This window comes from Mixta hanseatica, from assembly GCF_023517775.1.
Lineage (GTDB): Bacteria > Pseudomonadota > Gammaproteobacteria > Enterobacterales > Enterobacteriaceae > Mixta > Mixta hanseatica.
Window position 1 is genome coordinate 1709676 of record NZ_CP082904.1, and the last position, 226417, is coordinate 1936092.

Annotated in this window: 233 protein-coding genes, 4 tRNA genes and 5 pseudogenes (3 of these 242 cut by a window edge); 137 read left to right on the top strand and 105 right to left on the bottom strand. The window is 54.1% G+C overall.

Annotated features, from left to right (window positions below):
- The 13 genes from K6958_RS08235 to K6958_RS08295 all read left to right on the top strand — a co-directional run.
- Nucleotides 1-2124, top strand: the 3' portion of a protein-coding gene (locus K6958_RS08235; protein WP_434085213.1) for a beta-ketoacyl synthase N-terminal-like domain-containing protein. The gene continues 450 nt to the left of window position 1, outside the view; 2124 of the gene's 2574 nt are visible here — the last part of the coding sequence; the start codon falls outside the window, past its left edge; its stop codon occupies nt 2122-2124.
- Nucleotides 2117-3346, top strand: a complete 1230-nt coding sequence (locus tag K6958_RS08240; RefSeq protein ID WP_249894630.1) for a beta-ketoacyl synthase N-terminal-like domain-containing protein — start codon at nt 2117-2119, stop codon at nt 3344-3346. The genes K6958_RS08235 and K6958_RS08240 overlap by 8 nt, the downstream gene beginning before the upstream one ends.
- Nucleotides 3339-4322 carry an ATP-binding protein gene (locus K6958_RS08245; protein WP_249894194.1) on the top strand — a complete coding sequence of 328 codons (984 nt, stop codon included), beginning with the start codon at nt 3339-3341 and terminating at the stop codon, nt 4320-4322. Before K6958_RS08240 ends, K6958_RS08245 begins: the two co-directional genes overlap by 8 nt.
- Nucleotides 4323-4332: 10 nt before the next feature.
- A complete protein-coding gene (locus K6958_RS08250) occupies nt 4333-5031 on the top strand; it encodes an ABC transporter ATP-binding protein (protein ID WP_249894195.1) in 699 nt (232 codons plus the stop codon).
- 85 nt (nt 5032-5116) lie between these two features.
- Nucleotides 5117-5671, top strand: coding sequence for a hypothetical protein (locus K6958_RS08255; RefSeq protein ID WP_249894196.1), 555 nt, complete (start codon nt 5117-5119; stop codon nt 5669-5671).
- A gap of 56 nt (nt 5672-5727) precedes the next feature.
- A complete protein-coding gene (locus K6958_RS08260; RefSeq protein ID WP_249894631.1) occupies nt 5728-6975 on the top strand; it encodes an ABC transporter permease in 1248 nt (415 codons plus the stop codon).
- 10 nt (nt 6976-6985) lie between these two features.
- Complete coding sequence (locus K6958_RS08265) at nt 6986-7756, top strand: outer membrane lipoprotein-sorting protein (RefSeq protein ID WP_249894197.1); 771 nt, start codon at nt 6986-6988, stop codon at nt 7754-7756.
- Nucleotides 7756-9117 carry a hypothetical protein gene (locus tag K6958_RS08270; protein ID WP_249894198.1) on the top strand — a complete coding sequence of 454 codons (1362 nt, stop codon included), beginning with the start codon at nt 7756-7758 and terminating at the stop codon, nt 9115-9117. The genes K6958_RS08265 and K6958_RS08270 overlap by 1 nt, the downstream gene beginning before the upstream one ends.
- A 9-nt stretch (nt 9118-9126) precedes the next feature.
- Nucleotides 9127-10047, top strand: a complete 921-nt coding sequence (locus tag K6958_RS08275; protein WP_249894199.1) for an ACP S-malonyltransferase — start codon at nt 9127-9129, stop codon at nt 10045-10047.
- A 7-nt stretch (nt 10048-10054) separates the two neighbouring features.
- Complete coding sequence (locus K6958_RS08280; protein ID WP_249894200.1) at nt 10055-11056, top strand: YcdU family protein; 1002 nt, start codon at nt 10055-10057, stop codon at nt 11054-11056.
- 367 nt (nt 11057-11423) lie between these two features.
- Nucleotides 11424-11497 (top strand) — tRNA-Cys (locus tag K6958_RS08285).
- A gap of 11 nt (nt 11498-11508) precedes the next feature.
- Nucleotides 11509-11595: transfer RNA gene (locus K6958_RS08290), tRNA-Leu, on the top strand.
- A 338-nt stretch (nt 11596-11933) separates the two neighbouring features.
- Complete coding sequence (locus tag K6958_RS08295) at nt 11934-12659, top strand: YoaK family protein (protein WP_249894201.1); 726 nt, start codon at nt 11934-11936, stop codon at nt 12657-12659.
- Between the two features lie 21 nt (nt 12660-12680).
- Here the strand turns inward: K6958_RS08295 and K6958_RS08300 are convergent, their stop codons facing one another.
- Complete coding sequence (locus K6958_RS08300; RefSeq protein ID WP_249894202.1) at nt 12681-14183, bottom strand: SulP family inorganic anion transporter; 1503 nt, start codon at nt 14181-14183, stop codon at nt 12681-12683.
- A 225-nt stretch (nt 14184-14408) separates the two neighbouring features.
- Entirely contained in the window at nt 14409-14669 is a 261-nt protein-coding gene (locus K6958_RS08305; protein ID WP_249894203.1) for a biofilm/acid-resistance regulator YmgB/AriR, read from the bottom strand.
- Between the two features lie 649 nt (nt 14670-15318).
- Here K6958_RS08305 and K6958_RS08310 point away from each other — a divergent pair.
- From K6958_RS08310 to K6958_RS08335, 6 genes are all read left to right on the top strand, one after another.
- The gene (locus K6958_RS08310) at nt 15319-15747 is read left to right on the top strand and encodes a MarR family winged helix-turn-helix transcriptional regulator (RefSeq protein ID WP_249894204.1); all 429 of its coding nucleotides are present in this window, start codon (nt 15319-15321) and stop codon (nt 15745-15747) included.
- Between the two features lies 1 nt (nt 15748).
- On the top strand, nt 15749-17434 hold the full coding sequence (locus tag K6958_RS08315) for an MFS transporter (protein ID WP_249894205.1): 1686 nt from the start codon (nt 15749-15751) through the stop codon (nt 17432-17434).
- Nucleotides 17431-18519, top strand: coding sequence for an HlyD family secretion protein (locus K6958_RS08320; protein WP_249894206.1), 1089 nt, complete (start codon nt 17431-17433; stop codon nt 18517-18519). Before K6958_RS08315 ends, K6958_RS08320 begins: the two co-directional genes overlap by 4 nt.
- Nucleotides 18519-19892: an efflux transporter outer membrane subunit gene (locus K6958_RS08325; protein ID WP_249894632.1), complete on the top strand. Its 1374-nt coding sequence runs from the start codon at nt 18519-18521 to the stop codon at nt 19890-19892. The genes K6958_RS08320 and K6958_RS08325 overlap by 1 nt, the downstream gene beginning before the upstream one ends.
- A gap of 151 nt (nt 19893-20043) precedes the next feature.
- On the top strand, nt 20044-20187 hold the full coding sequence (locus K6958_RS08330; RefSeq protein WP_249894207.1) for a hypothetical protein: 144 nt from the start codon (nt 20044-20046) through the stop codon (nt 20185-20187).
- Between the two features lie 43 nt (nt 20188-20230).
- Nucleotides 20231-20428 (top strand): hypothetical protein, encoded by a 198-nt coding sequence (locus tag K6958_RS08335; RefSeq protein WP_249894208.1) that lies wholly within the window; start codon nt 20231-20233, stop codon nt 20426-20428.
- On the opposite strand, the gene K6958_RS08340 is transcribed toward K6958_RS08335, so the two are convergent.
- Nucleotides 20425-21585, bottom strand: a complete 1161-nt coding sequence (locus tag K6958_RS08340) for a glycoside hydrolase family 1 protein (protein ID WP_249894209.1) — start codon at nt 21583-21585, stop codon at nt 20425-20427. The two genes, K6958_RS08335 and K6958_RS08340, sit on opposite strands and share 4 nt — an antisense overlap.
- A 106-nt stretch (nt 21586-21691) precedes the next feature.
- On the opposite strand from K6958_RS08340, the gene K6958_RS08345 reads away from it, so the two are divergent.
- Nucleotides 21692-22243 carry an O-acetyl-ADP-ribose deacetylase gene (locus K6958_RS08345; RefSeq protein WP_249894210.1) on the top strand — a complete coding sequence of 184 codons (552 nt, stop codon included), beginning with the start codon at nt 21692-21694 and terminating at the stop codon, nt 22241-22243.
- Nucleotides 22244-22274: 31 nt separating this feature from the next.
- Nucleotides 22275-23747 (top strand): phospholipase D family protein, encoded by a 1473-nt coding sequence (locus K6958_RS08350; RefSeq protein WP_249894211.1) that lies wholly within the window; start codon nt 22275-22277, stop codon nt 23745-23747.
- Between the two features lie 24 nt (nt 23748-23771).
- Here K6958_RS08350 and mdoC read toward each other — a convergent pair whose 3' ends face one another.
- The gene (mdoC, locus tag K6958_RS08355) at nt 23772-24893 is read right to left on the bottom strand and encodes a glucans biosynthesis protein MdoC (protein WP_249894212.1); all 1122 of its coding nucleotides are present in this window, start codon (nt 24891-24893) and stop codon (nt 23772-23774) included.
- Between the two features lie 269 nt (nt 24894-25162).
- On the opposite strand from mdoC, the gene mdoG reads away from it, so the two are divergent.
- The 3 genes from mdoG to K6958_RS08370 all read left to right on the top strand — a co-directional run bounded on the left by mdoG (nt 25163) and on the right by K6958_RS08370 (nt 29663).
- Entirely contained in the window at nt 25163-26698 is a 1536-nt protein-coding gene (gene mdoG, locus K6958_RS08360; protein WP_249894633.1) for a glucans biosynthesis protein MdoG, read from the top strand.
- A complete protein-coding gene (gene mdoH / locus K6958_RS08365) occupies nt 26691-29255 on the top strand; it encodes a glucans biosynthesis glucosyltransferase MdoH (protein WP_249894213.1) in 2565 nt (854 codons plus the stop codon). The genes mdoG and mdoH overlap by 8 nt, the downstream gene beginning before the upstream one ends.
- A 168-nt stretch (nt 29256-29423) precedes the next feature.
- Nucleotides 29424-29663 (top strand): YceK/YidQ family lipoprotein, encoded by a 240-nt coding sequence (locus K6958_RS08370; protein ID WP_249894214.1) that lies wholly within the window; start codon nt 29424-29426, stop codon nt 29661-29663.
- An 11-nt stretch (nt 29664-29674) separates the two neighbouring features.
- On the opposite strand, the gene K6958_RS08375 is transcribed toward K6958_RS08370, so the two are convergent.
- The 3 genes from K6958_RS08375 to K6958_RS08385 form a co-directional block, all read right to left on the bottom strand.
- Nucleotides 29675-30076: a MysB family protein gene (locus K6958_RS08375; RefSeq protein WP_249894215.1), complete on the bottom strand. Its 402-nt coding sequence runs from the start codon at nt 30074-30076 to the stop codon at nt 29675-29677.
- A 147-nt stretch (nt 30077-30223) separates the two neighbouring features.
- Nucleotides 30224-31144: a Kdo(2)-lipid IV(A) acyltransferase gene (locus K6958_RS08380; RefSeq protein ID WP_249894216.1), complete on the bottom strand. Its 921-nt coding sequence runs from the start codon at nt 31142-31144 to the stop codon at nt 30224-30226.
- Nucleotides 31145-31288: 144 nt separating this feature from the next.
- Nucleotides 31289-32386 carry an NADH:flavin oxidoreductase/NADH oxidase gene (locus K6958_RS08385; RefSeq protein WP_249894217.1) on the bottom strand — a complete coding sequence of 366 codons (1098 nt, stop codon included), beginning with the start codon at nt 32384-32386 and terminating at the stop codon, nt 31289-31291.
- A gap of 207 nt (nt 32387-32593) precedes the next feature.
- On the opposite strand from K6958_RS08385, the gene trhO reads away from it, so the two are divergent.
- Nucleotides 32594-33652, top strand: coding sequence for an oxygen-dependent tRNA uridine(34) hydroxylase TrhO (gene trhO / locus K6958_RS08390; protein WP_249894218.1), 1059 nt, complete (start codon nt 32594-32596; stop codon nt 33650-33652).
- Nucleotides 33653-33946: 294 nt separating this feature from the next.
- Here trhO and K6958_RS08395 read toward each other — a convergent pair whose 3' ends face one another.
- Both K6958_RS08395 and K6958_RS08400 read right to left on the bottom strand, forming a co-directional pair.
- A complete protein-coding gene (locus tag K6958_RS08395; RefSeq protein ID WP_434085198.1) occupies nt 33947-34525 on the bottom strand; it encodes a YceI family protein in 579 nt (192 codons plus the stop codon).
- Nucleotide 34526: 1 nt separating this feature from the next.
- A pseudogene (locus tag K6958_RS08400) lies at nt 34527-35101 on the bottom strand (cytochrome b).
- A gap of 745 nt (nt 35102-35846) precedes the next feature.
- Between K6958_RS08400 and proP the strand changes: the two are divergent.
- Nucleotides 35847-37307 (top strand): glycine betaine/L-proline transporter ProP, encoded by a 1461-nt coding sequence (proP, locus tag K6958_RS08405; protein ID WP_249894219.1) that lies wholly within the window; start codon nt 35847-35849, stop codon nt 37305-37307.
- 93 nt (nt 37308-37400) lie between these two features.
- On the opposite strand, the gene solA is transcribed toward proP, so the two are convergent.
- The 8 genes from solA to mdtH all read right to left on the bottom strand — a co-directional run bounded on the left by solA (nt 37401) and on the right by mdtH (nt 43880).
- The gene (gene solA, locus K6958_RS08410; protein WP_249894220.1) at nt 37401-38516 is read right to left on the bottom strand and encodes an N-methyl-L-tryptophan oxidase; all 1116 of its coding nucleotides are present in this window, start codon (nt 38514-38516) and stop codon (nt 37401-37403) included.
- 102 nt (nt 38517-38618) lie between these two features.
- A complete protein-coding gene (gene bssS / locus K6958_RS08415) occupies nt 38619-38873 on the bottom strand; it encodes a biofilm formation regulator BssS (protein WP_084970930.1) in 255 nt (84 codons plus the stop codon).
- 216 nt (nt 38874-39089) lie between these two features.
- Nucleotides 39090-39365 (bottom strand): hypothetical protein, encoded by a 276-nt coding sequence (locus tag K6958_RS08420; protein ID WP_249894221.1) that lies wholly within the window; start codon nt 39363-39365, stop codon nt 39090-39092.
- Nucleotides 39366-39511: 146 nt separating this feature from the next.
- A complete protein-coding gene (gene dinI, locus K6958_RS08425) occupies nt 39512-39757 on the bottom strand; it encodes a DNA damage-inducible protein I (protein WP_103057958.1) in 246 nt (81 codons plus the stop codon).
- A gap of 137 nt (nt 39758-39894) precedes the next feature.
- Nucleotides 39895-40938: a dihydroorotase gene (gene pyrC / locus K6958_RS08430; RefSeq protein ID WP_249894222.1), complete on the bottom strand. Its 1044-nt coding sequence runs from the start codon at nt 40936-40938 to the stop codon at nt 39895-39897.
- 264 nt (nt 40939-41202) lie between these two features.
- Entirely contained in the window at nt 41203-41766 is a 564-nt protein-coding gene (locus tag K6958_RS08435; RefSeq protein WP_249894223.1) for a lipoprotein, read from the bottom strand.
- Nucleotides 41767-41916: 150 nt separating this feature from the next.
- Nucleotides 41917-42564 (bottom strand): glutaredoxin 2, encoded by a 648-nt coding sequence (gene grxB, locus K6958_RS08440; protein ID WP_249894224.1) that lies wholly within the window; start codon nt 42562-42564, stop codon nt 41917-41919.
- A 110-nt stretch (nt 42565-42674) separates the two neighbouring features.
- The gene (gene mdtH, locus K6958_RS08445; protein ID WP_249894225.1) at nt 42675-43880 is read right to left on the bottom strand and encodes a multidrug efflux MFS transporter MdtH; all 1206 of its coding nucleotides are present in this window, start codon (nt 43878-43880) and stop codon (nt 42675-42677) included.
- Between the two features lie 292 nt (nt 43881-44172).
- Between mdtH and rimJ the strand changes: the two genes are divergently transcribed.
- The 3 genes from rimJ to murJ all read left to right on the top strand — a co-directional run bounded on the left by rimJ (nt 44173) and on the right by murJ (nt 47399).
- The gene (gene rimJ / locus K6958_RS08450) at nt 44173-44763 is read left to right on the top strand and encodes a ribosomal protein S5-alanine N-acetyltransferase (protein ID WP_249894226.1); all 591 of its coding nucleotides are present in this window, start codon (nt 44173-44175) and stop codon (nt 44761-44763) included.
- 53 nt (nt 44764-44816) lie between these two features.
- Nucleotides 44817-45737, top strand: a complete 921-nt coding sequence (locus tag K6958_RS08455; protein ID WP_249894227.1) for a Gfo/Idh/MocA family protein — start codon at nt 44817-44819, stop codon at nt 45735-45737.
- 123 nt (nt 45738-45860) lie between these two features.
- Nucleotides 45861-47399, top strand: a complete 1539-nt coding sequence (gene murJ / locus K6958_RS08460) for a murein biosynthesis integral membrane protein MurJ (RefSeq protein WP_249894228.1) — start codon at nt 45861-45863, stop codon at nt 47397-47399.
- A 98-nt stretch (nt 47400-47497) separates the two neighbouring features.
- Here murJ and flgN read toward each other — a convergent pair whose 3' ends face one another.
- The 3 genes from flgN to flgA all read right to left on the bottom strand — a co-directional run bounded on the left by flgN (nt 47498) and on the right by flgA (nt 48996).
- A complete protein-coding gene (flgN, locus tag K6958_RS08465) occupies nt 47498-47929 on the bottom strand; it encodes a flagellar export chaperone FlgN (protein WP_249894229.1) in 432 nt (143 codons plus the stop codon).
- A 5-nt stretch (nt 47930-47934) separates the two neighbouring features.
- Nucleotides 47935-48234, bottom strand: coding sequence for a flagellar biosynthesis anti-sigma factor FlgM (gene flgM / locus K6958_RS08470; RefSeq protein WP_249894230.1), 300 nt, complete (start codon nt 48232-48234; stop codon nt 47935-47937).
- A gap of 102 nt (nt 48235-48336) precedes the next feature.
- A complete protein-coding gene (flgA, locus tag K6958_RS08475) occupies nt 48337-48996 on the bottom strand; it encodes a flagellar basal body P-ring formation chaperone FlgA (protein ID WP_434085199.1) in 660 nt (219 codons plus the stop codon).
- Nucleotides 48997-49152: 156 nt separating this feature from the next.
- Between flgA and flgB the strand changes: the two genes are divergently transcribed.
- The 11 genes from flgB (at nt 49153) to flgL (ending at nt 59102) form a co-directional block, all read left to right on the top strand.
- Entirely contained in the window at nt 49153-49566 is a 414-nt protein-coding gene (flgB, locus tag K6958_RS08480) for a flagellar basal body rod protein FlgB (protein WP_085072125.1), read from the top strand.
- Nucleotides 49567-49569: 3 nt separating this feature from the next.
- Complete coding sequence (gene flgC, locus K6958_RS08485; RefSeq protein ID WP_085072124.1) at nt 49570-49974, top strand: flagellar basal body rod protein FlgC; 405 nt, start codon at nt 49570-49572, stop codon at nt 49972-49974.
- A gap of 12 nt (nt 49975-49986) precedes the next feature.
- Nucleotides 49987-50661, top strand: coding sequence for a flagellar hook assembly protein FlgD (gene flgD / locus K6958_RS08490; RefSeq protein ID WP_249894232.1), 675 nt, complete (start codon nt 49987-49989; stop codon nt 50659-50661).
- A 29-nt stretch (nt 50662-50690) separates the two neighbouring features.
- On the top strand, nt 50691-51890 hold the full coding sequence (flgE, locus tag K6958_RS08495; protein ID WP_249894233.1) for a flagellar hook protein FlgE: 1200 nt from the start codon (nt 50691-50693) through the stop codon (nt 51888-51890).
- Nucleotides 51891-51911: 21 nt separating this feature from the next.
- Complete coding sequence (locus K6958_RS08500; protein ID WP_249894234.1) at nt 51912-52670, top strand: flagellar basal body rod protein FlgF; 759 nt, start codon at nt 51912-51914, stop codon at nt 52668-52670.
- A gap of 17 nt (nt 52671-52687) precedes the next feature.
- Entirely contained in the window at nt 52688-53470 is a 783-nt protein-coding gene (flgG, locus tag K6958_RS08505) for a flagellar basal-body rod protein FlgG (RefSeq protein WP_249894235.1), read from the top strand.
- Nucleotides 53471-53556: 86 nt separating this feature from the next.
- Nucleotides 53557-54261: a flagellar basal body L-ring protein FlgH gene (gene flgH / locus K6958_RS08510; RefSeq protein WP_249894635.1), complete on the top strand. Its 705-nt coding sequence runs from the start codon at nt 53557-53559 to the stop codon at nt 54259-54261.
- A 9-nt stretch (nt 54262-54270) separates the two neighbouring features.
- Nucleotides 54271-55380: a flagellar basal body P-ring protein FlgI gene (locus K6958_RS08515; RefSeq protein ID WP_249894236.1), complete on the top strand. Its 1110-nt coding sequence runs from the start codon at nt 54271-54273 to the stop codon at nt 55378-55380.
- Nucleotides 55380-56348 (top strand): flagellar assembly peptidoglycan hydrolase FlgJ, encoded by a 969-nt coding sequence (gene flgJ, locus K6958_RS08520; RefSeq protein ID WP_249894237.1) that lies wholly within the window; start codon nt 55380-55382, stop codon nt 56346-56348. The genes K6958_RS08515 and flgJ overlap by 1 nt, the downstream gene beginning before the upstream one ends.
- Before the next feature lie 125 nt (nt 56349-56473).
- Nucleotides 56474-58111 (top strand): flagellar hook-associated protein FlgK, encoded by a 1638-nt coding sequence (flgK, locus tag K6958_RS08525; RefSeq protein WP_249894238.1) that lies wholly within the window; start codon nt 56474-56476, stop codon nt 58109-58111.
- Between the two features lie 25 nt (nt 58112-58136).
- A complete protein-coding gene (gene flgL / locus K6958_RS08530; RefSeq protein ID WP_249894239.1) occupies nt 58137-59102 on the top strand; it encodes a flagellar hook-associated protein FlgL in 966 nt (321 codons plus the stop codon).
- A 222-nt stretch (nt 59103-59324) separates the two neighbouring features.
- Here flgL and rne read toward each other — a convergent pair whose 3' ends face one another.
- Entirely contained in the window at nt 59325-62786 is a 3462-nt protein-coding gene (gene rne / locus K6958_RS08535) for a ribonuclease E (RefSeq protein ID WP_249894240.1), read from the bottom strand.
- A 572-nt stretch (nt 62787-63358) separates the two neighbouring features.
- On the opposite strand from rne, the gene rluC reads away from it, so the two are divergent.
- Nucleotides 63359-64312: a 23S rRNA pseudouridine(955/2504/2580) synthase RluC gene (gene rluC, locus K6958_RS08540; RefSeq protein ID WP_249894241.1), complete on the top strand. Its 954-nt coding sequence runs from the start codon at nt 63359-63361 to the stop codon at nt 64310-64312.
- 70 nt (nt 64313-64382) lie between these two features.
- Here the strand turns inward: rluC and K6958_RS08545 are convergent, their stop codons facing one another.
- Nucleotides 64383-64973 carry a Maf family protein gene (locus K6958_RS08545; protein WP_249894242.1) on the bottom strand — a complete coding sequence of 197 codons (591 nt, stop codon included), beginning with the start codon at nt 64971-64973 and terminating at the stop codon, nt 64383-64385.
- Nucleotides 64974-65115: 142 nt separating this feature from the next.
- Between K6958_RS08545 and yceD the strand changes: the two genes are divergently transcribed.
- From yceD to ptsG, 14 genes are all read left to right on the top strand, one after another.
- Complete coding sequence (gene yceD / locus K6958_RS08550; RefSeq protein WP_249894243.1) at nt 65116-65637, top strand: 23S rRNA accumulation protein YceD; 522 nt, start codon at nt 65116-65118, stop codon at nt 65635-65637.
- Between the two features lie 14 nt (nt 65638-65651).
- Nucleotides 65652-65822 carry a 50S ribosomal protein L32 gene (rpmF, locus tag K6958_RS08555; protein WP_038626789.1) on the top strand — a complete coding sequence of 57 codons (171 nt, stop codon included), beginning with the start codon at nt 65652-65654 and terminating at the stop codon, nt 65820-65822.
- Nucleotides 65823-65848: 26 nt separating this feature from the next.
- The gene (gene plsX / locus K6958_RS08560) at nt 65849-66883 is read left to right on the top strand and encodes a phosphate acyltransferase PlsX (protein ID WP_249894244.1); all 1035 of its coding nucleotides are present in this window, start codon (nt 65849-65851) and stop codon (nt 66881-66883) included.
- A 6-nt stretch (nt 66884-66889) separates the two neighbouring features.
- Complete coding sequence (locus K6958_RS08565; RefSeq protein ID WP_249894245.1) at nt 66890-67843, top strand: beta-ketoacyl-ACP synthase III; 954 nt, start codon at nt 66890-66892, stop codon at nt 67841-67843.
- A gap of 15 nt (nt 67844-67858) precedes the next feature.
- The gene (gene fabD / locus K6958_RS08570; protein ID WP_249894246.1) at nt 67859-68788 is read left to right on the top strand and encodes an ACP S-malonyltransferase; all 930 of its coding nucleotides are present in this window, start codon (nt 67859-67861) and stop codon (nt 68786-68788) included.
- 11 nt (nt 68789-68799) lie between these two features.
- On the top strand, nt 68800-69534 hold the full coding sequence (fabG, locus tag K6958_RS08575) for a 3-oxoacyl-ACP reductase FabG (protein ID WP_249894247.1): 735 nt from the start codon (nt 68800-68802) through the stop codon (nt 69532-69534).
- A 154-nt stretch (nt 69535-69688) separates the two neighbouring features.
- A complete protein-coding gene (acpP, locus tag K6958_RS08580) occupies nt 69689-69925 on the top strand; it encodes an acyl carrier protein (protein WP_085072106.1) in 237 nt (78 codons plus the stop codon).
- Nucleotides 69926-70010: 85 nt separating this feature from the next.
- The gene (fabF, locus tag K6958_RS08585) at nt 70011-71252 is read left to right on the top strand and encodes a beta-ketoacyl-ACP synthase II (RefSeq protein WP_249894248.1); all 1242 of its coding nucleotides are present in this window, start codon (nt 70011-70013) and stop codon (nt 71250-71252) included.
- A 132-nt stretch (nt 71253-71384) separates the two neighbouring features.
- The gene (pabC, locus tag K6958_RS08590) at nt 71385-72188 is read left to right on the top strand and encodes an aminodeoxychorismate lyase (RefSeq protein ID WP_249894249.1); all 804 of its coding nucleotides are present in this window, start codon (nt 71385-71387) and stop codon (nt 72186-72188) included.
- Nucleotides 72189-72201: 13 nt separating this feature from the next.
- Entirely contained in the window at nt 72202-73224 is a 1023-nt protein-coding gene (mltG, locus tag K6958_RS08595) for an endolytic transglycosylase MltG (RefSeq protein ID WP_249894250.1), read from the top strand.
- Nucleotides 73214-73846 carry a dTMP kinase gene (gene tmk / locus K6958_RS08600; protein WP_249894251.1) on the top strand — a complete coding sequence of 211 codons (633 nt, stop codon included), beginning with the start codon at nt 73214-73216 and terminating at the stop codon, nt 73844-73846. The genes mltG and tmk overlap by 11 nt, the downstream gene beginning before the upstream one ends.
- Entirely contained in the window at nt 73846-74844 is a 999-nt protein-coding gene (holB, locus tag K6958_RS08605) for a DNA polymerase III subunit delta' (RefSeq protein ID WP_249894252.1), read from the top strand. Before tmk ends, holB begins: the two co-directional genes overlap by 1 nt.
- A 14-nt stretch (nt 74845-74858) precedes the next feature.
- Nucleotides 74859-75659, top strand: a complete 801-nt coding sequence (locus K6958_RS08610; protein WP_249894253.1) for a metal-dependent hydrolase — start codon at nt 74859-74861, stop codon at nt 75657-75659.
- A 288-nt stretch (nt 75660-75947) separates the two neighbouring features.
- On the top strand, nt 75948-77381 hold the full coding sequence (ptsG, locus tag K6958_RS08615; protein ID WP_249894254.1) for a PTS glucose transporter subunit IIBC: 1434 nt from the start codon (nt 75948-75950) through the stop codon (nt 77379-77381).
- A gap of 210 nt (nt 77382-77591) precedes the next feature.
- Here the strand turns inward: ptsG and K6958_RS08620 are convergent, their stop codons facing one another.
- The 7 genes and pseudogenes from K6958_RS08620 to K6958_RS08655 form a co-directional block, all read right to left on the bottom strand.
- Nucleotides 77592-78053 (bottom strand): DUF943 family protein, encoded by a 462-nt coding sequence (locus K6958_RS08620; RefSeq protein ID WP_249894255.1) that lies wholly within the window; start codon nt 78051-78053, stop codon nt 77592-77594.
- Nucleotides 78050-78891, bottom strand: a pseudogene (locus K6958_RS08625) (YPO3983 family protein). The gene K6958_RS08620 and the pseudogene K6958_RS08625 overlap by 4 nt, the downstream one beginning before the upstream one ends.
- A 136-nt stretch (nt 78892-79027) precedes the next feature.
- Nucleotides 79028-79477 (bottom strand): Hcp family type VI secretion system effector, encoded by a 450-nt coding sequence (locus tag K6958_RS08635; RefSeq protein ID WP_249894256.1) that lies wholly within the window; start codon nt 79475-79477, stop codon nt 79028-79030.
- A gap of 156 nt (nt 79478-79633) precedes the next feature.
- Nucleotides 79634-80095: a DUF943 family protein gene (locus K6958_RS08640; RefSeq protein ID WP_249894257.1), complete on the bottom strand. Its 462-nt coding sequence runs from the start codon at nt 80093-80095 to the stop codon at nt 79634-79636.
- The gene (locus K6958_RS08645; RefSeq protein ID WP_249894258.1) at nt 80092-80934 is read right to left on the bottom strand and encodes a DUF3289 family protein; all 843 of its coding nucleotides are present in this window, start codon (nt 80932-80934) and stop codon (nt 80092-80094) included. Before K6958_RS08645 ends, K6958_RS08640 begins: the two co-directional genes overlap by 4 nt.
- A gap of 276 nt (nt 80935-81210) precedes the next feature.
- The gene (gene bglB / locus K6958_RS08650) at nt 81211-82350 is read right to left on the bottom strand and encodes a beta-galactosidase BglB (RefSeq protein WP_249894638.1); all 1140 of its coding nucleotides are present in this window, start codon (nt 82348-82350) and stop codon (nt 81211-81213) included.
- 10 nt (nt 82351-82360) lie between these two features.
- The gene (locus tag K6958_RS08655) at nt 82361-83953 is read right to left on the bottom strand and encodes an MFS transporter (protein WP_249894259.1); all 1593 of its coding nucleotides are present in this window, start codon (nt 83951-83953) and stop codon (nt 82361-82363) included.
- 362 nt (nt 83954-84315) lie between these two features.
- Between K6958_RS08655 and hinT the strand changes: the two genes are divergently transcribed.
- The 7 genes from hinT to K6958_RS08690 all read left to right on the top strand — a co-directional run bounded on the left by hinT (nt 84316) and on the right by K6958_RS08690 (nt 89683).
- Nucleotides 84316-84666 carry a purine nucleoside phosphoramidase gene (gene hinT, locus K6958_RS08660; protein ID WP_249894260.1) on the top strand — a complete coding sequence of 117 codons (351 nt, stop codon included), beginning with the start codon at nt 84316-84318 and terminating at the stop codon, nt 84664-84666.
- Nucleotides 84667-84686: 20 nt separating this feature from the next.
- Complete coding sequence (locus K6958_RS08665) at nt 84687-85055, top strand: YcfL family putative periplasmic lipoprotein (RefSeq protein ID WP_249894261.1); 369 nt, start codon at nt 84687-84689, stop codon at nt 85053-85055.
- Nucleotides 85056-85096: 41 nt separating this feature from the next.
- Entirely contained in the window at nt 85097-85672 is a 576-nt protein-coding gene (gene lpoB, locus K6958_RS08670; RefSeq protein ID WP_249894639.1) for a penicillin-binding protein activator LpoB, read from the top strand.
- Entirely contained in the window at nt 85653-86483 is an 831-nt protein-coding gene (gene thiK / locus K6958_RS08675) for a thiamine kinase (protein ID WP_249894262.1), read from the top strand. Before lpoB ends, thiK begins: the two co-directional genes overlap by 20 nt.
- A gap of 78 nt (nt 86484-86561) precedes the next feature.
- Complete coding sequence (gene nagZ / locus K6958_RS08680; protein WP_249894640.1) at nt 86562-87578, top strand: beta-N-acetylhexosaminidase; 1017 nt, start codon at nt 86562-86564, stop codon at nt 87576-87578.
- A 36-nt stretch (nt 87579-87614) separates the two neighbouring features.
- A complete protein-coding gene (gene ycfP, locus K6958_RS08685) occupies nt 87615-88157 on the top strand; it encodes an alpha/beta hydrolase YcfP (protein WP_249894263.1) in 543 nt (180 codons plus the stop codon).
- 221 nt (nt 88158-88378) lie between these two features.
- A complete protein-coding gene (locus K6958_RS08690) occupies nt 88379-89683 on the top strand; it encodes an NAD(P)/FAD-dependent oxidoreductase (protein ID WP_249894264.1) in 1305 nt (434 codons plus the stop codon).
- Between the two features lie 60 nt (nt 89684-89743).
- On the opposite strand, the gene K6958_RS08695 is transcribed toward K6958_RS08690, so the two are convergent.
- Nucleotides 89744-90685 carry an alpha/beta fold hydrolase gene (locus tag K6958_RS08695; RefSeq protein ID WP_434085200.1) on the bottom strand — a complete coding sequence of 314 codons (942 nt, stop codon included), beginning with the start codon at nt 90683-90685 and terminating at the stop codon, nt 89744-89746.
- A 78-nt stretch (nt 90686-90763) separates the two neighbouring features.
- On the bottom strand, nt 90764-91363 hold the full coding sequence (locus K6958_RS08700; protein WP_249894265.1) for a TetR/AcrR family transcriptional regulator: 600 nt from the start codon (nt 91361-91363) through the stop codon (nt 90764-90766).
- Between the two features lie 376 nt (nt 91364-91739).
- Here K6958_RS08700 and K6958_RS08705 point away from each other — a divergent pair, with 376 nt between their 5' ends.
- Nucleotides 91740-92288, top strand: coding sequence for a glycine zipper 2TM domain-containing protein (locus K6958_RS08705; protein WP_249894266.1), 549 nt, complete (start codon nt 91740-91742; stop codon nt 92286-92288).
- 107 nt (nt 92289-92395) lie between these two features.
- Here K6958_RS08705 and mfd read toward each other — a convergent pair whose 3' ends face one another.
- Together mfd and K6958_RS08715 are read right to left on the bottom strand one after the other, a co-directional pair.
- On the bottom strand, nt 92396-95845 hold the full coding sequence (gene mfd, locus K6958_RS08710; RefSeq protein ID WP_249894267.1) for a transcription-repair coupling factor: 3450 nt from the start codon (nt 95843-95845) through the stop codon (nt 92396-92398).
- Between the two features lie 135 nt (nt 95846-95980).
- The gene (locus K6958_RS08715) at nt 95981-96190 is read right to left on the bottom strand and encodes a hypothetical protein (protein ID WP_249894268.1); all 210 of its coding nucleotides are present in this window, start codon (nt 96188-96190) and stop codon (nt 95981-95983) included.
- A gap of 244 nt (nt 96191-96434) precedes the next feature.
- Between K6958_RS08715 and lolC the strand changes: the two genes are divergently transcribed.
- Genes lolC through cobB form a run of 5 tightly spaced genes read left to right on the top strand, consistent with a single transcriptional unit; the run spans nt 96435 to nt 101354 of the window.
- Nucleotides 96435-97634 carry a lipoprotein-releasing ABC transporter permease subunit LolC gene (gene lolC / locus K6958_RS08720; protein ID WP_249894269.1) on the top strand — a complete coding sequence of 400 codons (1200 nt, stop codon included), beginning with the start codon at nt 96435-96437 and terminating at the stop codon, nt 97632-97634.
- Nucleotides 97627-98331: a lipoprotein-releasing ABC transporter ATP-binding protein LolD gene (gene lolD / locus K6958_RS08725; protein ID WP_249894270.1), complete on the top strand. Its 705-nt coding sequence runs from the start codon at nt 97627-97629 to the stop codon at nt 98329-98331. Before lolC ends, lolD begins: the two co-directional genes overlap by 8 nt.
- Nucleotides 98331-99572, top strand: coding sequence for a lipoprotein-releasing ABC transporter permease subunit LolE (gene lolE / locus K6958_RS08730; RefSeq protein ID WP_249894271.1), 1242 nt, complete (start codon nt 98331-98333; stop codon nt 99570-99572). The genes lolD and lolE overlap by 1 nt, the downstream gene beginning before the upstream one ends.
- A 37-nt stretch (nt 99573-99609) precedes the next feature.
- Nucleotides 99610-100500, top strand: a complete 891-nt coding sequence (gene nagK, locus K6958_RS08735; protein ID WP_249894642.1) for an N-acetylglucosamine kinase — start codon at nt 99610-99612, stop codon at nt 100498-100500.
- Between the two features lie 14 nt (nt 100501-100514).
- Nucleotides 100515-101354 carry a Sir2 family NAD+-dependent deacetylase gene (gene cobB / locus K6958_RS08740; RefSeq protein ID WP_249894272.1) on the top strand — a complete coding sequence of 280 codons (840 nt, stop codon included), beginning with the start codon at nt 100515-100517 and terminating at the stop codon, nt 101352-101354.
- A 194-nt stretch (nt 101355-101548) separates the two neighbouring features.
- Here the strand turns inward: cobB and K6958_RS08745 are convergent, their stop codons facing one another.
- From K6958_RS08745 to potA, 5 genes are all read right to left on the bottom strand, one after another.
- Nucleotides 101549-102106, bottom strand: a complete 558-nt coding sequence (locus K6958_RS08745; protein WP_249894273.1) for a YopT-type cysteine protease domain-containing protein — start codon at nt 102104-102106, stop codon at nt 101549-101551.
- 143 nt (nt 102107-102249) lie between these two features.
- A complete protein-coding gene (potD, locus tag K6958_RS08750; RefSeq protein WP_249894274.1) occupies nt 102250-103296 on the bottom strand; it encodes a spermidine/putrescine ABC transporter substrate-binding protein PotD in 1047 nt (348 codons plus the stop codon).
- Nucleotides 103297-103307: 11 nt separating this feature from the next.
- Nucleotides 103308-104078 (bottom strand): spermidine/putrescine ABC transporter permease PotC, encoded by a 771-nt coding sequence (gene potC / locus K6958_RS08755; protein WP_249894275.1) that lies wholly within the window; start codon nt 104076-104078, stop codon nt 103308-103310.
- Nucleotides 104078-104938, bottom strand: coding sequence for a spermidine/putrescine ABC transporter permease PotB (potB, locus tag K6958_RS08760; protein WP_434085201.1), 861 nt, complete (start codon nt 104936-104938; stop codon nt 104078-104080). Before potB ends, potC begins: the two co-directional genes overlap by 1 nt.
- Complete coding sequence (potA, locus tag K6958_RS08765) at nt 104922-106037, bottom strand: spermidine/putrescine ABC transporter ATP-binding protein PotA (RefSeq protein WP_249894276.1); 1116 nt, start codon at nt 106035-106037, stop codon at nt 104922-104924. Before potA ends, potB begins: the two co-directional genes overlap by 17 nt.
- Nucleotides 106038-106307: 270 nt before the next feature.
- On the opposite strand from potA, the gene pepT reads away from it, so the two are divergent.
- Nucleotides 106308-107534 (top strand): peptidase T, encoded by a 1227-nt coding sequence (gene pepT / locus K6958_RS08770; RefSeq protein ID WP_249894277.1) that lies wholly within the window; start codon nt 106308-106310, stop codon nt 107532-107534.
- Between the two features lie 86 nt (nt 107535-107620).
- Here the strand turns inward: pepT and K6958_RS08775 are convergent, their stop codons facing one another.
- The 8 genes from K6958_RS08775 to rluE all read right to left on the bottom strand — a co-directional run bounded on the left by K6958_RS08775 (nt 107621) and on the right by rluE (nt 115580).
- Nucleotides 107621-108745 carry a ribosomal protein uL16 3-hydroxylase gene (locus tag K6958_RS08775; RefSeq protein ID WP_249894278.1) on the bottom strand — a complete coding sequence of 375 codons (1125 nt, stop codon included), beginning with the start codon at nt 108743-108745 and terminating at the stop codon, nt 107621-107623.
- 179 nt (nt 108746-108924) lie between these two features.
- Entirely contained in the window at nt 108925-110385 is a 1461-nt protein-coding gene (gene phoQ / locus K6958_RS08780) for a two-component system sensor histidine kinase PhoQ (RefSeq protein WP_249894279.1), read from the bottom strand.
- A gap of 6 nt (nt 110386-110391) precedes the next feature.
- The gene (gene phoP / locus K6958_RS08785; protein WP_249894280.1) at nt 110392-111060 is read right to left on the bottom strand and encodes a two-component system response regulator PhoP; all 669 of its coding nucleotides are present in this window, start codon (nt 111058-111060) and stop codon (nt 110392-110394) included.
- 105 nt (nt 111061-111165) lie between these two features.
- Nucleotides 111166-112536, bottom strand: coding sequence for an adenylosuccinate lyase (purB, locus tag K6958_RS08790; protein WP_249894281.1), 1371 nt, complete (start codon nt 112534-112536; stop codon nt 111166-111168).
- A gap of 49 nt (nt 112537-112585) precedes the next feature.
- Nucleotides 112586-113224 (bottom strand): high frequency lysogenization protein HflD, encoded by a 639-nt coding sequence (gene hflD, locus K6958_RS08795; RefSeq protein WP_249894282.1) that lies wholly within the window; start codon nt 113222-113224, stop codon nt 112586-112588.
- Between the two features lie 38 nt (nt 113225-113262).
- The gene (gene mnmA, locus K6958_RS08800; protein ID WP_249894283.1) at nt 113263-114375 is read right to left on the bottom strand and encodes a tRNA 2-thiouridine(34) synthase MnmA; all 1113 of its coding nucleotides are present in this window, start codon (nt 114373-114375) and stop codon (nt 113263-113265) included.
- Nucleotides 114376-114473: 98 nt separating this feature from the next.
- Nucleotides 114474-114911 carry an NUDIX domain-containing protein gene (locus K6958_RS08805; protein ID WP_249894284.1) on the bottom strand — a complete coding sequence of 146 codons (438 nt, stop codon included), beginning with the start codon at nt 114909-114911 and terminating at the stop codon, nt 114474-114476.
- A 12-nt stretch (nt 114912-114923) separates the two neighbouring features.
- Nucleotides 114924-115580, bottom strand: a complete 657-nt coding sequence (rluE, locus tag K6958_RS08810) for a 23S rRNA pseudouridine(2457) synthase RluE (RefSeq protein ID WP_249894285.1) — start codon at nt 115578-115580, stop codon at nt 114924-114926.
- A 101-nt stretch (nt 115581-115681) separates the two neighbouring features.
- Here rluE and icd point away from each other — a divergent pair, with 101 nt between their 5' ends.
- From icd to K6958_RS08825, 3 genes are all read left to right on the top strand, one after another.
- Nucleotides 115682-116935 carry an NADP-dependent isocitrate dehydrogenase gene (icd, locus tag K6958_RS08815; RefSeq protein WP_085072067.1) on the top strand — a complete coding sequence of 418 codons (1254 nt, stop codon included), beginning with the start codon at nt 115682-115684 and terminating at the stop codon, nt 116933-116935.
- A gap of 726 nt (nt 116936-117661) precedes the next feature.
- On the top strand, nt 117662-118303 hold the full coding sequence (locus K6958_RS08820) for a glycosyltransferase family protein (protein WP_249894286.1): 642 nt from the start codon (nt 117662-117664) through the stop codon (nt 118301-118303).
- A gap of 13 nt (nt 118304-118316) precedes the next feature.
- Nucleotides 118317-119576 carry an O-antigen ligase family protein gene (locus K6958_RS08825; protein ID WP_249894287.1) on the top strand — a complete coding sequence of 420 codons (1260 nt, stop codon included), beginning with the start codon at nt 118317-118319 and terminating at the stop codon, nt 119574-119576.
- Between the two features lie 661 nt (nt 119577-120237).
- On the opposite strand, the gene arsC is transcribed toward K6958_RS08825, so the two are convergent.
- From arsC to K6958_RS08840, 3 genes are all read right to left on the bottom strand, one after another.
- Nucleotides 120238-120660 (bottom strand): arsenate reductase (glutaredoxin), encoded by a 423-nt coding sequence (gene arsC / locus K6958_RS08830; RefSeq protein ID WP_249894288.1) that lies wholly within the window; start codon nt 120658-120660, stop codon nt 120238-120240.
- Nucleotides 120661-120690: 30 nt separating this feature from the next.
- The gene (locus tag K6958_RS08835; RefSeq protein ID WP_249894289.1) at nt 120691-121974 is read right to left on the bottom strand and encodes an arsenic transporter; all 1284 of its coding nucleotides are present in this window, start codon (nt 121972-121974) and stop codon (nt 120691-120693) included.
- Between the two features lie 156 nt (nt 121975-122130).
- A complete protein-coding gene (locus tag K6958_RS08840; RefSeq protein ID WP_249894290.1) occupies nt 122131-122388 on the bottom strand; it encodes a hypothetical protein in 258 nt (85 codons plus the stop codon).
- Nucleotides 122389-122865: 477 nt separating this feature from the next.
- Here K6958_RS08840 and K6958_RS08845 point away from each other — a divergent pair.
- Both K6958_RS08845 and K6958_RS08850 read left to right on the top strand, forming a co-directional pair.
- Nucleotides 122866-122941, top strand: a tRNA-Val gene (locus K6958_RS08845).
- 377 nt (nt 122942-123318) lie between these two features.
- On the top strand, nt 123319-124551 hold the full coding sequence (locus tag K6958_RS08850) for an amino acid permease (protein ID WP_249894291.1): 1233 nt from the start codon (nt 123319-123321) through the stop codon (nt 124549-124551).
- Between the two features lie 71 nt (nt 124552-124622).
- On the opposite strand, the gene K6958_RS08855 is transcribed toward K6958_RS08850, so the two are convergent.
- A complete protein-coding gene (locus tag K6958_RS08855; RefSeq protein ID WP_249894292.1) occupies nt 124623-126179 on the bottom strand; it encodes a GGDEF domain-containing protein in 1557 nt (518 codons plus the stop codon).
- A gap of 652 nt (nt 126180-126831) precedes the next feature.
- On the opposite strand from K6958_RS08855, the gene K6958_RS08860 reads away from it, so the two are divergent.
- Complete coding sequence (locus K6958_RS08860; RefSeq protein ID WP_249894293.1) at nt 126832-127080, top strand: hypothetical protein; 249 nt, start codon at nt 126832-126834, stop codon at nt 127078-127080.
- A gap of 44 nt (nt 127081-127124) precedes the next feature.
- Here K6958_RS08860 and K6958_RS08865 read toward each other — a convergent pair whose 3' ends face one another.
- From K6958_RS08865 to K6958_RS08880, 4 genes are all read right to left on the bottom strand, one after another.
- Nucleotides 127125-127682 (bottom strand): glutathione S-transferase family protein, encoded by a 558-nt coding sequence (locus K6958_RS08865; protein ID WP_249894294.1) that lies wholly within the window; start codon nt 127680-127682, stop codon nt 127125-127127.
- 220 nt (nt 127683-127902) lie between these two features.
- A complete protein-coding gene (locus K6958_RS08870; RefSeq protein ID WP_249894295.1) occupies nt 127903-128778 on the bottom strand; it encodes a DUF4198 domain-containing protein in 876 nt (291 codons plus the stop codon).
- A gap of 159 nt (nt 128779-128937) precedes the next feature.
- Nucleotides 128938-129198 (bottom strand): DUF2534 family protein, encoded by a 261-nt coding sequence (locus K6958_RS08875; RefSeq protein ID WP_249894644.1) that lies wholly within the window; start codon nt 129196-129198, stop codon nt 128938-128940.
- Between the two features lie 229 nt (nt 129199-129427).
- Nucleotides 129428-129961, bottom strand: a complete 534-nt coding sequence (locus K6958_RS08880; RefSeq protein ID WP_249894296.1) for a hypothetical protein — start codon at nt 129959-129961, stop codon at nt 129428-129430.
- 475 nt (nt 129962-130436) lie between these two features.
- On the opposite strand from K6958_RS08880, the gene K6958_RS08885 reads away from it, so the two are divergent.
- Both K6958_RS08885 and K6958_RS08890 read left to right on the top strand, forming a co-directional pair.
- Entirely contained in the window at nt 130437-131294 is an 858-nt protein-coding gene (locus K6958_RS08885; RefSeq protein WP_249894297.1) for a manganese catalase family protein, read from the top strand.
- A gap of 147 nt (nt 131295-131441) precedes the next feature.
- A complete protein-coding gene (locus tag K6958_RS08890) occupies nt 131442-131672 on the top strand; it encodes a DUF1272 domain-containing protein (RefSeq protein WP_249894298.1) in 231 nt (76 codons plus the stop codon).
- An 18-nt stretch (nt 131673-131690) separates the two neighbouring features.
- Here K6958_RS08890 and K6958_RS08895 read toward each other — a convergent pair whose 3' ends face one another.
- Nucleotides 131691-131912, bottom strand: coding sequence for a biofilm development regulator YmgB/AriR family protein (locus K6958_RS08895; protein WP_249894299.1), 222 nt, complete (start codon nt 131910-131912; stop codon nt 131691-131693).
- Between the two features lie 717 nt (nt 131913-132629).
- Between K6958_RS08895 and K6958_RS08900 the strand changes: the two genes are divergently transcribed.
- Nucleotides 132630-133010 carry a hypothetical protein gene (locus tag K6958_RS08900; RefSeq protein WP_249894300.1) on the top strand — a complete coding sequence of 127 codons (381 nt, stop codon included), beginning with the start codon at nt 132630-132632 and terminating at the stop codon, nt 133008-133010.
- Nucleotides 133011-133012: 2 nt separating this feature from the next.
- Here the strand turns inward: K6958_RS08900 and K6958_RS21370 are convergent, their stop codons facing one another.
- Nucleotides 133013-133348: a hypothetical protein gene (locus K6958_RS21370; RefSeq protein ID WP_491562429.1), complete on the bottom strand. Its 336-nt coding sequence runs from the start codon at nt 133346-133348 to the stop codon at nt 133013-133015.
- Nucleotides 133349-134089: 741 nt separating this feature from the next.
- Between K6958_RS21370 and ymcF the strand changes: the two genes are divergently transcribed.
- Together ymcF and K6958_RS08905 are read left to right on the top strand one after the other, a co-directional pair.
- On the top strand, nt 134090-134185 hold the full coding sequence (gene ymcF / locus K6958_RS21310) for a cold shock small protein YmcF (RefSeq protein WP_420851630.1): 96 nt from the start codon (nt 134090-134092) through the stop codon (nt 134183-134185).
- Nucleotides 134186-134311: 126 nt separating this feature from the next.
- Complete coding sequence (locus tag K6958_RS08905) at nt 134312-134578, top strand: DksA/TraR family C4-type zinc finger protein (protein ID WP_249894301.1); 267 nt, start codon at nt 134312-134314, stop codon at nt 134576-134578.
- Nucleotides 134579-134716: 138 nt separating this feature from the next.
- Here K6958_RS08905 and K6958_RS08910 read toward each other — a convergent pair whose 3' ends face one another.
- A complete protein-coding gene (locus K6958_RS08910; RefSeq protein ID WP_434085202.1) occupies nt 134717-134959 on the bottom strand; it encodes a helix-turn-helix domain-containing protein in 243 nt (80 codons plus the stop codon).
- A 350-nt stretch (nt 134960-135309) separates the two neighbouring features.
- On the opposite strand from K6958_RS08910, the gene umuD reads away from it, so the two are divergent.
- On the top strand, nt 135310-135729 hold the full coding sequence (gene umuD / locus K6958_RS08915; RefSeq protein ID WP_249894302.1) for a translesion error-prone DNA polymerase V autoproteolytic subunit: 420 nt from the start codon (nt 135310-135312) through the stop codon (nt 135727-135729).
- Nucleotides 135730-135850: 121 nt separating this feature from the next.
- On the opposite strand, the gene K6958_RS08920 is transcribed toward umuD, so the two are convergent.
- Nucleotides 135851-136399, bottom strand: coding sequence for a helix-turn-helix domain-containing protein (locus K6958_RS08920; RefSeq protein WP_249894303.1), 549 nt, complete (start codon nt 136397-136399; stop codon nt 135851-135853).
- 92 nt (nt 136400-136491) lie between these two features.
- On the opposite strand from K6958_RS08920, the gene K6958_RS08925 reads away from it, so the two are divergent.
- Complete coding sequence (locus tag K6958_RS08925; RefSeq protein WP_249894304.1) at nt 136492-137157, top strand: AzlC family ABC transporter permease; 666 nt, start codon at nt 136492-136494, stop codon at nt 137155-137157.
- Nucleotides 137154-137474: an AzlD domain-containing protein gene (locus K6958_RS08930; protein WP_249894305.1), complete on the top strand. Its 321-nt coding sequence runs from the start codon at nt 137154-137156 to the stop codon at nt 137472-137474. The genes K6958_RS08925 and K6958_RS08930 overlap by 4 nt, the downstream gene beginning before the upstream one ends.
- A gap of 80 nt (nt 137475-137554) precedes the next feature.
- Here K6958_RS08930 and K6958_RS08935 read toward each other — a convergent pair whose 3' ends face one another.
- Nucleotides 137555-138121, bottom strand: coding sequence for a C40 family peptidase (locus tag K6958_RS08935; protein WP_249894306.1), 567 nt, complete (start codon nt 138119-138121; stop codon nt 137555-137557).
- Between the two features lie 247 nt (nt 138122-138368).
- Nucleotides 138369-139112 carry an SDR family oxidoreductase gene (locus tag K6958_RS08940; protein ID WP_249894307.1) on the bottom strand — a complete coding sequence of 248 codons (744 nt, stop codon included), beginning with the start codon at nt 139110-139112 and terminating at the stop codon, nt 138369-138371.
- A 177-nt stretch (nt 139113-139289) separates the two neighbouring features.
- Between K6958_RS08940 and K6958_RS08945 the strand changes: the two genes are divergently transcribed.
- The 7 genes from K6958_RS08945 to srlR all read left to right on the top strand — a co-directional run bounded on the left by K6958_RS08945 (nt 139290) and on the right by srlR (nt 144493).
- Nucleotides 139290-140222, top strand: coding sequence for an AraC family transcriptional regulator (locus K6958_RS08945; protein ID WP_249894308.1), 933 nt, complete (start codon nt 139290-139292; stop codon nt 140220-140222).
- A gap of 278 nt (nt 140223-140500) precedes the next feature.
- The gene (srlA, locus tag K6958_RS08950; protein WP_249894309.1) at nt 140501-141049 is read left to right on the top strand and encodes a PTS glucitol/sorbitol transporter subunit IIC; all 549 of its coding nucleotides are present in this window, start codon (nt 140501-140503) and stop codon (nt 141047-141049) included.
- 14 nt (nt 141050-141063) lie between these two features.
- On the top strand, nt 141064-142053 hold the full coding sequence (gene srlE, locus K6958_RS08955) for a PTS glucitol/sorbitol transporter subunit IIB (RefSeq protein ID WP_249894310.1): 990 nt from the start codon (nt 141064-141066) through the stop codon (nt 142051-142053).
- Nucleotides 142054-142067: 14 nt separating this feature from the next.
- The gene (locus tag K6958_RS08960; RefSeq protein WP_249894311.1) at nt 142068-142436 is read left to right on the top strand and encodes a PTS glucitol/sorbitol transporter subunit IIA; all 369 of its coding nucleotides are present in this window, start codon (nt 142068-142070) and stop codon (nt 142434-142436) included.
- 13 nt (nt 142437-142449) lie between these two features.
- Entirely contained in the window at nt 142450-143229 is a 780-nt protein-coding gene (srlD, locus tag K6958_RS08965; RefSeq protein ID WP_249894312.1) for a sorbitol-6-phosphate dehydrogenase, read from the top strand.
- 43 nt (nt 143230-143272) lie between these two features.
- Nucleotides 143273-143635, top strand: a complete 363-nt coding sequence (gene gutM / locus K6958_RS08970; protein WP_249894313.1) for a transcriptional regulator GutM — start codon at nt 143273-143275, stop codon at nt 143633-143635.
- Between the two features lie 90 nt (nt 143636-143725).
- Nucleotides 143726-144493, top strand: a complete 768-nt coding sequence (srlR, locus tag K6958_RS08975; RefSeq protein ID WP_249894314.1) for a glucitol operon DNA-binding transcriptional repressor SrlR — start codon at nt 143726-143728, stop codon at nt 144491-144493.
- A gap of 11 nt (nt 144494-144504) precedes the next feature.
- On the opposite strand, the gene K6958_RS08980 is transcribed toward srlR, so the two are convergent.
- Complete coding sequence (locus K6958_RS08980; protein WP_249894315.1) at nt 144505-145092, bottom strand: TetR/AcrR family transcriptional regulator; 588 nt, start codon at nt 145090-145092, stop codon at nt 144505-144507.
- Nucleotides 145089-145685 carry an NAD(P)H-dependent oxidoreductase gene (locus K6958_RS08985; RefSeq protein ID WP_249894316.1) on the bottom strand — a complete coding sequence of 199 codons (597 nt, stop codon included), beginning with the start codon at nt 145683-145685 and terminating at the stop codon, nt 145089-145091. The genes K6958_RS08980 and K6958_RS08985 overlap by 4 nt, the downstream gene beginning before the upstream one ends.
- 260 nt (nt 145686-145945) lie before the next feature.
- Between K6958_RS08985 and K6958_RS08990 the strand changes: the two genes are divergently transcribed.
- The 6 genes from K6958_RS08990 to K6958_RS09015 all read left to right on the top strand — a co-directional run bounded on the left by K6958_RS08990 (nt 145946) and on the right by K6958_RS09015 (nt 151019).
- Nucleotides 145946-147445 carry a PTS transporter subunit EIIC gene (locus tag K6958_RS08990; protein WP_249894317.1) on the top strand — a complete coding sequence of 500 codons (1500 nt, stop codon included), beginning with the start codon at nt 145946-145948 and terminating at the stop codon, nt 147443-147445.
- A gap of 87 nt (nt 147446-147532) precedes the next feature.
- Entirely contained in the window at nt 147533-148549 is a 1017-nt protein-coding gene (locus K6958_RS08995) for a substrate-binding domain-containing protein (RefSeq protein WP_249894646.1), read from the top strand.
- Nucleotides 148550-148606: 57 nt separating this feature from the next.
- Nucleotides 148607-149155 (top strand): TetR/AcrR family transcriptional regulator, encoded by a 549-nt coding sequence (locus K6958_RS09000; RefSeq protein WP_249894318.1) that lies wholly within the window; start codon nt 148607-148609, stop codon nt 149153-149155.
- A complete protein-coding gene (locus tag K6958_RS09005) occupies nt 149152-149421 on the top strand; it encodes a YbfB/YjiJ family MFS transporter (RefSeq protein ID WP_249894319.1) in 270 nt (89 codons plus the stop codon). The genes K6958_RS09000 and K6958_RS09005 overlap by 4 nt, the downstream gene beginning before the upstream one ends.
- A gap of 357 nt (nt 149422-149778) precedes the next feature.
- Nucleotides 149779-150312 (top strand): sugar transferase, encoded by a 534-nt coding sequence (locus K6958_RS09010; protein WP_491562432.1) that lies wholly within the window; start codon nt 149779-149781, stop codon nt 150310-150312.
- A gap of 2 nt (nt 150313-150314) precedes the next feature.
- Entirely contained in the window at nt 150315-151019 is a 705-nt protein-coding gene (locus tag K6958_RS09015) for a PIG-L deacetylase family protein (RefSeq protein WP_249894320.1), read from the top strand.
- A gap of 57 nt (nt 151020-151076) precedes the next feature.
- Here K6958_RS09015 and K6958_RS09020 read toward each other — a convergent pair whose 3' ends face one another.
- On the bottom strand, nt 151077-152555 hold the full coding sequence (locus tag K6958_RS09020; RefSeq protein ID WP_249894321.1) for a SulP family inorganic anion transporter: 1479 nt from the start codon (nt 152553-152555) through the stop codon (nt 151077-151079).
- Between the two features lie 312 nt (nt 152556-152867).
- Nucleotides 152868-153758: a DMT family transporter gene (locus tag K6958_RS09025; RefSeq protein ID WP_249894322.1), complete on the bottom strand. Its 891-nt coding sequence runs from the start codon at nt 153756-153758 to the stop codon at nt 152868-152870.
- A 116-nt stretch (nt 153759-153874) separates the two neighbouring features.
- Here K6958_RS09025 and K6958_RS09030 point away from each other — a divergent pair, with 116 nt between their 5' ends.
- Nucleotides 153875-154774 (top strand): LysR family transcriptional regulator, encoded by a 900-nt coding sequence (locus tag K6958_RS09030; RefSeq protein WP_249894323.1) that lies wholly within the window; start codon nt 153875-153877, stop codon nt 154772-154774.
- 200 nt (nt 154775-154974) lie between these two features.
- On the opposite strand, the gene K6958_RS09035 is transcribed toward K6958_RS09030, so the two are convergent.
- The 4 genes from K6958_RS09035 to K6958_RS09050 all read right to left on the bottom strand — a co-directional run bounded on the left by K6958_RS09035 (nt 154975) and on the right by K6958_RS09050 (nt 158937).
- Nucleotides 154975-156171 carry an MFS transporter gene (locus K6958_RS09035; RefSeq protein WP_249894324.1) on the bottom strand — a complete coding sequence of 399 codons (1197 nt, stop codon included), beginning with the start codon at nt 156169-156171 and terminating at the stop codon, nt 154975-154977.
- Between the two features lie 44 nt (nt 156172-156215).
- Nucleotides 156216-156977 (bottom strand): SDR family oxidoreductase, encoded by a 762-nt coding sequence (locus K6958_RS09040; protein WP_249894325.1) that lies wholly within the window; start codon nt 156975-156977, stop codon nt 156216-156218.
- A gap of 37 nt (nt 156978-157014) precedes the next feature.
- A complete protein-coding gene (locus K6958_RS09045; RefSeq protein WP_249894326.1) occupies nt 157015-157830 on the bottom strand; it encodes an SDR family NAD(P)-dependent oxidoreductase in 816 nt (271 codons plus the stop codon).
- Between the two features lie 168 nt (nt 157831-157998).
- Entirely contained in the window at nt 157999-158937 is a 939-nt protein-coding gene (locus tag K6958_RS09050; protein ID WP_249894648.1) for a GlxA family transcriptional regulator, read from the bottom strand.
- A gap of 403 nt (nt 158938-159340) precedes the next feature.
- Between K6958_RS09050 and K6958_RS09055 the strand changes: the two genes are divergently transcribed.
- The gene (locus K6958_RS09055; RefSeq protein ID WP_249894327.1) at nt 159341-160348 is read left to right on the top strand and encodes an alpha/beta hydrolase; all 1008 of its coding nucleotides are present in this window, start codon (nt 159341-159343) and stop codon (nt 160346-160348) included.
- Between the two features lie 32 nt (nt 160349-160380).
- Here the strand turns inward: K6958_RS09055 and K6958_RS09060 are convergent, their stop codons facing one another.
- Complete coding sequence (locus K6958_RS09060; protein ID WP_249894328.1) at nt 160381-161346, bottom strand: LysR family transcriptional regulator; 966 nt, start codon at nt 161344-161346, stop codon at nt 160381-160383.
- Between the two features lie 321 nt (nt 161347-161667).
- Here K6958_RS09060 and K6958_RS09065 point away from each other — a divergent pair, with 321 nt between their 5' ends.
- A complete protein-coding gene (locus tag K6958_RS09065; protein WP_249894329.1) occupies nt 161668-162669 on the top strand; it encodes a zinc-binding alcohol dehydrogenase family protein in 1002 nt (333 codons plus the stop codon).
- Nucleotides 162670-162753: 84 nt separating this feature from the next.
- On the top strand, nt 162754-163407 hold the full coding sequence (nfsB, locus tag K6958_RS09070) for an oxygen-insensitive NAD(P)H nitroreductase (RefSeq protein ID WP_249894330.1): 654 nt from the start codon (nt 162754-162756) through the stop codon (nt 163405-163407).
- Nucleotides 163408-163469: 62 nt separating this feature from the next.
- Here the strand turns inward: nfsB and K6958_RS09075 are convergent, their stop codons facing one another.
- Together K6958_RS09075 and K6958_RS09080 are read right to left on the bottom strand one after the other, a co-directional pair.
- Nucleotides 163470-163892 (bottom strand): cupin domain-containing protein, encoded by a 423-nt coding sequence (locus K6958_RS09075; RefSeq protein WP_249894331.1) that lies wholly within the window; start codon nt 163890-163892, stop codon nt 163470-163472.
- Between the two features lie 409 nt (nt 163893-164301).
- The gene (locus tag K6958_RS09080) at nt 164302-164703 is read right to left on the bottom strand and encodes a RidA family protein (RefSeq protein ID WP_249894332.1); all 402 of its coding nucleotides are present in this window, start codon (nt 164701-164703) and stop codon (nt 164302-164304) included.
- A 140-nt stretch (nt 164704-164843) separates the two neighbouring features.
- Here K6958_RS09080 and K6958_RS09085 point away from each other — a divergent pair, with 140 nt between their 5' ends.
- A complete protein-coding gene (locus K6958_RS09085) occupies nt 164844-165431 on the top strand; it encodes a TetR/AcrR family transcriptional regulator (protein ID WP_249894333.1) in 588 nt (195 codons plus the stop codon).
- 68 nt (nt 165432-165499) lie between these two features.
- Nucleotides 165500-165853: an MmcQ/YjbR family DNA-binding protein gene (locus K6958_RS09090; RefSeq protein ID WP_249894334.1), complete on the top strand. Its 354-nt coding sequence runs from the start codon at nt 165500-165502 to the stop codon at nt 165851-165853.
- 86 nt (nt 165854-165939) lie between these two features.
- Here the strand turns inward: K6958_RS09090 and K6958_RS09095 are convergent, their stop codons facing one another.
- Complete coding sequence (locus K6958_RS09095) at nt 165940-167304, bottom strand: FAD-binding oxidoreductase (protein WP_249894335.1); 1365 nt, start codon at nt 167302-167304, stop codon at nt 165940-165942.
- Nucleotides 167305-167730: 426 nt separating this feature from the next.
- Between K6958_RS09095 and K6958_RS09100 the strand changes: the two genes are divergently transcribed.
- From K6958_RS09100 to K6958_RS09110, 3 genes are all read left to right on the top strand, one after another.
- The gene (locus tag K6958_RS09100; RefSeq protein WP_249894336.1) at nt 167731-168504 is read left to right on the top strand and encodes an MFS transporter; all 774 of its coding nucleotides are present in this window, start codon (nt 167731-167733) and stop codon (nt 168502-168504) included.
- Nucleotides 168505-168630: 126 nt separating this feature from the next.
- Nucleotides 168631-168777, top strand: a complete 147-nt coding sequence (locus K6958_RS09105; RefSeq protein ID WP_249894649.1) for a cyclase family protein — start codon at nt 168631-168633, stop codon at nt 168775-168777.
- Nucleotides 168778-168809: 32 nt separating this feature from the next.
- Nucleotides 168810-168998 (top strand): cyclase family protein, encoded by a 189-nt coding sequence (locus K6958_RS09110; protein ID WP_249894337.1) that lies wholly within the window; start codon nt 168810-168812, stop codon nt 168996-168998.
- Nucleotides 168999-169125: 127 nt separating this feature from the next.
- Here the strand turns inward: K6958_RS09110 and K6958_RS09115 are convergent, their stop codons facing one another.
- From K6958_RS09115 to K6958_RS09130, 4 genes are all read right to left on the bottom strand, one after another.
- Complete coding sequence (locus K6958_RS09115; RefSeq protein WP_249894338.1) at nt 169126-170295, bottom strand: Gfo/Idh/MocA family protein; 1170 nt, start codon at nt 170293-170295, stop codon at nt 169126-169128.
- A gap of 10 nt (nt 170296-170305) precedes the next feature.
- Nucleotides 170306-171229, bottom strand: coding sequence for a TIM barrel protein (locus tag K6958_RS09120; protein WP_249894339.1), 924 nt, complete (start codon nt 171227-171229; stop codon nt 170306-170308).
- Entirely contained in the window at nt 171226-172677 is a 1452-nt protein-coding gene (locus K6958_RS09125; protein WP_249894340.1) for a sugar porter family MFS transporter, read from the bottom strand. Before K6958_RS09125 ends, K6958_RS09120 begins: the two co-directional genes overlap by 4 nt.
- Before the next feature lie 162 nt (nt 172678-172839).
- Complete coding sequence (locus K6958_RS09130) at nt 172840-173862, bottom strand: LacI family DNA-binding transcriptional regulator (RefSeq protein ID WP_249894341.1); 1023 nt, start codon at nt 173860-173862, stop codon at nt 172840-172842.
- Between the two features lie 416 nt (nt 173863-174278).
- Here K6958_RS09130 and K6958_RS09135 point away from each other — a divergent pair, with 416 nt between their 5' ends.
- Entirely contained in the window at nt 174279-175676 is a 1398-nt protein-coding gene (locus K6958_RS09135) for an aminotransferase-like domain-containing protein (protein ID WP_249894342.1), read from the top strand.
- A 105-nt stretch (nt 175677-175781) separates the two neighbouring features.
- Nucleotides 175782-176246: a YlaC family protein gene (locus tag K6958_RS09140; protein ID WP_249894343.1), complete on the top strand. Its 465-nt coding sequence runs from the start codon at nt 175782-175784 to the stop codon at nt 176244-176246.
- Between the two features lie 93 nt (nt 176247-176339).
- Here the strand turns inward: K6958_RS09140 and umuC are convergent, their stop codons facing one another.
- The 3 genes from umuC to K6958_RS09155 form a co-directional block, all read right to left on the bottom strand.
- Nucleotides 176340-177602: a translesion error-prone DNA polymerase V subunit UmuC gene (umuC, locus tag K6958_RS09145; RefSeq protein WP_249894344.1), complete on the bottom strand. Its 1263-nt coding sequence runs from the start codon at nt 177600-177602 to the stop codon at nt 176340-176342.
- Nucleotides 177586-177732 (bottom strand): hypothetical protein, encoded by a 147-nt coding sequence (locus K6958_RS09150; protein WP_249894345.1) that lies wholly within the window; start codon nt 177730-177732, stop codon nt 177586-177588. The genes umuC and K6958_RS09150 overlap by 17 nt, the downstream gene beginning before the upstream one ends.
- 133 nt (nt 177733-177865) lie before the next feature.
- On the bottom strand, nt 177866-178747 hold the full coding sequence (locus K6958_RS09155) for an ROK family protein (protein WP_249894346.1): 882 nt from the start codon (nt 178745-178747) through the stop codon (nt 177866-177868).
- A 387-nt stretch (nt 178748-179134) separates the two neighbouring features.
- Here K6958_RS09155 and K6958_RS09160 point away from each other — a divergent pair, with 387 nt between their 5' ends.
- Together K6958_RS09160 and ahr are read left to right on the top strand one after the other, a co-directional pair.
- A complete protein-coding gene (locus K6958_RS09160) occupies nt 179135-179629 on the top strand; it encodes a thioredoxin family protein (RefSeq protein ID WP_249894347.1) in 495 nt (164 codons plus the stop codon).
- Nucleotides 179630-179770: 141 nt separating this feature from the next.
- Nucleotides 179771-180763, top strand: coding sequence for an NADPH-dependent aldehyde reductase Ahr (gene ahr / locus K6958_RS09165; protein WP_249894650.1), 993 nt, complete (start codon nt 179771-179773; stop codon nt 180761-180763).
- Between the two features lie 60 nt (nt 180764-180823).
- Here the strand turns inward: ahr and K6958_RS09170 are convergent, their stop codons facing one another.
- Nucleotides 180824-182272, bottom strand: coding sequence for an amino acid permease (locus K6958_RS09170; protein WP_249894348.1), 1449 nt, complete (start codon nt 182270-182272; stop codon nt 180824-180826).
- Nucleotides 182273-182834: 562 nt separating this feature from the next.
- On the opposite strand from K6958_RS09170, the gene K6958_RS09175 reads away from it, so the two are divergent.
- Entirely contained in the window at nt 182835-184109 is a 1275-nt protein-coding gene (locus K6958_RS09175; RefSeq protein WP_249894349.1) for a Glu/Leu/Phe/Val family dehydrogenase, read from the top strand.
- 75 nt (nt 184110-184184) lie between these two features.
- Here the strand turns inward: K6958_RS09175 and K6958_RS09180 are convergent, their stop codons facing one another.
- The 4 genes from K6958_RS09180 to K6958_RS09195 all read right to left on the bottom strand — a co-directional run bounded on the left by K6958_RS09180 (nt 184185) and on the right by K6958_RS09195 (nt 186075).
- The gene (locus K6958_RS09180; RefSeq protein ID WP_249894350.1) at nt 184185-184439 is read right to left on the bottom strand and encodes a hypothetical protein; all 255 of its coding nucleotides are present in this window, start codon (nt 184437-184439) and stop codon (nt 184185-184187) included.
- A 238-nt stretch (nt 184440-184677) separates the two neighbouring features.
- Entirely contained in the window at nt 184678-185001 is a 324-nt protein-coding gene (locus K6958_RS09185) for a hypothetical protein (protein WP_434085203.1), read from the bottom strand.
- Nucleotides 185002-185145: 144 nt separating this feature from the next.
- Nucleotides 185146-185733 carry a YceI family protein gene (locus tag K6958_RS09190; RefSeq protein WP_249894351.1) on the bottom strand — a complete coding sequence of 196 codons (588 nt, stop codon included), beginning with the start codon at nt 185731-185733 and terminating at the stop codon, nt 185146-185148.
- A gap of 201 nt (nt 185734-185934) precedes the next feature.
- Nucleotides 185935-186075, bottom strand: a complete 141-nt coding sequence (locus K6958_RS09195) for a hypothetical protein (RefSeq protein WP_249894352.1) — start codon at nt 186073-186075, stop codon at nt 185935-185937.
- Nucleotides 186076-186246: 171 nt separating this feature from the next.
- Between K6958_RS09195 and K6958_RS09200 the strand changes: the two genes are divergently transcribed.
- Nucleotides 186247-186447, top strand: a complete 201-nt coding sequence (locus tag K6958_RS09200) for a hypothetical protein (protein WP_249894353.1) — start codon at nt 186247-186249, stop codon at nt 186445-186447.
- A gap of 116 nt (nt 186448-186563) precedes the next feature.
- Here the strand turns inward: K6958_RS09200 and K6958_RS21315 are convergent.
- Nucleotides 186564-186862: pseudogene (locus tag K6958_RS21315) on the bottom strand (methyl-accepting chemotaxis protein); the annotation flags it as partial.
- A 552-nt stretch (nt 186863-187414) separates the two neighbouring features.
- On the opposite strand from K6958_RS21315, the gene K6958_RS09210 reads away from it, so the two are divergent.
- The 3 genes from K6958_RS09210 to K6958_RS09220 all read left to right on the top strand — a co-directional run bounded on the left by K6958_RS09210 (nt 187415) and on the right by K6958_RS09220 (nt 190367).
- Nucleotides 187415-189379 carry a M10 family metallopeptidase C-terminal domain-containing protein gene (locus K6958_RS09210; protein ID WP_249894354.1) on the top strand — a complete coding sequence of 655 codons (1965 nt, stop codon included), beginning with the start codon at nt 187415-187417 and terminating at the stop codon, nt 189377-189379.
- Between the two features lie 96 nt (nt 189380-189475).
- Nucleotides 189476-189916: a peptidoglycan-binding protein LysM gene (gene lysM / locus K6958_RS09215; RefSeq protein WP_249894355.1), complete on the top strand. Its 441-nt coding sequence runs from the start codon at nt 189476-189478 to the stop codon at nt 189914-189916.
- A gap of 202 nt (nt 189917-190118) precedes the next feature.
- Nucleotides 190119-190367, top strand: coding sequence for a hypothetical protein (locus K6958_RS09220; protein WP_249894356.1), 249 nt, complete (start codon nt 190119-190121; stop codon nt 190365-190367).
- Nucleotides 190368-190431: 64 nt separating this feature from the next.
- Here the strand turns inward: K6958_RS09220 and K6958_RS09225 are convergent, their stop codons facing one another.
- From K6958_RS09225 to K6958_RS09240, 4 genes are all read right to left on the bottom strand, one after another.
- A complete protein-coding gene (locus K6958_RS09225) occupies nt 190432-191598 on the bottom strand; it encodes a zinc-dependent alcohol dehydrogenase (protein ID WP_249894357.1) in 1167 nt (388 codons plus the stop codon).
- Nucleotides 191598-192137 (bottom strand): SRPBCC family protein, encoded by a 540-nt coding sequence (locus K6958_RS09230; RefSeq protein WP_249894358.1) that lies wholly within the window; start codon nt 192135-192137, stop codon nt 191598-191600. The genes K6958_RS09225 and K6958_RS09230 overlap by 1 nt, the downstream gene beginning before the upstream one ends.
- A gap of 107 nt (nt 192138-192244) precedes the next feature.
- Nucleotides 192245-192421 (bottom strand): hypothetical protein, encoded by a 177-nt coding sequence (locus K6958_RS09235; RefSeq protein ID WP_249894359.1) that lies wholly within the window; start codon nt 192419-192421, stop codon nt 192245-192247.
- Nucleotides 192422-192542: 121 nt separating this feature from the next.
- On the bottom strand, nt 192543-194309 hold the full coding sequence (locus tag K6958_RS09240; RefSeq protein WP_249894360.1) for a sensor domain-containing phosphodiesterase: 1767 nt from the start codon (nt 194307-194309) through the stop codon (nt 192543-192545).
- A 125-nt stretch (nt 194310-194434) separates the two neighbouring features.
- On the opposite strand from K6958_RS09240, the gene K6958_RS09245 reads away from it, so the two are divergent.
- On the top strand, nt 194435-194641 hold the full coding sequence (locus K6958_RS09245; RefSeq protein ID WP_249894361.1) for a DUF2767 family protein: 207 nt from the start codon (nt 194435-194437) through the stop codon (nt 194639-194641).
- Between the two features lie 13 nt (nt 194642-194654).
- Here the strand turns inward: K6958_RS09245 and K6958_RS09250 are convergent, their stop codons facing one another.
- Both K6958_RS09250 and K6958_RS09255 read right to left on the bottom strand, forming a co-directional pair.
- Nucleotides 194655-195209 carry a hypothetical protein gene (locus K6958_RS09250; RefSeq protein WP_249894362.1) on the bottom strand — a complete coding sequence of 185 codons (555 nt, stop codon included), beginning with the start codon at nt 195207-195209 and terminating at the stop codon, nt 194655-194657.
- Between the two features lie 41 nt (nt 195210-195250).
- Entirely contained in the window at nt 195251-195583 is a 333-nt protein-coding gene (locus K6958_RS09255; RefSeq protein WP_249894652.1) for a hypothetical protein, read from the bottom strand.
- A 216-nt stretch (nt 195584-195799) separates the two neighbouring features.
- Between K6958_RS09255 and K6958_RS09260 the strand changes: the two genes are divergently transcribed.
- Complete coding sequence (locus K6958_RS09260) at nt 195800-195979, top strand: hypothetical protein (RefSeq protein ID WP_249894363.1); 180 nt, start codon at nt 195800-195802, stop codon at nt 195977-195979.
- Between the two features lie 70 nt (nt 195980-196049).
- On the opposite strand, the gene K6958_RS09265 is transcribed toward K6958_RS09260, so the two are convergent.
- The gene (locus K6958_RS09265) at nt 196050-196406 is read right to left on the bottom strand and encodes a DUF4186 domain-containing protein (RefSeq protein WP_249894364.1); all 357 of its coding nucleotides are present in this window, start codon (nt 196404-196406) and stop codon (nt 196050-196052) included.
- 189 nt (nt 196407-196595) lie between these two features.
- On the opposite strand from K6958_RS09265, the gene K6958_RS09270 reads away from it, so the two are divergent.
- Nucleotides 196596-196979, top strand: coding sequence for a hypothetical protein (locus K6958_RS09270; RefSeq protein ID WP_249894365.1), 384 nt, complete (start codon nt 196596-196598; stop codon nt 196977-196979).
- On the opposite strand, the gene ldcA is transcribed toward K6958_RS09270, so the two are convergent.
- Nucleotides 196976-197932 (bottom strand): muramoyltetrapeptide carboxypeptidase, encoded by a 957-nt coding sequence (gene ldcA, locus K6958_RS09275; protein ID WP_249894366.1) that lies wholly within the window; start codon nt 197930-197932, stop codon nt 196976-196978. The two genes, K6958_RS09270 and ldcA, sit on opposite strands and share 4 nt — an antisense overlap.
- A 188-nt stretch (nt 197933-198120) precedes the next feature.
- Here ldcA and emtA point away from each other — a divergent pair, with 188 nt between their 5' ends.
- Nucleotides 198121-198735, top strand: coding sequence for a membrane-bound lytic murein transglycosylase EmtA (emtA, locus tag K6958_RS09280; protein WP_249894653.1), 615 nt, complete (start codon nt 198121-198123; stop codon nt 198733-198735).
- On the opposite strand, the gene K6958_RS09285 is transcribed toward emtA, so the two are convergent.
- On the bottom strand, nt 198720-199868 hold the full coding sequence (locus K6958_RS09285; protein WP_249894367.1) for a mechanosensitive ion channel family protein: 1149 nt from the start codon (nt 199866-199868) through the stop codon (nt 198720-198722). The two genes, emtA and K6958_RS09285, sit on opposite strands and share 16 nt — an antisense overlap.
- A gap of 97 nt (nt 199869-199965) precedes the next feature.
- Nucleotides 199966-200700 (bottom strand): flagellar brake protein, encoded by a 735-nt coding sequence (locus tag K6958_RS09290; RefSeq protein WP_277614722.1) that lies wholly within the window; start codon nt 200698-200700, stop codon nt 199966-199968.
- A 215-nt stretch (nt 200701-200915) separates the two neighbouring features.
- Between K6958_RS09290 and K6958_RS09295 the strand changes: the two genes are divergently transcribed.
- The 3 genes and pseudogenes from K6958_RS09295 to K6958_RS09305 form a co-directional block, all read left to right on the top strand.
- Entirely contained in the window at nt 200916-201113 is a 198-nt protein-coding gene (locus K6958_RS09295) for a glycine zipper domain-containing protein (protein WP_249894369.1), read from the top strand.
- 13 nt (nt 201114-201126) lie between these two features.
- Nucleotides 201127-201375 (top strand): GlsB/YeaQ/YmgE family stress response membrane protein, encoded by a 249-nt coding sequence (locus tag K6958_RS09300; RefSeq protein ID WP_103057839.1) that lies wholly within the window; start codon nt 201127-201129, stop codon nt 201373-201375.
- Nucleotides 201376-201492: 117 nt separating this feature from the next.
- Nucleotides 201493-201708: pseudogene (locus tag K6958_RS09305) on the top strand (KR domain-containing protein); the annotation flags it as partial.
- A gap of 121 nt (nt 201709-201829) precedes the next feature.
- Here the strand turns inward: K6958_RS09305 and K6958_RS09310 are convergent.
- Nucleotides 201830-203980, bottom strand: a complete 2151-nt coding sequence (locus K6958_RS09310; protein WP_249894370.1) for a TonB-dependent siderophore receptor — start codon at nt 203978-203980, stop codon at nt 201830-201832.
- 227 nt (nt 203981-204207) lie between these two features.
- Nucleotides 204208-205878 (bottom strand): alpha,alpha-trehalase TreA, encoded by a 1671-nt coding sequence (gene treA / locus K6958_RS09315; protein WP_249894371.1) that lies wholly within the window; start codon nt 205876-205878, stop codon nt 204208-204210.
- Between the two features lie 300 nt (nt 205879-206178).
- Here treA and K6958_RS09320 point away from each other — a divergent pair, with 300 nt between their 5' ends.
- The 4 genes from K6958_RS09320 (at nt 206179) to K6958_RS09335 (ending at nt 209043) form a co-directional block, all read left to right on the top strand.
- Nucleotides 206179-206790 (top strand): LysE family translocator, encoded by a 612-nt coding sequence (locus tag K6958_RS09320; protein ID WP_434085204.1) that lies wholly within the window; start codon nt 206179-206181, stop codon nt 206788-206790.
- Complete coding sequence (locus tag K6958_RS09325) at nt 206753-207064, top strand: hypothetical protein (RefSeq protein ID WP_249894372.1); 312 nt, start codon at nt 206753-206755, stop codon at nt 207062-207064. The genes K6958_RS09320 and K6958_RS09325 overlap by 38 nt, the downstream gene beginning before the upstream one ends.
- A gap of 133 nt (nt 207065-207197) precedes the next feature.
- Nucleotides 207198-207542 (top strand): cupin domain-containing protein, encoded by a 345-nt coding sequence (locus K6958_RS09330; protein WP_249894373.1) that lies wholly within the window; start codon nt 207198-207200, stop codon nt 207540-207542.
- Nucleotides 207543-207759: 217 nt separating this feature from the next.
- On the top strand, nt 207760-209043 hold the full coding sequence (locus K6958_RS09335) for a globin domain-containing protein (protein WP_249894374.1): 1284 nt from the start codon (nt 207760-207762) through the stop codon (nt 209041-209043).
- A gap of 84 nt (nt 209044-209127) precedes the next feature.
- On the opposite strand, the gene K6958_RS09340 is transcribed toward K6958_RS09335, so the two are convergent.
- Nucleotides 209128-209215, bottom strand: a tRNA-Ser gene (locus tag K6958_RS09340).
- 232 nt (nt 209216-209447) lie between these two features.
- Between K6958_RS09340 and K6958_RS09345 the strand changes: the two genes are divergently transcribed.
- The 4 genes from K6958_RS09345 to K6958_RS09360 all read left to right on the top strand — a co-directional run bounded on the left by K6958_RS09345 (nt 209448) and on the right by K6958_RS09360 (nt 213372).
- On the top strand, nt 209448-210917 hold the full coding sequence (locus K6958_RS09345; protein ID WP_249894375.1) for a peptide MFS transporter: 1470 nt from the start codon (nt 209448-209450) through the stop codon (nt 210915-210917).
- Nucleotides 210918-211023: 106 nt separating this feature from the next.
- Nucleotides 211024-211965: a glyoxylate/hydroxypyruvate reductase GhrA gene (ghrA, locus tag K6958_RS09350; protein ID WP_249894376.1), complete on the top strand. Its 942-nt coding sequence runs from the start codon at nt 211024-211026 to the stop codon at nt 211963-211965.
- Between the two features lie 52 nt (nt 211966-212017).
- Nucleotides 212018-212755 (top strand): phosphatase, encoded by a 738-nt coding sequence (locus K6958_RS09355; RefSeq protein ID WP_249894377.1) that lies wholly within the window; start codon nt 212018-212020, stop codon nt 212753-212755.
- 35 nt (nt 212756-212790) lie between these two features.
- Entirely contained in the window at nt 212791-213372 is a 582-nt protein-coding gene (locus K6958_RS09360) for a TorD/DmsD family molecular chaperone (protein ID WP_249894378.1), read from the top strand.
- Nucleotides 213373-213453: 81 nt separating this feature from the next.
- Here K6958_RS09360 and K6958_RS09365 read toward each other — a convergent pair whose 3' ends face one another.
- Complete coding sequence (locus K6958_RS09365) at nt 213454-214080, bottom strand: LysE family translocator (RefSeq protein ID WP_249894379.1); 627 nt, start codon at nt 214078-214080, stop codon at nt 213454-213456.
- A gap of 225 nt (nt 214081-214305) precedes the next feature.
- On the opposite strand from K6958_RS09365, the gene K6958_RS09370 reads away from it, so the two are divergent.
- Entirely contained in the window at nt 214306-214785 is a 480-nt protein-coding gene (locus K6958_RS09370; RefSeq protein ID WP_249894380.1) for an Lrp/AsnC family transcriptional regulator, read from the top strand.
- Nucleotides 214786-214809: 24 nt separating this feature from the next.
- On the opposite strand, the gene K6958_RS09375 is transcribed toward K6958_RS09370, so the two are convergent.
- Both K6958_RS09375 and K6958_RS09380 read right to left on the bottom strand, forming a co-directional pair.
- Nucleotides 214810-216183, bottom strand: coding sequence for a CoA transferase (locus K6958_RS09375; protein WP_249894381.1), 1374 nt, complete (start codon nt 216181-216183; stop codon nt 214810-214812).
- A 60-nt stretch (nt 216184-216243) separates the two neighbouring features.
- On the bottom strand, nt 216244-217143 hold the full coding sequence (locus K6958_RS09380) for a DMT family transporter (RefSeq protein WP_249894382.1): 900 nt from the start codon (nt 217141-217143) through the stop codon (nt 216244-216246).
- 201 nt (nt 217144-217344) lie between these two features.
- Here K6958_RS09380 and K6958_RS09385 point away from each other — a divergent pair, with 201 nt between their 5' ends.
- From K6958_RS09385 to K6958_RS09405, 5 genes are all read left to right on the top strand, one after another.
- Entirely contained in the window at nt 217345-218058 is a 714-nt protein-coding gene (locus tag K6958_RS09385; RefSeq protein ID WP_249894383.1) for a glutamine amidotransferase, read from the top strand.
- A 120-nt stretch (nt 218059-218178) separates the two neighbouring features.
- Nucleotides 218179-219699 (top strand): acetaldehyde dehydrogenase ExaC, encoded by a 1521-nt coding sequence (exaC, locus tag K6958_RS09390; RefSeq protein ID WP_249894384.1) that lies wholly within the window; start codon nt 218179-218181, stop codon nt 219697-219699.
- Between the two features lie 129 nt (nt 219700-219828).
- Nucleotides 219829-220389 (top strand): nucleotidyltransferase family protein, encoded by a 561-nt coding sequence (locus K6958_RS09395; RefSeq protein ID WP_249894385.1) that lies wholly within the window; start codon nt 219829-219831, stop codon nt 220387-220389.
- Nucleotides 220389-221357 (top strand): XdhC family protein, encoded by a 969-nt coding sequence (locus K6958_RS09400; RefSeq protein WP_249894386.1) that lies wholly within the window; start codon nt 220389-220391, stop codon nt 221355-221357. Before K6958_RS09395 ends, K6958_RS09400 begins: the two co-directional genes overlap by 1 nt.
- A 169-nt stretch (nt 221358-221526) precedes the next feature.
- Nucleotides 221527-221727, top strand: a complete 201-nt coding sequence (locus K6958_RS09405) for a hypothetical protein (RefSeq protein ID WP_249894387.1) — start codon at nt 221527-221529, stop codon at nt 221725-221727.
- A 72-nt stretch (nt 221728-221799) separates the two neighbouring features.
- Here K6958_RS09405 and K6958_RS21175 read toward each other — a convergent pair.
- From K6958_RS21175 to K6958_RS09420, 3 genes and pseudogenes are all read right to left on the bottom strand, one after another.
- Nucleotides 221800-222786 (bottom strand): annotated as a pseudogene (locus K6958_RS21175) (methyl-accepting chemotaxis protein); the annotation flags it as partial.
- A 252-nt stretch (nt 222787-223038) separates the two neighbouring features.
- Nucleotides 223039-223356 (bottom strand): CHASE3 domain-containing protein, encoded by a 318-nt coding sequence (locus K6958_RS21250; protein WP_249894388.1) that lies wholly within the window; start codon nt 223354-223356, stop codon nt 223039-223041.
- A 166-nt stretch (nt 223357-223522) separates the two neighbouring features.
- Nucleotides 223523-224419, bottom strand: a complete 897-nt coding sequence (locus K6958_RS09420) for a LysR family transcriptional regulator (protein WP_249894389.1) — start codon at nt 224417-224419, stop codon at nt 223523-223525.
- A gap of 110 nt (nt 224420-224529) precedes the next feature.
- Between K6958_RS09420 and K6958_RS09425 the strand changes: the two genes are divergently transcribed.
- Together K6958_RS09425 and K6958_RS09430 are read left to right on the top strand one after the other, a co-directional pair.
- The gene (locus K6958_RS09425) at nt 224530-225282 is read left to right on the top strand and encodes an SDR family NAD(P)-dependent oxidoreductase (RefSeq protein WP_249894390.1); all 753 of its coding nucleotides are present in this window, start codon (nt 224530-224532) and stop codon (nt 225280-225282) included.
- Nucleotides 225283-225548: 266 nt separating this feature from the next.
- A protein-coding gene (locus tag K6958_RS09430; protein ID WP_249894391.1) for a DUF3289 family protein crosses the window boundary here: on the top strand, nt 225549-226417 show its 5' portion. 1 nt of this gene lie beyond the right edge of the window; only the first 869 of its 870 coding nucleotides appear in the window; it begins with the start codon at nt 225549-225551; its stop codon straddles the right edge of the window (only 2 of its three bases are visible, at nt 226416-226417).
- Nucleotides 226412-226417 (bottom strand): IS1-like element IS1A family transposase gene (locus K6958_RS09435; protein WP_103215986.1); it runs 692 nt beyond the window's last position. Within the gene, nt 226412-226417 belong to an annotated coding region that runs on past the window's edge; the region does not span the whole gene. The genes K6958_RS09430 and K6958_RS09435 overlap by 7 nt on opposite strands.

Here is a 226417-nt window from a genome sequence, read left to right on the forward strand (position 1 = left end):
GGTCTGAAGGGCGGCTTCGAACTGGTGGCGACGGCCTGTACCGCCAGTCCCAATGCTGCAGGCATGGCGTATGACGCTATCCAGAACGGCAAAAGCCCAATTATGCTGGTTGCGGGAACCGAGCCAATTTATTTACCTACCTTTGCCGGCTTTTATGCGCTTAACGTCATGCACCCTGAGTCCTGTACCCCTTTTTCCGGTACGCCAGGCATGTCTATCGGCGAAGGGGCTGGCGCATTAGTGCTGGAGGAGTACCAGCATGCGGTTGATCGTGGCGCAACCCTCTATGGCGAGATCTTGTCCTACGCTACCTCCTGCGATGCTTATCATGAAACCGGACCGGATCCGCGCGCGGGCGGAGCGGTACAGGTCATGTTAAAAGCGCTACGCAATGCCGGCATTGCGCCGGAGCAGGTCGATTATGTGAACCTTCACGGCACGGGCACCGAGGCCAACGATCGCATTGAAACGCTGGCAATGAAAAAAGTATTCCCACAGAGCGCCAGCCTGCCCGTTAGTTCAACCAAATCCTGGTTTGGCCATACCATTGGCGCAGCGGGCATCGTGGAGTTAATCGCCTGTCTGGTGACGTTACCCGCCCAGAAGATTTTGCCGACGCTGAATTTTGGTACGCCGCGCGCAAATTGCGACCTTGATTACGTAGCGAATGATTTTCGCCAGCAACAGGTCAATATCTTCGTCAAAAATAGCTATGCCTTTGGCGGCAATAATTGCAGCCTGGTGCTCAGTATGCGGCCCGCATCGTTACCCGTCAGCCTCTGTCGGGAAAAACGCGTCGTTATTTCCGGCGCCGGCGCGGTGACCGCTATCGGACACTCGCTCAATGAGATGCTGGAGGCTATCTGGAATAATCAACAACCCGCGACGCTACAGCCGGTGGTGTTTCATCAGGAGACGCTGGCGGAGGTAAGGGCGCTGCTTGACGTGTTGCGTGCTACCCGGCAGTTTGAAACCGTGCTGGGTTATGGTTGGCCTGATGTCGCTCCGCTTTTACCGCAGCAGGCCGAAAACTTTAACACCTTCCAGGTCATCGGGCTGGAGCCGCGCAGGCATCTGCGCCGTTACGATCAACGTAAGGCGACGCGTGGCGGAACCTTTGCGCTGATTGCACTCTCAGCGGCATTAGCCAGCGCCAGGCACAAAATCAAAAAAGATGGCGATGAGATTGGCCTGATTATGGGCATGGCGCGCGGCCCGCAGGAAACCACCTGGAAATATCTGCAAAGCTTGCAACCCGATCCGCGCAAGGTGCGCACCGCCGAATTTCCCGGCTCGTTAATGAACGCGATGACCACCTTTTGCGGCATCTCCGCAGGCATCAAGGGCTATACCACCACGCTGGCCACCGGTGAGAACGCCGCGCTGGGCGCATTGACCTATGGCTATGACATTATACGTCAAGCCCTTCAGGCGCAGGTGATGGTGGGCGGCGCGGACGAGCACTTTCCTTCCATGGCGCTCTATATGGACGCCATCACGCAAAAGCTGCAGATGACCGCGGATGCAGCGGATTATCAGGTTTACGCGTCAGCGCCGCGGGGTTTTGTGCCGGGGGAGGGTGCCTGCATGCTGTTACTGGAAGCGCCGGAGAGCGCCGAGGCCAGAGGCGCGGCTGTACTGGCCGAGATCCTGAGTTATGGTAAGTCATGCAGCAACAGCTATTTTGCGGCGGATCGACTAAGCGAGCAAACGCAGGCGATGGCGCTGGCGATCGGCAGAGCCCTGGCCGATGCCGGAATAACGGCGAAAGATATTGATGTGGTCTGCGGCGGCAGCAACGGCAGCCAGCATCATTCCCAGGTAGAAATTGACGCTATCTGGCAGGTATTTCAACAGGAAAAGCCGCAGGTGCCGGTGGTGAACTATAACGCCTTTTTTGGCTTTGTCGCTTCCTGTGCCGGATTGCTGAATCTGGCGGTGCTGATTGATTGCTTCAGGCAGCAGCGTGTTCCCGCCATCCCTCATACGCAGTGGTTTTGCGACTCTCGCCTAAACTTTGTCCGGGAGCCGCTGCGATTGCCGCTTCAGCACGCTTTATTGCTGGGGTCAAACGAAGCCGGCAACTACTATGCCCTGGTTATTAAAGGAGGGCAGCCTGGATAACGCAGCGATTATTGCCGGTTACAGCCTCTGTTTGCCGTTCGCCAGCAGCAGCGATGAGCTGATCGCCAATCTACGGCAGGGAAAGCAGGTGGCGACCAGCGGATGGTTTGCTTCTGATGCTGAGGCCATCAAAGGCGGATTTAAAAGAAACCGGCGTTTTGCGCGACTGCCGCCGGCGAAAGAAAGTGTGTTTGAGCGGCTGTCGCAGCTGATTGACAGCGCGTGTGAACAGGCGCAGCTGGATAAAAGCTCTCTGGCAGGGGATAACGTTCGGGTTTATCTGACCGGCCTGGGGCCAAGGGTGGATGCGAAGGCGTATAAATCTTTCTATGATCGCAACGATATCGACGATCTTAAGCTTACGCCATCCGTCACGCAGCTACAGGTAGCGAACATGTCGCAGGATCGGCTGGCGCATCAGCTAGCGCAAAAATATAGCCTGCGCGCCCTGCCGCCTAACCTTAACTGCGCGAGCAACTCCTCGCTGGCGGCGGTACATATCGGCTGTCAGGCGATAGAAAAGGGCGGTGCCGATCTGATCGTGGTGATCGGCTGTGCCGAAATTAAGACTCAGGATTTATGGTTTCTGGAAAGCCAGTCGATGCTGGAAAGCGAGGTGGCGCAGCCTTTTGGCATCCACAGCAAAAGCGTGCTGTTTGCCGAGGGATTATGCGTCATGCTGCTGGAAAGCCGTCGCCACCGCCATGCCCGGCAGCTTAGGGCGGGCATTCAGCTACGCTCGGTGTACAGCCAGATTGGTGCCAGCAGAAGTTATGATGCGGCTTATTTAGCCGCCAGTCTGTTCAGGCTGATGAAAACAGCGCTGCGTCAGGCTGACGTTGCGCTGACGGACCTGTGCGCGATTATGCCCCATGGCAACGGCGTTGAAGCCAGTGATAAAGCTGAGGCGCAGGCGCTGACGCTGTTATTAGCGGATGCGGCGATCCCCGTGCTGGCTTATAAAGGGCAGACAGGCTATACCGCCACCGCCTCCGGCGTGGTTGATTTAATTATTGCGCACCACACCTTAACCCAGCGCGAGCTGATTCCGGCACGCGCGAATGACGCCATAATAAAAGAACTGGCGCCCTGTCTGCTTACGGATGGGCAAGTGGTAAAACATCATCAGTCTCATCTGTTGAAAACCGGCGTAAGCGTGGACGGCGCCCTGATCGCGGTGGTGTTATCTGATGATGCCCAGCGGGAGAACAGAGATGAATAATCTTTGGCTATCCTCTTTCTGCCTTATCGAGCCAGAAGATCAATTTTATCTCTATTACCCCAGTTGGCTGAACGTTTGGGAGTCGCATCTTTATAACCGGGCGATAAAATCAACCCATGCGCAAGGGTGGTATTTCAAACGGTTTGGCTGTGATAACGCCCTGTATGAGCGGGAAATGATCCGCAAGCCAGCCTATATAAAATATATCGAAGCGATGGAACAGGCGGCCGATCGGGCTTTACTGCAGCTGACGGCGAAAGAGCGCATGCGGTTAATGAAATCGCGTACCGCCTTTATTTACGTTGACGCCTGGGGCGAGTCAGGACTGTTTGAGAATATCAGCAGCGCTCTGCATGTAGCGACGATCGATACGCTACCGAAAAATCTGTTGAAAAAATTCTCTGTCAAGGCATTCACCTGCAAAGTGCGGGGAGAGCAGCACGGCTTTATGCAGGCGCTGAATATGGCGCAGGATTACCTTAACTGGAATGTTTTCGATTTTATTGTCATTTGCGCCGCTTATCGCGCCATCCCGCTATTGGTTTTTTCCGCGGCGGAAAGCGTAGCTGAAAATAACCCGCGCGATTTAAAAATGAATATATCAGTCGAGCGCGTGGGCTGCTTTATTTTTAGTCAGCGAGAAAGCGCTCTGCAGGTAGAGTGCGGCCAATATATGGTTCCCGCCACTAACGCATTCACCGTTAACCGCCTGTACGACGACAATGCCGTGATTACTCATCTGGCCATTGCCGGGTTAAGTCCTGGATGGCTTTATCCGGCGCGGGCGGATAAACAGAATGCAGCGGCGCCGGAAACGTTCAGTCTGAGCGAAAAGTATGGCGACAGCGGCTGCCTTTCTCCGGCGCTGAGCTGGATTTATCTCGAAAATCACGCCGCCGCTGCCGTAAAAATGCGCACGGTTATGCCCGGTGCGCTGGGCAGCTATCACTATTTCGATACCCGATATCAGACTTGAGGGAATAAGGATGACCAGTAATATCCGAGAACTGCCGGTTATCGCGTTAAGCGGAGTGAATAAAAGCTATGGCCGCAATGAAAACAGCGTTGCGGCGTTAAAAGCGGTAAATATAGAGGTGGCGCACGGTGAGTTTATTGCCCTATGCGGTCCTTCAGGTGCCGGGAAAAGCACGCTGCTGAACATTCTATCTGGCATCGATCGGCCAGACAGTGGAACGATAATGTTCTTTGGCAAGATGCTTACTGCACTTAGCGAGCAACAGCTCGCTGTTATCAGAAGCCACTATCTGGGCTTTATTTTTCAGGCATTTAATTTGATTCCGGTGCTGAATGCGCTGGATAACGTTTGCTATCCGCTGCTGCTTAACGGGCACTGCCGCAAAAAAGAAGCCAGAGCGCGAGCGCAGCATTATCTCGACAGTGTCGGACTGGCGCAGTTAGCAGATCGCAAGCCGGGACAGCTTTCGGGCGGGCAGCAGCAGCGGGTCGCTATTGCCCGGGCGCTGGTACATCAGCCAAAGCTGGTGGTTGCGGATGAGCCGACGGGTAATCTCGATTCAGCAACCAGCGAGGCGATACTGGATTTGCTGCTTGATATCAATCAGCAAACCGGCACCGCTTTTATTATTTCAACGCACTCTGCGCAGCTAAAAGCGCGTGCCGGGCGGAGCATCGACATCAGGGATGGGCAGATCGATGAGAATTAACAGCTGGCTGTTTTGCTGGATCGGGCTGATGGCGGGTTTAACCACGCAGGCAGCCAGCCTCGCTACGCCACCGCAGGTAGAAAAAGTGCTTCAGCACTCGTTCCCCGTCAACAGAGCCGAGCTACAGGCTCTGACAGAGGCGCTGTGGACGGAATACCAACAGCAGCAAAATATTACCTCATTAATTTTCTACGCCTACGGAACGCTGAGGCTGGCGGAGCAATTTACTGCTGAAAATGATGTGGTCAGGGCCGCTGAATATGCCCGGACCGGATTTTTTTATCTCGACGAAGCCGCAGAACGTTATGAGAACGATCCGCGTGTACGTTATTTAAGAGCCAGAGTTGACGCCTTTCTGCCCGCTGCCTCTGGCCGTTGTGTTATCGCGTTGAACGACACGCAATTTATCCTTGATGCTGCCGTAACGTACCAGAGCGCTATGCTCAGCAAGATTATTTATATGCGTTACCGCGCGTTGAAGAATTGCCGTCAATTTAAGCAGGCGGCAGCCTTGCTGACCCGGCTAAAGCAGCAGAATCCCTCTTTATCTTCCGTTGTTTTAACGTCAGATGCTGCGCCTGAATGGGATAGCAGCGAAACGACGCAAATCCTGCTTCCTTTAGCCCGGGGAAAGGAATGAGCGCTACTGCAAGCCTTATTGTCACCGCGCTTATCGCGAGCCTGGTAGTTTATTGCATGCTGTGCAGCTGGCAGATAACCCAGTTCGCGCTGTTGAATCTTTTTCGACATAAGCGGCGTTCATTTTCTACGCTAACGGCAATGGTCATCGGCGGCGTGGCCATTTTTACCTGGGGCGGATTTATTGATTACGCCTTCTGGATCCTGAAAGAGCAAACCATCAGGATGAATGTAGGCCATCTCCAGCTTTATCATCCGCTCTGGTTCCAGACATCGAATAAGACCCTGAGTTTGATTAAAGATTACCCCACGCTGAAGGCGCAGATAGAAAACCAGCCAGAACTGGCGGAGAAAATTGCCACGCTATCCGGGCAGCTGGCGTTCACCGGCGTTATTTCCCACTATGAAAATGAAACCTCAGGCTATTTTTCTGCGTTGGGCATCGAGCCGGTGCCGGCGCTCAAACTCGGATCTTTCGAGAAAATGCTGTCGGGCAGCGATCTGTCACGCATTAAAAAAGAGGAGATCACCCTGGGCAGCGGTTTGGCCGCCACGCTTAACGCTCATTATGCCGACTGGCTGGATTTGATGGTGGTTAACAGCAGCGGCGGACAGGGGGCGCTCTCGTTAAAAGTGCGCGGCATTTTTTCCTCTGGTATGAAAGATTACGATGACGTGGCAATAAAGGTGCCGTTGGTTACCGCCCAGCGCATCATGGGCACCCAGGGCGTCAGTAAAGTGATCATTTTATTAAAAAATGATGCCGATCTTCCGGCGTTTCGCGCCCGTTTGCAGCAATGGATCGAGGAAAAAAATCTGCCGTTAACCATTCGCAGCTGGAAAGACGTCTCGCTGTTTTATCAGCAGGTTGAAGGCCTGCTTTCCGGCATCTATTTCTTTATTCGGGCTATCGTGGCGCTGATGGTTATTTTTATGATTAGCAACGCTATGGCGATGAATATCGTAGAGCGTACCCGAGAAATCACCACCTTGCGCGCCATTGGCCTCAGACCGGCTCATATTACCCGCCTGTTTTTGTTGGAGGGCATCTTTATTGGCGGCCTCGGTGGGATGGGTAGCCTGCTGGCGGGGTTCGCTCTGGCCGGGCTGGTTAACCTGCAGGGCATTGCCATGCCGCCTTCCCCCGGGCAAACCCACGGCTATATTGCCTTTATCAAAACGGACAGCCCGGAACTGTACGCCGCAACGTTTTTTTTGCCGGTGCTGACCGCCGCGCTGGCCGCTATTTTGCCTGCCATCCGGGCATCGCGTTTAAACATCGCCGACGCGTTTAAATACAGCTAAAGGAAGAGAGATGAAAAGGGCAAGGATTGCCGTATGGATTTTCGTCAGTGGGTGGGCCAGCGCCGCGCCGCCGTCGGCGCTGGAAATTATTCGGCGGGCGGATGAAGTACGCTCTCCTAATAAGCCTTTCCGCTATACCGTAACCATAGAGGAATATAAATCGACAGCGTCGCAGCCAACCAGTAAACAGATACTGGATATCTCGATGCGCTTTATCAAGCCGGAAAAGGATAAGCAGGCGGATGCGCGTTCTCTGGTGCGCTTTGTCTGGCCTGCACGCGACCGGGGGAAAAGGATGCTGTCGAACTGGTACCAGCTTTGGTTTTACACGCCTGAGCTGCGTCGGCCGATTCCCATCTCGCCTCAGCAAAGATTGCTGGGGCAGATCGCCAACAGTGACGTTATCGTCACTAACTTTGAATATGCCTATCATGCCGAACGGTTGAATGACGCGCCCTGTGGAGAAACCTTTTGCTACCGGCTGGCGCTAACAAGAAAGCTTCCTGCCGCCACCTGGCCCAAAATAGTGTATTGGGTGGAGAAGGGCGGTGACTATCGGCCCTGGAAAGCAGCCTACTATTCACTGGATGATAAGTTAATTAAGCAGGTCCTCTATCAGAACTATCAGCCGGTATTAGGTAGAGCAAGACCGACAAAAATTGTGGTACAGGATCTCCGCCACGGCCAGGCTTATTCGGTAATGGAATACAGCGATATTCGCTTTGAATCTCTCCCCGACGCTTATTTCACCAAAGCCTGGCTCCAGCGGGGAGGGCAGTGATGGCGGGAATAGCCCGGCCGCAGTTGGCGCTCTTATTGTTTCCGCTCCCGCTGGCGGCGGATTGTCAGCCGCAGGCTGAGGTAGCGCTTTATGCACAGCAGGCCTGGACGCACAGAAGTGCTTCCCGCTGGCAAATAGGGCAGAAAAATCCTTACCGGGTGGATAACGGCATAAGCGATCTGGCTATCAAATACGCTAATCGCTGTGAGTTAATTGCCAACGTACTCAGCGCGGATCTATCGCTGGTGGGATTAGCTTATTATTCCTGGCGCAGGCCAGGCGATTTTGAAAAAGATCGCGGCCACGCGCGGGCCCTGTTTCATCGGCTAAGCCTGGCTTACCAGCTGTCAGCGATGCTGTTGCTCAGCGCCGGTAAATTCAGCGCGAAACCGGGACTAATTTATATAAAATCGCCTGCGGACCTGCTGCGTAATTACGATGTCGGCTTTAAAATGGGTAGAATTTACCATCCGACGCTACAGACAAATTATTCCGATGCCGCCTGGGGAATAAAATTATCAGCAGAACAGCCTGACTACGGCTGGTCTTTTACCGCTGTACCGCAGCTAACGCGCATTAATCGACGTGATGAATCATCCAGTGACTGGCCTGCTATTCAACGTTCCAACGCCAGCGGGCGCTATCTGTTTTCTTATAGCGATTATCGCCTGCCCGGCCATCTGCCCGCGGTAAGCTTGCGGCTGGGCGATAGCCCAGCGCTGGCCGTCGCCGACAGTTTTTATCCTGCACCACAATGGCTCCTTAACGCCGAACTGGCCTGGCATGCTAAACAGCAGTGGCGTCATTTCATGGATGCCTGGGCTGAACAGGTAGAAAACTACGCCTTTCCCAACGCGCTTTTTCAGCGCACCCGCCAGCAAGGCATGGAACTGGCGTTGTCGGCGCAATATAGCAACCAAAGCTTCAGCCAGTTTGGCGTGGAATATTATTTCCAGAGCGAAGGCTATTCGCGTCAACAGTGGCGCAGGCAGGCAGCGTTTATTCGTTATCTGCATCAGCACACCGGATATGCTTCGTTAGATGGCGCCCGGAACGCCTATAAATATTTAATGGCGGCAGAGATAGATAATATTGCCAGGCAGGGCAACCTCCAGGGAAAACATTACCTCAATACCTATGCCACGTTGATGATGGCCAATGATGCCAGCCTGCGCGCCTATAGCATTGTTAATCTGCAGGATAAAAGCGCGCTGCTGGGTTTACATATGAATCAACCGCTGACGTCGGCGGGAATAGATATTTATGGTGGAGCTTATGGCACACAGGGAAGCGGCAACACGGAATTTGGCCTGTTTGGCAAAACGGCAGGAGTTTACGCCGGGATTAAATATTATTTCTGAGAAAACATAATGGATATAGACAGTCAACAACGGCCTGCGGCATTGGTTTTTGCCGGGCAGGGGAATCCCGCTATCGGTATGGGGGCCGATCTCTGGCAGGGGAATCAACGTATCCGCAGGATTTGGGATTGCGCCAGCGATATTTCGGGTATCGATATTCGTCGGGTTTGTTTAACAGGTCCGCTGAATAAGCTGGTTCAAACCCCAGTACAGCAGCTTGCCGTCACGGCAATCAACCTCTCTTTTTATACGCTGCTACAGGAAAAAGGGGTAAATATTAGCGTTTCCTGCGGCCATAGCGTGGGTGAGTACAGCGCCCTGTATGCCGCAGGCGCTATTCAGCTGGAAACGCTGTTCACGCTTATTCACTTCCGCGCGGCCACCATGCATGAGCTCAGCAAAAAATATAAGGGTTCTATGCTGGCGATAAAGGGAATGAACGTTCTCACCCTGCGTGAGGTGCTTGTTGACTGTGCGTCTGAGCTGGATATCAGCTGTGATAACAGCTGCCGTCAGCAGGTGGTTGGTGGAACAACCGCTGCGTTAAGCGCGTTTACACGGCGTACCCGCTGCGCGACGATCAGGTTGGGAGTGAGTGGAGCCTGGCATACCCGGCTGATGCAGGAGGGCGTTCAGCCGATGCGCGATTTTCTTGCTGCGCTGGCTATCAGACAGCCCCAGCATCAGGTGTTAATGAATGTCAGTGGGCAACCTGAATACAATCCGGCGGCCATCCGCGAGAATTTGTCACTGCATCTGACCCATACCGTTAGGTGGACGGATACGCTCACGCATCTGTTAGCCAGAGAAAATCCACCGTTGCTTATCGATATCAGCCATAAAGCCTGGCTGGCATTGTTGCTAAACGACTTTCCTGATTTCACGCCGCAGCGGTTATTACACTGCAGAAATATCCTGGCAAGGCAATGAGGCCGTTATGATCCCTGATTATCTCACTTTCATTCGCTATCAGGACAAAAGATTACTGCCTTTTATTTACCTGACATTTTTCGTGGTGTGGGGACTGTTCTGGAAAAATAGCGCTTATTCACTTACCCCACAGCATGCGGGATCGCTCAGCGCCATTCTGGCAATAGTGCTGTTCTATCTTATTTATGATTTAAAAGCGTACTGGATGTACAGGGGCGCAATCAAGAATGTCGATCTCAGCTGCTTTAGCGGCAAGAAACTTTCCGCAACGGAAAGCTTTTTGGCCCGTCCGCTGGTGACATGTGCGGTTAGCGCACTGGTCTGCTGGACAATCGTTTATTGGGGGTTAGCGTTAGCGGAAAGCCGCTATGCAATCTTAGCCCTCTATAGCCTGCTGCCCTTACTGGTATACCTGATATATCGGGGAGTGCGATCGGTTTATATTAGGCAGTTAGCCCACATCACACGGCAGAAAATACGGCATCGTACGCTTTATCACTACCTGAGCGGCTTTATGTTAATGAACAGCGCGTTGAATGTATTGACGGTCAGTCCGCTGGAAAACCACCCCGATTTTTCCCTGCATCACGGCTGGGCATCACTAAAGCTTACGGTGGCAATGTTTATTTTGTGCATGGTGGTGTTAGCTATCAGCCTGCTTTTTGCCCGTCTGTCAAAGAAATCTGCTTTCCTTGGCAAACTGTTTTTGCGGGAGATCGATTTTTCCTTTTCAACGACGATGCCTTGCGCTGCGCTGCAGGCGAAACCGCTGGCTGTGCGGCTGGTTTTTTTTGCCCTGTTACAAATGCTGTGGATTGCTTTTATCAATGCGCTGTTGGCCTTGCTGGCATGGAGCCTGCCGTTTAGCCTGTACTTCCTGGTCTGTTATCTGCCGGCAAGCTTCTGTTATTTACTGCATCTCTACTGGCAATGGCATACAGATTTCCTGACCGCCTGTGATATGTACTTGCGTTGCAGTGAGATCGATAAGCGGGCCAGTCTCTGGTAAAATAAGCTTTAGTCAGCACCTGCCCGATCCCACAGATTCATGTTACGGCTGTTGCGACGGTAAAAATCCGGCTATAACCTATAGCGGTTCGCTAACGGAGAGAGGCCAGCTGGCGAGGCTTTAACCGAGCAGAATAAAAACAGAACAGAAAGCGTTGATGATTCGTACAGCGTTGTCAGATATGGAAAAGCTTCTTAAAAAATTTAAGTTTTGGGGGTTGCCAACCACCGCAAGTTAGTCCATAATGCCGTCCATCTGATGAGGGAACGCGAAAAAACTTCTCGAATCAACGAGTTAGCATGTGATCAAAGAAGCGACTCCAGTTAAGAATTAGATGGTTCGAATTCGGACAATCAAACGGAATAAAGGCGCGTTGGCAGAGTGGCCATGCAGCGGATTGCAAATCCGTCCACCTCGGTTCGACTCCGGGACGCGCCTCCACTTTACACCCTGCCCGGGTGGTGAAATCGGTAGACACAAGGGATTTAAAATCCCTCGGCTGTATGGCTGTGCGGGTTCAAGTCCCGCCCCGGGCACCATAATGAATACCGAATAAAATCAAAGCAATAAGTAGTAATGTCGTAACCGCCCAAGGGCGGTTTTTTTGTTTCTAAAATTCCTTTTCCTGACATTACTCCTGATATTCGATTTGCTCGTTCCTGCGTTTTAAGCTGAGCTTTGTAGGAATGAATGTTTCTGTTATTAGTTACAACATTCTAATTATCAAACAACCAGCCGGCCATCAACCACCGCGCCAACATACGCCAGGCAACAGAGAAAGCGGCGGTAGCAGGGCGCTTTTTGACTATTAACAAACGAATGCAGACAAAAAAGCGCATAATAGCGCCTTGCTTAGCTCGCTGTGTCATCACTTACTATGTTAATTCGTCAGGATGAGGCCAGAACCTTTATCACCGATAGTTGGCTGGCCGCAACGCTTGCGCTGGTCGCAGGCGCGCTCAATACCGCCGCGTTTGAGGCGGTAGGGTTTTTCTCGGCCAATATGACTGGCAATGTCTCTTCGTTCTCCGAGCGGCTGGCGCGCGCTGAGCTGCCGGTCGCGCTGTTTTTTCTCGAAATTATTTGCCTGTTTATTCTTGGCTCCACCTTTTCAACGCTATTGATTAACCACGGTCGCCGCCACGGCATCCGCTCTGTCTATGCCATTAATATTTTGTTGGAGGCGCTGTTACTGCTGCTGTTGGGCGGGGCAGAGCTCTACTACCCGCAGATCGCAGGCGGGATCCTGATGATCCTTAGTCTGAGTTTCTTAATGGGCCTGCAAAATGCTGTGGTTACACGCATATCCAACGCGCGCGTGCGTACCACCCATGTTTCCGGTACGGCAACCGATATCGGTATAGAACTGGCGATGTTGGTGGATATTGTGCGTCGTCGGGAATCAACGGAATATTCTCCGATCTATCTGCAACGGTTGATGCTGCATGGCTCAACTATCACGGCATTTTTACTGGGCGGCGTCGGCGGGATTTGGCTGTATAAAATAATGGAGAATGGCTTTCTGCTGGTGGTAGGTGTTTTTCTGATGTTATTGGCGCTAAGTTACCTGAATAAAGCCCGCCGTCAGGCGGCGGGCAAATAAAGACTTAATGCATTGTCCTGGTTACAGCGTACCGCTCAGACGACGATGAAAATCGCTACTGCGCGTATCCAGTCCGATAATGGTTACCCTGGCGTTATAGCGCTGATAGCGATTCTCGATTGCGTCAAGCGCCGCGACGCTGGAGGCATCCCAAATCTGCGCGTGGGTGAGATCAATCGTGACATTCTGTGGATCGTGCGCATAGTCAAAATGCTCAAACAGATCATTGCTGCTGCCGAAAAACAGCGGGCCACGCACTATATAACGTACGGATTCACCATCAGCGCTCAGCTGCCGTTCCGCATGAATAACGTGCGCTACGCGGCGGGCAAACAGCAAAATCGCAAAAATCACGCCGCTAACCACGCCAATCGCCAGATTGCCGGTCCAGACGGTCATGGCAACCGTCAGCGCCATAATCGCGGTTTCCGATAGCGGGATACGCTTCAGGGTGACGGGCTGCAGGCTATGCCAGTTAACGGTTTTCAGCGCGACGATCATCATAATACCAGCCAACACTACCATCGGAATCTGCGCCATCAGCGCGCTCAGGCCGGTAACCAACAGCAGCAGAACCAGCGCGGCCGCGACGGTAGAGATGCGCGTACGCGCCTTGCCTAATTCAACGTTGACAATGGTCTGGCCAATCATGGCGCAGCCGGCAATTCCGCCGTAAAAGCCCGCAAGGATGTTGCCGATGCCGAGGCCCCAGCACTCACGGCGCTTGCTGGAAGGGGTATCGGTCAGATCGTCAACCAGCTTCGCCGTCAACAAGGACTCCATAATGCCGACCAGGGCGATGCTCAGCGCCGTCGGCCAGACAATCTGCAGCGTCGCCAAATTAAGCGGCACGGCCAGCTGATTCAGCCCCGGCAGGCCGGCCTGCATCGGACCTTCATCCCCAACGTTGGGCACATGCAGCCCGCAGAAAATGGCAATCGCAGTGATCACCACAATCGCCACCAGTGGGGAAGGGACGCTCTTTAAAACGCGCGGCAGCAGCAGGACGATTGCCAGTGTCAGGGCAAACAGCAGCCATACCGGCAGCGACTCTCCCCAAACGTGCGGTACCTGAGCAAAAAAGATCAGCACGCCCAGCGCGTTAACAAAGCCCAGCATCACCGAGCGAGGAATATAGCGCATCATACGCGCCAGTCCGGCGAGGCCGAACAGGATCTGTATCACACCGCCCATCAGCACGGCAGGCATAATGTATTCCACGCCATGCGCGCGTACCATCGGGCCGATGACCAGCGCAACCGAGCCGGCAGCCGCGGTCACCATTGCCGGACGGCCGCCCAGCAACGATAGCGTCAGCGCCAACACCACCGAAGCAATCAGGCTGACTTTCGGATCAACACCGGCAATCACGGAAAAAGAGATCACTTCAGGGATCAACGCCAGCGCAGTAATCACGCCAGCCAGGCATTCACGCGTCAATAATTTAGGCGAGCGCAGTACGCGAGCGACAGTTAACTCGCTGTCGGCATGCTTTTCGGCGTTTGCCTCAGAAGAGGTGGTCATAATAGTGCGGGCTCTTATTGTCTTAATGTCAGATGCAGCAGAGTGCATCGTGGTTCTGAAAGGTTTGAGTTGCCCATACAGGACAAGAGGCGCATGTTACCTTTAATTCTTTGCTGATACCAGTTTCAGACCGGGCTTCCCCTGATAAGAAGCACCAGCCTGAAACGGGATGGCATCGCCATCATCACTGCATTATTACGCGATACCGCCGACGAAATCGGGCGATTAACCGATAATATCATCTTCCGTTTTGTTAACGACCATCTCCAGAACGTGACGATAAACATCTAACATGACGACATCGCTTTCCAGTTCAAGGCGCTGGATAAGTCGGGAAATGATCGCTTTATTGGTCACCGGCTGTCCTGCCTGCAGGATCTCCGCCACGACCGCACCCAGCACCTCTCCTTCGTTTACAGCACCCTTGTCCTGCAGGTTGAAATAATCAGAAATGTCCTTGTCGGTTTGCGAGATAGTTGTCTGCATGTTCGTCCTCTTTAACGCGACTGCCAGCGCGTCAAGGCTTAAGGGATCGGCCAAATCAGATAGCCGACGTTTAATTTTACGGTCGAAAACGAATAATGTCGTGAGCAGAAGGCAACGCATCCTTCAGGCGAAAAAAAACCTCTGAAGGTGGAAATCCGAGTTAAACACCTTCAGAGGCGACGCAAATGCATCATTCGTTACAGAGCTTTGCTTAGCTCAGCGAGGTTAAAGTTATACAAAAAAGGTAAATCTGTACAAAAGAACATTAAACAAAAAGTGCTATTTCTTAATAATCAAATAATTAAATAGCTAACTAAGTACACGAAAGCTATACAATCTCATCATAAAAACGTTTCGCTTGTAACATTGGCTCAACCGTCGCGTTTTTAAACGAACCTTTAAAAGATTGAAACGCGCATCGTATTAACAGGCAGACAGCATCTCGCCACTCATGCCACACCCCGGGTACAAATCGTCTACTATCAGTTGCGTTAACCTGTAGTGCAGGAAACGATACGATTCTCTCGCCGTAGCAATGCCATTTTTTGCACCATAATAACCCCATGAGATTCTTCCCAAGCTGTTTCCTCAGCGCCTATACTTATCGATGGCTATTTACATAGAAGTCTAATCATTAGGTGCCTATATTTTGGATTCCTCTCAGCGCTTTCCTCGCCTGTTACAGTTGACTGCCCATGCCTGGCGGCTGGCTATCGGCCGTCGGCTAAAAGAGAGCGGCCTTAGTATGAACAGCTGGCTGGCTATTGCTACGCTGGCTAACGAAAGCGAACCGATGACGCAAAAGGCGCTGGCGCAGGTGCTGGGGCTGGAGGAGCCCAGCATGGTACCGTTGATTGATCGGCTGGTGGCGCAGCGGCTAATCGAGCGTCTGCAGCCGGAAGAAGATCGCCGCAAGCGCCTGCTGATTGTGACAGTCGAAGGCTGGACGGTTTTTGACAAAGTGAAAGTAGAAGCTGACCGGCTGCGCGATGAGCTGCTGGCGGATATCGACAGCAATGAGCTGGCGATAGCCCAGCGCGTATTACAACAGCTGCTGGATAAAACAGGAACCCTCTGACGTGGCTAAATCGAACCCTTATGCTCCGCGTCAGTGGCAGCCGCATGAAAAGCCGATGCTGCCTGGCTCACCGTCCACGCCAATTCATCCCACTAAAAAGCGTATTGCGTTTGGGCTGGTTGGTCTGCTGATTACCCTAACGGGCGCGCTAAGCAATGCGCTGGTCACGGCTAACCTGACTAATCTACAGGGGACTTTTGGCGCTTATTCCAACGAGATCGCCTGGCTGCCGGCGGTCTACGTAATGGGGAATATTTCTATTAACCTGCTGCTGGTGAAATTCCGCCAGCAGTTTGGCCTGCGCATCTTTACCGAGGCTTTCCTGCTGCTGTATGTGCTGGTGGCTTTTTTTCATCTGTTCGTTAACGATCTCAGTTCGGCGATCATTGTCCGCTATGCGCATGGCATGGTGGCGGCTGCGCTGAGTTCGTTGGGCATCTACTATCAGATCCAGGCATGGCCGGCCAAACATCGCCTGAAGGCGCTGGCGATCGGCATTAGCGCCTCGCAGCTGGCTATTCCGCTGGCGCGGCTGTTCTCTTCCGAGCTGTTGCAGCTGGAAGAGTGGCGCGGACTTTATCTGTTCGAGCTGGGGCTGGCGATGGTGGCGCTGGGCGGCGTGCTGATGCTGAAACTGCCGCCGAGCGAACGCAGTAAGGTGTTTGAAAAAATGGATTTCGTCACCTTTATTTTAATGGCGCCGGGGATGGCGTTACTGTGCGGCGTGCTGTCTCTGGGGCGCATCGAATGGTGGTTCAGCACCCCGTGGCTCGGTATCTGCCTGGCACTGGCGCTGGTGCTGATCGTCAGCGCGGTAGTGGTGGAGCATAACCGCAAAAATCCGCTGATTAATACGCGCTGGCTCGGCAGCGGCGCCATTGTCCGTCTGGGCATCGTTATGATTATGATGCGTGTGGTACTGGCGGAGCAGAATAGCGGAGCCATCGGCTTTTTACAGCAGGTCGGCCTGCTGAACGATCAGATGCGCGGCCTGGCGCTGGTGATTATCGCCGGTGTGGTGCTGGGCATTACCGCCAGCGCGTTGACCTTAAAACCGGCCCATTTTAGCTGGCCGATTGTCACCTCTTTGCTGATTATGATGATCGCCTCGTTTATGGATAGCCACTCCAACCCGCTGACGCGCCCGCATAATATGTATTTCAGCCAGTTCCTGCTGGGTTTCAGCAGCGCATTCTTTATGGCGCCGGCGATGCTGTTGGGCATCGGCAGCGTAGTGACCCAGCCGAAAAATCTGGTGAGTTTTGTGGTGCTGTTCGGCATGAGCCAGAACCTGGGCGGCTTGATTGGCTCGGCGATCCTCGGCACGTTTCAGGTGTGGCGGGAAAAATATCATTCCAGCCTGTTGGGCGATCAGCTTTCCCTGCTCGATCCCAACGTTACCGAACGCCTCAGCCAGTACAGCGCGCTGTTTAACAGCCAGCTGGGCGACACGACCTTGCTCAGCGCCCAGGCAACGGCGCAGCTGCAAAGCGTAGCTACGCTGCAGGCTAATGTGCTGGCGTGGAACGACACCTATTTACTGACCGCCGGGATGGCCTTTTGTACCCTGGTATGGGTGCTTTATCGCCTGACGCGCCAGCGTATTATCACCCGACGCCAACAGCGGCGCGATGCCGCCGCTGCTCAATCAATTCCGGCAACATCAGCCAGCATGGAGAAACAATGAGCCAGCAGGAAGAAGTCAACGCCGCCGAGCGCGAGCGCAATAATAAATTCCGCATCCTGTCGATCGCCGTTGGCAGCGGCATAGCGTTAGTTGGCGTACTGGTGATCCTGTACGCCTGGCAGCTATGGCCGTTTACCAGCGCGGTGCAAAGCACGGAAAATGCCTATGTGCGCGGCCAGATAACCTTTATCAGCCCGCAGGTAAGCGGCTATATCACCGCCGTTAACGTACAAGATCTGCAGCCGGTGCATAAGGGCGATCTCCTGATGACCATTGACGATCGTATCTATCGTCAGCGGGTTGAGCAGGCGAAAGCGCAGCTGGCAATGAAGCAGGCGGCATTAGCCAATAATCAGCAGCAACGCCATAGCGCCGAAGCGGTGATTGAGCGCAACCAGGCCGCGCTGGAAAATGCCCGGGCGCAGGCGGTCAAAAGCGGCTTTGATTTAAAGCGGGTGGAAAATCTGGTGGCGGACGGTTCGCTCTCCATTCGTGAACGAGACGCGGCGCGTGCGGCTAACAGCACGGCGGTCACTGCCGTACAGCAGGCGAAGGCGACGCTGGAAGTATCGCGTCAGGATCGGCAAACGGTGATGGTTAACCGCGCTTCGCTGGAGGCGGATGTCGCTAATGCGCAGGCGGCGCTGCAGCTGGCGCAAATTGATCTGGATAACACACGGATTATCGCGCCGGAAGAAGGGCAGTTGGGGCAGATTTCGGTACGGCGCGGCGCGTATGTTTCGGCGGGAACCCGACTGACTTCGCTGGTGCCGGGACAAAAATGGGTGATCGCCAATATGAAAGAGACGCAGATGGCGCACGTGCGCCCCGGTCTGCCGGTCACCTTTAGCGTTGATGCCCTGAACGGCGCAAAATTTCATGGCATCGTGGAATTTATCTCGCCGGCGGCCGGCTCGGAGTTCAGCGCGATTTCACCGGATAACGCCACCGGCAACTTTGTGAAGATAGCGCAGCGTATCCCGGTACGCATCAGGATCACCGATGATGCTCAGGCGCGCCTGCGTCCCGGCATGTCAGTAGAAGTGAATATCGATACCTCCGGCGCAGAGGAGCCACGCTCATGATGCGCTGGAAACCGCAGGCGCTGGCGCTGCTGATCCCTTTGTTGGTCGGCTGCGCCCATGAAGTCGACAAGGCGCCGTCATCATTGCCGATCCCGCCCCAGTGGCGCGAGCAGGTTGGGCCGTCCGCCGCGCCGGAGGCGAACTGGTGGCGTAACTTCGCTGATGCCGATCTGAACCGGCTGGTGGAGCAGGCGCTGCGAAACAACCCCGATATTCTGACCGCCCGTTCACGCGTCGATCAGTACCGGGCGCAGCTGCGCGCCGCCACCGGCGATAATTTCCCGACGCTGGACGTCGGCGTAGGCGCAACCCGCGCGCGCTCGCTCTCCGCCGCAACCGGGCTACCGCGCGAGGGCGATGTGTATCAGGGGCTGCTGCAGGCTAACTATGACGTGGATCTGTGGGGAGCGCGCAGCAGCAGTATCGATGCCGCCCGCGCGTCGCTGGCGGCGCAGCAGGCCGCCGCCGCCGCCGCTGAGCTGACTATCGCTACCTCGGTCGCTTCCGGCTACATCTCATTGCTGGCGCTGGACGAGCAGCTGCGCGTGACCCAGGCGACGCTGGCGACGCGCGAAAACTCGCTTAATCTGGCGCAGCGCCAGTTTGCCGCAGGTTATACCTCGCGGCTGGAGTGGATGCAGGCCGCCTCGGAATATCAGGCGGCGAAGGCGCAGATTCCGCAGCTTGAGCATCAAATCCATCAGCAGGAAAACGCGCTAAGTATTTTAGTCGGCATGAATCCGCGTCGCATTGCCCGTCAGTCGAATTTTACCGGAGTGATGCCGCAGCGTTTGCCGTCGCTGCTGCCGTCAGAGCTACTGCAGCGACGTCCGGATATCGTTCAGGCTCAGCGGCAATTGCTGGCGGCGGATCGCTCGCTCGCCTCTTCTCAGGCGCAGCTGCTGCCTTCGCTGAATCTTACCGCCTCCGGTACCTTGCAATCTTCGGTGCTGCATCAGCTGGCGGATAATCCCTTCCACCTGTGGAGCATTGGCGGCAGCGTACTGGCGCCGTTGCTGAACCGGGAAGCGCTGACGGCGCAGGTGGATGTGTCGATGGCTTCGCGTAATCAGGCGCTTTATGGCTATGAAAAAGTGGTGCGCAACGCCTTTAGCGAAGTGAACGATGCGCTGGATGCGATTCAGCAGACCCAGGCGCAGCTGCAGGAAGTCGAAAAGCAGCAGGAGATAGCCGCCGATACGCTGCGTATCGCCCGCAGCCGCTATCAAAATGGCTATGCCTCTTATCTTGATGAGCTGGATGCTCAGCGCACGTTGTTCAGCGCGCAGCTGAACGTGGTGCAGTTGAAAAGTAATTTACTGTTGGCGCAAATCGATCTCTATCGGGCGCTGGGCGGCGGCTGGCAGCCTTAAGCTTTTCCAACGTGCCGGTGTGGTAGACGCCGGCGCGGCTTTAACCGGGCTGTTATCCTTTTAACCGATTGTGCTACACTGAACGGCCGCATCGCAGAAGCCGGGCGGTGTCTGCTTTACCGGTTATGCCCGCTTGTGATGATAACTAAAAATGAATGAATCTTTGCCGCCTGAGCCCCCAGAAAGAGAAGAACTGCCGCTGCTTGACGATGCGCAATTTGCCATAGTGGTGCTGTTATTGACCTCTTTTACCCTGATATTCTTTATTCTCATCGTTACGCTATGGATGTCATAATTCATTCAGAACAAGGTCCGGTTGTTTAATAAGGAGATCAGCGATGGAAAACCGTGACGATAAGCTTATTGCGTTAATTGGTTTACTCTCTGCCAGCCTGATCGGCGTCATGTTTCTCTTGGCCATGACCTGGCTGACCGATATCCGCCGTCCAACGCCTGCCGCGCTGGAAGTCCAGACCTGCACCATGCCGCCTGCCTCTTCTGACGCCCAGCCCAGCGATGCGGTATCCCCGCCTTAACCTTTCGCCCGATTCTGTAATTTGATCTGTTGGCTGCGTAGCGCCAGCGCCAGCGGCTCATACAGCGTGCGGCTGCCGTTGGGGTCGGGCAGGCCAAACAGCGGGCCAGGCGAGCGACGATCGTCTGCCCATGCTGGATATTCCACCACCGGATAGAGCGAAATACCTTCCATCGCTACACCCTGATCCAGCGCCAGTTCGACCTCGTCAGCGACAATATTCAGCCAGTTGACCCGCGCCTCGCCTTCCGCGCCGGTTTCGGCGATCAGCATCGGACGCTGGTAGCGTTGCCAGACCTCCTCCAACAACAGATGCAGCGGACGCCAGGCGGGATGCGTGGCGTTTAAGGTAGTGCCGTCGCTCAGCCATTGGTTATCGGGATAGTAATTCAGGCCGATAATATCCAGCGCTTCCGGGCTGCCGCCCAGTTCCGGGCACCGTTTGCCGCACAGCATATCCCAGGCATCAAACTGGGAAAGATGCTGACGCTGCGCCTCTTCCTGCGCGGTAGCGTTATCGGCGGCCGGAGCGACATGCACCAGCGGATCCGTTAGCACAAAGCGCGCCTGCGGATAAACCTCGCGGATCGCGGCGATAGCCGCCAGGCTGGCGCGAACCAGCTGTTTTTTTAGCGCCAGGCCGCGCCCGCTCGCATAGGGGTTAAGCCAGGCGACTTCCGCGCCGGCCCATGACCAAAAAGAGATCTGGTTAATCGGCGTAAAAAAGGGCTGTTCAATACCCTCATTGCGCATCACTTCCGCCATGGCGCGGGCAAAGCGGGCGAATGAATCCACAAACTCCACTGACCAGATATCAAGATGTTGCGGATAACCAAAGTGCGCCACTTCCCAAATCACCTGAATGCCGTGCTGACTGGCGGCATGTACCATCGGCAGGAAAGAGGACCAGTCATATTCGCCGGGCGTTTTTTCAATCAGATACCAGCGAGCGCCGTCGCGTGCGGTCAGCAGGCGATGCTCTACCAGCGCGGCATAATCCTTGTGGATCAGCATGTCGTGCCCGCTGCTGATAATCATATCCAGACGCTTGCCTTCACGGCGGCAGGCGGTCGAGCAGGGGAAACTACCCTGAAAGAAACTGTTAAACAGGGACGGTTGATGACGCTGCGATGACACGGTGGATGAGGTAACTCGCATACGGTTCTTCTCCTGGAAAAAAGGCAGGCGCGGAACGTTTCGCTAAGTCTAGACTAAATGACACTTCAGACCCGATTTTCACCGTTGATATTACGAGGAACGAGATATGCATAGCCGACTACGTATCATCCAGGGCGATATTACGCGCCAACAGGTAGACGCGATCGTGAATGCGGCGAACAGCAGCCTGCTTGGCGGTGGCGGCGTGGATGGCGCGATCCATCGCGCGGCGGGGCCGGCGCTGTTGGCCGAATGCCGCCAGCTGGCGGCGAGCCGGGGCGGCTGCCCGACCGGAGAAGCGGTGCTGACCGGTGCAGGCAATTTACCGGCGCGCGCGGTGATCCATACCGTTGGCCCGGTCTGGCGCGGCGGCGGCCATGGCGAAGCGGAGCTGCTGGCCAGCGCCTATACTCATAGTCTGCAGCTGGCGGCGGAGCAGCGTTTTGCCACCATCGCCTTTCCGGCCATCAGCACCGGGATTTATGGTTACCCAAAAGCAGCGGCGGCGACGATCGCCTTACGCGCCATCGGCCAGTTTTTGCAGCAGCACGACTATCCGCAGCAGGTGTGGCTGGTCTGTTTTGACGAGGAAAGCTATCGTCTTTATCGCCAGCATTCAGAACAGTCGGATGACGCCGGCGGAGCAGCCGGTGAATAATAACAATCAGATTTAGAAAAAAGGAAAAATAATGGCTGAAGCGCTTTACCCGCAGGATAACCTTTCGCCTGCAGACAGCCGTACTCGCCTCGCCAGGGCCGTTAAACCCCGTACCGCTCAGCATCCTCAGCACAGCGGTATCCATTCATTGAGCGATGGGCTGGATGCTTTCGCTGCCCGCTACCAGCTGCTGTCGATGGCCGAAGAGCGCATCGATATTCAGTACTACATTTGGCAGAACGATATGTCCGGGCGGCTGCTATTCAGTGCGCTGCTGGAGGCGGCAGATCGCGGCGTCCAGGTCCGTCTGCTGCTGGATGACAACAATACGATGGGGCTGGATAAAACGCTGAGCGAATTGAATCGCCATCCCCATATCGAAATCCGCTTGTTTAACCCGTTCTCTTTTCGCACCTTGCGGGCACTGGGCTATCTTAGCGACTTTGCTCGCCTCAACCGGCGCATGCACAATAAAAGCCTGACCGTTGACGATATGGTGACTATTGTCGGCGGGCGTAATATCGGCGATGAATATTTTGGCGCAGGCAAACAGCCGCTGTTTTCCGATCTGGATGTGATGGCGATCGGGCCAGTAGTGGAAGAGGTGGCGGCAGATTTTGAGCGCTACTGGCAGAGCAAAGCGGTTACCACCTTTTCCGCCGTTGTGGATAATGCGCCGGATGATTCGCGCGCGGCGGTGACGCTGCCGGAAGCCTGGCGCGACAGCGAACAGGTGCAGCGCTATATGCAGCGCCTGCAATCCTGCGGTTATATGGCGCAGCTGGACAGCGGCGAACTAGAGATGATCTGGGCGCCGACGCGTTTGTTGAGCGACGATCCGCGTAAAGGGCTGGGCAAGGCGCGGCGCGCCACTTTGCTGCCGCAGCGGATGATCGAAATTATTGGCCGCCCGCAGCGGCAGTTCGATATTATTTCCGCCTATTTTGTTCCGACGCGCGCGGGCGTAGCGCAGCTGCTGGCGCTGGTGCGCAGCGGCGTTAAAATCGCCATCCTCACCAACTCGCTGGCGGCTAACGATGTCTCGGTGGTGCATGCCGGCTATGCCAAATGGCGGAAAAAACTGCTGCGTCACGGCGTTAAGCTGTATGAGCTAAAACCGCAGGCGCACAGTGAAGAGAAACCGCACGACCGCGGGCTGACCGGCAATTCCGGCTCCAGCCTGCATGCCAAAACATTCAGCGTTGATAATGAAAAAGTATTTATCGGCTCTTTCAACTTCGATCCGCGATCGGCGGTGCTGAATACTGAAATGGGGCTGCTGATTGAAAGCGAAGTGTTGGCCAGCACTATCCACCAGCGCTTTGTCGAGGAGATGCGCGAGCGTGCCTGGACGCTGCGGTTAGATAAATGGGGCCGGGTTAACTGGGTGGAATATGAAGGCGAACCAGGAGAGATCGTGCATAAGCATGAGCCGAAAACGCGCTTTATTCAGCGGTTGCTGGTGCGTCTGGTCTGGCGTCTGCCGGTGGAGTGGTTATTGTAGCGGGCATCCTTGCCCGCCGGTGACTCAGGGGCGGGCTTTTTTGCCGGAAAACAGGAAGCGCAGCAGCGGAATGCGCAGATGAATTTCATACAGCACGAAGGCGATGCCGAAGACAAACACCAGGCCAGCGATAAAGCCCAGCGCATTATTATGAATATGCGGCGTAATAAAGATGCCGTACAGCAGCGTCAGCGGATGATGCACCAGATAGATAAACAGCGAGGCATTCACCAGCCAGGTAATGCGCGCGGAATGGGCATTTAAAAAACGGTGGCCAAAAGCGAACACCAGGTTCACCATCCACAGGCCCATCAGCATCGACACCACCGCATCGATTTCATACATCCAACCTTCGCCGCTGCTGTAGCGCTGGTTGGCCATATAGGCGAAAAACGCCAGCAGCGCGCCGAGCAGCGTCCAGGGATTAAAATGCACAAAGCGCGCTTTCAGCGCTGGATTGCGCCAGGCTAACGCGCCCAGACAGAAGAAAGGCAGATAGAACAGCGTCTGCATTACTGCGAAGTTAAACAGCCCGTCGATAAGCAGCGCTGGCTGAAAAATAAAGATCAGACGGCGGAAGAGACACCAGCACAGGCTATAAAACAGCATCGCCAGGGTTAAGGTGATCCAGCCAGGCGCGGCCGCATCGCTTTGCGTCTTCTCGGTCAGCCGACGAAACAGCAGCAGCCCCAGGGTGGTAAGAATAACCAGCACCAGCAGGAACCACAGATGGGAGATCAGCTCCCAGACCAGGGTATTCACTTTCTCGTAAGTGGAAAACTGCGCCCAGCCGTTGATTTTCCCGGTCCACTCTTTCAGCATAAAAAACTGCGGCAGGGTAATCAGCGGAATGGCGCTGAGCATCGGAATGCCGACGCGCTCTACGCGCACCTTCCACCACTCGCGCGGCGCATAACGCAACCAGAGCATATAAGAAAAGTAACCGGATATGACAAAAAACACCTGCATACGGAAAGCATGAATAAAATCATTAAACACGGTTAACCACAGCGACGGTTCGGCGCTGTTTACGGACCACTGGTGGCTGGAATAAATAAGAGAAACATGAAAAGGAACGCCAAGAAGCATCAGATAGGCGCGAATAGAATCGAAGAAATATTCACGCTGCTGGGGTTTAGTACGCATAGTCATCCAGTTTTAGTATGTTTTATATACCGGTTCGCCCTGAACCTGACAAAAGTAAGCGCTTTACTTTACCGGAACGGGAATCCATATAATATCAGCCGATTCTGTAACAGACGATCAACGCAGAGATAAGTCCTGAACGCAGAGAATACAGGAACAAAACGAGGGGTATACTGTCGGAAAACCGAATAATCCATTAATATGGATGGGATTGATTTAAGCACACGAAAGGGGGGGATGTGCTGATTACTAACAAAAATAAATCGGGACTGAAAAAACTGCACTGGGTCAGTGCGGCAGTTCTGTTTGCCTTGTCTACCAACAACAGTTGGGCTTTTAGCATTGATGATGTAGCAAAAGAGGCAAAATCGTTAGCTGGAAAAAGCTTTGAAGCGCCGAAGAGCAATTTGCCCTCTCAGTTCCGTGACATGAAATATGCTGACTATCAGCAAATTCAGTTTAATCACGATAAAGCCTATTGGCATAAACTGAAAACGCCTTTCAAACTGGAGTTTTATCATCAGGGCATGTATTTCGATACCCCGGTGAAACTTCATGAAATCACCGCTAATGCGGTACGGGAAATCAAATACAGCCCGGAATATTTTAATTTTGGCAATGTTCAGCACGATCCGGAAACCATTAAGAACCTGGGCTTCGCCGGTTTTAAAGTGCTCTATCCATTGAACGCCAAAGATAAAGATGACGAAATTACCAGCTTCCTCGGTGCCAGCTATTTCCGCGTCATTGGCGGCGGCCAGGTTTATGGCCTCTCTTCTCGCGGCTTAGCGATCGATACCGCGCTGCCGTCCGGCGAAGAGTTTCCGCGCTTCCGCGAATTCTGGATTGAGCGTCCGAAGCCGCAGGATAAACAGCTGGTTATCTATGCGCTGCTTGATTCGCCGCGCGCCACCGGCGCTTATCGCTTTGTGCTGCGTCCGGGCAAAGATACCAACGTAGATGTACAGGCAAAAGTCTATCTGCGTGACAAAGTGGGCAAACTGGGCGTTGCGCCATTGACCAGTATGTTCCTCTATGGCCCGAATCAGCCTTCTCCGATAGTCAACTATCGTCCTTCTCTGCATGATTCCAACGGTCTGTCGATTCATGCCGGTAACGGCGAATGGATCTGGCGTCCGCTGAATAACCCGAAACATCTGGCGGTCAGCACCTTTACCGTGGAAAACCCGAAAGGTTTCGGCCTGCTGCAGCGCGGACGCGAGTTCAACCAGTATCAGGATCTCGACGATCGTTACGATCTGCGCCCAAGCGGCTGGATCGAGCCGCAGGGCGACTGGGGTAAAGGTCGCGTAGAGCTGGTCGAAATCCCGACGGCAGATGAAACCAACGATAATATCGTCGCCTTCTGGACGCCGGAGAACCTGCCGGAGCCGGGCAAGGAAATGAACTTTAAATATCGTTTGCACTTTACCCGTGATGAAGACCAGCTGCACTCGCCGGATACCGCCTGGGTGAAAAACACGCTGCGTTCTACCGGCGATGTGAAACAGTCAAACCTGGTGCGCCAGCCAGACGGCACCCTCGCGTTTGTGGTGGATTTCGTCGGTCAGGATATGAGCGCGCTGCCGGATAACACACCGGTCGCCCCTCAGGTGAGCATCGGCAATAACGGTGAGATTGTGGAACAGAGCGTGCGCTACAACCCGGTGACCAAAGGCTGGCGTTTAATGCTGCGCATTCGTGTGAAAGACAATAAGCAGCCGACCGAAATGCGTGCCGCACTGGTTAACGGTGATAAGACGCTGACGGAAACATGGAGCTATCAGTTGCCTGCCAATGAATAAATCAATCCTAACTCCCGCTGACTATATCGACGCGCTGCCGCTGCCGCCGGACGGCAAAGCGGCGCTGTCGGCAAACCTGCCCGCCCCGGAGGCGGGCGGTGAAGTTTACAGTAAACTGCATCAGCAGCTGGGCCAGAACGGTCCGGCCGAAGCGCGTCCCGACGACGCGCCGCTGACCTCGGTAAAGTCACGTATTGAAATGAGCTGGCCGGAGTCGCTGGACGACGGTAAACAGTTCAGCGAGGATTATCTCGGTCGTACTACGCTGAAGGCGATGCCGCCGGTAAAGCGCTCGCTGATGTTCCCGGAAGCCTGGCGTACCAACCCGCTGGCGCGCGCCTGGGATTCGCTGCGCGGACGTAAGTCAACGCCGCGCTACGCCTCAGCGGAAGAGCAGCGTCAGGAAGACAAATGGCGTCATGTGGGATCGATTCGTCGCTATATCCTGCTGATCCTGACGGTTTTCCAGACGGTGATCGCCACCTGGTATATGAAGACGATTCTGCCTTACCAGGGCTGGGCGCTGATCGATCCGATGGATATGCTCAACCAGAACTGGCAACAGTCGCTGCTGCAGCTGCTGCCTTATGTCCTGCAAACCGGGATACTCTTTCTGTTCGCCATTCTGTTCTGCTGGGTATCGGCCGGTTTCTGGACGGCGCTGATGGGTTTCCTTCAGCTGCTAATCGGGCGCGATAAATACAGTATCTCTTATACGCTTACCGGCAATGAGCCGATCGATCCTAACCACCGCACCGCGTTGATTATGCCGATCTGTAACGAAGACGTAGAGCGCGTTTTCGCCGGTTTGCGCGCTACCTGGGAATCGGTGGTGCGTAGCGGAGAGAGCCAGCATTTCGATGTTTATATCCTGAGCGACAGCTACGATGCCGATATCGCGCTGGCAGAGCAGAAAGCCTGGATGGAGCTGGTGCGTGACGTGGGCGGGGCAGGGAAGATCTTTTATCGCCGCCGCCGCCGCCGCGTGAAACGTAAAAGCGGCAACATCGATGACTTCTGCCGCCGCTGGGGCAGCCAGTACAGCTATATGGTGGTGCTGGATGCGGATAGCGTGATGAGCGGCGAGTGTCTGACCGGTCTGGTGCGCATGATGGAAGCGAATCCCAACGCCGGTATTATCCAATCTTCGCCGAAGGCATCCGGAATGGATACGCTCTATGCGCGCTGTCAGCAGTTTGCCACGCGCGTTTACGGGCCGCTGTTTACCGCTGGGCTTCACTTCTGGCAGTTGGGCGAGTCGCACTATTGGGGCCATAACGCCATTATCCGCGTGAAGCCGTTTATAGAGCACTGCGCGCTGGCGCCGCTGCCGGGCGAAGGCTCGTTTGCCGGATCGATTCTTTCCCATGACTTTGTCGAAGCTGCGCTGATGCGCCGCGCCGGCTGGGGCGTATGGATTGCCTACGATCTGCCCGGCTCGTATGAAGAGCTGCCGCCGAACCTGCTGGATGAGCTGAAGCGCGACCGCCGCTGGTGTCACGGCAACCTGATGAACTTCCGTCTGTTCCTGGTGAAAGGGATGCATCCGGTGCACCGCGCGGTGTTCCTGACCGGCGTGATGTCCTATCTTTCGGCGCCGTTGTGGTTCCTGTTCCTTGCGCTCTCTACCGCCTTGCAGGTGGTGCATACGCTAATGGAGCCGCAATACTTCCTGCAGCCGCGCCAGCTGTTTCCGGTGTGGCCGCAGTGGCGACCGGAGCTGGCGATCGCGCTGTTCTCTACCACGCTGGTGCTGCTGTTCCTGCCGAAGCTGCTGAGTGTGGTGCTGATCTGGTTTAAAGGTGCGAAAGGCTACGGCGGCGCGCTGCGTCTGCTGGTGTCGATGCTGCTGGAGATGCTGTTCTCGGTACTGCTGGCACCGGTTCGTATGCTGTTCCATACGGTATTCGTCGTCAGCGCCTTCCTTGGTTGGGAAGTGGTGTGGAATTCTCCGCAGCGTGACGATGATGCGACGCCGTGGAGCGAAGCGTTCCGTCGTCATGGTTCGCAAATGCTGCTGGGCATTGTCTGGGCCGTCGGCATGGGCTGGCTGGATCTGAACTTCCTGTGGTGGCTGTCGCCAATTGTCTTCTCGCTGATCCTGTCGCCGTTTGTGTCGGTGGTCTCCAGCCGGGCAAGCAATGGACTGGCGACCAAACGCGCGAAGCTGTTCCTGATCCCGGAAGAGTACGATCCGCCGAAAGAGCTGGTGGATACCGATACCTATCTGCAGCTGAACCGCGAGCGGGCGCTGAAGCACGGCTTTATGCATGCGCTGTTCCATCCGTCGTTTAATGCGCTGGCAACCGCGCTGGCGACCTCGCGTCACCTGAAAAGCGATCTGCTGGATTATGCGCGTGACCGTCGTGTTGAGCATGCCTTAAGCGATACGCCGGCGAAGCTGAGCCGCGATGAGCGCCTGGCGCTAATTAGCGATCCGGTTACGCTGGCACGTCTGCACTATCGTCTGTGGCAGGATGCGGAAAAGTACCATGAGTGGCAGGATTACTACCGTACGCTACAGCTTAATCCGCTGGTGTTGGCGACGGTGAAATAACCCCGCTATTCCGCCTCTGCAACGTGGCGCGTCCGCTGCGGCGGGGTGAGCACTATTCAATAGCGGCCTGCGGGCCGCTTTTTTATTCGCCGCTTTAGGCTATTTTTAATAACAGCGGACACGCCAACGCTACAGCGCCAAACGACGCCGCTTGAGAGAGGTAACGGGTTGAAAAAAGGATTACGCAGCGCAGCATTGCTGACGCTGGTACTGCTGTTAACCGGCTGCGGCAGCATCATCAGCCGCACTATGCCCGGGCAGGGGCACGGCAATCAATATTATCCCGGCGTACAGTGGGATGTGCGCGACACGCCGTGGCGTTTTATCACCCTTCTCGACGTGCCGCTGTCGGCCCTGCTGGATACGCTGCTGTTACCAGTGGATGCGCATCACGGGCCGTATGAATAACGGGTAGGAGATTACCAGCGGTCTGATTCGTTATTGCTGCCGCTGTCTTCCCACTCCTGAGCGACCGCTTCGCCCTCTTCGGTATCCAACGGCGGTTCCAGCTGGAATTCGCCTTCATCCCATTCGTGTAGCGTGTTCTCCGGCATCCATTCCTGGCGCAGCTCCACTTCATCGAAGTCGCCATCGAAAATAGCCTGCGCAGCTTCACCGGTACGGATCGGCGACAGCTCGCCGTCGTCGCTTTCGTCAGCGAGGAACTCCGCCTGCCACATGATTTCGCCATCCTGCATCACATATTTTTGCAGATTGAATTGCCCAACTGAAATCTCATCTTCATCCAGTTCGGGGTTATTCGCCAGGAACTCTTCGCGGGCGCTATCGATAGCTTCTTCCAGTGTGCTAAACATGCTCATCAGTCTCTCCTAATCTCCTCAAGGATGGTTTCAGGAAAGAATAGACGAAGTTTTCACACCGCATAGCGTCAACGCTAAAAAAACTGCCCGCAGCGGGGCAAATCAGACCCTTTCGCTCCGTAGCGGAACGAAAGGGAAAAGAAGGGGTTAGTAAAGTTTCTCTTTGCCAGGCGGACGGGTTTTAAAACGACGATGTAGCCACATATACTGCTCCGGCGCCATCAGTACCGCCTCTTCCACAATCTGATTCATCCGCCGTGCGGTAGCTTCTTCGTTATCGGTCGGCACATCTTGCACGTCTGGCAGAACAATCAGCTCATAGCCTTTACCGTGCGGCAGACGACGCGGCAGAAAGGGGATTACGGCCGGTTTCGCGGTGCGGATTAGCATATAACTGCCTTTGGTCGAGGCGGCATCCGGCACGGCGAAAAAGGGCACAAAGACGCTGCTTTTCGGGCCGTAATCGTGATCGGGCGCGTACCAGATGATCTCGCCCGCTTTTAGCGCACGGATCATGCCTTTCAGATCCTTACGATCGATCATGCTCTTATTCGAGCGCATCCGACCCCAGGTTTGCAGCCAGTCGATCAGCGGGTTGTCATTAGGGCGATAAACGCCGATGCCCGGATTCAGCAAGCCGAACATACGCGCCCCCAACTCCAGAGAGAGAAAATGCATCCCAATCAGCAGAATACCTTTTTGCTCGCGCTTCGCCTGCTGAATGTGTTCATCACCGATACCGGTGAACCATTTACGCACCCGCCAGTCAGGCCAGAACCAGGCAATGCCGGTTTCCAGAAAACCCATACCGACCGATTCAAAATTACGCTTCAGCAGCGCATCGCGTTCAGCGGGCGGCATCTGAGGAAAGCAAAGTTCGATATTACGTTGGGCGATCGCCGCGCGTCGTTTCATCACGCGCATCGACAGGCGGCCCAAACCGCAACCCAGACGATAAAGCACCGGATAGGGCAGCAACACCACCAGATAAAGCAGGCCAATACCAAGCCAGAGTAACCAATAACGCGGATGGAGCAGGGCGCGAGAAAATTGAGGCAACTGAGTCATATTCTTCCAGTTATTCGTTGCGACAGGTAAAAAACGCCGCAGTGTCCAATTTAAGGGGCGTATTGTGCCATTTTTTTCGTTATTGCTGAAAGCGGGTTGTCAGTCAGAGAGATCGGCAGCGCATTTGCTGCGCTGCCGGTAAGATTAAAGATTAAACAAACCTTTCACTTCGTGCGGTTCACAGCGCCAGTATTGTGGCGGCGCCTGCACTTTTTCGCCCAGTTCGGCAGCGGCGTGCCACGGCCAGCGCGGATCGTAAAGCATCGCGCGTGCCAGCGCGACCGCATCGGCCTCGCCGTTGACCAGCACCGCTTCCGCCTGTTGCGGTTCGGTAATCAATCCCACAGCGATGACGGGCATGGTGGTCATTGCCGCTTTAATCCCGGCGGCGAAAGGCACCTGATAGTTCGGGCCGACGCTGATCTGCTGCTGCGGCGACAGGCCGCCGCTGGAGACGTGAATATAGTCGCAGCCGGCCGCTTCCAGCGCCTTGCTCAGCGCAATGGACTGTTCTTCATCCCAGCCGCCTTCCACCCAGTCGGAGGCGGAAATACGTACGCCCACCGCTTTATCACGCGGGAAGACGCGACGCACTTCATCGTAAATTTCCAGTACCAGGCGCATACGATTTTCAAGCGAACCGCCATATTCATCGTCACGCTGATTGGATAACGGCGAAAGGAACTGATGTAACAGGTAGCCGTGCGCGGCGTGAATTTCCACCAGCTCAAAGCCCAGCCGATCGGCGCGAATAGCGCTGTCGATAAAGGCCTGTTTGATCTCGGCGATACGCTCTTTGCTCAGCGCCAGCGGGGCGTCGTCGTTTTCGCTGTAGGGCAGCGCCGAAGGGGCGGAGGTTTGCCAGCCGCCCTGCTGCGGGGTCAAAAATCCACCGCCGCGCCATGGCACGTCGCAGGAAGCTTTACGTCCGGCATGGCCCAGTTGGATTCCCAGCGGCATGGTCGCATAGCGTTTCACATTATTGATGGTTTCCGCCAGCGCCTGCTCGGTTTCATCATCCCATAGCCCCAGATCCTGCGGCGTAATGCGCCCGGCAGGCTCAACGGCGGTGGCTTCGATAATCAGTAGTCCGGCGCCGGAAAGAGAGAGATGGCCCAGGTGAATTTGATGCCAGGGCGTGGTTTTGCCCTGTTCCGCCGAGTACTGACACATTGGCGCAATGATGATGCGATTACTGAGCGATAACTTGCCCAACTGCAGCGGCGTAAATAGCTGACTCATTTTGTTCTCCATCTGTTATCACCAGGGTGATAGTAAGTTCGCTAATGATATAACACGGCTTAAGGTGATTGGCAGCGCGGTTAGTTGTCAGTATGTGCGGTAAGACAAGTTCGTCAAATGGTGAAAATATGCTGCAAGGCTTTGCTTCACTGTTAAATAAGGTATGATGTCGCCCGCAAAAAAAGCTCACTACCGGGAAAGAACACCATGCCAGTGTTACATAACCTTGTTTCAAACAAAGAGCTGAAGGCGCGCATGCTGGCCGAAACCGAGCCGCGCACCACAGTCTCCTTCTATAAATATTTCACTATCGCCGATCCGAAAGCGTTTCGTGATGCGCTTTATCTGGCGCTGACCGAGCTGAAAGTTTTTGGCCGTATTTATGTCGCCCATGAAGGGATTAACGCGCAGGTTAGCGTGCCGGCCAGCCTCTATCCGCGTATGCAGGAAACTTTGTATGGCTTCGATCCGGCGTTGAATAATCTGCGCATGAATATTGCGCTGGATGATGACGGCAAATCTTTCTGGGTGCTGCGGTTGAAGGTGCGCGATCGCATTGTCGCCGACGGCATTGAAGATGAAAATTTTGATGCCAGCCAGGTGGGCGCCTATCTGAAGGCGGATGAAGTTAATGCCATGCTGGACGATCCGGATGCCGTGTTTGTTGATATGCGCAACCACTATGAATATGAAGTGGGCCATTTTGACAAGGCGCTGGAGATCCCTGCCGATACGTTCCGCGATCAGCTGCCGATGGCAGTAGAGATGCTGCAGGATAAGAAAGATAAAAAGATCGTTATGTACTGCACCGGCGGTATTCGCTGTGAAAAAGCCAGTGCCTGGATGCTGCATAACGGTTTCGAGCAGGTGTACCATGTGGAAGGCGGCATTATTGAGTATGCGCGCCGCGCGCGCGAGCAGGGCCTGCCGGTGCGTTTTAAAGGGAAAAATTTTGTCTTTGACGAACGCATGGGAGAGCGCATTTCCGATGATGTGATTGCTCACTGTCACCAGTGCGGCGCGCCGTGCGATACACACGTTAACTGCGTGAACGATGGTTGCCATCTGCTGTTTATTCAGTGCCCTTCCTGCGCCGAGAAGTTTCAGCATTGCTGTAGCCCGATGTGTATGGAAGAAGCGGCGTTGCCGCCGGAAGAGCAGCGCGCACGTCGCGCCGGGCGTGAAACCAGCAATAAGATCTTTAATAAGTCGCGCGGCCTGTTAACTGCCACGCTGGCGATTCCGGCGCCGACCGATAACAAGTAACAGCCGCTCGGGGGAGAGGATAAACACTCTCGATCAGGAAAATTGCCAAAAAAGCTGCTCGGGAGAGCTCGCAAAGGTTAAAAGGCGCCTGCGCAGGGCGATCGTAAAGGTTTAAACATGCCTGCGCAGGCAGCTCGTAAAAGACTGATACGCGCCTTGAGTTTAGCGTCAGCCTTTTAAAGGCTGTATGGTCTACTTCTGAGGTATGCCTTCCACAGAAATCATCATGGCCTGGTTCTGACGCAAGCCTTTCACAGAGATCATCATGACTTATTTCTGGCATACAAATATGGTCTACTTCTGACGCACGCCTTCCACAGAAATCATCAGCTCCACTTCCTGCGAAGCCGGACCAAGATCGGTGGTGATGTTAAAATCCTTTAACGCCAGCTTGCCTTCGGCCTCAAAGCCAGCACGATAGCCGCCCCACGGATCGTCGCCCTGGCCCAGCATTTTCGCTTCCAGCGTTATCGGCTTGGTTACGCCGTTCAGCGTCAGGTTGCCGGTGATATCCAGCTCGTCGCCATCTTTTTTCACGCCGGTAGAGACAAAGGTCGCCTGCGGGAATTTGCTGGCATTCAAAAACTCGGCGCTGCGCAGATGTTTATCACGTTCGGCATGGTTAGTGTCTACGCTATTGGTATTAATAGTCACGTTTACTTTATCGGCGCTGGGGTTCTTCTCATCAAAAGTAAAACCGCCGTCAAAATCGTTAAAGGTGCCGTACAGCCAGCTGTAGCCTAAATGTTTAATGCGGAACTGGATAAACGCGTGCTGTCCCTGTTTATCAATCTTATATTCTGCCGCGGTGGCAGCCTGAGCGCCCAGCAGCAGCGTCGCCGCAGTCAGAGCGCAAAGCGTTTTTTTCAACATATTATTTCTCCGTTTCAATAGATGAAGTAATGCGGTAGCCCAGCATGCGTTTTAAAGTCGTATCGCGATCGATAAAGTGATGCTTTAGCGCAGCCAGCCCGGCAGCAGCGATAAAATCACCACGCTCCAGGCCAGCCACAGGTGAATATCGCCTGCTAAATCGGCCTGTGTGCCGTAGCCGCTAAAAGTGGCCGGGATTGGCAGCACGCCGAAGACGTCAATCGGTTTGCCTTCTGCGGTTGAGATCAAATAGCCGCTGATAAAAATGGCAAACAGCAGTAAATAGAGCAGTAGATGGACCGCCACGGCCGAATAGCGCACCAGCGGTGAATAAGTGGCGAGCGGAGCAGGGGGCGGAGAGATAAAACGCCAGATCACTCGCAGTATCATGATGGCAAACAGCACCATGCCGATACTTTTATGCAGCTCCGGCGCCTTATGGTACCAGGTATCATAGTAGCCCAGCGAAACCATCCATAAACCCAGCGCGAACATGCCGTACAACACCAGCGCCACCAGCCAGTGAAGAAATAAGCTGAAATGCCCATATTCGCCGCTGCTATTTTTCCATCTCATCGCCGTCTCTCTTATGCATGTTTTGTCATGAGACTGTACAAGCTGAAACAGAAAATCAACAAAAAAACAGCCGCAGACAGGCTTTTTTCATTTTATTCAAATAAACTGATGATTTCATAGGGTGATTATCAGTTTTATCGCCTGAAATTGCCTTTTTAGCACCATAAAAATAATCGCGCCGGCGGGGAATAAACAATTTCGTCCAGCCAAAGTAGACATAAGTAGAACAAATAAAAGCGTAAAACGAGACGGCAGTACAACAGATGCATAGTGGGAAACAAAAAAGCGAGAGCTATGATGATTTCAATAAATTTGAATTAAATATCAACTTTTGTCGTTTTTAGTCAGTTTTTGTCAGGATGGAAGTCGCCTTTCAGCCACCGGATAGTCGCCGTTACTCGTTATAAGTTAACATTCTGCTAACATCTATCTACAGGAAGCAGTGATATTTAACGGCAGCCCGCAGCAGATAAGTCCATTGGTTTTATATGGTCTTAAAAACTATTTTTTGATTAAAGGATGATATTCCACGCTGGGTTATTGCATAAAATTAGCCCAATATTTCATCAGATTTGCATTTTGCCTTTGCAATCGATAAAGTAAATCTGTGTCAATAAACGTGATGCAGATCCCATTCTGTTGAGCGTATTCATGCTGCGTTATAGCTTTCCTTACCATCAGCCGCTGCTGGCTATGAAAGCTATGGTGCTGCCTACCGTCATCGCGTCATCCGTGAGGAAACGATATGAACGTCGCTACAGGCTCATCTAAAAAACATTTCTGGCAGAAAAAAGGCCAAAAAGAACTAACCGTCGATGATATTACTATTGTCGATAACGCTATGTTAAAACGCGCCGTTGGCGCGGCCGCGCTCGGCAACGCTATGGAGTGGTTTGACTTCGGCGTATACAGCTATCTGGCCGTGACCATCGGTAAAGTCTTCTTCCCCGGCGGCAGCCCGGCCGCTCAGCTGATCGCGACTTTTGGCGCTTTCGCCGCCGCTTTTCTGGTGCGTCCGATCGGCGGGCTGTTTTTCGGCCCGCTCGGCGACCGCATTGGGCGGCAGAAAGTGCTGGCCATCACCATGATCATGATGGCGATCGGTACCTTTTGTATCGGCCTGATCCCCGGCTATAACAGTATCGGCATCGCTGCGCCGTTACTGCTGCTGCTGGCGCGTCTGGTGCAGGGTTTCTCTACCGGCGGCGAATATGGCGGCGCGGCGACCTTTATCGCCGAGTACTCAACCGATAAGCGCCGCGGCTTTATGGGCAGCTGGCTGGAGTTCGGTACGCTGGGCGGCTATCTGTTGGGCGCCGGGCTGGTTACCGCACTAACTGCCATGTTGTCAGCGGATCAGCTGCTTAACTGGGGCTGGCGCATTCCTTTCTTTATTGCTGCGCCGCTGGGGCTGTTTGGCCTCTATATCCGCCTGAAACTGGAAGAGACGCCGGCGTTTCAGAAGCATATGGAAAAACAGGAAGCGCTGGAGCACAGCAAACCGCGTTTGACACTGTGGCAGATGCTGCGTAAATATCGCGCGCAGATGCTGAAATGTATCGGTCTGGTGCTGCTGTTTAACGTCTCTAACTACATGCTGACTTCATATATGCCCAGCTATCTGACCGGCGTGCTGGGACTGAGCGAGCTGAGTGGCCTGATGCTGGTGCTGGTGGTAATGTTTGTTATGATGCCGCTGACGCTGTTCTGGGGGCACTGGAACGATCGTCTGGGGCGCCGTCCGGTGATTGCGCTGGGCGCGGTAGGTCTGCTGGTGCTGTCAATCCCGTGCTTGATGCTGGTAGCGACCGGTAACCTGGTGTTTGTATTCATTGGACTGATGATCCTGGGCGTACTGCACAGTTGCTTTAGCGGCACCATGCCTTCGGCGCTGCCGGCGCTGTTCGCCACGGATATTCGCTACAGCGCGCTGGCCATCGGTTTTAACATCTCCGTTTCTCTGTTTGGTGGCACCACGCCGTTGATGACTGCCTGGCTGGTGGATAAATTCCAGAACCTGCTGATGCCCGCTTATTACCTGATGGGTGCGGGCGTGATCGGCTTGATTACCGTGTTCTTTATGCGTGAAACCGCACGTAAGCCGCTGCATGGTTCAGCTCCGGCGGTAGGTTCGGAAGCGGAAGCGGTAAAACTGGTAAAAAAACTGAAGTTACGTCGCCAGAAAGAGAACCGCGTAACGCAATAATGACGTTGATGTAAAGCGGATAATATTTATCCTTATGGTGATAATAATTATCACGAAAATAGTAAGGCACAATTTTATTGTGCCTTTATTTTTTTATTTAAAACGGGACAAAGAGAATGGCGATAAATCAAATTGACATGCTTTATTGCTGGCAAAGTCGCTGGCTATTTCACCTAATACGCTGGCAAATTTAAAACCGTGACCGCTAAGCCCGGTAATAATCAGCCGGTCATTATCTTCCGGCAGCGTATCGATAATAAAATCCTCATCGGGAGAATTATCATAAGCGCAAGCGGCGCCATGTAAACAAACGCCGACGCCCGGCAAGAAATGGCGCAGGAAATTAAAAACTTCACTGCCATCGCTGGCGAAGGCGCCGAAAGGCTTGCGATCCTCGGCGCTTTGCATCGGCTGCCCCCCGTCATGACGGCCTATTTTCAGCTCGTTATTTTCAGCCGGAAAACCATAATATTGGCTGCCATCCGCCATTTCGACGGTAAAACCGGGGAATTTGTTAGTTTCGCTGTAGCGGCCGTCGGCCTGATACCAGGCAAATACTTTACGTACAGGCGTAACCGGTAGCTCGGGGCAGAACCACTTTACGGCGGTGCCAACGCTGAGTAGCAGCTTGCGGCCATAATAGTCGCCGTCGGCGGTAGTTACGCGCTGCAGCTCACCCTCGCGGGCAATAGCGGATACCGGGCAGTTAAACAGCTGAGCGCAGCCCGCTTCGCGTGCCAGCCGTATCCAGCTGCGAATCGCCACTTCTGATTTCAGGTAGCCGGAGCGCGGCTCAAAAACGCCCGTGTAGCCTTCCGGCACATGAATATCCGGCCAGCGTTGGCGGATCTGTTCCGGCGCTAACACCTCTACCTCCAGCTGGAACTGGCGCGCGCTTTCTATTACGTTGGTAATAAATGGCGAGTTGGCAGGGGAGAGATTGATAATGCCGCTGCGATGCATAATCCGCTCGCCGCACTGCTGCTCCAGTTCATCCCATAGCTGCTGGGCGCGCAATACCAGCGGCACATAGCGTGCGCCCTCGCCGTAGGCGTGGCGAATCAGACGCGTCGCGCCGTGGTGGCTGCCTTCCTGATGGGGCGGATGGGCGCTGTCGATCATCAGCACCTTAAGCCCGGCACGGGTCGCGTACCAGCCTGCGGCGGCGCCGACGGAGCCACTGCCAATAACGATAAGATCATAAACCATTAGCCAACTTCTCCTGATGCTGCGAAGGTTTAGCAGCATAGCAAAAGCGTGCAGATAATAAAAAGGCACCCCGGAGGGTGCCTGGTCAACCAAAAGTACTGGTTAATGCTTTTTGTAGTCTCGCGCAAGGATCTCGCTGGCTTCTATTTTAGCGATACCTGCTTCCAGAATGGAGATAAATTGTCTGGCAACGTCCGTAGTCAGCCAATAAGTCGGCCCTACGTCGGCTTCATCAGGCTGTTGCTCATTAGATGAAAGCGAATGCAGACGGATCATCATCGCATCATACGAGTCCACGGTACTGATATCCCATCCAACGAGGGGATGTGTCTGAATAATCTCTTTATTACTGTCCATTATAACCCCCTTATTACTCGTAGAACGAAGTGATTATTTGAGGTTTCAATGCGGCTTTTTTTCACAGAGCAGGTTGATTATAACAGTGTTACAGATTTAAGCGGCACGAAAAATGCTCGAATAGCGTAATTAATCGGCGCAGAATAATATTTGCACAGAATTCTGGTTATTTCTGGCGGAAAAAGAACTCCTGCATAATGCAGGAGTTTATAAATGTCAAAGGCTGGGATCGGGTTGAATTTTAACCGGGGCGTGACGTTTTTCCAGCTCGGCCGCCAGGCGAGCAAAATGCTGTTGCATTCCCTCATCATGATTTTGGTTTTGCGCTTCCAGCCGCAGGCTGTGGATCAATAACTGATTAGATTTATCGTCCAGACAAAAGGCAAGATAGGAAAATGCGTTTTCCAACACGGTAAGACGACGCTGCTGTTCACCAATTAACGCCAGCAGTTCACCAAAGGTCATCGCCTCTTCAGGTTTTTCAGCGGTCATGGTTAACACCTCCTGTAAGTCATGACGGACGCCAGAATATGTCATCGGCTTACAACAGTCTATAACCGCGTTGAGGCGGCGGCGAGGCGGTAAAGATAAAAAAAAGCCGGATGGCGATATCCGGCAAACAACGGCACAAAAAGAAGTCAGTCAGTGATAAACCAGTCGTCGGCGCTTTCCCAGGTTTCCTGCAGGATCTCGGTTACGCGATCTTTAGCTTCTTTACCACTGCCCATCACGGTCAGGTTATTCGCGCTGGCGTAGCGCACCGAAATATGGTTGGCCATTTCCGGAAATTCTTTATCGATTCGTTTTGACAGTTCCTGTGTCAGCGCATCGATAGCGCCGGCAGGGAGCTGAGTCGTTTTCGCTATAGTTACTTCAACACGCATATCTGCCTCCGCTGTGAGTACTGGCTATTTATACAGTTATCGCATCAGCAAAGCAATGAAAAGCTCGCGGGGAAAGGTGAAAAAACGAGGCAGATCGCAGAAGCGGCTGACCGCTAAGGCCAGCCGCCTGGAGAAGGTTAGGCGATGCGCCAGTTCAGCGTCTCACCGGCCAGGAACGGCACCAGCTTATCGCCTGCCGCCGCGATGCTTTCGGTCACGGTCCAGGGCTCGCGCACCAGACGCAGGGTGCCTTCATTCAGCGGCAAGCCGTAAAAGTTCGGGCCGTTTTCCGAGCAGAACGCTTCAAAGTGCTGCAACGCATCCATCTCTTCAAACACGGTCGCGTAGGCGGGCAGGGCGGTCGGAGCATTAAACACGCCTGCGCAGCCGCAGCTGGCCTCTTTGCGATGACGCAAATGCGGCGCGGTATCGGTGCCAAGGAAGAAGCGTCGGTTACCGCTGGCGATAACCTTACGCAGCGCTTCCTGATGGACATTGCGCTTCAGGATCGGCAGGCAATAAAGATGAGGGCGCACGCCGCCCACCAGCATATGGTTGCGGTTGAACATCAAATGCTGAGGCGTAATCGTTGCCGCCAGCAGATCGTTGCCCGCTTCCACATACTGCGCGGCCTCTTTGGTGGTGATATGTTCAAACACCACTTTCAGCGCCGGGTAACGTTGGCGCAGCGGCTCCATTACCGTTTCGATAAAACGCGCTTCACGGTCAAAAATATCCACGTGCGCATCGGTCACTTCGCCATGAATCAGCAACGGCATCCCGAGACTTTGCATACGATCCAGCACCGCTGCGATGGTATCGATATGGGTAACGCCGTGGCTGGAGTTAGTGGTGGCGTGGGCAGGATAGAGCTTGGCTGCGGTAAATACCCCTGCCCGGAAGCCTTTTTCCAGCTCATCAGGCGATAGCGAGTCGGTAAGGTAGCAGGTCATTAATGGCTGGAAAGCATGTCCTTCCGGCAACGCATCCAGAATACGTGCGCGATAGGCGATAGCCGCCTCCACGCTGGTCACTGGCGGCACCAGATTAGGCATCACAATGGCACGGCCGCACACGGCGCTGGTAAAGGGTAATACGGCGCGCAGCATCTCATCGTCACGCAGATGGATATGCCAGTCGTCAGGGCGGCGAATGATCAGTTGCTGAGATTGTGCAGTCATGAATTAGGCTCCGGCGATAGGAAAAAAGGCAGTTTTTAGCCGGGTACTAAGCATAAGGATAAAGGCAACCGATTGCACATGCTTTATGTCGGCCACGATAAAAAAGCCCTGGAAAGCGCGTGAATTGCTGTAGATATCGCCAGCGCGCCCGCTGAACGTCCACTTTGACAGTGGGAGAGGAGATCTAACGCCAGTGCGGCATGAAACAGTGAGGGATAAAAAGTAAATGGCCCGCGCCGGGGAAAGGACGCGGGCGACCGCTCGTTAGTCGGTAAAGGGGATCACCAGCTCGCCGGGCTTTACTTCAATGCCTTTCGCCAGTTTTTTCGCCATCGCTTCCGCTTTGCTGCGATCCTCGCTCAGCACATAAGCGGGCTCGCGATCGAAATAGCTTTTTAGCGATTGGTTAAGGTAGGGCCTCAACGTTTGCAGGATCGGCTGCATCTTATCCGGCTGCACGTTGGCATCCACGATCTCCAGATCCTTCAGATAAACCGCCCCTTTTTGTTTATCGAAAAACGGCTGGGCCTTCATCTTTAACTGCATATCAGCCTGCTGTGGACCCAGCAGCGAAGTGATATTCACTTTTGCATTGCCGGATAGGGTGACTTTACCCGCCTCTTCGCGGCCAATCTGGCTGCTGAGGTTGCTTAATACGATATGCGCATTAACCAGCCCGGAAACGCCAATATCTTTCTGATAATTATTATGTTTTTGCAGAGCCTGATTGATCTCCTGCTCGGAAATCGTGTATTGAGTCAGCTGATTACAGGCGGTCAACAGACCGGCCAACATCAGGGCGCAGAGCGCCAAAAACGCCTTGTTCATGACAATCCTCGAAAGTGATGCGGAGAAAGTCTCCTTTTAAGGAGGCTAAGCTTGCCGTAATCGCCGCCGTGAGTCACCAGGAAAACAGGAAAAGAGAGGGGAAAAGCGGGAAATGCAGGCTGCAGGCGGCGAAACGCCGCCCTTTAACCATTAACCCGCCATAGTACTTAACAGATTTACCTGAGTTTGCTTCGCCATATTATCGCGATATTCCGCTACCCGGCTGGGCCAGTTAATCCCTGCCACCAGCGACAGCGAACGCAGCAGAGGGAACAGATTGATATCATCAAGGCTTAACTCGCCGTTAACGGCGTTCGGTTTCACGATCAGCTTATCGAGATCGCGCATATCGTTAGAGATCTTTTTGATGAACCCGTCTGCGTGCTGCTTTAATTCAGCAAAGTCGCCGATGTTGGCTTCCTTTTTGTTTTTGAAATAAGCCCGCGCCTGCGGCGTTGCGAACTCGGCAAAACCGCCTTCGGCAACGCGCGGCAGCAACAGCTTATTCACGTAGCTGTTCACATTGCGCAGCCAGTCATTAATCGCAGGGTTGGTTTTGCCGGTCAGTAGCGGCTCGCCATCCAGCTGATCAACATAGCGCACAATATCCAGGCTTTCCGGCATGCAGCTGCCATCCTCTTTTTGCAGAATCGGCGCCATTTTCTGACCAATCAGCCGGGTTGGTGTCTCCTCATCATCGTTAAGCATTACCACCAGTTCTACCGGCAGATTTTTCAGGCCAAAAATCATGCGTGCTTTAACGCAAAACGGACAATGATCGTAAATATAGAGTTTCACCGCATCTCTCCTTACTGATATTGCCGACGGCGGGTTGCCGCCAGCAATTGTTTGAATATGCTTAAAAAGTATGGAAGAGATCCAGGGGAAGGGCAAACCGCAGCGGCGTATTAGCCGCCGCGCAGCATCGCTGGCGCCGCGGCGCGCGGCTGAAATTGCCACCACAGCGCCAGCAGGGTAATGGCGCCGGTGCCGCCCAACATCAGCCAGGGCAGCTCCGGTAAGGCCAGTTCGCGTCCGGTATCAAACATCCAGCCGCCGCCGGTATAGCCCAGCGCGCCGCCCAGCGCCAGACCCAGACGGCTAAAGCCAAGATAGCTGCCGCGCGCCCGTGCGCTGGCCAGTTCAGCGCTCAGGGTTTCACGCGCCGGCTCGGCGATAATCGCCCCGATATAGAACAGGCAGATTAAAATAAACAGCTGCTGTAGAGAGTCGGTCAGGCCGATCGGCAGCAGGCTGAGCGTCATCAACAGCAGGCCAGCCATCAGACGATGCTCCAGGCGGAAACGCTTTTCACTCCAGCGGGCGATCGGGTAAAGCAATGACAGCGACAGCGTCGCCTCAATGGCATACATCCATTTAACCGCGCTGGCGGTGCCAGCGATCTGGTTCACCATAATCGGCAGCATTAGCATCACCTGAACCGCCAGAATATAATAGCCGGTCAGCGTCAGCACATAGGCGCAGAAGCGACGGTCTTTCAATACCAGGCTCAGCCCTTCACGCAGCGGTGTCGGGACCGTAGAGATGCGCCAGGCAGGCAGCAGCAAGGCGTTAAACAGCGCGGCCAGGACGAAAACCAGTGCGCCGACCCAGCAGACCAGGCGGAAATCCCACGCCAGCAGCCAGCTGCCAATCAGCGCGCCCAGCACCGCGCCGGCGCTGTCCTGCATCATCAATAGCGAGAAGAAGCGGCCACGCGCTTCAGGGCGGATCAGCTTCACCACCAGCGCGGTGCGCGGCGGATCGAACAGCGTGCCGCCAATGCCGGAAAGCAGGCAGGAAAACCACAGAAGCCACGGCTCATGCGCCACCGCCATGGCGGCGAAACCGGCCGCGCGCAGCAGCATGCCGCAAACAATCATCGGTTTGGCGCCGAAGCGATCGGCAATGGCGCCGCCAAACACGCCGAGTCCCTGCTGAACCAGCTGGCGCAGCCCCAGCGCGATGCCGACCACCATCGCCGCCCAGCCAAGCTGATCAACGAAGCGGATTGAGATTAACGGGAACACCACAAAAAATCCCAGCACCACCAGCATATTATCTGCCAGCAGAAAAACCCGACCAAGACGTCGGGCGCGCGCCACTCCAGCCATGCTGATTCCTTAGCAATGCTAAATAAAATTACTGTTGAGGGATGTTATTTTGCGCGCTAACTGTTTAATTTAACAGCAAATGCAGAATGATATTTTTTTATCGATCTTTGGCAAAATGTGCTGTAATTTCAGTGTAGTAATGATGTCTGCCGCCGCGTTATCCTCCTGCTGTTTCGTCGCCGTTAATCGCAGCGCTAGAGAGGCATCGAGGGCAATCATCGGGTAGCGTTAATTTTTCGCCTGCCGGACATCAATTAATTTTGTTTATCAGCCATGGCTTTCAGGAGAAGAGATGTTTGGCTACCGTTCCGCCGCACCGAAAGTGCGCCTGACCACCGATCGGCTGGTGGTTCGTCTTGTTCATGAACGCGATGCATGGCGACTGGCTGATTATTACACTGAAAACCGCGCCTTCCTTAAGCCCTGGGAGCCGGTACGTGATGAAAGCCACTGCTATCCCTCCGGCTGGCAGGCGCGTCTTGGGCTGATTACCGATATGCATAAGCAGGGCAGCGCCTTTTATTTTGTCATTATGGACCCGGAAGAGAAGGAGATCCGCGGCGTGGCTAATTTTAGTAATGTGCTACGCGGGTCGTTCCACGCCTGCTATCTCGGTTATTCGCTGGGCGAGAAATGGCAGGGACAGGGGATGATGTTTGAGGCGTTGCAGGCGGCAATTCGCTATATGCAGCGTCAGCAGCGTATGCATCGAATAATGGCGAACTATATGCCGCATAATCAGCGCAGCGGCAATTTGCTGGCGCGGCTGGGTTTTGAAAAAGAAGGGTACGCGAAAGATTATCTGCTTATTAACGGCCGCTGGCAGGATCATGTGCTGACTGCGCTGACCCATCAGGAATGGGCGCCGGAGCGGCGTAGCTAAGCGTCGGATATTCACTTTATGCTCCGCCAGAGAAAGCGGCGCGGGAGTCTGCGATGACAGTAAAGATTGGGGTAGTGGGGTTGGGCGGTATTGCGCAAAAAGCCTGGTTGCCGGTGCTGGCGCAGGCCGACGGCTGGAGACTGATGGGCGGGTTTTCGCCCAATCAGCAGAAGGCGCAAAAGATTTGCGACAGCTGGCGGATGCGCTGTTATGCACAGCTTGATGCGCTGGCCGCCGACTGTGACGCGGTATTTGTTCACAGCAGCACCGCCAGCCATTATCAGGTGGTGCGCACGCTGCTGGAGCAGGGCGTAGACGTTTGCGTGGATAAGCCGCTGGCGGAAACGCTGAGTGAAGCGGAGGCGCTGGTAGAGCTGGCGCATAAGCGCGGACGGAAACTGATGGTAGGCTTTAACCGCCGCTTTGCCCCGCGCTATCAGCAGCTTAAAGCGGCATTGCAGCAGCCGGCTTCCATCCGCATGGAGAAACACCGCAGCGACAGCGTCGGGCCGCATAATCTGCGTTTTACCTTGCTGGATGATTATCTGCACGTCGTGGATACCGCGCTGTGGCTGGCGGAAGGTCAGGTCACGCTGCGTCACGGCGCCATCCAGACTACCGAAGCCGGCGAAATGTTATACGGCGAGCATCACTTTAGCGTGGGCGCGACCCAAATCACCACCAGCATGCACCGGCGCGCCGGTACGCAGCGCGAGTCGGTCACCGCGATTGCCGACGGCGGTGTCTGGCAGCTGGATGAGATGCGTGAATGGCGACACGAGCGTCATGGCGAAACGCTTATTGAGGCGGTGCCGGCGTGGCAAACCACCCAGGCTCAGCGCGGTTTTGACGGCGCGGCGCGCCACTTTATCGCCTGCGTACAAAATCAGACAATGCCGGAAACCAGCGGCGAGCAGGCGCTAAAAGCCCAGCGCATCGTAGAAAAAATCTGGCGTGACCTTGAGCGTGAATAACCTGCGGTAACAATCCTTTGTGGTTATTTCGCTGCGTATCGGTAGACTAACCGCCGGATCGGCCCGCCGCCGGTCCGCTATTGTCTGTTAACCGGATTGAATATTCAGGATGCGCAGTTAACCATGAATTTGTTGAAATCCCTGGCAGCGGTCAGCTCAATGACGCTGTTTTCCCGCGTGCTGGGCTTTGCCCGTGATGCGATTGTGGCAAGAGTCTTCGGCGCCGGGATGGCTACCGATGCCTTTTTCGTCGCCTTTAAACTTCCCAACCTGCTGCGCCGTATCTTCGCGGAAGGCGCGTTCTCTCAAGCTTTTGTACCGATCCTTGCGGAATATAAAAGCAAGCAGGGGGAGGAAGCGACGCGCGTTTTCGTGGCGTATATCTCCGGCCTGTTAACGCTGGCGCTGGCGGTAATTACGTTCCTCGGCATGATTGCCGCGCCGTGGGTGATTATGATCACGGCGCCGGGCTTTGCCGATACCGCTGATAAGTTTGCGCTGACCAGTAGCCTGCTGCGCATTACCTTTCCCTATATTTTCCTGATTTCGCTCGCCTCGTTGGTGGGGGCGATCCTGAATACCTGGAACCGCTTCTCGGTACCGGCCTTTGCACCCACCTTATTAAATATCAGCATGATCGGCTTTGCGCTGTTCGGCGCGCCTCATTTCCATCCGCCGGTACTGGCGCTGGCGTGGGCGGTGGTGGTCGGCGGCGTACTGCAGCTTGGCTACCAGCTGCCGCACCTGAAAAAAATCGGCATGCTGGTGCTGCCGCGCCTGAACCTGAAAGATGCGGGCGTCTGGCGTGTGCTGCGCCAGATGGGACCGGCCATTCTCGGGGTGTCCGTTAGCCAGATTTCTCTGATTATCAATACCATCTTTGCCTCGTTCCTGGTTTCCGGCTCGGTCTCCTGGATGTACTACGCCGACCGCCTGATGGAGTTCCCTTCCGGCGTACTGGGCGTGGCGTTAGGCACTATTTTGCTGCCGTCGCTGTCGCGCAGCTTTGCCAGCGGCAACCATGCCGAGTATTCGCGCCTGATGGACTGGGGGTTGCGTCTTTGCTTCCTGCTGGCGCTGCCGAGCGCGGTGGCGCTGGGCATCTTGTCCGGCCCGCTGACCGTGGCGCTGTTTCAGTATGGGAAGTTCACCGCCTTTGACGCCGCTATGACGCAGCGAGCACTGATCGCCTATTCCGTCGGGCTAATGGGGCTGATTGTGGTTAAGGTGCTGGCGCCGGGCTTTTACTCGCGTCAGGATATTAAGACGCCGGTAAAAATCGCCATCGTCACGCTGATCGTGACGCAGCTGATGAACCTGGCCTTTATCGGACCGCTGAAACATGCCGGGCTGTCACTCTCTATTGGGCTGGCGGCCTGTCTGAACGGCGCGCTGCTTTACTGGCAGCTGCGTAAACAGCAGATCTTTCAGCCGCAGCCGGGCTGGACCGGCTTTCTCCTGCGCCTGATGGTGGCGGTGGTGGTGATGGCGGGCGTGCTGATCGCCATGATGATGGTGATGCCCGCATGGGATATAGGCGGCATGCCGTATCGTCTGGCGCGCCTGGCGGCAGTCTGTGCGGTAGGCGGCGGCGCTTACTTCGTGGTGCTGGGGCTGTTAGGCTTCCGACCAAAGGACTTCGCACGCCGCTCGGTAGCCTAATCGCAGACGCGCCAAACCCGCCGGACGGTAAGCCGGTGGGTTAAGTGCGGTGTAGTTCAACCCGCCGGAGTCGATCCGGTGGGTTAAGTGCGGAGGGATTAAACGCGCCGCGAGGTAAAGCCGCCTGAAGTCGCCTGACCGTCCGGGCCGTAAAACGCCTGAGTCTGATGAGGTTTTAACAGCGCCAGCGCCTTATCGTTGTAAACCATCTGCTGATTTAACAGCATCCCGTTATGGGTATTATTGTCGCGCAGCTGACGTGTGTGCTGCTCAATAGCCTGCCAGCGGCGAGCCAGCTCCGGCTGCGTACGATAGGGTGCCTGGATACGGTACTGTTTCTCTGATTCCCGCCGGATACCGTCAAGATAGTTCAGCGTGGTCAGCAGTGAACTTTTATCTTCGGTAATACGCTGTAGCAGGCTGCTGTTAATGAGGCCGGCAGAGAGCTGCTCGTGTTCTTCCTTCATTATATTGCTCAGCGAACCGAGCACTTCCTGCATTTTATCCAGCGCGGTAATCAGGCTATTCATAGCGGTTATTTATCCTGTAAATAAGATTTCGCTTCCTGAATCAGGGCATCGGCGATTTTGCCGGTATCCATTTTCAGTTCGCCATTGCGAATGGCGGTTTTCAGTTGCTCCACGCGGGCAGTATTAATGTCTTTACTGTCTGCGGTCATCAGCTGGGACTGCGCACCGCTCAGGCTAACCTGCGCGGCGCTGGCAGGCGCCTTAGGGCTGCTGGTCTGACGAACCTTTGCTGCGCCGTTATCGTTAGTTTCACGTGGCTGAACGGTGCTGACGGGCTGCGTAGCTTTAGTTTTGTCGATGCTCATGGTCTGGCTCCTGTAAGTTCAGGCATTAATGCAGCCTGATAGGCAAAGAGTACAATGTATGTTGATCCCACTATCGGCAACTCAACAGCCATCTTTAGCAGTTTATAGAGATATAAGAATATTCCCATCCGCACTCACATTGCCACTTACTATCTGCCCATTCCCCATGCGCACCCGCACCCGTTGCAGCGCGGTGGCGTTATTCAATGCGCGCCCCTCGCTGCTCACGTTAAAACCATCGCCCTGAGCGATCACGATGACCGGCTGACCCGCCTTTACCCGCCAGGCCTGACGCACCATCGAGAGGGTTAACGGCTGATCCGGTAAAATATCGCGTACGCTTACAGCATCCGTTATTTGTTGCGCATCCAGCACCGCCCGCGCAGGCAGGGTATCCAGTCGTCCTTGCTTAATCTGGATGTCACCGACGGTTAAGGCGGTACCACGTGGAATTTGACGACTGGCGACCACATACTCGCCGGTTACCTGCACCTCTACCTGCAGAAAGCGCCGCTCGCGATCGCAGGTCGCCGCCACGCTCATATTGCCCCATAAACGACTGTTGCCCGGCAGGCTGAACTGCGGGTTCGCGCACGGCGGCCACTGTTGCTGTGGGGTGCGTATCGCCACATTCATTCCGGCGGCATGCAGCGGGTCGCGCGTTTTAAAGAACTGGTTGAGCTGCGCCGCAAGATCGTCCGCCCGTACCGGCATTACCAGTAAGGTTAGCATCGCACCCAGCCACCATCTCATTACCCGCATCTTATCTATCCCCGCTCTGACTTATGGCGCTGATTCTACCCGCGCGGGCAATTTTTCAAGGCAAAAAATAGCGATGCTTTTTAGCGCTATTCCAGCGATAGCTTTCGCGCCGCCCGATTATGCTGACAGCTCAAAATTTCACTTCCGGAGGAAAGCATGCTCGACAAACTGGATGCAGCTCTGCAGTTCGGCACCGAAGCGCTCAATCTGCGGGCTCAGCGTCAGGAAATCCTGGCATCCAACATCGCCAACGCTGATACGCCAGGCTACCAGGCCCGCGATATCGATTTTGCCAGCGAGCTTAACCGCGCGCTGGAGAAAGGGCGGGCGCAGGGATCTGGCCTGTCGCTGGCGGTGACGTCGGCACGCCACATTCCCGCGCAGACCGCGACGCCGCCGTCCATGGATCTGCTGTATCGCATTCCCGATCAGCCGTCGATGGATGGCAACACGGTCGATATGGACCGTGAGCGTACGCAGTTTGCAGATAACAGCCTGAAATACCAAACCGACCTCACGCTTATCAGCAGCCAGATAAAAGGCATGATGAACGTGCTGCAGGGACAATAACCGATGGCACTGCTTAATATTTTTGATATCGCCGGTTCGGCGATGGCTGCACAGTCACAGCGTTTAAACGTGGCCGCCAGTAACCTGGCTAACGCCGATAGCGTTACCGGTCCTGATGGCCAACCTTATGTCGCCAAACAAGTGGTGTTCCAGGTAGATGCCGCGCCGGGACAGGCTACCGGCGGCGTACGCGTTGCCCAGGTGGTGGAAGATCAGAGCCCGGCGAAGCTGGTGTTTGATCCGGGCAATCCGCTGGCGGACGCCAAGGGCTACGTCAAGATGCCAAACGTCGATGTGGTCAGCGAGACGGTCAATAGCATGGCGGCGTCACGCAGCTATCAGGCGAACGTTGAAGTGCTGAACACCGTCAAGTCAATGATGATGAAAACCCTGACCATCGGTCAATAACGGAGAATAACCATGGGCTTAGCCGTTGGCGTAAATGAAAAGATCGATCCCAGTGTACTAACCAATACCACTGGCGCATCGAACAGTAGTAGCGCAACCGATCTACAAAGTAACTTTTTGACGCTGCTGGTGGCGCAGTTAAAAAACCAGGATCCGACCAATCCGATGGAGAACAACGAGCTGACCACGCAGCTGGCGCAGATCAATACCGTAAGCGGTATCGAGAAGCTGAACACCACGCTGGGTTCGATCTCGGGTCAGATCAATAGCAATCAATCGGTGCAGGCGTCTACCCTGATCGGCCACGGCGTCATGGTGCCGGGCAGCCAGATCCTGACCGGCAAAGGCGAGACGACGCCGTTTGGCGTTGAGTTGACGCGTGCCTCAACTTCCACGACCGCCACCATTACCGATGGCAGCGGCAAAGTGATGCGGACCATTGACCTCGGCAAACTGACCGCCGGCGTGCATACCTTCGCATGGGACGGCACCTTAACGGACGGCACCACCGCACCGGACGGCAAATATAACGTTTCCATCGCCGCCAGCGACGGAACGGAGCAGCTGGTGGCGCAGCCACTGAATTACGCCTTAGTGAACGGTGTGACCACCGATTCCAGCGGGGCAATACTCGACCTCGGGACGATGGGCACTTCCACGCTCGATAAAATTCGTCAGATTCTCTGATACGACACTAATTTACTCAGGAGTGACACATGGGCTTTTCACAAGCGGTCAGCGGTTTAAACGCGGCCTCCAGTAACCTCGACGTTATCGGCAACAACATTTCTAACTCGGCGACGGCGGGCTTCAAATCCAGCACCGTCTCTTTTGCTGACATGTTCGCCGGTTCAAAAGTCGGTATGGGTGTAAAAGTGGCGGGCGTGATTCAGGACTTTAACGACGGCACCACCACCACCACCAGCCGTGGGCTTGACGTGGCTATCAGCCAGCAGGGCTTTTTCCGTATGGCGGACGACAGCGGCGCGGTTTACTACAGCCGTAACGGTCAGTTCACGCTGGATGAGAACCGCAACATCGTCAACATGCAGGGTATGAAGCTGACCGGCTATCCGGTAGCAGGCACCCCGCCGACCGTACAGACCGGCGCCAACCCGGTAGCGCTCAGCGTGCCGACTACCCAGATGACTGCCCGCGCCACCACCAACGGTGCGCTGATCGCCAACCTGAACTCATCTGACGGCACCAAAGTTGACGCGGACTTCGACAGCACCGACGCCACCAGCTACAACGCCAAGTCTTCAATGACGACGTATGACTCGCTGGGTAACGCGCACACTATCGACCTGTACTTCGTGAAAACGGCGGACAACAGCTGGAACGTGCATCCGATCGATTCCAGCAGCGGCGCCACTACTACGCCGTTCACCATGAGCTTTAACCCTAACGGCGTAATGACCTCCGCCACCAGCCAGACCATTTCAATGGGCGCGCTGAACGGCTCTAACGCGCAGACCTTTACGCTGGATTTGACCGGCAGTATGCAGCAGAACACCGGCGCCAACACTTTTGGCAACCCGACGCAGGATGGTTACAAGCCGGGCGACCTGGTGAGCTACCAGATCAATGACGACGGCACGGTAGTAGGCAGCTACTCCAACGAAAAAACCCAGGTGCTGGGCCAGATCGTGCTGGCGAACTTCGCTAACGCCGAAGGCCTGAAATCTGAAGGCAACAACGTTTGGTCATCCACGGCCTCTTCTGGTCAGCCGCTGATCGGTCTGGCTGGCACCGGTAACCTTGGCACCCTGACCGCAGGCGCGCTGGAGTCTTCCAACGTCGACCTGAGTAAAGAACTGGTGAACATGATCGTGGCGCAGCGTAACTACCAGTCGAACGCGCAGACCATCAAAACCCAGGATCAGATCCTCAACACGCTGGTTAACCTGCGTTAATACGGCTGACGGGAGAGCGCTATGGATCACGCTATTTATACCGCCATGGGCGCGGCAAGCCAGACGCTCAATATGCAGGCGGTGACGGCCAACAACCTGGCCAACGCCTCAACGCCCGGTTTTCGCGCGCAGCTCAATGCGCTGCGTGCGGTACCGGTAGAAGGCTTATCGCTGCCGACGCGTACGCTGGTTACCGCCTCGACGCCGGGATCCGATATGACGCAGGGCGCGCTCGATTATACGCAGCGCTCGCTTGACGTCGCGGTCCAGCAGGATGGCTGGCTGGCGGTACAAACGGCAGATGGCACCGAAGCTTATACCCGCAACGGTAATATGCAGATTAGCCCCACCGGCGAGCTGACCATTCAGGGTCACCCGGTGATGGGCGACGGCGGTCCGATTGCGGTGCCGCAGGCGGCAGAAATTACGATTGCGGCTGACGGCACCATTACCGCGCTGAATCCGGGCGATGAGCCCAACGCGACGGTGCAGCTGGGGCGGTTGAAGCTGGTGAAGGCGACCGGGCAGGAAGTGGTACGCGGCGATGACGGGCTGTTTCGTCTGAACCCGGCGGCCCAGGCCCAGCGCGGCGCGACGCTGCAAAACGACCCGACGGTGCAGGTGATGCCCGGGGTACTGGAAGGCAGCAACGTGAAGCCGGTCGAAACCATGGTTGACATGATTGCCAACGCCCGCCGCTTTGAGATGCAGATGAAAGTCATCTCCAGCGTCGATGAAAACGAACAACGCGCCAACCAGCTGCTCAATATGAGCAGCTAAGGCAAGAGGAAAACAGCATGATCAGTTCCTTATGGATCGCCAAAACCGGTCTTGACGCCCAGCAAACCAATATGGACGTCATCTCCAACAACCTGGCAAACGTCAGCACCAATGGCTTTAAACGTTCACGTGCGGTATTTGAAGATTTGATGTATCAGACCATGCGTCAGCCGGGCGCTCAGTCTTCTGAGCAAACCACGCTGCCGTCTGGCCTGCAGATCGGTACCGGCGTGCGTCCGGTTTCTACCGAGCGTCTGCATACCCAGGGCAACCTGTCGAAAACCGACAACTCGAAAGATGTGGCGATTAACGGACAGGGCTTTTTCCAGGTGCAGATGCCGGACGGCACCGCGGCCTATACCCGCGACGGCTCGTTCCAGGTGGATCAAAACGGTCAGCTGGTGACCAACGCCGGTTTCCCGGTGCAGCCCGGTATCACTATTCCCGCCAACTCCCTGAGCATCTCTATTGGGCGTGACGGCGTGGTGAGCGTGACCCAGCAGGGTCAGGCGCAGCCGGTACAGGTTGGGCAGCTGACGCTGAGCACCTTTATGAACGATACCGGCCTCGAAAGCATGGGTGAAAACCTCTACAAGGAAACTCAGGCTTCCGGCGCACCGACTGACAGCACCCCCGGCCTGAACGGCGCCGGCCTGCTGTATCAGGGTTATGTTGAAACCTCTAACGTCAACGTGGCGGAAGAGCTGGTCAGCATGATCCAGACGCAGCGCGCTTATGAAATCAACAGTAAAGCCATTACCACCTCCGATCAGATGTTGCAGAAACTGACGCAGGTATAAGGGTAGTAAGCGCGCTCAGACGCGGACTGGCGGAGCTGTGGCTCCGCCAAATTAAATTAAATGATGCAATGAAAGGTATACACGTCGTGGCGAAGCAATTCACTCTTAAGCCTGGACATTTGGTTATCGCAGCAATGCTGATGACACTTAACGGTTGCGCCCTTGTTCCCCGTACACCGCTGGTCACCGGCCCGACAACGGCTCAGCCGATGCCTGCTTCGCCGCCCGTGGTTAACGGTTCTATTTTCCAGGGGGTGATGCCGATGAACTACGGCTATCAGCCTCTGTTCGAGGATCGTCGTCCGCGCAATATCGGCGACACGCTGACAATCGTGCTGCAGGAAAACGTCAGCGCCAGCAAAAGCTCCTCAGCTAACGCCAGCCGTGACGGTAGCGCCAGCCTTGGCCTGACCGCGGTGCCGCGCGCCCTTGAAGGGCTGCTGGGCGGCGATAAAACCACAATGAGCGGCGAAGGCAAAAATGATTTCGCAGGTAAAGGCGGTGCGTCGGCCAACAACACCTTTACCGGCACCATTACCGTTACCGTCAATCAGGTGCTGCCGAACGGCAACCTGAATGTGGTCGGTGAGAAACAGATTGAGATTAACCAGGGCACCGAATTTATTCGCTTCTCTGGCGTGGTCAACCCGCGCACCATCAGCGGCAACAACAGCGTGGTTTCCACGCAGGTGGCAGATGCCCGTATCGAATATGTCGGTAACGGTTATATCAACGAAGCGCAGAACATGGGTTGGCTGCAGCGCTTCTTCCTGAACATCTCACCGATGTAAGAGGCTTTTATGTTCCAGTCACGCATTATTCATCTTGCGCTTTCTCTGCTGCTGCTGAGCATCAGCACGCTGGCCAGCGCCGATCGCATCCGCGATCTCACCACGGTCCAGGGCGTCCGTGATAACCAGCTGATCGGCTATGGACTGGTGGTCGGGCTGGATGGCACGGGTGACCAGACGGCGCAAACGCCGTTTACCACCCAGTCGCTGAACAACATGCTGTCGCAGCTGGGCATTACCGTGCCGGCCGGCACCAATATGCAGCTGAAAAACGTGGCGGCGGTGATGGTGACCGCCAACCTGCCGGCCTTTGGTCGCCAGGGGCAGCAGATCGACGTGGTGGTTTCCTCGCTGGGTAACGCCAAAAGCCTGCGCGGCGGCACGCTGATTATGACCCCGCTGAAAGGGGTGGATAACCAAGTTTATGCGCTGGCGCAGGGCAATATCCTGGTCGGCGGCGCAGGCGCGGCGGCGGGTGGCTCCAGCGTTCAGGTTAACCAGCTGAACGGCGGACGCATCACCGGCGGCGCCACCATTGAGCGCGAAATGCAGAGCAATTTCGGCACCCAGGGCACCCTGAATCTGCAACTGAACGAAGAAGATTTCAGCATGGCGCAGCGCATCAGCGATGCGATCAACGGTCGCGGCTACGGTTCGGCGCAGGCGCTGGACGCCCGTACCGTTCAGGTACGCATGCCGATGAACAACAGCTCGCAGGTGCGTCTGCTGGCCGATATCCAGAATATCGATGTTTCCGTACCGATTCAGGATGCGAAAGTGATCATCAACTCACGCACCGGCTCGGTGGTGATGAACCGCGAAGTGAGGCTCAGTTCGTGTGCGGTGGCGCAGGGCAACCTGTCAGTGACCATTAACCAGCAGCAGAACGTCAACCAGCCTGATACGCCGCTGGCCGGCGGGCAGACCGTGGTCACGCCGCAGACTCAGATCGATATGCGTCAGGAAGGCGGCGCGCTGCAGCGTGTTAACGCCAGCGCCAACCTGAATAGCGTGGTGCGTGCGCTGAACGCGCTGGGCGCAACGCCGATGGATCTGATGTCGATTCTTCAGTCAATGCAGAGCGCGGGCTGTCTGCGCGCCAAACTGGAAATTATCTGATGAATGATACGCAATCTGTAATGAGCGCGGCTTACGACAGCCAGGCGCTCAACAATCTGAAACGTCAGGCCGGCAGCGACCCGCAGGGTAAAGCGCTGCAGGTGGCGAAGCAGGTAGAGGGCATGTTTGTACAGATGATGCTGAAGAGCATGCGTCAGGCGCTGCCGCAGGATGGCCTGCTCAGCACCGAACAGACGCGGATGTTCACCTCAATGTATGACCAGCAGATTGCGCAGGAGATGGGGAATAAAGGACTGGGGCTGGCTGATGTCATCGTAAAACAGATGATGCCAGCCCAGGCGCCGGACGAAAGCGCAGGCACCGTACCGATGCCGCTCGATCGCTCGGTGGTGGTGAATACGCTGTTGCCGCGACAGATGGAGCAGATGCAAACGCAGATGGCGCAAATGGTACAGCGCGCCATGCCGAAACTGCCGCAGCCGACGTCCAGCGCGCCGCTGAGCGGCGACAGCAGCGACTTTATCGCCAAGCTGACGCAGCCGGCGCAGCTGGCCAGCCAGCAGACCGGCATTCCTCATCAACTGATCCTCGCCCAGGCGGCGCTGGAGTCAGGCTGGGGGAAACGCCAGATCCTGACCGAAGATGGCAAGCCGAGCTATAACGTGTTCGGCATTAAAGCTACCGGCAGCTGGCAGGGCAAAACCACGGAAATCACCACCACTGAATATGAAAACGGCGTGGCGAAAAAAGTGAAGGCGGCGTTCCGCGTCTATGACTCTTACATTGATGCGTTAACCGACTACGCCAACTTGCTGAGTAAAAATTCGCGCTATGCCAAAGTGACGACGGCGAAAACGGCGGAAGAGGGCGCCCACGCGCTGCAGGAAGCGGGCTACGCCACCGATCCCAAATATGCCAAAAAGCTGGTCGGTATGATTCAGCAGTTTAAAAACCTGGGTGAAAAAGTCGCCAAAGCTTACGGCAATGAGTTAGGCGATCTGTTCTGATTTTTTACTCAAGTTTCACTTAAGCACGCCGATAACCAAAACAGGCCGGAAAGCGTCCCGTTACGCTTGCGGCACCCGATTCGTTGAATGCCGCCCGGTGTGTACCGGCGCAAAAAGGAACCGACATGTCCAGCTTGATTAACTCCGCAATGAGCGGGCTGAGCGCCGCGCAGGCTGCGCTGAATACCACCAGCAACAACATCAGCAATTACAACGTGGCTGGTTATTCACGCCAGACGGCGGTACTGACTTCGCTGCCGAGCACCCTGAACGGCGGCAGCTATTACGGTAACGGCGTAACGATCAGCAGCGTTCATCGCGAATATGATGAGTTTATTACCGGGCAGTTGCGCAGCGCTTCAGCGCAAAACAGCGGTATTACTACCCAGTACAACCAGATCTCTAACATCGACGATTTGATGTCCTCGTCGTCAAACAGCCTGTCGACGACGCTTTCTGACTTTTTCACCAACGTCCAGAACGTGGTGAGCAACGCGGACGATCCTTCAGCGCGTCAGACGCTGCTGGGCAAGGCGGATGGCCTGGTTAACCAGTTTAAAGTCACCGATCAGTATCTGCGGAATATGGATGCCAGCATCAATACCAGCATCTCTTCTTCGGTGCAGCAGATTAATAGCTATTCCAGCCAGATTGCGAACCTGAATACCCAGATTGGCAAACTGCAGGCGGCCGGTGCCGGTGCCGATCCCAACAGCCTGATGGATCAGCGTGACGCGCTGGTCAACAAGCTGAACGACCTGGTCGGCGTGAGCGTTTCGCAGCAGGACGGCAACTATATCGTTTCCATGTCTAATGGTCTGACGCTGGTGAACGGCGCGGATACGCGTCAGCTGGTGGCGATGACCGCCAGCAGCGATCCAACCCGCACTACCGTGGGCTACGTGGATAAAACCGCTGGCAACGTTGAGATCCCGGAAAGTCTGGTGAGCACCGGCTCATTAGGCGGCCTGCTGAAGTTCCGCAGCGAAGATCTCGATTCAGCGCGCAATAAGCTCAATCAGCTGGCGCTGAACTTCGCTGACAGCTTTAACACTCAGCATAAAGCGGGCTTCGACAGCGAAGGCAATGCGGGTACCGATTTCTTCGCCATTGGCGGCCCGACCGTAGTCAGCAACAGCAAAAACGCTTCCGGCGTTACCCTGAGCGCCAGCTGGAGCGATACCAGCAAAGCGCAAGCTACCGATTACAAAGTGAGCTGGGACGGCAGCAACTGGAACGTGAAGCGTCTCTCTGACAATACCAGCGTCAGCGCATCGCTGGATGCCAACGGTAAGTTGAATTTCGACGGCCTGCAGATTACGCCATCCGGCACGCCGGCCGCTAATGACAACTTTATCGTCAAACCGGTCAGCAATGCGATCGTGAATATGGACGTAGTGGTAACCAATGAAGCGCAGATTGCCGCCGCGGGCGCTGCGGGCGGTGAAAGCGATAACCGCAACGCGCAAAAGCTGTTGGATCTACAGGGCAAGAACCTGGTCAACGGTAACGCGACGCTGGCGCAGGGCTATGCCAGCCTGGTGAGTGATATCGGCAACAAAACCAATACGCTGAAAACCACCAGCGAGACGCAGACCAACGTGGTGAATCAGCTCACCAACCGTCAGCAGTCGATTTCTGGCGTTAACCTTGATGAAGAGTACGTGAACCTGCAGCGCTATCAGCAATATTACATGGCGAACGCACAGGTTCTGCAGACTGCATCAGCAATTTTCGATGCCTTAATCAGCATCCGTGGCTAATTGAATTGATGAAGGAATAACCACCATGCGACTCAGTACCAGCATGATGTATGACCAGCAGATGCGTGGCGTGACCAACGCCCAGTCGAGCTGGCTGAAAGCGGGCGAACAACTCTCTACCGGCAAGCGAGTGATTAATCCGTCGGACGATCCGCTGGCCGCCGCGCAGGCGGTGGTGCTTTCTCAGGCGCAGGCGGAGAACAGCCAGTACAAGCTGGCGCGTGCTTTCGCCACCCAGAGCGTATCGCTGGAAGAAAGTACGTTGAATAACGTGACCCAGGCGGTGCAGAGCGCTCAGACGCTGGTGATCTCCGCAGGCAACGGCGCGCTTTCTGATGATGACCGCGCCTCCTACGCCACCCAACTGGAGGGCGTACGCGATCAGCTGCTTAACCTGGCGAACAGCACCGACGGTAACGGCCGTTATATTTTTGCCGGCTATAACAGCGGTAGCGCGCCTTTTACCGAAGATGCCAACGGTAATGTGGTGTATAACGGCGGCAGTGAAGCGATTACCCAGAAAGTGGATGCCAGCCGCACCATGACCACCAGCCATACCGGTGCGCAGGTATTTATGTCCGTCACCAGCAATGCGGTAAAAGAGCCGGACGGTTCAGCAGGCGAAAGTAATATTTTTGCCACACTGGATAGCGTGATCGGCGCCTTGAAACAGCCGATCCAGAACGGCGATGACGCCACCAAGGCGGCGTCTAAAGATGCGCTGGATAAAGCGACGCGCGGTCTGAGCAACTCGCTGAACAACGTGCTGGCGGTGCGCTCTGAGCTGGGTACCCAGTTGGATGAGCTGGAAAAACTGGATAGTCTGGGCGAGGATCGCAGCACGCTGCAGGCGACAAAAATGAGCGGCCTGGTAGATGTGGATTACACCAGCGCGATTTCAAAATATACCATGCAGCAGCAGGCGTTACAGGCTTCTTATAAGACCTTCAGCGATATGTCGCAGATGTCTCTGTTCCAAATGAACCGCTAAAAAATTCCGTTTTGAACGTGCTTAAACCGGGCGCGTTCGTTTTTTCCCGTCACCGATGGCTTATCGTCGCTGACGGGTTTTTTTTGCCCTGAAAACGGCGAGCCTGATGTAAAGCTGGCCGCCTCCTCGTCGACAGGCCCGGAGTGCAGCCTTGTTGCGTTGGCTTCCAGACATAAAAAACCCCGGCCAGAGCCGGGGTGGACAGGGGCTTACTTCGCGTTATCAGGGCTTGGTGGCCGGAGCCGTTGCCTGATGGGTCGCGCTGTGGCCGCCGGCAGCGCCTTTACCTTCAAACTGGAAGGGAGGACGCACCCAGTCGCTGTGACGCGGCGCTTCTGGCTGCCATGCCGGAGCTGGCGCTTTGGTCATCGGCGCGCTGGCATGGTATTTACCAGCCAGTAAAGCGTCGCTGGACGTTGCGGTTGCTGCGACGGCTGGCGCGACATCACGAGCCGGAACCGGCGCATGCGGTTCGCTAACCGGCAGCGTCTCTTCCGGTTCAATCGCTGGCGCATTCAGTACCTGCTCGACCTGGGCCGCAGTCTCAGCGCTTACGTCGCTGGCCTGCTGCTTGTCTGCTGCTGACGGCGTTGCTTCAGCGAGCTGCTGCTTATCCGCTTCTGACGGTGCTGCTTCTTCAGCGGCCTGCTGTGCGGCTTCTGCTGGCGCAAAGGTTGCCTGCGTCGCTTCCGTTGGTGCGGTTTCCACCGGCGCCGCTTTTGCCTGCGTCGCTTCCGCTGGCGCGGATTCGGTGGCATCAGCAGCATCATCTGCCGGCTGCGCCTGAGCGGCAACCTGCGCGGCGCGAGCTTCGGCAGCGGCCGGGATCACGGCTGGCTCTTCATTGACCGGCACGTCGATCGCCGAGGTGTCGTGGGTATCCACCGGCGTTATCGGCGCATCAACCTGCTGCGGCGCTACTTCATGTACCGCATCCTGCGCGGATTGCTGTTCAGCCTGCGTCGGCTGAGCGGCGCTCTGCTCAGCGGCTTCGCTGGCGGCAACCGGTAAGGCAACGGCGGCGGCAGTTTCAACGCGACTGTAGTCCGGCGCTTCCTGCTGTACGTCTACTGCCTGAGCGTTATCGCTGCTGGCCTGTACTACCGGATAGCGCACCCAGACTTTGCCTGAAGCCATTTCCGGCGAGGCGGCGGCACAGGCGACAGGCATCGGAGACTGCGTCGGATAACGCTCATCACGGTAACGGCGACGACGCTGTCCGCTTACGCGCAGGTGACGCGGAGAACGGCGTGAACGACGCGGCATATTGCCGTTGTCACGGTTTTCCTGCTCTTCCTGCTGCTCTTCAGGCTGTTGCGCCTGCGCTTCTGGCGCGGCCTCGAACATCGGCGCTTCGGTCGGCGCGGCTTTTACTTCATCCACGACTGGCGTTTCGGCAACCGCTTCTGCGCTAACCACGCGCACTTTCTGCGCCAGCTGACGCGGCTTACGACGCGGCATTACCTGTACGCGCTCTTCCGTCAGGTTCTCTTCGCTTTCTTCAGCTACGCTAGCTACCGGCTGCGCCTCTTGCTGAGCGGCGGCTTTGGCTGCTTCCTGCTGTTGGCGACGCTCTTCCTGACGGCGACGCTGACGTTCGGCACGCTGCTCGCGACGCTGTTGCTGCTGTTCTTCACGCTGCGCGCGCGCTTCATCAGTCAGCGTGTTTTGCGTTTCTTCGCGTACTTCAGCAGTGGCCTGCTGACGTTTGTTGTTACGACGCGGTTCATCACGCGTCTCACGGTTATCACGCGCCTGCTGTGCGTTTTCCCCGTTGCGATCGCGGTTACGGTCGCGGCGGTTATTGTTGTTGCGGCGATTGTTGCCTGGACGGCGCTCACGTTGCTGCGTTGTCTCAGATTCAGACTCAGGCTCGTCGCTGGCTGGCTTAGCCTGCTGCGGCTGCTCGGCGGCGACTGGCGCGGCCGGCTCAGCTGCAAACAGTTTTTTCAGGCCGCCAAACAGACGTCCGATAATGCCGGTGGAGGCGGCGGGCTCAGCTGCGGCCTGTTTCGCTGCGGCAGGCTGGGCGGTTTTTTCACTTTCAACCGCGGCTTCCTGCGGAGCAGGCGGCGCATCCGGCATCACAAAGGCGGCCAGCGCAGGCTGCTCAGGACGACGACGTTCGGCCTGCTCATTTTCGGACGGCAGCGCCATCTCCGCTTCATGCAGTTTCGGCAGATGATAGCTGAGGGTCTGCGTCTCTTCACCGCTGCGAACGCGCAGTACCGAGTAGTGCGGCGTCTGCATCTGATCGTTTGGCACGATAATCGCGCGCACGCCGCCCTGACGTTTTTCAATGGCGTTGACGGCATCGCGTTTTTCGTTCAGCAGATAAGAGGCGATCGGCACCGGTACAATGGCGTGAACTTCTTTGGTGTTCTCTTTCAGCGCTTCTTCTTCAATCAGACGCAGAATAGAGAGCGACAGCGATTCGTTATCGCGAACGGTGCCGGTTCCGCTACAGCGTGGGCAAACATGATGGCTCGATTCGCCCAGCGAGGGGCTAAGACGCTGACGAGACATCTCCAGCAGGCCGAAGCGGGAAATATGGCTGATCTGGATACGGGCGCGATCCTGACGCACCGCTTCACGCAGGCGGTTTTCTACCGCGCGCTGGTGGCGCACCGGGGTCATATCGATAAAGTCGATAACGATCAGGCCGCCAAGATCGCGCAGGCGCAGCTGGCGAGCAATTTCATCGGCTGCTTCAAGATTGGTGTTAAAGGCGGTTTCTTCGATATCGCCGCCGCGCGTGGCGCGTGCGGAGTTGATATCAATCGCGGTCAGCGCTTCAGTGCTGTCGATGACAATCGAGCCGCCGGAAGGCAGACGCACTTCACGCTGGAAGGCGGATTCGATTTGGGATTCAATCTGATAATGGCTGAACAGCGGGATTTCACCGGTGTACAGTTTAATTTTGCTGCTGAAATCAGGACGGCCGAGGGCGGCGATATGCTGGCGCGCCAGATCGAGTACCTTCGGGTTATCAATCAGGATTTCGCCGATGTCAGGGCGCAGATAGTCGCGGAAGGCGCGAACGATAACATTACTTTCCTGATGAATCAGGAAGGGAGCCGGGCGATTTTCCGCCGCTTTCTTGATCGCTTCCCAGTGTTTCAGACGGAAGCTTAAATCCCACTGCAGCGCTTCAGCTGATTTGCCGACGCCGGCGGTACGCACGATTAAACCCATGCCGTCCGGCAGTTCAAGCGAAGAGAGTGCCTCTTTCAGCTCGGTGCGGTCGTCGCCTTCGATACGGCGTGAAATACCGCCAGCGCGTGGGTTATTCGGCATCAGTACCAGATAGCTGCCCGCCAGGCTGATAAAGGTCGTCAGGGCCGCACCTTTATTGCCGCGCTCTTCTTTATCGATCTGAACGATGACTTCCTGACCTTCGCGCAATACATCTTTAATATTGGGACGGCCATGAGCGTTGTAGCTGGCAGGGAAATACTCGCGGGAAATTTCTTTAAGCGGAAGGAAACCGTGTCGTTCAGCGCCGTAATCAACAAATGCTGCTTCCAGACTCGGCTCAATGCGGGTGATCTTACCTTTATAGATGTTCGCCTTTTTCTGTTCGTGTCCGGGGCTTTCAATATCCAGGTCGTACAGACGTTGTCCATCCACTAAGGCTACACGCAACTCCTCCTGTTGAGTTGCGTTTATTAACATTCTTTTCATCGTAACGTACTCGTTATTCTTACGTGAGTGACTAAGCTGCGGGCTAAGTAACACTGGACGAAGAATAACCGACGGCCCCGTGTCTTATCGCTTCATCGTCAACCTCACGGTTGTCGGTCGCTCAAGGGGCGCAAAAATCTCGGCAGCCTGTTTTTATAAGGAAAAACAGCGCTCGGATGAGGGAACCGCCACTGAATTTACCAGAGAGAGTCAATCCCGTCTTATCGTCCAGGCTGCAACCCGCAGCCCGCTAAATGCCTGATTTCACAATACGTCTTACGCCATTGCTGCGTGTATGTGCTATCCGGCAAAATTTCTTAATTCGCTATTTATGGTTTCCTGACGGTCGACGCTCAGGAGACCAGGCCATTATTCCATTGCTAACCTTGTTATAGCAAGGTGACTTTTCATTACTGATAAACTTTCTTGCAGCATTACGCGTTCATTTTGCAGGCTTTTTCACCACCACTATGAAAAAGTATGAAACAAGCCGCAGAATTGGCGGTACGTTGTCAGTTAAGCACAGAAAAAGAAGTGGCGCTATTATCCGCCACTCATTAGAATCGCCGCCCATGAATATGAATACGCCATCGGTACAAATCGTCGCCATTTCCGCGGAAGAAGCGGGACAGCGCATCGACAATTTTTTGCGCACGCAGCTTAAAGGCGTGCCGAAAAGCATGATTTATCGCATTTTGCGTAAGGGCGAAGTGCGTGTGAACAAAAAACGCATTAAGCCGGAATATAAACTGCAGGCCGGGGATGAAGTCCGTATTCCGCCGGTACGCGTCGCAGAGCGTGAAGAGGCGGCTATTTCGCCTAAGCTTGAGCGTGTCGCCAGCCTGACTGACGCGATTCTTTATGAAGATGAATATATCCTGATATTGAATAAGCCCTCCGGCACGGCGGTGCACGGCGGCAGCGGATTAAGCTTCGGCGTGATTGAAGGGCTGCGCGCCCTGCGTCCGGAAGCGCGCTTCCTTGAGCTGGTGCATCGTCTGGACCGCGATACCTCCGGCGTGTTGCTGGTGGCGAAAAAGCGTTCCGCGCTGCGTTCGCTGCATGAGCAGCTGCGTGAAAAAGGCATGCAGAAGGATTATCTGGCGCTGGTGCGTGGGCAGTGGCCTTCGCATGTCAAAGCGGTACAGGCGCCGCTGCTGAAAAATATTCTGCAGAGCGGCGAGCGCATCGTCCGCGTCAGCAGCGAAGGCAAACCGTCTGAGACGCGATTTAAGGTAGAAGAGCGCTATGCGTTCGCCACGCTGGTGAAGGCCAGCCCGGTAACCGGGCGTACCCATCAGATTCGTGTGCATACGCAGCATGCCGGCCATCCCATCGCCTTTGACGACCGCTATGGCGAACGCGAGTTTGACAAGCAGCTAAGCGCGACCGGCCTGCGTCGTCTGTTCCTGCATGCGGCGGCGCTGACCTTTAATCATCCGCACAGCGGCGACAGAATGCGTATTGAAGCACCGCTGGACGATGAACTGAAACAGTGCCTGGCGCGGTTGCGTAAACCAGCGTAATTCCAGGTCGGTATAAGAACCTAATGCGGCGGCCTGCGCCGCATTAGGTTATAGCAAGCGCTTGCTCCGTTTAACGCGCCGTGGTTAACGGATTGATACCCACCCCACGCAGCATATCGCACAGCGCGATCAGCGGCAGCCCGACTAATGTATTTGGATCGCGCCCCTCCAGCCGATCGAATAAGGTAATCCCTAACCCTTCGCTTTTAAAACTGCCGGCACACTGTAACGGCTGTTCAAGGGTGACGTAGGCATTAATTTCCGCTTCGCTTAATGGGCGAAAAAAAACGCGAAAAGTTTCATAAAGAGAAAGCAGACGTTTTTCTTCAGCGCCATAAAGCGCCAGGCCGGTATAAAAGGTAATAACGTTTCCGCTGGCGGCGCGTAGCTGCGCGCGCGCATTTTCTTCCGTATGCGGTTTACCGGTTATTTTCCCCGCCAGCACGCATACCTGATCGGAGCCGATAATCCAGCCGTGCGGATAATGCGCAGCCAGCGCCTGAGCCTTGGCCTGCGCCAGTCTTTCGACCAGCTGCGGCGCGCTTTCATCCGGCAGCGGCGTTTCATCCACCTCGGGCGCAGCGGTAATAAAAGAGAGGCCGAGTTTATTTAACAGCGTCTGACGAAAGGGGGAGGTTGAAGCTAAAATCAGCTGAGTCATAATTTTTCAGTTAAAATATAGCGAATCGGATGCAGACATTTTAAACTGTCCGCCGCATTGGATGCGAATACCAAGTGAAAGATGCTGTTAAACAGCCTTTTTCTTTGACTCTCTGTCGTTACAAAGTTAATATGCGCGCCCTATGCAAAAGGTAAAATTACCCCTGACAATTGATCCGGTTCGCGCCGCTCAAAAACGCCTTGATTATGAAGGCGTGTATACACCTGTACAGGTGGAGCGCGTGGCCGATACCGTTGTTAGTGTGGACAGTGATGTACAATGCGTTATGTCGTTTGCCGTTGACAACCAGCGTTTGGCTGTTCTGAAAGGAACCGCTGACGTTAGCGTCACGCTGAGCTGTCAGCGCTGCAACAAACCATTTGCACATCAGGTTCACGTAACGTATTGCTTCAGTCCTGTCGCAGATGATGCGCAGGCTGATGCGTTGCCGGAAGCCTACGAGCCGATCGAGGTCAACGACTTCGGTGAAATCGATCTGCTGGCGGTGGTTGAAGATGAAATTATCCTCGCCCTGCCTGTAGTACCGGTGCATGATTCTGAACACTGTGAAGTGTCCGACGCGGACATGGTCTTTGGCAAACTGCCTGAAGAGGCGGAAAAACCAAACCCATTCGCCGTATTAGCCAGTTTAAAGCGTAAGTAATAGGAGTAAGGTCCATGGCCGTACAACAGAATAAACCAACCCGTTCCAAGCGTGGCATGCGTCGTTCTCACGATGCGCTGACCACTTCCACTCTGTCTGTAGATAAAGTTTCTGGCGAAACTCATCTGCGTCACCACATCACTGCGGATGGCTACTACCGCGGTCGCAAGGTCATCGTTAAGTAATACTTGCGGCAACGCAAGGCGATACTTTGACACGTTTGACCCTGGCCATTGATGCTATGGGCGGGGACTTTGGTCCCTGCGTGACAGTGCCTGCAGCTTTGCAGGCACTGGCCTTACATTCGCAATTACAGCTTCTTCTGATCGGCGATCCCGCCGCTATCACGCCATTACTTGCTAAAGCTGATTCCGCTGTACAACGGCGTCTGCAGGTTATTCCTGCCGAATCGGTTATCGCCAGTGATGCCAAACCTTCTCAGGCTATCCGCCACAGCCGCGGTAGCTCTATGCGCATCGCGCTTGAGTTGGTCAAAGAAGGGAAGGCGCAAGCCTGCGTCAGCGCAGGAAATACTGGCGCGTTGATGGGGTTGGCGAAACTACTATTAAAACCGCTGGACGGCATCGAGCGCCCGGCGTTAACTACCGTGTTGCCAAACCAGCAGCAGGGTAATACGGTCGTGCTGGATTTAGGCGCTAACGTTGAATCTGACAGTGCCATGCTGGTGCAGTTTGCCATTATGGGTGCGGTGATGGCGGAAGAAATTTTAGCTATCGAACAACCGCGCGTGGCATTGCTGAATATCGGCCAGGAAGAGACCAAAGGGCTGAATTCGATTCGTGAAGCGGCGGAACAGCTCAGGGCATCGCCGCAAATTAATTATATCGGCTACCTTGAAGGCAATGATTTGCTGACCGGTAAGACTGATGTGCTGGTTTGCGACGGTTTCGTGGGCAATGTCACGCTGAAAACCCTGGAAGGCGTGGTAAGGATGTTCCTTTCGCTGCTGAAATCATCGGGCGAAGGGAAAAAACGGGCGTGGTGGATGAAACTGCTGGAGCGCTGGATTAAAAAACGTCTGGCGAAGCGTTTCGGTCATTTAAACCCCGACCAGTATAATGGCGCCTGTCTGTTAGGATTGCGCGGCACGGTGATTAAGAGCCACGGCGCGGCAAATCAACGTGCTTTTGCCGCAGCGATTGAACAGGCAGAGCAGGCGGTGCGGCGGCAAGTCCCGGAGCGGATTGCCGCGCGCTTAAAGGCTGTATTAGCCAGGAGTGATTGAGCGGACATGTATACCAAAATAATCGGTACGGGCAGCTATCTGCCCGCTCAGGTGCGGACTAACGCCGATCTGGAAAAAATGGTGGATACCTCGGACGAGTGGATTGTGACGCGTACCGGCATTCGTGAACGACGTATTGCCGCGCCCGATGAAACCGTTGCGACGATGGGATTCCAGGCCGCCGAGCGCGCGCTGGAGATGGCGGGCGTTGATAAAGGCGATATCGGATTGATTATCGTCGCCACCACCTCAGGCAGCCATGCATTCCCCAGCTCAGCCTGTATGATCCAGAATATGCTGGAAATTAAAGACTGCGCGGCCTTCGATCTGGCTGCCGCCTGCGCCGGTTTCACCTACGGTCTGAGCGTTGCCGATCAATACATCAAAAACGGCGCGGTAAAACATGCGCTGGTGATTGGCGCCGATGTGCTGGCGCGCACCCTCGATCCCAACGATCGCGGCACCATTATTCTGTTTGGCGATGGTGCGGGCGCCGTCGTGCTTTCCGCCAGCGAAGAGCCTGGCATCATTTCTACCCATCTGCACGCCGATGGCCGCTACGGCCAGCTGCTGACGCTACCGTATCATAATCGGGCGCAGCAGGATCAGCCGGCTTATCTCACCATGTCCGGCAATGAAGTGTTTAAGGTCGCGGTGACCGAACTGGCGCATATCGTTGATGAGACGCTGGCGGCCAATAATCTTGAGCGCTCAGAAATCGACTGGCTGGTGCCACATCAGGCTAACCTGCGCATTATTAACGCCACGGCGAAAAAGCTGGGCATGGGCATGGATAAAGTCGTCGTTACGCTGGATCGTCATGGCAACACTTCCGCAGCTTCCGTACCGGCGGCGCTGGATGAAGCGGTGCGCGATGGGCGTATTAAGCCGGGCCAGCTGGTGCTGCTGGAAGCCTTTGGTGGTGGATTCACCTGGGGCTCGGCTCTGGTTCGTTTTTAATCGAAGGAACAAAAGATGACGCAATTTGCAATGGTTTTCCCAGGTCAGGGTTCGCAAACCGTTGGCATGCTGGCTGAGCTGGCTGCGGACAACCCAATCGTGGAAGCGACGTTTAAAGAAGCGTCCGACGCGCTGGGTTACGATCTTTGGCAGCTGACGCAGCAGGGTCCAGCGGAAGAATTAAACAAAACCTGGCAAACGCAGCCTGCGTTGCTGGCCGCCTCGGTGGCGCTGTTTCGCCTGTGGCAGCAAAAGGGCGGCCAGCTGCCGTCCATGATGGCCGGACACAGTCTGGGCGAATATTCCGCGCTGGTATGCGCGGGCGTGCTGGATTTTGCCGAAGCGATCAAACTGGTTGAGCTGCGCGGGAAACTGATGCAGGAAGCGGTACCGGCCGGTACCGGCGCGATGCAGGCGATTATTGGTCTTGACGATGCCGCTATTCAGCAGGCGTGTGAAGAAGCCGCGCAGGGGCAGATCGTCTCGCCGGTGAACTTTAACTCGCCGGGCCAGGTGGTGATTGCCGGTCATAAAGAAGCGGTTGAGCGTGCAGGCGCGGCCTGTAAAGCCGCCGGCGCGAAGCGCGCATTGCCGCTGCCGGTCAGCGTGCCTTCTCACTGCGCGCTGATGAAGCCTGCCGCGGACAAACTGGCGGTTGCGCTGGAAAATATCACTTTTAACGCGCCAGCCTTACCGGTTGTGAACAATGTTGATGTAAAATGCGAAACCTCGCCAGAAGCGATTCGCAGCGCGCTGGTACGTCAGCTCTACAGCCCGGTACGCTGGACTGAATGCGTAGAATTCATGGCGGCGCAGGGCGTAACCTCGCTGCTGGAAGTCGGTCCGGGTAAAGTCCTGACGGGCCTGACGAAACGTATTGTTGACACCCTGACAGCCTCGGCGGTAAATGACTCCGCCAGCCTGGCAGCGGCGCTTGAACAATAAAGAGGATAAAAATGAGCTTCGAAGGAAAAATTGCCCTGGTAACCGGTGCCAGCCGTGGTATTGGTCGCGCTATTGCGGAAACGCTGGTGGCACGCGGTGCGAAAGTGATTGGCACAGCAACCAGCCAGAGCGGTGCGGACGCGATTAGCGCCTACCTGGGAGACAGCGGTAAAGGTTTGCTGCTGAACGTCACCGATCCGGCGTCAATTGAAAGCGTACTGGAAAATATCCGTGCCGAATTTGGCGAGGTGGATATTTTAGTCAATAATGCTGGCATTACGCGTGATAATCTTCTGATGCGCATGAAGGACGAAGAGTGGCAGTCCATTCTGGACACCAACCTGACCTCCGTTTTCCGCTTATCTAAAGCGGTAATGCGTGCCATGATGAAAAAACGCGTGGGCCGTATCATTACCATCGGTTCCGTTGTTGGTACCATGGGTAATGCGGGCCAGGCAAACTACGCGGCAGCAAAAGCGGGTTTGATCGGCTTCAGCAAGTCACTGGCGCGTGAAGTTGCGTCACGTGGTATTACCGTTAACGTCGTGGCTCCTGGTTTCATTGAAACCGACATGACGCGTGCGTTGAGCGACGATCAGCGCGCTGGCATTCTGGCCGAAGTCCCTGCAGGTCGTCTTGGCGACGCGCAGGAAATCGCCAATGCCGTTGCATTTTTAGCCTCTGACGAGGCAGCGTACATCACTGGTGAGACGCTGCATGTCAATGGCGGAATGTACATGGTCTGATAATTACGAAAATTATTTGCGTTAATTGCGGTAATAGCCGCAAAATAGCGTGAAATCGTGGTTGGACCAGCCGGGATTGAGTTGCATCTTTTCCAACTTTTTATACACTACGAAAACCATCGCGAAAGCGAGTTTTGATAGGAAATTTAATAGTATGAGCACTATCGAAGAACGCGTTAAGAAAATCATCTCCGAGCAGCTTGGCGTTAAGCAGGAAGAAGTCACCAACGAAAAATCTTTCGTTGAAGATCTTGGCGCTGATTCTCTTGATACCGTTGAGCTGGTAATGGCTCTGGAAGAAGAGTTTGATACTGAGATTCCGGACGAAGAAGCTGAGAAGATCACTACCGTTCAGGCTGCCATTGATTACATCAATAGCCATCAGGCCTAATGAACTACCATCAGGCGGTCACTCGACCGCCTGAGTTTTTATCCGTCCCACATAGTATCAATCTTTCCCTCCCTGGAGGATGAACGTGTCTAAGCGTCGTGTAGTTGTGACCGGTCTTGGCATGTTGTCTCCTGTCGGCAATACCGTAGAGTCAACCTGGAGTGCTCTCCTTGCCGGGCAGAGTGGCATCAGCCTGATCGACCATTTCGATACTAGTGCCTACGCAACGCGTTTTGCTGGCTTAGTAAAGGATTTTAACTGTGAAGAGATCATCTCGCGCAAAGAACAGCGCAAGATGGATGCCTTCATTCAATATGGAGTTGTCGCTGGCGTACAGGCCATGCAGGATTCCGGCCTGGTGATCACCGAAGAGAACGCGACCCGTGTCGGCGCGGCTATCGGTTCAGGCATTGGCGGGTTGGGGCTGATTGAAGAAAACCACGCGTCGCTGGTAAAAGGCGGTCCGCGTAAAATCAGTCCGTTCTTTGTGCCTTCTACCATTGTGAATATGGTGGCCGGTCACCTGACCATTATGTACGGCCTGCGTGGTCCCAGTATCTCCGTGGCAACGGCCTGTACGACGGGCGTGCATAATATCGGTCATGCGGCTCGTATGATCGCCTATGGCGATGCGGATGCAATGCTGGCTGGCGGTGCAGAGAAAGCCAGTACGCCTCTGGGCGTAGGCGGCTTCGGCGCGGCGCGCGCACTCTCCACGCGTAACGATAACCCGCAGGCGGCCAGCCGTCCGTGGGATAAAGATCGCGATGGCTTTGTGTTGGGCGATGGCGCGGGCATTATCATGCTGGAAGAGTATGAGCATGCTAAAAAACGCGGCGCGAAAATCTATGCCGAGCTGGTTGGCTTTGGTATGAGCAGCGATGCTTACCATATGACCTCTCCGCCGGAAGATGGCGCGGGCGCGGCGCTGGCAATGACCAACGCGCTGAAAGATGCGCAGCTGACGCCGGAGCAGGTGGGCTACGTTAACGCTCACGGCACCTCAACGCCAGCTGGCGATAAAGCGGAAGCGCGAGCAGTTAAATCGGTGTTTGGCGCAGCAGCGTCCAGCGTGATGGTCAGCTCGACGAAGTCGATGACCGGCCACCTGCTGGGCGCGGCAGGCGCGGTAGAATCTATTTATTCGATTCTTGCGCTGCGCGATCAGGCTATTCCGCCGACCATTAACCTTGATAACCCGGATGAAGGCTGCGATCTCGATTTCGTCCCTCATACCGCGCGTCAGGTTAAAGATCTGGAATATGCTCTGTGTAACTCCTTCGGTTTCGGCGGCACTAACGGCTCGCTGATTTTCCGTCGCGTGTAACAGCATCATTGCTACTTAAGGCCCGCTTTGCGGGCCTTTTTTACATCTGGACTATTCCGAGCGGCTCAGGGCTGTAACCTGAGCGCCAGATCGGTAAGCTTAGGCCAATACCGTCAGCAAACGAGCATGCACATGATTTGGATTAACGGAGAGCCTCAGCAGCAAATAGCGGTTAGCGACCGCGCGTTACACTATGGAGATGGCTGCTTTACCACGGCGCGTTTGCAGCAGGGCAGCATAGCCTGGCTGGAGGCGCATCTTCTACGTCTGCAGGAAGCGGCCTCCGTGCTGTTGATCGAGGGCGTGGACTGGACTTTATTAAAGCAGGAAATGCTGCATGCGGCAAAATGCTGGCAGCCGACTGAAGGCGTGCTAAAAGTCATTCTGTCACGCGGCTCCGGCGGGCGCGGCTACAGCGGCGCGGGATGCCATCAGCCGACGCGCATCATCATGCTTTTTGCCGCACCCGGTCACTATGCCGCGCTGCGTGAACGCGGCGCGCGCCTGATGACCAGCCCGGTGCGGTTGGGCATTAACCCCCAGCTGGCCGGGATCAAACACCTTAACCGGCTGGAGCAGGTACTGATTCGCACACAGCTTGAGCAGAGCGATGCCGATGAGGCGCTGGTGCTTGACACTAAGGGTAGGCTGGTGGAATGCTGTGCGGCTAATTTATTCTGGCGCAAAGAAAGTCAGCTGTTTACGCCTGCGATTAGTGGCGCAGGCGTCGACGGGATTATGCGCAGGCGGATCATCGCGCTGGCACGGCAGCATGGCTACGCGTGTCAGCTGGTGCAGGAAGCGCCGCAAACGCTGGCGAATGCGGATGAGGTTTTTATCTCTAATGCGTTGATGCCGCTGCTGCCGGTACGGCAGATTGACAGCTGGCACTATTCATCCCGTACGCTTTATCAGCGGTTGCTGCCAGATTGCTAATAATGGATTAATCATGACTCGAAAACCAAAAATTTTGGCTGCCGTGGCGCTGCTGTTAGCCGCCGCTGTTGCTGTATGTTACTGGCAGGTGCGTCAGTTTGCCGCGTCGCCATTAACTCTTAACCAGGAAAAAATATTTACCCTGGCGGCCGGTACCGGTCGTCTGGCGCTGGAAGCGCAGCTGGAAAGTCAGCATATCGTTAAGCCATCGCCATGGTTTGGCGTCCTGCTGAAGCTGGAACCGGAGCTGGCAAACTTTAAGGCGGGAACCTATCGCCTCGAAGCGGGGATGAGCGTGCGTCAGTTGCTGGTGCTACTGGCCAGCGGCAAAGAGGCGCAGTTCCCGGTACGCTTTACCGAAGGCACGCGGCTGCAGGATGTTCTTCAGGCGTTACGTAGCTCGCCGTGGATTAAGCATACGTTGAAAGACGATCTGCCTGAAACGGTCGCAGCGGCGCTGGGGCTGAAAAAGGACGAAAATCTTGAGGGCTGGCTCTGGCCGGATACCTGGCTTTATACCGCCAATACCAGCGATGTGGCGCTGTTACAACGCGCGCACCAGCGCATGAAGGCGGAAGTGGCAAAAATCTGGCAGAACCGCATGCCGGATTTACCCTATAAAACGCCGGATGAGTTAGTGACCATGGCCTCTATTATTGAAAAAGAGACGGCGGTCAGCGCGGAGCGCACCAAGGTCGCCTCGGTATTTATTAACCGCCTGCGCGTAGGGATGCGTCTGCAAACCGATCCGACGGTGATTTACGGTATGGGCGAAAGCTACAATGGCACGCTGACGCGTAAAGATCTGGAAGCGCCGACGGCTTATAACACCTACACCATCCACGGGCTGCCGCCGGGGCCGATCGCCTTGCCCGGTAAAGCCTCGCTTGAAGCTGCGGCGCATCCGGTCAAAAGTAATTATCTCTATTTTGTCGCCGACGGTAAGGGCGGACATACCTTTACCACCAACCTGGCCAGCCATAACCGGGCCGTACAGGCCTGGCGTATGACCATGAAGGAAAAAAATGAACGCTAAGTTTATTGTGATTGAGGGGCTGGAAGGCGCAGGAAAAACTACCGCACGCGACTGTATTGTCGAACAGCTGCGCGAGCAAGGCATTAGCGAAATTGTCTTTACGCGTGAGCCGGGCGGTACGCCGCTGGCGGAGAAGCTGCGCGATCTTATTAAACAGGGCCAGGAAGGGGAAAAGATCACCGATAAGGCCGAGCTGCTGATGCTGTACGCCGCCCGCGTACAGCTGGTTGAATCGGTGATTAAGCCGGCGCTGGCGCGCGGCGCGTGGGTAGTAGGCGACCGCCACGATCTTTCTTCGCAGGCCTATCAGGGCGGCGGGCGCGGCATTGATCCGCAGTTAATGCAGACGCTACGTGACGCGGTGCTGGGCGATTTCCGGCCCGACCTGACGCTTTATTTAGATATATCGCCAGAAATCGGCCTGCAGCGCGCCCGCGCGCGTGGCGAACTGGATCGCATCGAGCAAGAATCGCTGAATTTCTTTACACGCACCCGCCAGCGGTATCAGGCGCTGGCGGCCAGCGATGCGTCGATCAAAACGATTAATGCCAGCCAGCCGTTGGAGCAGGTGACACTGTCACTCAAAGCGACGCTGCAAGCCTGGCTGGCGGAGCAGAAATAATGAACTGGTATCCGTGGCTCAATCCGCTCTACCGCCAGCTTATCGCTCAGCATCAGGCAGGACGAGCGCATCATGCCGTGCTGGTACAGGCACTGCCGGGCATGGGCGACGCCGCTTTAATCTGGGCGGTCAGCCGCTGGCTGTTATGCCAGCGTCGCGATGGGCAGAAAAGCTGCGGCCACTGCCACGGCTGCCAGCTGATGATGGCGGGAACGCATCCCGACTGGCATCGGTTGGCGACGGAAAAAGGAAAAAGCGCGCTGGGGATTGATGCGGTACGCGAGGTTAACGAGACGTTGTTTCACCACGCCCAACAGGGCGGTGCGAAAGTGGTGTGGCTGCCCGATGCAGGACAGTTAACTGAGGCGGCAGCGAATGCCCTGTTAAAAACGCTGGAGGAGCCACCGCAGAACAGCTGGTTCTTCCTGAGCAGTGCAGAGCCGTCAAGGCTGTTGCCGACGTTACGCAGCCGCTGTCTGCGGCTGCATCTGGCACCGCCCGACGAGGCGCAAAGCCTGGGCTGGTTACAGAAGCAAAATGTTGGGTCTCATGAGGCAATGTTAACCGCGCTGCGGCTGAGCAGCGGCGCGCCTGCGGCCGCCCTGACACTGCTGGATAAGTCCAACTGGGAACAGCGTCAGGCATTATGCACGACGCTCTCCAGCGCTCTGGCGGGCGACGTGCTTATCCTGTTACCGCAGCTTAATCATGATAATGTCGCCGAGAGGATTGGCTGGCTCGCCTCGCTGCTGACGGATGCGCTGAAATGGCAGCACAGCGGTGATCGCTTTATCGCCAATGTCGATCAGCCCGCGCTGGTCACGCAGCTGGCGCAGCGTTTACCGGCCGCCGCGCTGGATAAAAGCCTGCGCCAATGGCTGCTGTGTCGGGAGCGCCTGATGCATATTGTTGCGGTCAACCGTGAACTATTGCTAACCGAACAGTTATTAAACTGGGAAACCTTACTCAGTCCGGCGGCGACATCGCTGGCTGATTAACCAAGAGAGTTGTTATGTTTTTAGTTGATTCCCACTGCCATCTTGATGGTCTGAATTACGAGACGTTGCATAAAGACGTGGACGATGTGCTGGCTAAAGCCGCCGCGCGCGACGTTAAATTTATGCTGGCGGTGGCGACCACGCTACCGGGGTTTAAAGCCATGGCGCAGCTGCTGGGCGATCGGCCTAATATTGGCTGGTCCTGCGGCGTACATCCGCTGAATCAGGAAGAGGAGTGGGATTTCGCTGAGCTGGCGCAGCTGGCCGCCGATCCTCGCGTTATCGCCATGGGTGAAACCGGTCTGGACTATTATTACCAGCAGGAAACCAAGGCGCGTCAGCAGGCATCGTTCCGTGAACATATCCGCGTAGGGCGTAAACTGAATAAGCCGGTTATTGTGCATACGCGCGATGCGCGTGAAGATACGCTGGCGATACTGCGGGAAGAGGGGGCAGAAGCCTGTAGCGGCGTACTGCACTGCTTTACTGAAGACCGGGAAACTGCTGCTAAGCTACTGGACATGGGCTTCTATATCTCTTTTTCCGGCATCGTGACTTTCCGTAATGCGGAAGCGTTACGCGAAGCCGCGCGCTATGTCCCGCTGGATCGCATGCTGGTGGAAACGGATTCTCCTTATCTTGCCCCGGTGCCGCATCGTGGCAAAGAGAACCAACCGGCATTTACCCGCGATGTTGCGGAGTATATGGCTGTGCTTAAGGGCGTCGATGTAGAAACCCTGGCGCGCGCCACTACGCAAAACTTTTCTCAACTTTTCCACGTCCCAATGTCACGGCTGACCGATACGCCTGAGTGACTTTTTTTAGAGCTCGTAATTAATCCGTTAAGATTGTAAAGTGCAGCGCCAAAAGCGCTGCGCTTACCTTTTTTTCCGTATAAAAGTTGGCAAAACAATAAAAAATATCCTAAAGGTTAGCCGCCTGATGGGCGAAACGTGACAGGTATCAAACAAAACGGAACAGATTTATTTTACTCTTCGTAATAAATCCAGAGAGCCTTAACAAGCTCCAAAGGCAGAAGATCCTCCCTCTTTTGCCACGCGTACCACGCGATTAAAAGCACTCATACTCAGGAGTTCCACAATATGTTTAAGAACGCATTTGCAAACCTGCAAAAGGTCGGTAAATCGCTCATGCTACCGGTGTCGGTTCTGCCGATCGCCGGTATTTTATTGGGTGTCGGCTCGGCAAACTTTTCCTGGTTGCCTGCCGTAGTTTCACATGTCATGGCGGAAGCGGGCGGATCGGTGTTCGCCAACATGCCGTTAATCTTCGCCATCGGTGTGGCGTTAGGCTTTACCAATAACGACGGCGTTTCGGCGCTGGCGGCCGTGGTTGCTTACGGCATCATGGTGAAAACCATGGCGGTTGTCGCTCCGCTGGTACTGCATTTACCGGCAGAAGAGATCACCGCTAAACACCTGGCGGATACCGGCGTGCTGGGCGGTATTATTGCCGGCTCCATCGCCGCCTATATGTTTAACCGCTTCTACCGCATCAAGCTGCCTGAATATCTGGGCTTCTTTGCCGGTAAACGTTTCGTACCGATTATCTCCGGTATGGCGGCGATTATTCTGGGCGTTATCCTGTCCTTTATCTGGCCGCCGATCGGCAGCGCGATTCAGGAGTTCTCTCAGTGGGCCGCTTATCAGAACCCGGTTGTCGCCTTTGGTCTGTACGGCTTGATTGAGCGTTCGCTGGTGCCGTTCGGCCTGCATCATATCTGGAACGTTCCTTTCCAGATGCAGATTGGTGAATTCACCAACGCGGCAGGGCAGGTATTCCACGGCGACATTCCGCGCTATATGGCGGGCGACCCGACCGCGGGCAAACTTTCCGGCGGCTTCCTGTTTAAAATGTATGGTCTGCCGGCTGCGGCTATCGCTATCTGGCACTCTGCGAAACCAGAGAACCGTGCGAAAGTGGGCGGCATCATGATCTCCGCTGCACTGACCTCGTTCCTGACCGGCATCACCGAGCCGATCGAGTTCTCTTTCATGTTCGTTGCGCCGATCCTGTACGCAATCCACGCCATCCTGGCAGGTCTGGCATTCCCGATCTGTATCCTGCTTGGCATGCGTGACGGTACCAGCTTCTCGCACGGCCTGATCGACTTTATCGTGCTGAGCGGCAACAGCAGCAAAATCTGGCTGTTCCCGATTATAGGTATCATTTACGGTCTGATTTACTACACCATCTTCCGCGTGCTGATCGCGAAGCTGAACCTGAAAACCCCAGGTCGTGAAGAAACCACTACTGAGCAATCAACCGGTACAGCCAATGAAATGGCGGCAAACCTGGTGACCGCGTTTGGTGGTAAAGAGAACATCACTAACCTCGATGCCTGTATTACCCGTCTGCGCGTTAGCGTAGCCGACGTATCCAAAGTGGATCAGGCTGGCCTGAAAAAACTGGGCGCTGCAGGTGTGGTAGTGGCTGGTTCCGGCGTACAGGCTATCTTCGGTACTAAGTCCGATAACTTGAAAACCGAAATGGACGACTATATTCGCAACAGTTAAACACTGATGCACACAGCAAAGGCGAGCTTCGGCTCGCCTTTTTACGTTAAGGGTACGGTTTTTTTGCTGTCGGGTAATGGCCTGTCAACGCGCAGTTGTTGCGTATCAGGACAGAGCAGAAGCATGCTAAGATCCGTCGCTGCATATCTGTAAATCGGTGCCCCGCTGCTCAGTAACGGTTGCTGCTATCAAAGAAAGTAATAATTTCATTTAATGGGAAGGCCGCTTTACTATTTTTCCGCTATCCGTTATCTGGTAATAACCATCATGTGCGAGAAAATAGAGGCCGCTGTGTTTGCTGTATCTGACAGTAAAGGTTTTTTCTTTTTCTATGCAATTCTTTTTGGTTTTCATCTCCAGAAAGCATAGCCTGTCATATTTTTCTTCTTCCATATAGCCGTCGCCGAACAGCCAAAAGGTAATGGTGTAACTGCCAGAGAGGGAAGGTTTAGGTATGCCGTAATGGCTTTTAAGCATCTCTCTGTTTTCGCGCCACCAGCCTATTTTTCCCCGTACGGTGATGGGAAATTGATTTACCAGTACATCAGAGTAATTTCCATCATCATGAACCGCAACGATCTTAACTGGTCGCAGAGATAGCCAGAGGAAATAACTCACTGCTATAGCTGTGATTATTAATATCGTCCAGCAGAGTTTTTTGTTTTTAATCATTGTATAGCTTCCCCGATAATTTCTATTGTAGCGTCCATATTGGTGATAAAGGGTCGGAAACCAAAGCGATTGTACCGCTGCAGCACAAACCAGATGCGGAAAAAGCGAAACAGGTTAAACTTGGCGTTTAATATGTCGTGAGCATCCAGACCAAAATGATCCTGGATTTTATAATTAACTGTGGCTCGGTAGTGATCATTATCAATACAGAGTGATTTAATGGTAATATGAGTAGCCCAGGTATCATGTACGGTAATGCCCATGCCATTAATGTTATCCTGAAGCCGATCGAATTTTGGTAGCTTTCCCTTTGAAATAACTTTTTTTAACTCCGCTTTATCTGCGGCTGGATAAATTTTATTCTTCCAATCAATTTTTAATTGAAAAGTATCCTGCAATAACATCCGTGTACTGTTCTCGGAAGATTCATCATTAATAATATGCATCCTTAGCGCGCTGTTCAGATAGTGGCTGCTAAATGGCGCGCCTTCGCCATGCTGCATATGGGTAATCATCTCTTCGATAAGATCTTTGTAAGGGCCATAGATGGCAAAAGCCTGCGACAGATGGCGCATCTCATCAAAAAGAATACGCGCGCACTCGGCTGTAGAATGTTTTGCCCCTGCGCCACGTGAGCCATAGAACCGCGAATGCAGTTGTCGGAACGGGGTGATCTCTGTCAGCGTATAAGGATCGATGCGGGTGGAAACATCCAGCAGGTGATACTCGTTTTTAGCTGTGTCTCGGTGAGATCGCCGTAGCGCATATCGTCTGCGCCATAATCATCCATTCTTTTTTGTGTTTCAAATATCCGACAGGGAAAGCGTAAAGCTGTCATTGCTTACTCCTTGTATCATCTTTCTTCCATATGTCACTTCGCCAGTGCCGGGCCGCCGCAAAACCAGGTAAAGGCGACTTCGGCTCGCTTTTTAATGGTTGTGATCAATGGTTGAGCCCCCATTCACCATTTACCATCAGAAACAGGATGAAGAATTTTTGATATCCCAGCCCATGCGGCTTTCCGCGCCGGTTAGGCCGGCAGCGGTTTGCTCCCAGTACTGGAACTTTACCCTGTCCGCCTGAAACACATACATGATCCGGTTAACCTCTTCGAAGGTAACTTCAGAAATTATTACGTTTTCTAAGGTCACCCGGCAGGATTCGATCATCCCGTTACCCGATTTACAGAGGGAAAGCTGGACCTTTTTGATGAGATTGCCGTTAGAGGCAAATAACAGGGCGGCTGAGGTGGCCTTATCAATATAACAATGGGCTGCCAGATTGCGGTAGCTGGCTTTTCCTGGCCCTGTGCCTGCAGTTCTTCTTACGCCCCAGGAGTAGCTTTTTACATCGATCCAGCCCTGATGTGCCGCATCTTTTGACTCTCCGCTGATACCATCTATTTTTAAAAATATGCTTTCCATACATTTCCTTTGCTGTTATGCCCCGTTAACTACGATGAGGCTTCCATGGGAGATTTTGCCTTTGTTAGTAGCGACTTTTGTGATACGGGTTACTGATACTTTCTGCCATGGCGAACTTTTGCGCTTTACTGGAAAAAACAGAGTAATAAATTTCATTTAATGGGAAGGCCGCTTTACTATCTTTCCGCTATCGGTTAACTGGTAATAACCTTCGTTTGCCAGGAAATAGAGGCCGCTATTGCCGCCATCGCTAACCGTGAATGCTTTATCCTTTTCTATACAGTTTTTTTCTGTTTTCATCTCTCTGAAGCAGAGCCTGTCATACTTCCCTTCTTCCATATAGCCGTCGCCGAAGTACCAGAAAACGATGCTATAGCTGCCGTAGGAGGAGATTTTTGGAATGTCGTAACGCCGTTTAAGCATATCTCTGTTTTTCAGCCACCAGTTTATCTTTCCCCGCGCGGTGACAGGGAAATTGTCTACCAGCACAGAGTTAAAACTTCCGTCATGATGAACCGCAATAATATTTACCGGGCGCAGGTTAAGCCAGATTGAATAACTTACCGTTACCGCTGTAATGGTTAATATAGACAAGGTGATTTTTTTGTTTTTTATCATTTTTTTACCTCTCCGTTGATTTCTATTGTAGCGTTCATATGGGTTATAAATGGTTTGAAACCAAAAAGATGGTATCGCTGCAGCACAAACCAGATGCGGAAAAAGCGAAACAGGTTAAACTTCGCGTTTAATATGTCGTGAGCATCCAGACCAAAATGATCCTGTATTTTATAATTCACCGCAGCCCGGTAATAGCCACCATTAACATGAATAGATTCAATAGTGATATGTGTGGCCCAGGTATCATGTACGGTTATGCCCATACCGTTAATACTGTCCTGAAACCGGTCAAATTTTGGTAGTTTACTCATTAGAATGGCATTTTTTAATTGTTCTGCTTTTTCTGCGGGGTAATAGCCATTATTCTGTGTTATATATTCGCTCAATACTTCCTGCAATCGCAAACGTGTACTGTTTTCCGAAGATTCATCATTAATAATATGCATCCTTAGCGCGCTGTTCAGATAGTGGCTGCTAAATGGCGCGCCTTCGCCGTGCTGCATATGGGTAATCATCTCTTCAATAAGATCTTTGTAGGGGCCATAGATGGCAAAAGCCTGCGACAGGTGGCGCATCTCGTCAAAAAGGATAGTGGCGCATTCGGCAGTTGAGTGTTTTGCCCCTGCGCCACGTGAGCCATAGAATCGCGAATGCGGTTGTCGGAACGGGGTGATCTCTGTCAGCGTATAAGGATCGATGCGAGTGGAAACATCCAGCAGGTGATACTCATTTTTTAGCTGTGTCTCAGTAAGATCGCCGTAGCGCATATCGTCTGCGCCGTAATCATCCATCCTTTTTTGTGTTTCAAATATCCTGCAGGGAAAGCGTAAAGCCGTCATTAATCGCTCCTTGTGTCAATTTTCTTCCATGAGTGCATTTCATCAATGCCTGGCCGCTGCGACAATGCCTAAATATCGAACGCTTTCGGTTAAGAGGGATAATATTCCCCGGTGAGCGCTGTGTAAATAATGAACATGGTTATCGACCAGCGTAACGCATGAGGTTACAGGCGAAAGCTGACCTGGTGCTCCGTCTGATAATGCGGCAGCGTCAGGCGAGAGGGGAAAGTAGCGAATAGCGACCCCATCAGGGCCGCTAATAACCATAGAGAAGTGTTAAAGATAGACGCGCAGATATTCCGTCAGGCAGAGCAGGGCCATCGCCTGGCCATAAGGCATAGAGGTCAGCGGTATCTGCCGGTAATAGTCAAGATCGCTGCCCATCGCGGTGCCGAAAGAGACCTGCGTTAGCTCGCCATCATTGTTGATATGCTGTATCACGCCTTTCACCGCCTGTTCCGCCATCGGCAGATAATCACGCGACAGATAACGCTTGCGCACCGCTTTTAATATGCCATAGGCGAAACCGGCGGTAGCGGAGGCTTCCAGATAGCTGTCACGATCGTCCAGCAGCGTGTGCCACAGGCCGCTTTCATGCTGCCACTGGCGCAGCGCCGCCACTTGGCTTTCCAGTACCTGCTGCAGGAAACGGCGCGTGGCGTGCTGTTCCGGCCACGCCATCAGTTCGATAAACTCCGGGATCACGATGGTCAGCCAGCTGTTGCCGCGTGCCCAGCGCGCTTTAGCGAAATTGTGGCGGCCATCGAAATTCCAGCCGTGAAACCACAGGCCGCTCTCCCGATCCATCAGATATTGCACGTGCAATAAGAACTGATAGCTTGCTTCCTCAACGTACTCCGGACGGTTAAGCAGTTTGCCGATTTTCGCCAGCGGCAGCACGCTCATCATCAGCGTGTCGTCCCAGAGCTGCTGGTGGTTCTCATTGTTATAAACAATATGCTGTAGGCCGCCCTGTTCGGTACGCGGCATTTCATACATTACCCACTCAGCCCAACGCTCCAGCACCGGCAACAACGCAGGATTACGCGTCTCTTCGTAGCGATAAGCGAGTGTTAACAGCGGGCAAACGGTATTTACATTTTTGGTTGGCGTGCCTTCCGCCAGTCGCTGGCGGAACCAGTCATCAATAATCGCCAGCGTTTTGGCATCGCCCGTTTGCTGATAGTAATGATACATGCCGTACAGCCCGATGCCGTGCGTCCATTCCCAGCCGGCCCAGCCTTTGGTATCAATCACTCGGCCATCATCCAGACGCAGCAGGAATTCACCGCTCTCGTCGGTAATCGCCACCAGATTGTCGGTTAGCTTTTCAATCAGCGTCACCAGCTCGGGACGCGGCACCAGAAATTCGGGCTGACGCAACAGGGCGCTATGTTTTACAGGAAATACCGTCATCATTCAGATCCTATCGTTTTAACGTTTGTGGCTGTACCGCTCCCACAGCCTGAGCAGGCCGCAGCGGCGGCGCAGGAGATTTATGGCGGTTAAGGAAGCCGATATTGTTGTTACCCCACAGATTTTCGTAAGGTAATCCAGCCAGCGTTTCCACCGTCGCGCGCGCTGCCGGGGTAAGATTTTCCGGCACCGGACGACCGGCCAGGCGCATTTTTTGCGTCTCTTCACGCAGCACCGAATGCGTTTGCAGATTCAAACGGAAACGCAGGGAGATAAAGAAGCCGACCGCCAGCACACACAGCGTGCCTACGCTCAGAATCAACAGGATAGTGTGCTGCACGTTTTCGCTCTGGATGGCCTGCCCGGAAACGAAGCCGGAAAGCTGCAGCACAATCCCCACCAGCATCACCGCACCCGCCTGCGAAGCCTTACGCGTCAGCGTCATGATGCCGGCAAAAATCCCTTCGCGACGTTGACCGGTGATCACTTCATCAACATCCGCAATATAGGTATAGATATTCCACGGCACGTAGTTGATACCGCCTCGGCCCAAACCGGCCAGGGCAGAGATCAGCACCAGCAGCGCCATATTGTCGTTCATGCCGGTGTACCAGAGCCCGGCATAGGAAAGGGCGCTCAGACCGAACAGCGTCACCACCAGACGATAGGAAGGCGCAGGCCCAAGGCGAATACAGAGTGGGATCATGCCCATCACCGCAATGAACTGCAGGATGGCCATCGTGCCCATCAGGTTAGAGGCGATCTGCGCGCTTTGCATCAGTACAAACACCACATACCAGGTGAACACGGCGTTGAAGACATCCTGCGCAATATAGCCGCCGAGATACATGCCCAGATGCTGGCGGAAAATACGCACGCGCAGGGTAGAGGCTAATTCCACATAGAGACGCTTCAGGCTTTGCGCCAGCGTCAGCTGTTGTTTTTCCGCTTCAGCACGGCGTGACTCTTCTGAAAAGTCTTCCGGAGCGCGTTCCCAGGTAAAAAACCACACCAGCGTCAGAACGATGGCGCATATCACCGAGAAAACCAGGCTGGCGTAAAAGAAGGAGACGGCGTTGTCTTTACCAAAGTGATTAATCAGCACGCCCGGCAGGAAGGCGGCCAGAATGGCGGAAAGCTGCGCCAGCGCGATGCGCGCGCCGGAAAACTTGGTTTTCTTTTTGAAATCGTCGGTCATCTCCGGCACCAGCGTTTCATAAGGCACCAGAATCATGGTGTAGATGATATCAAATAGCAGATAGGTCAGCAGATAATAGAGATAGCTCATATCGCCAACCCACATCAGGCTATAGCTGAACACGCAGGGAATGCCGAGCAGAATAAAGAACTTGCGGCGACCGAAGCGTTTACCGAGTCGGGTCGAGCCAAAGTTATCGGTAAGAAAGCCCATCAGCGGGCTGACCACCGCGTCCAGAACGCGCGCCATAGCAAAGATAAAGGTCGCTTCGATCGGCGTAAGGCCGCAAAAGGTGGTATAGAAATAGAGCAGCCAGGCTGCCGTGAGGGCTGTGGTGCCGGCGCCCAGAAAGTCGCCCGATCCATAAGCCAGGTAGTGCCGTAAACCAATTCTACGCGCTGGCATTGTCAATCTCCTCGTCATGACTAATAAAAAACGCACTGACTCCGACAGCTCAGACGGATTACCCAAAAGGTAGAATGGCGGGAGAGGGCAAACCTTCGCGTTTTTGCTAAGAAAAAGAGGAGAGTGGCAAAAAAACAAAGGAAAACCTGCCCCGGCTCTAATTTATAAAACGGCGTTTTATTTTTAGCCAGAGCAGCGTGCAGGAATGCGAAAAGCTGCACAAAAAATCGGTCCGGAGGTCACAGCTGTACAAAAAAGTGGCACTGCAGTCGGGGAAACGAAAGAAAAACCGCAGGAAGGTTGAAAGAAAACGAAATTCTCGCTCATACTCCATGCTTACATCTCTGCTAAGGATATGCACCATGGCTGAAGAAACTATTTTCAGTAAAATTATTCGTCGTGAAATTCCGGCTGATATTGTTTATCAGGATGAACTGGTCACGGCGTTTCGTGATATTTCGCCCAAAGCGCCGACCCACGTGTTGATTGTGCCGAATATTCTGGTGCCGACCGCGAATGATGTCAGCGAGGCCCATGAGCAGGCGATGGGACGTATGTTCACCGTGGCGGCGAAGATTGCTAAACAAGAAGGCATTGCGGAGGATGGCTACCGGCTGATTGTTAACTGTAATCGCCATGGCGGCCAGGAAGTTTATCATATCCATATGCACCTGGTCGGTGGTTGCCCGCTCGGGCCGATGTTAAGCGTTTAATCAACGTGCGGACCTTCACCATGCGTGCCTTATTAACCAGCCTGTCTCTGGTTCTGATCCTGACTGCCTGTAGCAGCGATAAACCGGTGATTAACACTTCGCAGTCGCTGATTATGGAATCGTCCGTCCTCTCTGCGGGGATTTTACCCAGCAAGCCCGCTCTTTCTGAACAGGCTGGACAGCAGCGGGCGGTAAGCACGCTGGAAAATCAGCAGAATAAGCCGGTGACCGTCCACTATCGTTTCTACTGGTATGATGATAAAGGTCTGGAAATTCAGCCTTTTGAAGCACCGCGCACGCTGGTGGTTCCCGCAAACGATCGGGTTGAAATTAGTTCGCAGATGGGCAATCTGATGGCCAGTAAGGTTCGTCTCTATCTTTATTTGTAAGGGGAAATACCGTGTTCAGGCGTTTAAAACTCTCCGGCGTCATGCTGCTGGCATTCGTTCTGGCGGGATGTATTAATAATCAACAGCAACAACCACCGGCACCGGTGGAGCCTGTGCAGCCATCGACGCCGCCGGTTGTGGTACAGCCGCCGCCGATTACCACTCCGCAGCCGGGCGAAACGGTGCCGCAACCGCCGAAGCTGAAGAGCATCAACTGGGATGCCAGCGTTCAGCCGCTGGTGGCGCAAATGCTACAGGCGCAGGGCGTGACGCCCGGCAGCGTACTGCTGGTGGATCGCATAAAAAACAGTACTAACGGCAGCTTGCAAACCGCAAAGGCGACGGCTGCGCTGCAAAATGCGCTGGCCAGCAACAATACCTTTACGCTGGTGACGCCGCAACAGCTGACGCAGGCCCGGCAAACGCTGGGGCTGTCGCCTGAAGACAGCCTGAACTCGCGCAGCAAGGCGATCGGCCTGGCACGCTACGTTGGCGCGCAGTATGTGCTTTACAGCAATGCGCAGGGCGATGTGAAAGCGCCTGAACTGCAGATGCAGCTGATGCTGGTGCAAACCGGAGAGATTATCTGGTCAGGAAATGGCAGCGTTCAGCATTGATCCCGCCCTGCGGGCGTTGATTGACCAACACCAACCGGCAGCCTCGTCTGCCGGTTCTTTTTATCCGCTAAATGGTCTTACCGGCCTTTCCGGGAAAGTAGTAAGCGGTCAGCAGCGCTGGCTGGCGCGGCGTATCCCGCAGCAGCCGATCCCCTTTATCTCCCGTCGGCGCGAGTGGCATCTGCTAAGGCGTTTAACCGCCAGCGGGCTGGCGCCGCATGCGCTGGCGATCAATCAGCGCTGGCTGCTGCTGGAATGGCTACCGGGCGAAACGCTGTCGCCGGCGGCGTTTTTAGCGCGACAGCCTGAGCTGCTGGCATTGTTAACCCGGCTGCATCACCAGCCCCTTAGCGGTTATCGGCTGCGGCTGTTGCCATTATTGCAACATTACTGGCAACAGTGTCGCCAGCGTAATCCGCGCTGGCTGCGGCGGCTACGTCAGCTGACGCGTCAGGGCGAACCGGCGCCGCTGCGGCTGGGGCTGCTGCATATGGATATTCATCCCGGCAATCTGCTGGCGCATCCCGACGGATTGCGGCTGATTGACTGGGAATATGCCGCCGACGGCGATATTGCGCTGGAGCTGGCGGCTATCATCGGCGGCAACGCGCTGAATGCTGCGCAGCATACGGCGTTACTGGCTGATTATGCCCGCGCCAACCGGCTGGAGGTCAGCGTGCTGGCGCAGCAGGTCAGGCGCTGGCAGCCCTGGCTGCATCTGCTGATGGCCAGCTGGTATCAGCTGCGCTGGGAGCAAAGCGGCGATCCGGCGCTGCATCAGCTGGCTATCGCCGCCTGGCGACAAATTTAGCGCGCGATCTGCCTATTCCGGCTATGATGTGCGCCAGTTTTTACAGGAGAAATCATCATGTCGATACCCGGTCCGGTAATGTTGGACGTGGCAAGCTATGAGCTGGACGCCGAAGAGCGCGAAATTCTGGCGCACCCGCTGGTAGGCGGGCTGATTTTATTCGCGCGCAACTATCACGATCCCGCGCAGCTGAATGAACTGGTACGCCAGATCCGCGCCGCTTCTCATGCGCGGCTGGTGGTAGCCGTGGATCAGGAAGGCGGGCGGGTACAACGCTTCCGCGACGGCTTTACCAGCCTGCCGGCGATGCAATCTTTTGCCGCGCTGAACAGTCCCGAACAGGCCGATATGCTGGCGCAGGAAGCGGGCTGGCTGATGGCGGCAGAGATGATGGCGATGGATATTGATATCAGCTTCGCGCCAGTACTGGATATTGGTCATATCAGCGCCGCGATTGGCGATCGCGCTTTCCATCAGGATCCCGCCATCGCGCTGCGCGTCGCGCGTCGCTTTATTGCCGGTATGCATGAAGCCGGAATGAAAACCACCGGTAAACATTTTCCCGGGCACGGTGCGGTCAGCGCCGATTCTCATAAAGAGACGCCGCGCGATGAGCGCGATGGCGCCACTATTCGCCAGCACGACATGGCGATCTTCCAGCAACTGATTAGCGAAAACGCGCTGGATGCGATTATGCCAGCGCACGTTATCTATACTCAGGTGGATCCGCGCCCGGCCAGCGGCTCGTCCTACTGGCTGAAGCAGGTATTGCGCGCTGAACTGGGCTTTAACGGCATTATCTTCTCTGATGATTTATCGATGGAAGGGGCGGCGGTGATGGGCAGCTATGCCGAGCGTGCTCGTGCCTCGCTGGAGGCGGGCTGCGATATGATCCTGGTGTGTAACGATCGTCAAGGCGCGGTTAGCGTGCTGGATAACCTGCCGCCGATCAAAGCAGAGCAGGTTAGCCGTCTGTATCATCGGGGAACATTTAATCGCCAGCAGCTGCTCGATTCTGCACGTTGGCAACGCGCCAGCCAGCAGCTGAGCGCATTACAGGCGCGCTGGCTGGCCCACAAAGCGTCGGGCAACTAACAGGAAGCCCGGCCTTAAGCAACGGTGAGGATAGCCATGATTATTTATCTACACGGTTTCGACTCCACTAGTCCGGGTAACCATGAAAAAGTTTTGCAGCTGCAGTTTATCGATCCTGACGTGCGGCTGCTGAGCTACAGCACGCGCCATCCGAAACATGATATGCAGCATCTGCTAAAAGAAACTGACAAAATGCTGATGCTGAATGTCGATGAGCGGCCGTTGATTTGTGGTGTCGGCCTCGGCGCCTTCTGGGCCGAGCGCATCGGCTTCCTGTGCGATATCCGTCAGGTAATGGTTAACCCTAACCTGTGGCCGCAGGAAAACATGGCGGGCAAGATCGACCGACCGGAAGAGTATCTGGATATCGCCACCAAATGCGTCAGTAACTTCCGCGAGAAAAACCGCGACCGTTGCCTGACGCTGCTTTCACGCCACGACGGCATTCTCGACAGTCAGCGCACCGCAGAGACACTGGCTCCCTGGTATGAAATTGTCTGGGACGAAACGCAGCCGCATAAGTTTCCCAGCCTTTCCCCCCATTTACAGCGTATTAAAGCGTTTAAAACCCTGGGTTAAGGGCCATTCTGCGGGATGATCGCCTGGCGATCGCCCGCTTTTTTTCCAGGTAAAAATCTGACTTATTGCCGTGAAATTGATCTACGTCAAATTTGGTATGACCAACTTACCCCGCCATGTTATTCTGATTTCAGCTCGCGATTTAACTTCGCAACCCTATGTTAACTAAGGTTTTTATTAACCTTTGATTAACTTTTGGTTTACATTTTGAGGGGGTCATCTTGACTACACCATTAAGAAAAATTGTTATCGTTGGAGGGGGAGCCGGTGGGCTGGAACTGGCAACGCAGCTTGGGCACAAGCTGGGCCGACGCCAGAAGGCGGAGATCACGCTGGTCGATCGCAACCACAGTCATTTATGGAAACCGCTGCTGCATGAAGTGGCCACTGGATCGCTGGATGAAGGTATCGATGCGCTCAGTTACCTTGCTCATGCGCGCAATCACCATTTCCAGTTCCAGCTGGGATCGTTAACCGACATCGATCGGGAAAATAAGCGGCTGCAGCTGGCAGAAATCCGCGATGCGCAGGGGGAAGTGTTGGTTCCGGCGCGCGAAGTGCCTTACGACACGCTGGTCATGGCGCTGGGCAGTACTTCAAATGATTTCGGTACGCCAGGCGTAAAAGATCACTGCATCTTCCTGGATAACCCGCATCAGGCGCAGCGTTTCCATAATGAAATGCTTAATCTGTTCCTGAAGTATTCGGCCAATACCGATGCCCAGGGCAAAATCAATATCGCGATTGTCGGCGGCGGAGCAACCGGCGTTGAGCTTTCTGCCGAGCTACATAATGCGGTAAAACAGCTGCACAGCTATGGCTACAAAGGGCTGGATAATCAGGTGCTGAACGTCACGCTGGTCGAGGCGGGCGAACGCATTCTGCCCGCGCTGCCGGCACGTATTTCCGCCGCGGCCCATCAGGAACTGACCAAGCTGGGCGTGCAGGTACTGACGCAAACCATGGTCACCAGCGCAGATAAAAATGGTCTGCATACCAAAAACGGCGACTTTATCGAAGCGGATCTGATGGTTTGGGCAGCGGGTATCAAAGCGCCAGATTTTATGAAAGATATCGGCGGTCTGGAAACCAACCGTATCAATCAGCTGGTAGTGAAAGAGACGCTGCAAACCACGCATGATGACGATATTTACGCCATCGGCGACTGTGCCTCTTGTGCGTTACCTTCCGGCGGATTTGTGCCGCCACGTGCGCAGTCGGCGCACCAGATGGCCTCAAAGGCGCTGGAAAACATTCTGGCGCAAATGCGTCAGCAGACGCTGAAACCGTATGTTTATAAAGATCACGGTTCGCTGGTTTCGCTTTCGCGATTCAGTACCGTTGGTAGCCTGATGGGTAACCTGATGCGCGGTTCGATGATGGTGGAAGGGCGCATTGCGCGTTTCGTCTATATCTCGCTGTATCGTATGCATCAGATTGCGCTGCACGGTTACTTTAAAACCGGCCTGATGATGCTGGTGGGCAGCATCAACCGGGTAATCCGCCCGCGTTTGAAACTGCATTAAGGTCCTACGTTAACAGAGCCCGTGCCTCGACGCGGGCTCTCACTTCTCCGCAACGTCTTATCAAATGAAAAATGCGCTCAGCTCCTGGGCGATGGCCTGAGGCTGCTCTTCGGGTAAGAAATGGCCGCAGTGCGGCACCAGTACGCCAGAAACGTCGTCGGCAAATTGACGCAATGGCGCAGCCATATCCGCAATCGAGCCGAACTCGGCGCTAACGGCCAGCACCGGCATCTTGAGCTTCCCTTGCTTGTGCAACGCGGCATTTTGCGCAGCCGAAAGCGCAACCGCTCGATAGCCGGCGAGGCCCGCGCGCAACCCTCCATTGGCAAGCATTACGCGCAGATATTCATCAATCTCTTCATCAGAAAAAACGTCCGGACAGGCGGTCTTTCTTTTCAGGAACCATTCGATATAGAGACGCTCGCGCCCGACAATTAATGCTTCAGGCAGATCGGGGATCATATGAAAAGCAAAATGCCAGGTTTTCCAGGCGTTATCGGGCGTGGCGGGCAGCGCTTCCGGCAGCGTAACGCCCGGAATACCGGCATCCAGTAACGCCAGACGCTTTACTTCATCGGCATACAGCGCCGCATAGGGCCAGGCGACCCAGGCGCCGACATCATGCGCGGCGAGGAAATAGCGCGTAACGTTAAGCTGCGCCAGTAGGCCATGAACTTTCTCCGCCAGCGAGCGGGTGTCATAACCGGTTCCCGGGCGATCGGAGTCTCCCTGGCCCGGCAGATCCAGCGCAATAAGGTGATAATCCGCCTTCATAAGCTGCATAACCTTACGCCAGGCATACCAGCTCTGGGGGAATCCGGCTAAAAAAACGATCGTTTCACCCTGCGGATTCCCGCCGGTAACGTAGTGCATCCTGATCCCTGCCACCGTCGCGTAGCGATGCGCGAAATCGCTAAAAGTGCGATCGTGCCAGCTGACGGGCTCAGCGCTGGCATAACGAAGCGGGGCAGGGGCAACAGTTTGTGGTGCGCGGTGGTCCATTGTGACTCCTTAAATTTTATCACTCGGCGATAAGGTAAGTTTTATTAGGAAATGAACATTTCCTAAATAGGTAAAATTTTAAGCCAGCAGCTTCATTGCCAGCCTGATCGTCTCTTCCCGGTCCGTCAGGTTTTCAATTTTGCCCAGCACGCGCATACCAAAGGTAATACAGAGCATCAGCTCTGTTGCGCTATCCACGTTAACCTCTGGCGATAGCGAACCATCCGCCTGACCCTGTCGCACCAGGGCGGACAGAAACGCTTTATTACGCATAAATGCCTGACGCACCAGCGCTGACAGCTCATCATCCAGCACCTGAAGCTCTGTTGCGCTGCCGACAACCAGACAACCCCGCCTGCCTTCCACCTCGCGCGCGGAATCGAGATAGAACCGGAGCAGTTCAGCTATTTTCTCGCGGCCCGTAGCGCAAGGTTGCAGGCGCTGTCTCAGCAGGGCATTACGCTGCGAGGTATAACGTTCAAATACCTGAAGAAACAGAGTGCGCTTGTCGTTAAACGCCTTATAAATACTGCCAGCGGTTAAGTTCATGGCGGCGGCCAGATCCGCTATTGAGGCGGCATGAAAGCCTTTTTGCCGAAACACCAGCATCGCCTGATCCAGCGCCTGTTCAGTATCAAATTCTCGCGGACGTCCGCGTTCTTTGGCTTTATTCACCATTAAGCAGCTCAGCAATATCAAATAAGGAAACAATCAATTCCAAAATGCCAGAAATTCTCTGCGTCGGCAAGTGCGCAGCAGGCAAAAGATTGGCAGTTTCATTTTTGTGATCGCTGCGATGTTAAGCAAAAAAAAAACGTAGCAAACCTTGCCAAAGCGGCCCGGTTCGTCACCAGTCGTTTGCTAAGAACGCTCTGAAAAACCTCTGTTTATCCCGCTTTGCGGTTTTTCCTCCTATTATCTGATTGCTGCTTTTTGCCCTGGTCTGCACAATTTTTATCAATTACCACGGCGAGTCGCGCACGCCGAGTATGGCTTACTGCCACGGAACCGGCAGCAGCAGGATTGCGCGGTAACATAGTCAGGAGGTTTTCCTGTGAATAAATCAATGATAGCGGGTATGGGTATTGGTGTGGTTGCCGCTCTGGGCGTGGCTGCCGTTGCCAGCATGAACGTGTTTAATCCGGGTCCCCAATACGCACAGGTTATTTCCGCAACGCCCATCAAGGAAACGATTAAAAACCCACGTCAGGAGTGTCGGAACGTCACGCTTACTCATCGTCGGGCGGTTCAGGATGAGAACCGCATTGCCGGATCGGTATTAGGCGCGGTGGCCGGCGGGGTATTGGGTCATCAGTTTGGCGGCGGGCGCGGTAAGGATGTGGCGACGGTAGCGGGCGCTCTGGCAGGCGGCTATGCCGGCAACCAGGTACAGGGCGGCCTGCAGGATCGCGACACCTATACCACCACCGAACAGCGCTGCAAAACGGTCTACGATAAGCAGGATAAAATGCTGGGCTACGATGTCACCTATAAAATTGGCGACCAGCAGGGAAAAATTCGTATGGAGAACGATCCCGGCACCCGCATTCCGCTCGATCGTAACGGGCAATTGATTCTTAACAGCAACAGCGATCAGGCATAAGCAAACGGGGCGAAAGCGACCCCGTTCGTTATCCAGACATCTCTTTAGCGCAAAGCCAATTTTAAACGGGGCCATTCCAGCCCCGTTTAGCGTCTATTCCCCGTTGGTCAGCTCGCCAGCCGGTGCTCCTGCATCTGCTCCATCAGTTCACGGATCCATGTCATACGCAGTTTGCGCTCGGCTAATTCACGGGTGAATTTCAGGCGGGTTGGCCCTTCCAGCCGCCACTGCTGCGGGTCTTTCTGCAGCAGGCCAATCAGCCAGGTGGGATCAACGCAGTTCTTTTCGGCAAACTCAATAAAGCCGCCTTTCTCGCTGGCCTCAATACGTCGAATACCCAACTGCTGCGCATCCAGCCGTAACGCGGCGATATCCAGCAGGTTACGCGCCGCATCGGGAAGATTGCCGAAGCGATCGATCAGCTCCACCTTCAGGTCGTCCAGCTCGCGCCGATCGCTGGCGCTGGCGATACGCTTGTAGAAGGAAAGCCGCGTATTGACGTCGGGGATAAAATCATCGGGCAGCAGCGCCGGCATTCGCAGCTCAATATCGGTCTGGTTGCTGGTCAGATCTTCCAGTGAAGGCTCGCGGCCCTCCTTTAGGGCATCCACCGCATTTTCTAACAGCTCCATATAGAGTGAGAAGCCGATACTTTCCATCTGCCCGCTCTGATCCTCGCCCAGCAGCTCGCCCGCGCCACGGATTTCTAAATCGTGCGTAGCCAGCGCGAAGCCCGCGCCTAAATCCTCCAGCGAGGCAATCGCTTCCAGTCGTTTATGGGCATCGGTGGTCATCGCTTTTGGCGGCGGTGTCAGCAGCCACGCGTAGGCCTGATGATGCGAACGGCCTACGCGTCCGCGCAGCTGATGCAGCTGCGCCAGGCCAAAGTGATCGGCGCGCTCAATGATAATGGTATTCGCGGTGGGAATATCAATACCGGTTTCGATAATGGTGGTACAGACCAGCACATTGAAGCGTTGATGATGGAAATCATTCATCACTCGCTCCAGATCGCGCTCGCGCATCTGCCCGTGACCAATGGCAATTCGCGCCTCCGGCACCAGGTCCGCCAGCCGCTGCGCCGCTTTCTCGATATTTTCCACATCGTTATAGAGATAATAAACCTGACCGCCGCGCAGAATTTCACGCAGGATCGCCTCGCGCACCACCAGGCTGTCATATTCGCGGACAAAGGTTTTTACCGCCAGGCGGCGCGCAGGCGGCGTGGCAATAATCGACAGATCGCGCATGCCGCTCATTGCCATATTCAGCGTACGTGGAATCGGCGTAGCGGTCAGCGTCAGGATATCGACGTCGGCGCGCATCGCCTTGATCCGCTCTTTATGGCGCACGCCGAAGCGGTGCTCCTCATCGACAATCAGCAGCCCCAGATCGTGCCATTTTAGATCGCTCATCAGCAGCTTATGGGTGCCGATTAAAATATCGATCTTACCTTCACGGGCCTGTTCCAGCACCTGCGTCTGTTCTTTGGCGCTGCGGAAGCGGGAAAGCATTTCGATGCGTACCGGCCAGTTGGCGAAGCGGTCGCGGAAATTATCATAATGCTGCTGGGCGAGCAGGGTGGTGGGCACCAGCACCGCCACCTGCTTGTGGTTTTCCACCGCCAGAAACGCCGCGCGCATCGCCACTTCGGTTTTCCCAAAGCCGACGTCGCCGCACACCAGACGATCCATCGCCAGCGGCTGACACATATCGCTCAGGACCGCATGGATCGCCTGAGCCTGGTCCGGCGTGGTTTCAAACGGGAAGCTGTTACAGAACAGCTGATACTGCTCACGATCGTATTTAAAGGCATAGCCCGCTTTAGCGGCGCGCTGCGCATAAATGTCCAGCAGCTCGGCCGCCACGTCGCGCACTTTCTCCGCCGCCTTCTGACGCGCCCGCGACCAGGCGTCACTGCCCAGCTTATGCAGCGGCGCGTTTTCATCAGCGCCGCCAGCGTAGCGGCTAATCAGATGCAGCGACGAGACCGGCACATACAGCTTGGCGTCGTTGGCATAGGCCAGCATCAGGTATTCCGCCTTGATGCCGCCTGCTTCCAGCGTGGTCATGCCGATATAGCGGCCGACGCCATGCTCCAGATGCACCACCGGCTGGCCGGGATGCAGCTCCGCCAGGTTGCGGATCAGCACATCCGGGTTAATGGTGCGGCGGGTATCCTGACGGCGACGCGTGACGCGCTCGCCCAGCAGATCCCCTTCGCAGATCAGCGCACGCTGGCGCAGGTTATCGATAAAACCGCGCTCGCTGGCGCCAATAATCAGATAGCGGCCGGGCGCAGCGGCCTCGCTCAGACGCTGGATCGCTTTTGGCTGTAGCTTGATGCGCGCCAGCAGTTCCTGCAACGCTTCGCGGCGGCCTTCGCTTTCCACCGAGAAGATCACCGCACCGTCGAACGCCTCAAGAAAATGGCGCAGGTTATCCAGCGGCGCTTTGGCCTGCGGTTCCACCGCCAGCGGCGGCAGCGGCTGATACTCGAGGTTAGTATTCGCCGCTTTATCCGGCAGCGCTTCGCTGCTCATGCGGATACGCGGCCACTGTTTTAACTCAGCGAACAGCCCGTCAGTGCGCAACCACAGCGTCTCCGGCGGCAACAGCGGACGCATTGGATCCACGCGGCGGTTTTCAAAGCGCGCCATAATGTCCTGCCAGAAGCGCTCCGCGCTCGCTTCCAGATCGCCGGTGCTGACCACCAGCGTATTTTGCGGCAGATAGCTGAACAGCGGCACCAGCGGCTGTTCGAAAAACAGCGGCTGCCAGTATTCGATCCCGGCGGGCAGGGTGCCTTTACTCACCTGCTGATAGATATGCTCCGGCTCACGACGCACATCGAAATGTTCGCGCCACTGACTGCGGAACAGTTCGATAGCGGCTTTATCGGTGGGAAATTCGTGAGCGGGCAGCAGGTTAATCGCCTCTACCTCTTCCAGTGTGCGTTGGCTGTCGACATCAAACAGCCGCAGGCTGTCGATTTCGTTATCGAAAAAGTCGATGCGATAGGGTTGTTCGCTGCCCATCGGAAACAGATCGAGCAGCGCGCCGCGCGTGGCGTATTCGCCATGCTCCATCACTTGATCGACATGCCGATAGCCCGCCTGTTCCAGCTGGTCGCGCAGCCGGTCGCGTGATAGCAGCTGTCCTTTATGCATCACCAGCGCATGGCCGTGCAGAAAATCGTGCGGACAGTAACGCTGCATCAGCGTGGTAATCGGCAGGATCAGCACCCCGCGTTCCAGCGTCGGCAGGCGATAGAGCGTCGACAGACGGGAAGAGATAATATCCTGATGCGGAGAGAAGCTATCGAACGGCAGGGTTTCCCAGTCCGCCAGGCTTAATACCGGCTGGCGGGTAAACTGTTGGATTTCGTCCTGCAGGCGCAGCGAGGTTTGCATATCAGGCGCAATCAGCATCACCAGCCCTGGGTGACGCTCGGCGATTTCCGCACATTCAACGGCGCAGGCGGCGCCGGTTAGCTGTCCCAGCTGGCGTTGATCGTTTGCCGCAGCGGGCAGGGCATAGCGAATCTGTTCAGGCATAGTCGTTTCGACGTTCTCTCGGTTTATTTCAGGGGCACAATCATTCCACAGAACGCGGCGGGGATCATCTGCTGCGGCAGGCTTTTTGCCCGGAAGGCGTTCCCCGGGCTTGCTGGCGACCAACGGCGCTGCGCTTTAGCGCGCGGAGCGCGAAAGGGCATTTTCCGCGCGGCGATCGCTACTCACCCACTCCAGCTCTTTTTCCGCATGCAGACTCCAGGTGCCGTCGTCCCATTGAACATGATAGCTGGCGGGAAACTCGCCCTGCGCGAAGACCGCGACCACTTCACCGCGAATTTCACCAGACTGATGTTTGACAATAGCGCCTTTTAGATACTTACTCATAAGCGGCTCCGGTGCCAGCGGCACGGTTAATTAGTAACCTTAACCCTTTAAATATTAAGGGCAAGTATAGTGCAGATTAGTGGTTTGTTAGCGCTGACGCCGGGGCTTTTTTGTCAGACTAACCGCAGCGGAAAAATTCTGATGCATCTTTAACAGTCACTCGGACGGGTAAAGGTTCCATAAAACAAGCGGCTCCTTTATCATCCTGACTACTTTGCTTTTTGCTACGCATAAGACGGATCTCATGTATCAACCTGTCGCGTTATTTATCGGTCTGCGTTATATGCGCGGACGTGCCTCAGACCGCTTTGGTCGGTTTGTTTCCTGGCTTTCCACTATCGGCATTACCTTAGGCGTGCTGGCGCTGGTGACCGTTCTTTCAGTCATGAACGGCTTTGAGCGCGAGCTGGAAGGCAATATTCTTGGTCTGATGCCGCAGGCGCTGATCACCAGCGATAAAGGCTCAATCAATCCCCAACAACAGCCCGTCAGCAGCCTGCATTTACAGGGTGTACAGCGTATCGCGCCTTTAACTACCGGCGACGTGGTGCTGCAAAGCGCGCGCAGCGTGGCGGTGGGCGTCATGCTTGGCGTGCAGCCCGATGAGAAAGATCCGCTGACGCCCTATCTGGTTAACGTCCAGCAGCAGGCGCTGCAGCCCGGGCAGTACAACGTGATCCTGGGCGAGCAGCTGGCTGCTCAGCTCGGGGTTAAGCGTGGCGACCAGCTGCGTCTGATGGTGCCTTCCGCCAGCCAGTTCACCCCGATGGGCCGCCTGCCCAGTCAACGTCTGTTTAAGGTGGTCGGCACTTTCGCCGCCAATAGCGAAGTCGATGGTTACCAGATGCTAGTGAACCAGCAGGATGCCTCGCGGTTAATGCGCTATCCGGCGGGCAACATTACCGGCTGGCGCTTATGGCTGGATAAGCCGCTGGAAGTAGACAGCACCAGCCAGCAGCCGCTGGCGTCGGGGCTGGTATGGAAAGACTGGCGCGATCGCAAAGGCGACCTGTTTCAGGCGGTGCGCATGGAAAAAAACATGATGGGGCTGCTGCTGAGCCTGATTATCGCCGTGGCGGCGTTTAACATCATTACTTCGCTCGGCCTGCTGATCATGGAAAAGCAGGGCGAAGTGGCGATCCTGCAAACTCAGGGGCTGACGCGTCGACAAATCATGCTGGTGTTTATGGTACAGGGCGCCAGCGCCGGCATTATCGGCGCGCTGCTCGGTACGCTGCTGGGCGTGCTGCTGGCCAGCCAGCTCAACAATCTGATGCCGGTTATCGGTATGTTTCTTGATGGCGCGGCGCTGCCGGTGGATATTTCTGTCTGGCAGGTGATCGTCATCGCGCTGACGGCGATGGCGCTGGCGCTGCTGTCGACGCTTTATCCATCCTGGCGCGCTGCCGCCGTACAACCTGCTGAGGCTTTACGCTATGAGTGATTTGAATCTGTTACAGTGTAACAAACTGTGCAAGCGCTATCAGGAAGGGAGCGTGCAGACAGACGTGTTACGCGACGTCAGTTTCACTATGCGGCCCGGCGAAATGATGGCGATTGTCGGCAGCTCCGGCTCTGGGAAAAGTACGCTGCTGCATCTGCTGGGCGGGCTGGATGCGCCTACCTCTGGCGATGTGCTGTTCAGCGGACGTGCGCTAAGCGGCATGTCTTCGGCGCAGAAAGCCGAGCTGCGTAACCGCGAACTGGGCTTTATCTATCAGTTCCACCATCTGCTGCCTGATTTTACCGCGCTGGAAAACGTGGCGATGCCGCTACTGATTGGTAAAAAGCACAAGCAGGAGGCGCAGGATCGCGCGCTGGAAATGCTGCGCGCGGTAGGGCTGGAAAAGCGGGCGGCGCATCGGCCTTCCGAACTCTCCGGCGGCGAGCGCCAGCGCGTGGCCATCGCGCGCGCATTGGTCAACAATCCGCGGCTGGTGATGGCCGATGAGCCGACCGGCAATCTCGATGCCCGCAATGCCGATGCGATTTTCGATCTGCTGGGCGAGCTGAACGTGCGGCAGGGCACCGCTTTTCTGGTGGTAACCCACGATTTGCATCTGGCCAGGCGGCTGCCAACGCAGCGTGAAATGCGCGATGGCCAGCTCAGCGAGCAGATAACGCTGGCGGGAGCGCTGTAATGGCTTCACTATCCTTACTGTTAGCGACGCGCTTCAGCGGCGGCCGGCGGCGTGGGGGCATGGTTTCGCTGATTTCCGTGATCTCCACGCTGGGCATCGCATTGGGCGTGGCGGTATTGATCGTCGGCCTGAGCGCGATGAACGGCTTTGAACGCGAGCTGAATAACCGCATTCTGGCGGTGGTGCCGCACGGCGAAATCGAGCCGGTTAACGGGTCGCTCGCCGGCTGGCAACAGCTGCTGCCGCGCATGGAGCAGGTGCCGGGCATCGCGGCCGCCGCCCCTTATATTAATTTTACCGGGCTGATCGAAAGCGGCGCAAAGTTACAGGCGATTCAGGTTAAAGGGGTCGATCCGGCGCAGGAACAGCGCCTGAGCGCGCTGCCGCAGTTCGTGCAGAATAATGCCTGGTCCCGCTTCAGCGCGGGTAAACAGCAAATCATTATCGGCAGCGGTGCGGCGAAATCGCTGGGCGTCAAACAGGGCGACTGGCTGACGGTGATGATCCCTAATAGCGACGGGCAGAATAAGCTGCTACAGCCGAAGCGTATTCGCCTGCAGGTTAGCGGTATTCTGCAGCTGAGCGGGATGCTCGATCACAGCCTGGCGCTGGTGCCGTTGACCGATGCGCAAAAATATCTCGATATGTCGGACAACGTGAGCGGCATTGCGCTAAAAATGATCGACCCGTTCAATGCCGTGAAGCTGGTACGCGATGCCGGTGAGGTGACGCATGCCTACGTTTATATTCGCAGCTGGATCGGCACCTATGGCTATATGTACCGCGATATTCAGATGATCCGTGCCATCATGTATCTGGCGATGGTGCTGGTGATCGGGGTGGCCTGTTTTAATATCGTTTCCACGCTGGTGATGGCGGTGAAAGATAAAAGCAGCGATATCGCCGTGCTGCGTACGCTGGGGGCGAAAGATGGCCTAATTCGGGCGATTTTTGTTTGGTATGGGCTGCGCGCCGGCCTCACGGGCAGCCTGAGCGGCGCGCTGGTGGGCGTGCTGGCCGCGCTGAACCTGACGCCGCTGATGCGTGGAATAGAACATCTGACCGGACATCATTTTCTGTCCGGCGATATCTACTTTATCGATTTTCTGCCGTCGGAACTGCACTGGCTGGATGTGATCTCGGTACTGGCGACCGCTATCGTCCTGAGCCTGGTCGCCAGCTGGTATCCGGCGCGGCGCGCCAGCCGTATCGATCCGGCTCGCGTATTAAGCGGACAGTAGTATCGTGACAGGCGAAAATTTCTATTACGGTTTTGATATGGGCGGCAGCAAAATAGCCCTGGGCGTTTACGACGCGCAGCGCCAGCTGGTATGGAGCAAGCGCGTCCCGACGCCGCGTGACGATTATGCGCAGTTGCTGCAGAGCTTTATCAGCCTGACGGCTGAAGCGGACGCGGTAACCGGCCAGCGCGGCAGCATCGGCGTGGGCGTGCCGGGTCTGCCGAATCCTGACGACGGCACGCTGTTTACCGCCAACGTGCCGGCGGCGCAGGGGCAACGGCTGGGTTACGATCTCAGCGAACGGCTGGGGCGTGAAATCCGCATTGATAACGATGCTAACTGCTTCGCACTCTCCGAGGCATGGGACGATGAGTTTCGCGCCTACCCAGTGGTGTTGGGGTTAATCCTCGGTACTGGCGTCGGCGGCGGGCTGGTGGTTGACGGCAAGCCGGTATCCGGGCGCAGCTTTATTACCGGCGAAGCGGGGCATATGCGCCTGCCAGTTGATGCGCTTGCGGTGCTGGGGCCGGATATTCCGCTGCGCCAGTGCGGCTGCGGCAAACGTGGCTGCATCGAAACGTATCTTTCCGGCCAGGGTTTCTCCTGGCTTTTTCACCATTTTTATCAGCAGACGCTGAGTGCGCCCACCATTATTGAACGCTATTATCAGGGCGATCCACAGGCGCAGGCGCATACCGTGCGCTTTCGCGCGCTGCTGGCGGTTTGTCTCGGCAACCTGCTGACCCTGCTCGATCCGCATTTAGTGGTGCTGGGCGGCGGGTTGTCAAATTTCGCAGCGCTCTATGACGGGCTGGCGGAGCAGGTGCAGCCGCATCTGCTGCCGCGGGCGAAGCCGCCGCGCTTTGCTCAGGCGCGTCATGGCGATGCGGGAGGAATGCGCGGTGCCGCATTCCTGCATCTCAGGTAACTTAAGGAGTTTTTATGCGCACACCCCGTCGCCGTTTACGTATTGCGCGCTTCCGTAAAAGCAGGCGCAAGATGCATCAGCGCTTCCGGCAGCGTATTTTTGAGCGCGATCGTAACGCTGAGCTGGCGGCTCATCCGCAGCCTCGGGTGGTGGTGTTGACCGGTGCGGGCATTTCTGCTGAATCGGGCATTCGTACTTTTCGTGCCGACGACGGGCTATGGGAAGAGCATCGTATTGAAGATGTCGCCACGCCGGAAGGGTTCGCGCGTAACCCGGTGCTGGTACAGGCGTTTTATAATGCGCGCCGTCGCCAGCTGCAGCAGCCGGAGATCCAGCCTAACGCTGCGCATCAGGCGCTGGCGGAGCTGGAATCGGTGCTGGGCGATAACTTTCTGCTGGTGACGCAGAATATCGATAATCTGCACGAGCGTGCCGGCAGCCAGCGCGTGCTGCATATGCATGGCGAGCTGCTCAAGGTGCGCTGTGAGATGAGCGGCCAGGTGCTGGAATGGACCGGCGATTTAAGCGCCGACGACCGCTGCCACTGCTGCCAGTTCCCCGCTCGCCTGCGTCCGCACGTGGTCTGGTTTGGCGAAATGCCGCTGGGAATGGATGATATCTATCAGGCGATCGCAGAGGCAGACTATTTTCTGGCGATCGGCACTTCCGGACATGTTTATCCAGCCGCAGGCTTTGTCCATGAAGCGAAACTGCAGGGAGCGCATACCGTTGAGCTGAATCTGGAGCCGAGCCAGGTCGGCAATCAGTTTGCTGAGAAGCACTACGGGCTGGCGAGCGAAGTGGTGCCTGCCTGGGTGGAGAAGTTTCAGAAAGGGCTGTACCGGCTGGTGTGATCTTAGCCGCAGGCCGCCGTCAGCGGCAGATTCCGGCGTTACGGTAACGCGAATATAAGAGACGGAAATTCAGGGCATCCGGGAGGCCTTCCCGAATGCCCTTTTTAACGCCTGGATGATGCGTTTTATACCATAAGGCGCTGAAGTACATCAGGATTAAAAATTAATGATTCTTAATGGCGCAGGAAAAGTCGTCAGAAAAAACCGGTAATTTTGAAGAGGAAGCAGGGGGTTGGGTTCCCTGGGCCACCGTCCAGTGTCCAATAACAGTTTATAAACCAGTCAATAAAGTCTTTTCGGCATGGGAAAGAGGTGCAGCCATAATTCGGATCGAAAAAGATAATGCCTGGCCTGTTAAGAGCGATAACGACAGCATGGCCTATGGGGCCGTTAAAAAAAGTCATTAATTCGTAACGGTACGACGATGCTGCCAGTTCTTGTGAGACGCGAGCAATAATATCTGAAGTGATAATATTGGACATGGTGATGGTTAAGTCGGTTGAATGCAGAATACGAGATATGATGCGGTGGTCCATAGCCTGAAGATTTTCTACAGTCGCTATGGTACCGGGGAGCAACATAGTGCTGGGGAAAGCGATATACTGGCCCAATTTATGCATTTTCATCCAGTGAAAGGCGAGTCCTAAACAGGCGCCTCTACCATTGGTACAACCAAACTTCATGGGATAGTTTCTACTTTGGTTAAACGAGTAAATATTTTTCCCATTGTAGAGATCCGCTTTAGGTAACATAACTTTTCATCCTTATAAGTATTGATTGCGCGTCACTGCGCTGGGTTACTGCTGATAAACTGCTTATCGTGCTACGCCAGCGCCACCTTCAGCGAGGTGGCGCTGGGTTAGCAATATAAAATAGCGCCTTACGGCATCGAGGTTTAGCGTCCCGCTTTCAGCTTCTGGAACAGCATCTCGTACTGCACGCTGGCATCGCCGACGTCATCCTGCCATTCGCCTTTTTTAATCACTTCTTCAGACGGGTAGAGCGACGGATCGTTAGCCACCTTGGCTGGCAGCAGCTTTTTCGCCGCCAGGTTCGGCGTCGGGTAACCGATGGTTTCCGCTACCTGCGCGGCGATGTCCGGGCGCAGCAGGAAGTTAATCAGTTTCAGCGCGCCCTCTTTGTTTTTCGCATTCGCCGGGATAGCCAGACTATCCATCCAGAAGATGCCGCCTTCTTTCGGCCATACCACTTCCAGCGGCGTGCCCGCCTGTCGTGCGACATAAGCCGAACCATTCCAGATCATTCCCAGATTCACTTCGCCTTCCATAAAAGGATTGCCGGGGTTATCGGAGTTAAACGCCAGCACGTTCGGCATCAGCTTTTTCAACTCTTCATAAGCGGCGTTGATCTCTTTAGCATCGCGTGTATTGCCGGAATAGCCCAGCTTACGCAGCGCCATCTGAAAGACTTCACGCGCATCGTCGGTCAACAGCAGGCTCTGCTTATATTGCGGGTTCCACAGGTCGGCCCAGCGGGTGACGCTTTTCGCATCCATCACATCGCTGTTTACGCCAATAGCAGTAGCGCCCCAGATGTAGGGGATCGAATAGTCATTGTTAGGATCGAACGGCTTATTCAACAGGTTCGGATCAAGATTGCTGAAATTGCTCAGCTTGCTCTTATCGATCTTCTGGATCATGCCTTCGTTGCGCATTTTCGCCACGAAATAGGTAGAAGGCACCACCAGATCGTACGCGCCGTCCTTATAGGTTTTCAGCTTGGCGTACATGCTTTCGTTCGATTCGTAGGTGGAATAGATCACCTTAATACCGGTCTCTTTGGTGAACTGTTCCAGCAGCCCCGGCGGTACATATTCAGTCCAGTTATAGAAATAAAGCGTCTTGCCGTCATCAGCGGCCTGCGCGCTCTGTAAGCCCAGCGCCAGCGCCCCAGCCGCCAGCCAGTAACCCCATTTCTTCATGACTTTTCCTCTTACTTAGTTTTATCACGCAGCAACAGCTGACTCGCGGCCACCAACAGCAGCGACAGCACCATCAGGATGGTGGCCAGCGCGTTCACCTCCGGCGAAACGCCGACTTTTACCATTGAATAGATTTTCAGCGGTAGAATTTCAAAACCCGGTCCGGTCACAAATGAGGAGACCACCACGTCATCCATCGACAGGGTAAAGCTCAGCAGCCAGCCAGCGGCAACGGCCGGCATCGCCAGCGGCAGAATAATTTTGCGCAGAATGGTGGCCTCGCTGGCGCCTAAATCACGCGCCGCCTCCAGCATTCTGACATCGAAGCCTTTCAGTCGTGAGTAAACGGTGATCACTACAAACGGCAGGCAAAAAGTAATATGCGAAACCAGCAGCGACCAAAAGCCCAGCGAAATGCCCAACAGCATAAACAGCACCAGCAGGGAGATCGCCATGACAATATCGGGCGACATCATTACCACAAACAGCATACCGCTGACAAACGGCTTGCCGCGAAAGCGATAGCGGTAGAGCGCTACCGCCGTCAGCGCGCCAATTAGCGTAGCGAAACTGGCCGAAAGCACGCCCATCACCAGCGAGTGCTGCGCCGCCTGGATCAGGCTGTCATTGTGCATTAACAGCGTATACCACTGGGTACTGAAGCCCTGCCAGTTAATGCCGAAGCGCGACGCGTTAAAAGAGTTAACGATCAGGATCACAATCGGGATATACAGCCAGGCGTAAATGAGAAACATAAAGCCGCTGCGTAATGTTTTGCCCATTAGTCCAGCTCCACTTTCTTATTCAACATACGCGCCGCACGCCAGTAGAATAGCAGCATCAGGCCCATCACCAGCGTCAGAACAATGCTGGTGGCCGCGCCGAACGGCCAGTCGCGAATATTCAGGAACTGGCTTTTAATCACATTGCCGATCAGCAAGTTTTTCGCGCCGCCCATCAAATCGGCGACGAAAAACAGCCCCATCGCCGGCAGCAGCACCAGCAGGCAGCCAGCGACAATGCCCGGCATCGTCAGCGGCAGGATAATGCGCCAAAAGGTTTGCAGTTTACTGGCGCCGAGATCGCGCGCCGCCTCCAGGCAGGACGTGTCCAGCTTTTCCAGGCTGGAGTAGAGCGGCATCACCATAAACGGCAGCAGGATATAGACCAGCCCCAGCACCACCGCTTCTGAGGTATACATAATGCGGAACGGCTTGTCGATCATCCCCAGCCATAGCAGAAACTCATTCAGCCAGCCGCGGGTGCTAAGGAAAATTTTCAGCCCGTAAATGCGGATCAATGAGTTGGTCCAGAACGGCACAATCAGCAGAAACAGCATAACCGGGCGGATGCGCGCCGACAGCTTCGTCAGGCACCAGGCGAAGGGATAACCCAGCAGCAAACAGCAGAGCGTGGCGATCAACGCCATATTCAGCGAATGCAGCAGCACCGAACCATATAGCGGGTCAAGCAGCCGGGTATAATTATCGAAAGTCAGCGCCAGACGAACAAAACTGGCGTCATCACGCTTCATAAAGCTGGTGGCGATGATCATCAGATTGGGCAAAAAGACAAACAGCAGCAGCCAACCGACAATCAGCGTGATAATCGTTTTCTGGAAGCGATTACGCATTATTTTCATCGGGCAGCACCACCTCCCAGCTTTCAACCCAGGTAATCGCCATCTTTTGATTCAGCGAGTGGTCAAAATCGGGATCGTCCTCGTTAAAGAACTCGCTGACGGTGACCATCTTGCCGTTTTCCAGCTCAACGGTGGATTCCAGCGTCATGCCTTTATAGTTGCGTTCGCGAACAAAGCCCACCAGGCCTTCCGCGCGCTCGCTGTCGTTGATCTCTTCAACGCGCAGATCTTCCGGGCGCAGCAGAACATGCAGATGTTGGCCGACGCTGACCGGGAAAGGCACCAGAATATCGCATTCGCGTCCTTCTACGCGAGCGCGTACGCGCTGATCGTCCAGCGGCGCGATAACTACCGTATCAAACACGTTGATCTCGCCGATAAAACGCGCCACAAACAGGTTGGCCGGCTCTTCATAAATCTCACGCGGCGAGCCGTCCTGCTCAATGCGACCGTCGCGCAGTACCACGATGCGATCCGACATGCTGAGCGCCTCTTCCTGATCGTGCGTGACGAACACAAAGGTGATGCCCAGTTTGCGCTGCAGCGCTTTCAGCTCGTTCTGCATCTGCTTGCGCAGTTTGTAATCCAGCGCCGAAAGCGACTCATCCAGCAGCAGTACTTTAGGGCGGTTTACTACCGCGCGCGCAATGGCGACGCGCTGCTGCTGTCCGCCGCTGAGCTGGTGCGGCCGCCGATCGGCGAAGCTGTCCAGTTGCACCATCGCCAGCGCGTCGTTAACGCGCGTGGTGATCTCGGCCGCCGGCGTTTTCTGCATGCGCAGGCCAAACGCGACGTTTGCAAAGACCGACATATGCGGAAACAGGGCATAGCTCTGGAAAACGGTATTAACGTGGCGGTGCTCGGCGGGCGTGGCGGTAATGGTTTCGCCATCAAGGATGATCTCGCCGCTGTCGGTCTCTTCAAGGCCGGCAATCAGACGCAGGATAGTGGTTTTGCCACAGCCCGAGGGGCCCAGCAAAGTAATAAACTCGCCGTGGTGTATGGTCAGGTTAAAATCAGCAATAATTTCTTTGCCGTCAAAAGCTTTACTGATGCCAGAAAGCGTAACCAGCGCCGTTTGCGCGCGTGTTTGCGTCATTTTAGTCACTCAGCCCGAAGTTATCGGCAGTCAGGGCTGCCTGTAGGTGTGTAGAGCCGGTCGCTACGGTCGGCCAGCCAACAAAGTCAGGGGCGCGATGATACCTGAAAACTTCGCTAATTCCATGCTCACAGACCAATAACCGCTATTTATCCCGATAAAAAAGCGATTTGCCTTTTTGCGCACTACGCTTTAACACTATGACCTGACGCAATATGTTGGCAACGCAGGCTTTCCATAATAGCTCACGGCCATTGAGAGAGAAGAAAGATGACAACGCTACTCGACCGGTTTTTACATTATGTTTCGTTTGATACGCAGTCGCGCGCCCATGCGCGCCAGGTTCCCAGCACAGAAGGGCAGTGGCAGCTGGCCAGGGCGTTACAGAAAGAATTAACAGAACTGGGGCTGAAGGATGTCACCCTTAGCGAACACTGCTGCGTGATGGCCACCTTGCCGGCAAATGTGGATTATCCCACGCCGGTTATCGGCTTTATTTCCCATGTGGATACCTCTCCCGATTTCAGCGGCAAGCATGTTAATCCGCAAATCGTAGAGAACTATCGCGGCGGGGATATTGCGCTTGGCATCGGTGAAGAGATCCTGTCGCCGGTGATGTTTCCGATCCTGCATCAGCTGATCGGTCATACGCTGATCACCACCGACGGTAAAACCCTGCTTGGCGCGGATGATAAGGCTGGCGTGGCGGAGATCATGACTGCGGTGGCGCAGCTGGCGCAGAGCGATATTCCGCACGGCGAAATTCGCATCGCCTTTACGCCTGATGAAGAAGTCGGGCGCGGCACCGAGCATTTTGATGTTGCCGCCTTTGGCGCGGACTGGGCCTATACCATCGATGGCAGCGGGCTGGGTGAATTTCAATTTGAAAACTTTAATGCCGCCTCGGTGACGGTAAAAATCATGGGTAATAATGTTCACCCCGGCACGGCGAAAGGCGTGATGGTGAACGCGCTGGATCTGGCGATGCGCTTTCATGCCGAAGTGCCCGCCACCGAGAAACCGCAGTTTACCAGCGGCTATGAAGGTTTTTACCATCTGCACGGCATTAAAGGTTCGGTGGAGCGCGCAGAGCTAAGCTATATCGTACGTGATTTCGATCGCGACAGCTTTGAAACCCGTAAGCAAAAGCTGATTGATATTGCCCGTCGCGTTGGCAAAGGGCTGAACCCCGACTGCTATATCGATGTCACGGTGGAAGACAGCTATTACAATATGCGGGAGATCGTCGAAGCGCACCCGCATAGCATTGAACTGGCGCTGCAGGCCATGCGCAACTGCGGCGTAGAGCCGGATGTGAAGCCGATTCGCGGCGGCACCGACGGCGCCTGGCTCTCCTTTAAAGGCCTGCCTTGCCCGAATATCTTTACCGGCGGCTATAACTACCACGGCAAACACGAATTCGCTTCGCTGGATATTATGCAGAAAACGGTAGAGGTGATTATCGATATCGCCCGGCTGGCGGCAGTGAAAAAGTAATAAAAAAGGCGGCTGGTATCGTGCCAGCCGCCACAGACAGGGTTGTTCAATAGCGGCTATCGCCGGTATTGATGAGCGCAGGCCCGTTACCCTTCGTTGAAATACCAGTAACCGTTGTTGACCAGCCCGGCCAGCTGCGCCAGAAACGCCGGGTCGTCCAGCGCGTCGGCAAAATCCTGCAGCGTCAGCGTCTGTTTCGCCGCCAGCGCGTTTAACGCCGCCGGCCAGGCTGATTCCAACTGTTCGCCGTTAATAAACACCGCTTCGCCGATTTTCAGCACCCGCAGGCCGCCCAAACGCGTCAGGGTATCGCCCTGCTGCAGCGCGTCATAAATTTCATCAGGCTGATAGGGCGGCTCCGGCGGCGCGATATCCAGCTCATGGCGCGATTGCGAAATAAACTCGCCAAACCACTGCCGGAATTGCTCCGGCTGATCGATCACTTCCATCATCAGCTGACGGATACCGTCGATCTCCTGCGGCAGGATCTCTGCCGGACAGTTGCGTGGGACAATCTGCGGGTCGCTGTAGCGGCGGCTGCCCAGCTCGCGTGCCAGCACAAAATCAGCAAAGCCGCTGATCAGCTCACGTCCGCTCGGCGCACGGAACCCAACGGAATAGTTCAGCGCGTTTTCCAGCGAATAGCCTTCATGCGGGAAACCCGGCGGGATATAGAGGATATCGCCCGGCTCCATCTCTTCATCGATAATGGCGTCAAACGGCTCCACCTGCAGCAAATCAGGATGCGGACAGTGCTGCTTAAGCGGCACCTTTTCACCGACGCGCCAGCGACGACGGCCGGTGCCCTGAATAATAAACACGTCATACTGATCCAGATGCGGGCCAACGCCGCCGCCGGGCACCGAAAAGGAGATCATTAAATCATCGATGCGCCAGTCGGGTAAAAAGCGGAACGGACGCATCAGCGCGGCGGCAGGCTCGTGCCAGTGGTTGACCGCCTGAACCAGCAGCGACCAGTTATGTTCGCCCAGGTGATCGTAGCTTTCGAACGGGCCGTGGCTAACCTGCCATTTACCGTCCTGTTGGCTAACCAGGCGGCTATCTACTTCATTCTCCATCGCCAGTCCTGCCAGCTCATCCGGCGAGATAGGATCGATAAAGTTTTTGAAGCCGCGTTTCAGGATTACCGGGCGCTTTTGCCAGTAATTCTGTAAAAAATCGGTCCAGTTAAGATCGAGCTGATAATCCATAAGGTTTTCCAGTGCAGGCGAGAAAGGGCAGCAAGTATATACAGGTTATATGCAGGCTGCATGTGCGTTGGCTTTCCTCGCGAATCTCCGGCGCTTAGCCACGTAAGCGCCTGGCGATTCGCTCTGTTGCCGTCTTAATGCAATGCGAATGATGAGAGTATAACAGCGGCGCCAGGGTTCTACTCAAGGTTATGTTCGACTTCCTGGCGCTGAAAAATCACTTTCATATGCGCGCCGCCCAGTTCGCTGGTTCCGGCTTCGATATCGCCGGCGTACTGCTCCAGGATATCGCGCGCTACCGCCAGCCCCAGTCCCTGGCCCGGGCGCAGAGTATCCGCGCGCTGGCCGCGCAGAAAGATCATTTCACGTTTACTCTCAGGAATGCCTGGTCCGTCATCTTCCACAATCAGCTGGAGGCTGGAGTCGGTCTGCCGCGCGCTGATCTCCACGAATTCCAGACAATATTTACAGGCGTTATCCAGCACATTGCCCATCACTTCCATAAAATCATTTTGATCGCCCACGAAGGTGATCTCCGGCGAGATATCCAGCGTCAGCGAAACGCCTTTGCGCTGATAGACCTTATTCAGCGCCGAACAAAGACTATCCAGCAGCGCGGAAACCGAATGCAGTTCGCGTTTTAAAGGGTTATGGTCCGCCTGCATGCTGGCGCGATGCAGGTAGTAGCCAATCTGTTGCGAGATGCGGCTAATCTGCTCCAGCATGATCGGCTCTGCCTGTTCAACGGAGAGATTTTTCCCGCCGCGCAATGAACGCAGCGTGCTTTGCAGCACCGCCAGCGGGGTTTTTAGGCTATGGGTTAAATCGGAAAGGGTGGTGCGGTAACGCGTATAGCGCTGGCGTTCATTTTCCAGCAGCAGGTTCAGGTTACGCACCAGGCTGCGCAATTCCTGCGGCGGGTTCGGATCCAGCGCTTCACGCTGGCTGCTTTCCAGCTCGCGGATCTGGCTGGCCAGCGTGCCGATAGGGCGCAGGCTCCAGTGCGCCGCCAGCCACAGCAGCGGGATGACCAGCAGCAGATTAACCAGCAGCACATAGCTAAACCATGACCAGACTACGTCAGAGTGCTGCAGCTCCTGGGGAATGGAATCGACCACCACGACGGTTAACGCGGGCAGGCTGGTGGTGGCGTCATAGCGGTTTACCGCTACCGAGTGGGTAAAGGTGCCGTTGCCATTATCGTCATAATCATGCAGCTTGTTTTTCGCCGCCAGGTCATTGCCCAGCGCTTTATTACTGGTCTGGTTATTGGTATCGATTTCGTAGAAGTCGGGCTTTTTCAGCCACTCGGGACGGATTTTGTGGCGAATCTCCGGCACGTCGCGCTGCTGCCACAACAGTCTGCCGCGCTCATCATAAATAAAAACCAGCGTGGGTGAATTTAGCGTCATCTGCTTTGGCTGAGCGATAGTCAGCCGGTTATTTTTCCACTGGGCAAGGGTATAAAACAGATTGCTTTCACCGCGCATCACGCGATAGGTGGTTTTATCAAAGCTGACAATATAGCCCACCACCGCCACCATGCCATAGGAGAGGGAAAGGATCAGCACCACGGCGGCGGTGGCTAACAGGAAGCGGGCCCGAAGCGAAAAAGGACGGTGGCTTTGCAGGATTTTCATCGGCAATTAAATATCGAAGCGGTAGCCTTGCCCGCGCACTGTTGTGATCACTTCCTGCGGATAAGCCGCCTGAATTTTTTTACGCAGCCGCCCCATCAGCACATCAATGGTATGGCTTTCACGTAGCTCGGCATCAGGATAAAGTTGCAGCATCAGCGAGTCTTTACTGACCACTTTGCCCACGTTACGGATCAGCGTTTCGATAATGGTGTATTCAAAAGCGGTCAGCTTGATTGACTGCTCATTCACCGTCAGCTCACGGCGTGAGAGATCGATATGAAAAGGGGCAAGGTTAATAATTTGCGAGGCCAGCCCGCTGTTGCGTCGCATCAGCGCCTGCATGCGCGCCACCACTTCCTCAATATGAAAAGGCTTGGTGACATAATCATCCGCACCGGCTTCCAGCGCTTCCACTTTGGCCTGCCAGCCTTCGCGCGCGGTCAGCACCAGAATCGGTTGCTTTACATCCTGCGCACGCCAGCGACGGATCAGCGTCATGCCGTCTTCATCGGGCAGGCCTAAATCCACCAGCGTAATATCGGGAGAGTGCTCGGCCAGAAAATAATCCGCTTCTTTCGCATCTTCGGCCGCATCGACCTGATGTCCCATTTCACGCAGTTGTACCGACAGGTGATGACGCAGCAAAGCGTTGTCCTCGACAACCAAAACGCGCATATCGCTTTCCTTTACAGATAATCTTGAGTTGAGTATAGGGGGGCGCAGATAAACCGAGGGTTAACGCAGAAACAATCCCGGACGCAGGGCGCCCGGGACCAGGGATTACTTCAGATCGTCAACCATCTGTACGGCGCGGCCCAGGTAGTTAGCCGGCGTCATCTGCTTCAGACGGGTTTTCTCTTCTTCCGGCAGCGCCAGGCTATCAATAAATGCCTGCATGCCAGCCGCGTCCACGCGTTTACCGCGCGTCAGCTCTTTCAGCTTCTCATACGGTTGCTCAATGCCGTAACGACGCATAACGGTCTGGATCGGCTCTGCCAGCACTTCCCAGTTCTGGTCCAGCTCTGCCAGCAGACGATCGCGGTTAACTTCCAGTTTAGCAATGCCTTTCAGCGTCGCCTGATAGGCGATAAGCGCATAGCCCACGCCAACGCCGAGGTTACGCAGCACGGTAGAGTCGGTCAGATCGCGCTGCCAACGCGAAACCGGCAGCTTGGTTGCCAGATGCTGCATCACCGCATTCGCCAGGCCAAGGTTGCCTTCCGAGTTTTCAAAGTCGATCGGGTTTACCTTGTGCGGCATGGTAGAGGAGCCAATCTCGCCAGCGATGGTTTTTTGCTTGAAGTGATTGAGGGCAATATAGCCCCAGATATCGCGATCGAAATCGATCAGGATGGTGTTAAAGCGGGCGATACAGTCAAACAGTTCGGCGATGTAGTCGTGCGGCTCGATCTGCGTGGTGTAGGGGTTCCAGTTAATGCCCAGCGAGGTGACGAAAGATTCGCTCAGCTGGTGCCAGTCAACGTCCGGATAGGCCGCCAGGTGCGCGTTATAATTACCCACCGCGCCGTTGATTTTGCCCAGAATTTCTACCTGTTCCAGCTGACGCAGCTGACGCGCCATACGATAAGCGACGTTGGCCATCTCTTTACCCAGCGTGGACGGCGTTGCCGGTTGGCCGTGGGTACGCGACAGCAGCGGAATATCGCGATACTGATGCGCCAGATCTTTTACCGCCTCGATGAGCTGTTTCCAGTAAGGCAGGATCACGTCGCGACGGGCGGTTTCCAGCATCAGCGCATGGGAAAGGTTATTGATATCTTCGGAGGTGCAGGCAAAGTGGATAAACTCGGAGACGGCATGTAGCGCCGGCACGTCGGCCACTTTCTCTTTCAGGAAATACTCAACCGCTTTTACGTCATGGTTGGTGGTGCGTTCAATGATTTTGATGCGCGCCGCGTCGTTTTCATTAAAATCGGCCACAATCGCATCAAGGTAAGCGTTTGCGTCAGCGTCAAAAGCAGGAACTTCCTGAATCTCTGCAGTCGCGGCCAATTTTTGTAACCAGCGAACTTCAACCTCAACGCGGAATTTCAGCAGGCCGTACTCGCTGAAAATGTTACGCAGTGGGCTGACTTTTTCGCCGTAACGACCATCGACAGGTGAGACGGCGGTCAGAGAGGATAATTCCATCAGAGCAACTCCTGGATCGTTAACTAAAGGTCTGGTGCATTCGGCCCGATTAGGCCGAGGGCATACCGGCTAAAATACGTTTCGCCTCACGGATCAGGCGATTTCGGTAAAACATTAACTGCAGGCGGCCACCGCCAACCTGCTGCCAGAGCACGGCAGAACGAATACCGGCCAGCAGAGCGGCGCGAACTTTATTCTGCACCTGAGAATTTTGCAGTACCGCCGGTGACCCGGTCACCTGAATGCGCGGACCCAGCGGGCTAATAACATCCACGTAAATCCCGGCCATGGCGGCGATAATCGTCTCGGATTCAATGTCATAGTGGCTTAACTGACGATCAAGCTGAGCAATGCGCTGGGCCAGGGTGTTAAGCGCAGATTTATTGGCGTTTAGCTTACGTTCCAGCACCATCATGCTCAGGGTATAGCGCGTCAACTCCGCGCTCAGCCCCTGACGGCTGGGATTGCTCAGCACCGCCAGCAGCGTTTCCAGTCCAAAACGCTGCTGGGCTTCATCGTTACCGTACACTGCCAGCGTGGAAGAGGGATTGAGATCGAGCAGGCTGCTCAGAGAGGTTTTTAACGCCTGCGCATCGCACTGGCCCTGATGGGCCAGTTGCTGTGCCAGGTGCGCGGACTGGCAGATCCCTGCCAGCGCCAGCGTGATGTCATAATAATTTTTAGCCACGGTTACTCCTGTATACACATCGTAAGCCGCACGCGATGTTATGCCGGCACCAGCGGTAAACGCTGCTCGATAATACCGCCGCCAAGGCAGACTTCACCCAGATAGAACACGGCGGACTGGCCAGGCGTCACGGCGGCGACCGGCTGCTCAAAGCGCACCTCGATGCGATCATCATCCAGCGGGGTGATTAAGCAGGGGATATCTTCCTGACGGTAGCGGGTTTTCACCACGCACTGCAGCGGTTCACGCAGCGCCTGACGATCGACCCAGTGCAGCTGTTGCGCAATCAATCCAACCGACATCAGACGCGGATGGTCGGCGCCCTGCGCCACAATCAGGCAATTATTGGCGACATCTTTGTCCACCACATACCAGGGATCGTCATTGCTCTCTTTCATGCCGCCGATGCCCAGCCCTTTACGCTGTCCCAGCGTATGGTACATCAGACCCTGATGTTCGCCCACCGTTTGACCGTCAACGGTGACGATAGCGCCCGGTTGTGCAGGCAGATAACGGCCAAGGAAGTCGCGGAATTTGCGCTCGCCGATAAAGCAGATGCCGGTAGAATCTTTCTTTTTCGCGGTCACCAGCTCCAACTGTTCAGCAATGCGGCGCACTTCCGGCTTCGACAGTTCGCCAACCGGAAACAGGCTCTGCGCGATTTGCTGATGGCTGAGCGTATAGAGGAAGTAGCTTTGATCTTTATTGCCATCGAGGCCGCGCAGCAGTTGGCTTTTTCCGTTGCTGTCCTGACGGCGTACATAGTGACCGGTAGCAATATAGTCGGCGCCGAGATCTTCCGCCGCGAACTCAAGGAACGCTTTAAATTTGATCTCTTTATTGCACAGAATATCGGGATTTGGCGTACGGCCAGCCTTGTACTCTTCCAGGAAATGTTCGAAGACGTTATCCCAGTATTCGGCAGCAAAGTTCACCTTATGTAGCTTCATGCCGAGTTTGTCGCAAACGGCCTGGGCATCGGCCAGATCATCTGCCGCGGTACAGTATTCTTCGCCGTCGTCCTCTTCCCAGTTTTTCATAAACAAACCTTCCACCTGATAGCCCTGCTGCTGCAGTAACCAGGCGGAAACGGAAGAATCGACGCCGCCGGACATTCCGACGATCACTTTTTTCTGGCTGTTGTCAGACATGACACACTCACGACAAGGAACAAAAACAGGCGGCGTATTCTAGCACGCGTCCGCCACCGGCGCACCCCCGGCACCAACCTTGCCGATGCGGAAAGCCATTATCGATAAATCTGCACCAGCGAGAGGGGATAACGCACGCCGCTCTGCCAGATGCGCACGCTTTCCGCCACCAGCGGCGAGCGCAGATGCGTTGCGGTTAAAATCCGCTGCGGCGGTAGCCACCAGCAACGGTCAATATCACTATCCTGCGGATAGGTTGCCACACGCTCGGGCAAATCGAGGGCGAACAGAAAGCGAATAAACGGCGTGTTATCCGGCGCGGTCCACTGCTGTACGCCAAGAAAGTGCGCCATCTCCGCCTGGATGCCGGTTTCTTCATACAGTTCGCGGCTGGCCGCCTCCAGCAGGCTTTCCTCCGCCTCAAGATGCCCGGCAGGCTGATTCCAGGTCGCTTTGCCGTTAATGGTCTCTTCTACCACCAGCAGTTCGCCTTCTGCCTGCACGATGCAAGCTACGGTAACGTGCGGTTTGTACATAGTCTGCTCCGGTTAAAAAGTCTCGGTTACGTCGCGCCATTCGCCAGGCGCGAGATTATCCAGCGTTAGCGATGCCATACCATAACGAATCAGGCGCAAAACAGGAAAACCCACGTGTGCGGCCATGCGGCGTACCTGACGGTTTCGCCCTTCATGCAGGGTGATTTTAAGCCAGCTGACCGGGATCGATTTACGTTCACGGATCGGCGGCTGACGCGGCCACAGCCAGGCGGGTTCATCGACGCGTTCTACCCCGGCGGGCAGGGTAGGACCATCTTTCAGAATAATGCCATCCCGTAGCGCCTGTAATGCGCCTTCATCCGGCTCACCCTCGACCTGAACATAGTAAATTTTTCCGGTGCGCTTGCCGGGCTGGGTCAGCTTTGCCTGCAGCGCGCCATCGTTGGTCAACACCATCAGGCCTTCGCTGTCGCGGTCCAGGCGGCCTGCCGCGTAAACGCCACTAACGGGAATAAAATCTTTTAGCGTGGAACGTCCCGCCTCATCGGTAAACTGCGGCAGGACATCGTAAGGTTTGTTAAAAACGATCACCCGGCGTGGCCCTTTATGCTGCGGCCTGGCAGCAGCGGGGCGGCTGAATCGTTTAACTCGGTGATTATTAACAACTGTTTTACGCATAAGCTTTGCACTTGACTTGAATGGGCGCATTATAACGCGAAATTGAGATGATTGGCGCGACGGCAATATTCAAGTAGTATTGACCCGCATCTTACAAATCATTAACAAAAAAGCGCTCGAAGGAGAGGTTAATGGAAAGCAAAGTAGTTGTTCCGGCGGAAGGTCAGAAAATCACTCTCGACGATCAGGGAAAACTGGTTGTTCCCGCTAATCCGATCATCCCTTATATCGAGGGTGATGGCATTGGCGTAGACGTTTCTCCCGTCATGATCAAAGTGGTTGATGCCGCTGTGAAAAAAGCCTACAACGGCGAGCGAAAAATTTCCTGGATGGAAATTTACACCGGTGAGAAATCCACGCAGGTGTATGGTCAGGATGTCTGGCTGCCGGAGGAAACCCTTGACCTGATTAAGGATTACCGTGTTGCCATCAAAGGTCCGTTAACCACGCCGGTTGGCGGCGGTATCCGCTCTCTGAACGTTGCGCTGCGTCAGCAGTTGGACCTGTACATCTGCCTGCGTCCGGTTCGCTACTATCAGGGCACGCCAAGCCCGGTTAAGCGTCCGCAGGATACTGATATGGTCATCTTCCGTGAAAACAGCGAAGACATCTATGCCGGTATCGAGTGGAAGGCAGGTACGCCGGAAGCGGATAAAGTGATCAAGTTCCTGCAGGACGAGATGGGCGTAACGAAAATCCGTTTCCCGCAGCAGTGCGGCATCGGCGTGAAGCCTTGCTCTGAAGAGGGTACTAAGCGTCTGGTTCGCGCGGCGATTGAATATGCCATTACCAACGACCGCGATTCCGTGACGCTGGTACATAAAGGCAACATTATGAAATTCACCGAAGGTGCCTTTAAAGATTGGGGCTACCAGCTGGCGCGTGAAGAGTTCGGCGGCGAACTGATTGACGGCGGTCCGTGGGTGAAAATCAAGAACCCGAACAGCGGCAAAGAGATCGTTATCAAAGACGTAATCGCTGACGCCTTCCTGCAGCAGATCCTGCTGCGTCCGGCTGAATATGACGTTATCGCCTGTATGAACCTGAACGGTGACTACATTTCCGACGCCCTGGCGGCGCAGGTTGGCGGTATCGGTATCGCACCGGGCGCGAACATCGGCGACGAGTGCGCGCTGTTCGAAGCGACGCACGGCACTGCGCCGAAGTATGCGGGCCAGGACAAAGTGAACCCAGGTTCCGTTATTCTTTCCGCTGAGATGATGCTGCGCCACATGCAGTGGTTCGAAGCCGCAGACCTGATTGTTAAAGGCATGGAAGGCGCGATCGCCGCGAAAACCGTGACCTATGACTTCGAACGTCTGATGGAAGGCGCTAAGCTGCTGAAATGTTCAGAGTTTGGCGACGCGATTATCAACAATATGTAATTATTGCTGATGAAAATGATAAGCGGAGCTCTGGCAGTTCCGCTTTTTTATTATTGCATTTGGAACGGGTACCAAGACGTTTTACCAAAATCCTCTGTTTTAGACGGCTAAAGCCATTCAGTTTTACATCTGGCATTATGATATTGCTCTGTCTGTTTTTATGATATCAATCTTAAGGATGTGGTTCCTGGAAGACGCAAAAGAACTGGCCTCTTGACAGGTTGTGCCGCCTGGGGATTTGAGTTACCTGCTTTCTGCTTGAGCATAAGAAGAATCTTGTTAAATATTGCTTCCCGTAGGTACAGGGTATAGGCACAGGAACTTCAGTTTCCTCAGCTGGACTGGCGCCTGGGTTGCTCTATTTTATGACATACCCTAAATCTGCTTTCAAGATGACTCGCCACTCTGCCATTAAAAATACGTTCAGTACAATTTCCTTTATCATTGAAATGGCATTAACCAGCCGTTGGCTTTGCAGGAGGATAGATCAATCACCACGGGCAGATACAAACAGCCTGCGCTTGAGTGACAAACGTTAGGTAGCATATTTAAATTGCAGGTGCTTTGATGGGGCGCCGTTGCTGCGGAATGTATTTACGTATAAGACCCGTTTCTTTCGCATGGCGAATAACAAAAACGCAGCTTAACTGAACCGGTAGAGGGTTAACTTGCTGCCAATACAGGTTTATTGATAATATTCGCTACGAATAACTGTGGAGCAGGTTGATGAAAATTGTAACGGTTTTGCGTTCAGGCGGAGAGTACAATGCGGATCATGTCCGTTGGTTGTACAAACAACTGCCGAAAGAGTATGAAAAAATTTGTCTTACAGACCTGACGATACCCGATGTAGATACGAGAAAGCTTACTACCAGTTTTCCTGGCTGGTGGGCTAAAATCGAGCTATTTGATCCTGAAAAAATCGATGATGATATCTTTTATCTCGATTTGGATGTGGTGATATTAGGGGATATTAGCGAATTATTGGCTCACCGTCCTCTGACGATGCTTAACGATTTTTTCTATCCTGAAAAAACACAGAATTCCGCATTAATGCGCATCCCGCATGATGAAAAATATAAAGTATGGGAAAGCTTTAATCGTTTTCCTGAACTTTTCATGCGTCGTTACAGAGAGGGCGGGGATCAAGAATTTATCAGTAAAATCTATCCGCATGCGCAAACCTGGCAGAACTGTTTTCCGGGGCAGGTTGTAAGTTACAAAAAACATATAGTGCAGAAGAGCAAAAAAAATGAACATGCCACGGGCAACGGGAAAGTGCCTGAAGGCGCGCGCATTGTTTGTTTTCATGGTAAGCCGCGACCATGGCAATGTAATGAAACATGGGTGCCTGCGCTAGGTGAATAATCAGGATAATATAATGATAAACATTATAAAAAAAAGGCTGCCTGTTATTGTTGTTTGCCTGATGGTTCTCAGCGCTTCAACGGTATTGTCTGACAAAGTCCTTGGACGAAATTTGTTTTACCTGGCGATCGCATTCACGTCAATTTTTACCGCAATCAACTATAAAAAGTTCACCATTCAACGAGAAGATCTGCTATTAGCTATTGCATTTTTATGCGTGGGTATCAGTCAGTTTTATTGGTTTCAGCGTTTTCCCGCTGAGCCAGATACGATTTTTATGGCCGACATTAACTATCCTCGCACAGCAACATATTTATTGCTTACTGCACTGTTAGTGTTATTTTTGCCTTCATTAGCAGCCACATTGCACTTGGGGCAGCGAAGCCAGTTATTAATAACATTACTGGTGGTGGTTGGTTTTACTTATATGTGTGCCGTCGGATTATATTATAGCTTCACACATCCTGGAATGCGTTTGCGTATTGACAGTGCCGCTACCGTCTCTGCATATCTATGTGTGTTGCAAGGTTTGTTGACGCTGTATGTTATCTATAACATCAATTTTCAGAAAAAATATATTATAGTCCTGTTTGTTATCGGCATAACAACCTTAGTTATTCTGCTGACGCAAACGCGAAGCGTTTTTATTATTTATCCGTTAGTGTTATTAGCGTTTGCGTTAATTAATCGGCTTTGGTCCTTTCGAACAATTGTGGGAAGTGGTGTGTTGCTTGCCGGTGTACTGGCCCTTGTTGTTGGGTTGCTATTTCATAATTTTTTCGATCGAATGACGCAGGTGTATAATCAGGTTTCAGAATATAACAGTAATAATAACACCTCGGTTGGTGCCCGAATCAGTATGTGGAAGTCGGGGCTATATGCGACAACAGTTCATCCTGGTGGTCAAAGTGCAGCAATGCGCTTTCATGAAGTTAGTCATTATATGGATGTTAATGAGCGCGGAAATCCAGAAGGTAAGAGAAACGCAGTTTATCATCTGCATAATGATGTCATTGATAGTTTATCATTACAGGGTATAGCGGGCGGCTTATCGCTGATTTTTCTTTTTATTTCTCTGATATTCTATTTTTATCGTAAAAAAATAATAGGTTCGACATTGGCTTTTTCTGTGATGCCTGTCGTTGGGTTTGGCATGGTGGATACGTTATTCATCAACGATCGATTTATTGTTATGTTAGCAATGCAGGTTTCCCTGTTTGTCATTATGGCAAATAAAAAAACAGGAAATAATATTATTGATAGTCAGCTGTAATGGCTATTGTTGAGGGCGCTGAAGCTTTCTCTTAAATCGACGGTGATGATCGCAGAATTCTCTCCGTCGAGCCGAAGCGCCCATTCTCTAACTTTTTCACTAGCCTGTTGCCCGTTCTCCCCGGGCGCATCGTGAAGGTATAACCTACACAACAGCAATCGTTTACCGACATTTTACCGTCGCGGTTGTCCATTTTAGCCAGCGTATCGCTGCCAGAACGTGAGGCATGATGGTTCGCGCTGAGCAGAACATCTGTAGCAAAGAGAGTTGGCGAGGCGTGAGAATGCATATGAAACGATCCTAAATAGGTATCACTGAGCGGCCAGCAGCTTTGCCTGGCATCCTATCTTATGGATTTTAAGCCAATCCGCCGCACAAAATTGTCATGCATCAGCTACCAGCGCGAAAACAGCGCCTATAATAGGTGCGCAGATGACAAGATACTCAGGCGCATCAGAAGGGGAGCTATGAAAAAAGTATTAATGCTGGTGGTCTGTTTATACCTTACGGGTTGTTCATGGGGCGTGGCGTCGCTGATCCCCGCCTCGGATGTTTGTCCAAACGGCCGAGATGGTGTCACAGGCCAGTGCCGCTAGCAGTGAATCCGATAGCGCCGCATAAATGACCGCCATCGTTCTCTATGATGGCGGTCAGCTAAATGCTATTTTACGCGTTTCCCCATCGCATCAACGATCACTTCCCCGTTTTCCTTCGCAAACATACCCCGCTGCGGATTGGGCAGGATATCCAGCACTTTTTCCGCCGGGCGACAGAGCCGGGTACCCAACGAGGTAACCACAATCGGACGATTAATCAGCAACGGATACTGCACCATAAACGCAATAAGCTGTTCATCGCTAAAGCGATCCTCTGCCAGCTCCAGCGTGGCGTAAGGCTCGACATTGTTGCGCAGCAGGTCGCGCGCACCGATGCCCATATTTTCAAGCAGCGTGGTCAGCTCTGCCTGTGAAGGCGGCGTCTCAAGATAATAGATAATGTTTGGTTCCTCGCCGCTGTTGCGAATCAGCGCCAGCGTATTGCGTGAGGTTCCACATTTCGGATTGTGATAAATAGTCGTTGTCATTACAGCCTCTGAAAAATAGCCACGCCTCGATTATAACGACAGCCACAGCGTCAATGCGATAAGCGTCACCAGTAAAACCGGCAGCGTCATGACTAAACCGACGCGGAAGTAATAGCCCCAGCTAATACGAATATCCTTTTGCGCCAGCACGTGCAGCCACAACAGCGTCGCCAGGCTGCCGATAGGCGTAATTTTAGGGCCAAGATCGCAGCCGATGATATTGGCGTAAATCATCGCCTCTTTAATCACGCCCTGCGCATCGCTGGCATGAATGGATAGCGCGCCGATTAATACCGTCGGCAAATTATTCATCACTGAGGAGAGCGCTGCGGTAAGCAAACCGGTGCCCAGCGTGGCGACCCAGATTCCCTGCTCAGCCAGCTGATTGAGCAGGGCGGAAAGAAAGTCGGTCAGGCCCGCGTTACGCAAACTGTAAACCACCAGATACATACCCAGCGAGAAAATCACGATTTGCCACGGCGCACCGCGCAACACTTTGCCGGTATCAATAATTTTTCCCTGGCGGGCAATCAGCCAGAGGATAAACGCAGCTACCGCCGCGACCAGGCTTACCGGCATGCCAAGCGGCTCCAGCACAAAAAATCCGATCAACAGTATCGCCAGCGTCATCCAGCCCGCTTTAAAGGTGCGTCGATCGCGGATCGCCTCCCGCGGCGCCTTCAGCCGGGCAGTATCGTAAACGGCAGGAATATCACGGCGGAAGAACAGATGCAGCATCGTCAGACTGGCGGCAATGGCGGCAATATCGACCGGCACCATTACCTGCGCGTAATCATTAAAGCCCAGATGAAAATAGTCCGCCGTCACAATGTTTACCAGGTTGGATACCACCAGCGGCAGGCTGGCGGTATCGGCGATAAAGCCGGCGGCCATCACGAAGGCCAGCGTTGAGGCGCGGCTAAAGCCCAACGCCAGCAGCATGGCGATGACGATAGGGGTAAGGATAAGCGCCGCGCCGTCATTAGCAAACAGCGCCGCTACGCAGGCACCGAGCAGAATAATCAGTGTAAACAAGCGTTTTCCGCGGCCCTTGCCGCCTCGCGCCACGTGCAACGCCGCCCACTCAAAAAAGCCGCTCTCATCCAGCAGCAGGCTGATAATAATGATGGCGATAAAGGTGGCCGTGGCGTTCCAGACGATTTGCCAGACGGTAGCGATATCTCCAACGCTAACCGCGCCGCTAAGCAGGGCCAGCGCAGCGCCGACAGAGGCGCTCCAGCCAATCTGCAGGCCGCGCGGCTGCCAGATAACCAAAACAAGCGTAAAAACAAAAATTGCACCGGCCAGCAACATGAAAACTCCGCGGTAAAAAAGAAAATGTTAATAACAAATACAGCAGCTAAAGACAAAAAAACAGCCCCGTCGCTGTAAGCCGCACCTTAATCATTGCAGGGTGCGGAACAGCAACGGGGCTGTGGATAGGCCAGCCGGGAAGGCAGGGCGCAATAACTAATCGCGGGACACAAAAATAATATGGGAAGGCGTTTCGTTACTCAGTAACATCTCTTCCGCTTCGCCGCTGGCGGAAACAAAGGTCACGGTATCGCCCTGCGCCAGCTCTTCAAACGCCTCGGCGGGCTGCGTCGCCTTTAAGATCTCAAAATGGCTGCGTGGGGATGCATTTTCTCCTTCAGGCTGCTCTGTAAAATAGTTACCGGTAAAGGCATATTCCGGATGGTCTTTGATGTGCAGTTGAACAGAGGGCATAACACCTCCTGATTACCGTGGGCAGAGTTATCATCCTAAACCCAGATATCCAGTTTGCCATTTGCCGAACATGAAAGGAGGTGTGATTAAGATTTATCCTAATTGAAGGCAGCGGTAATCAGACGCTAAGTCAGAGGTGGCAACGTTGTCTGACAAATATGGATAAATATATGCAATTTTAATCAGAGCCTATGCTTGTTAAAACAGCCGTTGAGCGTAGTTTTAAGGCTCGTCAGAAATGTACGAGGCTGCTCTTCCATGAGGTAATCATGCGTTCACTAAAATTTTGTTGTCCTGTCTGTGGTAGCAATAAATTCATTTTTACCTGTCATTCCCGCAACAAGAAAACGCGTCACGGAGCCAGCTGCGCCTGCTGTCAACGCCCCCTTACGGTGGCCTCCTGTCTGACTGGCGTAGCTGAAGATACCCGCTGGGCTAAAATCTAAGCTGGCAGTATGCTCTTCTCATATATCTGATACGGGCGTGGTATAAGCGGCGATTACACCAGCCGTACCGGCTGAAGATGCGGGTTCGAGTCCTGCTGCCCGTTCCAACCAGGCCGCTTAGCCAGGCGGTTTATCTGCAATAATCATCCCAGTTTCGTTTATTTCGAAAATTAATAAAATGTTAATTTATTGCTATTAATAGGCTATTTTTCGCCTGTAGCCTAATAAGCAGAACGTCCGCCTGACCTGGTCTGATTGGCTATTATTGTGCTCTTTAAACCTGCGGTTTTTATACTGCACGGCTTTGCTGTCCCTTTTTCTGATAGAATCCCCCGGCAGACGTTTCTCTATCCTGGCGGGTTTTAGCGGTTGTTGCGGTGTTACTTGCCATTATCCCATTACGCCTTAATGAGCTGATTAAATCAGGGATGCGGAATCTGTAAATTTTATTCGGTTAGTAATTGTTTATTTTGTAGGCTTTTTTATGACACATCAGGGTTGGAAACTCCAGGATACGGTCTGGACGTTAGGTTTGTATGGCACTACGGTTGGCGCAGGCACGCTTTTTTTGCCGATTGAGATAGGTACGCGTGGGCCGGTTATTTTTATTATTATGCTGCTGCTGCTGGGGTTACCGCTCTCATTATTGCCGCATTTGATTTTGGCGCGCGTTTATATGAGCGAAGCGACACCCCAGCGTTTACCGGCGTTGAGCACCTGGTTCGGGCCGCGTGGCGACTGGCTGATGACGCTGCTTTATTGCATCGCTTTCTATCCGGTCATGCTGGTTTACGGTATTTCGCTAGTCAACGCGCTGGATAACTTCCTGGTGGAACATCTGCATTTTGCCCGCCTGAACAAAGGGGTACTTACTCTGTTATGCATGGTTGTTCTGTTCGGCATACTGAGCAAAGGCCGTAGCAAGGTGGTCGGCACCTTAGGTACGCTGGCATTGCCTTTCGCCATCGCCATTATTGCTATCGCCGCCATACAGATCCCGCACTGGCGCTGGAGTAACGTAACGGATGCGCTGGATGCGCTGCCGGACGCCGCTGCCGGAACGACGTTTAAGAATATCTGGTTAACGCTGCCGCTGATTACTTTCTCTTTTTGCTGCGCACCGATTATCTCTCCGCTGGTTGCACACTATCAGGCATCGCCCGATACTCAGCGGGTATATCGGGTGATTAAAGTGGCCTATCTGGCGATATTTCTCAGCATTATCTTTTTTGTTTTCAGCTGTGTACTCAGCATCCCGCAGGAAACATTTATCGAAGCAAAAGAGAAAAATCTGAACGTACTCTCGGTTATTTCCTCACCGGGCAACGCGGGTGTGCTGTTTTATATTGCGCCGTTTATCGCCATTCTTGGCATGACGAAATCCTTTCTTGGCGTTTCACTCTCGGTAGCGGAAACCTTTAGCGATTTTACCGTCAGGTTGTTTAACTGCCGCAGCGCTAAAAGCCGAAAAATGAGCCAGGCGGCGGCCATGCTGGCGATGTATAGCATGACCTCGTTAATCGTTTACGCGAATCCAAATGTGATTACCCTAATCGAGGCATTTTGCGGCCCGCTGATCGCCATCATTCTGTTTTTGATCCCCGCCTGGCTGATTTATAACAAGCCGTCGCTCGCTTTTCTGCGTGGCGGAAAGGCGCTGGTGATTTTAATCGGTGGGATTGCCACGCTTTCCGCGCTGCTCTATTCCATGATGTAAAGCGCGAAGCGGGACGTGAAATGCGGCCTCCCGACCTGGCGGAAGGCCGCTGTTTTGCACCTGGCGCGCGGCTAACCCGCCTCGTTAATTACCGCCTGGTTGCGGCCATTATGCTTTGCCTGATAGAGCGCGTGGTCGGCGCCTTCCTTAATGTGCTGCGCATCCTGTTCGGCATCGCTGCCTGCCACCACAAAGCAGCCAGCACTGAGCGTCACCACACCTGCGGGCAACGCGGTGCTTTCATGCGGGATTGCTGCTTCCCGCACCGTCTCTACCGCGATTTGCGCAATGCGCAGTGCGGCCGCAATAGTGGTATCCGGCAGCACAATCGCAAACTCCTCCCCGCCATAACGCGCAATCAAATCCGTTTGCCGCAGCGGCATATTTTTCAGCTCGTCTCCCACTCGGCGCAGGCAGTTATCGCCCGCTACATGGCCATAGGTATCGTTGTATCGTTTGAAAAAATCGATATCCATCATGATTAGGCCTACCGGTCTGCCGCTAATGGCTGCCCGCTTCAGGCTTTGTGTCAGGAACAGATCAAACTGGCGGCGATTCGCCAGCCCCGTCAGGCCATCCAGCAGCGCCAGTGCCTGCAGGCTCTGGTTGATAGTGGTCAGCTCGTCACGCAGCATGGTCAGCTCCAGCTGGTTTTCAACGTTGGTACGCACCTGCCGTAATACTACGGTGCCGATTAAAATAATGATCAACAGCAGCGTACCGTTTAGCACCAGATCCGGCATGCTGTCATGCAGCCACTGCGACCAGAGCGCGGATTTATCAAAACCGGCCGCCACGATCAGCGGATACTGACCAGATCGCGCATAGCCAAAGATACGAACTTTGTTATCCAACGCAGATTTCCAGGTGCCTTTCCCGCGTTCTGCCCGTACCAGTTGGGTGGTAAACAGGGAACTGGATGAGAGGCTACGGTTAATAAACGAGTCCGCAAAAGGGCGCACATACAGGGCGGTTCCGTCATCCAGCATCAGCGCCAGCATGTCACCATCACCCATTTCAAAATAGCTGTAAAAGCGCCGGAAAGAGTCGATACGCACCGTAGCCAGCACGACGCCGACGAAACCGCCGCCTGCATCATTCAGGCGTATTGAGACCGGGATCACCAGCTCGCCGGTTAAACGGCTGCGGATCACGTGACCAATATGTGATCCGCCGTGACGATTGGCACGGTGGTAAATAAAGTATTCCCGATCGGCATTATTCATACCGGCTGGCGTATGCGCCGATGATGTCGCCACCCAGTTGCCCTGCGTATCATAGACAAACAGGCCGTTCAGCTGCGGCAATCCGCTTTTCATCTCCGTCAACACCCTGCTCAGCGCGGCTTTATTCGCATATGCTGGTCCGCCGTCCGGGATTTCGCGTTGAATAGCGCGTAGGGTGATTTCTGTTTGTAGAAAAGTATCTTCCGCCTGGCGCGCCTGCGAAACAGAGAGGTTAACCGCACTGCTTTCAGCATCCTGAAGCTTACGCGACCAGGAACGATCAAGTGTCCATGCGCTGACCACCAGCACAGCCGTCAGCAACAGCAGCATAAATATCGCCATCGTTCTGCCAAGCGAAGAGTGCAGAACAAACGTGCCGGAAAGTTTTTCGCTAAGTTTCATGACTTTTTTCGCTGCCGGGGTATGACTTTTAAGTAAAGCACAGCATATCTTTTTGCGTAAAAGCTCTCCGTGAAAGAACGGTTGGGATGGCGCTTTAGCCGCCACAGAAGAGGGCGTGGAGAGAATAAAAAAGCCCGCATAAAGCGGGCTGGAAATATCCGAAAGGCCGGTAGCGATGCCGGCAAGCAGCTTACAAGATTACGTCAGTGATTAGTCACCTTACGAGCAGTACAGAACGCGCAGGAACGGTACTCTCTCGTCAGGCTTGATGACTATCGGCGCGGCCGGGCGGAACTTTAGCGCGCCGGTAAAAACCTGACTATTCCTGCTCTGTCATTTGGGTGATCTGTTGATCGATCAGTCTATCGGATACGTGAATCGCCGCGGTAAAGCCTGCGGCGATCGCCAGCAGCCACATCAATTTTTTCAGCGTCATGACTCTCTCCATAGCGTTAGTTGTCTCTTAATTTCCTGCTATCGTGGCGCGTTAAAGTCTTGGGTTGCAACAGGTAAAACATCCTACCGGGAAGGTTTTTTTTGTACAGAATGTTAGCGGTTGCAACAGCAAAATCGGTTACTTTAAGCTTTTGCCTATCCCAGGAAAAAGCACTACCAGCTAGCCAGCGTTGAGCTTTATGAAAATAATCGACGCATGACTACTTATCGTATCCGCGTTGGGTTTCATAATCCTTCCGCGCTGACCTTTTTGCAGCTGGACGAGCTGCTTGAACCGCGTCGCTTCTGTCGGCTTAGCTCCTATGGCGAGAAGTTTCGTTGTTATATTGAATATGAATATCAGTCGGAGGTGCATGATTACTGTTCTATCTGCCAGCTCGCCTGGACGCAGGCCTGCAAAGTAAAAAGAAATCCGCTGGTACTGGTGGAAGTAAAAAATATCTGACGGGCCGTAGCGAAAGGGAAGGCAATCGCGCCTTCCCGTGGGGATTAACGGTTATTCATTTCTACCGCCCGCAGGCTGGCGGGACGGGAAAAACAGCGTGTGACATAGTCGTTTAACGGTTCGCCAAGTGAGAGGCCAGCCGCCTGCGCCCAGGAAAGCGTATGCGACAGAAAAATATCGGCCAGGGTAAAGTTTTCACCGGTGATCCAGCGATCGGTACGGGCCTGAGCCAGCATACGCAGCGGTATCTGCGCATCAGCTGCTGCCGCCTCTGCCACGGCCGGGACTCGTGCGGACTCAGGCAGTAGCCGCTTATGTTTCAACATTAACCAGACGGGCATTTCCAGCTCGGTTAGGGTAAAGCTTAACCACTGGTCGATGATCGCCTGCTCTTCAGGCTGCGTTGGGTAGAGGACGCGGGCGGCGTACTTATTACAAATAAACTGGCAGATAGCCAGCGTCTCCGCCAGAAAAAACGGGCCATCCTCCAGTACCGGAACTTTACGCTGAGGATGGGGCGATCTGATGCCTGGCTCTCCTGGCCGCAAAGCTACCCGCACTGGCTCATAGGGTAACCCGATCTCTTCCAGCGTCCATAACACACGTAGCGAGCGGCTTTTAGGGTAGGTGTAAATTTTCAGCGTCTGTCTCCTTTCACTTTTGTGTTCCTATTGCGTCAGCGCAGGCTAACGCGGCAAAACAGTATTAACTGCTTAGCGTAGCAGAAGCGAAAACAGGCCACACTGCTTAATGATGGATGCCGGAGCGCTGCAGATGATCGGTGGAAGTAAGCCCGGAGCCTGCGCTCCAGGCTGTCAGGCATTATTCAGGTACAGAAAAGCCAAAGGTGGTTTGATCAAGATGAATATCGCAAACGGCTTTATCTTCATAAGGCGTATCGTTAGCCGTCATCAGCAGCCACTGCCCGGCTTTCAAAATGGGTAGGCTTAATTTGCCGCTGCTGTCGGTACGATCTTTCATCGCCGCATTTTCATAAGCGTAGGTATGGGCCAGCGCCGGATGGCTCAGGCTGGGATCGGCGCTGTGATGATGGTGGTGATGGGCGTGCGGCACTGCCGCGTCGCGCGGGCTGGATAAGTCCACCATGGCGATGCCCACCTCATGGTTAGCCAGCGGTTTGCCGTTGGCTAGCAGCACAATATCCAGCGTATCGCCGGTTTTCAACATGGCGGGATCGACCTGCGGTACCCATTCCAGCCGGGCGCCAGTTGGTTGAGTCAGCGCAGCGTTTTTACCCGGTGCGCCCACGTAGCTGACGGTTTTGGCGTTCATGGTGCTTTCTATACAATAACTGCCGGGCCACTGTGCTTTATTGCTTTGACGCCACTGGTATTTTTCGCCGTTGGGCTTCAATGACCAAAAAGCGGGTTTATAAGTCGCTGTCACCAGCCAGGAACCGCTGGTGGTATTGTTCTGACTGAAGCGGTACTGTTCACTGGTAATCGGAAACTCAGCCTTTATTCCCTTGCTGCCCACTACCTGAAGCGGAGCAAACAGTGCCTGACGCGCTTTGGGGATCGGTTCGCCGTGCGGAAAATTTTCCCCGTATCCCATCTCAATATGCAACGGATTGCCTGCAGCGACCGGCGGCACGTTTAACCATAGCTCATGCGCCTGCAGGCCGGATGCAGTTAGCGCCGTAACGGAAAGCGTGGCGTTTAATAACAGCTTCTTCATTTTATCTCCTGAACATTCCCAAAGGTTTCAGATACTAACAAATTCACCCAGGCCAAACGGCGCCTGAGTTTGTTATGTTATATCATAACAAATAAGGTGCGGGTAGCACAGCGCGTCACTGCCGCTCGTTAACAGAAGCAAATGGGATGCTATCAGGGATTAATGGTTATCTTTTTCGCCAAGAAAATAAAACGCCAGCGGCAGAGAAAAAATAAGCGTGATGACCGTGGTATAAATCACCACCATCGCGCCTTGCAGGATAAACATTTGTACCGACCAGTCGGAAAGCGGCAAATTATATTCTTCAATCACGCCGCCGATGGTGGCGCGCATGAGAACTGCCAGCGCAATGATAAAAACCACCAGCACTGAAAGCAGAAACTTTTTGCCTTCGGGTGTTGTTAATTTTCCACGGAACATACAAGCCTCTCTTTCATCAAACAGCGCGGCCATGCCAACCGCCAGGCGAGTATACAACGTCAGATGCGGCGGGGGGAGAAAAAGGGCGAACGCCATCTCCGATAGATGACTGACCCGGCGTGCTGAACGATGAATTTAGGTGGCGCGCGCATCTGAGCCGTGATAACCAGCGCCCGTTAAGCCGGGTGCTCCTCTAATTAGCTCCCCTGCAAATCAGCTGCGTCGGAGCTTATCCTCCGCAGCCCAGTTGCTGCCTGATGGCGCGACGGTAAGGCGTATCTAACTGCTGCGGCACCTGCGCCAGATAATGACGCGCATGTTCCCGCTTTTCGCCCTCCAGGCTGCGAAGATAGGCGATCGCATCGTCAATCGTTGGGATCAATCCTTCGTTATGCGCAACGCGTGGCGGCAACGCCGTCCAGATCACTGCATCTATCTGACGCTGCTGTGCCCATTCCGTTAACGGCCCAACGGCTGAACCCTGCGCGATAAGCACCCCGACGCCATCATTCCTCTCTTCTGGGATCTGTTCCCGCTGACGCAACGCTTCACAGGCCTGCTCCAGCGTATCGACGACCAGCTGAGTCCAGAAAACCTGAACCAGAGGCGCATTGAGACACACGGCAGTAGCCAGTTCGCCACTGTCGCCAATTCGGGAAAATTCGATAGGGAAAAGCGGGCCATCGGCGTGCCATTCTCCATTGACGGGCAGCGGATCGGGTTTCCACAGCAGCGAGCCCCAACCGAGACATGCAATGTTCATCTGCTATCTCCTGAATCGTTTTAATTATCTTGTTTTCGAAAATTTATTGCGCTGAAAGCCCGTGATATCAGCATAGACCGAACCGTCGCGAGCACCAGTTTGGCACAGGCCGATTCGTTAGTTTTTTGTGCGGGTGGGTTAGCAAAAAAACAGCGCTATGCAGCAGTTAAAAAGGGACACTCTGTTGGTTAAACCTTTCGATTTGCCAGGAAATGCCTTAATTTTTCGCTGCACGTTAGCCAGAGCGACGAGGAATGTTTAACGGTTATCTTGCCGCTAAAAAGCATGAACGTACGTAAATTGTTAGGTAAATTTGAATTAAGTTAAATAAAAAGGCAGGGGAGAATAAGCCATATTGAGGAATAAGACGGCGGTTATCAAATGCGAATGTTTATTGTTGTTATTTGATTTATGCATAAACAGCTTCCAGGCTTGATCAGGCGTTTCAACCTATCAGGCAAGAGAGGAGGATTGTATGTTTCATCATTCATCAAAAATGCAGTTTCCGGTACGAGTAGAAAAACCCGATCCAGAATTCGCCATGCTGTTGCAACAGGCTATCGGCGGCGTTGAGGGTGAAATTCGTGTAGCCATGCAGTATTTCTTCCAGGCGATGGGCGCACGCGGCGATGCACGTATCAGAGATCTGCTGATGTCTACCGCCACGGAGGAACTGGGACATATCGAAATGCTGGCCTATGCCGTCGCGCTGAATCTTGAAGGTGCGCCGCTTTCTTATCAGGAAGCCTCAGCCAAAGATCCCGTGGTCAATGCCATTCTTGGCGGCATGAATCCGCGTCATATTCTTTCTTCAGGCCTGTCAGCCATGCCGGTGAATGCTAACGGTATGCCTTTTGATATGAGCCATATTTATGCCTCAGGCAATGTTGCGGCCGATATGCTGGCCAACGTTACGGCCGAAGCGACGGGACGCGTGCTGGCTACGCGCCTGTATAACATGACTGAAGATAAGGGCATGAAAGATTTCCTGTCGTTCCTGATTGCTCGCGACACCATGCACCAGCAGCAGTGGCTGGCGGTTATTGAAGATATGGGCGGGCTGAATGCCTCGCTACCTATTCCTAACAGCTTCCCGCAGGAAAATGAGGCAACTGAGCACTCTTACTACTGCCTGAATACTTCACTGGATAAACCGTTACCGAAAGGCCGCTGGAGCGAAGGCCCTTCTTATGATGGTAAAGGTCAGTTCACCGCTAAAGAAAAACCTGAAATTCTGGGCGATGAGCCGTTACTGGGACCCGCTCGTCCTGGTTCCGGCGCGCAGAGCGAGCAAATTTCCGGTACGGTGCCGCCGTCTGGAGCAGTTAAATAAGCTGAAGCTTTTTCGCTCTGCTTTTAAACTTGTAAACAAGGCCACCTGCAGGTGGCCTTATTTTTTGGCGTGAAATAACAGCCGCTTCCTTTTCTTACGCCTCTGTGCCATTGTCAGAAGCTGATTAATCGCCCCTGCGAGGTTACTATGCTGGAACTCAGACCTAATTGTGAGTGCTGCGATTGCGATTTGCCGCCTGAATCACCGTTAGCAATGATCTGCTCTTTCGAATGTACTTTCTGCTACAGCTGCGCCAGTACACGGCTACAAAATCATTGCCCTAACTGCGCAGGCGAACTGGTACGCCGACCCGTTAGACCGCTAAATAAACTTATCAGCTATCCTGCCGCGACCAGGAGAGTGTTTTCGCCCTGTTAAAAAGGCACAAGGGGTCGCTTATGCTCTGTCTCCACGCAGTAATAGTTCCAGCGCCTGGCGATAAAGCTGAAGCCGGGTATGATCGCTTTCTGTTTCAATATTTTCTAACAGGCCCGCAATGATTTTCTTTTCACTGCGGCTCTGTTTTTTACCGGCAATATCAGTCATCAGCGCCCGTAAGGCAGCCTCATGACTGCTCCCATTATCCACTGATTTTTTAAAATAATCGGTAATTTGCATTTCGATGCCCTGCGGTTGGTTCATGGCTCATCTCCTGTAAGATAATTGATTGTTAAAATAGTGCGTGAACAGAAAAGCCGAGGCCTTCTTTCTCTTTATCTGGTATTAGGTTATCTGCCTGCAACAGCATTTTTCTCTTTCAACGGTAGAGTAGAACGCTATCCTGCTTTTTAATTTATCAGGCCGGATGAATTTATATCGGAAAATGCGTTTTTATCCATGCGTTAATTTATCATTTTGTGTGGTATGACCTGTTGCTGGGCTACTATAGTGCTTGGCTAATTATTATGGCGTTATTAATTTGCATGCTCATTAATTACCATCAAATAGTTATATTTGGTTGGTGTTTTTTGTTCTGTTTTTCGGATGGTCTTTATGTAAATGTTAACTTTTCAGTAAAAATGGTGAAATTTATTTTACATATTAAAAATTTTTAAATAAATAAAGATATAATGGAAGAAATTATATCAAATGTGTTACCCAGATAATGTCAGTTAACGTCGCTAATTGTCATGCTTTCTTTGTTATCTAAAGTTAATTAGGTAAACCTTTGTTTTATCGGGATCTGATTAATTTAAATAAAAGAGTAAGACTTTTCCTTTCAACTCTTGGCTAAGTGAAATATTATTCTGCACATAGTTAAACATAGCTGTATAGTTGTGAAGGATTGATAACTATCAGATATGTAATGTTTTTTTCGTTTTTTGAGAGGGTGGCATGCAGTATAGCGTGATGGATTCGTTAATGTGTCCTTTAACAGGAACGGTTTTTAGTGGCGTGATTACGAATAAAAATTTGAAATTAATTATTTGGTATCAGGGAGAAACGATTATTCAGGCTGGAGATTTATTATCTACAGTAGGGGAGGAATTATTGGTCAACGGCCTGCACAGCGATATTACCATTATTAGCGTCTTTCCTTTCAATCGGGCAAACTGGACATTGTTATCCAAACGCACAGGATGTCCGGCAAATGGCGCCTTTCTGCCTTCAGCCTGCCATCGGCCAGACACCTGTCGCTTTGCTCGTTGTCCCTATGGGTTAGAAAAACAAGGTCCGGATAAAGCTACGCATCTGATGCATCAGGATATTAAATAGCTTTAATGGGCAATGAAAGGGCATCTTTTTATACGGCATTTGTGCTTATAGGCGCAGGTGGCTTCAGAAAGATGGCTATTGCCGGGACAGATTTTATTGTAGTCGTGAAGTTTCTGCCAATAAACCGCGCGGAAAAGGGTAACGTCAAGCATTGCGACGGGTTTAATATGACCATTGACTATTAGACCCTGATCGCAGGTTTCCAGCTTGTCGCCGGGAAATAGATAACATTCAGATCCATACCATAAAACAAACTTAAGGTTATACGGCGAGCTAACAAGTGAAAAGGCTGTATCTGAATCGGGGCTGACAATAGAGTCAAGGACATACCAAACCATAACTGCTCCATCAAACGGCTACAAAAAAATCCTGCTTTTTGAGTAATAGAGTTTTGACTCTACTAAAGAGATTATAGTCAGAATTTACTGTTCTTCTCGGGAATGAGTTAATTCAATGCAACTTTTTTGCTGCTTTCATTTAACTTATTGATTATTTTGCGGAATAAAATAAGTGGTTTTGCTGCTGACAGAACGTCAGGGAAGAAGAGAAGGTGAAACGCGACAAAAGGTGACTCAGAACGGTAGAGGAAAGGCGCTATACCTGTACTTTAAGAGAGTTGATACATAAGTTATTTTAACGGAATATAGACGTTGTTGGTTACGGGCATGAGAAGCTGTTAAGGCCGCCCGGCATCAGCAAGGCCGGTACGCACGCTCTTGCCGTGCGGTATAAAAAGCCAGCAGGCTGCCACACCAGGGAAACTCTTCAGAAACCAGCGTTTCGCTTTTCTGAAAAAAAATCATAAAAAATGAAGAAATATTAGGGCCGCCTTTGGGTGGCCTTTTTTACTTGTGGTGAGTGTCCCCAAGAGTACGCCGTAGCGATTCGCCGGTTAATACGTGGCGAAATGGTGGCCGATGCTGGCCTGGCGCCAAGATAAAAATAAATTTTGTTGAACGGCAGACAGCACCAGCGAAGGGTGTTAAGCTGGCTAATCATTCAATAAATATTAAGGTTTACCTATTTTAACTATTAAATACCGATGCTCGCGTTGTCAGGGGCATCAATGCCGTATCTCTTTGTTCGATGTCTCAATGCGTAACCCCCATGGCGCCATCTGCATCTTTTGTAAATCTCCCATGCTTGTTAGCTATCTGACGTCTCAAGCCGCCTGAATCGTTTCACTTTTCTCCCTTGATTAAAACCGATGGTTGCTTTGCATAGCGCTAAGCGCTCTGTGACTTGAAGTGTGAGGCACCTGCAACCATATTTAATCTTAATCATCCGATCGGGAGAAAATCATGGCTAGCGGCTGGGCTTCTGACGAAGCCGTAAATGAACAGATCGACAGCACCATTAATGATGGCGTAGAGCGTGTCCGTCAGGCGCTTGGGCAGGGCGAAAGCGAACGCTACTGTCAGGAGTGCGGCGAGGAAATATCTGAAGCAAGACGTAAAGCGCTTAAAGGCGTACGCTTTTGTCTTGCCTGCCAGACTGAAATGGATAAAAAACAAAAAAATCTCAGCCTGTATAATCGTCGCGGCAGCAAAGACAGCCAGCTGCGCTGATGGTCTGGAAAGCCAGGCCTTCAGCCTGCAAAACTTTCAGGCTGCGGTTAGCTGCTCATTAATTGATTCGCGCTGAGCCGCTTTTCGCTGTCATTATTTGTCGGCTGGTGGCCGAAGCGCTTGCTCTGACTGCATTTTTTATTTTCTTGGTGTTAGCAGGTAATCAGGATGTTTCCCCGCCAGCAACAGCAGCAGTTCATATTCACCCTGACTGAGCCCGCCGTTTTTACTCGCTTCCGCTTCCGACTCTTTCTTTTGCCATACGCGTAAACTGTAATCAAAGCGTTCTGCCGCTTCCGCCTGCGTCAGGCCTGCTGCCTGACGTGTGGTTTTAATGGCCGCGCCGGTCGCAGGCATCATGGACAGTACTTTCAGAGGCATCGCAATCTCCACAACTATTTATAATAAGTTTTTTCTTAAGCATTAACACGGAGCTTAACGGTGTCAAGGCAAGCGAAATGGTGTGGGTTTTATAATTAATTGATATTACAGTTTTTGGATGATTTTTAATCTTTAGCAAAATTAAATTTTCAGTCAATGCTGAAAAAACAGTCAATTTGACGCAGCGGTAAAATAACCCTTTCTCCAGCACCGGGTGAATTTAATGTTTTGCGCTGCGTCTGAAGCGAATAACCCTCTCTGCTTTTCTGAAAATATTCCCGCTGCGCTTGATCAATACCGCCTGTTGCGTTTACTGTATTTATATACAGTATTTGTCAGGGTTACAGGGTATGAATTTCATCAAGCCTGCTGAGCTGCGCGCAATTTTGCATTTGCCGCTGTTTATTGAGCGAGTGGCGTGTGGTTTTCCTTCTCCGGCGCAGGATTATATTGAGCAGCGTCTTGATCTTAATGATCTGCTGGTGCAGCGTCCAAGCGCGACCTATTTTGTCCGGGTAAGCGGCGATTCAATGATTGAGGGCGGCATCGGCGATGGCGATATGCTGGTGGTGGACAGTTCGCTAACCCCCGAACACGGCGATATTGTCGTGGCGGCGGTAGCAGGAGAGTTTACGGTAAAAAAGCTTCAGCTGCGGCCACAGGTGCAGTTGGTGCCGATGAATCCGGCCTGGCAGCCTATTGTGGTGAATAGCGAGGAAGGGTTACAAATCTTTGGCGTGGTCACCTTTACTATTAAGGCGGTAAAATAGGGCGATACCGATAAAGGCGGCAGCGCGCTGACGCCTTGCTCTCTGCTATAGCTCGCGTTTAAGGCAAGGCGTGGGCAGGCGTGCCAGATAGCTATTTAATCGCTTCGTTTACCCTGGCGCGTTAGCTCTGCTCGGAGACCAATAGCGCGAGGGTATCCGGCTCCAGCGCCCGGAAAATATGCTCCTGATCTGCCGGATAAGAGATATAGTCACCGACGTTAAGCTCCACCGGCGCACTGGACAGCCCCACCAGCGCCCGCCCCTGGGCAATAATGATATGTTCCACTGACCCCAGCGCATGCGGGCTGGAAAGGCGCTCCGATCCCGGCTGCGTCATCAGTAAATAGACATCCCGGCGCGCCCCTGGCGGACAGGTGGCCAGCAGGATCGCTTTATAGTCGGCCAGTTCGGCGGTAACCATGGGTCCTTCGCCCCGACGGATAACCTGCATCTTATTAACCTGCGGCTCCATCAGACGCGCAAAGGGAATATCCAAAGCCACGCACAATGCCCAGAGCGTTTCCAGACTGGGATTGCCATTGCCTGCTTCCAGCTGAGAGAGCGTCGACTTGGCAATACCGGCACGGCGCGCGACTTCTGCCAGCGAGAGCCCGGCTCTTTGCCGTTCGCGTACCAGTCCTTCAGCAATAATCGTAATGGGTTGGATCACGCTTTCATCCTGTATCGAACGATCGTTCGTCTTGTAAAACGAGCATCAATTGTTCATTATAATGGCATTTCGTTCGTTATGGGAGAGAGGGAATGGCTCGACGGCGGTTTTTACTCACAAATGATGTGCTCAAGGGGATTGTGCTGGTTTGTCTGGCGGATGCACTGGTAGGGCTTTCCTACGGATCGCTGGCCATTGCCGAAGGCTTTCCTTTTTGGGTGCCGATGACGCTCTCCGTTTTGGTGCTTGCCGGCGCCTCAGAGTTTATGTTTATCGGCATTATTGCTGGCGGAGGTAGCCCCTTTACCGCTGCGGCCGCGGGCCTGTTGGTAAATGCCCGTCATCTGCCTTTTGGCATTGCGGTTAAAGACCTGGTAGGACGTAAATACCTTAGCTGGCTGGGCTGCCACATTATGAATGATGAAAGCGTAGTGTTTGGCATTTCTCAGCGCAAACAGGTGGAGCGCCGTGCCGCCTACTGGCTATGCGGGCTGGGCATTGCTTTTTGCTGGCCGCTCAGCGTCATGCTGGGCACGGTGGTAGGGCAGTGGATCCCCGATACCGATGCTATTGGGCTGGATGCAGTCTTTCCGGCCATCTTAATTGCGCTGATTTTTCCGGCGCTACAACAACGACGCGTGCTTATCCCGGCTGCAACGGGCGCGCTGGTGGCGCTGGTGACATTGCCGTGGGTGCCGGTTGGCATGCCAGTACTTTTTTCCTTATCAGGACTGTTGGCATGGAGGAATAAAAAATGACGGCGACCATGACGATCGGCGGTATCGCTCTGCTTGCCGTAGGCACCTGGTTAATGCGTTTTGCCGGTTATAAACTGGGCAGCCGCCTTGCGCTCCCTGAGCGCACCCGTATGCTGTTATCAGACGCGGCCATTGTATTGCTGTTGGCCGTGGCCGCCACCGCCACGCTGTTCAACGGACAAGCGTTTGCCGGCTTTGCGCGTTTGTCCGGGGTGATGGTGGCGCTATTTCTTGCCTGGCGTAAAGCGCCGCTGATTGTGGTCATTATCAGCGCCGGGCTGGTAACCGCCTTAATGCGGTATTTTGGCGTGACGTAAAGCGCTCTGATTATCATCGACAGGCATGCGTGATTACTATCACGGCGGCAGGATGATCTGCCGTCGTGATGGTAACAAATCTAATTTCTTTTGCTTAAGCTCATGCCGTCATTATTTAAGCTGATGCCGGCGTCATATTCTTTATTCAGCCGACGCGCCTGGTAAAAAACGGATCGCCAGTAGGGATTATCCAGCGAAGAGCGAATGACGCCTTTGCTGGTAGAAGCGTGTAGGAAATGTCTGTCGGTATCGTAAAAACCAACATGCATGCCGCCATTAATTCGGAAGAAAACCAAATCGCCGGGGCGCAACTGTTTTGGCGTAACGTGGGTGCCCATATGAATAAGATCGCGCGTGGTCAACCGCTCTACCGGTAGATTAAAGCGATCTTTTAACGTTCTCCAGACAAAGCCTGAGCAATCAACGCCGGATAATTTCGTGCCACCCCATTCATAAGGCGTGCCATGCCAGGTATGCATTTGATCGTGCAGAGCCGCAATGACCGGAATTAAATCAGCCTGCTCGCCTTGCACGCTGATATCGTCTGCCTGCTGGGTTTTTGCTGAGTTTTTACCGGGTGATGAAGAGCAACCGACAAGGGTAATAAAAGAGGCAAGCATCAACGTTTGGGCCAGTTTGCGATTCATTTTCGATTAGCGCGCTTAATAAAGTGGAAAGAGTGTGAATATTCTGTTTTATAACTGAAAGAAGCGCTACCCAGAACCCCCACTTTTTCTTTTTACGTTAATTTACCGGAAGCCGGCCAGATAGCGCCTGTTTTGCTGCCTTTCCACGCGCTTACCGGCCGGTGACGCTAAAATTGTGTTACATATTTCATAGAGAAATGACTTTTCGCTATCGGGTGCTGCGACTGCATTGATGATGCGAAATCGGTTAATAAGGGCTGGCGGTGGGACGCACGATAATTTCACTTACGTCTACATCATCAGGCTGAGCAATGGCATATGACATCGCGCGGGCGATGCTCTCCGGCGGCAATGCAATCCGACGAAATGTCTGCATCGCCTGACGCGCGGTTTCATCGCTAATGATATCCGCCAGTTCAGATTCCACCACGCCCGGCGAGATCACCGTTACGCGAATTTTATCGCTTTCCTGCCTCAGGCCATCAGAAAGGGCGCGAACGGCGTATTTGCTGGCGCAGTAAACGGCAGCGGTAGGTGAAACGCTATGCGCGCCGATAGAGGCGACGTTGATAATATGACCATATTCCTGCGCCTGCATCACCGGCAGCACCGCCGCGATGCCATACAGCACGCCGCGAACGTTAACATCCAGCGTTAGTTCCCATTCTTCCACTTTCAGCGCGGCGAGCGGCGAGAGCGGCATAACGCCGGCATTATTAATTAACACATCAATACGACCATATTTTTCCATCGCCAGATCGGCCAGCTGCTGCAGGGCGCTACGTTCCAGCACATCGCATTGCAGCGCATCAATCTTTGCTCCCTCGGCCCGCAGTTCGGCACATAGCTTTTCAAGCCGCTCGGTACGGCGGGCGCCCACCACCAGCCTGTGTCCTTCCGCCGCCAGCAGGCGCGCGGTAGCCTCACCGATGCCGCTGCTGGCGCCGGTCAGAATGATTACTTTATGCGGTTCACGGATTGTCTGGCTCATGGTTTTACTCTCCATATCATGGTTGAGCCTTCAGCTTAAAAACATCCATTACTCGCTGATAGCGTCATTCCTCGCTTAGTATTGCCTTATTATCTCGTTATTGCGGCTGGCGCTGTTCCTGAGGGACGGAAAGCGATTACTATTGCCAGAGCGCTTAACTGCCGGGACGCTAACCCAATGATATCAACCGTACAGCAGCAAATTTGTCAGTCTCTTCAGACGCTGGCGCCGCAGGAAGGCTATACCGCGTCGTTGCTGGAAGAGGTACGCTTTATGCGGGCGGATCGGCCCATCGAACGTACTCCGGTGCTGTATGAACCCAGCATCATTATTGTTTGCCAGGGGCGGAAACGAGGATATCTCGCCGATCGCATTTATCACTATGATGCGCAGCAGTTTCTGGTGTTGTCGGTGCCTTTACCTTTTTCTTCGGAAACGGAAGCGACGCCGGAAGAGCCGATGCTGGCGGTGGCGGTGAAGCTTAACCTGGCGCTGGCCACGGAGCTGCTGATGCTGGTTGGCGAATCCGGCAGGCAGATCCCCTCTGCGCCAGAAGGGATGATTTCAACGCCGCTTGATGCGGCCCTGCTGGATGTGGTGCATCGGCTGCTGCTGGCGCTGCAGTCACCGCTGGAGGCGAAAGCGCTGGGCGCATCGCTGCTGCGCGAACTCTATTTCCGGGTGCTGATGAGTGAGCAGGGCGGCGCCATTCGCGCCGCGTTAGCCTGTCAGGGGCATTTTGGCCGCATCTCGCGTGCGCTGAATCATATCCACCAGCAGTGGCAAAGCCCGCTTAACGTGCCGATGCTGGCGGAAAAAGCGGGCATGAGCGTGCCGCGCTTTCATCTTCATTTCAAAGCCATTACCCATACCTCGCCGATCCAATACATCAAATCCGTCAGGCTACATCAGGCCCGCCTGATGATGATTCGCACTAATCTCCCCGCTTCAAAGACCGCATTGCAGGTGGGATATGAAAGCGCGTCGCAGTTTAACCGCGAATTTCGCCGCTTTTTTGGCCGCAGTCCAGGCGAAGAGACGCATCGCATGCGGCAGGCGCTGGCATTATTACCGGCCACTGAACTGGCGAAGCAGGCGATCTCTCACTAAAACCAGCAACGTTACCGATCTTCTCTTTAATTTCCTCTATCCACGCCTTCCGACCTCTTGAATGCCAAACGTGCAAATAACCCAGGCGTTAAGACGCGCGGGCTTGTCCACGGTTAGAAGATGAAATGAAAGGTGTAACATTTCATTTCATCTTTTATTTTGAAAGTTTTATTAATCATTTTGTGATATGTTCGCGTTTTATTGTTTTGTTTTAGATCTATCTTGTTACCGCAGTGAATATGAAATTGTTTCTGTTCTCTACGTGAAGGGGTCGCAACATGATTGAAAGCATTACACACGGAGCCGAGTGGTTTATTGGGCTCTTTCAGAAGGGAGGCGAGGTATTTGTCGGGATGGTCACCGACATTCTGCCTTTGCTGATTAGCCTACTGGTGGTTATGAATGCGCTAATCGTTTTTGTCGGGCAGCGTCGTATTGAGGCGCTGGCTCAGCGCTGCGCTGGAAATCCGGTTTCCCGCTATCTGTTTCTGCCTGTTATCGGCACGTTTGTTTTCTGTGATCCCATGACGCACAGCCTCGGCAAGTTCATGCCGGAAAAATACAAGCCAAGCTACTACGCCGCGGCCTCCTATAGCTGTCACTCCATGAACGGCCTGTTTCCGCATATCAATCCCGGCGAGCTGTTTGTCTATCTGGGGATCGCTAATGGACTAACGACGCTTGGCCTGCCGCTGGGGCCGTTGGCCGTCAGCTACCTGCTGGTGGGCATGGTGATGAACTTTTTCCGGGGCTGGATCACCGATCTCACTACCACCTTCTTTGAGAAAAAGATGGGTGTACAACTTGAACGCCAGGTTCGTTTATAAACGCGGAGCGGAAGATGAGTGACACTATTACCATAAAGAAAGGCGCAAGCGGCTGGGGCGGCCCGCTCACCATTAGCATTACGCCGGGAAAAAAAATTGTTTACGTGACGGCAGGCACTCGACCCGCCATTGTCGATCGGCTGAAAGCGCTTACCGGCTGGGAAGCGGTTGACGGCTTTAAAGAAGGCGAACCGCCGGGCGAAGAGATCGGCGTGGCGGTTATCGACTGTGGCGGCACTTTGCGCTGCGGCCTCTATCCGAAGCGGCGCATTCCGACCATTAACATTCATGCCACCGGCAAGTCCGGCCCGCTGGCGCAGTACATTACTGAAGATATCTATGTGTCTGGCGTACGCTCGGAAGATATCCAGGCGGTGAACGGCGCGTCTTTACCCGCCGCAGAATCACAGCCCGAGCCTGCGCCGATAAGCAAAGGCCGCGATTATGACGCCAGTAAAAAAATTACCGAGCAGAGTGATGGCCTGCTGGCGAAGGTCGGTATGGGAATGGGTTCGGTAGTCGCCGTTTTCTTTCAGGCCGGCAGAGAAACCATCGACACGGTGCTAAAAACCATTTTGCCCTTTATGGCATTCGTTTCGGCGCTGATCGGCATCATTATGGCTTCCGGGCTGGGCGATTTTATTGCTCATGGCCTGACACCACTGGCAAACAGCCCGGTCGGGCTGGTGACGCTGGCGCTGATCTGCTCTTTCCCGCTGCTTTCCCCGTTCCTCGGTCCTGGTGCGGTGATTGCGCAGGTTATCGGCGTACTGGTCGGGGTGCAGATCGGGCAGGGGACCATCCCGCCGCACCTCGCGCTGCCGGCGCTGTTCGCAATTAATTCTCAGGCAGCCTGCGACTTTATTCCTGTTGGGCTATCGATTGCCGAAGCGCGTCAGGAGACCGTACGCGTCGGCGTTCCTTCTGTGCTGGTCGGCCGCTTCCTTACCGGCGCGCCAGCCGTACTGCTAGCCTGGGCCGTTTCCGGATTTATCTATCAATAACAGCGGGAGAGCTTATGAAAACTGTTTATGAATCCACTTTTATCTCTGTTGGCCTTTGTGCGAATGCGTCGCTGGAAGAGAACTTCATCATCACCTTTGGCGAAGGCGCACCACAGGATGTCGCGGAATACTGTTTTATCCATCGTACAGAGGTGAATGACGGCGGGGCGTTTGCCGCCGGCTCCGTGCTGGCTATTGGGGAAAAAGAGTACCCGGTCACGGCAGTAGGCGAGGTGGCGCGGGAAAACCTGCATGCCCTGGGTCATATCACCGTGCGTTTTGACGGCGCCAGTCAGGCCGAGTTTCCCGGCACCGTTCATGTGGTCGGCAGCGCGCCAACCGCTATTGAGCCGGGCCAAAAGTTTCGTATGTTGAGTGAATAATCGGGAGAAGAGAATGGATCAGGTTGCTGTAGTCATCGGTGGTGGTCAAACGCTGGGTGCTTACCTGTGCGCCGGGCTGGCGGAGGCCGGTTATAACGTGGCGGTTGCCGACCTTAATCAAGAAAATGCGCAGAAGATTGCCGCAGATATCAATCAACGCTATGGCGCGCAACGGGCGCAGGCTTTTCAGGTGGACGCCACCGATGAAGAGAGCGTTATCGCGCTGGCGCGTCAGGTTGATGCGGGCTTTGGCCGAACCGATCTGCTGCTGTACAGCGCGGGCATTGCCAAAGCTGCGCCGATTACCGAGTTCGGGCTTAATGATTTTGACCTGTCGCTGCAGGTGAATCTGGTGGGATATTTTCTTTGCGCCCGCGAGTTCTCAAAGCTGATGATCAGAGACGGTATCAAGGGACGCATTATTCAGATTAACTCCAAGTCTGGCAAAGTCGGCAGCAAGCATAACTCTGGTTACAGCGCGGCCAAGTTTGGCGGCGTCGGGCTGACACAGTCGCTGGCGCTTGATCTGGCTGAATATGGCATCACCGTCCATTCCCTGATGCTGGGCAACCTGCTGAAGTCGCCTATGTTTCAGTCTCTGCTGCCGCAGTATGCGGAGAAGCTCGGCATCAGGCCGGATCAGGTGGAACAGCACTATATCGACAAGGTTCCGCTGAAGCGCGGATGCGACTATGAGGATGTCCTTAATGTTCTGCTGTTTTATGCCAGTGATAAAGCGGCTTACTGCACCGGGCAGTCCATTAACATTACCGGTGGCCAGGTGATGTTCTGATAACGGATCCGGCAGCGCAGGCTGCCGTTTTCAGGAGAAAAAGATGGATTCTGTTAATGCATTTATCGTTGTGGCCGCCGTGGCATGGATGGGGCAGATAGCGCTGGGCTGGCGACAAATCAGCTGCTTTAATCGGGCGCTTGAAACGCTTTCGCAGCGCGGGCAGGTCTGTATTGGCCGTTCGACGGGGCGTTTTAAACCGCGCGTCATCCTGGCGCTGGCCGTCAACGATGACGGCAGGATTAGCGATAATTTAGTTATGAAAGGAGTAACGGTATTTTCACGCCCCGCTAGCGAAAGCGCCCTTACCGGCAGAAGGCTGGACGATCTCTGCCCGGAGAGGCTGTTTCCTGGAAATAAAGCGTTGCAGGAAGCGCTGACGTTAGCTATTACAAATAAAAGATGATACCTTTCATTCTGAAAGATTACTCCTTTGCATCGCGAGTTAAGACATCCGGGATGATGAGGAAGTTCAGAAACTGAAAAGGACCTCTTTATGAAACCGATACAACGCCAGGCGCAAATACTTGAATACCTGCAGCAGCATGGCCGGACCACTGTGGAAGCGTTGATTGCCCACTTTAATACCACCGGCACGACTATCCGCAAAGATCTTACCCGTCTGCAGCAGGAAGGGGCGGTGATACGCACCTACGGCGGCGTGATGCTGAACCGCGATGAAGGAGATCAGCCTATCGACCGAAAAACGCTGATTAACACCGAAAAGAAAAAGCGTATTGCCGCACGCGCCGCGTCACTGATCGGCGAAGGCGACTCGCTGATTTTTGATGCCGGCAGTACGGTGTTGCAAATGGTGCCGCACCTGGCGCGCTTTAACAATATCACCGTGATGACCAACAGCCTGAGCATTGTCAATGAACTGGTGGAGCTGGATAACGATCAGGTGATTCTTATGCCTGGCGGTACCTATCGCAGCACGTCCGCCTCTTTTCACGGCAGCCTGGCCGAGTCGGCCTTTAGCAAATTCAGCTTCGACACGCTATTTATTGGCGCCGACGGCGTGGATATGACCGCTGGCGTCACAACGTTTAATGAAGTATTTGCCGTTAGCCAGGCGATGTGTCACGCCGCCAGGAAAATCGTCCTGCTGGTTGACGCGTCTAAGTTTGGCCGCCGCAGCCCAAACGTGGTATGCAGCCTGGATGCCGTTGATGTGCTGATCACCGATAGCGATATTTCCCCGGATACCGTAGCGCAGCTGGAAGAGAAAGGGATCGAAGTTCTGATTGTCGCAGAGGAATAAAAAATAAATGATTAACCACAGCGCGCGATTGTAGTGATAATCAGCGCGCTCAGTTCCTGCATCCCTTCCTGCTGGCTAATATCACCAGCGACCACGGCATTGGATATCGCATCCGCCGCGCCCAGCATCCCCCACATGGTCGCCAGGGGGATGTCGGATGGCGCAACAAAAGGGGCGAACCAACTGCGGAATTTTTCAATAAAATCGAGCTGGTACTGGCGTTTTACTGCGGCAAGTTCCGGCGTGCTATCCAGCGAAGAGAGGACGTCGGGAATTTCGCGTCCCTGCGTCAGCACGCAGTTCACATAGCTGGAGGCCACCACCGCCGCCTTGTCCTGTAGTCTGTCGCCGGCCGCCGCCATTGCCGCATCGATAAGCGCATTCTGCCGACTGTCAAAATCCTTATACAGCGCGGCCAGCAAGCCCTGGCGCGTAGTGAAATGCTCGTACACTACCGGCTTACTGACGCCTGCCTCCTCAGCCACGCGCCCCAGCGTCAGGGCCGCGCTGCCTTCCTGGCGCACCAGCTGCCAGGCGACAGTTAACAATTGCTGTCGCCTGGCCTGAGCAGTCATACGCTGGCGTGGAGCCTGATTCATACCGTTTCCTTCTGTTTGAACAGGTGCAGGCCAAGATTATAGGCCAGTCCGTAGTGTGCGTCGGGATAGTTTTCATCAGCAGGCAGCAACAGTTCGCTGGTCAATACCGGTGCGCCGCAGTAGTCAAAAATTCCCTGATCGATCTGGGTACGCATGCTACTGAAATAGCCGCGACGCAAATAGGTACGCGGTGTGGCCGCGCCCAGCGCCAGCAGATGTACCTGCAGATGGCCGAGCTTACCGATGACCTTGTCATTGCTGTCATCATACGCCCAGCCCTGAGTGAATACCCGGTCGATCCAGCCTTTTAGCTGGGCCGGAAATGACCACCAGTAAACCGGATAGACCAGCACCAGCGCATTCGCACGGTTCAGCCGTTGCTGTTCGGCCAGCACGTCGGCAGGCAATGCCGAGCCATTTTTAAACTGCTCATAATCTGCCTGGCTGAAACGTGGATCAAACTGTTCAGCCGCCAGGTTAACCTGTTCAAAGGTATGGATGCCGCTGGCGGCAATGCCATCTGCGACCCGTGAAGCGATAGTTTGGCTATGGGAATGGCTATCGGGATGGGAAGTAACGATCAGTGCGTGCATATTAATATCCTCCGCTATGGCATAACCTACCATCAGTAAGTTACTAATGGTAGGTTATGCCATAGCGTCGTGACAGGTTTACGCTAAAAAAAATTATTGATGGACTTCAAACAATCATTATTCCCTATGACCGGATATCAGATTTCTGTTGCGTGCCGTTAGCACTTATTTCACCATGGTAGAACGTTCTAATAAAACGTTCTACTTATAATAACAGCGCGCTTTTAGCGCAGGTAACGGCCTTAACCCGGGGAATAAAAATGAGTCTGCTATCAGGGTTTGTTAAGTCGCTGTCTAAGCTCTCAATGATTGGCCGCGCATTAATGTTGCCAATTTCACTGTTGCCAGCCGCCGGGCTGCTGCTGGCGTTCGGGGATAAGTTTCATTTACCGTTAATGATGAATGCCGGCGGGGTTATTTTCGATAACCTACCGCTACTGTTTGCTATTGGCTCTGCCGTAGGGCTGGCCTCGGAATCGGGCATTGCTGCGCTCTCTGCTGCCGTATCGGTGTTTATCACCAATATGACCATCGGCACCGTACTGGCGATTACGCCGGAAATGGCCGCGCAGGGCGGGAAGTACGCCATGGTAGTGGGTATTCCTACGTTGCAAATGGGCGTATTTGGCGGCCTGCTGTGCGGTATCCTTGCCGCCTGGTGCTACAACCGCTTTCACACCATTCAGCTGCCGGAGTTTCTCGGCTTTTTTTCCGGTAAACGCTTTGTGGCGATCGCTACCGCGTTTCTCTCTTTTCTGCTTGGCCTGCTGCTGCCTTATATCTGGCAGTATATTCAGTCCGGGATTGATGCGCTGTCGGTGGTGGTAAACGGCGATAACCAGGCGGCCTCGACCTTTATTTTCGGGCTGGTGGAGCGCGCGCTGATCCCGCTTGGCCTGCATCACATCTGGTATCCCTCTTTCTGGTACTCGTTCGGGGATTACACCACCCACAGCGGGCAGATGATTCACGGCGATCAGACCATCTGGTTCAAAATGCTGGAGGAGGGCGTAAAATCTTTCAGCAGCGACAGCTACCAGAATGCGGGTAAATTCATGCAGGGCGAATTTCCGCTAATGTTATTTGCGCTGCCGGCCGCCTGCCTGGCGATGTACCACGAGGCGCAAAGCAAAAACAAAAAAATCGCCGCAGGGATCCTGTTTTCCGCCGCGTTGACCTGCTTCCTGACCGGGATCACCGAGCCGGTTGAATTCACCTTTATTTTTGTCGCGCCGATCCTGTATGTGTTTAACGCCATCATGGCCGGGCTTTCCTATATGTGTATGTATCTGCTGCATGCGCATATCGCGAAATCCTTCTCTGCCGGACTGATTGACTACATTTCGTTCGGCATTCTGCCCTCGTTTAACGGTTATCAAACTAACTTCCTCAATGCCATCATTATTGGGGTGCCGATGGGCCTGATTTACTACGTCACCTTCCGCTTTGTGATCCGCCGTTTCGATATCAAAACGCCCGGACGTGCTGATGTCACCGCCGATGCCGGCGATAAAACAGACGAAGAGCTGGCCTCAGAGATCATTGGCCTGCTGGGCGGCGCGCGTAATATTGATTCCGTGGGCGCCTGCATTACCCGCCTGCGTCTTGAAGTTGCGCAGGGCGGGCAGGTAGATAAAGATGGGCTAAACGCGTTGGGGGCGCGCGGCGTGGTGTTTGTCGGCGAGAGAGGCGTTCAGGTGATTTTTGGCGCGCGGGCGCAGTTTATCGCCCAGAAAATGTCCTCTTTGCTGGGTAAGTAACCAGCGCTGGTTATGAAATAAGCCTCTTGTATTTTTCCGGGAGGCTTTACTCTGATGGATAAGCAGCTGCACTTTCAGGGAGAAAAGGTGAAAAGGGTCAGCATCGTTGATGTCGCTAAACAGGCCGGGGTATCGGTTTCTACCGTATCGCTGGTGCTGCGCCGGAAAGGGAAAATTTCCGCTGCTACCATCGCGCGGGTACATGAGGCAATGAACGCGCTGGGCTATGTGCATAATGTGGCCGCTGCCAATCTTCGCGCCAATACCTCTAACCTGATTGGCCTGATTGTGCGTGATTTCAGCGACAATTTTGCTATCAAGGTGATGGCAAGTATCGTGCAGGAGCTGGAGCGCCAGCACTATATGGTCTTCCTGGGACAGCCGCAGGATGAGAACGAGGCGCTGGAGCGCTGCCTGCTTTCGTTCAAACAGCAGGGCGTCGCGGGGATAATCTATTTGACCTCTGACGTTACGGCCCGTACGTTGCCGGAAAAAATCCGTCGCTGCCCGCTGCCGCTGGTGGTGGTTTCACAGTCTTTGCAGGAGGATGCCTGCGATCTGGTGATGCGTGATAACCGGCAGGCGGCTAACCTGGCTACCCGTTATCTGATTGAGCGCGGGCATCGTAATATCGCCTATATCGGCGGCGCGGAAAACGATCGCATCCGCCAGCAACGTCTGCTGGGCTTTGGCAGCGCATTGACGCAGTATGGGATGCTGATGCGTCAGGCGTTAACGCCCGCCTGTGCCGAAAGTACCCAGGCGGCAAGCCAAATCACCCGTCAGCTGCTGGAAAATAACAACACCATTACGGCGCTGCTCTGCCATTCGTCGAATGCGATGATTGGCAGTCTCAGCGCTATTTATCAGGTCGGCCGTACGCCTGGCAAAGATCTGTTTCTGACGCAGCAGGTCGCGCTGCTCGGCTTTGAAGATATGTTGCATATTAATCTCACCTCGCCATCTTTTACCTATGTTTCCTCCGCCAGCGAAGAAACGGGCCGTCAGGCCGCAGGCTTAATCCTGCGTAAATTGAGTGAGCCGGATCTTGCGCCGCAACGCATTACCCTGTCCGGACATCTGGTGGTGCGCGAGTCGGCATAAGGCTGGCTGTATTAAAAACAATCTTGACGTGTAAAGCGATCGTTTTACACTTAAGCTATGAATAAACGAAATGAAATTATTGCGGGCGCCGCTCGCATATTTGAGGCGGAAGGCTTTCGCGGCATCGGCATCGATCGGGTTATCGCGCCGGCTGGCGCCTCGACCCGCACGCTCTATAAGCATTTTGGTTCGCGTGACGGTCTGGTGATTGCGGTACTTGAAGCAAGGCATCGGGCCTTTATGGATTTGTTGACCGGTGATGGCGCAAAAGATGATCCTGTTGGGTCGCTGTTCGATACGCTGCAACGTTGGCTGGAGCAGCACGGCGCGCGCGGATGCATGCTGCTGCGCGCCCGTAGCGAATATAGCGGCGCCAATGCTGAAATCGTGTCGCTGGTCAGCCAGCAGAAACAGGCGTTTCGTCAGGAAATCGCCAGGCGAGTACGCTGCGTTCTCGGCAACGACGATCCCCAGCTTAGCACCCAAATCTGGCTACTGTTTGAGGGCGCGACGGCGGCGGCAAGCGTAGCAAACGAATCGGTGACAGGCGATGCCCGCCATGCCGCGTTATTACTCCTTGAGCTTGCCCGGGCACGCCGCGTATGAGACAGGGAATTAACCTGGTCGCCGCCGCCTTTACCCTGACAGCGCTTTCGTATGGCCTGGCACGCTTTGCTTATGGACTGCTGTTGCCGCAAATTCGCGCCGCGCTGTCGCTGGAGGTGACTGTCGCGGGATGGATAGGCAGCGGCGCCTTTGCCGCTTACTGCGTGGGCATCATCTTCACCTTCTGTTGCAGCGGTAAACTTAGCTCCCGGGCGCTTGCTATCTTTGCCGCAACGGCCTGTCTGGCGACGGCGATTCGCCCTTAAGGGCTTACCCGTATACCGCCTTTATTACATACGCCTGAATGAGATTGCATAAAGCATGTTTTATCAGGCTATTAACGTTAATACGGGCAGGCTATTTCGTTTAATGGCGTCGTAGGGAAATTCTGAATGTTTTCCCTCATCTTTAATTAAGCCATTGATTATAAATAAGTTATTCTTTTTGCCTTCATCCTGTGATCTGGCAGGGTTTACTTCGATTTGCAGGTGTTTCAAGCTGTATCATTAGATTGCATTATGTATTCTAATTTTACGCTTGCGCTGTAGCCTTTAGAGGTTGCTATGACGGTTAAGAAACGCCTTTTCGACATCCTTGTTGCTGCCTTCTGTTTGATTCTTGTTATGCCAGTGATGATACTCACGGCGCTTATTCTGTGGTCAACGGGTATGAGGCCCTTGTTTCGTCATCCGCGAATGGGGCAGGGAGGCCAAACCTTCTATTGCATAAAATTTACCTCCATGCTGCCGATGGAGAAAGTTTCTGCTGCGGAACAGGCGCGTATCCAGCGTGAGCTTCAGCTTTATAGCGTGGTAAAAAACGATCCGCGCGTCACCCGCTTCGGCGCGTTCATCCGTAAAACCAGCATTGATGAGCTTCCCCAGTTTATTAATGTTCTGATGGGCGATATGTCTGTTATTGGGCCGCGCCCGATTGCGGCGTATGAAAAAGATAAATATGGGCGCAGCTATCGTTATTACTGTTCCGTAAAGCCTGGCATCACTGGTCTGTGGCAGGTTTCAGGTCGTGATGAACTGCCTTACCACCGTCGCGTGGCGATCGATCGTTATTACAGCCGCCGCCGTCGGGCGCGGATGGATCTTTATATTTTTCTCAAGACGTTTGGGGTAGTGGCCGGCATGAAGGGAGTGAACTGATTATGGAACAGCTATTTTCATACCGACGCTGGCTGATTATCAGCCCGCACGCTGATGATGCCGAGCTGGGCTGCGGCGGCATCATCGCCAGGGCGGTTGAGGCGGGGGTTGAGGTTCATATTGCGGTCGTTATCTTAAAAGGCGAAACTCATCTGCGCGAACAGCGCTATGTCTCCGCCTCACAGCGCTATCAGGAGCTTGCTGCCGCAATGAGCAGCGCGGACGCGCACTATTCCGTACTGAATTTTGTTAACGAAGGGGAGTGCTTCGATTTGGCCTCTTCCAGTCAGTCGGCATGTGTTCAGCAACTGGATAAATTGCTTGAAGAGATACAGCCCGAGCTGATGCTGATGCCGGTTCCCTCGTTCCATCAGGAGCATCAGTGGGTTTATCACTGCTGTGTGGCCGCCACTCGCCCGACCAAAAATCAACGCTCGCTGCGTCTTATCGCCGCGTATGAATATCCGGCGGCAGGCTGGGGAAATTCTTCCGCCTGGGATGGCTCGCGCGGCGCAGTGTATATCAATATCAGCGATTATTTACCGGCAAAGCTGAGCATGCTGGCAGAGCATCAGTCACAGATGTCGGCGACGCCAAACGCGCTAATCTCGCTTGATGGCGTAAAGCGACTGGCCTCATTCCGTGGCGTTGAGGCGGGCTATGATTATGCAGAGATGCTCTATCTGATGCGGGGATGGATCGATTGATCTATCCTTTTTGACGTTGCGGTCTGGCCATCAGATGGGCCAGACCGCAATTGATGGTTAATGGCCGCCCATCAGCTTTTCAATATCTTCTGGTTTGTCATGCACGCCGAAACGATCGACCAGGGTTTGGGTCGCTTCGTTCATGCCCCGAATGTCCACCGCCTTTCCTGCGCGGCGAAACTTAATCACCACGCGATCCAGCGCGCTGACAGAGGTAATATCCCAGAAATGAGCATGCGTGACATCAATCACCACGCGCTCAACCGTTTCGCGAAAGTCGAAGTCACGGGTGAAACGGTCGGATGAGGCAAAGAATACCTGACCGGTGACGATGTAGGTACGCGTGCCATCCTGTAACCTCGAATCAACCGTCATAAAGCGGGCAACCTTAGTGGCAAAGTTCAACGAGGCAATCAGCACCCCGGTCAGCACGCCAAACGCCAGGTTATGCGTGGCTACCACTACCACCACGGTCGCCAGCATCACTACGCTGGTTGATAGCGGATGTGAGCGCAGATCCGTAAGGGATCGCCAGGAGAAGGTGCCAATAGAGACCATGATCATCACCGCAACCAACGCCGCCATCGGGATTTGCGATACCCATTCACGCAGAAATACCACCATCAGCAACAGCACCACGCCGGCAGTCAGCGTGGAAAGGCGTCCGCGCCCGCCAGATTTGACGTTAATAACCGACTGACCAATCATCGCGCAGCCCGCCATGCCGCCAATCAAGGAGGTACAGATATTAGCGATGCCCTGCGCCTTACACTCGCGATTCTTATCGCTTGCCGTATCGGTCATCTCATCCACGATGGTTGCCGTCATCATTGATTCCAGCAGCCCCACCACGGCCAGACCGGCGGAATAAGGCAGAATAATCAGCAGGGTATCGAGGTTAAAGGGAATCGCCGGGATAAGAAACACCGGCAGGCTGTCAGGCAGTTTGCCCATATCGCCCACGGTGCGCACATCCAGATGTAGCCAGATGGAAATGGCGGTCAGCACCAGGATACAGACCAGCGGGGAGGGAACGGTTTTATTGAGGTACGGAAAAAGATAAATAATGCCAAGGCCAGCGGCGGTCAGTGCGTAAACGTGCCAGGTGACATCAGTCAGTTCCGGCAGCTGCGCCAGAAATATCAGAATCGCCAGCGCGTTGACAAAACCGGTCACCACCGAGCGCGATACATAGCGCATCAGGCTACCGAGCCGCAGATAACCGGCAATCAGCTGAAGAACGCCGGTCAGCGCAGAGGCCGCCAGCAGATACTGTAATCCATGGTCTTTTACCAGCGTCACCATCAGCAGGGCCATTGCGCCGGTCGAAGATGAAATCATGGCCGGGCGGCCGCCAAAGAAGGCCATAACCAGAGGGATACAGAACGCGGAATAAAGCCCGACCTGCGGGTCTACGCCGGCAATGATGGAAAAAGCGATCGCTTCAGGGATAAGCGCGAGCGCGACAACAATACCGGCCAGTACGTCACCACGGACGTTACCCAGCCAGTCCTTACGCGTCGAGGACAGCAACATAATTTTTCTCAGTTTTTGGATGCAGTTAGCCCGTGAGGGCAAAAATTTTGTACGAAAAAGCACATCCGCAGACGGGATGTTTTTGTGCGTGCGGCCGAGATTACTCAGCGCAACAGGGAGGGATTACCACTCAGGGCGGCGTAATACGCATGATATTTTGAAAACTCCTTTACGGCGGTGTGAACCCCTTCAGGAACCAGAAAAGCCTGCTGAACCGGGTGTTCGGAGCAGGCCGTGAAAGCTGGCTGGCGATCAAAAAGTATGAGCGCCATACCAGAAGCGCGTTTTACTTTACCTGAAACTTCCGCCGGGTCAAGAGACGGGCTTTTTACTGCCCACACTCCTGCGGGCGGGCGTGCGAAACACCATCATAATTCCGAGCAGTATCGCTCCCATACCGATCATGCCGGACCAGGGCAGCGTATTGCCCAGCAGGAGATAATCCAGAATGGCGGTAATAACGGGAACCAGATAAAACAGGCTGGTCACGTTAACAATGCTGCCCGCGTTAAGCAGACGGTAGAGCAGTAACTGGGCTACAACCGAAATCAGCACCCCCAGGAACAGCACTGAGATAAAAAATTCCCGATTGAAACTTACCTGAAAAGTGCCCAGCGGCAGGAGAACGAGGCATAACAGCAGGCTAATCCCATATTGAAGCGGAAGGACCTCGGCTGGAGCCTGGCGCGTTTTCTTCTGCATGATGGCGCCGAATGTCATAAACAATAGCGCCGCCAGGGCGAAAACGATCCCGGACGCGGGCAGATAGGCGGTTGACAGGCTGCGCCAGACCAGCAGTACCAGGCCTGAAAGCGCCACCAGCAATCCGAGAATACGCGTTCCCTGCATGCGGCGCTCAACGATACATAGCGTCAGGATGGGCTGAATACCCATAATTGTCGCAATCAACCCTGGCGTAACGCCGTGCGCCATAGCCTGAAAGTAACAAACCGAATAGCAGCCGATAAGCATCAGCCCTGTCAGCGCCGCTTGTCGCCGGGCGCCTTTTTCCGGCAACCAGCGGCGGCGAAAACAACCGATAATCAGTAGCGTGCCAAGCGCAATGGCAAAACGGAAAATAAGCAACGCTAAAGGTGATGCGTTATCTAACCCCAGCCGGGTAAAGATGGCAGCGCAGCCCCAGAGTAAAACAAAGCCAGATGTGGCGCTCTGCGAGGCAAAAGTGGCTTTACTTAATTGCATAATTATTTATTTTCCTTACCTCGTTTCATCGAGGCCCGTGCCGACAATGGCGTTCATTTTGCTGAAATTTATCACCTCATTTGTAATTACAAAAACGAATGTTTAGCATGGATGTCATGACAAATTCAGATGGGGCGTTTTTCATGGATAGGAATATTCAAAAGTACAAAGCCTTTCTGCAAGTGGTCGAGCTGGAGAGTTTTACTAAAGCGGTGGAAAAATTATTTTATTCACAGTCTGGTATCAGCCGGATGATTAATGATTTAGAGAAAGAATGGAACGTCACGTTATTTGAGCGTGGCCGGACTGGCGTGCGACTGACATCAGACGGCGTGACGCTGTTACCCTTTGCGCAAAGGGTCTGTGAGGAGTATCAAAAACTTCAGGCTGAAGTCGATGCGCTCAACGGGCTGCAGTCGGGCATTATCCGTATTGGTACCTTTTCGAGTGTGGCAACCCACTGGCTACCTGGAATTTTACAAGCGTTCCAGGAAGATTACCCCAACATAGATTTTGAGCTGTTGCTGGGAGACTATACGGAAATTGAAAGCTGGATAGCTGAAGGGCGGGTGGATTGTGGTTTCACACGTTTACCTGCCTCACCCGCATTTGAAACGCTTTTTCTTGAAAAGGATGACTATCTTGTTGTTCTTCCTGAAGGGCATAAACTTTTAGCCTATGATGTCGTTCCCATTGCTTCATTATGTCATGAACCTTTTATTCTGCTTGAGAAAGGCAGGAATAATGAAATATCGGAGATATTCAGAGAATACCAACTTCAGCCGCGTGTAAAATTCACCCTGTGGGATGATTATGCCGTTATGGCCATGGTGGAAAAAAAACTGGGCGTCAGTATTTTACCCACGCTTATCCTCAGAAATATTCCTTACCGTATCCTTACCAGAAAGATAGACATTTCACCCTGCCGTAATATTGGCCTTGCATTCAGAAGTTCAAAAAACCTGTCACGAGCCGTGAAACAATTTATTGAGTACCTTGATGACAGAAATGCATAAATCTCCTGGTTCCAGTTTAGCGTTTGTCAGCAGAAAAGCCGTCACGGACGTCGCGTCACCAATCTCGCCAGCAAACAGTAATGGCATAAATCCGCTGATTTTAATTTTCTTCACGAGCAGGCTGCTCATCATGGGGCGTAACGAGGTCCGGATTATCTACGTTAACGCCCTACGATTTTCGCGGAGGATTTTGCGGCGGTTCACTGAGGCGCCGCTTGCTCAGAGGCGGGTAACTTTCTTAACCGTTCTGAGAGACGCAGGCACAGCAAAGCCATCAGGATAAATGCAACCGATATGCCAGTCAGTCCATAAAAACCGGCCAACGGATAAATCCAGGCCGCAACGGCCGAGCCAAACCCAATGCCGCCAAACATGAACGCGCTGGTTAACGCCAGGGCGACGCCGCGAAGTTTTGTAGAGGATAACTCCACCACCCTGCGCTGCTGGCTTGGCCAGAGCATATCCGTTGCAAATGCCCAGACAACCAGCGCCAGCAACAGAATGCTCAGAATTTTAGGCAGCATGGTGATAAGCGCCGTATCCATGATAAGCAGAAGCATGCCCGTTATCAGCAATTTTTCCGCCGACAGGCGTGCCGCCGCCCGCGTTACATAGAGGTTACCCAGCACGCCCGCCACGCCCAGCACGGTCAGTGCAGCCGATACGGCATGGGTGCCGCCAGCATAGGTATCCCGAATCAGCGGGGCGATAAAAGAGTAAAAACTGTATACGCCGGCGGTGATAAAAAATACCACCAGAAAAGCGGAAAGATATTCTCCCTTTCTTAGCACGCCTGCAATGTCAGCCAGATGGATAGGGGTGCCTTCAGGCCCGCTGGGTACGGAAAAGAGAATATTAAGCCCGCTTAGCAGGCTAATCAGACCAACCAGCGCAAACAGGACTTTCGCTCCCCAGAGGCTGGCAATCCAGGCGGCAAGCGGAATACCTGCCAGACTCGCCATTGAAACGCCCAGTAAGACGATGCCAATGGCCCGGCCGCGCTGCTGCTCATGGGTTAACTCAGCGCCGAGCGCGACCAGAACAGGACCAATAAGCCCGGCACCCAATCCCATCATCACCCGTGAGGCGATTAGCGCGCCATAGCCCGGGGAAAGGGCAAACGCAAATGCGCCCAGACTGAACAGCAGCATACCGGATAGTACCTGCTGGCGACGACGGTAATGACCGAATAAGACCTGTGCCAGCGGAGCGGCTAGCGCAAATGTCAGACCAAAAACGGTAAGCAGCCGCGCGCTCTGTGAATCGGTCAGTTGCCATGCGGCAGAGATGGCCGTCAGGCTGCCGGCAATGGAGAGCGCGCCGGTAGCCTGTACAAAATAAGCCAGGCTTAGCGCACGCAGCGCGCGACGCTGTGATAATGAAAGGGCATTGCTCATGGTTCAGCTCCCAAAGAGGCAGGGGCAAGATGCCCCCGCAGGCATCACTGTACCGGGATAGGATTGTCAATGACCGACTGGTTGAACTGGTTCACCAACAGATGTTCATTAGCGCCCGGGTTGTCACGCACCGGCAAAACACGATCGACAATGGCCTCAATGGTGTCGGTGCCCAGCTTGTCAAAGGTCTCGTTAATAAACGCATCCAGCGGCATGGCGCGTGGATCGCCGCTTTTATAAATCAGATCGGTATCCACCCACGGTGGCGAAATTTCAATTACCTGCACGCTGGTGTCGCGCAGCAGAAAGCGCTGAGAAAGCGTATAGGAATGAATGGCCGCTTTAGTGGCGGAGTAGAGCGCATTGGTCGCCAACGGCAGGAAGGCCAGAACCGAGCTGTTATTGATTAGCACGGCGTCAGGCTGCTGCTTCAAATGTTCAATAAACGCCGCGCTGACGCGTACCGGGCCGAGAATATTAGTGTTAAGCAAGGTAACGGCCTGCGCATCATCCAGCTCGCCGGCGGCATTGTCGAACGGCATAATACCGGCATTGTTAATGACAACATTAAGCGCAGGATAGCGCGACAGGATTTCCTGCGCCGCGGCTTGAATACTTTCTGCACGGGTAACGTCCAGCACCACCGAATCCATGCCGGGATTCGCTGCGGTAACCTCATCCAGCAGCGCCTTACGGCGGCCGGAAATGATCACCTTATTGCCCAGTTGATGAAATTTTTCCGCCATTGCGCGGCCAATGCCTGAGGTGCCGCCGGTAATAAAAATGGTGTTGTTGGTCAGTTTCATAATTTTTCTCCAGTAGGGACTATTCAATCATTGTTAATCAGTGAAAGGAGGTTGGTGTGTAGCGTTCGGCCGGAGTCTGGCTACCCAGGTGCGGGATCATGGCCTGGCGTGCCTGCTCATAATTGATCCATAAAGACTCGTCCTGGAGAGACGGAATAGTGATCGGTTCACCCCGGGCGAAACCGGTGAGGGCAGCATCAACCATCTCCTGAGCGCTCATCACGATCGCCGGATCTAATTTATCGAGCGACAGTCCGCCGTTATCCCAGAACGGGGTTGCGGTGGCACCGGGCAGAACGGCCTGCACCTGAATGCCTTTATCTGCCAATTCGTGATGCAGCGACTGGCTGAAGGCCAGTACATAAGCTTTACTGGCGCCGTAAACGCCGTTCAGCAACTCGGGGGCGATACTGACAATGGAGGCGATATTAATAATGGCGCCGTGTCCGCGCGCAACGAATCCAGGCACTACCGCGTAAGTGAGGCGGGTCAGGGCGATTACGTTCAGATTAATCATGGCTGTCATTTTGTCCGCCTCGCTTTGCAGCAGCGGCAAATGAGTGCCGATACCGGCATTGTTCACCAGTAGAGTAATGCTGGCATCCTGACGCAGTTTCTCTTCCACTGCCGCAAGCTGCGTCAGATCGGCCAGATCGGCCGCTACCACTTCCACGCTGCGGCCGCTGTCGGTGGTAATGTGCTCTGCCAGTTGATTCAGGCGGTTATGGTTGCGGGCTACGATAATCAGGTCGTATCCCATTCTTGCGAGGCGAGCGGCGTAAAGCGCGCCCATGCCGGTTGAGGCGCCGGTTACCACGGCGGTGCCGCGGTCTTTCTGTGTTTGCTGCGTCATGATATTCACCTTGTCTGTTGTGTGCTTGGTGAATTCATATTACGTAAACACACGTCGTCCTAAATGACGCAGAAGGTAGTAATTCAGGACATCTTTCTGCCCTGAATCATCCCTTCACTGGCGAAATGCGACAAAAGAGCGCGAGAGGGCAGGCAGATAAGGCGGGCGTTAAGACTTGCCGGTACGCAGTGACTGAGGCGGAATACCATAACCGCGAATAAAGACTTCGCGCATATGGCGGCGATCGCGAAATCCTGATTCCCGGGCGATAACATCCAGCGACAGGCGGCCCTGTTCAATCATCAGGCGGGCATTTTCCAGGCGCAGCCCTTCGATGGCCTTAGCTGGAGATTTCCCCGTTTCGGCGCGAAACAGACGGCTGAGCTGGCGCGCGCTGACATGCACCGCATCAGCCAGATCTTCTACCGTCAGCGGTTTATTGAGATTATTGCGCGCATATTCCAGGGCTGACTGCAGACGATCGCTGCGCGGCGCCAGTGCCAGCATTTCGGAATGCTGGGTTTGTCCGCCAGAGCGCCGGTGATGCATGACTAACCGGTGTGCCACGTTACGGGCGATATCTGTGCCCAGATCCTTTTCCACCATGCCCAACGCCATATCCAGTCCGGCAGTAAGCCCTGCTGAGGTCCAGACGTGATCGTCAATGATGAAGATACGATCCTCTTCCACCCGAATGGCGGGATACAGGGTTTTCATATTTTGCGCGTGTGCCCAGTGAGTGGTAGCGCGGCGATCGGATAACAGCCCGGCCTGCGCCAGCACAAAGGCGCCGGTACAGATTCCGGCGACGCGGCGCGCTTTCAGGGCATTATTTTGTAAAAAGCTGATAACGCCCGCCGTTGCTGGTAGCTCCAGCGGAGTGAGTACGCCAACAACAAGCCAGGTATCTATCGGCGCCTCTACGTCAAGCGGCTGGCTGTCCACGCCAACGCCGTAAGACGATTTAACCGGGCCGCCGCGTTCGGAGTAGACCGTACAGGTATAAAACGGCTCTTTTATCGCCTGGTTGGCAAATTCAAAAACGCTCAGCGTGGATAATCCCAGCACCTGGAAGCGATCGGTAATCAGTAAACCTACCCGATGCATCATCATCTCCTGTGTTGTTAAACGGCACGAGGTGTAATCGGCACTTCACTTTTTCTGCATAATGCTGGATGTGAGCTATGGGTTTCAATCATTAAAAAACAGACCTGACGGTCAAATGGGTTACCTGCCCGACCCGGGTTTCCAGCCTTGGGGAAAAACGTAGGCGCAACACCGTTGTGTCTGTAGAGATTAATCGTCGCCGCATAAGCGATATGTGCTAAAAAAATAATTTAATCTTTTTATTATCATTTAGTTAACTGGAAGTGATAACAAACGTTGAAAATATAGGTTGCGATTTAATCGCGCGCTATGTAACTTAGTGTCAAGCCCACCGCACGACGCCCTAAGCTGGCAATTTAAGTAGCGTGCGATTTAATAGTGATTTAATTAAAGGAGTAATATCATGAAAATCAAACAAACCGTGTTAGCCGTTGCCCTGGCCGCCATTTCGGCAAACAGCTTTGCCGATGCGCCAAAGCCGGAGCGCCATGTAGAAGCTTTCCTGAATGCGTTGAACAGCAGCGGCGGTAAGCCTATTGAGCAGCTTTCACCGCAGGATGCCCGCCAGGTGTTGGTAGGCGCACAAAAAGGGGCGGTGCTTCCCGCTGCGGATGTGACTGAAAAAACCATTCAGGTTAATGGAGAGCCGCTGAAGCTGAATATTGTTAAACCGCAAGGATCACATGGCACATTGCCGGTATTTATGTTCTTTCACGGCGGCGGCTGGGTGCTGGGCGATTTTCCAACCCATGAACGCCTGGTACGCGATCTTGTTGTTGAATCCGGCGCTGCCGCGGTGTTCGTGAACTATACGCCTTCATCGGAAGCACACTATCCGGTGGCGATTAATCAGGCTTATGCAGCCACGCGCTGGGTAGCTGAACATGGCCAGGAAATAGGCGTTGACGGTAAGCGACTGGCATTGGTAGGTAACAGCGTTGGCGGCAATATGGTCGCTGCGGTAGCGTTACAGGCGAAACAGCAACATACCCCGGCAATTCGTTATGACGTAATGTTATGGCCCGTGACAGATGCCCGCTTCGATACGGCCTCATACAATCAATTTGAGAACGGTTATTTCCTGACGCGCAACATGATGAAATGGTTCTGGGATGCTTATACCACCAACGAAAGCGAACGTAACAACATTCTGGCATCACCGTTGCGCGCGACCAGCGATCAACTGAAAGGGCTGCCGCCGACGCTGATCCAGACGGCAGAACTGGACGTACTGCGCGATGAGGGGGAAGCCTTTGGTCGTAAACTCGATGCCGCAGGTGTAGATGTGACGGTAACGCGTTATAACGGGCTTATCCACGATTATGGCCTGCTGAACGGCCTGAGTACGGTGCCGGCGGTGCGTACTGCTTTACAACAGGCTGCAGACGCGCTCAAAACGCATCTGAAATAATAAAAAGCCAGGCTACAGGCCTGGCTTTTTACTTATGCCGATTCATTGGCGGAAGGGCGCGCCTGCTTACCGGTAAGAAATGCCGGACTGGTACGCATAAGCGCCGTTATGGCTTTCAGATGTTCGCGTAGCAAGCCGTGAAGCTCACGAACCGCGGGTGAAAACTGCTTGCGATGCGGACAAATCAGACTCAAAGGCACGGCCTCGCCGGGTTGCTCCGGCAGAAGAATCTCCAGCCTGCCAGCCAGGACATCGGCACTGATATCGATCCAGGATTTATAGATAATGCCCATATCGGCAACTGCCCAGCGCCGCGCTAAATCGGCATCATCGCACATCATTCTGCTGCTTACCGTCAGCTGTCGGCGTACGCCGTTTTCAGGAAAGGACCATTTGTCGTAAACGTGTCCGTTCAGCGTATACAGCAGACAGTGATGCAGCAGCAGATCATCGAGTTTTTGCGGGCGGCCATGCTTCGCCAGATAAGCGGGGGACGCCGCCAGGACGCGGCGGTTATCTTCCGCCAGCGGCAGAGCGACATAACTGCTGTTTTCCAGCACACCGTAGCGTATCGCCACATCCACCGGATCGCGGAACACATCGCTAACCTGATCGGAAAGATAGAGCCGCAGTGAGACTTTCGGATGTTTTTCGCAAAAGGCGGTAATGACCGGTAGCACCACGTTGCGGCCAATATCTGACGGCACCGCGATTTTAAGTTCGCCCTGAATCTCATGCTCTCCGCCCTGCAGGCGCTCAGACCCGGCCTGCACGATGTTCAGCATCTCTTGCGCATAAGGCAGCCAGGTCTCTCCCTCTGCCGTCAGGCGCAGACTGCGGGTAGAACGGGCAAAAAGGCGTTTATTCAGGTCGCGTTCGAGGCGGTTAACCGCCGCGCTGACCTGACCCAGAAGAATATCAGCCTCACGCGCCGCGCTGGAAAAGCTGCCCAGAGCGGCAGCACGGACAAACAGCGTAACATCCTCAAGACGGATCATGCAGGCTCCTGTAAACAAATCTCTCTTTTTGGCGACCGCATACCCGCTACCAGGTTGGATATTTCAGCACATAGCGGCTGATGCGCACGAGCACGCCCGTTGACCGGTAACGCATCTAAGACGATGAAATCGTTATATCAGCCTGTGGTCGGTATGCAACCTACTTTTAAACCTTTCTTATGGTCCAAGGGAAAATCCCTCTGATTTTCACTTCTGGAGTGAAAGTGCTGCTTACGTTATGCCGTTTTTCAGCAGACAGCGACGCCTTACTCTTTCCGACACCGCCGATCATTTTCACTCACCATAACGGGAAGAATATCTATGAAAGCTATCGTCTACAGCCAGAACGGATTACCCCTGACTAATCCGCAAGCGCTTTATGAGACTGAGCTGCCAAAACCTACGCCGGGCGCGCATGATTTGCTGGTAAAGGTTCAGGCCATTTCGGTTAATCCGGTGGATGTTAAAGTGCGCGCCGGATCGCCCACCACGCAGCCACGCATTTTAGGCTGGGATGCGGTCGGGGCAGTGGAAGCGGTGGGGGAAAGCGTCACGCTGTTTAAGCCGGGCGATCGGGTCTGGTATGCCGGTGCGATTAACCGGCCTGGCGCTTATGCCGAGTACAGCCTGGTAGATGAACGGATAGCCGGTCATCAGCCAGCCTCTTTGAGCGATGCCGACGCCGCCGCGCTGCCGCTAACCTCGCTAACTGCCTGGGAGCTGTTATTCGATCGTCTGGAGGTAAAAGAAGGACATGGTGACGCGCTGCTGATTATTGGGGCCGCTGGTGGCGTAGGCTCAGTACTGACGCAGCTGGCCAGCAAGTTGACCGGGCTGCGCGTTATCGGTACAGCTTCCCGCGCTGAAACGGCGGCCTGGGTACGGGAACTGGGCGCGCACGATGTTATTGATCATTCGCGTCCGCTGATGGAAGGCCTGCATGAGATTGGCGTGTCCGAGGTGCGCTACGTCGCCAGCCTGACACACACGGATAAGCATTATCAGCAGATTGTGGAAGTGCTGGCTCCGCAGGGGCGTCTGGCCGTTATTGACGATCCGGATACGCTGGATGCGGTGCCGCTTAAGCGTAAAGCTGTTTCCCTGCACTGGGAGCTGATGTTTACCCGCTCCCTGTTTGAGACTGCCGATATGGCGCGTCAGAATGAAATTCTGGAAAACGTCCGTCGCCTGATCGAAGACGGCACGCTGCGCACTACCAAAGGCGAAAATTACGGGAAAATTAACGCGGAAAATCTGCGCCGCGCGCACGCCTTTATTGAAAGCGGTCGCGCACGCGGAAAAATTGTACTGGACGGTTTTTGATTAGCCAGCCAGAGCATACGTAGCCGCGCATGCCTTTGCTCAACACAAAAGCGTGGCGGCGGACCTTATATTGAGGAGATTTCTATGTTGCTCAGTGAAGCCGTGACGAAACGTCACACGGTAAAAGCCTTTGACAATACCCATACGCTGCCGCAATCGCAGGTTGAAACGCTGCTGCATGTATTGCAAAACACCCCTTCCTCGGTTAATTCCCAACCCTGGCATTTCGTGGTTGCCTCGACGGAGGAAGGGAAGAATGCTATCTCGGCATCCACCTCAGACGGTTTCGTCTATAACGCGCCGAAAGTGCTCAACGCATCGCACGTCATTGCCTTTTGTATGCGTGCAGATATGAGTGAAGCGCACCTACAAAGCATTCTGCAGCACGAGGCGCAGGCTGGGCGTTTTCGTGATGCCTCGGCTGAAGCGGGTCAGGACAAAAGCCGTCGTGGTTATGTTGATCTGCATCGCTATGTGCTGCGCGATCTACCGAACTGGATGGAGAAGCAGGTGTATATCGCGCTGGGTGGTTTATTACTGAGTGCGGCTCTGCTGGGTATTGATGCCACGCCGATGGAAGGCTTTGATAACGCTGCGCTGGATCGGGCGCTGGGGCTGCGCGAGAAGGGATTAACCAGCGTGGTACTGGTATCGCTGGGCTACCGCAGCGAGCAGGATTTTAATGCCGCGCTGCCCAAGTCACGTCTGCCGCGTGAAGAAATCTTCTCTTTTATTTGATGCGCTTCAGCAGACAAAAAAGTCAGGCTTTTTAGCCTGACTTTTTACTGGGTGCAATTGGCTCACCGGTTACGATCCATAAACCGCGCCGCATCGCCTGCATCCGGATCGATAAACACCACATCCTGCGGCGACCGGCGCGGCGTATCCAGCGTCAGAAACACCACCGGCTCCTCCAGTAACACCGGCAGCGCATGTACCACGCCGCGTTCAAAAAACAATAAATCGCCGGGCCCAAATTCTGCTTCCGTCGCTGCATCTTCCATCCAGAATGTGCCCTTGCCGGAAAGCACATACAGATATTCATCGCATTCGCGATGGTAGTGTGGCGGCACGCCGCGATAAGCGCGAAAGACACGGCTGCTGGCATCAGGACGATCGGTCAGGTAGCGATCTGCCAGCATAGTTGTAGCCGTTTCAGGTAAGGTTTTTGCTATTTCGGCAGGTTTAAAACGGGCTGATTTGACGTTTCGGTTGGCGTTCATGGAGATTTCCTTAATCAAAAGGAGAGTGGAATACCAGACTGGCTCTGGCATTAGCGGTTAAATAATTAAAGGAATACGCTGGCAACGAAGGGAAGTTCACCAGCGTTATAACGCCCTGAGAAAGCGTTAAACAACTTTGGGGAAATCGATCTCAGTGTCGTTGACGCGGTTTACCATGAAACAGATCGGCGGTTTTTCCAGTGGCTTCAGTAGCGGTAATAGTAGGTAAACGGCTCATAACAGATTCCTTATTTCATGGTTTGACAGCTCAGGGATGACAGAAGCCTGTTTTCAGGTGTTCGGTCATACCGTTGCCGTCTGGTAATGAAAAAGTACTGCTAGCCCGCGCCGGCAAAAAGAGGCCGTGGACGTAAGGACTTTCACTCCGCAAGTGAAAAACCCAGCCTTTTTACTGCTTGCCTGGCGGTATCCGGGCGATGACTTTTATTTCAAAATCGAAACCGGCAAGCCAGGTAACGCCTACCGCCGTCCAGTTTGGGTAGGGCGCCTGGGGAAAGATCGCCTGTTTAACCGCCATGATGGTGGCAAACTGATTCTCAGGATCGGTATGAAAGGTGGTGACATCCACCAAATCATCAAAACCACAGCCTGCGGCCTGCAGCGTTAAACGCAGGTTCTCAAACGCCAGCCTGACCTGTGCGGCAAAGTCCGGCTCCGGTGAGCCATCTTCACGGCTGCCTACTTGTCCGGAGACAAACAGCAAATCACCCGATCGAATGGCCGCTGAATAGCCGTGCTGTTCATACAGAGCATGGCGACTGGTCGGGAAAATCGTTTCGCGTTCCGTCATAGCTACCTCTTTTTAGCTGTTGCAGGTGGGATGCGTGTGACACGTAATTCATTTAATATACAAAGCGTATATGAATACATCACACATACGCCATGTATGTCAAAATAAAATACGCTTCGTATGTAAAATGGGGAGAAAAAATGGCTGTTGGACGTCGTGCTGAGATGATGGAAGAGAACAGAAACAAACTTATCGCCGCGGCGCGCAAAGCCTTTGCGGAAAAAGGGTTTGCCGCCGCCTCGATGGATGATTTAACGGCCAGCGTCGGGCTGACCCGCGGCGCGCTGTATCATAATTTCGGCGACAAGCGCGGCCTGTTGGCGGCGGTCGTGGCGCAGGTGGATAGTGAAATGGCGCAGCGGGCAAAAGAGATTGCCAGTACTGCCGAAGCGGGCTGGGATCGTTTATTGGCGGAAGGCATTGCCTATATCAAAATGGCGCTTGATGCAGAAGTTCAGCGCATTGTATTACTGGATGGCCCCGCGTTTTTGGGCGATCCATCAGGCTGGCCAAGCCAGAATGCCTGTTTTGACGCTACCCGTAGCGCCGTGGCGGAGTTGATTGCACGTGACGTATTAAGGCCGGTTGAGGTGGATGCGGCAGCCCGGTTGCTTAACGGCGCGGCGCTAAATGCGGCGTTGTGGGTCGCCGCTGCGCAAGAGCCTGAAATAAAACTGCCCAAAGCGATCGAGGTCTTTGTTCTTATGGCGGAGGGGCTGCGCCTTTAACGCTGTATAAGCAGCAATGTGATAAGGTCGGGCTGCATCAGTCATCAATTTACGTTACGGGAGGAGCAGTGAAGAGAGAAGCCTTATTCAGCTACGCGCGGGAACACTTTAATGCCGAACCGGAGTATCTCTGGAGTAACCTGCCGGGCTATGCCGTGCTTCGTCATCACGACGGCAGCAAATGGTTTGGCATCGTGATGGAGGTGCCCGGTACAAAGCTGGGTCTCAACACGGAAGAGAAAGTCGATATTCTTGATGTAAAAGTCAGGCCGGAACATATCGGGTCGCTGCGGCAAAAAGAGGGTATCCTGCCTGCTTACCATATGAATAAAGAGCACTGGATCAGCGTGCTGCTTTCTGGTCCGCTATCGGCGCAGGAAATACAGCAACTGCTGGCGGACAGCCATGCGTTAACCTCCTGACGCCCGCCGGAAAAAGTGGGATACAGCGGTTGAGCCTGGCGGCCGTGTATCCCTAAAAATCTGTTGGCCAGGGATTATTTCTGCTTTCACCTTTCGCGGGCGGGCGTTGCAAACAGACCGTAATCCGCATTAAAACGGTCTTGCCTGTCAAATTTGCTTTTCAACGCCGTTAGCTTTTCAAGCGCATTGCCGTAAAAGGCACGAGCGCGGTGATAGCTCTCTGGCCCAATAACCGCCGGATAAGCACTGCTGGCGCTCAGCGGTAGCATAATTTTCTGCATCTCATGAAGCCACCGTTGCCCTTTGATTGCTTCTTCAGGCTGTTGCCAGCTGGCCACCACCTGCATATTAAAGTGATTGCGACGCAGGTGAAACGCGGTGGCCTCTGCATCTGTACGCGCGGCCTGACCGTGAAAATCATGCAGCATGATGCAGTTTTGCCCTGGGGGCATGCGATGACAGCAGTCAAGTAGGGCGTCAGTCACTTCGTCGGTAAGACTGTCCAGGTTAAAGGCATCCATTTGATAGCCTCGTCCTTTAGGCCAGGAGGATCGGTCACCTGCATCATCATAAGTCAGCCGGTAATCCAGCCACGCTTTTTTAACCACGTTGGCGCCGGCTACGGATGAAAGCGCATTAAGATATTTTTCGCCTGTGGCTTCATCGCCGGTCCACAGCGGTTCCAGGATCAGACCAAACCCTTTGCCCGGTAGCATGGCAAAGGTTGAAAATACGCTTAGCCGATCGTCTGATTCATCAAGAATTTCCTGTAGATTTCTCAGGCTTTCACGAGCGCTGCGCAGTTCGACAAAAACGGTGGCGGAAAGTACCGGCGCCAGGCGATGAATGAAAAATTCGGCTGAGGTGAGCACAGCAAAGTTTTTACCGGCGCCCCGCAGCGCCCAAAACAGGTCAGGATTTTCTTCCTGACTGGCCGTTACGCAGGAGCCGTCCGCCAGCACGACGTTCGCGCTTTTAAGGTTATCCGTTACCAGGCCAAAGCGGGCGTTAAGTTTTCCGTAACCTCCACCCAGCGCCAGCCCGGCCAGCCCGACCTGGGTACTTACGCCAGTGACGAGGGCGAAGCCTTCTGGCAAGGCATCAACGGCATTTTTTACGTCTGCTCCGCCGGCAACGGTAAGCGTGCCCTGCGCAGGGTTAGCCGCAGTGTGCCGCATATTTCTCAGATCAAGGGTAATGCCTTCTGAGGCGATTGCTCGTCTGAACCAGTCATGACCACCACCCAGCGTCGAAACCGGGAGCGCATGCTCAGCGGCAATACGCACCGCATTCTGGATGTCAGATACATTTAAACAGCTGACTGCAACCGCCGCGCTGACTTCTGCAGCGCCGTTCCACAGGCCGCCTTGTAGACTTTGGCCCGCCGCTCTGCCTGTTTTTACTTCACCTGCGATGTGCTTTTTTAAATCGTGAATAAGTTGGTCTTTCATTTTTCCTCACTGTTTTGACCAGCCGGTGAGCATGTTAGCCGCGCTGAGCCGAACCGGGTGCAGATTGGCTGTAATCGCTGCCGGGCCGGTCGTTTTATTCGCTTTTATCTGCAACTACCCTAAAAAGTAGCAGAAGGATTAGTGGCTATCTGACGGCGGGTTCGTGGGCGCAGGAAGCGGACTGTACTGCGCCTCAACTGTGATCAAACTCTGATAAACGACAAGGCTTACTTGTATGGTAGTAAGGTGACATTTAAGTTATCAAGATGTTTATTTTTTATTCTAAAAGCATTACAGCTGGTATGTTGCCGTGCTGGTGGAGACGGTAGCGGGCGTGGCGACCGCATTTTGTAAGTCGCTAGGGGCATTTCAGGCTCTCAGAGTGGTTATGGGTATGGGCACGGGCCTGTTTTAATCGCCGCCATTTTGGCATTCGCTACCTGGCGCGAAGCTTTTTTATTTATCCCGCTTATCGGTCTGGTGATCCTTGTCGCCCAGCTGATCATCGGCACGCGTAAAAATCATCAAAAAGTCAACGCGTGGATTATTAACAACCAAATGACGCCGCCTGTTACCGAATCTCTGAATCATCAGGTAGAAACATCTTCGGTTTGGTCTAACGCCGCTTCTTGTTTGAAAAACCGTAACTGTCAGCTCGCTATTCTGCTGATTTTTGGATTTACCTGGGCAGAGATGGGGATCGCTAACTTCCTGACACTGCAACTGACATGTGAAGTGGGCCTGGATCTGTCAACGGCTGCCGTTATTTCCGGGGCTTCTGGTTTAACCGGCTGGATTGGTCAGATTTTATGGGGCAGCTTTTCGGACGTAAAAGGGCGTAAACGTTCCCTGGGTATCATTATCTCTGGATGGATCCTGGCTGCTGCGTTATGCATGTTTATCCATTCCGCCACGCTTGCCTGGGCGATTCTGATCCTCTGGGGACTGTTTCGCAATTCACCCTATCCTGTCGCTTATGCTTTGCTGATCGATTCTTCTCCGCGCGCCGCCGCATCCAGCATGGGGCTGATGATCGGCCTGGCGGTAGGCATTGCCGGGATTCTGGTCGCGCCAGTTAGCGGCTGGATTATCTCCAGCTATGGCTTTACTGCTCACTATCTGGTTATTGTTGCAGTGCTGCTTATTTCATGCGCTCCGCTGTGGTTTATTAAAGAAACTGTAAAGGTAAATAAGGCCTGATATGACTAGCGATGTAATCTCCTTACTGCGGCAGTACACGCTGATTGAACTGAACCATCTTTATGAAGAATTTATGCCAGTCTGGCCAACGTATGGAAAATTTTCTGTAGCCGTGCAGAAGATTATATTGCTGGTGATGGCAACTATAACTGTCAACTTAGCCTTGGGGATCATTGTGGTACTCATGTGGATGCCCCGGCACACTTTATTGACGGGGGTAGAACCATTGAACAAATTGATGTCCAACAACTGACGGGGCGCGTTACCTGCTAAATAAAGGCGTGACGGTGTTCGGCACGGATGCTATGTCCCTTGACCGGTATAGCAATGAAGCGCATCCCGCCCATTTTGCCGTGCTGGGCGCAGGTTGTTTGATTGTGGAAAATCTGGCCAATCTGCATGCTTTGCCCGCCGAATTTATCTTTATGGCGTTGCCGCTCAGGATTAAGGGAGCGTCCGCTTCTCCCATTCGTGCAGTGGCGCTGGTGAAGTAACCCGCTCTACGCCGATGAGTTATGCCAGAAACAGTATATGCCCACCGGGCGTGAGAACTTTTATCAGATAATACGTTGTCATCTGTGGGTGGAGATTATGCCGAACATGATCCGCCGAGCCTTGGTTTCAACACTCCACCCACACCGATCCGGCATCCGCTGAACGTACGCAATTTTCTACCCAGCGGACCCCCGCCAGACCTGCATGGACATCCGGATACCAGAAATCACGGAGAAACGTCGTATCACCGCGATCCGTGGCGTCCATCGCCAGCGCGAAACGACGATAGAGATTCGACCAGGCTTCAAATAGCCCTTCCGCATGGCCGCCGCTAATCCGATCCTCCTCCAGCGCTCGCGCATTAAGATAACCCATGCCGCGCTCAAGGATGCGCACAGGCTCGCCCTGAACTTCATAGCGCAGCTGATTGGGCTGTTCATCCCACCACTCCAGGCTGGCTTTGGCCCCCACGATGCGGATCTTTTGACTATGCATGGAACCACTGTTGACCGCAGAAGCCCACATGCTACCCACTGCGCCATTGGCAAATTCCATCAGTACGTATGCGTTATCCTCCAGCGGCGCGCGGCTCTCGATAAAGCTCTGACGAGCGCATAGCAGACGTTTAACCTGCAGATCGGGCACCATGGTTTCCGCGATAAATAGAGGATGCGTAGCCAGATCGCCCAGTACATAGCTGGGGCCAACAAAGCGAGGATCGACGCGCCAGCGGGTGCTGGGATTCTGCAACTCTACCGCTTCATTATGAAAGCCGTGGGCAAACTGCATATTAACAATCCGTATCTCGCCCAGCTCGCCTGCCGTTACCATTTCCCGCGCCTGATGAATCAGCTGGTGGCCCGCGTAGCCATATGTTACGCCGATAATCTTATTTTTTTCTGCGCTTAAACGCTCAAGCTCATCGGCTTCCTCGGTGGTGAAACACAACGGTTTTTCGCATACCACATGCAGGCCAGCCTGTAGCGCCGCCCGGCAAATAGCAAAATGCGTGTTATTCGGCGTGGCGACAGAAACGGCCTGGATGCCATCTTCCCGCGCGGCTTCCGCTGCAAACATGCTTTCATAGTCGGGATAACAGCGCTCCGGCTGAACACCCAGTGCGGTGCCAAAAGCCAGGCCGCGTTCGGCATCAATATCAAATGCGCCGGCCAGTAGCGTGAAGGTACTATCACGCTGCGCCGCCGAGCGGTGAATATAGCCAATCTGGCTGGTTCCGCCGCCGCCCACCATGCCCCAGCGCAGTGAGTGTCCGAGAGGTTTGATACCATTAATCATCTTCGTCTCCTTAAAAACCAACTGATTGCAGATATTGCAGGCTTGCCGTGACGTCGCGCAGACTGGTGTCCGCATTACGCGGATCTCTTTCCTGCTCGATAGTGATCCAGCCCTGATAATGACGCTGCCGCAGAAATTCATGGATTTGCGGGTAGTTAATTGCCCCGCAGCCAAGCGGACACATAACGCCCTGAGCACAGGCGGAGAAAAAGTCTACGCCACCACCGATAACGTCCCGCCACACGGAGGCGTTGATATCTTTGAAATGAAGGTAATCAATACGATCCCAATATTTATCGAGCGCAGCGATCGGCTCCATACCGGAATAGAAGAGATGGCCGGTATCCAGACAGAGACCGGCAACGGAATGGGGGATATCCGCAACCAGTTGCGCAATTTCATCCTCATATTCTATACACCCACCGGCATGGGGATGGATCACCGGGCGTACGCCGTACTCTTTCCACGCTATTTCACTGAGCGCTGAGATATGCGCCATCATGGTTTGCCAGTCAGCGGAAGAGAGCCGGGGAGCTTTTGTCGGCTGGCCCGCTAAAGCGGCCCGCTCCGGATTACCAAAATCGATAATCACCAGGTAGGGGGGCGGCGTATTCTTTCCATGAACCTTCTCAGCGGTGGGCACGGTTTTCAGGTTGCGGCAAATATTATGGGTAAGCGCCACCATCGCCGGAAAATTCTGTTCGCTGACCAGATCGTCAAAAATGGTGCCGGCGACCAAAGAAAGGCCGTGCCTGTTAAGCGCATCACTCAACTCATCCGCCTGCACCGGCAGATAGCCCCAGGGACCCAGTTCGATACTTTTGTAGCCTGCCTGGGCGGCCTCATGCAGGACTTTTTGCCACGCGGGTAAATAAGGATTGTCAGGATCGTCCACCCCCCAACTGCAGGGCGCATTTGCGATAGATATAGTCATAGGGCTTTCTCTTCAGGTTGTACATTACGAGGATTTTCTTCACGGCTCGTCAGGGCAAAGCGATCAAGTACCAGCTGTTCCATTTTTTCCAGAGAGACGCCTTTAGTTTCAGGTAGATACTTGCGAACAAACCACCATGAAATCAGGCAACAAACTGCGAAGATCAACAGCGGGAAACCGCCGCCAAAATGCGCCATCAGCCAGGGATTTTTATTCATGATCGGAAAGCTCTGACTGACCAAAAAATTGGCGATCCACATCGCGCTGATTGAAAAACCCATCCCCGCCGCCCGGAGTCGGTTAGGGAAAATCTCGCCGATAACGGTCCAGACAACCTGTGCCCATGTCGCGCCGAATATCAGCATGAAACCAAACAGGCCAATGACCGAAGCGATGCCCTTAATACCGGCATAAAAAGAGATAAAAGTCATAATCAGACAGAGGGCTGCTCCCCAGGAACCGACGGACAACAGTATTTTTCGGCCAACCCGATCAATCAGCGCCATGCCCACCATGACGCCAACAAATTGCATCGCGGCCAGCCAGATGGTCATGAACATCGCTTCCTCCATGCTGCCGGTAACATTCCTGAGCAGGGAGGGGCCAAAATACTGGATGACGTTTATGCCAGTCAGCTGATTGAATAAGGCCAGGCCTACGCCAATAACCAGGAAAACCAGGTTACGTTTATTAAATCGCAGTCGTTCATGAGAATGAGAAGGCCGAAGTTCAGATTGCAGTGACGTTTTGATCTCCCGCAGAACATTTTGTGCATGCCCTGCAGAGGAAATGCGCGTCAGGGTTTTTAGCGCCCGGTCATCATGACCGGCCATAACGTTCCAGCGGGGTGACTCGGGAATAAAACTGATAAAGATAAAAAACAGCAAGCAGGGGACAAATGCTGAACCCAGCATCCAGCGCCAACCGGTATCATTCAGCCATTCAGGCGTCGCGCCTTTGGCAATAAGATAATTGGTCAGCAGCACCAACACCTGCCCGCCCACACAACAAATCATATGCATGGTCATGGCACGGCCACGGTAATCTTTCGGCGCTACTTCGGCGATATAGACTGGTGAAACCACCGATGCCATGCCTATGCCCAGCCCGCCAATGATGCGAAACAGTACAAATATTTCAAAATTGGGAGCCAGAGCGGTGCCGATGACTGAGGCGACAAAAAGAAGGGCCGTCATCAGCAACGTCTTTTTGCGTCCGTAACGATCGGCAATATGCCCGGCAACCAGACATCCGAGAACGCATCCAATAATGACATTCGATACAGCCCAGCCGGTTTCGGCAGGGGAAAGACGATAGTGGTGGCTCAGGGGCTCAATAGCACCCGAAATAACCGATGAATCGTAGCCGAGCAGTAGTCCGCCAAGCGCTGCTACGCAGCAGATACCCATGACATAAGCAATATTATGGCGCTGATGAGAAACCGGCATGTTGTTCTCCCGCAGTATAAAGTGCAGGCAGTATCAAACATACATTCCATAATCTCCAACAATGAAACTTTCGTTTTTAGAGGTGGATCATGATTTTTTTAAATCAAGCAATGATAGATTTTTATCTTTAAGGGATAAGCCGTGATTCTCCTTAGGTTAGATTCAAATATTTTCGCGGGTCACCAGATCAAAGGGCAGGGTAATATGTACGGGATTAATATCATCCTCGCGAAAATGACTAATGATGACGCGGACGACCGTTTCTGCAATCAAATCAATTCGATGTCTGATCATCACTTCAATGCCGCCTTCAATAAGCGCAAGATCGCCATTCACCACCGGACCGTGGCAAAGTAGTTTTATGTGCTGGCGGTCGCTCTCTTTAATGGCTTTCAGGACGCCCTCGATCCCGCCACATGGCGCATAAATCATGGCGAGATCGCTGTGGTTTGCGAGCAACGTTGTTGCAGCTGAATATCCGCCTTCAACGCTTTCATGCGTTTTTAACGGCTCAAGGACCACATAACCGCTATTTTTTTCACGCAGGTAAGAGCGAAAGCTGATCTCACAGCTTTCCTGGCAGTTAAAACGATGGTCGCCCAGCAGAACGCCAATCACGTCCTGAGGTTGTAGTAAGCGATCGGCAAACCATCCGGCAGTACGTCCCGCTTTCTGATTATCCAGCCCGATATAACCGGCATGCCCACAGGGCGAGAAATCAGAAAAAAGGGCATAAACCCGCACGCCAGATGCGGCAACTTTTTTAATGGTATGTCGTATCAATGGGTGATCAAGGGCAACCAGGCCAATGGCATCAACCCGCTTTGCCAGCTTTTCAAGAGAAGCCGCCATGCTTTCTACATCCTGAATATCGAACCCTACAAATTCAGGTTCAGTGTGGGCGTATTGATAGGCGAAACGGCGTAATGAATCGGCAAACGGCTGATAAAACGAGTGATCTTTCGTTAACAGCATAAATCCCATGCGAACCGGCGTTTTCCCTGGCGTCTCTTCGCGGGCCATTACTTTCAGCATTGCTTCACGGTAGCCCAGGCGCTCTGCGGCCAGTAAAACCTTTTCCCGCGTCTCCTGACGTACCGGCGCGCGACGATTTAAGACGCGATCGACAGTTGCGACGCCGACGCCTGCTGCTTTGGCTACGGCTGCCATAGACACTTTTTTCATTGCGATTATCCCTAATGATAGATTTTTATCATTATGGCCTTACGTCAGGGATACTGCAAAAGGTTATGTGTTGCTTTCTTTGCCCGTCGCGGAACGGTGTTTCGGAACGCTAAAGATTGGCCTACAGAGCCGTACTGCAAATCCGTTTTTTACTACCATCAACCAATGTGAATTTGCGGATACAGGACCGGTATGGATACCATTCAAGTCACAACAAATCGATAGATAATATTTTTAGGAAAAAATAATAAACCAGATAAATCATTCAGTTAAATTCATGGCGTGACCTTTGATTTAACGCGAAAACCATCCATTGTTAAAAAACGATGCAATCAATGATGCAATCAAGTTACGCATTGATTTTTGTTGTGCTATTACTATGTGCCAGATTCTTAACCTGTCGGCTGGAAATGGTTATGTCACTCTTTAAGCGCTGGGCAACTCAGCTTCAGCAACAGACTCAACGCCCTGCCTATCTGCGTATAGCTGATTTTATTGCAGAGGGTATTACTACCGGCGAGCTGCCTTCGCGCTATAGACTCCCCCCGCTGCGCGAACTGGCTGAGATTCTGGGCCTGAACTATACGACCGTGACGAGGGGGTACGCGGAGGCCCGCCGCAGAGGCCTGATCGATTCCCGTCCAGGGCTGGGCAGCTTTATTCGCAGTAAAGCATCTTCTGCTTCGGCCTTACCCGTCAGCAGTTATGAAATGACCATGAATGCACCTATAGAACCTGTAGGAGCGTTAACCGAAGAAGCTTTGCGCGCCGGGGCCATAAATCTCTTTAACAGCACAGACATGTTGAGTCTGATGCGTTATCAGGATTTCGGTGGTAATGCGGAAGATAAAGCGGCGGCAATGCTCTGGATTAACCGTAAACTGAACGTAGAGAATGAATCAGAAATTCTGGTCTGCCCCGGGATCCACAGTGCATTGGTTGGCATAATGACGCTGCTTAAGCGCCGGAAAGGTGCCGTCTGTGTAAGCAATCTGGTTTATCCGGGCATGAAAGCAATCGCAAGCCATCTTGACGTTAAATTAAAAGCGGTGCTTTGTGATGAATCTGGCCCAGACCCTGCGGCTTTAGAGGCTTTTTGCAGGGCCGGAGAGATCAGCGCACTGTATATCAACCCGACATTGCATAATCCTACCACACTGACGATACCTGACTTTCGCAGACGCGCGCTTGCGGAAGTGTGCAGACGTTACAATGTTTCGGTGATTGAAGATGATGCTTACGCAGCGTTAAGCGATCTTCATATACCTGCTTTCGCGGAACTGGTGCCCGAGCTGACATGGTATGTAACGGGCATGTCCAAATGTTTTGGACCGGGACTGCGTATCGCTTTTCTCAAAGGCCCTGACAGGCAGGCAGTAGAACGTCTTTCAGCCGTACTGCGGGCTTTAATGGTGATGTCCAGTCCTTTAACCAATGCGCTTGCACGCCAGTGGATAAATGACGGTACGGCCGAGCGCATGTTGGATGAGATAAAAAACGAAGCTAAAATACGTCAGAAAATAGCCTCTTTATATCTTTCTCAGTTTGAATATCAGGCAGATAACAACGGTTATCATTTATGGTTGCCCATTCCTAAAATGATCAACTCAAATTCATCTGATGTCGCGGTTAAGCTGCGAGAGAAAGGGATTAGCGCTGTTTCAGGGATTGCATTTTGCACGGATAATAACCCTGTAGAGGCTTTAAGGTTGTGCCTGGGGGGATCTCAGAGTCGTCATCAATGCGAAGAAAACCTTAAAACACTGTCTGAAATGCTAACCGACCCAATATATTTTTCTGGCATGGCCATATAACTCATGGAAAAAGAGAAAACTACATTTCTATTTAACGTGGCACTGTTTTTTTATTTTAAGAACTAACACTTTCAACTGCAACAACTGGCTGATAAGGCTTTAGAAATGAACAATGATCTCAATTTATTTTTACAAGAAGAGTTAAACAGAATCAACAAAGAGGAGCATCGTAATGACCGCCCTTACTTTGATTTTTCTTTCATAAGGCAGTACTCGGGACTTTATACTTTAATGTGTTTCCTGTTTGTTCTGACGATGGGGATCTTGCTGTATTCGGACTCATTTGGAACAACTGAGTACATTGTGTGCTGTCTGATTTTTGCAGTATGTAACTTCTTTTTCTTTTTTCATATCAACCCTTCTTATCAGGTCAAGGATATTGATAGGGGCGCATGGAAAAATTGTTATACCGGGGACTGGTTTATGGAAGTTTATGTCAGAGAAGAATTTATTCAGTCATTACTTAATGGTTCTATCCTGACTGAAGCAGAGAAAAAAACGTTAGTATCTCAATATGAGAAAAAAGGCCATCTTTATTTTGCGGATATTTATCGCCTCAGAAATAAATAACCTGCAACTAAAGGGCTGCATGCCAGCCCTTTAGTTACCCTCAGCGCGTGAAGCATAAAAGGTTGTATTCAGCACGTTGTTGGCAACGTTACGCTAGCGAACCTTAGGCAGATCGGAAAAGCGCGTGGTATAAGCCGGAGAGAGCATTTCCCGCTTCATCTGCCAGGGCTTTTCAATACCCTGACCGGCAAACCACAGCGCGCCTCGCCGCGACTGATTCAGGCTATCCATTACCTGCATCAGCGCTTCGCTGTTGGCCCGGGGCTGGATCTCATCAAACAACCCTGGCTGCGCCACGCCGCGATGATAAAAATCACCGAGTATGATGCCCGCTTTCGCATAGCGCGGCCCGCTCAGCCATATTTTTTCAAATACGCTCAGCGCCATTTTAATGATGTCGCGCGTGTCGTGAGTGGGAACCTGGCAGGTCATCGATCCCTGGCGGGAGCAATATTCGCCTCCGGTGTCATAACCGCTGGTACGGAAGAAAACCGTAACACAGCGACAGAACTGGCCCTCTTCGCGCAGTTTCGCCGCGGCCCGTTCGGCAAAAGCGCACAGTGACTGACGCACCTCATCCTTCGCCGTTACCTTAACCCCGTATGAGCGGCTGCAAACAATTTGCTGCCGGGCAGAGGGTGTCTCTTCCAACGCCAGGCAAGGTTCGCCGCGCAGTTCACGTACCGTGCGTTCCAGTACCACGCTGAATTTTTTACGTATCAGATGGGTATCCGCGTTCGCCAGATCCAGCACCGTTTTCATCCCCATGGCATTCAGGCGTTTGCTGATACGCGAACCCACTCCCCAGACATCGCTGACATTCGCCAGCGCCATCAGTTTCCGCTGGCGTTCGGGATCGGTAAGCACCACCACGCCGTCCGTCTTACGCCAGCGTTTAGCGGCATAGTTGGCCAGCTTTGCCAGCGTCATGGTGGGCGCAATGCCAACGCCCAGGGTTAAGTGGGTTTCACGCTGTACGCGGTTGCGTATCTCATGGCCCCACTCCTGCCAACCTACCAGCTTTTCCATGCCTTGCAGAAACAGCCATGCTTCGTCGATGGAATAAACCTCGGTTTTAGGCGCCATCTCTTCCAAAATAGTCATCACCCGCAGGCTCATGTCAGCATAGAGCGCATAGTTTGATGAAAACACCTGAACGCCGTGCTGCCTGAGAAAATCGCTAAATTTAAACAGCGGCGCGCCCATCGGGATGCCTAACGCTTTCGCCTCAGCCGAGCGCGAGATAATGCAGCCATCATTGTTAGAGACAACCACCACGGGTTTGCCCCATAAATCGGGCCGAAAAACGGTCTCTACCGAGGTATAAAAGGAATTAACGTCACAGAGCGCGAACATGGGCCGCTACCGTTTTATGCGCCCATTCTGCCGGGCAAATATCCGGCGCCTGCCGATCGTCAGGGAAGGGCAGTGTGCAGGGGTTAAGCAGGAAACATCCTGGCGGGCTGATATCGTCCGGTAACATCATTGGCGTTAAGTCCTGTTTTTGATTTAACTGTTTATCTATACAGTATTGCCGGCAAGCCGGTTAAATCAAGTTAAAACTATTGAACCTTAAAAACCACTATGCCGCTAAGCAAATAGCGGCAGCCCGTATCGGATTAGGCTTTTTCCTGCTGGCAATCCAGGAAATGTTTTACTGCGCCCAGCATGCCGGAATCATTGCCGTAGGTGGCAGTATCCACCTGTACATCAAGATCAAACCAGGCGAGATGATAATGAAGCTCCTCCAGGAAGCTTTCCCGCTCGGTAATGCCGCCGCCAAGGAAAATACATTGCGGATTAAATACGTGCGCCAGGTTATAAATGCCGCCGCACAGATCCTGATAGAAATTCGTTACTAACCGGCGGCAAATGGGATCGTTGTTATCGTAGCGGGAAAAGATCTCTTCACCGGTAATCTCTTCCTGCTTTTGACCGGTGTGCATGCTGTAGTTTTGCGTCAGGACACGCATGGTGCAGGTGGTATTCATGGTGTAGTGGCGTACATTTTCGCTGTTCGGCCGCGTACTTAGCAACGAGCCAAACTCGCCGGCGCGGCACTGCTTGCCACGTACCAGCGCATCGTTACAAAAAATAGCGCCGCCAACCCCGGTACCAATGGTCATCATTAAAAAGTCAGACATCTCCTGCGCTTTACCCAGCCAACGTTCAGCCAGCAGCGCGCAGTTGGCATCATTTTCTACGCTAACGGGCAGCGAACTTTTCCCACGCAGCCATTCACCAAGATGAAAATCATCAAAATCCCTGATGGCGCCGCCCATGGCAATATGACCGCTGCGCGGATCGACATAGCCCGGCGTGCTAACGGCAATACCTTCACATTCAGCGTGCTGCTTCAGCCAGGCCTGCACGCCGTCCAGGATCTCCTTGCCGGAGTGGTTCATAATATCTTTTTTATCCTGGGCGATGATTTCGCCTTTATCGGTAATAATACCCATTTTTAATGAAGTGCCGCCAATATCAAACGCTGCTATTTTCACGTCGTTTTCTCCTTAGGCTTTATTAATGAAAATCAGTATAGCGTAACGCGGGAAAAAGCCGGCGGGCGCGGAAATTAACACGTTTATCGTAAAAACCATGCCTCCTGAATAGCGCAGCGAGGATAAATAAAAACGCAGTTTTATCTTACTTAAAAAAATAACAAGCGGCCAGGCGCCTGTTAACGAAAAATAATGTAAATCTGATGAGTGTAACGGTAAATAAATACTCTGATATATTGACAAGGGCAATGTTGCGCAAATTTAACACCAGGCATAAAAAGAGCCGCAAGACAGGGCAAACTGGAGCAGGGCAACGATCAAAGGTGTGCGCGGCGGCAGATTCTTTTAAGATAGCCCGCTATCGGTTTTTTTACTGGAGAAAGTTCAATGAGCGCATTCGAAACGCTGTTTAAGCAGGGGAAAAACACCGCAGAGTTTATTGCGACCGGCACGCCGGAACAGATCGCCGACCTGCAGCGCTGGCAGGCAATGCTGGAAAGCCAGACTGAGGCGCTGGAAAAGGCGCTGGCGCCTGCGCAAGGGGTGGAAGGCCAGTTCCGGCTGCTGGTGGCCGCAGAGATGTGGTGCCCGGACTGTCATCGCAATATTCCGCCAATGGCGCTGCTGTGCCAGCGTCTGCCCAATATCGACATGGCCATTATTACCCGTGACGAAGCCGCACCTTTTATCGAGCTGCTGGGCGTGGATAAGGTAAAAATTCCGATGGCGGTGGTGCTGGATAACGCTTTTACGCCGTTAGGCGCCTTTATTGAACGTCCCGCCTCGGTGGTCAACGGCGATGCGCAGCAGCTGAAGGCCTATCGCCGCGGCGAGCGGTTAACGGAAACCATCAGTGATATCAGCGCGATAATTGCGGCGTAAAAGATGTCGGATAGGCTAACTGTTTGAAAAATAACCGCGGCATAAAGTGGAAAGTCAGCGGCGACGGGGCTTTGCTACACTCACTGCTGGATCCCAAACGCAATCTGAGGTGAATGAGTGAAAATTAAGAGCTATGCAGCGATGGAAGCCGGTAAGGCTTTAGAACTCTATGAATATGAAGCGGAATCGCTGAGCGCCGAAGATGTTGAAGTCGAAGTAGAATATTGTGGTGTTTGTCATTCTGATTTGTCGATGATCGATAACGAATGGGGCATTTCGCAATATCCCGTGATCGCCGGTCACGAAGTGATTGGGCGCGTTGCTGCGTTGGGCGAGGCGGCAAAAAATAAAGGTCTGTCCATTGGCCAACGCGTGGGCATTGGCTGGACGGCGAAAAGCTGTGAACACTGCGACGCCTGTATTACCGGCGATCAGGTAAACTGCCTGAACGGCAGCGTGCCGACCATCGCTAATAAAGGCGGCTTTGCTGAAAAGCTGCGCGCGAACTGGCAATGGGTTATTCCGCTGCCGGAGAAACTGGATCCGGCCTCTGCTGGTCCACTGCTGTGCGGCGGGATTACCGTTTTCAAACCGCTGCTGATGCATAACATCACCGCGACCAGCCGCGTAGGGGTGATCGGTATCGGTGGTCTGGGGCATATCGCGATTAAAATCCTGCATGCGATGGGTGCGGAAGTCACCGCATTCAGCTCAACGCCGGATAAAAAACAGTCGATTCTGGATATGGGCGCCGACCACGTTGTCAACAGCCGCGACCCGGAAGCGCTGACAAAACTGGCGGGTCAGTTTGATCTGATCCTTAGCACTGTTGCGGTGGATCTCGACTGGCAGCCGTACTTCGCGGCGCTGGCGCCGCGCGGCAAATTCCATACCGTTGGCGCAGTAATGAAACCTTTCGACGTCCCGGCGTTCAGCCTGATTCTGGGCGACCGCGCGGTAACCGGTTCCTCCACCGGTTCGCCGGGCCAGCTGCGTACGCTGCTGAAGCTGGCGTCGCGCACCGATATCGCGCCGAAAGTAGAATTCTTCCCGATGTCGAAAATCAATGACGCGCTGGATCACGTGCGTGCCGGTAAGGCTAATTACCGTGTGGTACTGAAAGCGGATTTCTGATTAACGCGAAGCGGGCACAGATAAGTCGGGCGGCGAGCGATCTCGCCGCCTTTTTTATCTTCAGGATTCGGTGGTGGTTTGCCAGGCCTGGCGCGCCCGCGCCTGACGGCGGCGCAGCGTCAGCCGCCAGAACACCGCCAGCAGAATAAACCAGATCGGCATAGCGCACAGCGCCGCCCGCGTATCCGCATCGAAAACCATAATCACCAGCGAAAACAGAAAAAACAGCAGGCTTAGCCAGCACATCACTCTGCCGCCCGGCATTTTAAACGTTGACTGCTGATGTAGATCCGGCCGACGTTGACGGTAAACCAGATACGCCACCAGAATCATGCCCCAGCTGTAAATCACCAGAATCGCCGCCAGCGTAGAAACAATGGTAAATAGCGTCATGACATTAGGCATCAAAAACAGCAGCAGCGTGCCGCTCAGCATACAGAAGCAGGAAAACAACAGGCTACGCACCGGTATCGCCGTTACGCGCGACAGCATGCGAAACTGGCGATGCGCATGTTTCTCAACCGACAAACCGTACAGCATGCGCGTGCTGGAATAGACGCCGCTGTTGGCAGAGGACATGGCGGAGGTCAGCGCGACAAAGTTGATCAGCGCGGCGGCGGCGGGCAGGCCCGCTTTATCGAAGAGCGTAACAAACGGGCTGGTTTCCGGCGAAACATGCTGCCAGGAGGTCACGGCAATAATCACCACCATCGACAGGACATAAAAAATAATAATGCGTAGCGGAATCGCCCGGATGGCGCGCGGCAGGATCTTATCCGGCGTTTTGGTTTCCGCCGTCATGGTGCCAAGCAGTTCAATGCCGGTATAGGAAAAAATGGCGATCTGAAAGCCGGCGAAAAAGCCGACCACGCCGTGCGGCATAAACACCGCTGGATCGGTCAGGTTATCCATCGAGGCGCGTACGCCGTCGGGCGACGTCCAGCCAATGGCAATCATCCACAGACCGGTCAGGATCAGCGCGATAATAGCGATTATCTTGATGATGGCGAACCAGAACTCCGCTTCGCCAAACATTTTTACCGACAGCAGATTAAAGACCAACAGCAGCGCCAGCGCGAACAGCGCCGGGATCCACGGCGACAGCGTCGGCAGCCAGTACTGCACATAGCCACCGCACACCACCACATCGGCGATACAGGTAACCACCCAGCTTAGCCAGTATGACCAGCCAAGAAAAAAGCTCGCTTTTGGTCCCAGATAATCTGAAACGAAATCGGCAAAGGAACGGTAATCCAGCCGGGTTAGCAGCGCTTCGCCCATCGCCCGCATCACCATATACATAAAAAAGCCGACCACGATATAGGTAATCAGAATAGAGGTGCCGGAAACGGCGATGGTTTTACCGGCGCCCATAAACAGGCCGGTGCCGATTGCGCCACCCAGAGAAATTAACTGGATATGCCGTTCGCTCAGGCCGCGTTGCAGCTTCTGCGGCGCGCTTTGCTCACTTTCTGGTCGTCGCGATCGCGGTGGGTGTTTTACGGTCATGGCTTCTCCTCTTATAACGGCTGACCATGAAAAAAACCGGATTTCGGGCAAACACGCCCCCTCCCCGTGATAGACAGGGATCAGGCGCAACAGCGCGCCAGGAGCAGGGCGGGTTGTCCGGATAATGGACGATATTCAGCGGACTACGGGCGGCTTCATTTCCAACAAATTGAAAAGAAAGCGATTTCTGATTCGGCGAAGAATCAGCCGGTACAACAGTAGCTGGCGGGTTAATGCTGGCTGGCGAATTTTACATTGTCAACTCTGTAAAATAACGAAAATTTAACTTTTTGATCGCTTTCAACTTTCTGAAAATTCAGGAAAAATCTTTTTTATGCATAAAAAGTGCATAAATCATGCATAAAAACGGCACGCTTATGGCCTGCCATAAAAGTAACTAATTATTCATCTCTGTTGCGATTGCTTTACGCAAAAACAATTTTTTCCCTCAGACGGAAAAATTCATCGGCGATAATTAGTGGTAAATTCATCAGCGCATAGTGATATGCAGGTCATTTCCACGGTTTAACAATATAAATAACTTTGTTCAAAAAGGTTTGTTATGGAAAAGCTATCTTACGCGTCAGAAAGCGGTACATCGGCCTGGAACACCTACCTTCAGCAAATCGATCGCGTTGCCCCTTATCTGGGTGATTTATCGCGCTGGATTGATACGCTGCGCCATCCGAAACGTGCCCTGATCGTTGATATTCCCCTACAGATGGATGACGGAACCATCCGCCATTTTGAAGGTTTTCGTGTTCAGCACAATCTTTCCCGCGGTCCAGGTAAGGGCGGTATTCGTTACCATCCTGACGTGGACCTGAATGAAGTCATGGCGCTCTCTGCCTGGATGACGATCAAATGCGCCGCGGTAAACCTGCCTTACGGCGGGGCGAAAGGCGGCATTCGCGTCGATCCTTTTTCACTGTCAGAAGGCGAGCTGGAACGCTTAACGCGCCGCTATACCAGCGAAATCGGCCTGATTATCGGGCCGCAGCGCGACATCCCGGCGCCGGACGTCGGCACCAACGGCAAAGTGATGGCGTGGATGATGGATACCTATTCCATGAACCACGGCACCACCATTACCGGCGTGGTTACCGGCAAACCGATTCACCTGGGCGGCTCGCTGGGCCGCGAAAAAGCGACCGGGCGCGGCGTGTTTGTCACGGGTCGTGAAGTGGCGGGGCGTGCCGGTATTGAGATCGAAGGCGCTAAAATCGCCGTGCAGGGCTTTGGTAACGTCGGCAGCGAAGCCGCTCGCCTGTTTGCTGAAGCGGGCGCGCGCGTGGTGGTGATCCAGGATCATACCGCCACGCTGTTTAACGCCGACGGCATTGATCTGCAGGCGCTTAGCGCATGGCAGAACAGCCACAAACAGATTGCCGGTTTCCCCGGCGCCCGCAAAATCGATAGCGAAGAGTTCTGGACCACGCAGATGGATATTCTGATCCCGGCGGCGCTGGAAGGGCAGATTACGCGTGAACGCGCCGAGAAGCTCAGCTGTAAGCTGGTGCTGGAAGGGGCGAACGGCCCAACCTATCCCGATGCCGACGATATCCTGAAAGCGCGGGGCATTACCGTGGTGCCAGATGTGATCTGTAACGCCGGCGGGGTAACGGTCAGCTACTTTGAGTGGGTACAGGATATGGCCAGCTTCTTCTGGAGCGAAGAGGAGATCAACGCGCGGATGGACAAGATTATGACCGAAGCGATGGTGCATGTCTGGGATAAAGCGATTGAGAAAAGCTGTACGCTGCGTACTGCTGCCTATATCGTCGCCTGTGAACGCATCCTGATGGCGCGTAAAGATCGCGGTATCTATCCAGGCTAAGCGGCCATTGCGACGCGCTGTCGCTATTACGGCGCCAGGCCCGTCAGTTTCTGACGGGCCAGTTATGCGCATCAGTCAGCTGCTTTGGCTGGTGCGTTTCCGATTCTGTTTAGCGTATTTGCGTCCTGCCCTGGCGCGGCTCAGGGCGTGGGCGAACAGCACCACATCCTCACGCAGCCAGAGCCGAACGGAAAGCGGGGCGTGATTCAATGCCTCAGGCAGCGATACGCCGTCGATGGCGCCGCGATTACAGATAGCGCGAATCAAATCGCTCTCGTTGACACCCGCATACCGGGCAAACTCCGGGGCGGTTAAATGATGGCGACTCATACTTTCTCCTTAAGCCAGCTTCGGTCAATGGTTAATAAAATTTAGCTTAAGGTTATTTTTTATCCTTTTTACTGCCAGTATTATTGATCCACGTCAGGAAGTATCGCACTCAAAGGTAAAGATTCCTTTAGCGTTTCGCTTGTTGAAACAGCGGGTTAACAGAAAGAAAGGCGCGTCAGGGCGAAGAAGAGCGTTGCGCTGAAATAGCGGGGAAACCTGATAAGTCGCTGTTGTCGCTTCAGGTTATCTGTAGGATCGCGCCAGGCGCTTTTAACATCTGGAACAGCTGCTGCTGGCTGGCATCCGTGACCTCCTGCGTTTCCCAGCCGTGTCGCCAGGTTAGATGATGGATATGTCCCAGTTGGCGCCACAGCGTGATAGCAGAGGCGGCCAGCGAGCAGCTCTCGTCGCTCTGCAGGCATTCAAAGGTGGTGTGGCTCTCCTCATCCAGCGCGTTAATAAAAACGTGCGTGGCCGCTGCAGGGATCACCGCCCGCAAATCCTCCAGCATATCAGCGCTGACGGGAGCGGAAAGACGCAGGATAAATGTCGTTGAACTCACGTTTACCTCTCTGATGGCTGTACTGTTATCAGAATGGTACGACAAGAAGCAAAAGCCGGCGCGCTTTTTCTGGTAGGCGACCTTTGCTAACAACGGGCAGGGGAGCAGGAAACGATCAGCCCTGGCGGAACAGGGCTGAACGATTTATTTCGCCGCGTAGGCTTCGGTAGAGATAGTCAGCGTGATTTCATCGCTCACGGCAGGAATATACTGCTTCAGATTAAAGTCGGAGCGTTTTACCGTCGCCGTGGCGTCAAAGCCAATCGCCTGCTTCTTCATCATTGGATGCTCGCCCTGTTTATTCAGCGTAGCGTGCAGGGTAACCGGACGGGTCACGCCTTTGAGCGTCAGGTCGCCCTGCACATCGTAGCGCTGGTTGCCTTTGCTGATAACGCGGGTGCTGCGGAAAGTGGCCGTTGGGTAAGTGCCGGTATTGAAATACTGATCGCCTTTAAATTCGGTGGTGAGCGCCTCAACGTGCGTATCGATATGGGTTAACGGCAGCGTCACCTCAACCTTTGAGGCTTCCGGGTTGACGCTATCAAAAACCAGCGTGCCGCTGGTGCCGGAAATATCCGCGGTCGGATGAGAAAAACCAAAATGCGACCAGCTCATCACCACCGAGGTATGCTCCGGATTCAGCTGGTAGGTCTGCGCTTCAGCGTGGCTGAACTGCGTCCAAAGGCCCAGGCTTAATACCAGCGGCGTGGCAATTTTCTTCATGCTCAACATAACGACAATCCTGCAGTCACTAAAAAGGAATTTAAGTGTGGTCGCTGACGGCAAGAATCGAAAGCAAAGATAATTGTTTTTGTTTTTCAAATAATTTGAAGGAAACAAGGCGGCAGGTAAGACGGGATAAAAAGACCCGCTGTCGACGGGTCTGAAAACAGTTGAAGCGCATTTCGGCCCTTTAGATTAAGGCGCGGATAACTAGCGGCCCGGGCCGCCGTGATGGAATCCGCCGCCGCCATGACCGCCGCCCGGTCCGCCCCAGCCAGGGCCCCACCAGACGCAGCCGCTTAATGATGCGGTCAGTAGCGCCGCCGTTAACAACATAAATAGTTTTTTCATGATTACCTCCAGCAAGTGGGCGCGATTCTAAGATAAAAAAAAGCGCCTTAAACCAGGTGGGCAGCTGATTTTCACTTTCCTGACGTTTTGCTGTGTTTTTCCTGCGACGCAGGCGTGAAGGCCCGCACTACCACAGGTTTGCTATATTTACTAAAAACAGAGGAGGTAATAATGGACGTGAATATCGAGAAACATCAGACCGCTAACGGTGATTATGAATACCGAGCCAGCTGCGACCAGCCCAGCTATCGCTTTACGCTGATTGGCAAAGGGAAAAACGCCACTGAAGCGGACAAAAACCTGCGGCAGAATCTTGAAGAGATGAAAAACCGCCTCGATGAGATCATTGAGATCAGTAAGGTTTCCGCCTGACGGCTAACTTTCTGTCGCGGTAATCCCTGGCAATAAAAGCAGGCCGGGCTGCACCATGCCGCCCGGCCTGTGGTCTATTTACGGTTAGCGGAAAGCTGCTGCAGCACGGTAAGCTGCGCCGTCGCTTCCGCCTGCTCTTTAGATGACTGCGCTAGCCGACGTACTTCACCCGCGACCACAGCAAAGCCGCGTCCCGCTTCACCCGCACGCGCGCTTCTAACGCCGCGTTCAGCGATAACAAATTGGTCTGGAAGGCGATATCGACGATGCCGGACGAGATCTGCTCCAGATCGTCCAGGCCCTGACCCAGGCGCAGCTGGGCCTGCTGGCTTTGCGTGGCGACATCGCTGCTCGAACGAATGCAGCTTTCCGCCAGCCCCAGCGTTTCATTCTGACTGCTGACCAGTGCCGACAGCGCCTGGTTTACCTGCTAAAAATTGGTCCAGGGCGACACGAATATTATTAATATTCCTGCGCCGTTTTTGTTAAGCCCGACGGAGAAAGCGTTGTCGGCAGATAAAGGAGAGTTGCGGCAAAAGCGTTCTCTTATCGGCAAAGAAAATAAAATATTTAGAGTCGGGATAAATAAAATTAATTCTCTTGATAAACCCAAAGGGTAATTGAGGGAATATATTAACAATATTACGCGGAATATAATAACCTTGCGGGTGAAAGAGGGCCGCGGCAACCGCTTTTATAATCCTGTCGATAAAAATAACTTTCTTCAGGTTTGCATTATTTTTGTTACCGTATAACCAGATGTCGTTATAATAACCCCAGCACACTAACACTGGCGATGTAAAAGACGTCGTTAATGTTGCGCCTGTGTTTGCCGATATAGCTAAGGACGGCGATAAAACCGTTTTAATCCAGAACCTGCAACAACGTCGAAGTGAATCGTCACTCCCTGTCAGGATGAGCGGGTAATGCCGGCTTCTCGGGACATGCTTTTGTCGGAGAATTGCCCTTGTCTAGCAAAAATACACGAACATCCTGGTTCGAAACGGATGCGCAGGGCGCTGCCAGCGCCACCAGCAGCAGCTACTATTACTATGCGCCGGTTGCCCACTACAGCTCCAGCGAGGCTGCGGTACAGCTTACCCGTAGCGGGCTAAGCTGGAACGGCTATAAAGTGTATAACAAGCCGGTCGCGCTCAGCTTCTCGTTTCCCGATAATTTGACTGCCTCGCCGCGCGGCGATAAAGGCATTGTCGCTTTTAACAGCGAGCAAAAAACGGCAGCGCTGCAGTCTTTGCAGTCATGGGCCGATGTCGCCAATATTAAATTCACGCAGGTCAGTAGCGGCGCACGGCTCACCTTTGCCAACTATACGCAGTTCGCCAGCGGCCAGCAGGCGAACGATCAGGCTTATGCGTATCTGCCCGGCAGCAGCAAGGCGGCGGGGACGATGTGGTTTAACTACAACATGACCAACGTGCGTGAACCGGAACATCATGAATATGGCCGCCAGACGCTGACCCATGAAATAGGCCATGCGTTAGGGTTAAGCCATCCGGGCAACTATAATAGCGGCTATGGCGTTATTTCCTATAGCACCAGCGCCGCTTATGTTGAAGATTCACGCCAGTACTCATTAATGAGCTACTGGAGCGAAGTGAATACGGGCGCTAATTTTTACGGTCACTATGCCGTTTCGCCGCTGCTGCATGATATTGCTGCTATTCAGCGCCTGTACGGCGCAAATATGGCCACGCGCACCGGCAATACCGTTTACGGATTTGGTTCAAATAGCGGGCGCGACTATTACAGCGCGACCCAAAGCAGCGATGTGATGATTTTTTCCATCTGGGATGCGGGCGGCAACGATACGCTGAACGTTTCCGGCTATCGTCAGAATCAGCTGGTTAACCTTAACGCACAGACTTTTTCTAACGTAGGCGGTCTGATTGGCAACGTCTCAATCGCATTGGGCGTGGTGATAGAAAACGCCATTGCTGGCGCCGGCAACGATACTCTTATCGGGAACGCGGCAGCCAACGGCCTGCGCGGCAACGCTGGCAACGATATGCTGTACGGTAATGACGGCAACGACGCCCTGTATGGCGACAGCGGCAGCGACAGGCTGTACGGCGGTAACGGCAACGATACGCTGTATGGCGGTCTTGATATTGATACGCTGTATGGCGATGGCGGGCTCGATCGACTCTACGGCAATGACGGCAACGATGTGCTGTATGGCGGCCTCGGCAACGATACGCTGTACGGTGAGAACGGCAATGACCGGCTGTACGGCGGCGAGGGTGATGATGTGCTATATGGCGCAAGCGGCATCGATACGCTGTACGGTGAAAACGGCAATGATCGGTTGTACGGCGGCGAAGGCGACGATGCACTGTACGGCGGCAACGGCATCGATACGCTGTATGGCGAAAACGGTCACGATCGGCTGTTTGGCGGCGAGGGCAACGATTTGCTGTACGGCAATAACGGCAACGATACGCTGTATGGTGAAAACGGCCACGATCGGCTGTTTGGCGGCGAGGGCAACGATATGCTCTATGGCGGCAACGGCAATGACACGCTGTACGGCGAAAACGGTAACGACCGGCTGGAAGGCGGAGCAGGGAACGATCGTTTATACGGCGGCGGCGGGCTGGATAAGCTCTACGGCGGCGCAGGCAGCGATCTGTTTATCTTCACCAGCGCGAAAGATTCGCTGCCGGGGCTGCGCGATTTACTTGGCGATTTCACCAGCGGAATCGATAAAATCGACCTGTCAGCGCTGGACAGCCGTGCGCATCCACTGCACTTTACCTCGAAGTTTAGCGGCAGGCTGGGCGAAATGCAGATGACCTGGGATGTCACCACCCATCTGACGCATTTGAAACTCAACCTGGCGGGCGACATCCAGCCGGAGATGATTATTGATATTGCTGCGCGACCCAATCTGCATCTTGATGTGATTGTTTAAAAAGGGCGCAGTCCCGAGCGGCCGTTCGGGTTGAATAGCCCTCATCTGCTACGCTTACAGAGAAGTCAATTTTCTTAGCGTAAAAATGGAGGATGCATGGGACTGTTAAGCTTTGTGAAAGATGCAGGAGAAAAACTGTGGGATGCGGTAACCCATAACCCGCAGGAACAGGATGCAAAGCTCAAAGAGCATCTACAGAAAACCGGCGTGCCGGATGCCGATAAGGTGCAGGTCGAAGTTAAAGATGGCCAGGCGACGGTGACCGGTGATGGGTTGAGCCAGGAAGCGAAAGAAAAAATCCTGGTGGCGATTGGTAACGTAGCCGGCATCAGCGGGGTGGATGATAAAGTCTCTGTTTCACAGCCCGCGACGGAAAGCCGTTTTTACACCGTGAAGAAAGGCGATACGCTGAGCGCTATTTCGAAAGAGATGTACGGCAACCCCAACGAGTACAATAAAATTTTTGAGGCCAACAAGCCAATGCTGAGCAGCCCCGATAAGATCTACCCGGGCCAAACGCTGCGTATTCCGCAATAACGATTCAGGCCCGCCTTCCGGCGGGCTTTTTAGTGCCAGCCCTCCTCTTTACGGCTATATCTTCCTTTATGTTCACGCCAACGCCTGCTGCGCACGGGTTGCCAGCCTATAGCCATGCTAATGAAAGGGTTATATCGATTAATATATTCGATTGTTAGCATAAATAAAAAGCGTATAGTGAGGGGGACCGGAGGTTAGCGTAATGTTAAGAAATCACTTAAAGATTCAGGAAAGCGATACGCTGGAACGCGTGGAAGAGATTCATTTGGAAAACCGTGGACAGGAAGATATCACCATATGGTCGATAAAAGGGCCGGATGGCCGTCTGAAAGGGCGGGTCACGCTGTTTGATAAATTTTGTAACCGCCGCTCCTGGCCGGTTAACTATCGCATTACCCAACATGACTGCAGCGGCAACGTCGTCATTGATAAACTGACCGACAGCCTGTAGCGCGCAACGGCGTGAAAAAAGAGGGCCTCAGGCCCCCTTTTTTCTTGCTATCCTGTCAGCTCCTTCAGGGGGCGAACACCGCCCGCAAACAGCCATCTTCCTTGTGTTTAAACATCTCATAGCCGCGCGGCGCCTCTTCCAGCGAGAAGCGATGGGTAGCCATAAATGCCGGATTCAGCTCGCCTTTGGCGACATGATCCAGCAGACGATGCATATAGCGCTGGCCGTGCTGCTGCGCGGTGCGGATGGTCAGGCTTTTGTTAATCATCAGCCCCAGCGGAAACTTATCCATCACGCCATAGACGCCCAGAATAGAGATGTTGCCGCCTTTACGGCAGGAGTAGAGCGCCTGACGCAGCGCCGCGCCCACGTCCGTCTCCAGATGCAGCAGCTGCTTGGTGCGATCGTACACCTGAGTCAGCCCTTCGCCGCGCGCCTCCATGCCGACCGCATCAATACAGCTGTCCGGGCCGCGTCCGCCGGTCAACTCCAGCAGCGCCTCATGAATATCCGCCTTGCTGTAATCCAGCGTAATGGCTCCCGCGTAATCGCGCGCCATCGCCAGCCGCTCCGGGAAACGATCGATGGCGATCACCTGATGCGCGCCCATCAGCCAGGCGCTCTGCATCGCCATCAGACCTACGCCGCCGCAGCCCCAGACCGCCACGGTATCGCCCGGATGAATATTACAAAAATCCGCGCCCATATAACCGGTCGGCGCCGCATCTGATAAAAATAGCGCCTGTTCGTCGCTAACGCTTTCCGGCACGACAAAACAGTCGTTATCGGCAAAGGGCACGCGCACATATTCCGCATGCGAGCCGGCATAGCCACCAAAGGCGTGGCTGTAGGCGTAAATCCCGCCGGTAGCATGGCCCAGCACCGGCTCGCCCTGTTCCCAGTGCGGATTAGTGTTATCGCAGCAGGAGGGCAGTTGGTGCTGGCAATACCAGCAGGAGCCGCAGGAGATAAAAGAGGGCACCACCACGCGATCGCCGCGCTTAATGTTTTTAACCGCGCTGCCGATCTCCACCACTTCGCCCATAAATTCGTGACCCAGAATATCGCCTTCGCGCATGGTCGGGATCAGGCCGTCAATCACGTGCAGATCGGAACCGCAGGTGGTGGTTAAACGCACTTTGATAATGGCATCATGCGGATTCAGCAATGCGGGATCCGCTACGCTTTCCACTCGTAAATCATTCACGCCGTTCCAGCATAAAGCTCGCATTACGCCTCCTCATCTTTTCGTTCTGCATGACGACCCGCAGGCTGTCCGTCAAGGCTGGGGATCTCGCCGGTTTCCGCCAGGCTTTTAAAGCGGTGCAGCGCCTTACTGAGCTGCTCTTTGGGGAACAGATCGAGCAGGGCGGTGACTTTTTTACCTAACGCGCCGCCTGGCGGGTTAAAGCGCAGCGTCAGCGTGAGCTCGGTACCCCATTCGCCGGGAGCAGGACGAAACTGCAGCATGCCTTCATTTGGCACATCGGCGCCATCCAGCGATTCCCAGGCGATAACCACGCCCGGCTGTTGCTCGACGATGCGGCTGCGCCAGCGATAGCTTTTCTTCAGCGGTCCTTTGATTTGCCACTCGGCGTCGGTTTCATCGATCACCGTGATCTGAGCAAAATGCGCCATAATGCGCGGCAGCGTGGCGGGATCGCGCCAGAGTTCATAGAGTTTATCGGCGGGTTTACCGATGGTTATCCAGCGACGCAGCTGGGTTTCATGGGCATCGTGAGTGCCCGTGACCTGTACTTTCTTACTCACAAAACCTCCGGTTATTAACAGTGGTTGTGATGCAGTCGGGAAGGGGAACGGCTTCGCCTGTTCCAAATAAACAGCCCCCGCGCCGGTGGCCGGCGCGGGGGCTGTTTTCAGAACAGATGGAAATGGTGACGCAGACTGAAGATGCTCCAGTAGATGACGGAAGCAACCAGATAAGCCCAGCAGCCCCAGTAGGCCACCGGCTCGCGTTTGTTTTTCTCTTTCGGCAAATTGATAAATAAATAGAGCGCAGCGGCAATCAGCGCAATAAAGTAAAATATTTTCAATTTATTCTCCTTTTTCCTTGGCCTGTCCGAACATAGCGTTGTAAAAGCTATAGCACAGAAGCGCAAATAAGGAGAAATAAACGGCAGAAATCACCCGGCAAAGATTAGGCGAAATAATGCCTTACTGCTTTAACCACCGTTCCAGCGCCGCGGCTTTCAACGGGGCTGAACAGTAAAAACCCTGTACTTCATCGCAGCCCAGCGACTGTAGCTGCTCGTAGGTGTCTTTATCCTCGACGCCCTCTGCCAGCACCACATAATCCAGATCCTTCAGCATGCTGATTACGTTACGTACGATAATGCCACTGGCGGTATCGTGCTGAAGACGGCTGATCAGCGAACGATCCAGCTTGATCACATCAATCGGAATACGGCGCAGGTAGCTGATATTGCTGTAGCCGGAACCGAAGTCATCCAGCGAAATCTTAAAGCCGCGCAGCTTCAGCATATCAAAACCGTGCAGCGCGTTGGGGCTGGCGTGGATCTCTTCCGTTTCCAAGCACTCAATGCCCAGATATTCCGGCGTCAATCCGCAGCGCAGCAACCGCTCCTCCTGGCGGTCGGCAAAGCCGGGGCGACAGATATCAGAGACGCTGACATTAACCGATACCGGCAGATGAATACCTTTTTGCGCCCAGCGCTGCAGCTGCCTGATAGCGCTGTCCAGCACCCAGTCGGTCAGTTCCGCCATCAGGCTGGTGCCCGCCGCCAGCGGAATAAAGCGGCCGGGCGGGATCTCGCCATCCACCGGATGCTTCCAGCGCAGCAGCGCCTCCAGGCCGACAGTTTTGCCGGTATGCAGGCAAATCTTCGGCTGATAGACCAGGTAAAGCCCATAGCGTCCCCGCACCGCGCGCGCCAGATCGTTCAGACGCTGAAACTCCTGGTTACGCTTTTGATCGTTTTCGCTATCGAACAGCTGGAAAAAACTTTGCTGGGCAATCGCCTCATGCAATGCGCTGAGCGCCCGGCGCAACGCCTCCATCGGCGACAGCATTCGCGGTGAAAATAGCAACTCTCCGACGCGAACCTGCAAATCAATGGTGATGGTATCGCCGAGACAGGCATTGATGCCGCGCAGCTTTTCGCTGCAGAGTTTGCTGTCCAGCCCCTCTTCGCTATGGGTTAACAGCGCAAAGCGGCCGTGATTAATCAAATAGAGCATGGGCTCTTTGCCGTTATTGCTCAGCCGCTGATGCAGCACCCGCGTCAGCTCATGCAGCAGACGTTCTGAGGCGGCGATACCCAATGTGCGCGCGACATCAAAAATATGCTGCGGATCGATGCAGTCAATCATTAACAGGCGCCACTGCTGATCGGGCAGCACGTCGGCACTTAACTCCAGATCGCGCAGTAAACGCTGACGGTTGGGCAGGCCGGTAATGGTATCGATATAACCGTTAGCATACCAGGCATCGAGAAAGGCGACGGTCAGGCGCGCCAGCATGGTGAGCGTGACCTGTTGTTCCTCAGTAAAGATGCGCGGCTGCGTATCGGTAACGCACAGCGTGCCGATCACGTTATCTTCACCGGAGATCAGCGGCGCGCCGGCATAAAAACGAATAAAAGGCGCGCCGCGCGTCAGCGGATGCTGCTCGAAGCGCGGGTCTTGCCAGGTATCCGGACAGACCAGCAGCTGTTCACACTGAACGGTATGGCGGCAGAACGCCTGTTGTAGCGAGGTTTCCGTAAGCGGAAACGCTTGTGCAGCCCTGATGTACTGCCGATCGTCATCAAGAATCGATACAAAGCAGCTGGGAATACCTAACAGTTGACTGGTGAGCAATGTGAACTGGCTAAGAATCTCATCCCGGCAGCGGTCATTTTTTTTCAGCAGTTCCAGTGCTGCCCGCCTCTTGCTATTTAATGTTTTTATTTGGCTAAGCATAGTTGTCCGCCTGGCGTCGGAACGGAAAAATTAAAAGGGAATGATTATACTTAACGAGTTATCGGCGCGGGCGGTCTTTGCTTTAATTTTACTTTTGCGCCAGGTTTAACAGGGGAGGAGAGAAAATGAAACGTGATGCACTGAGTGAAGACTATTATGACGAAGTTTGCCGGGTGATTGGCGATGCGGTGATTGTGCTGGCGGAAAGCGGCCTGAATACCGAGCGCGAAACGCTCGCCAGTTTACTGTGGCAAACGCGTCAACGTCGCCTGGATAGCGATCGCGACGAGCAAAAAGTGCTGGAACATGCGATCCGTCTGATTAAGCCCTGAGCCGCCCGCCGCTTCAGGCTTGACGCAGCGGCAACGAGGGAAACTCGGTCACTAAAAAGTGACGCAGATGATCAAGACACCATTCAGCATCCTCGCTGCGCTGACAGCAAAAGGCGAGGGTGATTTTCTTGCCGCTTACGCCGCCCATCTCAAGTTCAGACCAACTCCATTTCAGCGCGGAACGCGCATAGCCCACCATCGCGCCATCGCTGATATGGTTTGCTATCTCCTGTTTCGCCAGATAAGCCCAAAAATAGTCATCCAGGCTCACGGCATCCACCGTTAACGAGGCGGGCAATCCCGGCCGGAAAGTAAAATCTACATAGCCGCTTATGCCGCCGGTGAGCTGGCGATAATCACAGCCCAGCGTCATAAACAGCCCATCCTGCAAATTTACCTCCTCCAGCAGGCGCCGCAGGTTAGGCGAACGTCTGGCTTCCTCTATCTCATCAATGCGCTGCGTCTCGTGCGTTAAGTCGATACCGCCATGATTAACGCTACCATCGCTATAGCTTTCCGGCGGATAGGGGAAAATAACGAAGCGATCGTGTTGTGTTTCCTGTTCCATGCTGACATCTCGTTCAAGGTGGCTTTAGGGTATCGGCGGCCTTACTTGCCGCAGGTCCAGGTAATCATCCGATCCTGCTGGGGATCGATAAGGCGGAACTGCTTATCGGACAGGCGCTGCGCCAGATAACCTTCTTTGGTAACCGCTGCCGGGATATAGCGGGTGCGATCGGTAGAGTGAAGCGGTCCGCTTTCCACTTTAACCTCATCCGTGGCCACGCTAAAGGAATTGACCAGATCAAACACGGTACCGTGGGTAACGTTGCCTTCCTGACCGTAAATCGAGGCGACTTTGCCAGGACACTCAACGCCCTGCGGGCCGGAAGAGCAGGCAGCCAGCAAAAAGGGAAGCGTGAACACCATCACTCGCAGCATATTCATGGCCTTTTCATCTTATCGCTTTTCCTGCCGTATACAAGACAGGACCGGCGCAGCAGCGCGCTGCGCTTTGAACAGCATAGCATCCACCCGCAGAAATGAGGGAATACGCTGCCGCTGCGCCAACTGAACCAGTGAAAAAAAGTGACTTAACTTGGTTTAACGCGATAAATTTGGCAAACTGTGCGCCCTCTCACGAAAGGGAAACGCGGAATGAAAGAAGAAGAAGCCAGTCTGATGCTGATTCGCCATGCTATTGATAACCTGCCACAGCCCCAGAAAGCGCAGGTAGAGAGCTGTATTAGCAAGATAAAACAGACCCTGAGCGAATACGAGGAAGAAGATGCCGGGCTGGCGCTGATGCTGGTGGCGGCGGAAATTGCCGCTGAGTAACGTAAAACTGGCACAAATTTTGAACGGATCTGAAAGCCGCGTTATGCGGCTGTTATTCTCATCGGTAACGTTAGCGGTTCATCTCTTTTACCAGCCAGGCGTGAATCACCGTAACCATGTAGCGCTGTTGTTCGGCGCTTAGCGGCTGATGGGCGGCAATGCGGTGCCACTTTTCCAGGCAGCTCCGACAGCAGGTCGCGGTGGCGTGTTGCGCAATAAATACCGGGTGCCCGCGCATCGGCGTTTGTTTACCATCGTTACGCGGCTCGGCAGCAGCCAGACGCTGCGCGATAAACTCCGCCGCATGTCGATCAATCACCTCCGGCCCTTTTTCCAGACAATATTGCCGTTCCTTACTTCCCAGCCGAAAGCGACGACGAAACGTCGAGGCATCCAGGCGCTGAAACAGCCGATCAAGTTCAGACATAGATAGCTCCTGTTAATCACATCGATGTTAATGCCGTCGTCAGCGTTGTCAAATCGACGATTGCCAGGGCTTGCTCAGAAATTTCAGCAAAAATTTGCGCCAGATCAGCACTGCGGTTCGCGTTTCTGCCGATCGCAGGCTATGGATAATAGTGAATATTTTTGTACTTACGCTGAGGATGAATGCGTTATGAAGAAATTATGGTTAGCGGCGGGATTGCTTACGCTAGTTACGTCGTCTGCCTGGAGCGAAACCGAATTTCAGATCACCTGTCCGGGACGGGCGGTGATGACCATATCACGTGCGCAATATGGCCTGACCACGCTAATGTGGCCGCAACGCCATTTCCAGGTCGCGTCCGGTCAGACGCGCCATACCATGGAAAATGGCGCCAGGATTGCCATCACCCGTTTCCGCAATGGCGATCGGTTGATCATCAATCAGAGCAACGGCGAAGTGTGGTTCGCTTATCATAACACCAGCAAGCTGCTGCCCTGTAGCCGTAGCGCGAAACGTGAAGTGGAAGCTATCACGCTGGAGCGTTTTGACGACCGCAACCACATCAATTCTTAACCTTGAGCGCACGGCGTGGCGGATGTTGCTAACACCGGGTGGCCGCTGATGCGCAGGCTGGCCTGACCGCGAGCCACGCTCAGCGCGCCCTGCGCGCCTAACGGCAGCGTGACCGTCGCCTGGTCATGACCAAAATCGAGCCCGTCGATAACCGGCAGGCCGGTCAGCTCGCGGATACGCTGCCAGACGGTAGCAAAGCCGAAGCCGTTATCATATTCGGAAGGTTTAACGCCGGTAAAACTGCCGATGACAATTGCTCGCTGGCGCGCCAGAATACCGCACTGATGCAGCTGGAGCAGCATGCGTTCGGTGCGGAACGGGTGCTCATTGATATCCTCGATCACCAGAATACCGTCATTGATAACCGGCATCCACGGCGTGCCGACGAGCGTCATGATCATCGCCAGATTACCGCCCCAGAGCGTGCCGGTCAGCGTTGGCAATGACGGCGTGCTGCTGGCCCACGTCAGGGTAAATTCAGGTGAGGTTAACGCTTGCCAAAAGTGATTCCAGCTAAATTCAGACAGCGCTGGCGCACCGAAATTGCCGCACAACATCGGCCCGCTAAAGGTGATCAAACCCGAATGCGCCAGCAGCGCCAGCTGCAGCGCGGTAAAATCGCTATGGCCGCATAGCGCGACCGGCTTACCTTGCAGCTGCTGCCGCAAACCCGCGTAGTCAACCTGATCCAACAGCCGCGTCACGCCATAGCCGCCGCGCACCGTCAGGATAATATCCGGCAGCGGACTAAGTCGCGCCAGCGCATTGATATCCTGCAGGCGTTCAGCGTCGCTGCCGGCGAAACGTTGGAAGCGGCGGCAGGTTACCGCCTGGTTGATGACCTGATGGCCCGCCTGTTCCAGCCGCTGGATGCCCAGCGCGGCGGCAGGCTGATTATGACAGTAACCGGAAGGCGCAATAAGATGGATAGTTCGGGGCGTGTGCGGATGCATTTATCGGGACTCCTGTTTCTTTTCCTGCGGTCCAGCTGGCGTGATAATGACGAAAAACCAGCTTAAAGTCATCATTTGTCACACTTTATTCAGCAATTCGGACAAGTGGACATTTTTAAAAGCGAGCCGCTAAGTAAGATGGGGCGCAGCAATCAGGCTTCGAGGAACCCTACAGCGTGAAAATCAGGATGCTGGTGCTCTCAGCACTGTTACTGGCGGGCTGTGCCAGTAAAACCACTCGCCATACTGCCCCGGAGCGGCAGACGCCTTTAACCAAAGCTGCGCCAACGCACGTTGCGCAAGCCTGGTCGATGTTTACGGAAAACGCCGCCAGCCATTATGGCGTTGATGAGCGTTTGATCAGCGCGATTATCAGCGTTGAGTCGGGCGGCGATCCGGATGTGGTCAGCCGTTCGAATGCCGTTGGCCTGATGCAAATCAAAGCCTCAACTGCCGGGCGTGAAGTTTATCGCGCGCAGGGAAGGCATGGACAGCCATCAACGCGCGAGCTGCGCGATCCGGCCAGGAATATTGATATTGGCACCGCCTATATTCGTCTACTGCAACAGCGGGCGCTGGCCGGCATTCGCGATCCGGAAACGTTGCGCTACGCCACTATTGTCTCTTACGCCAACGGCGCGGGCGCGCTGTTGCGTACCTTCTCCCAAGACCGCCAGCAGGCGATCGCCATGATTAACGAGATGTCGCCGGATGAGTTTCGACGCCATGTGCAGACCCGACATCCGGCTGCACAGGCGCCGCGTTATTTGTGGAAAGTGAATACCGTTTATCGCACTATCTGACGTCGAGGGTCATTCCGCTGGCCCTCTTCCTCTTCATTAGAGGCCTTTTCCGTCATGTTCAGTTCCGGCAAGGTACCGCCGGTAAACTGCACGTGACGGATCGGGAAGGCGAAATGCACATCCAGCGCTTCCAGCCGCTCCATCAGCTGCAGGTTAATCTCCTGCTGAATATCCATATATTTGTTGTAATCGGCATCGGTAACGAAATAGATCACTTCATAGGTCAGCTGGGAAACATCAAAAGAGAGGAAGTGCGCACGATCGAAACGCGTTTGCTCCACGCCCTGAATAATCTCTTTAACGATGCCGCCAATCTGACGCGCCTTCTCTGCGGGCGTGTTATAGCTGATGCCAAAGCGGAACTGGATACGGCGCTCCTGCATACGCTTGTAGTTGTGGATGGTTTGCTGCAGCAGCACGGCGTTAGCGCAGACCACCTGTTCACCACTGAGGCTGCGAATGCGCGTGGTTTTCAAACCGATATGTTCGATTGAGCCGGCAATATCGCCAAAAACGATAAAGTCGCCAATTTCAAACGGCTTATCCAGCCCGATGGCCAGCGAGGCGAAAACATCGCTCAGTACGGTTTGAATCGCCAGCGCGACCGCAATACCGCCCACCCCTAAGCTGGCGACCAGCGCAGTAATATTGACGCCCATATTTGACAGGATCGCCAGCATCATAATCGCCCAGATAAATATCCGCAGCATGATGCCCAGGATCACCATGGTAACCGGATTACGCACGTGGGTGGGATCGCGTAGCATATTCCTTAGCCACAGACGCACGCCGCAGTCCAGCCACAGCGCGAACTGCAGCATCAGCGCGATAAACCAGCCGTGAGAAATATTGCGGTGCCAGGTGGAGGGCAGGTCGATAAATTTAATCGCAATCAGCAGGGAAAAGATAAACAGCAGCAGGCGACTGGTGGTGCGCAACATCTCAACGGCGATGTTATAAAAGCGCGAACGGTGATCGTTTTCAAAACGTCCAAGACGGGAACTGATGAAGCCAATCAGCGAGCGCAGCACCCAGTAAATAATCGCGGTGCCGGCAACGACGATAACCGTATTGAACCAGAACGTTTGGTTAAACAGCAGTGACAGATTCCGGTCGGAAAACAGATTTTCCATTGGGGAGCATCTCCTTACGGTTGATTGAGCGGCCTAAAATCAACACTAAGCCTGGCTCAGGCGGGTGCCCTTTGCCAGGCCGGGAGATGAACATCTCTTAACGGAAGCGCATCGCCTTTTCACGCGCGACGCGTTCAAGGGCAAAAATAATCTGCTGTAGCTGGCGCTCCTGCGCCGGACCAAGGGAAGTAAAACGGAAACTCAGGCGTGGTGTCGATACCGTCTCGTTTTTACTGCTGACGGTAGTCCGTGCGCCCACGTGCAATAGCTGCGCATCTACCTGCAGCTCGCCATATTCACCCATATCCAGCCGCATGCCGCGCCAGATATCGCCGCTGGGAAGGTTCTCCGGCATTTCACCTTCCACCAGTACGCCCACGCCGCCCAGCGAAATATCCTGTAAGCGCAGACGCGCTTTGCCGCCTTCCGGCCAGGTGGCGTGACAGTAAAATATTGGGTCCAGCGGCGCGCTGATGCGAAAATATTCACGACGCTGAATCTGCAGCAGCTCTGCGGGCAGCGGGGCGCTGAAAGCGGGCAGGCCGCCAAAGTGCGCTTCGTGCAGCTGTTCCAGGCTGAATTCAACTTTCGCGCCTTTCATTTCAGCGTTGACGCGCAGGCTGTGCATTTCCAGCGTCACCTGATTATCGTAATCATTGCTGCCGTAATCGATCACCAGCAGTTCTTTATCAACGGACAGGATACGGCTGATAAACTGACCGCGCGCATGGGAAATCATGATCGGCGTGGCGTCACGCTCGATATCGCGCAGTACGCCCAATACTGCCAGCGTGCCGCGTTTGTAATATTGCTCATTGTCTGGCTCTTTCACTTCCCGCTCCAGTCTGTTGCTAAAAATTGCTGTAATCATCGTTATCCGCTGTTTATCGGCACTGAGGCGCCGAAATTTATAGTGTTTTTTACTTTTTGGATAAAAAAACTGCAAAAAGTTATCCCTGAAATCACATAGTTAGAATCATGTCCTATACTTGTTGCCAGAAGTGTGATGAACAGGTCAGCCGCTAACCGATCTCAGGAGGACTGGTAATGTTTTCGAAAAAACAAACGCGCGACAACCTGGACTATGCGCAGGAACGTACTTGCGAAGCAGGCAGTGAACTGTGTCGCGAAATGAACAACGTAACGCATCAGGCGTGTACGTATGTAAGAAGTAACCCCTGGGCGGGCGTTGGTGCCGGTGCCGTAGTGGGAATCATTGTTGGTATGTTAATTAGCCGTAAATAAGAAGGAGTTACAGATGGGAATTCTGTCATGGATCATTTTTGGTTTAATCGCCGGTATCATCGCTAAATGGATCATGCCGGGTAAAGATGGTGGTGGTTTCATTATTACCATTATTCTTGGCATCATCGGTGCCGTAGTCGGCGGCTGGATCAGTACCTTCTTTGGCTTCGGTCGCGTTGATGGCTTTAATTTCGGCAGCTTTGTGGTCGCGGTAATCGGTGCCATTGTGGTGCTGTTTATTTATCGCAAAGTGCGTCACTAAGCGGTAAATTCAGAAAAAGGAGGCTAAGGCCTCCTTTTTTTATGCCTGCGATGCTGCGTTCTGTATACGCTGCTGCTGCATCTGCGCAAAATGGCTTTCCAGCCAGTCGGCCAGCGGGCTGCACAGCACCAAAACGTGATTAACGCGGCGGAAGGGCGCATCGCCTCCGCCAGCCGTCAGGATTATGCCGAGGCGGCGGCGACGGTAATGACTCAGGCTGAGCCGACAGAAAAAGTTTATGAACTGGCGGGCGACAGCCGCATGCTGAGCAAGCTGATTGGCCGCGCCACGACGCCGTGGCAGGAAACCATCGCCGCCGCGCTCAAGGGTTAAATTCAGCACGAAATGCACAAAAGGAGGTTACGTTTGCCACGTAACCCCCTTAATCAACCGTCAGGCTTCAGGCGTTGTTAACCACGTTTGCGGCTAACACGCCTGATGCCGTTTTGCGTCGTCAGAAATCGTAACCGACGGTAGCGACCACGGATCGTTCCGCGCCCCAGTAGCAGTTGCCGGTGCCATAACAGGCGGCAACATATTTACGATCGGTGAGGTTATTTGCTGCGACCTGTACCCATGCGCCTTTCAGCTGGCTATTCCATTCGCCCAGATCGGCTTTCACCGACGCATCAAACAGGGTAACCGACGGCAGGCGAGTGGTGTTTTCATTATCCGCCCACTGTTTGCCGATATAGCGCACGCCCGCGCCGGTGCTAATACCGTAATCAAATTTGTAATTTGCCCATAGCGAGGCGATCTGATTCGGCGTTACGTATGGCGTATGGCCATCATTACCGTCAATAGCATCTTTGAAACGTACGCGCGTAACCGAATAGTTGGCGATAGTGCTGAAGCGCGGCGTAAGCTGATTGCGCGCCTCCAGCTCCAGCCCGCGGGAATGCACTTTCCCGGCTGGCTCGTAGAACGAGGTGTTCACAATGCGGTTGCCGACATCTTTTTGCGTCAGATCGTAAACCGCAATGGAGTACATATCAGAGGTACCGCTCGGCTGATACTTCACGCCTGCCTCATACTGCTCGGCGGTGGTCGGTTTTAACAGATCGCCGTTCGCATCCGGCAGGCTGGAAGGAGTAATCGCCTGGCTGTAGCTGACGTAAGGGGATACGCCATTATCGAAAGCATACAGTAGCGAGGCGCGGCCGCTAATATGGTCATCGGAACGACGGCGGCTGGTATCCGTCGCGTCGTTAGTGCTTTTCGCCACTAAACGATCGTAACGGCCGGAAAGGGTCATATGCCACTTATTCCATGCCATATCATCTTGCAGATAGACGCCCGCCTGATGATAACGACGCGTTTGATCATAAGCATACAGGCCAGGCACGCGAGCGGTGTCTGGATCGTAAGCGGTCTGCCAGAAGCGCGTGCCGCCTTCGCCGGTACGTGCGTTAAGCGGATCAACCCAGGCACTGGCATCCCACAGTTTGTTACGATACTGATGGTAATCGGCGCCCAACACCAGCGTATGCTGCACATCGCCGGTGTTGAAATCCGCTTCCAGCTGGTTATCGATAGCAAAAGCGTCCAGCGATGAGCGCTCGCCAGAATAATAACGATCCAACAGATTACTGTCGCCGCGCCAGCCAATTTGATACACCTGATCTAAATCGACGTTTGAATGGGTATAGCTGGCATTGGAACGGAAGGCCCAGGTATCGTTGAAGCGATGCGAAAACTCATAGCTGTAGATTTGCTCGCGGCGCTTAAACTGATCGAGCGAGCTTTCGCCATCGTAAAAGCCATTACTTAACTTCTTGCCGTTGTGTTCGGTAATGCTGCCTTCGCCCGGCACCGAGCCGTGATAACCGCCGGAAGGATCTTTTTGCAGATAGGCCTTCAATAATAAAGAGGTGTCGCTATCCGGCTGCCAGAGCAAAGAAGGGGAAATAGCATAGCGCTCTTCACGCGTATGGTCATACTGCGTATCGCTATGACGCGTAATACCGGTAATGCGGAACGCCCATTGATCGTTCAGCGCATTGGTGTAATCAAAGGCGGCGCCGGTGGTGGCATTATTCCCCGCCATCAGACGGAAATGGCCTTCCTGGGCAAACTGCGGACGTTTTGAGGTCATCATCACCAGCCCGCCCGGTACCGTTTGTCCGTACAGCGCGGAAGAGGGGCCTTTGATCACATCGATGCGTTCCAGGAACCAGGGATCAATCTGCAGCGCGTTATAGCTGCCGCCATCGGTCATCAGACGCAGGCCGTCCAGGAAGGTGTTATCGACATCGCCGCCGTGGAAGCCGCGCAGGGAAACCGTATCGTAGCGCGTCGCCGCACCGGCAAAGTTAGTAAACACGCCGGAGGAGTAGTTCAGTGCCTGGTTAACATCCATCGCGCCCTGATCTTCAATCTGCTGACGCGTCACCACCGAAACGGACTGGCCGGTAGTAATCAACGGCTGATCGGTTTTCGTGGCACCTTTACTGGTTTTAACGGTATAGCCAGAGGTGGGTGAATCGGCAGTTTCAGCGGGCTGAGCGGTTACCGTCAGCGTCTCTTCCGCCAGCGAAAAACCCGGGACGGCAAGCGCCAGTGAGCAAAGCAGCGCAGAACGTTTCAGGTTAAAAGGCATTCCCATGTGATATCCCTTAAGCAGAATCGAAAAGGCCGCCCGGTTACGGAGCGCGGCCAGAAGCATTACCGAGATGGCTAAATCATGTAACTGGAAAGACTAATGAGAATTATTATCTTTATCGATTGCCGATTCAAGATGTAATTTATCTGAATATTTCCAGATAAACCGTGGGGATTCAGTGGATTAAAAGGGAAGTCAGGTTGCCCGGCCAGGCGGCCGGGCGGGAAAAGTTACTGAGATTTTTTCATATCGCTAACATTATTACAGGTCACATCTTTCGGGCAGTACATATCCATCAGCTTCAGGGTGACGCCGTTAGTCCAGCCAAAGCCATCCTGCAACGGATATTCGCCGCCGCCGCCGCCGCCGAGGTTACCTTCCACCACATATTTTTCCACCAGCTTATGCTCGCGGTCATAGGTGGCCTGAACGTTATCAAGGAAGCGCATCCCGATATCTTTCGCCAGCGTTTGTTTGCCGTAGTGATTCAGGCCTTCAACGGCGACCCATTGCAGCGGCGCCCAGCCGTTAGGCGCATCCCACTGCTGGCCGTTATGCACGTTCGTCGTGACCAGACCGCCCGCTTTAACCAGCTGTTTTTCTACCGCAGCGGCGGTTTTCGCCGCCTGATCATCGCTGGCGGCCTGCATATAGAGCGGGAACAGCGCGGCAGCAGTCAGCTGCGTACGTACGCTGCTGCGTTTCCAGTCATAGTCGGCATACCAACCGCCTTCCGCATTCCACAGATAGCGGTTAATCGCTACCTGACGTTTCTCGGCCAGATCCGCGTAGCGTTGGCTGTCGCTCTGTTTATCGGCGGCTTTGCTGGCGTGCGCCAACGTTTTTTCCAGATGGAACAGCAGGGCGTTCAGATCGACCGGAACGATCTCTGTGGTGCGGATAGTAGAAAGATCGTTGGGATCGTCAAACCAACGTGAACTGAAGTCCCATCCGGATGCCGCGCCGGAGCGCAGATCGCGATACAGCTCCGCCTTATTGCGCTGTTTCGCTTTTTCGGCAGTGGCGATGTCATCCATATAAGATTCAGTACGCGGAACATCACGCGCATCCCAGTAGCGGTTCAGCACGGTGCCATCCTTCAGCTTCACGACGCGCTTGCTGGCGCTGCCGGCCGCTACGCTTTGCGCGTCCGCCATCCAGTATTGATACTCTTTTTGCAGCTGCGGCAGATATTTACTGTAGGTGCTTTCACCCGCATGCTGCGCCAGTAAATCCACCATCAGGCTGAAGAACGGCGGCTGCGAACGGCTCAGATAGTAGCTGCGGTTGCCGTTGGGAATATGACCATATTTATCCAGTTCGTGCGCAAAGTTATCCACCATATCCTGTACGCGATCCCAGTGGCCGCTTTCCGCCAGCCCCAACATGGTGAAATAGCTGTCCCAGTAGTAAATTTCACGGAAACGGCCGCCCGGCACCACATACGGTTTCGGCAGCGGCAGCAGGGAATCATACTGGTTAACTTTATCGGTAGTGCGCGTCAGCACCGGCCACAGGCCATCGATATGCTCACGCAAGCTTTGGCCGGCCGGCGGCACGTAGGCTTCACCTTTGGCTGGCAGCGTGAAGTTAGTATCAACAAAGCGGCGCAGATCGAAATTGCGCTGATTTTTTTGCATTTGCCAGTCGGCCAGAATAGAGGCGGGATTAAATTTCGGCACCGCATCGGCAAAAGTTTTCTGATCCGGGAAGAACTTTGCGGACTGCACTGCATGATAAAGCGGCCCCAGACGCACATCCGGCGGTTGCGGCGCCTGACTCTGCAGTTGCTGATCGTCCGCTGCCTGCGCATAAAAAGATCCCGTTGCCAGCGCGCCGGTAATCAGCAAAGGCAATAACAGCGCGCCTTTCCATTGAGAAGGTACGGCCTTTTTCGTCATCAGTATTCTCCTTGTCCAGACCAGACATGATCTGTAAGTGTTTGACCATTCAAAAAACTTTAGACGAAATTAAATAATTTGCCTGGCGTGAAGTCGGGAAATGTGAGTTGGATTAGGCTTTTACCTGCGCTACCGCCTTATTTCATCTGAGCGCTGTTATGTGGCTGTTCGGCGACGTCATGCGTTAACCATTGCGTTAATAACCAGTTGATTTTAAGTCTGTTAAAGGTTAAAAATTCTTATCTATTAGAGAGTTCCAGGGTGATTTTTTAGCTAAAACCCGCGCTTTTGGAGAAAGAGATGTCTGTCACGGATGCGCTTCTTGCCTATTCTTTTGCTGCCTTACTTCTGACGCTGACGCCAGGGCTTGATACCGCGCTTATCTTACGTACCGCAACCGTTGAAAGCAGGAAAAAAGCGTTTCATGCGGCGCTGGGGATCAATACCGGCTGCTTTATCTGGGGAGCGCTGGTGGCTTTTGGCCTGGGGGCGCTGCTGGCAGCGTCTGAACTGGGTTATAACCTGCTTAAATGGTGCGGCGCAGCTTATCTGTGTTGGTTAGGCTTACAGTTAATCCTTAAGCCGCGCAGGCAATTAGATATTCGCCAGACTGCGCATCCGTCCTCAACGAATTGGTTTATAAAAGGTATCGATTCATATCGTTATCGGTACGCTCTGGTCATCGTTGCTGATTACTGGCACGCGTTTCGCCCCCGGCTTATTAAAAAAATCGTTATTCGTTCAGTGGATGGATCGCGTTACGGGCGGCGTTTTCCTGTTGTTTGCCGCCAGGCTGGCGTTGAGCAACCGATAATCCTGCAACGAGTTGTGCCGGATAGCACGTTTAAAAGAGTAATAATGAAAGGAGCAAGAAATGATCGTCAGAACATGGCACGGATGTGTTCCGCTTAAATATGCTGAAGGTTTTGCCAGACATTTGGAAAAAACCGGGGTTGAGCATTCAAAAGGAACGCCAGGAAATCAGGGGGCGTATGTTCGTCGGGAAACCCAGGGAGAATGGGAACATTTCTTTCTGGCCACCTACTGGGAAGATCTGAAAGCAGTCAAAGCATTTGCCGGAGAAGAATACCAGGTTGCGGTCACTTATCCTGATGACGAGCAGTTCGAACTGCTTTCCGATCCTTACGTTTTTCAACATACCGTTCAGTCAGTTTCCGCTCTGTAGGGCGTTATGTTTGCCAGCCGTGCCGTTTCTCGTGGCTGGCTTTGCCCGCATGATTCTTTGCTCTGCCAGGCCAATGACGCATCACCAGCCTGGCGCGCTATAAACGTCGCTTAACCCGTATAAGAGAGAACCCATGATTTCCAGTGAAAACGCAGAGCACTATATCTGGGGTGAAAAGTGCGATGGATGGTATCTGGTAAATCGGCAGGATATGCTGATTATTCATGAGAAAATGCCGCCGGGCACCCAGGAAAAACGCCATTACCACTCCGTTTCCAGACAGTTTTTCTTTGTTCTTGAAGGCATTCTGACCATGGAACTGGCGGGGGAAATGCAGGAAATCGGTGCCAGACAGGGCATAGAAATTCCGCCTGGCGCGAAGCATCAGGCCCGAAACAGTTCTGATGCCGCCGTGGAGTTTATTGTTATTTCTCACCCCACCACGCGGGGCGATCGTTCAGACCTGACCGAAGGTTGATGCTCATCATCAAAGGCGGTTACGCGCCGGTTATGCTTTACATGCAAGGGGTGGTGATAATTCTTTTCTCGCGCAGCGCCATTCTTTATCGCCTGCGGCAGCTAAGCAATGAACTAAACCGCAGCATGCTTACAGGATCTATATTTAAAACAGCGTGCCCGGAAGGGCACGGGGTCACTTTTATCGTTGGAAGAGCTGAAAGCAATGTGAGGCAACTATGTTAAGTGAAAGGCAAAAAGAGCGGGTAAGGGCCACGGTACCGGTACTGAAAGAGAACGGCGAAGCTTTAACCGATTATTTTTATAAACGCATGTTAAAAAATAATCCTCGCCTGAAAGAAACGTTCAACATGGGCCATCAACGCAGCGGTGCTCAGGCGAAAGCGCTGGCGGGCGCAGTACTGGCCTATGCGGAAAATATTGACGATCCGTCAGTATTAATGCCGGTTGTTGAGCTCATTTGCCATAAACATGTCAGCCTGAATATACAATCCCCGGATTACAATATTGTTGGTGAGAATTTACTGCATTCGATCAGTGAGGTGCTTAACATCCCGATGGATGATGAGCTGATCACCGCCTGGGGTGTAGCTTATCAACAGCTGGCTGATATTTTTATTGCAACTGAAAATCAACTGTACGATGAGCGCAAAAACAGCACAGGAAGCTGGGTAGGCTGGCGCAACTTTGTCGTAGATAAAAAAGTGAAAGAGAGCAGTGAGATTACCTCTTTTTATCTGGTGCCGCAGGATGGCGGGGCGCTGCCTTCCTATAAGCCCGGACAATATATCACCTTGCGCGTAGAAGTGCCGGCGCTGGGAATTAAACAACCCCGACAGTATAGTTTGTCCAGCAGCCCTGAGGATGCTTATTTGCGTATATCGGTTAAGCGCGAAGATGCCCGTACAGAGGGACAGGATCCGGGCTATGTCTCCTCTACGCTGCATGATCATATTGATGAAGGCAGCGTGGTTGAGCTCAGCGCGCCGGCAGGAAACTTTTATCTGCTCAACCCAGATACCACCAATGTGTTAATCAGCGCGGGCGTGGGGCTGACGCCGATGATCTCTATGGTTAATCATTTGTTGGCTGAACACGCCGATCCGAATGTTAATCCTGCGCTACGTGAAGGAACCCAATCTGGTTCTGAAACGGCTTCGGCGTTAAAAAAAGATATCTATTTTATCCATGCTGCCCGCAGTTCTGAGGTGCATGCGCTGCGTAAGGAACTGGAAAACCTGGCCAGCGCGAACCCGAATCTGCATCTTTTTATCGCCTATGAAAATGTAAAAGAGAGTGAGGTAGCGGGGAAAGATTATCATATGCAGGGCAGGCTGGATTTAAACGCGCTGCCTGCTGAATATCTGCCGAAAGAAGCAGACTATTATTTATGCGGACCGATCCCGTTTATGCAGGAGCAGTATCGCGCCCTGATTGCGCTGGGCATCCCGCAAGAAAAAATATATAGCGAGGCCTTCGGCACTGGCGGGCTGCACTTATAGCGGCGGGGCTTCTCATCGCCCCTCTTGTCGTGCGTTATGCAAATAAAAAAGCCTGAACTTTCGCTCAGGCTCTTTCATAGAATATGGCGGTGAGAGGGGGATTCGAACCCCCGATACGTTGCCGTATACACACTTTCCAGGCGTGCTCCTTCAGCCACTCGGACACCTCACCATATTGTCGTCAACAGGCACACTGCTGACCGGCGCTAATGTAGGGATTTTACGGCAGCGCGTCAACCAACTTTCTGCGTTAAATGATGCGTTTAGTCAGTTTTAAACCACTTCGGCGCGAAAGTAAGCGAAAAGATAACGAATGCACCCCAATAACACAAATCAGACTGCATAACCGCCACAGAAGATGCATACTAATGCGCAATATATGCTTAAAAATCACTGAGGTCAGCTTGAACAATCCAACCAAAGCGCAACCACAGGGGATCCCGGCTGGATCCGGGGCGCTATTCTTTATTCAAATTTTTGCCACGCTCGGTTTCGCCGTACTCTATTCTACGCTGGTGCTGTATGCCACCAAACGCCTCGGCTTCAGCGAAGCGCAGGCAAACGCCACGATGGGCGTTTTCGGCGCGTTTAACTATGGCCTGCACCTGTTTGGCGGCTATCTGGGCGGGCGCTTCCTCAGTAACCGTAATCTGTTCGTATTAGGCATGATATTGCAGGTAGCGGGCTGCTGGGTGCTGTCGGGAGAGAGCGCGCAGGGGCTTTACTGGGGACTGGCGATGTTCCTCACCGGCAGCGGCCTGAACGTCACCTGTATTAATATGATGCTCACTCAGCGCTTTGCTCCGGATGACCAGCGTCGCGAAAGCGCGTTTTTGTGGAACTATGCCGGAATGAATCTCGGGTTCTTTATCGGCTTTACCGGCGCCGGCTATTTCCAGCTTGGTGAGCATTATCAGGCGCTGTTCCTGTTTGCTACCGTGGGCAACGCGCTGGCCATTATCATCAGCCTGCTGCGCTGGAAAATCCTTGCGGATATCGATACGCCGCTGCTGCATGCCAGCCCGCGTCAGTATCGGTTGCGGATGTTGATCGGTCTGGCGGTGCTGGTGGTGCTGGTGCCGGTGATTCGCATCATGCTGACGCACGCCGATTTTACCGGCTCTTTTGTTATTGCGCTGGGCGGCCTGATCTTTCTGCTGCTCTGTATTACCACGCTACGCCACCGGCCGCGTCACGAACAGCGCCGTATGACGGCTTACCTGCTGCTGGCACTGGGTTCGCTGGTGTTCTGGATGCTGTACCAGCTGGCGCCAATGGGGCTGATGCTCTTCGTTGAACATAATATTAACCTCAACGTCTGGGGAATACGCGTTGCTCCGCAGTGGGTGCAAAACATCAATACGCTGGTGATTGTTATCGGTGGGCCGCTGCTGGCCGTCGCCTTTAACCGCCTGCGTCAGCGCGGCTGGCGCATTGATATTCCGCTGCAGTTTGCCTGCTCGCTGTTCTGTATTGGCCTGGGCATGCTGGTGCTGCCGCTGGGCATTACGCTGGCGGGCGACGACGGGATGGTGGCCTTTAAATGGATTTTCTTCAGCTATCTGTTGCAAAGCATCGGCGAGCTGCTGATTTCACCCATCGGCTACGCAATGATCGGCAAGCTGGCGCCGACGCGCTATCAGGGCATTATGATGGGCTGCTGGATGATGGTCACCGGGGTGGCATCGGTACTGGCGGGCTATGTTTCCGCCCTGATGCCGGAAAACAGCGGCAGCAGCGCGCTGTTAACCAACCCTGGCTACAGCCATATCTTTAACCTGCTGGGTTGGGGAGCGGCGGCGGTCGGTCTGGCGATGCTGTTCCTGATGCCATTGCTGCGCAGATTGATTCAGTCTGACGCGCCGCAGGTATAATTTTTCTCAGGCCCGCACGCTGCGGCGGGCCGAATCCTGCATTTTTTTCTTGCCAGCGCCTCTGATTTCCCCGAGCCTTGGGTGAAATAAAAACAACGGAGGCACTATGGATATCATCTTTTACCATCCCACCTTTAGCCTGGAAAAATGGCAGCAGGGCCTGCAACAGCGCCTGCCGCAGGCGCGGCTGCGGCTCTGGCAGCCGGGCGACGACGATCATGCCGATTATGCCTTAATGCGTTTTGCCCCGGTTGAAATGTTGCAGGGGCGTCGTGGACTGAAGGCTATTTTCGCCATCGGTGCCGGCGTGGATGATATCCTTGGTCAGCTACAGCAGCACCCGGATATGATCGATCCGGCGGTGCCGTTGTTCCGCCTGGAAGATACCGGCATGGGCCTGCAAATGCAGGAGTATGCGGTGCATACCGTGCTGGGCTGGTTCCGTCGCTTTGACGATTACCGTTTACAGCAGCAGCAGGCGCTCTGGAAGCCGCTGCGTAACTATAAGCGTGAAGAATTTACCGTCGGCATTATGGGAGCGGGCGTGCTGGGCCTGAGCGTGGCAGAGAGCCTGAAGGCCTGGGGTTTTCCGCTGCGCTGCTGGAGCCGCTCGCCGAAACAGCTGGCGGGTATTGACAGTTTTCACGGCGATGAGCAGATGGCCGATTTTCTTTCCGGCACCCAGGTGCTGATTAACCTGCTGCCTAACACGCCGCAAACCGTTGGCATCATCAACCGCGCGCTGCTTGATCGGCTTAATGACGGCGCCTTTGTAATGAATCTGGCGCGCGGGGCGCACGTGGTGGAAGAGGATCTGCTGGCGGCGCTGAACGACAATAAAATCAAAGGCGCGGCGCTGGATGTCTTCGCTAAGGAGCCGCTGTCGCCTGATCATCCGTTCTGGCTTCATCCGCGCGTCACGCTCACGCCGCATAATGCCGCCGTCACCCTGCAGGGTGAAGCAATGAGCTATATCGCCAGCGCGATTGCGCAGCTGGAAGCGGGGCAGCAGCCCGAAGGCCGCGTTGATTTGACGCGCGGTTATTAACGATAACGATGGCAAGGCGCATCCCTTGCCCAACCTGAAGGAGAAGGCTGAAATGTATCCTGTTGATTTACATATGCACACCGTGGCCAGCACCCACGCTTACAGCACGCTGCACGACTATATTGCCGTCGCCAAACAAAACGGCATCAAGCTGTTCGCCATTACCGATCACGGCCCCGATATGGCCGATGCGCCTCATTACTGGCACTTTATTAATATGCATGTCTGGCCGCGGGTGGTGGATGGCGTGGGCATCCTGCGCGGTATTGAAGCGAATATTAAAAACACGGCCGGCGAGATCGACTGCACCGGGCGGATGTTGGATACGATGGATCTGGTGGTGGCCGGTTTTCATGAACCGGTGTTTGCGCCGCAGGATAAAGCGACGCATACCGAAGCGATGATCGCCGCTATGGCCAGCGGCAACGTGCATATTATCAGCCATCCCGGCAACCCGAAATTTCCGGTAGATATCCCGGCCGTTGCCGAGGCGGCGGCAAAATATCAGGTGGCGCTGGAGCTGAATAACTCCTCTTTTACCCACTCGCGGCCCGGCAGCGAGCCGAATTGTCGCGCCATTGCTGCAGCGGTGAAAGCGGCGGGAGGCATGCTGTCATTTGGTTCTGATTCCCATACCGCGTTTACGCTGGGAAATTTTGAACATTGCCTGCGTATTGCGCGCGAGGTGGATTTTCCTGAGGAACGCGTGTTAAATGTCACGCCGCGCCGCCTGCTCGATTTCCTGGAAATGCGGGGCGGGAAGCCTGTCGACGCGTTTGCTGACTTTTAACGGCGGCGTCTTAACCTCTGAACGGACTGAAAGTAATGAATGAGTTTTCCATCATCTGCCGCGTGCTCGGCTCGCTGTTTAATCGTCAGCCGCAGGACCCGCTGCTGGTGCCGCTGTTTACCCTGATCCGCGACGGCAAGCTACAGCAGAACTGGCCGCTGGAGCAGGATGAGCTGCTCCAGCGTCTGCAACAACACGCCGATCCGCAGGCGCTGGCCGCCGATTACAATGCACTGTTTGTCGGCAGCGACTGCAGCGTGCCACCTTATGGCTCGCAGTGGAAAGAGGGTCCGGCAGAGGCAGAGGTACGCCGTTTTCTTCAACAGCGCGGTATGCCGCTGAGCGAGGCGCCGGCCGATCATTTCGGCGCGCTGCTGCTGGCGGCTTCCTGGCTGGAAGATCAGGCGCAGGAAGATGAAATTCAGGCGCAGATCGCTTTGTTCGATGAGTACCTGCTGCCGTGGTGCGGCGCGTTTCTGGGTAAAGTAGAAGCGCATGCCACCAGCGGCTTTTACCGTACGCTGGCGGCGTTAAGCCGTGAAGCGCTGCAGGCGATGCGCGAAGAGCTGGCGGAAGCGGAAGAAGAAGCGGAAGAAGAGGGCGAAGACGAGGCGTAAGCACGCATCACGCCGATGTTCTCTGGTCAGGCGCGTTGCCTTGTAGCAAAGCGGCCTGGCCCCAGCGCCATCATTTGCCGCTTAAAAGGTTTTCGCCACCATGCCGACCGCCGCCAGCAGCATAATCAATCCGGCCGAGCGAAATAAAATGCGCTGCGCTGCGGCGCTGCTAAGAAAATGCCGGATTTTCAGCGCCGCCAGAATAAACACCGCGCCGACCACGAATAATATCAGCACCGTTAGCGGTACCAATACCATCCCCCAGATCGGCAACGAGACATTATCCAGCGACATCACCAGCGGCAGAATCGCCAGGTAAAAGGCGATAGTTTTTGGATTGCCAAGGGTAATAGTTAATCCGGAAAGCCAGGCGGAAGCCAAATCCTTTTTCGTCGCCTTCTGCGCGATATCGACCGCCTGCGGGTTAGTGCGCCAGAACTGCCACGCCAGCCAGGCTAAATAGAGCGCGGCCGCCCAGTTAATCAACGTAAACAGCGACGACCAGCTGTGGGCTATCAGCGCCAGGCCGAATACCGAAACGGAAAGGTAAAACAGATCGCCCAGAATCAGGCCCGCCAGCATGGCGAAGCCGGCCACCGCGCCGGTGCTTACGCTACGCGCGACTAATGCGGTCATACCCGGCCCCGGGATCGCCGCCGCCAGGCCAAGCGCCGCAATATAAGAGATGATTTGAGCCGATCCCGGCATAGCAACTCCTGTAGCAAATGATAGCGAAAATCGCTGAAGTGATGGTGTTATGCGGTTAACGTGCCGGTGAAGCGGTCTATCCTGCATGATTATTCCGCACGCCTGATGTTGACTTACATTATGCCGTAAGCCTGCAGAAAAAGGCTGCCTGAATGACTTGCTTAACGGTGGAGCAGCGGTAAAAATCAACGTTTACTATCGAAAAAACGAAAGGAATTTTCCCTTATGACGCTCAGCCTGACAGAAATGAAAATTTTACGGCTTTTACAGGACGATGCCCGCGTCACTAATCAGGAGCTGGCCGAGAAAACCAGCATGTCCGCGTCGCCATGCTGGCGTAAAGTGCGCAAGCTGGAAGAAGATGGAGTTATCCAGGGCTATCGGGCGGTGCTGAATCGCAAAAAGCTGGGCCTTGGGGTAATGGTGTTTATCCGCATCGTGATTGACTGCCATAGCGAAGCGGAAGCCAGGAAATTTGAGGAGGAGGTCACGGCGCTGGAGGATGTGGTGGCCTGTTACAGCATCGGCGGTGACGCCGATTTTTTATTGCAGGTAGTCTCATCCAACCTGGATTCCTATGCCGAGTTCGCGATGTCGGTGGTGCGCAGGCTACCGCGCATCAAAGAAATGCAAAGCATGTTTGTGCTGAAGGAAATTAAACCGCTGGGCAACTTTCCCATCAAGAAATCCGCTGAAGAAAGCTAGCCCGGACGCCGGTCAAATCTGATGTCAGGCGGGCAGCCAGCTGGCGGAGGATGAACCCAGCGGGCCGCCGCTGCGTGACCAGAGCAGCGGCGTACCGGGCAGCCATAGCGGCGGCCGCAGCCGATAACCGATGCCCAGCGGCGTTAGCTCCAGCGTATCGCTTTCATCATGCGGCTGCGCCAGGCCTGACTCATTCAGGGCGGTAGCCGCCGAATAGGGATGTGAAATGAGCAGGTGCGCGGTACGCGCCAGGGAAAGACGTGCTGTGCTGCCGGTGCGGTGCTTAACCCGGCGACGCAGGCCTTCCAGTACCGCCGCTGCCATCAGATAGCCGGTGGCGTGATCCAGCGCCTGGACGGGCAGCGGACGGGGCGCAGCGGCGGCCTGCCAGCGCTGACCCGCATCGGCAATGCCGCAGGCCATCTGCACCAGGCTATCAAAGCCGCGCCGGTTGCGCCAGGGGCCGCTCCAGCCCCAGGCGTTCAGGCTGACATCTACCAGGCCGGGCGTCAGCTGTTGCAGACGCGCGCTGTCGTAACCCAGCTTCTCCAGCGCATCCGCGCGATAGCCGTGTACCAGCACATCCGCCTGCGCCAGCAGTTGCTCAAACTGTTCACGTCCCTGCGCGCTTTTCAGGTCGAGACGAGCGCAGCGTTTACCCTGCATCATCTCTTCTTCCAGCGAAGGTTCTTCCCAGCCAGGCGGATCGAGGCGCAGCACCTCGGCGCCCAGCCCGGCCAGAAAACGGGTTGCTACCGGCCCGGCAATAATGCGCGTCAGATCCAGCACCTTGATGCCTCGTAACGGGCGCGCCACTGGGCGCTGCCATGCGGGCGGCGCGCCTTCCGCCTGCGTCTCCCAGGCAATTAACGGCTCCTGGGCCACGCTTTTTCCTTGCGGATGCTGCTGCCACTCGGTTAGGCTGCGCATTTCTGCGGCACAGCCGCCAGCATCGATAATTGCCTGCTCCAGCGTTTGTTTTTGCCAGCCGGCAACCATTTTTGCCAGCGCCGCGCGATCCGAGTGCTTACCCAACACGCTTTCCATCGCCTGGCGGTGATGCGGCGCATTGGTGTGCAAACGGATCCAGCCGTCAGCGGTGGCGTAATCACCGGCAAAGGCGTCCCAGGCGGCAAGCGGCAGGCGATTAATCGGGCGGAAGGTTTGCTGAAACCAGCGGGAGGCCAGCCGAATATCTACGGTGACTTTTGCCGGATTGTCGACCAGCCCGGCGGCAGATTGCGCCGCCAACGCCATACTGGCAGCGGCAAGCTCGCTGACGGGATAGGCCGAGGAAAAGGCCTGATATCCCTGTAGGCTAAGCGGCGGCGGCGGGGTATCTTTCTGTAATGCCTGCCACAGCCGTTGCCAAAAAAGTGCCGCCAGATTGGTATCCATCGCCATCTCCCTCTGTTCGGTTGCTCTTTCACCTTAGCAATGGATGGACTTTTTTTCCTGTTAAGGCTGGCGCTTACGCCGTAGCGACAAACGGGGAAAACGGGCGTGCATGCGTAAGCTGCGGAGATTGATCACCGCGATGGCGGTGCCGAAAATAACCAGCAGCGAGCCGATGATTTTAAACATATTCATGCTGTCGCCCAGCACCAGTACGCCCATCACTACCGCCAGCACCGGCGTCAGCAGCGAATAGGGCATAATCAGGTTGACGTTATATTTTTTCAGTAGCGCATACCACAGCGAATAAGCCACCACGGAAGAGGCGATAGCGCTATACAGAATGCCAAACCAGCCGCGCCAGGAAGCGTGCAGCAACGCATCGATCTGATGCGCTTCGGTCAGCCAGGAGGTCACGCCCACAATCGGAATCGCCATAAACGACAGCCAGCCGGTCATGGTTAACGGTTTAATCGGCGGGGCTTTTTTCACGATCAAGTTGCTAATGGCCCAGCCGCAGGCGCTGGTCAACAGTAGCGCCAGCACCCACCAGCTGGGAATGGTCGGGCTGCCGGTTAACACCACCACGCCGCTCAGAGAAATCGCGATGCCGAACAGCTGAATAAGCGTGAGCTTCTCTTTTAATATTACCCCTGCCAGCAGCATGGCGATCGGCGTGCCCAGCTGCACCAGCACCGCGCCGGTACCGGCATCGGTATAGCTGATACCAACGAAAAGCAGCGAGAAATGCATAAAGCCGAAGGTAAACGCCAGCGCTGCCAGCCAGGGCAGCTGAGCGCGGGTGATGCGGGTAAAGGGGATCAGGACCAGCGCAACCACAACGAAACGCATAAAGGTCATAAATAACGGCGGCAGATCGAGCAGGCCCCATTTAATCGCCACGTTATTAAACGCCCAGATGGTCACCACCATCAGCACCAGCAAAAAATGACGCAGAGCCACAACACCATCCTTAATTGTCTGCACTAAATCATTAACTATCATGACAGGTATCGTCAGTCAGACAAGCATTAGCGCAGCGGTTTTCTTTGCTGGCTTATCATCAGCCTGCGTATAGACCTCAGAAAAAGTTATGAGACAGCCGATAACGGAGCTGCAATACTGTGCAACCGAAACGCTCCCGTAACAGGAAAAGGATTCGGTATGTCATCCACGCAGCATCCTCTCGCAATTATCCAACTTGAATGTCCCCCCACGCCGGTGCGTGAACGTGTTGGCGAACAGGCGCGCTGGTTTATCGAGGCGCTGGAACTTGCTCCGCAGGATTATATTGTTTGTCGTCCCGATCGGGGCGAAACGTTGCCCGACTTTAACGCCATCAGCGGCGCGATTCTGAGCGGCTCCTGGGCAATGGTGACCGATCACGCTGAATGGAGCGAGCGCACCGCCGCCTGGCTGCGCGCGACGATGGAACAGGCGCTGCCGCTGTTCGGCGTCTGCTATGGCCATCAGCTGATGGCCTATGCGCTGGGCGGCGAAGTGGGCGATAATCCCCGCGGCTGGGAGCGGGGCGCGCTGCCGGTCGCGCTACAGCCAGGCGCGCCATTCGATCCGCTACTGCAGGCGTTGCCTTCCTCTTTTCCGGTCTGGCTCTCTCATCGACAAACGGTGCTGACGCCGCCGGCCGGCGCGCAGGTGCTGGCTCGCTCCGCCGGGGATGATTGTCAGATTATCCGCTACGGGCCGCAGGCGCTGTCGGTGCAGTTTCATCCGGAATTTGATGCGCGAATTATGCAGGCCTGTCAGCCTGCGGGAGCGGAGTTTGATCCAGCCGCCCAGCCGGATACCGCTTATGCGCGTCTGATTTTACAGCGTTTCTGGCACAGCCTGCGTCAGCCAGCGCAGCTTAGCGCCTGAGACACTGAATCTTTCCGCCGCGCTCACACTTTTCTCCTGTGGCGACTGACAAAGCGTTCGCGCTCGGTCATGTTAATAAATAGTTGTTCATTTGTTAGCTGATGCCACAGGAGAATCGGTATGCGTTACGCCTGGCCCGGATATAAAGATTCGCTGATAACGCTGCAGCAGCGTTATGGCAACTACATCAACGGTGAATTCGTCGCGCCGGTTAGCGGCGACTATTTCACCAACACATCGCCGATTGACGGCTCGGTTATCGGCGAATTTCCGCGTTCCGGCCAGCAGGATATTGAAAATGCGTTGGACGCCGCGCATGACGCCGCGGAACGCTGGGGCAAAACCTCGGTGCAGGTACGCTCTCAGCTGCTGCTGAAAATCGCGGATCGTCTGGAGCAGAACCTGGAGCGTATCGCGGTACATGAAACCTGGGATAACGGCAAACCGGTGCGCGAGACCCTGGCGGCGGATCTGCCGCTGGCAGTGGATCATTTCCGCTATTTTGCCGGCTGTATCCGTGCGCAGGAAGGCACGGCGGCAGAGATCGACGAGCATACCGCCGCTTACCATATTCACGAGCCGCTGGGGGTGGTCGGGCAGATTATCCCGTGGAACTTCCCGCTGCTGATGGCGGCGTGGAAGCTGGCGCCGGCGCTGGCGGCCGGTAACTGCGTGGTGCTGAAGCCCGCCGAGCAGACGCCGCTCTCGATTACCCTGTTCGCCGAGCTGGTGGGCGATCTGTTGCCGCCGGGCGTGCTGAACGTGGTGCATGGCTTTGGCCGTGAAGCGGGCGAAGCGCTGGCGGGCAATCCGCGTATCGCCAAAATCGCCTTTACCGGCTCCACCGCCACCGGCACCCATATCCTGGAGCTGGCGGCGAAAAACCTGATTCCGTCCACCGTCGAGCTGGGCGGCAAATCCCCTAATATCTTCTTTGAGGATATTATGCAGGCCGAACCTGCGTTTATTGAGAAAGCGGCGGAAGGCGTGGTGCTGGGCTTCCTGAATCAGGGAGAGGTCTGTACCTGTCCCTCGCGTGCGCTGATTCAGGAGTCGATTTACGAGCCGTTTATCGCGGCAGTGATGGCGCGAATTAAAACCATTCGACGCGGCGATCCGCTTGATACCGAGACGATGATTGGCGCGCAGGCTTCGCAGCAGCAGTTCGATAAGATCCTTTCTTATCTGGATATCGCGCAGAAAGAGGGCGCGGAGATCCTGACCGGCGGCGGCATTGAGCCAACCCAGGGCCAATTGCAAAGCGGCTACTATATTCAGCCTACGCTGCTGAAGGGCAGTAATAGCATGCGCGTCTTCCAGGAGGAGATTTTTGGTCCGGTGGTCGGCATTACTACTTTTAAGGATGAGGCGGAAGCGATCGCCATCGCTAACGATTCGATTTACGGCCTTGGCGCGGGCGTCTGGACGCGTGATATTAACCGCGCCTGGCGCGTGGGACGCGCCATCAAGGCGGGACGCGTCTGGACTAACTGCTATCACCTCTACCCGGCGCATGCCGCGTTCGGCGGCTATAAAAAATCAGGCATTGGTCGCGAGACCCATAAAATGATGCTCGATCATTATCAGCAGACTAAAAACCTGTTAGTGAGCTATAGCATCGAGCCGCTCGGCTTTTTCTGACGCTTTTCCCACTCAGGGGCGTTTATCGCCCCTTTTTTCCTCTCTTTATGCTGATTTGTCGCCAGCGTGACGGATCCCCTGCGCCTGACGTTCTATGCTTAGCTTTTATCGAAACGTAACGGGATGCTTATGACCGTGGGAATCCTGCTGCTGGCGGCAGGGGAGAGTACGCGCTATCGCGCCGCCTGCGGCCGTCACAAGCTGCTGGAGCCCATCGCGGGCGAGCCGATGCTGGCGCGCAGTTATCGTATCGCCAGGGAGAGCGATCTGCCGGTTGCGGTGGTGCTCAGGCCGGAGCCGCTGGCGCTGCGGGACTGTATCAACGGCGCACGGCAGATCCTTCTGCCCAGCGCGGGCATCGCCAGCTCCATCGCTGCCGGGGTGCAGGCAACCGCCGACTGGCAGGGTTGGCTGATTATGCTGGCGGATATGCCGTGGCTTAGCCCGACGACGCTACAGCAGACGGCGCGCGCGCTGGAAGCGCATCCGCTGGTGCGCGCCTGTTGGCGGGATCGGCCCGGACATCCGGTCGGCTTCAGCCGCGGCTATTATACGCAACTGGCGGCGTTAAGCGGCGAAACGGCGGCGCGGGCGCTATTAGCGCAGCGCGAGGTGTATCTGCTGGCGACGCAGGATGCGGGTGTGGTGCGCGATGTCGATCTGCCGTCAATGTTATCAGGAGAGAAATAATGCAGTCACTGGATCAACAGGTTATCGAGCGCGCGCTGCAATGGCATCAGCAGGGCGCGTGCGTCTGGCTTTGTACCGTATTGCACAGCTGGGGTTCGGCGCCGCGTGCGCCTGGCGCGTTGCTGGTCGCGAATCAGCAAGGACAATTTTGTGGTTCGCTCTCGGGCGGCTGCATCGAAGAGGATTTTCTGGCGCGCTTACAGCAGGGGAGCTTTGGCGCTGCCAGCCAGCTGGTGCGCTACGGCGAGGGCGGGCTGGCGACCTCCACCCGGCTGCCGTGCGGTGGCGTGCTGGATGTGCTGATTGAACGACTGCCGCCGGACAGGGCCAGCCTGAATCACCTTCAGCGCTTGCAGCAGGCGCTGGCAGGGGGCGATCGCCTGCGTAAACAGATAGTGATCGGTCAAAGCGCACTGCTGGAAACCGAGAGCGAACGCATACCGCGCACGCTGTGTTATGACCGAGACAGCGTTTCATTATCGGTGGGCAGCGTGCCGACGCTGCTGCTGGCGGGTTATTCTGCGGTAGCGGGTGAATGCCTGCGCCTGGCGTTGATGCTGGGGATGCAGGTTATCGTGTGTGAACATCGTGACGCTTTCTGGCAACAGCTACAGGATAACCATACGGCACAGCAGCATTTGCGCTGTATTAACCAGCATCCGGCGCGCTATCTGGAGCTGCACGGCGCAACGGATCAAACGGCGGTAATTTGCGTCACGCACGATCCGCGCGTGGATGATCTGGCGTTGCTGGAGGCGGTTAACACGTCCGCCTTTTACCTGGGCGCTATGGGATCGGCTAACAACAGCCAGCAGCGGCTGAGGCGTTTACGCCGCATCGGAGAGCTGGATGAGGACGCATTACAGCGTATTCATGCGCCGATTGGCTTGCCCATCGGCAGCAAAACCCCAATGGAAATCGCCCTGGCGATTATGGCGGATATTGTGCGCGTTAAAAACGGACATTAATCAACGCTGGCCGTAGGCGTTTTACGCTTATTAAATCTGCCTGCAGGCAATTCTGCCGGAGGAAACAATAGGGGAAATATCGGAAAAAAGCGCCGCTTACTCGGGCGATCTGGCGCAGCGGCCCGATATTACTATGATTAGAAGGATGCACTTTCACCGGAGAGAAGGAATGTCACTAAGCCGTAGCCTGTTTGACGAGCGTGATGAAACGCTGGATGCGCTTGAGGAAAGCCTGATTGCAGTGAACTTGCCGGGACGACAAACGCTCCATCTGAGCGATAAAGAGCGTTTTCCTGTGCTAATAAGCGAACATTCTGGCGCGTTACGCGATCCGCTATATGATAGCGACGAGCGCGTATACTGGCGCTAAATACTGCTGTCTCCAGGCGCTATTGCAACGCATTTGATCCAGGAAAGGCGCAAGCGCCTTTCCTTTGTTCCTTTACACCGTTGCGGTTTTAAAAATCGCCACGCTGCGGCTAAGGTGCGACGCCTGTTCTTCCAGCGATGCGGCCGCCGCTGCAGCCTGTTCAACCAGCGCAGCGTTCTGCTGCGTGACTTCATCCATCTGCGTCACCGCCAGTCCCACATGCTCAATGCCGTTTGCCTGCTCATGCGAAGCCTGAGAGATTTCATTCATGATCTCTGAAACACGCTGGATAGAAGTGACGATATCTTTCATCGTCATACCGGCAGCGGCCACTAACGAGGTACCTTCGGTAACGCGTTCGGAAGAGTGATGAATCAGCTGTTTAATCTCTTTTGCCGCCGTTGCGCTGCGCTGCGCCAGCGCACGCACTTCACTGGCCACCACCGCAAAGCCGCGACCTTGTTCGCCGGCACGGGCGGCTTCTACCGCGGCGTTCAGCGCCAGGATATTGGTCTGGAAAGCGATGCCTTCAATGGTGCTGATAATATCCACAATATGCTGCGAGCTTTCCGCAATCGCCGACATGGTCGTAACGACCTGATCCACCACCTCGCCGCCGCGCAGCGCCACTTCCGACGCATCGCCGGCCAACGAGCTGGCGTGCTGAGCGTTAGACGTGTTCTGGCGCACCGTGGCGGTCAGCTGTTCCATACTGGCGGAGGTTTCTTCCAGCGAGGCTGCCTGTTGTTCGGTACGGCTGGAGAGATCGATATTGCCTGTCGCCACTTCTTTCGCTGCGTTGTCGATAGAAGCCGAGGCGTTCTGAATATCGGAAACGACGCGGGTCAGCTGTGCCTGCATGCTCGCCAGCGAGGTAATCAGCGTGCCGGTTTCATCACGAGATTCCGCTACCAGCCGCGTGGTCAAATCGCCGGTCGCAATCGCCTGTGCGGCACTCACTGCACGCTGTAACGGCAGGGTGATCGCACGCGTCAGCAGATAACCCAGCGCCACCGCGATAGCTAAACCGAACAGCGAACCCAGGATCAGCGTCAACAACGTTTGTGATGAGGTGGAATCAACGGTGGTCTGACGTTTTACCAACAGCGCCTGTTCTGCGCCAGCGATCTCAGCAATGATACCGCGCATCGCATCCATCTGCGCCTTACCGGTATGGGCTTCAAACGCGTCGATAAATGCCTGTTCCGTTAAGGTGCCGGCGTTGGCGGCGCGGCGGTTCTCCATTAGCCGGGCGGCGAATTCGCTGTTCCAGGCTTTCTCAAGCTGCAACAGACGATCCAGACGCTCTTGCTAAACGGGATTATCTGAAGTCAGTTTTCTGGCCAGTTCCAGATGCTGTGAAAATGTTTTTTGCCCGGCGATATAGGGCTGCAACATCTCTTCTTTGCCGTTAAGCGCATAGCCGCGCAGACCGGTTTCCATATTGACCAGGTTCTCAACCAGGCCACGGCTTTCATCAATGACCTGATAAGTGTGCACGTTCCAGCTGTTGGCCGTAACGATGCGTGAAAAATTTACATAGAAAGCCGCGCAGATAATCAACATCACTGCGACAACCGCCCCGAAAGCCAGAATGAACTTCCGCTTGATTGATAAATTTTTAAACATGTGCCCTTACCCGCTTATTGTAGACAATCCCGTTAAGTCCCCTGGGGGTCCCTCAACATCGGCGGTAACAGGCAAACCTTTAGCGGTGGTGCATAAACAAAACGTGCGCTTTACGCTGAAGCGGAAAAGGGGGACGACGCCATGCTGATAATGGCAGACGCACGGGTCATATCTGCACGTCAGGAAAGGTGGCTACCAGGTGATCGATAAAAGCCCTGACGGCAGGAGGCAGGCCACGGCGGGTAGTAAAGACCAAATGAATTATGCCTGGTTTGCTGCTCCATCCAGGAAACAGGCGAACCAGTTCGCCGCTTTTTAGTTGAGCAGCGCAGCTGTGATCCGGCAGCAGCGCAACGCCCAGCCCTTTAACGGCGGCGGCGCGCACCGCTGAAAAATCGCCGCAGCTCATGCGCGGCTCATGGATAAAATCGAACCGTTCGCCCGCCTGATTAACCAGCGGCCAGCTTATTTGCCCCGGCTCATCGGCGGTTCCCAGCGTTGGCAACGGGTTCAGCGTATGGATATCGCTGCCAGCGCGGTGAGCAAGCTGAGGGCTGGCGACTAAAATACGCCGGGATTGGCCAAGCGTGCGCAGAATGAGATCCGCATCGCTGGTTAGCTCAGTACGCACGCGCAGAGCGATATCAATGCGCTCATTAATTAAATCGACAGGGCGATCGATGGCAATAACCTGCAGTTTTACACGCGGATAACGATGTAAAAAAAGCGGCAGAGCGGGCTGGATAACTTCAACCAGCCCTGTAGGACAGCTAAAACGCACCCGGCCGTGCGGCTCGGCTTTGGCTTCCGCCACGATCGCTTCAGCCTGTTCCGCATCCAGCAATAGCGTACGGCAGCGCTCATAAAATGCGCATCCTACCTCCGTAACCTTAAAACGGCGGCTGGAGCGCTCAATCAACCGTACGCCAAGGCGCTCTTCCAGCGCTGCGATCCGGCGGCTTAGCCGTGATTTAGGCAGACCCAGCGCCCGGCTTGCGGCGGCAAAGCCGCTATGTGCCACTACCTGTGAAAACCAATAATAGTCATTAAAATCGGGGCGCATGGTTGTTCTCCTGATGGAACGCTGCATTCCATTTTACCTGTCTTTTCCGTTTATCGTTGCAAATATATGCTTTGTTCCAGACGAAGGGTCGTCTGTGACAGGAGAACAATATGAATAGCGCATTTACTAATAAAGTGGTTATCGTGACCGGCGGAACCAGCGGCATTGGCCTGGCTACCGCAAAAGCTTTTGCTCAACAGGGGGCGCAGGTGTTTATTACCGGGCGTCGTCAGCAGTCGCTGGACGCTGCGGTGCGTGAAATTGGCGGCCAGGTGACCGGCGTTCAGGCCGATATGAGCAGGCTGGAAGATATTGATCGCCTGTACGATGTGGTACAGCAGCAGGCAAGCCATATCGACGTGGTGTTTGCTAATGCCGGCGGCGGTGAATTCGCACCGTTGGGCGCTATCACCGAAGCGCATTTCGACAGCACTTTTGATACCAATGTGAAAGGGGTGCTGTTTACCGTGCAAAAGGCGCTGCCGCTGATGCGCGATGGCGGCTCGGTCGTGCTAACGTCATCCACTACCAGCATTTCCGGGACGCCAGCGTTTAGCGTCTACTCTGCAACCAAAGCGGCAGTACGCAGCTTTGCCCGCAACTGGATGCTCGATTTAAAAGATCGTCACATTCGGGTCAATGCCGTCAGCCCTGGCGTAACGGAAACCGCCGGGCTTAATGAGCTATTCGGAAACGGTAATGACGCGGAAAATAGTAAGTCCTGGCTGGCCAGCCAGATTCCCGCCGGGCGAGTAGGGCAGCCGGAAGAGATCGCTAAAGCGGTACTGTTTCTGGCTTCAGAAGAGGCAAGCTTTATTAACGGCATAGAGCTGTTTGTCGATGGTGGGCAGGCGCAAATTTAACCATGGAGCAAAAGAATCAGCAAAATCCACGCGATTGCGTGGATTTTAATTAAATGCTTTTATATTTTTGGTGGGAATTTAATTAACTAATTAATTAAATGAAAAGGGTAAAGAGATTATATTACTTACTTTGGCACTGATGTTAGGGTAATAAAAAACCAGTCAAAAAAATCACCAGGCACCATTTACCTTTTTGCCGTTCCAGCGTAGTTTATTATCTGGCGCAATGGATTAATATAATCATCTATAAAAGAACAGGAGGTTCTATGGTGGAGTTAACGGATCCATCCACGCAGTCCGTCAGTTTTCCCTGCATGCTATTTGAAACCCAAAAAAAGATGGATGATTATGCTGCGGAGGATATGCGGTACGGGGATTTGAGTGAGTCGCTGCTCAAATCTTATTTCCATTTAAATGACGTCTCTACCCGCGTTGATCCCTGGACGCTAACCAGAGTCACGCCTTTTAACCAGCCTCACTCCAGATTCCATGGTTCACGTCAACCGGGTGCCAGCGTCTCGCGCGAGGCGTGCATCGCTTTCCTGTTTGACGAGTTTCGTGCACTTTCTCGCTTTCCCTTTGCCGTTTATAGCTCTTACAGAATGGTTATTGAACAGATGATTTCGCATATGCAGCATGGCGGCGGCAGTCCTTTTGAAAATACGCTGCTGGATGCGGCGCTGAAGGAGTTAATTGATCAAGATAAAAGGGAGCGGAATTCGTTAGCTGTATTAAGGCAGTCTTTAATAAGAAATATAACATGGGAAAAAGGGATGCTACTTGAACGTGCTAAGCAATCTATCGCTACCGATATAAAACGTAGCTACCTGCCTAAGTTCAACAGGTTAAAAGACAGCTTTAACGGTATGGGGATAACGGTACATGATATTTTCGCCGCGCAACTCATACTGGAAAAACTGGTCATAAAAGAGAATAAATTTAATGCGGTTATACGCTATAACATACAGGATCATTTTGGACTCGATAACGATGATATATTGAAGGCTCACTTCCATCAGTTCAGATTCTTTCGCATCTGGTTTGTGCTGCAACGATATGAGCGCTTCGCCTGTAGGCCCTTTATGACCAATATGTGCGCTCGCGTAGAAATTTCGGTAATGACTCCAACTTATTG

Bases quoted from the DNA above. Each gene is read 5' to 3' on its own strand.
- K6958_RS08245 (WP_249894194.1), top strand. From the start codon at position 3,339: ATGAATAATCTTTGGCTATCCTCTTTCTGCCTTATCGAGCCAGAAGAT.
- K6958_RS08250 (WP_249894195.1), top strand. From the start codon at position 4,333: ATGACCAGTAATATCCGAGAACTGCCGGTTATCGCGTTAAGCGGAGTG.
- K6958_RS08260 (WP_249894631.1), top strand. From the start codon at position 5,728: ATGCTGTGCAGCTGGCAGATAACCCAGTTCGCGCTGTTGAATCTTTTT.
- K6958_RS08265 (WP_249894197.1), top strand. From the start codon at position 6,986: ATGAAAAGGGCAAGGATTGCCGTATGGATTTTCGTCAGTGGGTGGGCC.
- K6958_RS08270 (WP_249894198.1), top strand. From the start codon at position 7,756: ATGGCGGGAATAGCCCGGCCGCAGTTGGCGCTCTTATTGTTTCCGCTC.
- K6958_RS08275 (WP_249894199.1), top strand. From the start codon at position 9,127: ATGGATATAGACAGTCAACAACGGCCTGCGGCATTGGTTTTTGCCGGG.
- K6958_RS08280 (WP_249894200.1), top strand. From the start codon at position 10,055: ATGATCCCTGATTATCTCACTTTCATTCGCTATCAGGACAAAAGATTA.
- K6958_RS08295 (WP_249894201.1), top strand. From the start codon at position 11,934: ATGTTAATTCGTCAGGATGAGGCCAGAACCTTTATCACCGATAGTTGG.
- K6958_RS08300 (WP_249894202.1), bottom strand. From the start codon at position 14,183: ATGACCACCTCTTCTGAGGCAAACGCCGAAAAGCATGCCGACAGCGAG.
- K6958_RS08305 (WP_249894203.1), bottom strand. From the start codon at position 14,669: ATGCAGACAACTATCTCGCAAACCGACAAGGACATTTCTGATTATTTC.
- K6958_RS08320 (WP_249894206.1), top strand. From the start codon at position 17,431: ATGAGCCAGCAGGAAGAAGTCAACGCCGCCGAGCGCGAGCGCAATAAT.
- K6958_RS08325 (WP_249894632.1), top strand. From the start codon at position 18,519: ATGCGCTGGAAACCGCAGGCGCTGGCGCTGCTGATCCCTTTGTTGGTC.
- K6958_RS08330 (WP_249894207.1), top strand. From the start codon at position 20,044: ATGAATGAATCTTTGCCGCCTGAGCCCCCAGAAAGAGAAGAACTGCCG.
- K6958_RS08335 (WP_249894208.1), top strand. From the start codon at position 20,231: ATGGAAAACCGTGACGATAAGCTTATTGCGTTAATTGGTTTACTCTCT.
- K6958_RS08340 (WP_249894209.1), bottom strand. From the start codon at position 21,585: ATGCGAGTTACCTCATCCACCGTGTCATCGCAGCGTCATCAACCGTCC.
- K6958_RS08345 (WP_249894210.1), top strand. From the start codon at position 21,692: ATGCATAGCCGACTACGTATCATCCAGGGCGATATTACGCGCCAACAG.
- K6958_RS08350 (WP_249894211.1), top strand. From the start codon at position 22,275: ATGGCTGAAGCGCTTTACCCGCAGGATAACCTTTCGCCTGCAGACAGC.
- mdoC (WP_249894212.1), bottom strand. From the start codon at position 24,893: ATGCGTACTAAACCCCAGCAGCGTGAATATTTCTTCGATTCTATTCGC.
- mdoH (WP_249894213.1), top strand. From the start codon at position 26,691: ATGAATAAATCAATCCTAACTCCCGCTGACTATATCGACGCGCTGCCG.
- K6958_RS08375 (WP_249894215.1), bottom strand. From the start codon at position 30,076: ATGAGCATGTTTAGCACACTGGAAGAAGCTATCGATAGCGCCCGCGAA.
- K6958_RS08380 (WP_249894216.1), bottom strand. From the start codon at position 31,144: ATGACTCAGTTGCCTCAATTTTCTCGCGCCCTGCTCCATCCGCGTTAT.
- K6958_RS08385 (WP_249894217.1), bottom strand. From the start codon at position 32,386: ATGAGTCAGCTATTTACGCCGCTGCAGTTGGGCAAGTTATCGCTCAGT.
- trhO (WP_249894218.1), top strand. From the start codon at position 32,594: ATGCCAGTGTTACATAACCTTGTTTCAAACAAAGAGCTGAAGGCGCGC.
- K6958_RS08395 (WP_434085198.1), bottom strand. From the start codon at position 34,525: ATGTTGAAAAAAACGCTTTGCGCTCTGACTGCGGCGACGCTGCTGCTG.
- proP (WP_249894219.1), top strand. From the start codon at position 35,847: ATGAACGTCGCTACAGGCTCATCTAAAAAACATTTCTGGCAGAAAAAA.
- solA (WP_249894220.1), bottom strand. From the start codon at position 38,516: ATGGTTTATGATCTTATCGTTATTGGCAGTGGCTCCGTCGGCGCCGCC.
- bssS (WP_084970930.1), bottom strand. From the start codon at position 38,873: ATGGACAGTAATAAAGAGATTATTCAGACACATCCCCTCGTTGGATGG.
- K6958_RS08420 (WP_249894221.1), bottom strand. From the start codon at position 39,365: ATGACCGCTGAAAAACCTGAAGAGGCGATGACCTTTGGTGAACTGCTG.
- dinI (WP_103057958.1), bottom strand. From the start codon at position 39,757: ATGCGTGTTGAAGTAACTATAGCGAAAACGACTCAGCTCCCTGCCGGC.
- pyrC (WP_249894222.1), bottom strand. From the start codon at position 40,938: ATGACTGCACAATCTCAGCAACTGATCATTCGCCGCCCTGACGACTGG.
- K6958_RS08435 (WP_249894223.1), bottom strand. From the start codon at position 41,766: ATGAACAAGGCGTTTTTGGCGCTCTGCGCCCTGATGTTGGCCGGTCTG.
- mdtH (WP_249894225.1), bottom strand. From the start codon at position 43,880: ATGGCTGGAGTGGCGCGCGCCCGACGTCTTGGTCGGGTTTTTCTGCTG.
- rimJ (WP_249894226.1), top strand. From the start codon at position 44,173: ATGTTTGGCTACCGTTCCGCCGCACCGAAAGTGCGCCTGACCACCGAT.
- K6958_RS08455 (WP_249894227.1), top strand. From the start codon at position 44,817: ATGACAGTAAAGATTGGGGTAGTGGGGTTGGGCGGTATTGCGCAAAAA.
- murJ (WP_249894228.1), top strand. From the start codon at position 45,861: ATGAATTTGTTGAAATCCCTGGCAGCGGTCAGCTCAATGACGCTGTTT.
- flgN (WP_249894229.1), bottom strand. From the start codon at position 47,929: ATGAATAGCCTGATTACCGCGCTGGATAAAATGCAGGAAGTGCTCGGT.
- flgM (WP_249894230.1), bottom strand. From the start codon at position 48,234: ATGAGCATCGACAAAACTAAAGCTACGCAGCCCGTCAGCACCGTTCAG.
- flgA (WP_434085199.1), bottom strand. From the start codon at position 48,996: ATGCGGGTAATGAGATGGTGGCTGGGTGCGATGCTAACCTTACTGGTA.
- flgB (WP_085072125.1), top strand. From the start codon at position 49,153: ATGCTCGACAAACTGGATGCAGCTCTGCAGTTCGGCACCGAAGCGCTC.
- flgC (WP_085072124.1), top strand. From the start codon at position 49,570: ATGGCACTGCTTAATATTTTTGATATCGCCGGTTCGGCGATGGCTGCA.
- flgD (WP_249894232.1), top strand. From the start codon at position 49,987: ATGGGCTTAGCCGTTGGCGTAAATGAAAAGATCGATCCCAGTGTACTA.
- flgE (WP_249894233.1), top strand. From the start codon at position 50,691: ATGGGCTTTTCACAAGCGGTCAGCGGTTTAAACGCGGCCTCCAGTAAC.
- K6958_RS08500 (WP_249894234.1), top strand. From the start codon at position 51,912: ATGGATCACGCTATTTATACCGCCATGGGCGCGGCAAGCCAGACGCTC.
- flgG (WP_249894235.1), top strand. From the start codon at position 52,688: ATGATCAGTTCCTTATGGATCGCCAAAACCGGTCTTGACGCCCAGCAA.
- K6958_RS08515 (WP_249894236.1), top strand. From the start codon at position 54,271: ATGTTCCAGTCACGCATTATTCATCTTGCGCTTTCTCTGCTGCTGCTG.
- flgJ (WP_249894237.1), top strand. From the start codon at position 55,380: ATGAATGATACGCAATCTGTAATGAGCGCGGCTTACGACAGCCAGGCG.
- flgK (WP_249894238.1), top strand. From the start codon at position 56,474: ATGTCCAGCTTGATTAACTCCGCAATGAGCGGGCTGAGCGCCGCGCAG.
- flgL (WP_249894239.1), top strand. From the start codon at position 58,137: ATGCGACTCAGTACCAGCATGATGTATGACCAGCAGATGCGTGGCGTG.
- rne (WP_249894240.1), bottom strand. From the start codon at position 62,786: ATGAAAAGAATGTTAATAAACGCAACTCAACAGGAGGAGTTGCGTGTA.
- rluC (WP_249894241.1), top strand. From the start codon at position 63,359: ATGAATATGAATACGCCATCGGTACAAATCGTCGCCATTTCCGCGGAA.
- K6958_RS08545 (WP_249894242.1), bottom strand. From the start codon at position 64,973: ATGACTCAGCTGATTTTAGCTTCAACCTCCCCCTTTCGTCAGACGCTG.
- yceD (WP_249894243.1), top strand. From the start codon at position 65,116: ATGCAAAAGGTAAAATTACCCCTGACAATTGATCCGGTTCGCGCCGCT.
- rpmF (WP_038626789.1), top strand. From the start codon at position 65,652: ATGGCCGTACAACAGAATAAACCAACCCGTTCCAAGCGTGGCATGCGT.
- K6958_RS08565 (WP_249894245.1), top strand. From the start codon at position 66,890: ATGTATACCAAAATAATCGGTACGGGCAGCTATCTGCCCGCTCAGGTG.
- fabD (WP_249894246.1), top strand. From the start codon at position 67,859: ATGACGCAATTTGCAATGGTTTTCCCAGGTCAGGGTTCGCAAACCGTT.
- fabG (WP_249894247.1), top strand. From the start codon at position 68,800: ATGAGCTTCGAAGGAAAAATTGCCCTGGTAACCGGTGCCAGCCGTGGT.
- acpP (WP_085072106.1), top strand. From the start codon at position 69,689: ATGAGCACTATCGAAGAACGCGTTAAGAAAATCATCTCCGAGCAGCTT.
- pabC (WP_249894249.1), top strand. From the start codon at position 71,385: ATGATTTGGATTAACGGAGAGCCTCAGCAGCAAATAGCGGTTAGCGAC.
- mltG (WP_249894250.1), top strand. From the start codon at position 72,202: ATGACTCGAAAACCAAAAATTTTGGCTGCCGTGGCGCTGCTGTTAGCC.
- tmk (WP_249894251.1), top strand. From the start codon at position 73,214: ATGAACGCTAAGTTTATTGTGATTGAGGGGCTGGAAGGCGCAGGAAAA.
- holB (WP_249894252.1), top strand. From the start codon at position 73,846: ATGAACTGGTATCCGTGGCTCAATCCGCTCTACCGCCAGCTTATCGCT.
- K6958_RS08610 (WP_249894253.1), top strand. From the start codon at position 74,859: ATGTTTTTAGTTGATTCCCACTGCCATCTTGATGGTCTGAATTACGAG.
- ptsG (WP_249894254.1), top strand. From the start codon at position 75,948: ATGTTTAAGAACGCATTTGCAAACCTGCAAAAGGTCGGTAAATCGCTC.
- K6958_RS08620 (WP_249894255.1), bottom strand. From the start codon at position 78,053: ATGATTAAAAACAAAAAACTCTGCTGGACGATATTAATAATCACAGCT.
- K6958_RS08635 (WP_249894256.1), bottom strand. From the start codon at position 79,477: ATGGAAAGCATATTTTTAAAAATAGATGGTATCAGCGGAGAGTCAAAA.
- K6958_RS08640 (WP_249894257.1), bottom strand. From the start codon at position 80,095: ATGATAAAAAACAAAAAAATCACCTTGTCTATATTAACCATTACAGCG.
- K6958_RS08645 (WP_249894258.1), bottom strand. From the start codon at position 80,934: ATGACGGCTTTACGCTTTCCCTGCAGGATATTTGAAACACAAAAAAGG.
- bglB (WP_249894638.1), bottom strand. From the start codon at position 82,350: ATGACGGTATTTCCTGTAAAACATAGCGCCCTGTTGCGTCAGCCCGAA.
- K6958_RS08655 (WP_249894259.1), bottom strand. From the start codon at position 83,953: ATGCCAGCGCGTAGAATTGGTTTACGGCACTACCTGGCTTATGGATCG.
- hinT (WP_249894260.1), top strand. From the start codon at position 84,316: ATGGCTGAAGAAACTATTTTCAGTAAAATTATTCGTCGTGAAATTCCG.
- K6958_RS08665 (WP_249894261.1), top strand. From the start codon at position 84,687: ATGCGTGCCTTATTAACCAGCCTGTCTCTGGTTCTGATCCTGACTGCC.
- lpoB (WP_249894639.1), top strand. From the start codon at position 85,097: ATGCTGCTGGCATTCGTTCTGGCGGGATGTATTAATAATCAACAGCAA.
- thiK (WP_249894262.1), top strand. From the start codon at position 85,653: ATGGCAGCGTTCAGCATTGATCCCGCCCTGCGGGCGTTGATTGACCAA.
- nagZ (WP_249894640.1), top strand. From the start codon at position 86,562: ATGTTGGACGTGGCAAGCTATGAGCTGGACGCCGAAGAGCGCGAAATT.
- ycfP (WP_249894263.1), top strand. From the start codon at position 87,615: ATGATTATTTATCTACACGGTTTCGACTCCACTAGTCCGGGTAACCAT.
- K6958_RS08695 (WP_434085200.1), bottom strand. From the start codon at position 90,685: ATGGACCACCGCGCACCACAAACTGTTGCCCCTGCCCCGCTTCGTTAT.
- K6958_RS08700 (WP_249894265.1), bottom strand. From the start codon at position 91,363: ATGGTGAATAAAGCCAAAGAACGCGGACGTCCGCGAGAATTTGATACT.
- mfd (WP_249894267.1), bottom strand. From the start codon at position 95,845: ATGCCTGAACAGATTCGCTATGCCCTGCCCGCTGCGGCAAACGATCAA.
- K6958_RS08715 (WP_249894268.1), bottom strand. From the start codon at position 96,190: ATGAGTAAGTATCTAAAAGGCGCTATTGTCAAACATCAGTCTGGTGAA.
- lolC (WP_249894269.1), top strand. From the start codon at position 96,435: ATGTATCAACCTGTCGCGTTATTTATCGGTCTGCGTTATATGCGCGGA.
- lolD (WP_249894270.1), top strand. From the start codon at position 97,627: ATGAGTGATTTGAATCTGTTACAGTGTAACAAACTGTGCAAGCGCTAT.
- lolE (WP_249894271.1), top strand. From the start codon at position 98,331: ATGGCTTCACTATCCTTACTGTTAGCGACGCGCTTCAGCGGCGGCCGG.
- nagK (WP_249894642.1), top strand. From the start codon at position 99,610: ATGGGCGGCAGCAAAATAGCCCTGGGCGTTTACGACGCGCAGCGCCAG.
- cobB (WP_249894272.1), top strand. From the start codon at position 100,515: ATGCGCACACCCCGTCGCCGTTTACGTATTGCGCGCTTCCGTAAAAGC.
- K6958_RS08745 (WP_249894273.1), bottom strand. From the start codon at position 102,106: ATGTTACCTAAAGCGGATCTCTACAATGGGAAAAATATTTACTCGTTT.
- potD (WP_249894274.1), bottom strand. From the start codon at position 103,296: ATGAAGAAATGGGGTTACTGGCTGGCGGCTGGGGCGCTGGCGCTGGGC.
- potC (WP_249894275.1), bottom strand. From the start codon at position 104,078: ATGGGCAAAACATTACGCAGCGGCTTTATGTTTCTCATTTACGCCTGG.
- potB (WP_434085201.1), bottom strand. From the start codon at position 104,938: ATGAAAATAATGCGTAATCGCTTCCAGAAAACGATTATCACGCTGATT.
- potA (WP_249894276.1), bottom strand. From the start codon at position 106,037: ATGACGCAAACACGCGCGCAAACGGCGCTGGTTACGCTTTCTGGCATC.
- pepT (WP_249894277.1), top strand. From the start codon at position 106,308: ATGACAACGCTACTCGACCGGTTTTTACATTATGTTTCGTTTGATACG.
- K6958_RS08775 (WP_249894278.1), bottom strand. From the start codon at position 108,745: ATGGATTATCAGCTCGATCTTAACTGGACCGATTTTTTACAGAATTAC.
- phoQ (WP_249894279.1), bottom strand. From the start codon at position 110,385: ATGAAAATCCTGCAAAGCCACCGTCCTTTTTCGCTTCGGGCCCGCTTC.
- phoP (WP_249894280.1), bottom strand. From the start codon at position 111,060: ATGCGCGTTTTGGTTGTCGAGGACAACGCTTTGCTGCGTCATCACCTG.
- purB (WP_249894281.1), bottom strand. From the start codon at position 112,536: ATGGAATTATCCTCTCTGACCGCCGTCTCACCTGTCGATGGTCGTTAC.
- mnmA (WP_249894283.1), bottom strand. From the start codon at position 114,375: ATGTCTGACAACAGCCAGAAAAAAGTGATCGTCGGAATGTCCGGCGGC.
- K6958_RS08805 (WP_249894284.1), bottom strand. From the start codon at position 114,911: ATGTACAAACCGCACGTTACCGTAGCTTGCATCGTGCAGGCAGAAGGC.
- rluE (WP_249894285.1), bottom strand. From the start codon at position 115,580: ATGCGCCCATTCAAGTCAAGTGCAAAGCTTATGCGTAAAACAGTTGTT.
- icd (WP_085072067.1), top strand. From the start codon at position 115,682: ATGGAAAGCAAAGTAGTTGTTCCGGCGGAAGGTCAGAAAATCACTCTC.
- K6958_RS08820 (WP_249894286.1), top strand. From the start codon at position 117,662: ATGAAAATTGTAACGGTTTTGCGTTCAGGCGGAGAGTACAATGCGGAT.
- K6958_RS08825 (WP_249894287.1), top strand. From the start codon at position 118,317: ATGATAAACATTATAAAAAAAAGGCTGCCTGTTATTGTTGTTTGCCTG.
- arsC (WP_249894288.1), bottom strand. From the start codon at position 120,660: ATGACAACGACTATTTATCACAATCCGAAATGTGGAACCTCACGCAAT.
- K6958_RS08835 (WP_249894289.1), bottom strand. From the start codon at position 121,974: ATGTTGCTGGCCGGTGCAATTTTTGTTTTTACGCTTGTTTTGGTTATC.
- K6958_RS08840 (WP_249894290.1), bottom strand. From the start codon at position 122,388: ATGCCCTCTGTTCAACTGCACATCAAAGACCATCCGGAATATGCCTTT.
- K6958_RS08850 (WP_249894291.1), top strand. From the start codon at position 123,319: ATGACACATCAGGGTTGGAAACTCCAGGATACGGTCTGGACGTTAGGT.
- K6958_RS08855 (WP_249894292.1), bottom strand. From the start codon at position 126,179: ATGAAACTTAGCGAAAAACTTTCCGGCACGTTTGTTCTGCACTCTTCG.
- K6958_RS08860 (WP_249894293.1), top strand. From the start codon at position 126,832: ATGACTACTTATCGTATCCGCGTTGGGTTTCATAATCCTTCCGCGCTG.
- K6958_RS08870 (WP_249894295.1), bottom strand. From the start codon at position 128,778: ATGAAGAAGCTGTTATTAAACGCCACGCTTTCCGTTACGGCGCTAACT.
- K6958_RS08875 (WP_249894644.1), bottom strand. From the start codon at position 129,198: ATGTTCCGTGGAAAATTAACAACACCCGAAGGCAAAAAGTTTCTGCTT.
- K6958_RS08880 (WP_249894296.1), bottom strand. From the start codon at position 129,961: ATGAACATTGCATGTCTCGGTTGGGGCTCGCTGCTGTGGAAACCCGAT.
- K6958_RS08885 (WP_249894297.1), top strand. From the start codon at position 130,437: ATGTTTCATCATTCATCAAAAATGCAGTTTCCGGTACGAGTAGAAAAA.
- K6958_RS08890 (WP_249894298.1), top strand. From the start codon at position 131,442: ATGCTGGAACTCAGACCTAATTGTGAGTGCTGCGATTGCGATTTGCCG.
- K6958_RS08895 (WP_249894299.1), bottom strand. From the start codon at position 131,912: ATGCAAATTACCGATTATTTTAAAAAATCAGTGGATAATGGGAGCAGT.
- K6958_RS08900 (WP_249894300.1), top strand. From the start codon at position 132,630: ATGCAGTATAGCGTGATGGATTCGTTAATGTGTCCTTTAACAGGAACG.
- K6958_RS21370 (WP_491562429.1), bottom strand. From the start codon at position 133,348: ATGGTTTGGTATGTCCTTGACTCTATTGTCAGCCCCGATTCAGATACA.
- K6958_RS08905 (WP_249894301.1), top strand. From the start codon at position 134,312: ATGGCTAGCGGCTGGGCTTCTGACGAAGCCGTAAATGAACAGATCGAC.
- K6958_RS08910 (WP_434085202.1), bottom strand. From the start codon at position 134,959: ATGCCTCTGAAAGTACTGTCCATGATGCCTGCGACCGGCGCGGCCATT.
- umuD (WP_249894302.1), top strand. From the start codon at position 135,310: ATGAATTTCATCAAGCCTGCTGAGCTGCGCGCAATTTTGCATTTGCCG.
- K6958_RS08925 (WP_249894304.1), top strand. From the start codon at position 136,492: ATGGCTCGACGGCGGTTTTTACTCACAAATGATGTGCTCAAGGGGATT.
- K6958_RS08930 (WP_249894305.1), top strand. From the start codon at position 137,154: ATGACGGCGACCATGACGATCGGCGGTATCGCTCTGCTTGCCGTAGGC.
- K6958_RS08935 (WP_249894306.1), bottom strand. From the start codon at position 138,121: ATGAATCGCAAACTGGCCCAAACGTTGATGCTTGCCTCTTTTATTACC.
- K6958_RS08940 (WP_249894307.1), bottom strand. From the start codon at position 139,112: ATGAGCCAGACAATCCGTGAACCGCATAAAGTAATCATTCTGACCGGC.
- K6958_RS08945 (WP_249894308.1), top strand. From the start codon at position 139,290: ATGATATCAACCGTACAGCAGCAAATTTGTCAGTCTCTTCAGACGCTG.
- srlA (WP_249894309.1), top strand. From the start codon at position 140,501: ATGATTGAAAGCATTACACACGGAGCCGAGTGGTTTATTGGGCTCTTT.
- srlE (WP_249894310.1), top strand. From the start codon at position 141,064: ATGAGTGACACTATTACCATAAAGAAAGGCGCAAGCGGCTGGGGCGGC.
- K6958_RS08960 (WP_249894311.1), top strand. From the start codon at position 142,068: ATGAAAACTGTTTATGAATCCACTTTTATCTCTGTTGGCCTTTGTGCG.
- srlD (WP_249894312.1), top strand. From the start codon at position 142,450: ATGGATCAGGTTGCTGTAGTCATCGGTGGTGGTCAAACGCTGGGTGCT.
- gutM (WP_249894313.1), top strand. From the start codon at position 143,273: ATGGATTCTGTTAATGCATTTATCGTTGTGGCCGCCGTGGCATGGATG.
- srlR (WP_249894314.1), top strand. From the start codon at position 143,726: ATGAAACCGATACAACGCCAGGCGCAAATACTTGAATACCTGCAGCAG.
- K6958_RS08980 (WP_249894315.1), bottom strand. From the start codon at position 145,092: ATGAATCAGGCTCCACGCCAGCGTATGACTGCTCAGGCCAGGCGACAG.
- K6958_RS08985 (WP_249894316.1), bottom strand. From the start codon at position 145,685: ATGCACGCACTGATCGTTACTTCCCATCCCGATAGCCATTCCCATAGC.
- K6958_RS08990 (WP_249894317.1), top strand. From the start codon at position 145,946: ATGAGTCTGCTATCAGGGTTTGTTAAGTCGCTGTCTAAGCTCTCAATG.
- K6958_RS09000 (WP_249894318.1), top strand. From the start codon at position 148,607: ATGAATAAACGAAATGAAATTATTGCGGGCGCCGCTCGCATATTTGAG.
- K6958_RS09005 (WP_249894319.1), top strand. From the start codon at position 149,152: ATGAGACAGGGAATTAACCTGGTCGCCGCCGCCTTTACCCTGACAGCG.
- K6958_RS09010 (WP_491562432.1), top strand. From the start codon at position 149,779: ATGCCAGTGATGATACTCACGGCGCTTATTCTGTGGTCAACGGGTATG.
- K6958_RS09015 (WP_249894320.1), top strand. From the start codon at position 150,315: ATGGAACAGCTATTTTCATACCGACGCTGGCTGATTATCAGCCCGCAC.
- K6958_RS09020 (WP_249894321.1), bottom strand. From the start codon at position 152,555: ATGTTGCTGTCCTCGACGCGTAAGGACTGGCTGGGTAACGTCCGTGGT.
- K6958_RS09025 (WP_249894322.1), bottom strand. From the start codon at position 153,758: ATGCAATTAAGTAAAGCCACTTTTGCCTCGCAGAGCGCCACATCTGGC.
- K6958_RS09030 (WP_249894323.1), top strand. From the start codon at position 153,875: ATGACAAATTCAGATGGGGCGTTTTTCATGGATAGGAATATTCAAAAG.
- K6958_RS09035 (WP_249894324.1), bottom strand. From the start codon at position 156,171: ATGAGCAATGCCCTTTCATTATCACAGCGTCGCGCGCTGCGTGCGCTA.
- K6958_RS09040 (WP_249894325.1), bottom strand. From the start codon at position 156,977: ATGAAACTGACCAACAACACCATTTTTATTACCGGCGGCACCTCAGGC.
- K6958_RS09045 (WP_249894326.1), bottom strand. From the start codon at position 157,830: ATGACGCAGCAAACACAGAAAGACCGCGGCACCGCCGTGGTAACCGGC.
- K6958_RS09050 (WP_249894648.1), bottom strand. From the start codon at position 158,937: ATGCATCGGGTAGGTTTACTGATTACCGATCGCTTCCAGGTGCTGGGA.
- K6958_RS09055 (WP_249894327.1), top strand. From the start codon at position 159,341: ATGAAAATCAAACAAACCGTGTTAGCCGTTGCCCTGGCCGCCATTTCG.
- K6958_RS09060 (WP_249894328.1), bottom strand. From the start codon at position 161,346: ATGATCCGTCTTGAGGATGTTACGCTGTTTGTCCGTGCTGCCGCTCTG.
- K6958_RS09065 (WP_249894329.1), top strand. From the start codon at position 161,668: ATGAAAGCTATCGTCTACAGCCAGAACGGATTACCCCTGACTAATCCG.
- nfsB (WP_249894330.1), top strand. From the start codon at position 162,754: ATGTTGCTCAGTGAAGCCGTGACGAAACGTCACACGGTAAAAGCCTTT.
- K6958_RS09075 (WP_249894331.1), bottom strand. From the start codon at position 163,892: ATGAACGCCAACCGAAACGTCAAATCAGCCCGTTTTAAACCTGCCGAA.
- K6958_RS09080 (WP_249894332.1), bottom strand. From the start codon at position 164,703: ATGACGGAACGCGAAACGATTTTCCCGACCAGTCGCCATGCTCTGTAT.
- K6958_RS09085 (WP_249894333.1), top strand. From the start codon at position 164,844: ATGGCTGTTGGACGTCGTGCTGAGATGATGGAAGAGAACAGAAACAAA.
- K6958_RS09095 (WP_249894335.1), bottom strand. From the start codon at position 167,304: ATGAAAGACCAACTTATTCACGATTTAAAAAAGCACATCGCAGGTGAA.
- K6958_RS09110 (WP_249894337.1), top strand. From the start codon at position 168,810: ATGTCCCTTGACCGGTATAGCAATGAAGCGCATCCCGCCCATTTTGCC.
- K6958_RS09115 (WP_249894338.1), bottom strand. From the start codon at position 170,295: ATGATTAATGGTATCAAACCTCTCGGACACTCACTGCGCTGGGGCATG.
- K6958_RS09120 (WP_249894339.1), bottom strand. From the start codon at position 171,229: ATGACTATATCTATCGCAAATGCGCCCTGCAGTTGGGGGGTGGACGAT.
- K6958_RS09125 (WP_249894340.1), bottom strand. From the start codon at position 172,677: ATGCCGGTTTCTCATCAGCGCCATAATATTGCTTATGTCATGGGTATC.
- K6958_RS09130 (WP_249894341.1), bottom strand. From the start codon at position 173,862: ATGAAAAAAGTGTCTATGGCAGCCGTAGCCAAAGCAGCAGGCGTCGGC.
- K6958_RS09135 (WP_249894342.1), top strand. From the start codon at position 174,279: ATGTCACTCTTTAAGCGCTGGGCAACTCAGCTTCAGCAACAGACTCAA.
- K6958_RS09140 (WP_249894343.1), top strand. From the start codon at position 175,782: ATGAACAATGATCTCAATTTATTTTTACAAGAAGAGTTAAACAGAATC.
- umuC (WP_249894344.1), bottom strand. From the start codon at position 177,602: ATGTTCGCGCTCTGTGACGTTAATTCCTTTTATACCTCGGTAGAGACC.
- K6958_RS09150 (WP_249894345.1), bottom strand. From the start codon at position 177,732: ATGATGTTACCGGACGATATCAGCCCGCCAGGATGTTTCCTGCTTAAC.
- K6958_RS09160 (WP_249894347.1), top strand. From the start codon at position 179,135: ATGAGCGCATTCGAAACGCTGTTTAAGCAGGGGAAAAACACCGCAGAG.
- ahr (WP_249894650.1), top strand. From the start codon at position 179,771: ATGGAAGCCGGTAAGGCTTTAGAACTCTATGAATATGAAGCGGAATCG.
- K6958_RS09170 (WP_249894348.1), bottom strand. From the start codon at position 182,272: ATGACCGTAAAACACCCACCGCGATCGCGACGACCAGAAAGTGAGCAA.
- K6958_RS09175 (WP_249894349.1), top strand. From the start codon at position 182,835: ATGGAAAAGCTATCTTACGCGTCAGAAAGCGGTACATCGGCCTGGAAC.
- K6958_RS09180 (WP_249894350.1), bottom strand. From the start codon at position 184,439: ATGAGTCGCCATCATTTAACCGCCCCGGAGTTTGCCCGGTATGCGGGT.
- K6958_RS09190 (WP_249894351.1), bottom strand. From the start codon at position 185,733: ATGTTGAGCATGAAGAAAATTGCCACGCCGCTGGTATTAAGCCTGGGC.
- K6958_RS09195 (WP_249894352.1), bottom strand. From the start codon at position 186,075: ATGAAAAAACTATTTATGTTGTTAACGGCGGCGCTACTGACCGCATCA.
- K6958_RS09200 (WP_249894353.1), top strand. From the start codon at position 186,247: ATGGACGTGAATATCGAGAAACATCAGACCGCTAACGGTGATTATGAA.
- lysM (WP_249894355.1), top strand. From the start codon at position 189,476: ATGGGACTGTTAAGCTTTGTGAAAGATGCAGGAGAAAAACTGTGGGAT.
- K6958_RS09220 (WP_249894356.1), top strand. From the start codon at position 190,119: ATGTTAAGAAATCACTTAAAGATTCAGGAAAGCGATACGCTGGAACGC.
- K6958_RS09225 (WP_249894357.1), bottom strand. From the start codon at position 191,598: ATGCGAGCTTTATGCTGGAACGGCGTGAATGATTTACGAGTGGAAAGC.
- K6958_RS09240 (WP_249894360.1), bottom strand. From the start codon at position 194,309: ATGCTTAGCCAAATAAAAACATTAAATAGCAAGAGGCGGGCAGCACTG.
- K6958_RS09245 (WP_249894361.1), top strand. From the start codon at position 194,435: ATGAAACGTGATGCACTGAGTGAAGACTATTATGACGAAGTTTGCCGG.
- K6958_RS09250 (WP_249894362.1), bottom strand. From the start codon at position 195,209: ATGGAACAGGAAACACAACACGATCGCTTCGTTATTTTCCCCTATCCG.
- K6958_RS09255 (WP_249894652.1), bottom strand. From the start codon at position 195,583: ATGCTGCGAGTGATGGTGTTCACGCTTCCCTTTTTGCTGGCTGCCTGC.
- K6958_RS09260 (WP_249894363.1), top strand. From the start codon at position 195,800: ATGAAAGAAGAAGAAGCCAGTCTGATGCTGATTCGCCATGCTATTGAT.
- K6958_RS09265 (WP_249894364.1), bottom strand. From the start codon at position 196,406: ATGTCTGAACTTGATCGGCTGTTTCAGCGCCTGGATGCCTCGACGTTT.
- K6958_RS09270 (WP_249894365.1), top strand. From the start codon at position 196,596: ATGAAGAAATTATGGTTAGCGGCGGGATTGCTTACGCTAGTTACGTCG.
- ldcA (WP_249894366.1), bottom strand. From the start codon at position 197,932: ATGCATCCGCACACGCCCCGAACTATCCATCTTATTGCGCCTTCCGGT.
- emtA (WP_249894653.1), top strand. From the start codon at position 198,121: ATGCTGGTGCTCTCAGCACTGTTACTGGCGGGCTGTGCCAGTAAAACC.
- K6958_RS09285 (WP_249894367.1), bottom strand. From the start codon at position 199,868: ATGGAAAATCTGTTTTCCGACCGGAATCTGTCACTGCTGTTTAACCAA.
- K6958_RS09295 (WP_249894369.1), top strand. From the start codon at position 200,916: ATGTTTTCGAAAAAACAAACGCGCGACAACCTGGACTATGCGCAGGAA.
- K6958_RS09300 (WP_103057839.1), top strand. From the start codon at position 201,127: ATGGGAATTCTGTCATGGATCATTTTTGGTTTAATCGCCGGTATCATC.
- K6958_RS09310 (WP_249894370.1), bottom strand. From the start codon at position 203,980: ATGGGAATGCCTTTTAACCTGAAACGTTCTGCGCTGCTTTGCTCACTG.
- treA (WP_249894371.1), bottom strand. From the start codon at position 205,878: ATGACGAAAAAGGCCGTACCTTCTCAATGGAAAGGCGCGCTGTTATTG.
- K6958_RS09320 (WP_434085204.1), top strand. From the start codon at position 206,179: ATGTCTGTCACGGATGCGCTTCTTGCCTATTCTTTTGCTGCCTTACTT.
- K6958_RS09325 (WP_249894372.1), top strand. From the start codon at position 206,753: ATGATCGTCAGAACATGGCACGGATGTGTTCCGCTTAAATATGCTGAA.
- K6958_RS09330 (WP_249894373.1), top strand. From the start codon at position 207,198: ATGATTTCCAGTGAAAACGCAGAGCACTATATCTGGGGTGAAAAGTGC.
- K6958_RS09335 (WP_249894374.1), top strand. From the start codon at position 207,760: ATGTTAAGTGAAAGGCAAAAAGAGCGGGTAAGGGCCACGGTACCGGTA.
- ghrA (WP_249894376.1), top strand. From the start codon at position 211,024: ATGGATATCATCTTTTACCATCCCACCTTTAGCCTGGAAAAATGGCAG.
- K6958_RS09355 (WP_249894377.1), top strand. From the start codon at position 212,018: ATGTATCCTGTTGATTTACATATGCACACCGTGGCCAGCACCCACGCT.
- K6958_RS09360 (WP_249894378.1), top strand. From the start codon at position 212,791: ATGAATGAGTTTTCCATCATCTGCCGCGTGCTCGGCTCGCTGTTTAAT.
- K6958_RS09365 (WP_249894379.1), bottom strand. From the start codon at position 214,080: ATGCCGGGATCGGCTCAAATCATCTCTTATATTGCGGCGCTTGGCCTG.
- K6958_RS09370 (WP_249894380.1), top strand. From the start codon at position 214,306: ATGACGCTCAGCCTGACAGAAATGAAAATTTTACGGCTTTTACAGGAC.
- K6958_RS09375 (WP_249894381.1), bottom strand. From the start codon at position 216,183: ATGGATACCAATCTGGCGGCACTTTTTTGGCAACGGCTGTGGCAGGCA.
- K6958_RS09385 (WP_249894383.1), top strand. From the start codon at position 217,345: ATGTCATCCACGCAGCATCCTCTCGCAATTATCCAACTTGAATGTCCC.
- exaC (WP_249894384.1), top strand. From the start codon at position 218,179: ATGCGTTACGCCTGGCCCGGATATAAAGATTCGCTGATAACGCTGCAG.
- K6958_RS09395 (WP_249894385.1), top strand. From the start codon at position 219,829: ATGACCGTGGGAATCCTGCTGCTGGCGGCAGGGGAGAGTACGCGCTAT.
- K6958_RS09400 (WP_249894386.1), top strand. From the start codon at position 220,389: ATGCAGTCACTGGATCAACAGGTTATCGAGCGCGCGCTGCAATGGCAT.
- K6958_RS09405 (WP_249894387.1), top strand. From the start codon at position 221,527: ATGTCACTAAGCCGTAGCCTGTTTGACGAGCGTGATGAAACGCTGGAT.
- K6958_RS21250 (WP_249894388.1), bottom strand. From the start codon at position 223,356: ATGTTTAAAAATTTATCAATCAAGCGGAAGTTCATTCTGGCTTTCGGG.
- K6958_RS09420 (WP_249894389.1), bottom strand. From the start codon at position 224,419: ATGCGCCCCGATTTTAATGACTATTATTGGTTTTCACAGGTAGTGGCA.
- K6958_RS09425 (WP_249894390.1), top strand. From the start codon at position 224,530: ATGAATAGCGCATTTACTAATAAAGTGGTTATCGTGACCGGCGGAACC.